Genomic DNA, 230,686 nt, shown 5'->3' on the forward strand with positions numbered 1-230,686 from the left:
GCTGCACCAAAGGTGCCGGAAACGTTCTGCACTGACACACCCGCTACCCTGCCTTCCAGCATACGGCTTACATCCGCTATCCCATCCCGCTTCACCTCTGATCCTTTTAAGGTGGTGGCGGCACCGGTAAATAACTTTCTGTCCAGGTTCTGATAGCCGGTGGCAATTACGTTTACTTCACTCAGCGCGGTGCTTTCTGGTTCCAGTGTTATATTGATCGTTGTATTAGCGGGGTTCACTGCTCGCTCCACGGTTTTATACCCTACCATGGAAAATACCAGTATGGCATCCTGTTTTACCCGGATGCTGTACTCCCCATTGGCATTGGTAGCTACGCCCGTTTTGCTGCCCTTGATCACCACGTTTACACCGGGAAGCGCCACTGTTCCTTCTTTTTCAGTGGTTGTAACGCGGCCTTTTACCACCACGTATTCATCGGCGGTAGTGGAGGTAGCTATTTTCTTCAGGATAATGTTATGGCCTACAATGGTGTAATTAATGCCTGCCTTTGCCGGCAGGTCTTTCAGCACATCGTCTATCTTGTCCGACTTACTGCCTACAGACACCATCAGGTTTTTGTTGATCTCCGAACCATCGTAAATGAAAGCCACGTGATACATAGCTTCCAGCTTTTTGAGGTAGGGTTCCAGCTTTTCCGATTTATCCGCTACATTTTGTACAATAAGGCCGGCTCTTGCATGCGCAGCAAGTAGTACGCCCACGAGAAAGATTTTGCAGAACCGAAAGGTTCGCAAGTGAAGTGGATGTTGGTTCATACATTTTGGTTGATAAAGTAATGGCAGTTAAAGTGCGTGCTTGCTTTTGATGATGAGCCTATCTCCTTTTTGAACGATCCTGATCGGGTAGGTTTGCTCCAGTAGTGTTATAACTTCTTCCAGCTTATTGTTATTAAAATTGGCATTTAATTTACCAAGGGTAGACAAATTGGTATCCAGATCTATGGTAACATGGTAATACGTTTCCAGGGTGCGGAACACTTCTGAAAGCGGGGCATCGGAGAAGCGCAGCTCCCCGGTTAACCACGCATCGCTATTTTGCTGCTGGTGCAGAAAAGTGGTGATGCTATCATTTTGCAGGTTGTAACTGGCAGCGGCACCGGCGTTCAGGATGGCTTTGGGCTGGTCGTTGGCCAGGAACATGATGCGTCCTGATTTTACGTCAACATGAATTTGTTCCGGCGCTTTGCGAATATTAAAAGAGGTACCCAACACCCGCACAGCAGTATGACCCATGTCGATGGTAAAGGGCCGTGCATCATCAGGTGCAATCTTAAAAAAAGCATTGCCGCTGGCAAAAGAAATGGTCCTGTTTCCCGCCGCAAACTGCTCCGGGTAGGTTACAGCGGTATTTGTATCCAGGTACACCATAGATCCATCGCTGAGTAATACAGAGTCTTTAAAGGCATGGGTAACTCGGGTAATGGAATGGATAGCAGCCGGCCTATACTGCCGGTACACCAGCACAGACACCACTACCGCCGCAGCCAGGCCCACGGCCCATTGCAGCAGGTGATTGCGGGGGCGCAGGCGCTCCACTGTAAATAACTCCCCTTCGTCCAGCCCTATTTTCGCAGCAAGTCTTGCGACCGATGCATGTACATCTACCTGCGCCAGTGCACCCGCATCAGCTGCGGCCATCCATAACTGATGCACTTCCTGATAATATCGCTCATGGTCAGGCTGCTGCGCACGCCAGTGCTGTATGTCGGCAGCCAATACTGCATCATCCGGGGCGTTAAAATGCCTTATTATTAAGATAAGCGGGGATTCTTTTTGCGCCATTCAGAGGTCATTTGCTTATTAGACAAATGGCCTATTGATTTTCCCCTAGCCCATCAAAAAATTTATTAAAAAAAATTTTAAACACCATTTTTCTGCATACCACCCCTATCCTGCTCTTTATATTCCTTATGTTAAAAGATGCTCCCTTATGATGCTTTGCAAGGGGCTTACACACCTTAAAAATGTTTTTCTGGCATGGTGAACCTCCTCAATATGCCTCTCATTTAAGTCATTCTTTTGTTTACTTACTACTAAACTACCCTTATTCTATTACAAAAAATAGCTTAAACTGGGCTTATTCTGTTACAAAAAAATGAAGAAACTGGGCTTATTCTGTTACAAAAAATGCATACTTTTGCCCTTATTCTGTTACATATAATAGAATTTTGTTATCATGTCATTCAAAAGAAATATTGAAAATCAATTACATAGATGGAAATCAAGCATTGAACGAAAACCACTGATTATAAGGGGTGCGCGCCAGGTAGGCAAAACCACCTTGATACGTGACTTTGCCAAAACCTATGCACACGCCATTGTACTCAATTTGGAGAAACCTGCCGACCGCCGTTATTTCGATGATTTTGATGATGTGCACACTATTTTTGAAGCTCTATTTTTAGCCTATAACATTCCTTCCTCCAACGCAGCCCACACCCTTTTATTTATCGATGAAATACAGGAGAGTCCTAAAGCCATCCAGTTATTGCGCTATTTTTATGAAGAATTACCCCAGCTTCATGTGATCAGTGCGGGGTCGCTGTTAGAGTTTGCCATGCAGCAGGTGCATAGCTTCCCAGTAGGCAGGGTGGAATACTTATATCTACACCCCTTAAATTTTCAGGAATACCTGGAGGCCACTGGAAAAAAATCTTTATTAAAGCAGTTAACACAAATCCCGGTAAAGGCGTTTGCGCATCCTACTTTAATGGATGCCTTTCACCGGTATGCCATTATTGGCGGCATGCCTGAAGTAGTTAAAACAGATATGCAGCAACATAGCCTTTCCGATTTGCCCATCATCTATGAAAGTATATGGGGTACTTATAAAAACGATGTAGAAAAATATACTTCTAACGACACGGAAAGAAAAATTATCAAACATGTAATGGATACCGCGCCATTATACCTGGATGCCCGCATCCGGTTCCAAGGTTTTGGCAATTCCAACTACCGTTCCAGAGAGGTAGGCGAAGCATTCCGAACGCTGGACGATGCAAAAATTGTGCGCTTAATTTATCCCACCACCGACCTGCAGCCCCCATTGAAAGCTGATTTAAAGAAAGCACCCAGGCTACAGTTCCTGGATACTGGACTGGTCAATTATTCCTTGGGCATACAGGCAGCAATGCTAGCCATGGATGATCTGAACAGCGCCTACAAAGGGGCGGTAATACCCCACCTGATAACGCAGGAACTGATATCCCTTCAAAGTATTTCCGCACATACCCCCTATTTTTGGGTAAGAGAAAAAGCGCAGTCTAATGCAGAAGTAGATTTGCTGTATGCCTACAAACAATGGATTATTCCCATAGAAATAAAATCAGGCAGCACCGGTACTTTAAAATCACTACACCAGTTCATTGAAGCCGCAGACCATCCCTACGCCATCCGGATGTATGCCGGCACTTTCCAGGTAGAGAAAGCCCTGACGCCCCATAAAAAGCCCTATTTGTTAATGAATTTACCCTACTATGCGGGTACTGCACTGCCACAGTATATCGAATGGTTTGTACAACAGCAGCTGTAAGCAGCGCCTTATGTTATACGCCTTATTTATTTTTACACCTCCCTACAGATTTGTCAGGATAACAACAACAAAATAACCTTATACTGCTGAAGATTTGCTTTGAACTCATTATCCTCCGTGAGCAGTTTTTTTCGCAATACTTTCAGCGCATAGGCAATATGGTTCTCTACTGTTCTTTCGCTGATTTGCAGCACTGCTGCGATCTCCCGGTATTTCATACCTTCGAAACGGTTCATTTTAAAAACCTTTTTGCACTGCCCGGGTAAGTGTTCTATTTCTTTGTACACCAGTACTTTTAATTCGCTTTCATGTATTTGTGCTAACACATCCTGCCCGGCCCTCTTCTTACTGATTTCGTCGTGGTGGCGCTGCAAGTTTTTAGCACGCTTCAGGTAATTTAAAGCGTTGTTAATGATGATCCGGCCAAAGTAAGATTTGAGCGCATGCGGGTTATCTATCTTGAAAGGCATCTCCCAAAATTTTAAAAATGCATCCTGCACAATATCTTCGGCCACCACTACATCTTTCACATATTGCAACGCCAATAAAGTGAAGGCCTGGAAATGCTGTGCGTATAGCCGGGTAAATGCCACTTTCTCTCCTACGCTGGTATCAACGCTCATCTTGTCCCATTGGAATGAAAAAAAATTATGAATGGATATTACAGATCTATCCTGTTTAAACAATGCACACTAAAGGTATTAGATAAGGCAACATTTATTTTTTAGCGCGTAGTTGGCCTTCCACAATATAATAAATTTTTAAAGATGCTTCTCCGTTTGGCAAGGGGATTAACGGGTAAAATTTTGCCGTCTTTTGGGTTACCGCTTGTTTATAACTTCGCGGCTGTATGATAGTAAGGATGCAGGCGTATAGGTACTACCTCCTGCACCCTATGTATTTCCTTATAAATTTACTTCCACCTTATCATCGCTGTTCAGGAGCTGTATTACCTGTACCTTACAACTGTCTACCGGGGTAAAGCCACCTTGTGGATCAAAGCGGGAAATAGGCGACAGGAAAGGCAGGCGGGCATTTGCCGGCGTGTAGGCTTTCCCGTTTACCGTAGGCTGCAGGTTTTCAAAGCCGTGGAGGATGAGGGCTACGTGGCCAAATTTGGAAGCGGCCTTACCTGTTTTGGCCCCCAGCGTAATGGTGTGGGTAGCGGGCGTGTAGGCGATGTCGCGCCGGTAATAGGTGCCTTGTTCATATGCGTAACTAATGCCATCGTCTTCATAATAGGTAAAATGATTGGCGGTGTGTCCTTTGTAAATATGGAGGCGCAGGGTATCGTCTGGTTTTTCGCTGGTACTTTGCACCAAGGATTGCATGGGGATAATGCTGCTTTCTCTCACATATACGGGCAGCTTATGCAGGGTAGTTTCCAAAAGCTTTTCCTGTGCACCGGTAAGGAGGGTATCGTTATACAGGTCGTACCAGTCGCCTTCGGGGAAGTAGGTCTTTACCACCGTTTGCTGGCTGGTAACGGGTATCACCATCAACGCAGGGCCAAAGAAAAATTGTTGCTGGTATTGAGGATCATACACTTTGTCATCATATGTATAATCGATGGCCAGGCTGCGCTGCACAGGCAGGCCGGTTTGCGCGGCGGTGTAAAAGGTGGAATACAGGTAAGGCATGAGCTTATACCGCAGGTTAATGTAGTTGCGGGCTATCTCCATGGTTTCTTCCCCATAGGTCCAGGGTTCGGAAGAACGGGTGTTTACGGCGGTATGACTGCGGTAGTAAGGAATGAATGCGCCTAGCTGTATCCAGCGGGTATACAGACCCACGGAGGCATTACCTGTAAAGCCACCAATGTCCATGCCCGTAAAGGCCACGCCGCTTAGCCCCAGGCTATTGAGCAGGCGTACGCCCGCCAGCATGTGATCGTCTTCGGAGCGGTTATCGCCCGTCCAGATGGCGGTATAGCGTTGCAGGCCTGCATACCCGGCGCGGGTCAGGATGAAGGGCCTTTCATGGGTAGCTTCCTTGGCACCTTCGTAGCTGCTGCGGGCCATGTTTAGCGCATAAACATTGTGCGCCTGCAAGTGGGTAGTGGGATGGCCATCGTAATTAAACAAAACATTATTAGGCATCTTTTGTCCCCAGGTGGCAATTTCATTCATATCATTCCAGATGCCAGCCACGCCAATATCGGTATAGTGGTGCAACTGCTGTTTCCACCACGCCCGGCCCCGGGGATCGGTGAAGTCGGTAAAGTTGCACCAGCCGGGCCATACCTGGCCACTGTATAACTGCCCATCACTGTATTTGATGAATACATTGGCCATCAGACCTTCTTCATGGGCGGCATACCCGTCTTCTACTTTAATACCTGGATCTACGATCAGGGTGGTACGGAAACCGTCGGCTTTCAGGTCGCTGATCATCTTTTTCGGATCGGGGAAGCGGTCTTTATTCCAGGTAAATAGTTTGTAATTATCCATGTAATGAATATCCAGCGTTATCCCATCTGCTGGTATTTTCTTTTCGCGCAGGGTTTGGGCAATGCGCCTTACTTCTGTATCGGGGTAATAGCTGTAGCGGTTCTGCTGGTAGCCCAGGCTCCACAAGGGAGGCAAGGGCATACGGCCGGTGAGGGCAGTGTATTCCGAAATAATATCGGCCAGTTGCTGGTGGTAAATGAAGTAATACTGCATTTCCCCGGCGCGGGCACCAAAGGCGGCATAACGGTCGGTGCTGGCCCCAAAACTAAAATCACTCTGGTAGGTATTGTCCAGCAGAATGCCGTAGTTCAGATGGTGGTGAATGCCGATGTAGAAGGGAATGGTGGAATAAATAGGGTCTGCATTCACCGCATAGCCAAATACGTCGCTGTTCCAGTTCGTATACGCATTGCCAAACCGATCCAGCGGACCGGTTTTTTCTCCCAGGCCTACAAAGCGTTCGCCTTCTTGCAGGTGCTTATAAGTGGTGACGTTCTCTCCTACCCAACTGGTGGTGAGGCCTTTTTCGTCGGCATTTATTTCCTGCCCCTGTATATTGAGGAAGCGGATGGCATATGGTTTTTTCTGCACCACTACTTGGAGCGAGTCGGTGAGCAGGGTAAATGTGGTGGGCGAGTCGCTGGTTTTTATCGCCGTGGTTTGTGGCTGGGCAATAACGGCATAGGAAAATGCAGCCTTGAGCGGCTGGCGGTCCATGCGTACCCGCACCATGGTGGGGGAGCATACGGTAATTTCTACCGCGGCATTACTGATCTTCAGGTGAATGGTTTGTCCGTTTACGGAAACTTTTTCCACATTGCCCACAGTGTTTACGGTTTCCTGCGCGAGCGCGGGGATGGCCATGGTAAGGAGGAAACATCCGGCGATCCATCGCTGCATACATGTTTTCATAACGCTTCACATTGTTTTTTAAATGTACAGGCCCTTTGGGCCAATGAAGGCCCTTGATACCGCCTCGCAGATGGATAAACGGTCCGGCTGCACGCGGTATAGGTCATGGTTAATATATTATGTAAAATATAAATGTATTAACTACTATTTTTTAATACATAAATTTTCCGGGAACGATCCCAGCGCCCTCAAATTTAAACAACAAAATGGGGATTAAACAAGGGCGTGGATAAAAAGGCTATGGGGTGGTTGGTAAGTTTTATTCCAAGCGCCGGACAGACGTTAGGTATACGTATCCTAGGCTCTCTATAGGCTTAAGGTAGGCTTTGGTATGCCTGAACCCAGGCGTTGGGTGGGCGTACTATAGGTGCTAAGCGCTTTAACCTAATCATTGGCATACTCCCATTTATTTCCGCATTACATAAATATTTTTCCCGTTGTGATAACCCACCTGCCTGCTCCTGGGTGACCTTTGCGATCGTAAAAAAACACAACCTATATGAAGAAAAGGACGCACTCCGTTTGGAAAATACTATTACTTTTAGGAGCATTTTGTTGTGCTGTTCAGCCCTTATGGGCCGCTACCGAACCCGAACCTGGTGAAGAGCAATTAGGCAACATTCATGGCACTGTTCGTACTGCTGATGGCGCAGCTGCTCCTGCTGTAAACATCCTGCTGAAAGGCACTAATAAAAACGCTCAAACAGACGATAACGGCCATTATACCCTTCGCCACATTGCTGCCGGTAATTATTCCCTGGTGATTTCGCTGATGGGCTATGCCCCTGTAGAAAAAGCTGTTACTGTACAAGCTGGCAAAAACGTTGTAGTAGACATTTTACTGGAAGTATCTAACCAGCAATTGAAAGAAGTAACCATTGCCGGTAATAAATCTAACCGCTACACCCGCTCATCCAGCAACGACGTGGGCAAAATGCCGCTGAACCGCCTTGAAAACCCGCAATCGTACGCGGTAATTCCCAAAGAATTGCTCAATGACCAGATAGCCATTACTCAGGACGATGCCCTGCAAAATGCCACTGGCCTTACGAAAATGTGGGACGCCGTAGGCCGCCCCGGCAGCGGTGGCAGTTTTTATACCCTGCGCGGCTTCATTACTTCCAGCAATTTCCGTAACGGGATGCCCGGTACCGCAGAAGCCAAGATCGATAATGTGAATACCGAAAGCATAGAAGTGCTTAAAGGCCCATCCGCCACCCTCTTTGGCAGCAGCCTTACCTCCTACGGTGGTCTTATTAACCGCGTTACCAAAAAACCTTACGATAGCCGTGGTGGCGAAGTGGCTTATACCACGGGCAGTTATGGCCTGAACCGCTTGTCTGCAGACCTGAATACTCCTTTGGACAGTGCCCACCAGGTGCTTTTCCGCCTCAATACGGCTTATACTACCCAGAACTCTTGGCAAGACAATGGCTTTTCTAAAAACCTGGCCATTGCCCCCAGCCTTACCTATAATGTGAACGACCGCCTCAGCTTCCAGTTCGACGCCGAAATCTATAATGGCAAGAGTACAGGCTTCCCTATGTTTTTCTTCCCGTATTGGTCTACTGTACAGGCCTTTGGCGTGAGCAGTGCCGATAAGCTGAATATCGACTACTACCGTTCCTATAACAGTAACGACCAGGTGATCACCAACAACAACTATAATTTCTTTGGTGAAATGCGGTATAAACTATCTGACAACTGGACTTCCCGTACCCTGGTAACCACCAGCCGTAACAGTTCTGAAGGCGCGATGAGCTACTTTTACCTGCTACCAGGCAACGATAGTGTGGCCCGCATGACCTGGAAACCGGAAGGTTATGATAACAGCCTGGATATCCAGGAGAATATTAATGGCGATTTTAAGATAGGCAGCCTGCGCAACCGCCTGGTAGTTGGCCTGGATTTTTATCACTATAACTCCAACATTTACTACCGCGAATTCCAGGGCAACTGGAATGGTACACCTACGACCGACTTCTTCGATGTAGTGCCGCTAAATGGCAATAGTCCTAATTATGGCAACTTTAACCACGACAAGGTGAGTGAGGCGTATAATTCACTGCCTACTGCCCCTTACGCTTACACTATCATTTATAAAACCAACACCTACAGCGCTTATGCCAGCGATGTGCTGAACATCACCGATCGCCTCACGGCGCTGCTGGCCCTGCGTTTCGACTATTTCGATAACAAAGGTTCTTACAACACCCAAACGGGCAAGATAAACCCAGGCACCCAATACGATCAGAAAACCCTGTCGCCCAAATTCGGGCTGGTGTATCAGGTAGTGAAGGATAAAGTAAGCCTGTTTGGTAATTACCAGAATGGCTTTACTAACGTACAAGGCACAGACTCTGCCGGCAATACGTTTAAACCAGAACAGGCTAACCAGTGGGAAGGCGGTGTAAAAACTGCCCTCCTGGATGGTAAGCTGAACCTGACCGTGAGCTACTACGATATTGCAGTAAAAGATATTGTTCGCTCAGATCCTGACCATCCGAACTTCTCTATCCAGAACGGTACCCAGAAGAGCAAGGGTATTGAGGGCGAGATTGCTGCCAATCCGATTTCCGGACTGAATATAATAGCCGGTTATGCTTACAACGATAGCAAATACGAACGGTCTACTGCCATTACTGAGGGCCGCCGCCCTAGTACTGCCGGCCCGGCAAACCTGGCCAACCTCTGGATCAGCTACCGCATTCCCGCCGGGGCAGTGAAAGGCCTGGGCTTTGGTTTCGGAGGCAACTATGCCAGCGACAATAAAATCATTAATTCTACTAACCAGGGCGTTTTTATCCTGCCCAGTTACACGGTGATGAATGCCAGCATCTCCTACGATCGGGCTAAATACCGCCTGGCATTAAAGATGAATAATCTGACCGATAAGAAATATTATACCGGCTACTCCACCATCAACCCGCAGATGCTGCGCCAGGTGGTAGGTAGTATTTCCCTCCGGTTCTAACTTCTTAACTAATGTTCCATAAATACCGCCAGTGTGGCCGGAAACGGCAGGCTGGCGGTTTTTTTATGTTCTTTTTTCGCCACAGCCCCGCTCCCCACTGCTTCCCTTGAAAACAGCAGGTATTTTTTACAATAAATTGCAAATCAATAACTTATGCAATACCATTTTATTTATGGCCCACCTCCCCACTTGTAATCGATTTGTTAAAACAATGATTTCCAACGTGCTGGGTTTTCAGCAAAAAGCAGAATGTCGTATATTTGCAGTACTATCTTATCACACCCTCCCGGTGTGATCCTATGTAACGAGTGATATTGTCCTGGCCAATTTAGTTTTAGTAGCGCTTAACCCTTCATTGTCCTGGCTATATCTCAAAAATGAACTGCAATGAATAAAAACTTGAAACAAGGCTTGTTTCCCGTACTACTCCTTACGAGTTCATTGGTGGCTTTATCATCCGGCAAGCCAAAGAATGCCCGGAGTCAAGCGTCTGCTATTGTAAAAACAGCGGCCGCTAAACCCGCGCGGGCAGCCAATATGGCCGCCGTGTATGATAGCTTGCAACTGAATGCTATGGGGCTTTCTGAAGGTGCGTTTTTCGCAGCAGTGGAAGGACTGCGGCAGTTGATCGCTGAAGGTAAATTGCACAATGACAGCATTATTTCCATCGTGGATTTTAGCCTGCCTTCTACCGAGAAGCGGCTGTTTGTCATAGACCTTGACCATAAAAGATTGTTGTTTAACACCCTGGTATCGCATGGGAAAAACTCCGGAGTGAATAATGCGACGTCTTTTTCCAACAAGCCCAATAGCTTTAAAAGCAGCCTTGGTTTTTACATCACTGGCGACACCTATCCCGGTAAGCATGGCCTGTCTATGCGCCTGGTGGGGGAAGAACATGGTATTAACGACAACGCCCTGCGCCGCGGTATTGTGATGCACAGCGCCGATTATGTGAATGATGATATGGCGCGCAATAGCGGACGTATAGGCCGCAGTGAAGGCTGCCCTGCAATACCAGCGGAAGTGAGCAATGATATTATTAATACCATCAGCAACGGTAGTTGCCTGTTTATGTACAGCCCCAACCCGTTCTACCTTAAGCATTCCCGCTATCTGCCGCGAGCCTGATAACATGCAAATCTGTATAGTAACTGCCCCAAAAGGGGTTGCTTCAAAAAAAAACAAGCGGGTGTCTTATTAATTAATGAGACACCCGCTTGTTTTATATATGCCCCTTTATGGTTAAAATAGCTGGTAGGCCTTATGGCTGGAGGGCCTGATAATGCTGGATGTTGTAGTTTTCCTGTTGGCGGATATTGCGCTTCATATGCCGGCGAAGCCGCTATCTGGCTCGCCCGACCTTCTCAGTCGTATTCTTATTTTACTGGAGAAAAAACTTATGCGAACTTTTGGGGTGCAATACTTTTTCAAGCGATGGAACTTTTACTTTCCCTATCAATATAACTGGGGGCCTGGTGTTGTGCGGCATCAGGAGTTGCCTGCCCTTGCAAGGCCGCTGCCATATTATCGCTAATTACCTTAGCGGCCTTGGGATGCAACTCCTTTCTTTGAGATCAGCAGCAGGCCCAGGTAAGTAAGTCCTGCATTGATGAGCAGCAGCTCCACCCCTATCTGGTAGCCATTAAACCATGCCTTGGAATACAGGGACAAGATATAAGTGAGTACCGGAGCTACCAGGCAGATCACCAGTACCGCCGGGCTTTCCCGGATGCTGCGTTTGCTGAAAATGCCAAATACGAAAAGTCCCAGCAATGGCCCATAGGTATAGCCTGCTAGCGAAAGAATGGTATCGATAATAGATTTTTTGTTCAGTGCTTTAAACAGCAGCACGCAGAGAAAAAAGATAAGGGCCATGCTGAGGTGTACGGTATGGCGGGTGCGGGTGCGGCTTTTTTCGCTCAGGTCTTCCCTTCTTTTTAATCCCAGGATGTCTATGCAGAACGAAGCCGTAAGTGCAGTGAGTGCTCCGTCTGCGCTGGGAAACAGGGCAGAGATCAGCCCGATGATAAACACGAAAGACACTACACCAGGAAGGCCGGAAAGCAGGGCCACCGTGGGAAACAAATCGTCGCCCTTGGCTACGATGGCCGGGGTGGCATCCTGAAACAGGTAGAGCAATCCTCCGAGAAACAGGAACAATACATTTACAATCACCATCACCATGCTGAAGGTGATCATATTTTTCTGGGAATCTTTAAGGCTGCGCACACTAATATTTTTCTGCATCATTTCCTGGTCTAACCCCGTCATGGCCACGGTAATAAAAGCCCCGCCCAGTATTTGTTTCAGCCAGAAGCCGCCCGCACTCACCTGGGTGTCGAACACGCGGGTGTATCCTTTAGCCTGCAGGGCCGTCCAGGTATCGCCTACGCCTATATGCAGGTGGGCCATGATGTAGTAAATACATACCAGCAGGCCAAGCAGCATAAAAGTAGTTTGCAGGGTATCCGTAAATACAATGGTTTTTACCCCACCTTCAAAGGTGTAGAGCAAGATCATAAGCAGCAGTACAAAGGTGGTGATGGCAAAGGGTATGCCCAGCCGGTCCAGGATAAATACTTGCAGCACGTTGATCACCAGGTATAGGCGGGCCGTAGCGCCTACGGTGCGGGAAATGATGAAAAAGAATGCGCCGGTTTTATATGCCCAGCTTCCAAAGCGATGCTCCAGGTAGCGGTAAATGGAGGTAAGCTGCATACGGTAGTAAATGGGTAGCAGCACATATGCCACGATGAAGTAGCCGAAGAAGTAACCGATAACTACCTGTAGGTAATTGAAGTTGGAAATGCCCACCTTGCCCGGCACACTTACAAACGTAACCCCGCTCAGCGAGGTACCGATCATGCCAAAGGCCACCAGCATCCAGTTACTATTGCGGTTGCCGATAAAAAAAGAATCGTTGTTGGCATTGCGGCTGGTGTACCAGGCTACGCCCAGCAAAATGCAGAAATAGGCGGATACCAGCAGGAGCAGTAAGGTAGCGGACATGTTATAACGTACCGTTTTTCAGGGTTGGCGCAGTAAGCGCTGCCAGCCAAGGAGCGGATCGCCAAAAATAGGGAGAAATGCGGATTTTTTGCGGCTATTTGTGGGCACCGCGGCACGTAGGCGGTTTTCCACTTCTTTAAAATGCGCTAGTTCCTGGGAAATGATGAAGGAGGCAAACATACCCTTACCAACTACCTGCAGGCATTTCCGCTGCCGCTTTATCTTGGTCTGTGCGCTGAAGGGAATGCGCATTTCGCTGCTGCCTGACTCCTGCCTGGCCACAAAGTCTTCGCCCAGTTGCAGTTGGTATCCTTTGGCGAGTAAATGATTGCTGTAAAATACTTAGACCATTAAAAAAGCGAGAATCGCCATCGGTACGCCGCAGGTTTGTGCGAAGGCATATAAGTTGCGGCCATGCTGAAAACAAAAATAACGTATAGCCAGCATTACCCGCCACCAGGTGTTGCGCATGTAGCAGCGCGGGCCTTCGGGGGGAATTTTATAAACCTGTACAATTTGCATGCGTGGGTTATCGGTTAGCGGTGGTTAAGCAATGAAAGCAAGTTGCTGATTAGCTGCATACCGGTGAGTTTCAAATATACATTGAGCAGCACTATGCCCCAGAAAAGATACAGGAAATATTTTTTGCGGGGTTTTAAAAATTTGCTTCGGTGGGTATTGATCACCCGGTTAGGCAGCCCTATGATAAATAGAATAAGACAGGCATAAGGGTCGTTGCAGACCCGGTCTTTCCAAATGTAATACTCTACCAGCCAATATACCAGCACAATCATCACCATCATTATGATGGATATTTTATGGGAGCGAAAGCTCTACGTACGCACCCCTTCGGGGGATAATTTTAATTGTTGCATGTATAGGAGATAGAAATGAAAACAATATACATTTTCCTTTTTTAAAACGGCAGCAGGTGTTCACACTCCATCACCGCTAGCAGCACCCAGGCCAGCAGCAGCGCCAGGATAAGGGGGCGGCACAGAGGCCCCCATTGGGAACGCTGCATCACCTGCGCACAGAGCAGCAATACCAGCAATAGCAACACCAGCAATGGCAGGTGTATATACCAGGCCACCACGCCCAGGCCTGCCAGGGAAGCCAGGCCCAGCGTTACTACCTTCCAGCGGGCGGGCCGGCTCATGGTAAGAGATGGGCTGCCCTTGCCGCGGGTGGCTTTATGGCCGCCTTCCGCATGCCGGGCCTGCCAGGTGGCCAGCGCTACGGCCATGTGCCCGAAAGATTCCATACTGCGGGGAATAAGTATATCCGGCCGCCCCTTATGGCGCAGCACCCGCAGGCCATGCACTGTAAGCCGCAGGGAGCGGATGTCGCTAAAGGGCACGTATACTTCCCTTATGCCCAGCAGGGTAAAGCCTTCGCTACTAAGCTGCATGCCTTTATACAACATCCCTTGGTGGCGCTTACCCGCTGCCTGCCAGGCCCACCAGGCCAGTAGCGGCAGCCCGCAGGCGGCAAGCCACAGGTGGCTACCCAGGCCTTGCAGGCGGTGGTAATGTAGCAGGTGAAACAGCATTACACAAAAACAACTGAAAATCATGACCGACAGCCCCACGCTGACCAGGTGCAGCCGGAAAGGACGCGGGTCATAGGGCCCGTTCTGATAGGATTTCATGGTATACATCTAAAGTGGGTATAGGTATGCGGGTTATAATGCAAGGTATAAAAAAAATAAGGCCTAATACCCCCTATATTTGCAAGGCAAGGACGGGTATTTTATGGATACGGAACAGCAGCAACAACAGCGGAAGATCATCCATATCGATATGGATGCGTTTTATGCTTCGGTGGAGCAGCGCGACTTTCCCGAATACCGGGGAAAGCCGCTGGTGGTGGGCGGATTGCCGGAAGGGCGGGGCGGCGTGGTGGCTACGGCCAGTTATGAGGCCCGCAAGTTTGGCGTGCGTTCGGCCATGCCTTCCAAACGTGCCCTGCTGCTATGCCCCACGGCTATTTTTGTAAGGCCCCGCTTTGCTGCTTATAAAGAAGTGTCTGCCCGCATCCGCGAAATTTTTAGCCGTTATACGGACCTGATAGAACCCCTATCGCTGGATGAAGCTTACCTGGACGTAACCGCAGATAAATTGCACATTGGCTCTGCACTGGAAATAGCGCGACTTATAAAACAAGCCATTCACGACGAACTGCAACTCACGGCATCGGCAGGGGTGTCTGTCAATAAATTTGTAGCCAAGATAGCCAGTGATCTCGAAAAACCGGATGGACTTACCTTCATCGGGCCATCGGCCATTACCGGTTTTATGGAAAACCTGCCCGTAGAAAAATTTCACGGCGTGGGTAAGGTTACCGCAGAAAAAATGAAACAAATGCAACTTCACTCCGGGGCCGATTTAAAAAAATTGACGGAGGCTACGTTGGTGCATCATTTTGGCAAGGTGGGTCATTTTTATTACCAGATAGTAAGAGGCATAGATAACCGGCCCGTGGAGCCGCACCGCGAAACAAAATCAGTAGGGGCAGAAGATACTTTTGCGGCAGACCTGGAAGCGCCGGAAGATATGTATGCTGAGCTGGCCCGCATTGCCACACTGGTACAGGAAAGGCTGCGCCGCCACCAACTGAAAGGGCGCACCCTTACGCTGAAGATTAAGTATTTTGATTTTCAGCAGATCACCCGCAACTATTCTTTTCCTCAACCCATGGACGATGTTAACACTATCCTGGATACCGCTAAAAAATTATTAGCGGCTACCCTGCCGGATGGCAAGCCTATAAGGCTGCTGGGTATTACCATTTCTAATTTCGGCGAAGCGCCTGACAAAAAAAGAAGACCCGGCAATCCGGATCAACTATCCATGTTCTGAGCACGCATAATAGCATTCATTATATGCAAAAGCCTTGCAAGCAAGGTATTCAGAAAAAGATTTTTTTTGCGGCCCGTTCTTTGTTTTACTTCCCACAATTAGTTTATTTTAGCCGCGAAACGAATGCCCACGCAGCAATGAGTGTGCGTTCGTTTTTTGCATTATTTACATACGCTTTATTTTATCATATACCGCATTTTTTCACCCGGCAGGAGGAGCGGTTATGTGCAACCTTAGATAGACAAACATTACAACGCAATGGCAAATTATTTTCCGTTCACGATCAGTGATTACAAAGGCACTTTTGGTATCGTCGCAGCTGTTGAAAGCCCGGAACTAAATTCCCGGTATTTCAACATTTTCAGTAAGTATAATTATGAAGGCAATGGTTTTGCATGGGAAGGGATTATTAAACAGATCCTGGAAAAATTAGCCCCCGACCTGCTAACCCACGTGGAATACGATACACTGGAAGGCGGTTTTTACGCCTATGCCGATTCCAAGGATACACAACTGCGCATCCTGGACGTGCTGGTGCCGGTATTTAATGACGACCAGGTGCTGGAAGATTATTTGTCGCAGGCAGATCCTTCTCAAATGACGGCAGGCGCATAATACGAACGCAATTGTTTACCGCATTAAAAAAGCCTTGGAACATTTGATTCCAGGGCTTTTTAAATTCTATACATTTGCGCCGCCTGCGGCGCACCTGCATTTAAGGATTGGTAGACCAAAGGCCTGCTTCTTTTACAAACACCCTGCGGTTTAACTTCAATTGCATCACCACCAGTTCTGCCAAATCCGACGGCTGCATCACCTTATCGGGGTTGCCATCGGTAAGTTGGAGGTTTACCGCCAGGTCGGTAGCCACGGTACTGGGGGTAAGCGAAGTAACGCGGATATTGTGCTTGCGCACTTCCTGCATGAGCGACTCCGACAGAGCAATGAGGCCTGCCTTAGAGGCGCTGTAGGCGCTGGTTACCGCCGCACCGCGCTGGCCGGCGGTGGAAGAGATGTTTATAATATCGCCGGTACTGCGGGCTATCATAGCGGGCAGCACGGCGCGTGTTACGTAGTACACGCCAAACAGGTTCACTTTCACGATATCTTCCCACTGTGCCGGTTCCAGGGCCAGGAAACTGCCAAAGGCAGCAATGCCGGCATTGTTAATCAAAATATCGATAGGCCCCTGGGTCAATACGCTGGTTACTGCGGCATTTACAGACGTTATGTCCGCCACGTTGGCCATTACGGTGAAGCTGCTACCACCGAGTGCCTTGATCTCGGCGGCTACTTGTTGCAGATCGTTTTCGGTGCGGGCCAGCAGGCTTACCCGTACGCCTTCCTGGGCCAGTGCTAGGGCTATGGCGCGGCCTATACCTTTACCCGCGCCGGTTACGAGGGCATGTTTTCCGGTTAATGATTCCATGATAAATATTTACTACAAGGTCGTTGTTTAATTTGAGGCTGCAATGCTTTCCTGCAATTCTTTGATGGTCATGTTGTACAACACGCTGTGCCGGTTTTGTACGCGCTGCACCAGGTGTACATGGGCGATGTAGTTTTGTACAATCTGTATTTTATCGCTGGGTGTTACCACCAGCAGCTGCAAGTGCAGCTGCTTGCACAGCTCCATGAGGTAGGTGGCTTTTTCTTCGTCCTGGTTACTAAAACTTTCATCTACCGCAATAAAGCGCAGGCTCTTGCTGTTTTTACCTTCTCGGGTAATGCCAAACTGGTAGGCAATAGCGCTGCATAGAATAGTGTAGGTAAGTTGTGCCTTTTCTCCACCAGACAATTGCCCCATCTGCCGGTAGGTTTTCTTGAGTTCTTTGGTATCGGTATAAATTTCATCGGCCCAAAACTCGAACCAGTTGCGTACATCCATCACCCGGTTGCGGTACACTTCACTCTTATCCAGTTCTTCAATAAGGGGTAGCACGTGTTGTGAAAAATGCCGGGCCTTTTCTTCAAAACTGCTTTGCTGCCAGTTGGACGACTGCGGCAAGGCATCCAGCAGTTTGGCGCGGAAGGCCCTGATGTCGGTGCCAGCGGGTACTGCGCGCTTGCCTAACTGGATGAAGGTATCCGGCAGGCGGTTAAAGTGAATACCCCGCAGCGAGTCATTGAGCTTGGCAATACTGTTCGTAATATCCCTTTCCCACTTCTCCATTTCTTCCTGCAGACCGCCGATTTTGTAGGTGATGGTATCGTTTATAAATTGCTCGAATGCCCGTTTGTATTTTGGTAAATTTTCCTGTTCCAGCTTATCCAGCCAGTCTACATACTCATTGGCATAGCGGGCGTCTTGCGGCAGGTGTTGTACCTCTCCCTCCCACTCTGGCGAAAACTTTTCTTTGAGTGCCAGCGAAGGATTTTTAATGCTTTGTATGCAGCGGTCCAGCAAGCGTTCTTCTTTGTGCAAGGCATCGCGTTGTTCGGACAGGGCGTTTTCCTGTTGCTGTTTAAACTGCTGGTACACCGGATCTATATCTTCCAGGGTTACGAAACCCAGGCGGGTGGCGTGTTGCTGTTGGAAAGACAACAGGGCGTCTTTGTCTGCTGCCGTAACATGCTCCATGAGGGGTTGCAGTAACACCAGTTGCTGGCGCAGGGAAGCGGCGGTATTTTGCTCCAGGGCTTCACGGCGGATGAGTTGTTCCTGCTGGCTGGCTACCTGGTCTTTTTCTGCCTGTATTTCCTGCAACTGCGCTTTCAGCAGATCTAGTTCTTTATTGGCGCTGCGCAGGCCCTGTGCCTGTTCGGTAAGTTTGTGAATGCCGCGCTGTATGCCGGTGATGTCCAGGCTGGAGAAGCCCGGCGTTTCTGCTATCCGCATCACGGCTACAAACTGCTGTTGTAATTTGGTGGCCCGCTGCCGGCATTTTTCCAGTGCTTCCTCCGCCTTAGACAGCTGCGCCGACAAGGTGTTGCGGCGGCTTATGAGGAAGTCTCTTTTCTTTTCATTGTTCCATCCCATTACAAAACGGCTGGGGTCCGACTTTTCGGCGCGGTCGTCTTTTTCGTGGCGGCGGCCATTTTTTATGAGGCCTTGCAAGGTAATGGCGCGCTCGTATCGCTCCATGCCGCGCTCACTGTCCAGGCACACATAATTGAACTGGCGGATGATTTGCTGCGCCACCCAATTGCCCAGTTTATGTTCGGGATGAAAGTCTAGCTTCTCCGACACCGTACCGGCTTCGGGATACTGCGAGAGCGGCACCTCCACAATATGCTCATACACCAGGCGGGCGCGCAGGTTGTTATTGTTCACATACTTATTTACCTTCTTATAGTGCTTATCGGCCACCAGCAGGCGCAGGGAAAACGAATGCAGTAATTTTTCCAACGCGGGCTGCCAGTCCATTTCCGCAGCATTCACCTGCATCAGTTCTCCGGCAAAGGGCAGGTCGTTGCTGTCTATCTCCAAGGCATCGCACAGTTGCTGGCGGGCGGCCATGAGGTGGGCGGGTATGTTGTTTTTACTTTGCAGCAGGTTTTGCAGTTCCTGTTCCAACTGTTTCTTTTCCGCGCCCGCTTTTTCCCGGCTGTTTTGGGCGGCATACTGGTCTTCTTCCTGCTGTCGCTGCTTGTCTTCCAGTTCCAGCTTTTTGCGGCGGGTAGCTTTTAAAATGCGCTGAAAGGCAGCATCGTCTGCGGGCCTACCTTCTTCCAGTTGCAAGGCCTGGCACCACTGTAGAAAGATAGCGACATTGCGCTCGGCATCGGCTAGTTTTACTTCCTGTTCCTGTATATCTTTTTCTAGTTGCTGCAAGCGCTGGCCGGCCTGGTGCTGGTCTATATGGTTGCGGGCCAGGCGTTCTGTTTCCTGTAGTTTTTCCAGTTGGGTTTTTGCGTCCTGTATTTGTTGCTGCACCTGTTTTACCAGGGATTGGTTTTCTTCCAGGCCCACCTGTAGCAGTGCATGCTTCGTAAAAGTGTTCCACAGGGCTACCGTTTCCAATACGGCCTGTGTGCCTTGCAGGCCCTGGTGGGCCAGGTCGTACAGCTCCAGGTGCTGGCGGATGGGTTGCAGCAGTTTTATTTGCGCTTCCACCTTTTCAATATTGCGCTGAGCGGCTAGTAAAGTGGCCAGGTGTTTTTTCAGTTCCTGAAACTCCTCTTCCATATTACGTGGCTCCAGCATGTGCAGGCGGATAAACTCATCCAGGTTGCCCAGCACTTTAATGCCCACGGTTTGGTTAAATAACTGCAACGCCTGTACGCTCTGCATGCCCAATACATGCACCAGTTGCTGGGCGTACTTGCTGGCCGCGTCAAACCAGGCTATTTGCTTACGGCCAACGCCTTTATTAAAACGCTGGTCCAGCGCTTTTTTCCATTGGCCGTTCAGGTCAAACGGTTTAAAATCTTCCTCAATATGCAGGGGCTTATGGGCAATGCCAAAGACCTTCTTCATATCGCCATTCACGAAATACCTTACCTGGAAAAGTGTGACCTGCTGTTCGGCCTCATTGGCAAAATGGGCCAGCAGAATGCTATAGGCCTCCTCCCGCGACTCGCGGAGATAGAGGGTTTTAACAGTGCCACTGCTTTCATGGTTCATGGTGCCATAGCCGCCCATCACGTAAGTTTCTTCGGTACGGTCGCCTTTCTTCTCGCTGCCAGAGCTTTGGTTATAAAAGCGAAACTTTTTTTCCGGCACGATCAGGGTAAGCAGGGCATCCACAAACGTGGTTTTGCCGCTGCCATTGGCGCCGGTAAGCAAGCTGGTTTCGCCCATGGGCTTTATGCTGTGTACCACATCGTCGAAGGTACCCCAGTTGTATATTTCCAGGTATTGCAGGCGGAAGCCGTTTTTATGCTGATCGGTACTGAATACGTTTAGTTGCATCGTGTGTTTTTACAAAGTTGGATAGGTCTGTTGCCCTTATTCTGCGGCGGGCTCGCTGTGCAAGCTATCTTCCGCCGGTAGGCGGATAAGCGGCGGGGCGGCGGTGCCCATGCGTTTAAAACCTTGCAGGGCTTCCAGGAAGGCGTCCAGTTCTTCACTGCCTACGCGGGCCTTTATAATTTTTTTGATGCGGAACGATTGTTCGTCGGGAATTTCATGGGTGGCTATCTGTTCCAGGAAACCGTTTTCGGTAGTACGGTCTATGAGGCGGTCTATTTCTTTAAGAAACTTTACCCTGCTGGCATTTTCCTTAAAAAACAATTCGGCGTATTCCTTGATCTCGCGGCGTTTGCGGATCAGTTCCCGCGTGGTGGCGGCGCCTACTTCAAACTCGGCCATCATTTCGCGCAGCAGTACCAGCATAATACTTTCCTCGTAGGTGAGCGCCCGGCGGGGTATCCAGCTCACGGCATTTTCTTCCTCGTCTGTGGTGGTATGTTTCAGGAAGGCATAGCCATCCTGCTCATCCAGCACCAGTAGCAAGCCTAGTGGCAGCAGGAAGGCTACGAGTTCGGATTTGTATTGCAGGAGTTTTTCCCAAATACTTTTATCTACATATTCCACCGGGCCTTTCAGCAATTTGATGAACACCGGTACGAAGGGCAATAGGGTATGCGAATCGTTCATAATGGCTATTTACTAAATAAGAGATAAGGCACTTCAATGAATTTAGTGGAGGTTTCGTTCAGCGGCACCAGCTCCGTGATATTGGGCAGCACCTGCACCTGGCCCCCCTTGTCGCGTAGGAAGCTGTAATAGCTGACTATCTCGGCCAGGCCGTTTTGCAGGGGTATCATCTCCAGCACCTCGCGTAGGGTGGCGGTGGTCTTCACGGCCAGCACGTCTTCTACTTTCTTCCATAACTGTTTGCGGTCTATATGCGTGGTGCTTACCATGCGGCTAAAGCGGGTTACGTCTTCTATTTTTTCGGTGGCGGCTACGGGTTGTTTTATGGGCAGTTCCTGTTTCTTTCCTTCCAGTTGCAGGCGGCGGTCCATGATCATTTTCACAGGCACACTGTCTGCCACTTCCAGGCCGCAGGGCACTGCTTCATCCATGAGGGAGAATATCATTTCTTTGATGTTGCTGATTTGCTGGCGCAATCTTTTATGGCGGGCTATTTCTTTTTCGGTGATGATGCGGCTTAGTTTTTCGGCCATCTTATCGTTAGCATCGTATACGGCCTTGCCTTGTTCTAACAACATGGATTTTACATTTTGCAGGAATGTTTCATCGGTAGGAATTTGCCGGGCCTTCACCAGTTCCAGCAGTTGATCGGTCAGCGCTTTCCAGTCTTGCTGGCCTTCGCGGGAAATAAGGAAATCCCAGAAAGCGTAAAAGCTTTTGCCCTGGCTACTATTACGCAGCGCATCATACGCCTCGAAAGCAAAACCCACAATAGCGCCCTTGTGCTGTGTAGCGCGGGTGTGCTGCTCCACGATAGCACGGTGAATGTGTTTAAAATTATCCTCCACTTCCCGGAAGTCGCTCACCAGGTCGTAACACAGGCGGGTAAAGAGTTCCAGGCGTTCCTGCACCTGGGCGTTGGTATAGTTGTCTGGTGCCAGGCCCAGTTCTATGGCTTTAATTTCTTTATCTATTTCGGCGCGTTTGTCTTTCAGTATTGCCAGGCGCTTGCTGCGGTCGTCTTCCGTTTTTTCCACCACATCCCGCAAAGAATTGAAGAGCAATTTAAAGCGGCTCTCGGTGCCTACATGGTGGCGGCCCTGGAGGGTTTGCATCCACTGGAAAGCCTTTTCGGTATGGGCAGAAAGCTGGTACTGTACCTGCCCGTCGGCATCCTGCAAGTCCTGGAGTATGCGTTGCTGTACCCAGCTTATTACATACTTGCGGCTGCGGGTTTCTTCATTTTCGCCGAAGGCAATGCGGGCTTCTTCAAAATCTTCTATCCCATCTTCCTGCACAATCAGTTGCTCCGCGAGGAGTTGAATAAGTAACTGCTCGCTAATGAGGAAGCGATTGTCTTCTTTGAACACCCGGTACAGGAATGGCAGTACCCATTGCCCGCTCCGTTGGCGGAGCATGCGTACAGCGGGATGGGTATCAAATAAAAAAGCGAGATCTGCTTGCTTCATAATAATGGTTACAGGCGCCTAAGCCGGCAGTTATACCAGGACTTACTCCCCCGCCGCTGGTGAACAGACAGAGTGCGCTTCAATAAAGTTGATCTGTTGAGCAATGCTGCAAAGAGAAAGAAAAAAGTGAAACAGAAATCGGGTGGGGATAAATACGGGTAAAATATTTATTCATTTTTAAATATGCTTTTACCTTGCCAGAAACAACCCGGCATAAGCAATTGATTATCATATATAAAAATTTAAAATACGTGTAACCTTTCTACGGCAGGCCCTTGGCAAAAGATCTGCCAGGCAGGTAAATGGGCTGCTGTAGGGGGGAAGGGCAGGCCCGGCGGAACAACGTGGAATAATTATTGTGCTATAAAAATGCCTGCGCAAACGCAGGCATTCAATGGCGCTGTAAATTTCTAAGTACAAAAATGGATCAACAAACAATGGATGGATCGTCGTTTTGTTGTGCCAGCCAGGCTCCGCTGCACAACTCGAAGTATTGAATTTGCTTGCCCCGTATGTTTCAAGACCCCTCGCTTTTCGCAGCTATCCCTGCATGGCGCAGCAAAACGACCGTTCTCCGTTTTTATGCTTTAACGATGGTCTTGCCTACACGCCGCCGCCTGCGGAATATATTCCAGGCTAAGATGCCGATGAACACAAAGGGCCAATAACTGATCAAAAATAATATTATCTCCCGCAACAATGCCGCACTATTGCGCAACGCTATCCCCATCTCTGCCACAAAACCGGCACGGGTCACCACTTCCGGATTCACCACTACCTGCACATCGGCGAGCTGGCCTTGGAATAGGGTAACCTGTAAAGTAGCGTAAGCCACCTGGTCGTTAAACACTTGGTTTTGTACCGTACGGTCTATCTTGTCTTCCTGCTTTTTACTGGTATATTGCGCGGCATCTATGCCGTGCTGGTGTTGGGCGCCTACTACCGGCTGGGCAAGCTGTTGGTTGGCCGCCTTTATCTTCAGGTTGTTCGATAAGTACTGGAAGGTAAGATCCTCCTGTTTCAGCACCCGGCTATTGGTAAATACAGACAGTTCCCCCACACGGCGCAGCACCGAATCGAGGTATAGTACCGGCACACGCAGTTCCAGGTGGGCAGTAGGTACGTATACCTGCACCTTACGGATAGAATCTGGTCCATAGGCATATTCATTTTCTTGTACCACTTCATTTTGCAGGTTGCTTTCTGCTACAATGCCGCCTACAGATCCGGCGAGATTTTCCAGTTGAGATGTCACCGACTGCAGGTTGTTAACGCGGGCACGAATGGTAGCAGTACGAACCATTTTCCGATCAGCACTTTGCAAGGGCATTACCGAATCGGCATTGGCATCATCCGCCGCCGTAGCGGCTTCCATCTGCACGGATGCATGTTTATAATCCGTACGTTTACCGCACGACACTATCGCCAGCAGCAGGAAAGCTGCGTAGTATGGTTTTACATAACGCATAAAAATGTTTTTATAACCCTTTATACGCAGCATGATGAAAAGGTAACCGTATAGATTTGTTAAAAAATGTAAGCCCCGGTGCATGTGGGCATATAATAATGTTAGCACATTACCATGGCTTTTCGTATATTAAAGTATCCAACACACCCGCTATGAACACATCTAACAGAAGAAAATTTATCGGCAATGCCGCCGCGCTGGTGGCCGGTTCTGCCATTGCAGTAGCCTCCATGCCGGCAGCCCAGCATGCACCCATTATACATCATGCCATTTTCTGGCTTAAAAACCCACACTCCACAGCAGACCGCGACAAGCTGGTGGAAGGGGTAAAAACACTGGCCCACATCCCCACGGTGCAAACCCTGCACGTAGGCATACTGGCCCCCACCGAAAAACGCGATGTGGTAGACAATACCTGGGGCGTATCGGAGATTATGTTTTTTAAAGACCTGCCCGGACAGGCTACTTACCAAACCCACCCCCTGCACCTGGCATTTATAAAAAACTATAGCCATCTTTGGGAAAAGGTGGTGGTGTATGATGCGCAAACAGTGTAATGTAGCCGCTGGTTTACACACAAAAGCCATTTGCGGCGGGATTGCTGCAAATGGCTTTTATAATAGTGCTTACTTGAAATGTACTTACTGACTAATGGCATCCAGCGTTTTCAACGCTTCGGCGTCCAGAATCACCTGGGCGGTGGCGAGGTTTTCTTCTAGGTGTTTTACACTGGAAGTACCCGGTATCAGCAGGATGTTGGGTGAATGATGCAGCAGCCAGGAAAGCGCTACCTGGTGGGCGGTAACCTTCAGTCGGTCTGCCACCTGCTGTATTTTGGCCAGGCCCTCCACGTTGCCGGCATTGAGAGGAAACCAGGGAATGAATGCCTTGCCGGTTGCTTCACAATATTTCAATACCGGCTCCCAGGTACGGTTATCAACGCTGTACTTGTTCTGTACAGAAACGATCTTCACGAAGGTTTCTGCTTTTTTAATTTCTTCTACCGATACTTCCGACAAGCCAATGTGTTTGATCAATCCCTCTTCCTGTGCTTTTTGCAGGAATCCCATGGTTTGTTCAAAGGGTACATTGGGATCAATGCGGTGCAACTGGTAGAGGGGTATCTGATCTAGCTTCAGGCGTTTAAGACTACCTTCCAGCGCAGTTTTCAAATGATCCGGATGCCCATTCACCGGCCATACGTCCGGGCCAGTGCGGGTAAGGCCTCCCTTGGTAGCTATCACCAAGCCCGCTTTGTAAGGATGCAGTGCTTCAGCTATCAGTTCTTCCGACACATTAGGGCCGTAACTATCAGCAGTATCGATAAAATCTACCCCCAGTTCCACGGCACGGCGCAGTACACGAATAGATTCGTCATGGTCCTTTGGCGGCCCCCAGATACCTTTGCCGGTAATACGCATGGCGCCATATCCCAGTCGGTTTACCTTCAGGTCGCCGCCTATGGCAAAAGTTTTTTCATAAGTTGCGTTGCTCATATTTAAAATTTAAAGGTGATTGTGTACTTTGTATGCCGGAATGGTATCATATTTGATGCCAGCACCAGCAATTACAGTAAGGAAGCTATTACCGACCGCGCGGCGGCAATTTTACAAAACCCTGCATGGGCTGGCGTTTGCCTGTCCCTCACCCGGTATGGGACCTCTTTGCTATTTAACTTTATAGTGGTTTCCATCATTTAAATCATCCCGTATATGACAACTAAAAAAGGACTGGCCGCCATTGTGGCAATGCTGGGTACCGTGCTACTCTGTTCCCTCTCCCTGCCCCAGGACGATGAAAAACCAAAGAACCTGAAGGTGATGCCTAAGAACAGCACCCACGAGCAGGTGGATAGCGTGATGCACAGCTTTAAACTGGCCCTGGGGGTAAAATGCGGCTTCTGCCACGCACCACAGAAAGACGATCCCAGGCGCCTGGATTTTGCCAGCGACGAAAATCGTCACAAGGATATTGCCCGGGATATGATGCGTATGACGGGTACTATTAATAAAAAATATTTTTCGCATGCGCAAGATTCTTTGGGACATGCCATCTTAGCGGTAAGCTGTGTTACTTGTCATAATGGACATGCAGCACCTCAGTATGTACCCGATGAACCGATGCAGGAAGAACATCATTAAAGCGAAGGTATTCGTTATATCAACAAAGCATTTACACTTCCCTGGGTGTAAATGCTTTTTTTGTGGTAGGGGGGCGCGGCTTTTCTAGCTGCAAAATTGTTGTATGCCATCCACCTCTACCCTACAATGACACCGCTGCATTAGGTCCCCCTTTGAAGGGGGCTGGGGGATGAGCTTCGCGTGTATCATCTATCATCTTTTGTGGTAATTCCGGCGTGCGCCGGGAGGGGCATTCCACTGCCGCGGGGGCCTTCTTTTTTGCTGGTGCAAAAAAGAAGCAAATGAGCGTAAGCGAATTCATAAGGCCCCGTAAAAAAATAAAAATGACCCGAATAAAAAAGCACCTGGCGGCTGCGGAAAATGGCTGAAATTTACTGCGCTCCGCTACGGCAAACGAAGCTTACTATTTAGCGTTGGATTTCTATTGGGCGAATGTGCGCTTGGGCTTTTGTACTATCCTCTGCCCGTTTGCCGCTTTACGCTCCACTGCGTAAATTTCTTGCCGCCATTTTCCTAAGGCCGCAAATGCTTTGCAAGCTAGCTGTTTTCATCTTGCTACTGAAAGTTTTCGCATACCATCCGCTTATTTCCTGCAAGGCTCTCAAATCCACCATGATGGCTCCGCTGCATTAGGTCCCCTTTTGAAGGGGGTGGGGGATGAGCTTCGCGCATATCCTCCGCTATCATCTTTTGTGGCAATCCGGCTTGCGCCGGGAGTTGCATTCCGCTGCCGCGGGGGCCTTCTTTTTTGCTGGTGCAAAAAAGAAGCAAAAAAGCACCTGGCGGCTGCGGAAAATGGCTGAAATTTACTGCGCTCCGCTACGGCAAACGAAGCTTACTATTTAGCGTTGGATTTCTATTGGGCGAATGTGCGCTTGGGCTTTTGTACTATCCTCTGCCCGTTTGCCGCTTTACGCTCCACTGCGTAAATTTCTTGCCGCCATTTTCCTAAGGCCGCAAATGCTTTGCATGCTAGCTGTTTTCATCTTGCTACTGAAAGTTTTCGCATACCATCCGCTTATTTCCTGCAAGGCTCTCAAATCCACCATGATGGCTCCGCTGCATTAGGTCCCCTTTTGAAGGGGGTGGGGGGATAATTTTCGCGTGTATTATCCGCGCATATCATCCGCTATCATCTTTTCTCATTTATTACATGCTAATGCAACATTAAAGCAGACAACCTGTAGTGTTATAAATACTTTGTCTATTTTCCGATGCTTTTTTTGCTGGTTATTTTATCTTTTACATATCCTATGAATGTTTCTGCATTTATTTATAACGCTTTGCAACAGTAAAATATGAGTTTTCGTAGCATCGGAAATACAGCTCCCGGCGCATGACGGAGAGCGAAGACTTTCCTGTTAAAAAGATGAAAGCGGAAAGTGCGCGAAGACTATTCACTTACCAAGATAAAAGCAGCTATTATGAAAAGCATTTGCGGCCTTAGGAAAATGGCGTCAAGAAATTTACGCAGTGGAGCGTAAAACGGCAAACGGGCCGAGGATAGTACAAAAGCCTACGCGCACAATCGCCCAATAGAAATCCCACCGCTTAATAGTAAGCTTCGTTTGCCGTAGCGAAGCGCAGTAAATTTCAGCCATTTTCCGCAGCCGCCAGGTGCTTTTTGTTTCTTTTTGCACCAGCAAAAAGAAAGCCCCCGCGGCAGCGGAATGCAACTCCCGGCACATGCCGGATTGCCACAAAAGATGATAGATGATACACGCGAAGCTCATCCCCCTGCACCCTTCAAAGGGGGACCAAATGCAGCGGAGCCATCATGGTGGGTTTGGGGGCCTTGTAGGAAAAAAGCGGAGGTAGGTGAAGACTTTCAGTTAGCAAGATAGAAGCAGCTATTATGCAAAACATTTGTGGCCTTAGGAAAATGGCGGCAAGAAATTTACGCAGTGGAGCGTAAAACGGCAAACGGGCCGAGGGTAGTACAAAAGCCTACGCGCACAATCGCCCAATAGAATCCAACGCTAAATAGTAAGCTTCGTTTGCCGTAGCGAAGCGCAGTAAATTTCAGCCATTTTCCGCAGCCGCCAGGTGCTTTTTATTCGGGTCATTTTTATTTTTTTACGGGGCCTTATGAATTCGCTTACGCTCATTTGTTTCTTTTTGCACCAGCAAAAAGAAAGCCCCCGCGGCAGCGGAATACAACTCCCGGCGCAAGCCGGATTGCCACAAAAGATGATAGATGATACACGCGAAGCTCATCCCCCAGCCCCTTCAAAGGGGGACCTAATGCAGCTGAGCCATCATAGCGGATTTGAGAGCCTTGCAGGAAATAAGCGGATGGTATGCGAAAACTTTCAGTAGCAAGATGAAAGCAGCTATTATGCAAAGCATTTGCGGCCTTAGGAAAATGGCGTCAAGAAATTTACGCAGTGGAGCGTAAAACGGCAAACGGGCCGAGGGTAGTACAAAAGCCTACGCGCACAATCGCCCAATAGAAATCCCACCGCTTAATAGTAAGCTTCGTTTGCCGTAGCGGAGCGCAGTAAATTTCAGCCATTTTCCGCAGCCGCCAGGTGCTTTTTATTCGGGTCATTTTTATTTTTTTACGGGGCCTTATGAATTCGCTTACGCTCATTTGCTTCTTTTTTGCACCAGCAAAAAAGAAGGCCCCCGCGGCAGCGGAATGCCCCTCCCGGCGCAAGCCGGATTGCCACAAAAGATGATAGATGATACACGCGAAGGTCAGCCCCCTGCAAAGGGGCCAAAGTATACCAACACCACTGCACATATCAAGAAAAATGCGCTACCGCATCTTTATACATGGCTAAAAATCCGGCTTTTTCTCCGGCTGTTAATTTATAATCGGCATCACCCGCTACCCAGTCGCGGAAATAAGCAGTGGCCAAGTGGTCGGGGGTATCTACCTCCATCTTGGCTACCAGGCGGGCATATCCCCCAATAAAAATACCCCGGGAAGAAATACGGCTCACCAGGAAATCGAGGCAGCTTTCCCAGTTATAAAACGCCAGGTATAAACGCAGCTTACCAGTTTTGGCATCCTTTTTCTCCACCACGCCCGCCAGTATATCGTCGAACAGGGAAGACCATCTTGTGCCATCGGCCATGGCGCCTGCATAGTTATGGTTAATGCCATGGCTACCATCGCTGCTCTCCTGCCGAAAAATGATGTATACTGCACGTTTTATTTCGCGGGGTATATCCTGCCCATCCAGGTAGGCAATGACATCATCCATGGGTACAGTGGTGGGTTCGTAATTGAGCAAGGGAAGCTCCGGGTATGCGTTCATCGGGATAATTTTAAAGGTGGCGCACCGCGCCGTTCATGTCTTTTGGTTAAGGCGGAATAGTATGCCGCAATATACAGTTTTTGCTATACGCTGCTATTCCTGTCTCCACAAAATAGCAACCCCTTTATCTTTGAAATGCACCATCCTTCCAGATCACTGTATGCCAGTGGTGCAAAATTCATTAGTTTGTGAACTCACTTACTCGTTATCGCTATGATCAGGAAAATTTGTTGTGGCGCCGCTTTGCTGTTTTCCCTTGGGAATGCCTATGCACAGGGCGTTTACATGCCACGCAATATTAAGCAAGCTTATGCTAAAGGCACCCGCTCCCCGGATGGTAAACCGGGCAAGTGGTATTGGCAGAATACCGCCACGTATGATATACACATTACGGCTGCCCCACCTTCCCAGGTGATCAAGGGTACGGAAACGATCGTGTACCATAATCAAAGCAGGGATACCCTTAAAACGCTGGTGATACGCCTCATCGATAATATCCACAAGCCGCAGGCTTCCCGCTCTAATTATGCGGGCAAGCAAACGCTTTCTGCCGGCTTTACGGTAGATACTTTTACACTTAATGGCAAGGCCCAGGCGTTTAACAACGATGTGGGTACGGTAGCGCCGGTACGGCTAGGTGCCACGCCCCTGCTACCCGGCGATTCGGTGCAACTGTATGTAACCTGGCATTACGAACTGCCCTTGCAAAGTGGCCGGGAAGGAATGATAGATACCACTACGCAGTACCTGGCCTACTTTTATCCCCGGGTGGCTGTATACGACGACTACAACGGGTGGGATATGATAGAACATACCGATCGTACCGAATTTTATAACGACTTTAATAATTACCGTTTATCCGTAACCGTACCCCGCAACTATGTGGTATGGAGTACCGGCACGCTGGAAAATGCCGCTGCCGTGCTTCAACCTGCCGTGGCAGAGCGCCTGCGCCAGTCGTTTACGACAGATAGCGTCTTACATATTGCCACCCAGCAAATGGTGAACGACAAAGCCGTTACGGCGCAAAACGACCAGAACACCTGGATATGGACGGCCCATAACGTGTCTGACCTGGCGGTGGGCATCAGCAATACCTACATCTGGGATGGGGCCAGCGCGGTGGTAGACAGCGCTACTATGCGCCGTGCCAGCATGCAGGCGGCCTATAGATCTACGGCGGAAGACTTCCACCACTCGGTGGCTTTTGGGCAGTTTGCCCTCACCTGGTTTTCGCACCACTGGCCAGGCGTGGCGTATCCCTTCCCGAAAATGACCGCCTTCCAGGGCTTTGCCGATATGGAATACCCGATGATGGTGAATGATGGGACGGTGAATGATCTGCGCTTTGCCCAATTGCTGCAAGACCATGAAATGGCGCATACCTATTTCCCCTTTTATATGGGAATTAATGAAACCCGCTACGCCTACATGGACGAAGGCTGGGCTACTACGCTGGAATACCTGATCGGCATAGCAGAATTTGGACAACAAAAGGCGGATGATTTTTATAAGACCTTCCGCGTAAAACGTTACATCTCCGACAACTCCACGGAAGAAGATATGCCTATCATCTCCATGTCTAACCAGGTGAGCGGCATGGGCTATGGCAGCAATGCCTATGGCAAACCCTCTATGGCCTACCTCTCGCTGAAAGACCTGCTGGGCGATGCCCTTTTCCGCAAAGGGTTACACGCGTATATGGATCGCTGGCATGGAAAACATCCCATTCCCTGGGATTTTTTCTATAGCCTGAACAACGCCACCGGACAAGACCTGAGTTGGTTCTGGAATAACTGGTTTTTCAGTTATAACTATATAGATCTGGCCGTAGCCAGTGTACACACTTCGGCCAAACAAACGGTGGTAGTGGTGCATAACACAGGTGGTTTTGCCATCCCGTTTGATGTGATCCTGACTAACGCTACCGGCAGTACGAAAACCTACCACCAAACGCCGGCGGTGTGGAAGGCCAACCAGCAGCAAGCCACCATTACCCTGCCCACAGGCCAGGTAAAGGAAGTAACCTTGGAAAATGGCATTTACCTGGATGCTACGCCGGCAGATAATACCTGGAAGCCATAAACGCAGCCCCCATTTACTACGCTCCATAAAAAAAGCGTGTTGCACCTTACAGTATGGCGACACGCTTTTTTTTAATGTGAAGAAACACTTAGCCGTTGCTACCCCGTTCCATCTGGGAAATGATTTTATTCACCTCCGTTTCGGTGGCCCGCAGCTTGCCCTGGCAAAAGGCAATGAGTTCCGAGGCGCGTTTTACTTTTTCCGCTAGTACATCTACCGACACGGTTTCGTCTTCAATGGCGGTGGCTATTTGTTGCAGCTCGGCATAGGCGGCTTCATAACTTAAAGGTTGTTCCATCGTAGTAGTCTTTTTGGGTGATCGTGGCTTGGAGAGCCGCGTCGGCAAGGATAATTGAAATGTGATCGCCGGCCTGCAGGGAACCGGCATTGCTTAGCACCTGCGCATCTTTTTTCACCAGTGCAAAGCCCCTGCGCAAAGTAGCTGCTGGCGAGAGCAGGTGAATGACTGCCTTATAATGTGCCAATTCTCCCTGGCGGTTTTTAAGGTAGGCGGCCTGGTAAGCCCTCACCTGGGTGCAGGTATTTTTCAGCGCGCTGGCACGGTGTTGCAAGATCAGCGCCGGCCGGGTGGATACCCGCCCCGCCATGGACAGCAGGGTGGCCCGGTAACCGAAGAGTAATTCCCGTACATACGTAACCGTTAGCTCCCGGTGTTGTTGCAGGGCAGCCCCCTGTTCGTGCAGTAACGCACGGCTGTCCTGCACTATCTTATGCCGCAGGGCCGACAGGGATTGCTGTTGCGATACAAACAACTGCTGCGAGCGCACCAATATACTTTGCTGAAAATGCAGGAGCTGTTCTTCAAAGGCCCGGTTATGGGCAATGATAAATGCCGCTGCTTCGGTGGGTGTTTTGGTTTGGGTATGCGCCATCATATCGGCAATGCTGGTGTTGTGCTGGTGGCCTATCCCGGTGATGATGGGAATGGGAAAGCGGGCAATGGCCTGGGCCACGAGATAGTTGTCGAACAGCAGGAAATCCGTCTGCGCCCCTCCGCCACGTATCATCACCACCGCATCGTAGGCCTTGCCAGATTGATAAATATCGATGAGCAGTTGGCGCAAGCTCATAGCATTGGCCTCGCCCTGCACTTCGGTAAAATATTCCTGGCAGGAAAACCGGTAGCCCCAGGCATTCCCATCCAGGGTATGTTTAAAGTCATTAAGTCCGGCAGATGCTTTGGAGGAGATCACGGCCAGCCGCTGTAGTACAGGCGGCAGGGGGCGGCTTTTATTAGGGGTGCGATATGCATCGCCCAACAGGTGAATGTCTGTATTTTCGGCCACCAGCCTGGCCAGGGTTTGCTGCCGCTGCTGGGCTATCCTGCCCAGCGTGTAGGAAGCTTCGATAGCATGCAACTGCAATTGCAAACCAAATTGCGGATGATAGGCTACCGACACTTGCACCAGTACATGGATATTGTTGGTGAAGCGTTGGCCGGTGGCCTGTTCAAAGCTTTCAATAGCGCGGCTGCCAGCGCCCCAGGCCCTGGCAGCGAATTTGGTCACTACGTGTTGCCCGCCTTCTTCCTTCTCCACCAGTTCAAAATAGTGATAGTTGGTGGCGGCCTTAAACGTATGGCTGGTTACATCGGCAATTACCCAGTACGTAGCAGTGCCAAAGGCATTCCGTACCACCGCTTCCACCGCATGGGCCAGCGCAGAAAGTTGAATGAAATTGTTATTGGCCATCACAAAAACACGACCCGGTCCTACGCCGGGTCGCCAGGGGCAAAGTTAAGGCAATCTGCCCTACTTAATGCGGCTTACGGGCATGCAGTTTTTCAAACAGCCGGTGTTGCAGATCGGCATCGGTGAGCGTGTTCAGCTCCTCCGTATCGATCTCGTACCAGTCTTTTTTATTACCCAAAGAACCGATTACAAACGTGTGTCCTGCCGTTGCCGGCTCACCGGTTTGGGGATGTTTTTTAGACAGGTTCACCACTACATCTTTTTCTTTTGACATCCCTGAATGTAACGAAATTCCAGCACAACCGGTCATAAAGCAGGACGCCCGGCAGGTTTTCCCTCATATACCTGCGGGTTCACCACGGCGGGCAGGCGCTCCCCTTTCAGGCCGGCAATGATGTTGCGGGCAGCCAGTATGGCCATGGCGTCGCGGGTTTCTACCGTGGCAGAGCCAATGTGGGGCAGCACACATACGTTGGGCATTTGCAGCAGTACGTTATCAGGATGCATGGGTTCGGGATTGGTTACATCCAGCCCGGCACCCCATATCTGGTGATTGAGCAGGGCGGAGATCAGGTCTGGCTCGTTGTGCAACCCACCCCGGGCCGTATTTACAAAGATGGCGTTGGGTTTCATTTGCGCAAATGCGGCGGCGTTAAACTTGTCCTGTGTGTCTGCGGTGAGCGGGGCGTGTACAGAAAGTACGTCGCTTTCCCGTAGCAAGGTTTCGAAAGACACATACCGGGCACCCAGTTCTTTTTCGGCGGTGGTACAAGGCTTACGGTTATGGTAAAGGATGGGCATATTATACGCCGCCTTGCTGCGCCGGGCCATGGCCTGGCCTATGCTGCCCATCCCAAAAATACCGAGGGTCTTGCCTTCCAGCGAAAGGCCCAGATTGGCCGTAGGCTCAAAGAAATTCCAGTCGCCCCGGAGTATTTTTTTATGCAGGTAAAATGCTTTGCGTGAAGTGGCCAGCATAAGCAGGAAAGCCGTATCGGCTGTAGCATCGGTGAGTACGCCGGGCGTGTTGCCAATGGGAATGCCGTGGGCGGTGGCCGCCGTTATATCTACATTGTCATAGCCTACTGCGTGCAGGGCAATCACTTTCAGGTGTGGCACTGCGGCCAGGAAGCCGGCGTCTATCTTGCTGGAACCTGCACTCAGCAGGGCATCGGCATCCCTGCAATGATCAACGAGTTCGGCGGGTGTCAGGTTTCTTTTTTTGGTCCATTGCTCAATGGTCAGGCCGGCTTCCTCCAGTAAACGGAGACCGGCCTGCGGAATTACGCGGGTAATAAAAACTTTCATTGCCTAAAGATTGGTGGTCATCTTTGCCTTATTACGTACAATTAATGCTGCGTATTAAATGCGTTTAAAGATACGCCCATTTCTCCGGCCATCTTATCCCTCCAGATTTTTTAACACTTTTGCAATATTTACGCCTTTACCCAGCACGGGCTTAAACAAATCGCCTTCTGCCTGCACGCGGGCCAGGGCGTTGTGAATGGTAAAGTCTTTCATGCGCAATCCTTTTTTAACTTCCTCCCAGTGCAGGGGCATGGATACAGTAGCGCCGGGTTTGGGCCGCAGGGAATAAGGCGCAGCCAGCGTGGCCTTGGCGCGGTTCTGTAAATAATCGATATAGATCTTGCCTCGCCGCTTGTTGGTCATGCGTTCTATACTGGTAAACCCTGGCAACTCCTGCTGTACCTGGTGAGCAATGAACTTGCCAAACAACTGGCATTCATCGTAGGTATATTTTGCCGCCAATGGAATGTATATATGCATGCCGGTAGATCCGGAGGTTTTGATATAAGCTGGCACCTTCATCTGATCCAGCAGTTGCTTGGTTACTAGTGCCGTTTGTATCACCTGTTCAAAGGTGTTTTTATCATCGGGGTCCAGGTCTATGATGCACCAGTCGGGGTTTTCGGGCGTTGTAATGGTGCTGTTCCACGGGTTCATTTCAATAGCGCCCAGGTTGGCCATATACAACAGGCCGGCCTCGTTTTCCACCACCATAAAATTTTTATCTGCACCCTCATTAGTGTGGTAGGGAAACTGTTTAATCCATTCCGGTGCCTTGCCGGTCACGTCTTTTTGGTAAAAGCTCTGGCCATTAATACCATTGGGAAAACGGTTCAGCGATTGCGGACGGTTTACCAGGTAAGGCAAAATATAGGGTGCCACCTGGTAGTAATAATTCAGCATATCGCGTTTGGTAACGCCTTCACCGGGCCAGTATTCTTTACCAAGGTGGGTAAAGGATAGCGGGTGGCCATTTACATTTTTTACCTGTGTTTCTTCGGAGGGGTTCAATAATGTTTTAGGCATCTTAGCAGTAGATGGGTGTAAAAAACCAGCAGGGTTTTTAAGCGCAGCCTTTTTAGTGGGGGTACTCGCGGGGGCCTTCGCGGCGGCTGGGTGGGCTTGGGGCGTTTTTTCTTCCACTACCTCTTCGGTATTGACCGCGCGTTCCCGGGTTACGTCTTTCGCCTTTTTATCTTCGCGCAGGCCTTCAAAAGAGGGGTGGCGCATCACGCCTTCACTGGTCATCTCAGCATAACTTACTTCGCACACCAGTTTTGGCTTCAGCCAGAAAGCTTCCGCATGCGGCGGATGGGGGCGGAAGCGGGAGGGCTTGTTTACCGAAGGCGTTTCTGCAAAAGGCGATTTGCTGGTGAGCAAGGGGGTAAATAAGGCCATCATGTCCTGCTGTTTTTTATCACTAAAGCCAGTACCGATTTTGCCAGTGTATTGCAACTTCCCGTTTTCATACACACCTACCAGCAGGGCGCTGAATGTTTTTACCGTGCCTTCGTTGCGGGTAAATCCGCCAATCACCATTTCCTGTCTTTGGTTCACTTTTAACTTTAGCCAATCCCGGCTGCGGGCGCCGGGTTGATAAGTGCTGTTGGCCCTTTTGGCCACAATGCCTTCCAGGCCCATTTGTGCGGCGGCGGCCAGCAGTTCGGTGGCGGTGGTGTCGAAATTATCACTGAAGCGAATGGGCCCTTCCGGGGGCATCAACTCTTTTAGCAACGCGCGGCGTTGCAGCAGCGGCCACCCGGTAAGATCATGCCCATCCAGCCACAGGAGGTCAAACACATAGTACACCAGATCGCCATCGGCCTCGCTACGCCAGTTTTGCAGGGAGCCAAACTGCGATACGCCGGCTTCATTGAGTACGGCAATTTCCCCATCCACCACGGCATGTATACCCCAAGCCTTTACGGCATCGTAAATGGGGTAAAACTTTTCGTTGAAGGTTTTGCCATTGCGGGAAATAAGATTTGTATTTTTTGGATGGATCAATGCCAGGGCGCGGTAGCCATCCCATTTTACTTCGTAGATCCATCCCGGATCATCGAAAGGTGCGTTAACGAGGGTGGCCAGCATGGGGGCTATGGTTTCGGGGAAAGGGGCTACGGGCGCTCCTTGCCAGTCCGGCTTTTGGGGGGTGGCATTCTTCGGTTTTTTTGCTGCTGCAGAGCGGCTGCTGCGGGTGCCTGCCTTAGCGGCTTTCACCGGTTTTTCTGCTGGCGTGGCGGGGGTGCCTGCCTTGGCGGCTTTCTTTTTTTCCAGGGCGGCTACAGCGGCTACATTATCTGCTGCACGGTGTTTTTTGCCAAGGGTATGCGTGGAGGAAGCAGCCATTTTTTCCAGGGTATTCCCAGACACCACCGATTTATTTTGTTGCGTAATGTCTTTTACGGAGGCATAGGCGTCGCGGTGTTTTATCAGCAACCAGGCATTTTCCTCCCCACCTTTGGTACGCACCAGGGCGTATTCTCCCTGTAGTTTCTGGCCATGCAGGATAATTTTCAGTGAGCCGTCTTTCCATTCCTGCAAGAGCAGCTTTTCCTGTGCAGCGCGGCCCTTGGTGGGGGTAATGGGTTCGTAGGTACCCTGGTCCCACACGATAACCGTACCGGCGCCGTAGTTACCCTGTGGGATGATGCCTTCAAAGTCTTTGTAATCGTAGGGATGATCTTCTACCATCATAGCCAGCCTTTTCACAGCAGGGTCTGTAGACGGACCTTTGGGCACTGCCCAGCTCTTTAACACCCCATCCATTTCCAAGCGAAAATCGTAATGCAGGTGGGAGGCCGCGTGCTGCTGGATTACAAAAACCAGGGCCTTACCACGGCCCTTACCTCCAGTAGGCTCCGGGGTCTGGTCAAAACTGCGCTTCTGCTTATATTTAGCCAGGCTCATACGCGTAGGTTTGGGGAAATCACTACAAAAGTCTGACCAATTAGCGATCTTTGCCGCCGGACAATATCAACGCAAGATGAACTTTTATACACGCAAATGGGTAAAACCGGAAGACCTGAATGCCCACTGTACCTTATTCGGCGGCAGCCTGCTGCGCTGGATTGATGAGGAAGCCGCTATTTATTCAATCATTCAACTAGGCACCACCCGCTGTGTGACCAAGTATATGTCGGAGATCAATTTTATTAATAGCGCGTTACAGGGCGATATTATTGAACTGGGCATCAAAGCCACTCACTTTGGCCGCACCTCGCTCACGCTGATGTGTGAAGTGCGCAATAAGATTACGCGCAAAAGCATTCTCACGGTAGATAAAATGGTGTTTGTGACGGTAGACGAAGAAGGCCGCCCCTGGCCCCACGGCAGAACGGAAATTACGTATACGGACGAAAGACTGCGGGAAGAATAAGGCGAACATAAACGCCCGGTGGCAGTACTAATACAACGCTTCCAGCTCGTCCCTGGTGAGTGCGTGGTACCAGTTTTGTAATTGATGCACGTGCACCAGGGGCAGGCCATACGGCACCAGGCCAATCGGAGAATCGGTATGGGGTTGGAAAATATGGTTACTGTATTTTACATGCACACTGCTGATGCGGTTGTATTTCAGCGAATACATATCCGGGTCTTCCTGGTAGGCCGGATCGCCGGCCAGAAATCCAAAGCTGCGTAGCAAGTCCAGGTCCAGGATGCAGGGATTGGCTTTTTGCAAGGTAATTTTACTTTGGGGCAGGCTGGTATTGTAAAGGTATCCGTTGTAAATGCCTTCCACCTGGAACGCCTGTTCTATCATGTTGTAATCGTAGTACCACACGTAATTGCCAATGCGGATATCTGCTGGGTCGATCATGCCATTTATTTTGCCATCGCGGTAAAGGTAAGCATCTGTCCGCACTTAGGCAGTCTATCTATTTCACCTTACATTTAACCTTATGAAACCTACAGAACGTTTCTCTAACCGGGTAGATAATTACGTGAAATACCGCCCCACCTACCCTGCCGCCCTGCTGCAATTCATGCAACAGGTTTTTGCACTGCGGCAGCACAGTCCCATTGCAGATGTGGGGGCAGGTACCGGCATACTCACGGCCCTGTTATTGCAGGATGGCTACGAAGTTTTTGCCGTAGAACCCAATGATAACATGCGGCAGTCTGCCAACCAGCAGCTTTCCCATTTCGAACATTTTCATAGCATCAACGGCAGCGGCGAAGCTACCACCCTGCCCAATGGCAGTGTGGACCTGGTAACGGTGGCCCAGGCCTTTCATTGGTTGCAACCCGATAAAGCGCGCCAGGAATTTTTACGCATTTTAAAACCTGGCGGCCACATAGCGCTGATCTGGAACCTGCGCACTACCCACACGCCTTTTGAACAGGCCTTTGAAGATATTAAACAAAAGTACGGTCATAATTACACTGGCATCCGCAAAAGCCACGACCCAGAGTTAAAGGGCTTCTTCGGCGATCTTGGGCTGGCAGAAAAAACCTTTACCCACTCCATGCGCATGGATCTCCCCGCCCTGAAAGGCCAATTGCTTTCTTCGTCTTTTATGCCGCTGGAAACAGACCCCACTTTTGTTAACGTAATGGAAGAACTGGAAGCAGCGTTTGCGCAATACCAGGAAAATGGACTGGTCACCATTACGTATGATACCAAGCTGCATTATAATCCCTAATTATCCCCTCCCCACACTGCTGTATACACCCCGCGCCTGCCTGGCCAGCTTATGCGCGGATAGCTGCGCTTTACCATGCAATAATCCTATCCCTCCGCAGGATAGCGCAGGATAGTTTCAACAGATTAAGGGTTTACTTTGTGTCAGGGTATGGACCTCTTTCTGGAAACATATCACTGCTTACATTCCACGTCATCAAACGGATCAAACCAATTGCTTATTCCACCGTCTACCTGGCAACCCTGCCAGTGTAACTGCTCTCACAAAAAATAATCGATGAAAAATTCCATCGCGCTTGTAATTGCCTGCACGCTTTTACTTTCCTTTACCCACCGCAGCACCCCTTCGATCATGCGCCTGCGTTGCGAATACGCAGACCAGCCACAAGGCATAGACATTACCACCCCCCGCCTCAGTTGGGAGTTGCAAAGCTCCGCCCGTGGTGTAAGGCAAACCGCTTACCAGATTATGGTGGCCAGCAGCCTGCAAGCCCTCAACAGGGAGCATCCCGACCTGTGGGACTCCAAACAAGTAAACACGGCTCAATCCCTCAATATCCCTTACGCCGGCAAGCCCCTTACCACTGGCATGCACTGCTTTTGGAAAGTAAAGGTGTGGACACAGGATGGTAAAAGCTCCGGCTGGAGCTCCCCCGCTTCCTGGACTATGGGCCTGTTGCAACCCAGCGATTGGAAAGCTATGTGGATAGGACTAGACAGCACCTTTGCCTGGGAACGACCAAAGGATACGGCCACCCGCCTCTCCGCCCGCTACCTGCGCAAAGATTTTGCAGTGAACAAAAAAGTAAAACAAGCAACCGCATATATCAGCGGACTGGGTTTGTACGAACTGTATATAAACGGGCAAAAGACCGGCCACCAGGTAATGGCCCCCGGCCCTACCGAGTATAATAAACGCGTTTTTTATAACACCTTCGACATTACTCCGCAATTACAATCCGGCCAAAACACCATCGGCGTTATCCTGGGTAATGGCCGCTTTTTTACCATGCGCAGCGACAACATTACTAACTACGGCTTTCCAAAACTGCTTTGCCAACTCAATATTACCTACGAGGATGGCAGCACCACCCAGGTAGTAAGCGATGAAAGCTGGAAAGTTACAGCTGCCGGACCTATCGTGGCGAATAACGAATACGATGGTGAAACATACGACGCTACCAAAGAACTTACCGGCTGGAACCAGCCTGGCTACGATGCCAGTGCCTGGCTGCCCGCCCAAGGGGTGCAAAAACCCTGCGATAAAGTAGTAGCACAACTCAATAATAACATAACCATCATGGACACGGTAAAAGCCGTGCGCCGCATTGCACTAAAACCAGGCGTATTTATTTTCGACATGGGCCAGAACATGGTAGGCTGGATACACCTGCGGGTAAAAGGCAACCGGGGCAACCAGGTACAACTGCGTTTTGCAGAACGCCTGCAAAAAGATAGCACGCTGTATACCGACAATCTCCGCTCTGCCAAGGTAACGGATACCTACACCCTGAAAGGCGGTGGTACCGAAATCTGGGAACCCCGCTTCTCCTATCACGGCTTCCGCTATGTGGAGGTAAGCGGCTACCCCGGAACACCCACCTTGGACGATTTGGAAGGAAGGGTGATCTATGATGAGATGAACAATACCGGCTACCTGGAAACGGGTAACGCTACCCTTAACCAGGTGTATAAAAACGCCTGGTGGGGCATTCGGGGAAATTACAGGGGCATGCCCACCGACTGCCCCCAGCGGGATGAACGTATGGGTTGGACCGGCGACCGCGTAACCGGCTCCCGCGGCGAGAGCTTTTTGTTTGATAATCACCTGCTCTATGCCAAATGGCTGCAAGACCTGGAAGACACACAAACCCCGGAAGGCAGCCTGCCGGATGTGGCCCCCAGCTACTGGAAAATATATTCCGATAACATGACATGGCCAGGTGCCTTTATTATAATCGCCAACATGCTGTATGAACAGTATGGCGACGATGCCCCCATACGCCAGCATTATCCCGCCATGAAAAAATGGATGACCTACATGCAGCAGCACTATATGAAGGATTATATACTGACCAAAGACACGTATGGCGACTGGTGCGTGCCGCCGGAATCGCCGGAAATGATCTTGTCCAAAGACCCTGCCCGCATTACTCCCGGCGAATTCCTGGGCACCAGCTTTTACTATCACCTGCTACAGCACATGCAACGCTTTGCACGCCTTAGCGGGCAGGATGCCGATGTAGCCGCATATGCCGCACTGGCAGCAAAGGTGAAAGACGCTTTCCACCATAAATTTTACCACGCGGCACAAGGTTTTTATGCCAATAATACCCCTACCGCCAATATTTTCTCCCTGGCCTACGGCCTGGCGCCCGACAGTGTACAGGCCCGCGTGTTTAATAACGTGGCCACCAAAACGATGACCGATTATAAAGGCCATATCAGCACAGGCCTGGTAGGCGCAGAATGGCTGATGCGCACCCTTACCCAATATGGCCGGGGAGACATTGCTTACCAACTGGCCACCAACACCACCTATCCCAGTTGGGGCTACATGGCTCAAAACGGTGCTACAACTATCTGGGAATTATGGAATGGCGATACTGCCAATCCAGGCATGAACTCTGGCAACCACGTGATGTTGCTCGGCGACCTGCTGATCTGGTGCTACCAGGATCTGGGCGCTATTGCTCCAGACACCAGCGCCGCCGGCTATAAAAAAATTATCCTGAAACCACTGTTGGTAAAAGATCTTACCCATGTAACTGCCCGCTATCACAGCAGCTATGGATGGGTAAAAAGCGCCTGGGAAATAAAAGACCAGCACTTGCACTGGAACATTACCGTACCGGCCAATACTACCGCCACGGTGTACGTACCAACCACCTATGGCACACAGGTAACAGAAAACAATAAGGCCATTGCCACGGGCAATGCCAATGTGCAGTTTTTACGGCAGGAAAATGGCTTTGCCGTATATGCCGTAAACTCCGGCGATTATAGCTTCGCCACGCAATAAACAGGCATAACTTACGCCGTTACCTCGGCAGGTATTCCGGCAGCAGCAGCGCCCTTTTTACGGGAACTATTCAGCAGGCGCTGTTTGTGTTGTAACCCCCACTCGCGCATGGCGGATATAATATCCTTCACCGAAGCACTGTAGGGCGTTATGCTATACACCACCGTAACCGGTTTGGTAGGAAATACCTCGCGGGTAATGAATTCATTCAGTTCCAGGTCTTTCAGTTCTTTAGATAATATTTTGGGTGTAATGTCGCCCAGAATGCGCTGCAAGGCGGCAAAGCGCTGGGGGCCTTGTTCGGTAAGGGATATAATGATGGGCAGTTTCCACTTACCATTGAGAACGTACAAGGTGTCGCGCACCGCGTCCAGGCTTACTCTACAGATTTCCGCACTATGCTCCGATGATGTGGAAAAGTTCATGTGGGTTGGATTTAAATGAATACCTACACCAGTATCCTTTAGAATACTAGTATCTTTTAGAAAGCAAAGATAAACAAAAAATAATTCCAGGTGGGCAGGCAGCAGAGTAGAACGGGGAAATGAAAGTTTTACACCGTTACCAGTTTCAGGTGTACGGGCTGGCCAGGCAGGTGGGAAGCTGCCGTAGTGCATGCCCATACTACCTGGCCAGCTACCTCCACCTCCAGTAGATAGGTACTGCCCATAAACTGACGGGTTTTTATGATGCCCTTTACGCCTTTTGAGGCAAGTTGTATGTTTTCCGGGCGCACAAATGCTGGGGAGGTAGCTTTAACGCCCAGCGCCCGGAGCAGGTCGGGCGACAGCAGGTTGTATTTACCAAAAATGCCGGCCACGTAGGCATTCACCGGTGCCCGGTAAATAGTGATGGGCGGCCCTTGCTGCATTACCTCCCCGCCTTTCATCACGATCACCTGGTCTGCCCAGGGCAAGATATCCAGGGGGTCGTGCGACACCAGCATGCAGGTGGTTTGTAACTGTTCGGTTACATCGCGTACTACTTCTTTTAAAATGCCTTTGTGAATGAGGTCCAGGTTAGAGTAGGGTTCGTCCAGAATGAGCAGCCGGGGCGTATTTACCAGCAGGCGCGCCAGGGCGATGCGCTGCTTTTCTCCTCCAGACACCTGGTGGGTTTTGCGCCGCAGCAAATGACTGATGCGACAAATATCAAACAACTCCCGGGTGGAGGCTTCGGTGAGTTGGTTATCATAATTGAGTACGTCTTCTACCCAATAATTTTCTTTTAACTCAAAGTGCTGGGAAAGATAGGCAATACCAGGCGTGACCATCATGAGCTTTTCTTCGGGGCCTTTTACACGCACCCCTTCCAGCAGTACCTCGCCCCCATCTGGCTGGGCCAGCCCCGCAATGATTTTCACCAGCGTGCTTTTGCCTGATCCAGATTCGCCAGCGATGGCCAGTTTCTGCAACTTTTCCAGGGAGAAAGAAACCGGCAGCAATGTAAAATCGCTGCCGGTTCTTTTATATACGCCCTTAACTTCTATAAAACTCATGTAACAAAGCTACGCTACCACGGCGGTATTATCCGCATGTGCCAGGCTTTTGGAAAGTGTATATTTATCTAAGGGCAGGTAAATGTTGAATACAGATCGTAAAATAGCATCCCTTCCAAGGCCTTCCGGCACAATGGTCACCTGTTTTACCTGGCCGTGGGTACGCACCAGTTTATTGCCCACCAGGCTTACGCGGCCACCATTTACCGGCAGGCTGCAAATCAGCGTTTGGCGGTATTTTGATTCTGGCGCGGTTTGCTTCCAGCGGTTCATAGGTTCAAAGTTGAACAGCGGGCGCGGAATGAGGGAAAATATAAAGTCAGGGGAGAATTTCTGCTTGGCATGGCTCCATTTGGATACCTGGTAATAAGACTGCCCGTCTACCACAATGCCATCGGTAATTACATATTCCGTGTGGCCGTCGTGCTGCACCAGGCCAGGCGTAATGGCCAGGGGTTGCAAGGCAAAATCGCCATAACCTACGTCTACCAGCCATTGCTGATCATCGAGGGTTACGCAGATAGCCAGGTGATCGAACTCCGGCCCATACCGAGGCCCCGATACCAGGCGGCCAGATATACGGCGCACGGTAAAACCCACTGCCCGCAGCAAATGATAAAACAATTCATTTACCTCGTAGCAATAACCACCACGCTGATCGATCACTATTTTCTGGAAAAACTTTTTGGGAGACAGCACAATAGGAATGCCGCAATAAATATCAATGTCTTCAAAGGGAACGTGAAGCACATGTAACCGCTGCAACTCTTGAAGCGTTGCGAGGTCCGGCTTTATTTCGCCGGTGTAATGGATGCGTGACAAATACTTTTCTAAGTTCATAATGTTACGATAACCATGAGCAGCTTTTCAACTGAACATTTGCCATTAATTCATATCTCCGTTTCTATAGGAAAAAACCATCCGTAATTACAGGTCACTGTATTGCACCTTGATTGCAGTAGTAAAAGAGCTTCCTTTAATTGCGTTTCACAAATTTCTCTTAAATCTTCTCAATAATCAAATATTTCTCTATTTATCGCGTTGCGATTTTACAACTAGATTACATATGACATAAATAATTATATGGATTAAATAGATATGAATGCGAAAATTTTATATGTGATAACAGGTAATTAGGCATAGCTGGTACCCTGGCGGTTTTGAACGGCCATTTCCACCGCAGAAAGCCCGGGAAAGGCCGGCCATTACTGCATGCAGCAGCACGCTGAAAGTGATGGACTGGTGGCTTAAAAGCGTCTTCTTTTCTTGTAAGATGATATGCCTGCTGAATAACCCTGGTCAGCAAAAGCAGGAACGCCACCACCTGGAATAATTACAGGGTGATGGCGCATGTTTGCCAGCAAATATTGCTGCCTTGTTTTACTCGATGGATACATATTGCCTTGCTACATTCTGCCCGTACACTTCCACCAGGGCACCGGGGTGGTCCCCTACGGCGGCCCCGCTGATGGTGATGGTTTTACTACTGCCGGGTGCTACGGTAATGTAGTTATCGCTGTAAAAGACGGGCAGTATCCGTTGCTTATCAGTTGCCTTTACTAAAGACAGGCGGTTAAAGAACGCCACCGGAGCGCCGGCAGGGTTACTCATGGTAACGGCTACAGTGCCAGCGCCGGCCTTGCGCGCGCGCAGCTGTATCTGGGCGGCAGGCATTTGTTGCAGCCCGCTGTATTGCCCATTGGCATTGGGCAGCCAATATATATTTTCGTCTACCACTTCTTTTTTAAGGTTCAGTAACCGGAGGGAAAGGAAGGTGCCTACTTGAGCACGCAGGCCGTCTACCACCCTTTTCAGGGGCAGGTATTTTTGTACGCCAGTGGCAGGTGTTTCTACAAACAGTTGAGTGAGCAGGGTATCATGCCCCTGCATATCGTAGGCCTTTACTTCCAGCATCAGATCGCGGGTACGCTGAAAATGGTTGTTCACGATCTCCACCATGCCTTCTACCGGATCGTACATCACATGCAGCGGGGTGCCGCCGTTGCGCAGGCCATACAGGCAGGCATTGGGGTCCAGGTAATAATCGTACATCTGCCCGCGCAGGGCGCTCCAGGGGTTTTGCGTTTTCCAGATGATCACCCCAGTATACCAGTCCCACATGTGGGCAGAGAAACCTTCCATCAGCGCGCGGTACTGATCGTAGTTAATGAGCTGCGCAGTGTTGGCCCACTGCTCCAGGTTTTTTTGCGGGCCATAGGCCGCATGAAAAGTATCGTAAGGAATGTATTTGTGATAGGCCCACACCGAGTCTGTTTTATGATGAACATCATCGGGCATCACCAGGTTTTGTGCGGGCAAAAAGCGTTGCAGGGATAACAGGTCGCCCACGCCTACAGATCCTACTTCGGAGTTGAACGGGAATGTCCTGAAATGCCAGAAATGCGCCAGGGGCTGTATGGTATAAGGCCCGTCTCCATTGCCACCCAGGGTATTGTAAGACATACTGTCGCTGTTGGAATAATCGAAGAAATACCGGGTATTGTCCAGCGTGGGCAGGATGGAATCTTTAATAGCATGAAAAATATCCTGCGGTGGGGTGATCTCGTTGCCCCCGCACCAGAAAGCCAGCGATGCATAGTTGCGCAGCAGCTTCACCTGGTCTGCTATACTGTTAACAAATAAAGCATGATCGTCGGGATACTGGCGGCGGGTAAGCTGGTCGTCTTTTTTCATCGGATCTACCCAGCGCCCATTGCAGTCGCCCGACATCCAAAAGTCCTGGAATACCAGCAGGCCATAATGATCGCAGGCCTCAAAAAATTCGGGTCTTTCGGTAAGGCTGCCGCCCCATATGCGGATGAGGTTCAGGTTCATATCGCGGTGAAAACGCACCTCGGCATCGTAACGCTCCTTGCTGAAGCGGAACATGGCGTCGGAAGTAATCCAGTCGCCCCCTTTGATGAAGATCTTTTGTCCATTCACCGCCACTTCGCGACTGCCGGTATGGGTGTTCCAGGAAGTTTGTATTTCACGCACGCCTACTTCCACGGATGCTTCATCGCTGGAACTACCGTTTGTTACAAATGCCACGGTGGTATGATACAGTGGCTGATCGCCATAACCGGCGGGCCACCACAGGCGGGGATGTGGCAGGGTGAGTACGGGTAGCTGCACCGTGGTACTGGCGTGTGGGGCGATGGTTACGGCCTTCGATACGGTAATACCATCTATTGTATAGCGTAAGGTGCCGCTACAACTTTTGGCGCTAGCATTTTCCAGGTCGGCGGCCACTTCCAGGAGGGCGGGTGCCTGCAACTTTCCTGGCCAGCGCTGGCCGGGTACCTTGGTTACCACGTGAGGATCTTTCACCCGCACGGCCCCTGTTTTCTCAATCGTTACCTTATCCCAAATGCCGGTGTTCCGGTCGCGCATGGGCTGTATCCAATCCCATCCGGCGGTGTACTGTGGGCCTACGTTGCGGGCAATGGTGCCATCCCCACCCTGCCCCCCGTTTGGATTGCCGGGTACCGGTGCCGGATATACGATAACGGCCAGTCGGTTTTTGCCCTGCCGGTTCAGGAAGGGGGTGATGTTATAGGTTTGGCGCAGGTAGGCACCAAAGTGGGTTGTTGCGTTTAAGCGATGGCCGTTCAGGAAAATATCACAGCCATCGTTCACCCCGCGAAAGTGCAGCCATACCTGGCCATCTGCTGCGGGTACTGTTTCGGTGAAGTCTTTTACAAACCAATAAGTATAATGATCCCGACCAGTGAAATAAATATCGGGAATCCGTTGATTGTTCATCCCATAAAAAGGATCGGGCACTTGTTTATTGTTCAGCAAGGTGGTAAGTACCGTACCGGGCACAGTGGCCGGCAGCCAGTCCTGCAAAGGGTATGTGGGGATGGAAATGGCTTCCCCGGCGGCTTTCACGCTGCCCAGGGCTTTACATTGCCAGCCACTGTTTAGCTCATAAGAATGTTGCTGGGCAGTTAATTGCAAACAGGTGAGTAATAGAAAGGTGGCGATCTTTAAAATCCGGATCATGTTGTTAGTAATTTATGCGGGCCGTAGTTTCCGTGATGTATTTGTAGGGCACAAATATAATACAACCGCTTAGGAAGGGTTAAAAATAAAAGCGGGTCGTACGGGGCTTTCACCTGGTGCGACCCGCAGGGGTTTAGCGATGTAGATTTTGTTGCGTTGTAACCTTCGCCGGCAGCCGGCCTTTATAAGATGGGGGATAATAAAACCTTCTGCATTTATTTTAAAAATACTAAAACTTTTCTGCAAAAAATGTATTTTTAATCTAAATAATACAAAAAAAGGCATTTTACATCCTTTTTTTTCAACCAATTGCCAATTCCTGCTCATTTATTAACCACCTAACATGGATAAAAACAAGTTGCCTGTTAAAAAAGACATGGCGATGGACGAACTGGATTTTGCCATGCTGGCTTTTTTGCAGCAGGATGGCAGAACCTCTTTCACGGTAATAGCCGAAAAGCTCAACGTATCGGTTGGTACGGTGCGAACGCGTTTTAACCGTTTGCTGGAAGAAGGGATCTTGAGCATCATTGGCCGGGTAGATCCGGCTAAGGTGGGTTTTCATTGTTATGCTCACATTGCCGTATTTGTACGCCCAGCCACCCTCAAGGAAACGGTTGCTAAAAAAATAGCCCGGCTGCCGGAAGTAAGTTTTCTGGCAGGCACTTCCGGCGACTACGACCTGGAGGTGGATGTAATGTGCCGCGATAACGATCACCTGCAAACTTTCATCAATAAAGTAGCGGCCATTGAAGGAGTACACCAGACCAAAACCGCCATTTATTTTAAAGTATATAAGTACGCCCCGCCAGACCTGGATTTGCTGAAAGCGGAGTAAGCGATTTTAACAAGCTTTAAACGAGGGCTTTCCTTATATTGCCACCATGGCTCCGGATAATAAATCTCCCCATATTTTAAACACTTCGGCAAACCTGCTTGGGTTTTGCCTGATTGTACTTACCTCCATTAAAGTGGCCAAATTTAACCAGGCTACGATTATCGACGACCTTACCGGCGTGGCGGCTATTCTGCTCATTGCCAGTTGCATACTATCCTTTCTTTCTATGCGGGCCACCCACCACAGCAACAGCCGCAAAATGGAAGTGATGGCGGAATATATTTTCCTGATTGCATTGGTATGCCTGGGCATTACCATTGCATTGGTATCCTTCAATTTATTGGCCTGATGTATTTGCCATGAAAAGCTTAGAAACTCTTGTAAATACCACTGAGCCTGGATGGCCCCTGGTGGAAAAATGGATTGCTGCCGCCACCAATCTGGTAGAAGTGCTTCCCTGCGATCTTGGCAGGGCGGCCACGGCTTTGTACCAAACGCAGGTGTCTACCCGTTCGCCCATGGGTGCTATCATTTACGCCACGGGCGGTATTTTAATAGATCATGGGTGGCTGCGCATCCTGGCATCCGGTCATGAACGCCTGCACCGCAGCCTGCCGGTGTGGAACCTGGGCAAAAGTTTTGAACACCCTGGCGAAGCACCCGGCTTTTTACTCGTGGCCGATGATGTAATGGGCGGCTTATTTGCCATCAATGGCGGCGCACTGGGCGACGATGCCGGCAAATTATATTACCTGGCGCCAGATACCATGCAGTGGGAAGCCATGGATGTTACCTACAGCGGCTTCCTCAATTTCTGTTTTAATGGCAACCTGGCCAAGTTTTACCAAAACCTGCGCTGGCCTGGTTGGGAAGTAGCCGTAGCTGCGCTGGATGGCGATACGGTGTTTAATTGTTTTCCCTTTCTCTGGACCAAAGAAGGTAAAGATATAACCCAGGTAACGCGACGGCCTATGCTGGCAGAAGATCAATACCAGTTAAATATGGAATTGCGGAAACAGATGGGTGGGCAAGTTACCTGAAAGTGGTTTCAGTGGAATGATACATTTATTTAAAAACAATCCACGAAGAAAGCTAGAAAGCTACTTCCTTTATTTAAACAAATGTAGCGCCAGTCCTATTTCAAAAGTACCATCTACATACGTCTTAATCCCCCCCGTCTGCGAAGTATATAGGGCCTGCAAGGTCACTGTTTTCAGGATATTAAACCCTACCCCTGCCGTAACACTACCAGCGGTATGGTACAGCAGCATAATATTACCTATATCATGAAAGAAGCGCACATTAACCCCCACATCGAAGATGGCGGCATAGCCTCGCACGCCCCGGTAGGCCACTTTGGGCGTGATGCTGCTGATGGTGGTGTTTACATCAAATTTATATTCGGCGGCGGTGTAATAAAGACTGCCGCCGTCTACGGTTTTGGTATCGCCGGTAAAGAGACTGCGCACGTTGGGCAAAGCGGCTTGCAGGGTGAAATGATCGTTGGTATAAGCCGCGCCAAACTCGCCTTCAAAAAAATTATCGCGGCGGTTGTACTTGCCAATGGAAGGGTCGTTGGGATCTGCATCTAGCTTGTTAACGTCCAGGTGTTGCAGGTCCAGGGCCAGCGACAGGGCCAGGCTGAGCTGCGCATGTTGCTGCCCTAGCGGCACGCGGTAGGCGTAGGTGAAAGCGCCGCGTGTGCGGTCTATCAAGCCTGCCTCATCACTCATTAAATGAAAGCCGATGCCTACCCGGTTACTCACCTGGTAATCTGCTGTAAGGTACTTGGTAACTGGTGCGCCATTGATCTCGTTCCACTGCTTGCGATAGGCAATGTTTACATGCAGGCCGGTATCTATACCTGCCATAGCAGGATTGGCCAGAAATTGATTCTGAAAATATTGGGTACCCGAAGGCTCCAGCAGGGCCTGGGTTTGATTAAACGACTGTGCAGCCGCAGTGCCGCCCAGGCCCGCCAGCAGCGTGCAGCCTAAGAACAGGCGGATGTAGCGGTTCAGTTGCTTCATGGTATTATTTTAAAATGTCCCGGACAATGGTAATAAACCCTTTTACCGGCGGTAAGCCTGCCACCACGATCACGTAGTAATAAGTGCCTTCTGCCAGTGGTTGCCCATTGGCTGTGCCGCCCCAATCGTTTTTGTAGTTTTTGGAATAGTATACCACGCGGCCGGCGCGGTCAAAAATGGTGACTTCATTATCCGGGTAATAATCCAGGTTCCGCACTATCCATTTATCGTTGCGGCCATCGCCATTGGGCGACAGGAAGTTGGTTGCTGTGATATGTGTCAGGTCTTCCACCTTCACCTTATATTCCGAGGTAATACTGCACCCAACATCGTTAGTAGCAGTTACTTCATAGGTGGTCGTTTCCGTGGGCCTGGCCTCCAGGGTGGCCCCTTCATCACCGGTACTCCAGCGGTAGGTGCTTACCCCGGGCGCATCCGCTGTGAGTACAATGCTTTGACCCAGGCTGATGGTACTGTCTGGCCGGGGACTGGTAATGACAACTACCGGAAGCAGGTTAATGTTCATTCCGAAGGTAATACGCAGGCTGTCGGTGCCACCATAGGCCGTACCACCATTGTCTTTCAGCGTTACGGTAAGGTTTACATGACCGCTTACACCGGGCTTTAGCTGATAGCTAATGAGGCCTGTATTGCTGATGGTAAGGCTGTTGAAGTAAGGCAGACCGGCGCTGATGGTACAAGTGAGCGTTTGCCCTGCTTCTACCGGCGATACCCCACTGAGTTGCAACGACTGCATGCCGGTAGATACACAAACTTGCTGTTCGGCTACCGGGTCTAGCACGGGGGCCTTGTTGATCACCGGCACCACATTAATTAGTATGGTAGCCGGCAAGCTGGTATTAAAGTCGTCTGAAACTGTTACCGTAATTGTTACGGTGGTGGCTACTTTGGCGTCCAGCAGGGCCATGTCTTTCACGACGATCTTGCCGGTACTAGGATCCATGCCGAATGCGCCGGAATTGTCTGTTACAATCGTCCACTGTTGCAAGAGGCCGCCACCGGATATACCGCTGGGTGTTCCTACAAAAGTGCCTACCGGGCTATGTTCTTCCACCTGCAACGTGAGCGGGGTATGGATGACCGGCGGCGTAAGTCCGGTTCTAATGGAGAGGGTATTGGAAGCCGTATTACCATTGTTGCCGATATTCTGTGCCATGTCTGCTGGCAGGTCAATCGTCACCGCGCCGGAAGCTAAAGGCTGTATTTGCAAAGTGTAGGTAATGTGGTCGGTGGTTTGCAGGTTGCTGGCGCTGGCACTGGTCATCACAAATTCGGAGGCCAGCAGGCCTGTTACCGCCTCGCTGAAAGTAATGGTAATGGTGAATGGCCCATTGGCCTTGGCGGGGCCAGTGAGGGTCACGGAAGGATGTATGGCATTCACGAAAACCTGGCTGGTATTGCCTATGTGCTGCAAAGTTACGAGGGCCGTTATGCCAGTAAGCCCTTCGATGGTGCCCGTGTTCAGGGCAATGCTGCTGCCCAGTGCAATACCATCCATATCGTAATCGCCTTCCTGCACCTGGTACTGGAAGGTAAGCGTGGTGGTGCCGGAACCGCCCACCAGGTCGGCGTTGCCTGTTTTGCTGCCAATGATTACCGGGAGTGTGGGGGCGCCAGTAATGACTACATTTTTATTGAAGGTCACGGTAAATTGCAGGGTGGAACCACCATTATACGTACCGTTTGCCGGCACGGCTACCGATGTAATGTAGGGGGCAGAAAGATCGGCGGTGGTGCTGGCCACATTGGAGGCGGTGTTGCCATTGTCACCTACATTTACTGCCTTATCTGCCGGCAGGGAAATGCTCACCGTGCCGCTGGCATTGGGTGTCAGTTGTACGGTATAGGTAATATTGTCGGAAGTTTGCAGGTTGCTGATGCTGCCATTCACCAGGGCAAAATCGATGAGCGTGAGGCCGGTTACAGCTTCGCTGAAAGTAATGGTGCAGGTAAATGGTCCGCTGGGCGATGCCGGCAGCGCTGCGATCACCACGGAAGGATGTTGCGTGTTTACCAGTACGCCGGCGCTGCTGGCTACGTTTTGTAAGGTAAGGCCGGCAGTATTGCCTGCTTCATCGGTGATAGCCCCGCCATTCAATCCCAGGCTGGTACCGAGGGCAATGCCGTCTGCATCGTTCTCGCCGTTTTGTATAGTGTAGGTAAATACCAATAGCTGGCTGCCGCTGCCGCTCATATAGTTGGCCTGCACGGTTTGGGCCCCTATGATAACAGGCAGTTGCGGGGTGCCGGTAATGACCACGTTTTCGCTGTAATGCACCGTAAATGTGAGTACGTTGGTAGCATGGTAGGTATGGGTGGCCGGCACTTCCACCTGGGTGATGACCGGCGCCGTAATGTCGGCGTCTACGCCAAGCTGATTGGAGGCGGCATTGATATTATTGGCCGCACTCAAGGTCATGCCGGCGGGCAGCGACAGCGTTATAGCCCCGGTGGTGGCGGGCGATACCAGTATGGTATAGGTTATATTGTCGCTGGTCTGTAGATTGCTCAGGGAAGCATTGCCCACTACAAAATCAGACAGGGCCAGGCCAGTCACCGCTTCACTAAAAGTAACCGTTACTGTAAAGGGGCCATTTACCAAACTCGCGGCGGTAGTAAGAGTTACTGTAGTATGCTGGGTGTTTACCAGCACGTGGGTAGTACTGGCCACGTTTTGCAGGGTAAGGCTGGCGGTATTGCCTGCTACATCCTTTATGGTAGCGGTGTTCAGTACCAGGCTATTACCCAGGGCAATGCCGTCCATATCCTGGTTGCCGTCTTGCACCGCGTAGGAAAAAACAAGTATGTCCGTACCACTGCCGCTTACATAGCTGGCCTGCACGGTTTGTGTACCGATGATGACGGGCAATACAGGCACCCCAATTATTACTACCGGCTCGCTGTAATGCACCTGGAAGGTGAGGGTGCCGGTGGCATTGTAAGTACCATTTGCCGGCACGGCTACCTGTGTGATCACCGGCGCGGTAACGTCGGCACTGGTGCTAAGCAGGTTGGAAGCCGTGTTGCCATTGTTGCCAATATTTACCGCTGCATTAGCCGGCAGGGATACGTTTACCGTACCATCTGCAAGGGGGGTCACGGTGAGGGTATAAATTATGTTGTTGGTGGTTTGCAGGTTGCTTAGCGAAGCATTGTCTGTAACGAAGTCAGACAGGGTAAGTCCTGTTACAGCCTGGCTGAAGGTGGCGGTTATCTGGAAAGGTGCATTTAAACTGCCCGGCGTGCCGGAAAGTATCACCGAAGGGTGTTGGGTATTTACAAACACCCCGCTGGTGCTGGCCACATTTTGCAACGTAAGTGATGCCGGGTTGCCTGCCGGGTCGGCAATGGTGGCGCCGGTAATGTCCAGGCTGGGCAGCAGGGTTATGCCATCCATGTCCTGGTCGCCATCCTGCACCGTATACTGGAAGGTAAGGAGCTTGGTGCCACTACCAGCGGTGTAGGTGGCATGCACGGTTTGACTGCCAATCATAATGCCCAGTGTAGGCGTACCCGTTACTACTACATTTTCGCTGTAATGGACGGTGAAGGTGAGCTGGCCGGTAGTGCTGTTATACACACCATTGGCCGGCACGTCTACTGCGGTGATCACGGGTATCGTTACATCGGCCAGGGTGCTGATAGTGTTGGAGGCGATATTGCCATTGTTGCCCATATTCAGGGCCACATTGGCCGGTATCACCACCGTGATAGCGCCATCTGCCAGGGGGGTGATCTTTGCGGTGTAAGTAATGTTATCCAATGTCTGCAAATTGCTCACCGTGGCATTGGTAACAGATATGCCGGCGGTGGTGAGCCCCAGCACATATTCGCTAAAAGTGATGGTAATGGTAAAGGCACCCGTAACCGCAGCGGCGGGTGTGGCAATCGTTACGGTGGGCCTTACGGCGTTTACAAATATATTGCTGGTGCCTCCTACGTCGTTCAGGGTAAGGTCTGCATCGTTGCCCATCGCATCCCGCAGGGTAGCACCGGAGGCATTCAGGGCGGAGTCCAGTTCAATGCCGTTCATATCCAGGTCGTTCAACTGCACGGTGTAGGAGAATGTAAGCACATTAGTGCCGGAGCCGGCTTGGTAGTTGGCCTGCACATGGTGTGCATCCAGGTTTATGGGCAGCAAAAGCGGGCCGGTTAAGGTCACCGGTTCGCTGAATTTTACTTTAAATGTAAGCGTTTGTCCTTTCTGGTAAATACCATCGGCGGGTACAGTTACGGTGGTAATTACCGGTGGTATATTGTCGATGTTTACGGTGAGGATATTACTGGCCTGGTTAAAGTTGCCCACCTCACTTTTCACCACTGCTTCCGGCAGTTGCAGGGTAAGGTTGCCCAGGGAGCCGGCTGGCAGACTAACGGTAGCCGTATAATGAATGTGATCGGTAGTTGTCAACGATTGTACGGAGGCCCCTGTTAAGCCGTCTACGATTAAATCTGCCGCACTCACGGCCCCCATGGCTTCACTAAATGTTATGTTCACCGGGAAGTCTGCATTGGCCTGTGCGGGACCGGAAATGACCACCGTAGGATGTTTAGTATTGACCAGCACCTGGGTAAGATCTGCGATGTTTTGCAGGGTAAGTCCGGCATCGTTAGTCGCCTCATCCGCTATTGTGCCGCCATTGAGTACCAGGCTGCCGGGTGTTACGCCATCGGCATCATTATCGCCATCCACTACTGTGTAGCGGAAAATCAGGCTATTGGCAGCGCTGGAGAGGAAGGCGGCGTGTACCACGCTGCCGCCTATATTTATTTCCAGGTAAGGGGAGCCGGTCACATACACCGCTTCGCTAAAGGTCACGGTAAAGTCCATGGTTTCCGTGGCCAGGTAAGTATCATTAGCCGGGCCTGTCACCGCCGTTACCGTAGGTGCCGTAGGATCGAACTGCACCGACACGGTGTTGGTAGCCGCCAGATTGCCGTTGTGGCCTATGTTTTCGGCCACGTCTGCGGGCAGGCTTACCGTAACCGGCAAATCGGGGGTAGCGGGCGTTATGGTAAAGGTGTAGTGAATATTATCGGTGGTTTGCAGGTTGGTTACGTTACCATTGGTCACTGTAAAATCCGCCTCTATCAACCCGTATACCGCTTCAGAGAAATCAACCGTAAGGTCGTACGGCCCTTTAATGACCGCTGGTGCATTGGTGGCCAGGCTTACCGTGGGATGCGTAGTATTAACCCGCACATTGGCACCATCGCCTACCTCATGTAATTCCAGGTTAGCCGCATTCCCCGCATCATCCAGTATGGTGCCTCCATTCAGGTCAATAACGGTTCCCAGGGTAATACCGTCCATATCTTCCTGCCCGGGTTGTATAGCGTAACTAAAGATAATGTGCGTACCACCCGATCCGCTGGCATACGTAGCCTTTACGGTCTGGGTGCCTATATGAACATCAATAGATGGCAGGGCACCGGTGAAAAATACGTTTTCACTAAAGTCTATGGTAAAGTTCAGGGTATTGGTGGCATTGTAATAATTATCCGCCGGCATTTTCACATCGTTCACCACAGGCGCAGTCTGGTCTACGATCGTACTTAATTGATTGGAGGGCGAATTGTTGTTATGCCCCACATTATTGCCTGCCCCTTCCGGGATAATAATGGTCAGCGGCCCATCTGCATTGGGCGTTACCAGCACCGTAAACACCTTGTTCTGTTCCGACATCACGAAATTGCTGGCCACCCCATTGGTAATATTAAAACCGGCGATACTGAAGTCGGACACCGATTCGGAGAAGGTGGCCGTTACCGTAAAAGGTCCACTCACCTTGGCCGGCAGGTTGGGAGTAAGCGTTACCGTAGGCACTATGCCTGATACATATACATATATTTCATCTGGATCAATGCCCTGCATCACGGGGTCTACATCTACCCCACTCGACACAGCTACCAGGGCACCTGTATTGGCATGCATTGTAGAGCCTATTTCTATACCATCGTCATCGGAATCGCCTAACTGCACCGTGTAAACAAATTCCAGTTCATCAGAATTAGAGCCGCTCACATAATTAGCATGCACCACCTGCGAGCCGATGGTAACCTCCAGGTAGGGGCGGCCATTGGCCAACACCACCTTCACTGGTTCGGAAAAGTCTACATAAAACTCCAAATCCGTACCCGAGTTAAGGTTATGCAGGCCTGGATAAGGTGCCCATACATTGGTTACTGTGGGGGCATCCACCATAACAGGCAAGGCGCCGGGAGCGATGGGCGCAGGCGTATAAGCCTTTATCCAGGAACGTAAAGGGTAGGCCGGTACTGCCCATGTGCGCAGGGCGCTCATGAGTAGTAACGATAATAAGAAAATCAAACGCCTGGAAAAGTTTCTTTTCATAGGGTAAAGGCAAAAGATTTTGGATATTAAAAGCCATCCCCACAGGAATGTATCCCCCCTGCTACCGCATGCGGCGCTGTTATCAGGGAGTGTAGCATAAGCTGAACCTTCGTCAAAAAAAAATGCTGTGCGTTTATTGCCTTGGCTTATAGCACGGTCTTGTTTGGCAGACCGGCATAGGATATAGCTGTGCCAACGTATTAAATTTTTACAATATATTGATAATGAACAAAATAGGGTAAATTATAATTTGAACTGATTATAAAGGTACTAGGAATTATTTTAAAAAGTAATAGGAAACCCCGAAAGTATAGTAAAAACACCGGGCCCTACCAGGGGAGCGAGGGCGCTATTGCAGGCGGGATGCGGGTATGCAAGGATTTTAAAATTATTTCATATGTGGAAAACTTTTTATGGGTTGTGGATAAAATGATGGCTCACATGATCCACTACCCTGCTGAGAGCAGGCAGCTAAATTTCCATTTTGCGGATCTCTGCTATCCTTAGGAGGGTGGATAACATTTCTCTTGGGAAGAATGGTTTATTCAGGATATCGAAAATGCCCATCCTGGCAAATTTTCTTCTAACATCGGGCATAATATCTGCCGTAAAAATTACGATGTGTATTTCGTGGTATTGGGTACGGATGATGTCGGACAGCGTGAAGCCGTCCATTTCCGGCATATGCAGGTCTACGAACGCTACGTCGTACTTGTTTTCCTTCAGCAGTTCCAGGGCTTCCTGGCCGCTCTGGGCGCAGTCTGGCAAGATGCCAAAATATTCCAGTTGTTTTTTGGCCACCATTACATTGATGGGGTTATCTTCTACGAACAACAGGCGCATGCCGGTAAACTTCTTGATGTAGGGCGATAGCTCTGTGATGTGTACACTCTTGGGCGGCCTGTTTAATTTGGTAGGCAGCTCAAACACCAGGTCAAAATAAAACTCGGTGCCAATGCCGGGGGTGCTGTCAATAAATATCTGGCTGTTGTGCAGCGATATCAGCTTTTGGGTAATAGATAAGCCCAGGCCTGTGCCAGGCTGTTTGCGATAGGCAGATTGTTGCACCTGTCGGAAGCTTTCAAAGATGGTACCATGCAATTCTTTTGGAATGCCGATGCCGGTATCCTTGATAGAAAAATGAACGGTGGTCTTGTCTTTCTCCTGGGATACCAGTTTTAACGACAAGGTTACCTTACCCTTGTCGGTATATTTTATGGCGTTGCTCACCAGGTTGTTCAATATCTGGCTCAGTCTTATCGGGTCTGCGATGATCTTTCCGGGAATTTGGCTATCTATCTCTGTAATCAGTTCAAGCTCTTTGGCTTCAGCCAGGGATTTAAACTGGTTTTGAATATTCTTTACCAGCGCTTGCAGCTCTACTTCGGCCACGATGAGATCTAATTTATCCCGCTCCATTTTATTGAGATCCAGGATATCGTTGATAAGCTGTAGTAAGTGATCGGCAGAAAACAGCAGGTTGCTTACATACTCTTCCTGGTCTGCGGTGTAGTTTAATTTCAGGAGGTTAGCAATGCCGATAATACCATTGAGGGGGGTTCTTATTTCATGGCTCATGATAGAGAGGAAATCCGATTTGGTACGGGCGGCATCTTCGGCCACATTTTTGGCAGCTATGAGTTCCAGCTCGTCTTCCTTTCGCTTGGTGATGTCCATCAATGCGCCGCTGATCCTTACTACTTCCCCGTCTTTAACCACTGGTACGCCGATAGACCTCACCCATTTCTTTACATTTTTGGCGGAGGTAATTTGCAGTTCTATGTCGTAGGGTATTTTTTCTTTGACAGCTGCCGCTCCGTAAAGCTCTATTTTTGCCTGGTTCTCGGCATCATAAAATTGGAGGGAATTGACCATTGTGGGAATAAATGTATCGGGGAGGTCGTAGATTAAATAAGTTTGCCGCGTCCAGAATACTTGTCCGGTACGCAGGTCTAATTCCCAGCCGCCGGTACCGCTCAATTCCTGGCTTACATCCAGCAACTGGTTGCTTAATTCCAGCCGGTTTTTGGTATCCTGCAGGGAAAATTCTGCCAGTTTCTGTGAGGTGATGTCCTGAATACTCAGCACCATTACATAATTGGCCGGGTCCAGCGCTTTTACAACAGGTTTTATGCGCACCTTATACCATTGGTTTATAGCAGGGTCCAGGTGTTTATACACCAGTTCACGCGCTTCGCCGGTACGTACTACTTCCGAAACGATGTTACTGAACATAGTCCCCTGCGGACCCATTACATCCTGTATTCTTTTACCCAGAAATGCCTGCCGGGGCATGTACAACATACGATCGTCGTATACCCATACATTTTTAAAAACCTGGTTACCATCAATTTCAAATACAATATCCTCCAGCGAGGTAATCAACGCTTGTAAATGCGTGGTGAGTTCTGTTTGCCGCCCTTCTGCCTGCTTTTCTGCGGTGGTGTCTTGCACATAGCCGATTACATAACCGGCTTTACCGGGAGATTGTATGCAGGTGGTGCTTGCCTTGCAATAACGTATGCCCTTTTGCGGATGTTTTACCCTGAAATGAAAGATTTGTGTATGCCCTGGATTGCGGAGTGTGTTATTAATAACAAGGTTTATGGCAAGTAAATCTTCTTCCATAATGAGCTGCTGCCATCCTGTTCCGTAAGATGCTTGGGCGGTAATGCCAGCTGTTTTTTCCCATTCTTTGTTAACGAAGATGCAATTGCCATCTATATTTAACAGGAATGCTCCAATAGGGGAAAAGCGCAAAGCTTCCCGGACATGCGAATCCTCTCCGTGGTCTAAATACGTATCCATGGGGAAAGGTTTAATAGTGTTTCAAATGATGTGTAGGTTTTCTGGTAAGGCTTTCTTGTAAGGTTTTTTAATAATTAGGATGTAGGATTTTTTAAACGGTTTTCAGGACATTAGTTCTTGTGCTATACCAATTTACCAATTTTTCACAAATCACTTATATTTAATAAATAATAATATAAAACTATGTACCGGAAAGCTAACTAGTGCGGATGCAAGACCATCCCGGCACCTTGGGAGAGGTGGTGCCGGGCAGCGTTTGGAAAGCAGGTGTAATGCTGTTGACAGTGGGGAAATTAATTGCAGGGCAGGCAGTCACACGCGGTATTGAACCCCTGCTGATTAAAACAGGAGTAAAGCCAATACCAACGTTATAATAATATTGAAAAATTGCGCGCCTAAAAATGCGATGACTGGCTTGCGGTTATGTATGCCTATCAGGTCTTTAAAATTGGTTTCCAGTCCTATGCTTGTGAAAGCCAGGGCAAACCACAGGCCCTGCAAGTTCTTGAGCGGGCCCTTTACGACATCGCTAATGCCGGAACTTATGAAGAAAGAAAAGATAATAGAGGCCAGGATAAAACCAATGACAAACTTAGGGAACCGCTCCCAGATCACGCCCAGGGTGGGCTTTTCCACCACCGTTTCATCCGGGGCGGTTTTGGTGTAAGTCCAGTATACCGATATGGCGAAGGCGGCAACTCCCAGCAGCACATTTTGAGAAAACTTTACGATGGTGCTGATCTTCAAGGCCGTTTCACCCACCAAAGAACCCGAAGCCACTACCGCCCCGGTGGTGTCTATGGTACCACCCAGCCATGCACCGGTTACTTCCTGCGAGAAGCCCAGCCGCTGGGCTATCCAGGGCATAATTACCATCATCGGTACCGCCGTGATCAATACCAGCGATACGACCAGCGACAGCTTTTTGGAGTCGCCCTTAATGGCACCCGAAGTAGCAATAGCGGCAGACACCCCGCAAATAGATACGGCGCTGGATAACATCAGGGATAATTCTTTATCCACCTTTAATTTCTTGCACAACCAAAACGAAAAATACCACACCGAAAGCACTACCACCAGGGCCTGTATCAGTCCTAACATGCCGGCTTTCAGCACATCGGAAAATATAACGCTGGTACCCAGTAACACCAGGCCTATCTTCACAAAAAATTCCGAGGCCAATGCCTGTTGCAACCACACTGGCAGGGTAAAAACATTGCGCACTACTAAGCCGATGGCCAGGCAGAAAATAACGGTTTCCATGTTCAGTGTTTTTACCGCACCATTGCCTCCTACTACAAAGGCCAGCAGGGTAAGCAGGTAAATGATGGGAAATGTTTTCATCATACCGGCCACCGATTTCCCGGTGAGCGCTGTACCTACGATGGCCACTGCGTATACTAGTATAAACTGCACCAGCATTTTCAAAAGATTAGCGCCATACAGTACTTCTGCCTGCAATTGTGCCACATTGTTCCAGCCAAATACAGGGGCCTGGATGGTACATCCGGCAATGGCCAGCAGGATAAGTATAAACCCCAGCATTACGATGGTCCAGTCTTCCGACAGCGACCACCGGGGTGTGTTTCCGGGTAAGGGGGCATTGGTTATTTCCGTCATTGAATTACAGTTGTCTATTATAAATTAAGTGGTATCCACAAAATATACCTTGGCCGTAGCAGGCAATTGTTACGGCCAAGGCAGGTATGTAAAACGTGATCATTCATATTTGCCCGCATGCACACTGCTTTCAGACAAAGCATATTGGCGGTTTACCCTATCCAGCAACACATAAATCGAATCTTTGTGTTCATCGATGCCGTTCAGGATCACTTTTTGTCCACCGTCTACCACGGTATAGTGCAGGATCATTTTGTTGCGGCCTTCATCTACCAAGCCTTTGGCAAAAACCCGGTTGCGCCGGGCAGACGAGGCCAGGGGATCTATTTTCTTATTCTCGTCGCCAATATGCCGTAATGCATAAGGCGGTATCCAGAACTTGCTGGAGTCGCGCACCAGGAAGTCTTTACGGATATCATCGTCTTCACCGCCTCCACCCTTTTTATATTTTTGGGCAGTGATGATGTTTTTGTCTTGCAGGTACAATACGTGTTCCACGGTATCGGCAAAGTATTGAAACACGCGCCGGCCACCGGCCACGCCGGATACTTCAAAGCTTTTGTTAATGTCTTTCATGGGGCCGCCGCCACCGTTAGACAGCTCCAGGGGTACCTTGCGCAGTTGCCTAAACGTTAAGGTACTCCACTTTTCCAACGTTACTTCCTGCCAGCGGGTAGTGTCTGTAGGATCGTAAGGGATGGAATTACCGTTTAGTTTAAAGTCGGTCACATTGTAATAACCGCGCAGCGCATATACGCCTGGTGTAGAGGGCTGTTTGTAAGGATCATACAGGAAGTTCATGAACTGGAGATATAAAAGCACGCCCAGGAATACAAACAGCAACAAGCTTTTAATGGCTATACGCGCCCATTTAAAGCGGCTATGTGCAAAGTTCGGCACAATATCTACCGGCACCGTGTATTGCTGGCGGATGAGGAGCTTATAGAACCGGGGCAGGTAGTAAGTCAATACAAAGGCAGCGAGTAATACAAAGTAAGAGGCATACACATGTACTCCACCATCATAAGCCAGATTTACCACCGTAATGCTTAGTAGCGCGCCAATGAGCAGGGAAGCGCCCAGGGCCGCCGTTTTGCTGAAGAACAGTAAAGAACCGGATAATACTTCCACGATACCAGTAAATACCTGGTACCAGGGTACTATACCGATAGACAGCCAGAATACTTTGTGACCGGTGAAATCGCCAAAGTTTGTGTTCAGCAATCCTACGGATGGATACGGCATTTGCACGGGCAGCAGTTTGGTAAAGCCAAAGCCGATGATGCCGATAGCCGCCCGGTAGCGAACGATGGCGAGCAACCAGTAATACGCTAGGTTATATTCCTGGCGTTTACGGTCAAACAGGCCCCATATTAGTCCGGCTGGTATTGAAACAGCCAATATGCCCCACCAGTTGGCCCAGGACCAGAAGCCCCAGCGGCCACTATCCCCTGAAACAGACCAAACCCGTATGGGTGAAAAACGGGCAATGTCATAGAGATCACGGTAATGCAAGTGGGTCCAATTGATCCGCAATACCGTGCCATACCAGGCGCCGGGGCCAGGTAAGCACATGAGCAGGAAAAATACAAAGGCAATACGAAACGCGATCTTCCTTGTCTGGCTCCACACATAAGGGTAGCCCGATGCGGCTACACCGCCTGAAAGGCCCTGTGCTGCGATATTTGACGAAAGAACATTGGTCATTTTATTACATTAACTGTGTTAAAGATTAAAGCGTTTGCGGTTTGCGGCGACCTTCTACCAAGAGATATTTTTTATCCAGTTTGTCTAGCACTACGTAAATGGAATCTTTGTTTTCATTGATCCCTTCCAGCACCATCCGCGAAGCAGTGGGGCGGTTGTAGTGCAGTACCCACTGATCTTCCGGGTAATGCGGATTCTTATTTTTCAACACAAGGGCCTGGTGGGCGCTATCAATGGCATAGGAATAATATTGCCTTGCATTGGTGCCCGACGATTCGTAGGTCTTTGTAAAATCGTCCTGGTGAATGTGTTCTACGTTTTCGGTGTCTATCACTACGGGTTTGTTAGACTTTATGCTAAGGGTGGCCCATTTTTCAAACACCACATCCTGCCAGCGCGTAGAATCTACCTGCGAATAGGGCAAGGTGTCTTTGCCAATGCGAAACAGCGATACGTTGTACACCCCGGCTGCACCCGGCAGGCCTGGCGTGGCCACTACGTTGTGCGGGTTGTGCTGATAGCCCTCGTAGGTAATGGTGCCATACAGCCCGATGAAAAACAGGACGAAGGCTATTTTTAACACCAGCCTCCCCTTGCGCTGCCATGCCTGGGGCCATTGCACGGAAAAAGTATCCGGCGATGCAGGTTTTCCTTGCACCAGGTTGTACAAGCGACCTGCATCATATGCAAATACAAAGAAAGCGAGCGATAGCAAGTAGGCGCAATACACATATTCGCCACCTTCATACGCCAGGTTGGATAAAAACACATTGCCCGCAAAAGAGATGATGATAAAACTTGCAATGGAAGCCGTTTTTCTCCATAACAATAACAAGCCAGCGAGTATTTCTACCACCCCCAGGAAGGTTTCATACAGCGGCGCAGCGCCTAAGCTGATGGAAAATATCTTCCAGTCGGTGAAATCGCCATACCGGGTATTTAATGTACTGAGAGAATTGGCGGGCGATTGCAAAGGAAATACTTTGATAAACCCATACGCAATAACGCCAATGGCCAGCCGGTAGCGCACCAACACCCGCAACCAATAATAGAGGGTGTCGTAGTTGTCCCGATCCCGGTCGCGCAGGGTCCAGATAATGGTGCCAATCACGGCGATAGCGGCAATGAGCAGCCAGTTGTAAAACCCACCGTCCGGGATGAACTGTGGATGATAGTGGGCCAGCAGGAAAATATCGCCGTAATACAACTGCGCCCAATGGATAGAAAATAGAAGCTGGTAAAACTTCCAGTCTACAGGAATGATCTGTATTATAAAATACAAGAAGAAAAACCTGAAGAGAATTTTACTACTCCCTGACCAGCTTTTGTTTACGTTGGACATTGTGTCAATGATTTATGATGAAAGACGATGTAGGTACTGCTTAATTATAACCGGGATTTTGCACGAGGCTTTTATCCACGGATAGTTCCTGTATGGGAATGGGCAGCACGTATTTATTAACATCCGTTACACCGGTTACTGCCGCTGCGCGACCGGTGCGCACCAGGTCATACCAGCGATGTGGTTCAAAAGCAAATTCCAGTCGCCGTTCGTTTTCGATAGCGAGTAAAATATTTTGTTGGGTAGTGGCCGTAGTGGGGGCTAGTCCGGCGCGGTTGCGCACTGCGTTGAGGTTTATGCGGGCGCTGTCCAGGTTATTGAGCTGGGCCTGTGCCTCCGCGCTGATCAGGAACAACTCGGCAATACGGATCACATAAGCAGGATCTGTGGCCGGGCTGCGGTAGTACATGTTCCCATACCACTGGCCCTGTGCCGTTTGTGCCACCATAGCGCTGCGATTGCCGCCAATGGCGGGATCATTCACCAATGCCAGGAAAGCCGCATTGGGAGCCCATCTGCGGGTGCCGCCATTGGCTGGCGGCTGCCATTGAGACCGGTGGGCATTGGTGTTATTAGCGCTATAAGATGTTTCCAATACCGATTCTGGCGTACCCACTGCGTTGTTGGCAAAGAAGGAATTATATGGTGATTGCAGGGGATAATTGGTTATATCCGTGGTGAGCTTGTCGGCATATTCATTGGCCGCCGCCCATTCGCCCCGGTACAGGTGCAGCCTGGCGCGGAGCGCCCATACGGTTTTGCGGGTAGCCCGCACCCGGTTGGTCGTTAAAGGCAGCAGGGGTTCTGCGGCTTCCAGGTCTTTTAATACCTGGGCATAGGTATCTGCCTGACTACTTCTGGTAAGATCCTTTGATGCCGCGATCGATTCGGTAGGTTCCAGCACCAGCTGCACCCCTCCCCAGGTACGACCCAGGTCAAAGTAAGCCAAGGCCCGCACAAAATAAGCCTCTCCCAACAACTGGTCGCGTTCCGACTGCGGGAACAGGGGATCCTGCACACCAGGAATTTTAGCGATGGCATAATTGGCACGGTTCACCGTTTCGTAAATGGCCGTCCAGACGGTTTGTACTTCATCGTTATCCGGGCGTACGTTGTGTTGGAGAAACTGCAAACTCACCGTCCGGGAATCTGTCCAGTCGAGGTTATCGCCCTGTAAATAACTATTGGATTGAAAGGAAGAACCGTAGTATCCATTATCAGCCAGCGAGCGGTACATGCCGCGGATAGCCGTTTCAGCAGATGCTTTGTCGGTGATGGTTTGTTCGTCCGATACATCATCCTTCGGCGATACGTCCAGAAACTTCTGGCAGGCAGTGAGTGCGAGTACCAGATAAATGGCCGTGAAAAGTTGTATGTAAGATTTCATGTGATACCTGTTTTGTGTAATTAGAACGTGGCATTGAGACCTACCTGCAATGACCGGGGCGCCGGCGGGGTACCTACATCTATACCTTGCGGATCTATACCATGACTGGATTCCGGATCGGGTCCCTGGTATTTGGTGTGCAGCCAAAGATTGCTGCCCAGCACATAAATGCGCAGCGGTTCTATGCCCAGCTTATTCAACAACCGGCCTCCAAATTTGTAGCCGATGCTCAGTGATTTAATCCGTACAAAAGAACCGTCTTCCATAAAGCGGCTGTTCTGTTCAATAGAATAGTTATTGCCTACTTTGGTAACACGTGGTACATCGGTGATATCGCCCGGCTGCTGCCATCTTTTTAAGTTATAAGCGAGTATCATGCGGCTGTCGTCTTTCACCCCTCCACCTTCACCCAGGATACGGTCAAAGCTTACTACCTTGTTGCCATACTGGTAGGTGAACAATACTGATAAATCAAACCCTTTGTAGGTAAGCGTATTGGTAATACCGCCAAAAAATTTCGGCGACGCATTGCCCAATATTTGCCGGTCGGCTGCCGTGATCTGGCCATCGTGGTTATAGTCTTCAAACACGGAATTGCCGGTCTTAGGATCTACATACAGTTGTTTATACATCCAGAAGGAATACATAGGATGGCCTTGTTCCAGGCGGATCAGATCGCGGTCGCCATACACGATCGGGGTAGCCAATTTTTGGATCAGGTTTTTATTTCCAGATATCGTAAAGTTGGTGGTCCAGGTAAAATGCCCATTATCAATATTCACACTATTGATCCCTACTTCGTATCCTTTATTGCTGATCTCTCCTGCGTTGGTCGTATAGGAATCGAAGCCGGTGCGGGAAGGTACCTGCACGGCCAGCAGCAGGTCGGTGGTGTGTTTGGAATATACATCCACGGTAATATTGAGGCGGCTATTAAATAAGCCTACATCTACGCCCACATTGGCCTGGGCTGTTTTCTCCCATTTGAGGTTGGTGTTGGAAAGCTGCTGTGGCCCGGTGCCTGGCTTATCTGCCCCGCCGGTATTGTCGGGATAACTGTCGCCTGCTGTCCACAACCCTTGTGCGGCAAAATTCCCGATACCGTTCTGGTTGCCGGTAATGCCGTAGCTGGCTCTTAGTTTCAGATCGCTGATCACTTTAGATGACTGGAGGAAAGATTCTTCTTTTAACCGCCAGGCCACGCCTGCGGCAGGAAAATAGCCCCAGTGGTTATTTTTCCCGAATTTAGAAGAACCATCAGCCCGGGCGCTCACTTCGATAAAGTATTTATTATCGTAATTGTAATTCAAGCGGGAGAAAAAGGACGCCAGGTTAAATTTTGTCCATGACTGGGTGGCCGTTCTGGTAGCGGCGGCGGAGATCTGTGTATAGGAGTTATTCGGGAAGTTGCTGCCGGTTTCACCATTTACGGTCAATACATTACTTTGCACGGTATTACCTAGCAGCGCACCAAAATTGTGTTTGCTATTGAATGTCTTCTTATAGGTCAGCGTTTGTTCATTTATCCAGGTAGCATTTTCGGTGATAGAGGAAGTGACCAGCCCGTTGGTAGGTGCAAGACCGATGAGGGTTTTATCGTTCCAAATCTGCGACTCCTTGTAGTTGTTGTAGTCCATACCCCAGCTAGTATGAAAAACCAGGTCTTTCAGTATTTCTGCGTCTAAATAAAAGTTGCCGATATAACGTAAGCTACGGGTGCCTACATTGTAATTATCGATGAGCACTTGCAGGTTATCGAAACCTGCCCAGCGGCCAGGGGTACCATCTGCATTCACTTTAGGCAGGTAGGTAGGTGTGTGCAGCGCCGCCTGCATGATCCCGCCCTGGGGGCCGGTACCTTCCCTTACCTGGTTGCGGAAAGTGCGGGAAATGAGGCTGCTAACGCCAACGGTTACACGATCACTAATCTTTTGATCCAGGTTTACTTTAAAGCTGGCCCTGTCAAAAGCAGCCGGTCGGATATCGGCTTCCTGCTTCGAGTAAGAACCGCCGATGTAGTAACGGGTAGTTTTGGTGCCACCGCTTACAGACAGGTCGTAGTTCCGCAACTGGGCGGTGCGGAAAACATCATCAAGGCGATCGTAGGTTTGTTGTTCTTCCGGTAGTCCCCGCCCTCCTTCTGCTTTAGAACGAAACGGACGGTTGGCAAAGTTCTGGTTCAGTGCAGGATTATCTATACCGGAATTAATCCACTGTTCATTTACCAGTGTGGCATGCTCCGGACCGGTGGTAAGCTTCCACCAGCGATCTTTAGGCGCCCAGGCCGATCCTGCCAGTACATTGAGGCTTACACGCGCCTTGGCATTATAACTACCGCGTTTGGTTGTAATAATTACCACGCCATTAGCGCCCCGTGAACCGTAAATAGCGGTAGCAGTGGCGTCTTTCAGCACTTCAATATTTTCTATATCGGTAGGGTTAATGTCGGCCAGCGGAGAGGTAGTTTTGCCGCCCAGATCCAGGGTAGAGAGGGAATTGTCGTTGATAAATACACCGTCTACGATATACAAGGGGTCATTGCCCGCATTGATAGAAGTAGTGCCGCGTATGCGAATGTTTACCGCATCGCCAGGCATGCCGGAGTTAGAATTGATCTGCACACCAGCGGCCTTCCCTTGCAGTTGGGCATCAAAACTGGCTACCGGCAGGTGATTGATCTCATCGGCTTTCACGGTAGCATGTGCGCCAATCAGGTTTTTGCGCTGTCCAGTACCGTAACCCACTACCACCACGTCACTCAATTGCTGCACAGACTCGGATAGAGATACTGAAATTAAAGTGTCTGCTACCTGTTGTTCTTTGGATTGATAGCCTACGCAACTCACCACAATAACAAAAGGAAGCTTTTGCCCGGTATACAGGCTAAAAGATCCACTTTCATTACTGGTAGTACTGTTGGTCACGCCTTTAATCTGGATAGTGGCGCCGGAGATGGTGTGTTGTGTTTTTTCATCCAGAACTTTACCGCTTACTACCGCATTTACCTGCGGTTTGGGTACCTGCTGCGATAGCGCATGCAACGGGATAACGAGCGTTATCCACGAGATAATCCTAACAATTTTCATTACCTTTGAATTGCGATCAATTAATGGGCCGGCAGTTGTCGTCAAACAACTGTTACATCCAGTGCCCTAGATTGGTTTTACGGCCGGAATCTGTTACAGCAGTTCCGGCTATTTTATTTGATTTATTGGAATTACCTATTCCTCACATTGCATGTAATTTCTACAGATCATGGTTTGCTGGCTTCTTTAGTGCGCTTCAAGTGAAAGATGGTGCAGTAAATATCCCCTCAAAAGTAACAATTTTTATAAGTCTACCAAAATAGTAGACTTATTTTCACAAGAAAAAAAAATAATTCCCTAAACAATGGTGCATGGATACTGTATAACAAGGAGATAGCATAGACAATGCAGCTATTTTTTTATATGCCGAATACCTTGTACTCGCACAGGTTCTAACTTTTGGGCAATATCATACTCCCTGCTTGTATTTACACAGAAAAGCTATTCTACAGATCCTATAATAAATTAAATAGTGCGTGGTTATTAAACCGTTGTCCGTGTGGAATTAATACTTTTGAGATTTATATTTATGCGGGCATGCCCGGAAGGATGCTCGCACACTTGCTTCGGTATTGCGGAAAATGTTACATGGGCTCAATAGAAATATTATAATTTCCATGTACTAAAACAGGGCTACTATTGATCCTAACAGTCGCAGGCCCTCCCCGCACGCATGGCATAGCTGGCTATAAAATTACATGGCTAATTATTTAAATTATCATTTACGATGGATACAACAAACAAGCCGGTATGGTTTATCACCGGTTGCTCTACCGGTTTTGGCCGGGAGCTGACTAAACAAATTTTAGCACGGGGCTGGAACGCAGTGGCTACCGCAAGGCATGCATACCAGATCCAGGATCTGGTAGCAGGTTATGAAAATACAGCACTGGCACTACCGCTGGACGTAACCGATCCAACACAAATTGCCACAGCCGTGGCCAAAGCCCAAGCTACTTTTGGCAGGATAGATGTTTTGGTAAACAATGCCGGCTACGGTTACTTCAGCAGCATTGAAGAAGGCGAAGAAGAAAAAATCAGGGCACAGTTTGAAACCAATTTTTTTGGTTTAGTAAACGTAATCAAAAGTGTGTTGCCAGGTATGCGGGAAAAGCGGCACGGGCATATTGTTAATTTCTCTTCACTGGGCGGCTTGCTTGGCTTTCCCTCTACGGGATATTATCATGCTACTAAATTTGCGGTAGAAGGATTATCCGAATCGCTGGCGCAGGAAGTAGCACCGCTGGGCATTAAAGTTTTACTGGTAGAACCAGGTCCTTTCCGTACGGACTGGCTTGGCCGCTCGCCGGTGCGTACACCCGTGCAGCTAGAAGATTACCAGGCCACCACAGGCGCACGCATGAAGAATAGTGAGGAACGAGAAGGCCACCAGCAGGGTGATCCGGTAAGAGGTTGCGAAGCCATCATTCAGGCAGTAACACAAGCAACGCCCTATCTCCGTTTATTATTGGGTAAATTAGCGTTTGATATGGCCATGGAGAAAACCATTTCATTAAAAGAAAACTTTGAAGCGATGAAAGACCTGACCCTTGGAGCAGACTTTCCGGCTTCCCTTTAAAAACTATTCCAATCAGTAATTATGAAAAAAAGAATATTAGGCAACAGTGGACTCGAAGTATCTGCCTTGGGATTAGGCTGTATGGGATTGAGTTTTGCATACGGCCCTGCCCTGGAAAAGCAGGCTGCCATAAAATTTATTCGCGGTGCGTATGAACGCGGCGTTACGTTTTATGATACGGCTGAAACATATGGCCCGCACACCAACGAGGAATTATTAGGAGAGGCACTGGCGCCTTTCCGTAATGAAGTGGTAATTGCTACAAAGTTTGGATTTAAAAACTCCACCCCTGCTTTGGGCCCCGACAGCAGGCCGGAACGTATCCGGGAGGTAACAGAAGCCGCCTTAAAGCGCCTGCGCACCGACCGGATAGACTTGCTATACCAGCACCGCGTAGACCCGAATGTACCCATGGAAGAGGTAGCAGGAACGGTGAAAGACCTGATTGCTGAAGGCAAGGTAAAATATTTCGGCATGTCGGAAGCTGGCGTAACGGCTATCCGCAAAGCACATGCAGTGCTACCTGTTACCGCGTTGCAAAGCGAATACTCCCTTTGGTGGCGCGAACCGGAAGAGGAAATATTTCCAGTGCTGGAAGAATTAGGGATTGGGTTTGTACCATTTAGCCCACTCGGCAGAGGCTTTCTTACCGGCGCTATAACGGAAGCCACTACCTTTACCGCCAATGATTTTAGAAATTCGTTGCCACGTTTTACAGAGGAAAACCGGAAAGCTAATCTAGCTTTGGTGGAGCTATTGGGAACAATCGCCAAAGACCATCACGCTACACCGGCGCAAATAGCCTTAAGCTGGATACTGGCGCAAAAGCCCTGGATCGTGCCTATTCCAGGTACTACTAAACTGCATCGCCTGGAGGAAAATCTGAAGGCGGTAGATGTGCAATTATCTGCGACAGACCATGCCAGTATTGGTGAAGCAATCGCCAACATTGCTATACAAGGCAAACGTTATGGTGATCAAATGCAAAATATTGTGAACCGGTAAAGTACACCGGAGAGATGGTAAGGAATAAAGTATAACTATCTATTTCACCATGTTATCAGTAAAGGGAAGAGCGTATTGAAATATAACTTCAATACGCTTTTCTTTTTTCAGGAATGCCATCTATACTTCATCCACAGTTAAGTTCCTCCCCAACATTACAAGAGAACAAGCCCCTAGGAAATTAGGGATGCGCCTGCCAATAAGAGCCTAAAAATTGTCCGGAAAGCCGGCATCTTTATTGTGTGCAAGTTAGGACATCCTGCTGTACCATAGCCTGCTACAAATAGTTAACTATTCTTGAGATAGGTTGATCACCGGCTATAACCTTAAAAATATACGTCATGAAAAAACTTCTCTTTTTATCCATCTTAATCATCCTCCTAACAGATACTATGCAAGCACAAAACTTAAGTGGAAAAGGCTGGAAAGCCCGGAAGGTAGAAAGTACTTACATCGTCAGCGTTTCCGACAAAACAAGCATAGTAGCGGCACTTACCGATTTTGTAGTAACGCAGCAAATAAAGGCCGGCCAGGTAACAGGCATTGGTGCTACCAATTCGGCTACCTTACGTTTCTTTGACCCCAAGACAAAAAATTACGTAGATAAAACTTTTAGCGAACAAATGGAGATCAGCAACATCACTGGCAATATTTCAGAAGCGGAAGGAAAACCATTACTTCACCTGCATGTTACGCTGGGAAAAAGTGATTACAGTGCAATAACCGGTCATTTGCAGGATGCCACTATCCGCGGCGCCGGTGAATTTTATATTTACCCGTTGAATAGCCGTATCGTTAAAGTAAAAAACGAGGCGATCGGGCTTAATATTTATGACTTCGAGCAAGAATAAGGGGTAGGCCTATCCAGCAACCTATGCCCTGCTACTAGTTCTCTTCGCCACCATTTTTCATTTTCATCAAAATAGTGTAGGCGTTTTTAATTACAATTTTTCCCGCCGGCAAGGCTGATTTAATCTCTACATATCCACTATTGTTAGTACCTGTTTCAACCGGCAGCAGCTGGAAGGTGCCGGCGCCATCTTGCTGAAATACGTAAAACTTATTTTCCCATTTCACAACGGCATCTTCTGGTACGGCGGTTACCTTAGCATTGTTTTGTTCAATCGTTGCATTCATGTAACTACCGGGTAAGAGTTCATTCCCATAGCTGGCCAAATGGCAGTGTACCTCGGTGGTACGATCATTGCCAATGTTTGGGGTAATCAGGTGAATGGTAGCGGCATATTTTTTATCGGGATGGCTGTTAGAAAAACACTCGATCTTTTGACCTACCGCAAGACGGGAAGCATCGTTTTCAAATACGGTCAATGTCAAATGCAGTTTGTCAGGGTTTACCAATTCAAAAAGAACATCCGTTGGACTAGCATACTTGCCAGCGTTTACGTTCACCTTAGTCACAAATCCGCTGATGGGTGCATATAAATTAATACTGCGGGAAATATTACTGTCTGTTAACCCATCAGGCGAGATGCCGATCAGGCGTAATTTTTCAGCCAGCGCACGGATCAATACTTTCTGGTTATTATACTCACTTTGTACCTGTTGAAACACCTTATCGCTGGTAGCCTTTGTTTCATTTAATCCCTTTTGCCGGTTGTAGTCTGCTTCCAGGAATTGCAGGCGATTTTTGGCAGTGAGATAATCTTGCTGTAACTGAATGTACTGCTGATCTTCCAACGTGGCAAGCACAGTCCCTTTGTTCACCCTTTGTCCGGGAATCAATTCCATTTTCCGCAGATAACCGCCTAAAGGAATACTGATGGATACTACATTTTGAGGTGGCACATCCAAAACACCACTTACTTTAATAACGGAATGCATTTCTTTCTGTTCCGGCTCCCCGGTAAGGATGCCGGCATTCTTTATTTGCGCGGGCGTTAACTGCACCACGTTATCAGGGATTACTACCGTCTTGGCTGTATCCATATTTGCGCTGGTGGCGCTGGATGTACCGGCATGATGACAGGAAGCCGTTAGGCAGGCCATCCATATGGCGGGCATTACTATATTAGCTTTCATTTTCTTTCTTTTAGCGGTTAATTAATGGCAGTTAAATGTTCGATTTCAAAAGCGGCTTCATTGAGCTGTTGCACCACGCCCAGGTATTCGCTTTGTATTTGCAGGGATTGGTTAATCAGTAACACCCAATCCAGGTAACCGATTTCGCCGGCAGTGAGCTTACTGGTGGCGGTATGGATGATGTTAGTTGCGTTAGGCAGCATCGCTATATGATACGTTTTTACCAGTGCGGTATTCCGAAGATATACACGTACACTGTTTTCCAGTGCGGTATTCAACTGCTGCCGGGTAGACTCCAATTCCTGCTGGCGCTGCCTCACCAGCACCCCGGCGGCATTTATCCGGGAACGCTGAGCGCCAGAAAAGATGGGTATACCAACGCCCACATTTACGGCGTTAAATCGTTTGCCACCACCAAAATACTGCTCTACATTTTGCCCGGTAGTTTGCCAGCCAATGATTGTAGCGCTATTATAACCCGCATTCAGCGTAGGCAGTAATTTGCTCTTCTCCAGTTGCTGTTGTTGCTGAGAAAGTAATACTTGTTGCCTTTGCAATTTTAAGGTGGGACTTTGGTTCAGGAAGCTGGTGTCTGGTAAGCGGGTAAGTTGGTAGATGGCGCTATCCGCAACGGGTTCAAAGCGGGTATTGCTGTTCAGCAACATCCGCAACTGATTCAGAAGAACCTCATAATCGGTAAACAGGATCTGCAGTTGATTGGTAATTTGCAGGCGTTGGTTTTCGGCAGTAGTTTTCTCCAACACATCAATATCACCGGCATTTAGCCGTTGCTGGGCCTTTTGCAGGAAGCCGGCATATATACTGTCTGCCTGCTGTAGCAACTGACGCTTACCCTGCAAAACCAGCAGTTGATAAAACAATTGCTTAACGGAAGTTTTTACTTCCAGCTCCTTTTGTTGCAGGTTAGTCTCGCTGAGCAGCATATTTGTGTGGTTAATGCTGCCCTGGTGCTTGTATACGGTGGGAAATTGCATGGTTTGCGAAATAGAGAACTGGTTATCATTGGCAACACTATTTATTTTGCCATATTCAACAGCCACGGCAGTTTGCGCTATATCAACATTGCTTTTTTTAAGGGCCTGGTAATAGCTAACCTGTGTTTTTGATACCTGTACCGCCACATTATTTTTTAAAGCACTGTCTACAGCGGCATCCAGGGTGATCTTCTCCTGTGCCCGCACACTGCTACCGGCAAACAATAACACGATCACGGCGGCCACTACCGCCTTCCGGTGTTTAAAATATCCAAATCCTTTTTCAAACACAATATATAACATAGGCAATACAAATAAGGTAAGCATCGTTGAAATAATAAGTCCCCCGATTACTACGGAGGCCAGCGGCTTTTGCACCTCCCCTCCGGCGCCGGTGCTGATGGCCATAGGGATAAAACCCAGGGAAGGCACTAATGCGGTCATGAGTACAGCCCGGAGTTTAGATTTAGTAGCATGAATAACGATGCGCTTTACGTCATACCAGCCCTCTTTTTTCAACCGGTTAAATTCTGATACCAGCAAAATGCCATTTAGCACCGCCACTCCAAATAGCGCGATAAAGCCTACACCTGCAGAAATACTAAAAGGCATGTCCCTGATCCAGAGTGCAAAAATACCACCCGTGGCAGACAGCGGGATAGCCGAGTAAATCAGTAATCCCTGTTTTACAGAACCAAAGGCAAAATAAAGTAACAGGAAGATCATCGCCAGGGCAATGGGTACTACAATACTAAGCCGCTCCTTGGCAGCGGTCATGTTGTCGAAAGACCCCCCATATACGATGTTGTAAGCACGTGACAGATGTAGTTGCTGCTGCACTTTCTGTTGCAGCTCCTGTACGATAGATTGCACATCACGGTCTTTCACATTAAATCCTACGATAATTCTGCGTTTGGTATTTTCCCGCTGTATCTGGTTTACGCCTTCCACTTCATTAATACCGGCCACGAGCGAAAGCGGTATCTGCGTGCCTTGTTTGGTGGGCACCAGCAGGTTTTCGATATCCGCTACCGTTTTGCGGGCATCGCCAGCTAAACGTATCACCATATCAAAACGTTTTTCCCCCTCGTATACCTGACCGGCAATCTGGCCTGCAAATGCAGTATTCACCACCCGGTTAATATCGCTTACGTTCAGGCCATATTTGGCCATACCATCCCTATCATACTTAATCACGACCTGGGGCATACCCGTTACTTTTTCTTCATAAATATTTACGGCTCCGTTTACGGTTCCAATAATATTGGTTAGCCGGTCGGCATAGCTGGTAAGCGTATCGAGGTTCTCTCCAAAAATTTTACACACTACGTCCTGGCGCGCGCCGGTCATCAGTTCATTAAAGCGCATTTGCACCGGAAACTGAAAACCCACTGTAATGCCTGGCACTTCTTCGAGCGCCTTGGTCATTTTGGTACTAAGCTCCGGAAAGGTGTGTGCGGATGTCCATTCATGCTTGTTTTTGAGAATAACCATCATATCACCCGCTTCAAAGGGCATAGGATCTGTAGGAATTTCAGCACTCCCAATTTTAGTCACCACCTTCTCAACTTCCGGAAATTTTTCCAGCAAAATTTTGGATGCCTGTTGCGTAGAATGAATCGTATTATTAAGATTACTTCCCGTAAGCAGCCGGGTTTCCACTGCAAAATCGCCTTCTTCGAGTTGCGGAATGAACTCTCCGCCCATGCCACCCAGCATAAATACTGCCACCGCAAAAAGGGCCACCGTTACCGCAATCATCGTTTTGGGAAACTCTAACACCCGGCTTAAAACAAACTGGTAACGCCTTTCCAGCCCTATCATCAGCCGGTCTGTTATCGTTATTTTATGCGATACATTTTTGCTAAGGAAAAGTGCGGCCATCATGGGAACATAAGTAACCGATAATAAGAAGGCTCCCAGGATAGCGAAGGCAATGGTGAATGCCATGGGCTTAAACATCTTGCCCTCTATACCTTGCAGGGAAAGAATAGGCAGGTATACGATAAGAATGATGATCTGGCTGAACACGGCGGAGGTAATCATCGTTCCGGTAGATGTACTGACCTCCGTATCCATTTCATCCTGATCTAACCGTGTAATATGCCTGAAATGCCGGGAATGGGAAAAGCGGTGCAGGATCGCCTCCACAACAATTACGGAACCATCTACAATTAGCCCGAAATCTATAGCACCCAAAGACATTAGATTACCGCCAACGCCAAATTTATTCATTAAGATGATGGCAAAAAGCATTGATAGAGGAATGACCGATGATACAATAAGACCGGCCCGGAGATTTCCTAAGAAAAAAACCAGTACGAAAATAACAATCAGTGCGCCTTCTACCAGGTTAGACTCCACGGTACTGATGGCATTGTTCACCATTTTTGTTCTGTCCAGGAAGGGTTCAATCACCACGCCCTCGGGCAACATCCGCTGAATTTCCGCAATCCTTGTTTTCACCCGCTTGATCACCACCGATGCGTTTTCGCCTTTAAGCATCATCACTACTGCGCCCGCCACTTCACCTTTGTCGTTATAGGTCATGGCACCGTACCGGATAGCAGATCCAAACTGTACCGTGGCCACGTCCCGCATCAGCAGTGGGGTACCGTTGTCCAGGTTTTTGACAACTATTTTTTCGATTTCCTCCAGGGAGGTGGTCAGGCCCTCACTACGTATATACAATACCGTAGGACCTTTATCAATATAAGCCCCGCCGGTATTTTCATTGTTTTTTTCGAGCGCTGTAAATACATCGCCAATGGTGAGGTTGTAAGCTTTAAGCTGTTCCTGTCGTACGGCAATTTCATATTGCTTCAGCTTACCGCCAAAACTAGACACCTCGGCCACACCAGGAGTACCCAATAGCTGGCGACGCACTATCCAGTCCTGGATGGTACGCAGGTCCATTTCATTGTATTTACCTTCATAACCTTTCAGCGGCCGCACTACATATTGGTAGATCTCTCCAAGGCCGGTAGATACAGGTGCCATTTCCGGCATGCCTATACCTTCGGGAATGTCACGGCTTACCTGCTGTAACCGTTCACTGATTTGCTGGCGGGCCCAGTATACGTCGGTTTCATCATCAAAGGCGATGGTAACCAGCGACAACCCAAAGCGGGAAAAACTGCGGATTTGTTTAAGGCCGGAAATATTACTACAGGCCTGCTCTATGGGAAAGGTAATCAGTCGCTCCACATCGGGAGCGCCCAACGAAGGAGAAACAGTAATAACCTGCACCTGGTTGTCGGTAATATCCGGTACTGCATCAATGGGCAATCTTGTAACCTCATAGGTTCCCCAGCCAATGAGTGCAAGCACAAATAGCCCTATGATCAGCTTATTCTTTACAGAAAAGCTAATAATCTTATTTAGCATAACCTCTTCCTTGTTATTTAATAGAAACAAATAATCATCGCCAACGGGCGCGCGGCATGTTGGTCGTAACCTGAAAAATAAGTAGCCATAAAAATAGAGACTATGCCCGGGGAGGACGGAATAAGGAGTTGGTAGCCGGATCTGGCAAATAATTGTCTTTTGTTACAGGGTAGTTCACTGAAATGAATGGTGCATCATGATAATGCAACACAATAGCCTTGGAAAGTGGGACAAAAGAGTGTGGAACACTATGGGCATCCATCGTTTTGAAAGGCAACTGTTGATCCCTATCATCGTCGTGATCGTCAATATCCTTGCCCCAATAGTGCATGGAAAGGTATTCCATTACCCCAATACGATTGTTCAACTGCCGATGCTCCAGGTAGTGTGTAACCAGATCGGGTAATTTTAATAGTTGATTTAAAGCCGTATTACGAAAAATGAAAAGAAGTAATAATATGTAGCAAAGCTTCTTTTTCACGTATACAAAGATAAAAATTTTAAAGAAATTTGCCTTTTAGTCCTGTAGAAGCAGAAAATAGGACATTTTGTTGAAAAATTTATATTGGATACAGATATAACTATAAGCTGCACACCATCGCGCAGCAAAAAACGCCTGCCATCCCAGCAAGCGTTTTTGTTATTTTACCAGTTGACCATTATATTTCCTAGTTAATAGCCGCCTCGTTTTCAAATATCACGGTTTCGCCTTTGTGCAGGTACAAGCTATACATACCATTGCCTTCATCTTGGACTCGGTTACCGGTTATTTGTTTAACGCGCCATTGCACAAAAGGCAATTGCAGCCTCAACTTGCCCCCTTTTTGCGCAATTACCGCTACCGACCTTACCACGCCAGCTGTTTTACGAGCACTTACCAGGAAGGCACCTTCACCACGCAGGTGCGTGAACGACACATCCCGCCAATGGGAAGGGATAGCAGGAAATACTTGCAGGTAACCTTGCCGGCTCTGCAACAGTAGTTCCTGCACTCCCTGTGCAAAAGCAAAATTCCCTTCCAGCGTAAAAGGCCGGTAGGTAAAGTTTGAGTATTCCCCACCCTGTTGATCACCATTGAGATGAAAACTATTCGGCGCGCAAAAATGCGTGGCAAAAATCTGCAATTGCTTTACGGCACTATCGGCTTTATAAGCACGGGCATACAAGCAGGCCATCCAGCTAAAGGAATAACCGCACCATTCCCGGGTGCCAAGGTTGGACAGATGTTGCAGGGTCTTGTTGATCGTAACTTTATCTTCCTCCTTGTTTACATCCAGCAACCCTAATGGATAAATAGCCATGTAGGGCGACATATGCCGGTGCGAAGTTGTTTGGTCTACACCCACCGCAACGGATAGTCCGTTGACCGTTTGTGCTAAGGCTGGCAAGGAGGCTAATACTTTTTGCCAATGCTGGCTTTCCGTTGTTTTACCCATACTTTCGCATACCGATCCGGCTATGGTAAACAGGTAACGTGCCAGCGACAAATCAAAATTGGTCCATTCGGTGAACCAGGCTTTTACGTCGTTATCCCGGTATTCAGGACTGGAACTAAGCGGAAGTTTTCTTACCCCCTGTTCCACACGGGTAATAGATTCCAAATATTGGGCAACCCCCTGTATGTAAGGGTAGGCCTTATTTTGCAGGAATGCGCTGTCCATGGAATAGCGCCATTGCCAATAAAAGTATTGGGCACACCATGCCCCCATCGTTGGCGACAAAGAATATTGTATCCAGCCACCCATTGGCACTCCACTCAACGTAACAACGCCGGGTACATTGAAGCCTTTTACGCCAAAGTATTGGCGGGTATACTTTTCATTGTTAGGTTTTATTTTCCACAACCAATCGGTGAAAGTAGCCGCTTCTGGCAAGTGATTGCCGGTATAGGCTGGCCAGTAGCTAAGCTGTGTATTAAGGTCGTTATGAAAATCGCCCTTCCAAGGGGGGAGGCTACCATTGTCTGCCGTCCAAATGGCCTGCAAAGTGATGGCCGGCGCCCCTGCTCTTGCCACACAGCCCAGCTTATACTGCTCCAGGTAATATTGCTTTTCCAACATACTATCCGGCAAGGATATGGATGACTGGGCCCAGAACTTTTTCCACCACACCACATGCGCATTCCTATCACTGGCGGTATCGGCCAATGGGATGTTGGATGCCGCCGCCATATTATTGGAGATCGTCCAATAGCCGGCTACTGTATGCGCATCCAGGTGTTTCCATTTCACCAATACCTCATAAAAATGCCCGTCGCTAATAGGTTGATGATACAAGCTACTGCTATCAGTAGTGACCACATGGCCCTGCTGGTATCCCAGGCTGGCCAGTCCCTGTCCCGCTTGCGAATTATCGGCCACCGGTACATCACTGTTACTGGCATATGGTTGCATGCGTAATGCAGGAACAACGCCGGCAGCAATACTATCAGGCAGGTGGGTTATCAAGAAACGGCCAAATGGCTGGGTAGCATGCACGTAAGTAGTAAATACTACACCATTTGTAAAGCGAACAGTATTGATGGCCGTAGTTATATCCAGGGTATTGGATACTACTTTACCCCAGGACCTGACATCTACTTCCAGTGCTGCTGCGGGCAATTTGGTGGGAAATGGCAGCGTTTCATACGGCACATCCCCCAGTTGCTGCACATCGGCGTATTGATTTGTCTTTACTTTTTCTTCCACGGTGTGAAAGTTAAATTTACCCAGGTCAAGTGCCTGCCGCTCATCCCACAGATCGGCCCTATCGAGCGACATCCTGAGGTTGCCTTGCTTCCCCCATACCAAAACACCCAACAGGCCATTGCCAAGGGGCATGGCTTCATCCCAACGACTGGCTAAATGGTTAAAAGACAGATCGTGTGGCCCAACCACTTGAGAAAAGGTGGTGGTTACCATTAATAATCCTACTAATAAAAAAAGTATCTTCTTGCTCATCATCAGCTTATTTACATAAAAAATAAGATATACAAACGGGAATATTTCCAAACATTGTAAAATAACACTGCCGCTCCACGATTGGAGCGGCTTTATTCTATGTTATCAATTGCAACATGATATAATATGAAAATGCAAAGGATTTATTTATAAGTAAGGATAGTATGAAACTTACGCCAATTTGCAGGATCACCACCACTATAATAATAATAGTATAGATCAAACTGCTTTGTGTCCGGGTTGTAAGTAGATGACGTTCCAGCATCTTGCTGTATTTCCACAGCCGCGGCTGGATTGGCAGAAATGGTGACTGTATTATCGGTATTGATAGTGATGTAGTAAGTAATGTTTGAATTATCGAGATACCAATATGCAGCCGTTGCCAGGAGCTTATTTGTTCCTGCGGTGGCGAGGTTTTGCTCATATCCCGCGGGGCAGGTTTGCAGGCCGGCAGTAGCAAGTTCCAGGGTACCACTTTCAATGTAGGTACCCTCCCATTGGTTCACCAGGGGAAGGGCGGCTACCACTACTACCCAGCGTTTGGTATCGCCATTGGCGGCAATCACATCATAACTGGCAGGCGTTGTAAAGTCGCCGGGCGATCCTAGAGCGGGTGCGTTATCAACCGGTTTAATGACGGCCGCATCGGAAATGTAGGCCACTCCCCAGATGCTAGACAGTGTTACTTTTGATTTTTCTTTTTGTGGAAAAGAGGATGGGAATGTTGGTGTAACATATAAGGTATCACCTGAAATAGATAATGTTTTATTGAGCTGCACCGTGGTTACCTGTATGCGTGTATTTTCATTAGGCGTATTGGCATTATCAACAATCGTGTCTATATACTTATACACCAGGTTGAAGTCAGACAGGGTATTGAGAGATGAACTATTGGTGGTGGGCAAGTCTTTTTTGAGACACGACATCCAGCAGCTGCAGGCCACCACTAATACGGCTAGTTTAGCTATATTTTTTATCATTGGTCACTTAATTTTTACGATAAATAATTTACCAGCCTTCGTTTTGAGTGAGTAATGGAAGCGCGGTAATTCTGTCCTGCGGTACCGGGAACAAGTAGCGCCGCGGGGAGAATTTGAGTGGCTGTCCATTATTGTCCACCGTCTCAAAGATCTGGTACGATTTTCCATCCAGGCTGATAGCAATACCATGTGGCTTGCCATTGAGGGCCGAAATGGCTGCGCCGCTGTTGGCATAACCTTGTTTTAGCCCACCAGATTGTTGCATGCCCCAACGGAGCAAAGACCAATAGCGGTCGCCGGTTTCCAGGATCATATCGATATGTCGCTCGCGTTGATAAGCGCTCCATAATTCCTCTCCAGTGGCCGTTATTTCGTTTTTAAAACCACCATGTTGCTGATAGGTTTTCGTAATGTACTGTGCCGCCAGTGCCTCATTACCGAGTTTAATACAAGCCTCCGCATAATTAAGATAAGCTTCCCCCAACCTCAGCACACTATAGCAAAAGTCAGTAGGATCAGAATACCAGATTTTCTTTGCCTGGTAGATATACTTATTAAACAAATACCCTGTTTGCGATGCTCCATCATTAATATTTCCTCCATTAAGCGGCTGAATGTTGGACGAAAAATTTCCGCTGGCACGCAGGTAAGCCCAGTTATTAAACAGCTTGGAACTATCGTAAATTATGGTAGCATAAAAGCGTTTGTCCCGGTGGTTATACATTTTATCGTACACCGTGGTCGCGGTGTTGAGGTAGCTGGTTTGCGTCCACTTACGTTCCTTGCCATCGGCATCTGTTACCAGGTAATCATCTACCAGGTCTTGGGTGGGAGCATAATTCATCCATCCTTCCGACGACTCCTTCAAGGGAAAGAGTTGCATAGCGGTAGTAGTAAGTTTGGCAGTAGACATATCGGTATTAGCGGCCAATATTTGCATAGGCGTAGCATCGAAGGTGGTATTAGTTCCCCGTCTTTCGTATACCAGGATATTTTCGGGCGATGCAATGGCGGTACTATAGGCATTGAACAAATTACTATAGTCGTCCATGGCATACAAATTAAGCGCAAACAACGCTTCACCGGCTGCTTTCACCATTTTGTAATAGTCATCATTATTCAGGTAAGCGCCAGCCTGCAATGCTACCCTCATTTTTAGGGCATAGGCTGCCCCCTGGGTAGCACGCCCCCGGTCGTTGGTGGTGGGTAATAGCGTAGCTGCAGTATCCAGGTCTGCTAAGATAAAATCGTATGTATCTTTTATGCCGGAACGTGGAATACTAAAATTACTATCTGCAGTGAGTACGTTTTTCACTATTTGCACACCGCCAAAGCGAAAGGCAAGGAATGCATAAATACCTGCTCTTAAAAAATGAGCTTCGCCAAGCAAGGTATTTTTTTGCAAAGTGGTAAAAGATGAATTCGGAACATTTTGCAGCGCAAGGTTCACAGCGCGAATGTTACTGAATTTATTCCAACCTTCATCGGTGTAACGGTCCATCTGCTCCGTCTTCTCATCTACAAAGCTACCGCCCCACGGATGTGTTTTTACGCTTTTGGTAATGGCATCCTGCTCCCAGGAATAAAGAAAACCAATATCATTGGCATAACAGTTATATATGTAACCTTGTGCAAGGCTAAAGTTGCTCCACACAGCATCTGCAGTGTAGGAGTCTAGTGGTTTTGTATCCATCACCTTATTACAGGAGGTGAACAATAAAGTAAAAACGCTGATATAAATTATGTATTTCATGTTTTTAGGAGTTTTAAACGCCCGGAAATATTAGAAGCTGGCCCTAATGCCGACAGAATAGGTACGGTTCACGGGGTAGAAAAAGTTATTGGTATTTGCCAGCTCTGGATCAAAATACTTTTTGACCGGAGAGAATGTCAACAGGTTGGTACCACCAGCGTGTATAGATAGTTCGCTGAAAAGGTCTGTTTTCCAAATCCGTTTAACATCGTACGACAGGGTAAGGCTCTTTAGTCGTACAAAACGGGCATTTTTAAGCCAGTAATCGCTGCTCACATAGTTATTGCCTGCATTCATACTGGAGGTACCTGCTCTTGGGTAGGAAGACCCTGTATTAGACGAAAGCCAAAAGTCTTTCTGAAACTCAAAGTTTACACGCGCTGCACCTTCCGCACCTTGGAGGTATTGACCCAGGTATACATCCCGGTTGCCGGAGCCTTGTAGCAATGCATCTAATCGGATCCCCTTAAATTCCAGGCCAAAAGGAACCCCAAATGTTAAACGAGCCGCAGTAGGTTTGCCCAGGCGGCGATAATCCTGTGAATCGATTTTACCATCACCATTAGTATCTTCCAGCCATACATCCCCAAGCGCCAGGGCGGTAGACGTTAAGCGGGAAGGATTATTGAGGATATCGTTGTAGTTCTGGTATAATCCCCTAGAGCTATACATCGCATCATAATAATCCTGGCTCACACCCCAATCACGCGTATAGGGATTTGTAAGGGTCGCACTGTCTTCATTGGTACGTTCCCAGAGATAATTATAATAGGTTAAATTAACGCCGATATACCCTTTGAACTGGCTGCCAATATTAAAATTATAATTAACAAAAGCATCTAAGCCTTCTTTACGTGTAGCCGCCTGGGTGAGTACCTGGGGCAAACTTTGTCCCAACGGATCTGTATAACTATAGGCCGGGCTACCCAGTATGTTTTTAGTACGGGTATAGAAGTAATCTAATCCGCCGGAAACGTGTTTTTTTAATGTTTCAAATTCCAACCCAAAGTCGCGGGAAGCGGTAGAATACCAGGTTATGTTCTGATTGGATATGGTGAGCCCACCTTCATAGTAACCGTTTTGCAAGTCGCCATTTACTGCATAGGCCTGGCTGGTAACCGCATACTGCGGAATATAAGCATACTTGGTACCGCCTATTGAACCTACTTTCCCAAAGGAGCCTTTAAACTTCAGGTTAGAAAAAACTTTATCAATGCCCAGGTTATGGTAAAACTTTTCTGAAGACGCTACCCAACCGGCGCTGATGGAAGGAAAAAATCCAAAGCGTTTAGATGAAGGAAAGTAATCCGATCCATCATACCGGCCATTAAGTTCTATCATGTATTTAGCTGCGTAATCATATTTTAGCCTGCCTACGTAACCTACCTCGCCCCATTCGCTGGCAGATCCATTATTGGTTTGTGTGGCTGCATCGCCAGCAAACAATTGATCGATAGCGGTAGACGGAAAATTTTGACGGAAAGCACTGAACCACTGGTTAGATCCTCCCCTTACAATAGATACAAACGTAGCCCCGATGGTATGATCGCCAAACGAAGTGGAATAGTCTGCCTGAAACTCTGCATTGTAAGCTTTGGTATCATTGCTGGTTTGCGAAAGTGATGGCGGCGGTGTTTCATATACAGTGCCGTCTGCATTATATTGAGTAGCCAATACCGAGAAGGTTTTGGATGGATTGAAGGTAAGGGCGTAATCACCGGTAACCCGGAAACTCAGGCCCCTTACTTGTGGTACCGTCCAGGTAAGGGCCAGGTTGCCATCGGTAAAGGATGTTTGCGTACGGGCATACCCTGGCGAATAAATTTCCGCCAGCGGATGATCGACTAACCCTGCCAGCGTCCCATCTTTATTAAACGCATGTTCAAACGGGCTTCTGGCCACCACGTGGCTGAATATTAAATAAGAACTTGATGGTGGCTGGGTAGAATAATCATAATAACCATTAAGCGAAAAAGTAGCGTTAAGGCCTATCTTGTCAAAGTTAGAACTCACTTTGGTATCGTAAGAAAAACGGTCTATTTTAAATGCGTTGTTGACATAATTACTACCCTGGTTAAGGTAGCCAAGTCCAACATAAAATTTGGTAGGCCCATTGCCTCCGCTGATGGAAAGGCTATGCGTCTGTTGCAATGCGTATTTGCGGAAAGCCAGGTTATACCAATCTGTATTCGGATAAAGCTCCGGATTCAGTCCACGGCGTATTGTGTCTAATTGTGCTTCGCTATACGCTGCATACTTACCTTTTCCCGTAGATTCGCCAATAGCATTTGATACCAAGGCTTTATCATAACCGCTAATGAGTTTGGGGAAATTAGCGGGTGTATTCCAGGCAATGTTATCAGCATAAGTAATGATCAGCTTTCCAAAGGCCCCACCTTTTGTTTTTACCAATACAATGCCGGCACTGGCCTTAGAGCCATACACGGCGGTGGCAGCAGCGTCTTTTAAAAAGCTCACGCTTTCGATATCATTCACATTCAGATTTACGAAAGTAGTCTGATCGCGGATAATCCCATCTATTACATACAAGGGCGTTGTTTGCCCGATGAGCGGCTCACCACCCCGGATATTGATACTAGGCACACTACCAGGTTCTCCCCCACTAAAATTCACTACTACCCCTGCCGCGCGGCCAGCAATAGCCGATTGCACGTCTGTATAGGGCGCATCTTTAAACTGGTCGGTTTTGATCATGGTAACGGCGCTCGTTACCTTTTGCCGCGACTGCGTACCATAGCCAACTACCACCACATCGGAAAGTTTGCTGGAAGCACTTTCCAATATAATGCTGATATTGGAATGCCCCTGCACGGGAACTGTTTGCGCCAAAAAACCGATAGAAGATATCTCCAGTATGGCATCTTCTTCCACATTTAAAGTAAAGACCCCTTTTTTATCAGTAGTGGCGCCCGTTTTAAGTCCTTTAACCCGCACGGTAGCGCCTTCTACTGGCCGGCCTTCCAGGTCAGTAATAGTACCCGTTACCTTGATAATGGCAGCATAGGTTCCTGCTTTTTTGATAACTATAAGGTGATCTTCCATCACACTGTCTTTCAATCCAGTATTGACCAGCATCCTTTTCAGCACACTGTCTACTGTTATTCCCACCGCCGAAAACGTAAGGTGAATGTCTTCATGCAGCACCTGATTACTAAACACAAATCGCCAACCAGAGCGCTTCTCCACTTCTTTCAACGCATCCGCCAGACGGATGTTGTTAAAATGAACGTCGATTTTTTGTGAGTAGGCGTTCGCCGACACCTGCATCGTGGCTGCCAGCAATAACAGACTAGTCAATTTCATACAAAGCAGAAGTTTTGGCCGCCGCCAACGGCAACGGCTCATGAAAGCAGACTTTTTTTCCATATCTTAGTTTTGAGTAAAAGCAAATAGGAGCAGGCAATTTCCTGTTCCGTTTGTACGGGAAGGGGGAATGGGCGCAATCCATTTCTCCTTCTCTATTTTGAGATCGTTACAATTTTTCCATGAATTGTATAGGTGAATGGATAAGATGCCCGCAGGGCCTGTAACATCCGTTCCAGCGGTTCCTTCTCAAAAGTGGCGGTAAAGGCATAATCCATTACTTGCGGATCGGCAAAATGAATATCCACGTCGTACCATCGTTCCAGTTTTCCTTTTAACTGACCAAAGGTTTCATTATTTATTTCAAGGCGGCCATGGGTCCAGCCCGTTTCGGCATTATTATCATCAGACCCGGTGGTGGTAATGGATTGTACACTGAATACAGAGTCTACTAACGCTACACCCGTACGTTTACATTGCCGGGTTACAATGTCAAAAACCAACTTACTCTTAGGACTTAATTCCAGCTTTTTATGATCTTGTAAAAGGATTTCCACTTTACCCCGTAACAAGTCGGTTTCGCTGCTGGAATCGTTGCGATAGGCTTTTACATTAAATACAGTACCTAATACTTTTACCGCATAAAAAGGGGTATGTACCGTAAAAGGAAGACCAGGCTTTTTAGCGATATCAAACATGGCTTCCCCATCCAGGAACACATCGCGGCCATCTACACCAAAATCTTTATCCAGTGTGATCGAACTGCCCACATTCATGGTAATACGAGTACCATCTTTTAAGACAAATGTTTTACGTTCTTTATTCGCAGTAGTGATCACAATTTTACCAGATGTCGCCTGGGCCAAGTTGCCAAGGGTATTTCTACCGTTGCGGCTGGACCGGTAATGACACAACAAACCAGTAACGAGAACAACGGACATAAAAACAGCTACATAGGTAAGCCACCTGCGCATAGGCACCCGCTCCCATACAGCCGGCATATAGGATATGGAAGGAAGGTCATCTGCCCGCAACGCAGTATTCAGGGCGCATACCAAGCGGCGAGCTTCCATAAATACCGGATGCGCATCGGGATGAAGCTCGATTATCGATTCCCAATAAGCCACTTCGGTGTCGTCGGTACCCAGACAATATTGAATAAAGGAATCGTCTATCACAAGCGCTTCAATCTGAAATTGCTCCATTGGCCTATAGTCTTTCTTATAAGACGGTGCCTTGCCCTGTTTTTACCAATGTTTTTTAAAATATTTTTTACCATGTTGGCTGGGCAAAATATTGGGTTAAAAAGAAAAAGGGGCCATTACGCCCCTATGGATCAGAATTTGGCCCCCCCACTCAAGATATACACTTGAATTAAGAAAAAATACCTGGCAATCGGTCTTGTTCTATAGGTCTGGAATATTAAACTAGTTTAACCTTTTTTCCTAATCTAGTTCATTTTTAAATGATGTTGTACACGCCAACTTTGCCTATGATAATTATGGCTGCCGGTCCATTTAAAGTAAGATCGTGCAACTTTTATTTTAAACACTCAACTAATAAGATGTCACAAGAAAAAATACCAGCGTACAAAGAAGCGTATGTAACCCTTCGCAGCGAAATGAATAATAGTTACCCAGCTGAATCCCTTAAATTGTGGGATAATGATGCCATGAGAATGGATAAAGAACTCAAAGACCTGCTGAAATTAAAGGTAGGTGATACTGCACCAATGTTCGAATTACCTAACGCTACCGGGAAACGTATCTCTTTAAAAGACTATTTAGTGAATGGCCCTGTTGTTATTACGTTTTATCGTGGCGTATGGTGTCCATATTGTAACCTTGCACTTAGCACCTACCAACGTATCCTGAAGCAAATTAAATCCTATGGGGCAAATTTGTTTGCCATATCCCCCCAATTACCGGATCATTCGTTAAGTACCAAGGAAAAGAACAAGCTGGAATTTGAGGTGCTGAGCGACCCCTACAACGGCGTTGCCAAGCAATACGTACAAACCTTCATCAATGCTGAGGCCTCTACTTCTGAGGCACTAAAACTGGGGGTTGATTTCAGCTCTTTTAATGACGGAGATATTGTGGAACTACCGGTACCGGCAGTATATATTATTGGCCAGGATGAAAAAATTGCGTTTGCAAAATCAGAAGGTGCTGACTACAGGCACAGGGTGGAACCTGCTGAAATATTAGCAGCCTTAAAAGCCTTAACTTTAAACAAATAATTAAAATTAGTTGATGCATTCTTTTTTCATGGCAGGCTAATGGATATGTAATACAGCTTAATTGGTATTGCAAATAAGGGCGTAATATAAATTTATTACGCTCTTATTTATTTATTGCTACGAGGATTACAACTTTGTGATAAACAATTAAGCTGTCATATATTGTGTAAATTTGCATAACCACTTTTCATCTGAATTTTAATGCAAGTTTATTATGCAACATTACGATAGTTTAAAAAAACATGTTCTAAAACGTGTTAGTCTTACGGAAAACGAGCTGGAGATATTTTGCAATCATTTCCAGGTCACTAAGGTTAAAAAAAGGCAATTCATTATTCAGCCGAATTTCACAGCAAAAAGTAGGTACTATGTGGTTCAAGGAGCGCTAAGAGCATACATTGTGGGTGATGAAGGGCAAGATTACACTATTCAGTTAGCCATTGAAGACTGGTGGATATCTGATTATAACAGTTACATCTATCAGCAACCAGCTACCATGTTTGTTATAGCACTTGAAGCCTCAACTCTATTAGAAATTAGTTTCGAAAACGAAAAGAAATTAAAATCACTTAACCATAAGTACGAAACTTATTTCCGGATTATCGCCGAAAGCTCTACCGCTTACATGCAACGCAGGATTACAACAGGCCTTACCAAATCCGCAGAAGATCGTTTCGAACACTTTCAAGAAAGATACCCTCAACTGATGCAGCGCATTCCCCAGTACGCGCTAGCCTCCTTTTTGGGAATGACTACAGAATATCTTTCTAAGCTTCGAAATAAGCGTGTAGACAAAAAAAGTTAATCTGGTTCACTCTATTTACTTAAAATATTTCAACGTTTTTTCTTAAACCAGTTCATTGGTAACCCTGTTGAATGTTTCCACCTTTGTATTGTCAATAACGACAATAACTTTAAGAAAATAAAAATGGAAACAACTACAAAATTCACAGTTCCTCAAAGACATGAAGTATCAGCAGACAACCAGGTAATCTTCGACAACCTTAAAAAAGGTCTTGGATTTGTTCCGAACCTTTATGCATACTTTGGTAAAAACGATACTGCATTAAAAGATTACCTAACGCTACAGAATCGTAAAAGCACACTCAGTGCAAAAGAACGTGAGGTAGTAAATCTGGTAACCAGCCAGATTAATGAATGCCGCTATTGCCAATCAGCACACACAGTTTTAGCAAAAATGAATGGATTTACAGAGGATCAAATTATTGAAATTCGTAAAGGTAACGCCACATTTAATAATAAGCTGGCAGCCCTTGCGCAGTTAACAGCCGCTGTAGTCAAAAATCACGGCAAAGTGACTGCTGAAATAAAAGAGGCATTTTTTAATGCAGGATATACGGAGGCTAACCTGATTGATGTCGTAATCGTTATCGGAGATAAGATGATCAGTAACTACCTGCACAACATCACGGGTATTGAGATTGACTTTCCATTAGCAGACGAGCTGTAAAAATTTCCTAACAAAAAACATCATATCCACCGCTATTTTAAGCGGCTGCCATTGCAATATCACTTCATAAGCCTGTTGTAGGAGGTGTTCACTTATTGCCTGGTATTCATGAGCTCAGTGAGGGGGCAACTGGTCTTTGCAGGCCAGTATCTCATCTGGGTTTATAATTGAGCCAGTATTAAAGGCAATAAAACCGACAAGTAAGCCAATTGAAATTCAGGAACCACGTGCTGCAGCTGCATGCGCAACAATTTAATACCCTCGAACAAATTATTATACACCGTTCTCTTGCAAAGGCCTGTTTGCTCCACAATCTGTTCGGTAGTTTTACCCTGATAAAATTTGAGATAGATCACCTTGCGGCACCGATCCGGCAACTGCAGGTAGGCGTTACGTACGCTGCTTACAAACATTTCATTTTGCTGCAGCACTTCCAGCTGACTAACGGTATTAGTAGTGTAGTCTTCCGGAAGTTCAGTTAACCTTTCCCGCGTGTGGCGACTGGCACGGTAATGGTCTATTAACCGCCGTTTGAAGCCAGTGGTAAGATAACTAACAGGCGAGACAATGGTAGCAGTATCGATATCTTTTTCCAGTAAGTCCAGGAAAAACTGATTCACGATATCTTTTACCGTTTCTGCATCCAGCCCAAATTTAATGCCCATGGCCAGAAACTTTTCATAATAACCGCTATACCAGGATGTCACCTGATCTCTATACCCGTTGACAGCACTCATAAACAATCGATTTATAGCAAAATGATCACACTGTTATGGTTGGGTAAACACATAAACTTCACATGCATGCGGTGCTAGCTTATAGGCAAGCATGCGGCCAGCCGTTATGTTCTTCTGCCCGAAAATAAGATGGCAACGGGCAAACGTCCCACTGCTAGCCAAATCGCGTCCAAGACTTAACTGTCCGCTTTGCAAACTATCAGACCTGTTTAAAACGCATATGGCCATTCTCCCGCCAGCCAGTTCCTTTTTTAAAACCTGTATCCCATTTTGTTTAAAAACTGTTACCGCCTGCCTACCTAGGGTATCCTGGTCTATTGCGATCAGGTCTTTATTATTCAGCAGCTGCAGGCTTTGGGCGGATAGCTGCCGGAGATCGGAATTCACCACCAATGGCGCTGCCAGCATGCACCACAGGGCAAAATGAGCTGCATATTCTGTGGGCGTGCAGCCCACCCCGTTATTCCCTGCGCTAGAAGACGATCCCTTTCCATTGAGTCCCACCATCAACATGTCAGGATCATTCCATCCGCCAGGCCCTGCATACTGGGCAATATGTTCCTCCTGGTCGAACACCTCCAAAATACCCGTAAGTTTATCGTTGTGCGACTGCCATACATCGCGCAAATCCCAGGTGGTGCGCCACAAGTTACCACCAGCTGCCCTCGCCCATAACCAAGGCTTAAGCTGACCCCATTCACAAATAGCATATACAATAGGACGACCGGTAGCCTTTAGGGCATCCCCCATTTTTTTATACCGGGCAAATGCAATGCTTACATCCTGCGGTGCATTGCAATAATCATATTTCAGATAATCAATCCCCCATGATGCAAAAGTTGCGGCGTCTTGTTCTTCAAAATTATAGCTACCCGTAACGCCTCCACAGGTAAGCATGGCAGCATCGGAATAGATACCAAGTTTCAGTCCACGGGCATGCAGGTAATCGGCCAATGCCTTCATCCCATGCGGAAAACGAACCGCGTCTGGCACCAGGTTATTTTGTGCATCCCGGCCTCCCGTCCACAAATCATCTATAATGATATATTCATAACCAGCAGCCTTCATCCCGTTTGCCACCATAGCATCGCCCATTTGCCGCAAAATGGTGTCGCTGATGCGACCTTCAAAAAAATTCCAACTATTCCATCCCATAGGCGGCGTGGTACAAAGACCCTCCTTTGCCAACATCGACTGCGAATATCCGGACATCGCAAGCACGCATCCGCATAGCAGTGAAAACAATTTGTTCATTGCAGATTTCTATTTAAATAATTTAATGGGCCTTCGTTATTAAGATGTGATTATTATACTGATCTTGTCCATATTGTTACCACGATGATGGTTGCAGGGGAATTACACAAGTGGATAAACTTTATTACGGGACTCAAAAACCCAAAATACAGGTACGTATAGATAGCAAGGCATAACCAGTGTATGTAATCTTTGCATAGGCAACCCTATCTTTATCTATTGACTGAAAGCCGTAGCCCTTATTCCATTTTAAATCTTCAGCACGCTATCTTAAAATACCCATTTTAAACTGAGTATCCTATATGTTGTTATTACGAAAACTATAACATGGAACTAAAAAATTTTGGCCGACACTTATAGGATGCAGCTTACTTCACTACATCACCCTATTATGACATTATCTATACTTTTCAAAAACACCAACCCATTTTGTGAACATCCATTCCGGATCTACATTCCAGGTACAAAGATCCATTTAAGCCTTTTAAAGAATCATTCGTAAAGCCAACACAACGATATTATTTCCAAGATATAAATTTCCAGCATAGAAAATTACTATTACTCATTAAAAATTGAGATCAAACGATTGCGTAGAAGTTGTTAGCGACCCTTCCCGCTATCCATTTTTAAGATTATGTTAAACCAGTATTATGTAATGGTAAAATTACTCTTCCTTTCAGTAGCCAGGATGCAGGTTCTAAAAAAACGGAATGCGATGAATCAAATTCGAAGTATTGGGTGGAAAGGTCTGGCTTGATGAATACAGGAACTGTTTAAACCCGGATGCCGGCCTTACATGTTTAATTGTGGCATTTATTTGCTTTTACAATTTGATAATCAATAAATTAAATAGTGTATTTATTAAAATAATTTTTAATATAGTACTAAGAATAAAGCGTATTTTGTAGCATCTAATTGCTCGATCCTATCGAAATCAAGCACCGTATTAATAAAAAACCCTTACTTATCATTAAAATGTTTGAAACTGTACAGCATAGTGTTACGACAAACAGAAAAATAATTGCGATTGCGATATCCTGTACGATTGGATGGATTTTAGCTTTTCTTGCAACAAATGTTTTCCAGGACTATGAGGTGGGGCTGTTTATATGGCTACCATTAGTAATGGGCTGTACTTCTACCATACTGGTGGCTTATAAAAATCAGACTAATAAAAAACTATTAAGAAATATCGCATATGCCACCTTAGGCATATTCTGTTTGGGGATGCTAATTTTTGCATGGGAAGGAGTAATATGCCTGATCATGGCCGCTCCGCTTGGACTGCTATCTACATATATCGGTTACCGCATTGGGTACCTTGTTATTAAAGGGAAAATGAAGGATAATACGATCACCGTAATGATCCTGTTTATATGTTCTGTTCCTGCACTTATGGCGTTTGAAAATTCCAATGGAGGGAAAGAGGAACTACGCTGTGTAACAACAACCATAGAAATAAATGCCAGCCCCGCCACTGTTTGGAAGAATGTAATTGAATTTCCACCGCTTGCGGAACCATCGGAATTTATCTTTAAATCGGGAATTGCTTACCCAATAAATGCGCAAATAAGTGGACATGGTGTAGGCGCAATAAGACATTGCAATTTCTCAACAGGTAGTTTTATAGAACCTATAACGGTGTGGGATAATGCCAAGCTTTTAAAATTTGATGTGGATTCCCAGCCGGAGCCTTTAAAAGAAATCAGTTTTTATAACAACCTTCATCCAAACCATCTTCATGGTTATTGGATATCCAAGGGAGGACAATTTAAGTTAACCCAATTACCAAACGGCCATACCTTACTTGAAGGCAGCACCTGGTACATAAATAAAATTAAACCAGATTTTTATTGGACTTTATGGAGCGATTATATCGTTCATACCATTCACACGCGGGTATTGGAACATATTAAGATGCACGCGGAACAAGCATCGTAATTTTACATGCTACTATTTATGGGAAGCCCTGCACAACGCCTGAAAGATATCTTTTCTAAAGTAAACAATATGTAAGCAGCTGGAGCGTAAAAGACCGGGTAAGTAGTTGTTGCTATAAACTCCAGCGGTCCCATGTCCCCAATAATACCAATAAACCCCATGTAAAATCATGCCACGGTATATTAACCATCCGCGTAGCAAGGCATGATATGGCAGCGCTGTGATTATTTTACCCTGCTGGGGAAGATGGAATGTAGACAACGGAGGACCGGCTAGCTCCGCTGGAAGCCCCCCACTGCAGGTCCGTGCGCAAGCAACGCAGCGATCAACCCCTCCCCAAAAAAGCCGGTATCCTTCTTGTGTAAAAAAAGGAAGAACCGGTCTGCGCTAAAAAATACCTGGTAAAAAATCGCTTCCTGCTTATAAAAAATTACACAGCGCTGCCTAAAAACTTTACAACTTTTTCACCATGAACAACCTCACAAAAGATATCATCAAAGGCGTGGCCGCCGGATTATTTGCATCGTGGATCAAATCGATAGCAGAACCTCCATTGCAGCGGGTAGGCGAAAAGTATTTCCCCCCCAAAGCAGGACAACTAAGCTTGAAAGGCGCCGATGTATTACACCAGCCTGAAAATATGCCCCCATCCATATTGGCCAAAAAAGTTTACCATGCCACTACCGGAAAGGAATTATCCAAACAGCAAGCACTCACATCGATGAAGGTAATTCATTATGCCTTGGGTACGGTGATCGGATTAACGTATGTGCGGTTGGTAAACCGGCATGAAAAATTAAAAATAGAAGCAGGCCTTACCGCCGGAGCAGCCGTATGGGCTGCCACCCATGGCAGTGTAGTACCAGCACTCGGCTTGCAGGGGAAAGTGAAAGAGATGCCCAGCGCTTGGTGGGTATGGGAGTTCGGATCCCACCTGGTATTTGGCGTGGCTATGGAACAAAGCAGACAATTGTTAAATAAGATTTTTTGACTTCTTTTTTTCATTGCCTTGTCTGCCAAAATAAAAAAGAATGAACTGTCCTGTCATCAAAATAGTCAGCATTTCTATTGCTGGGCTAACAACTATTTACATGCACAGATCATAAAAATAGGTACAATGAAACCAGCTACTAAATTAACTTTCTTATGTGTATGTTTATTCATCCATACGATAAGCTTGGCACAGCACAACTACGAAATCATTGCCCGCTTATCACCACCAGACCCGGACGTATCAGGTATAGCCGTAAGCTCAGATAACAGGGTATTCCTTGGTTTTCCAAGACATGCAGATAACCACAAATCCTTTGCATTGGCAGAATTAGTAAATGGCCAACCCATACCTTTTCCTAACAAAACATATGTTTATCCATCGGAGAAACCCTACGGCGAATGGTTAGTATCACCTCACGGCATATACATGGACCAACACGATGTGTTGTGGGTGCTGGACGATGGAAAACGTGACGGAATAAAAGGTATACCGGAAGGTGCCGCCAAAGTAGTAGCCATAGATATTCATTCAAAAAAAATATTGCACACCCTCATCATCCCCAAGCCGGTACTATCAGATGATGCGCATTATAACGACCTGCGCGTGGACCTGTCTCATGGCGAACAAGGTACGGTGTACATTGCCAATTCCGGCTTTGGTGAAAATTTTTCCCTGGTCGTCATAGACGTGGCATCGGGCAGCACACGCGAAGTATTGCGCAACCATTACAGCACTTCACCAGCACCCGGCTTCATGGGTTTCCTGGAAGGTAAGCCGCATGTGTATGATTTCAAACACCAAACTTTTCCAAACGGAGGTGCCGACGGCCTGGCGCTGAACGCTGATCGTAAAAAACTATATTGGACGGCCATCACCGGTCGCCGGTTGTATAGTCTGCCCACCGCCCTGCTCAGCAATCCTACTGTCACTGATCAGCAATTGGCCGATTCAGTAATGTTTGATGGGGAACACCCCGCCTGCGATGGACTAGCCGAAGACGAAAAAGGCAATATCTATTTCGGAGCCTTTGAACAACAAGCTATCCTGCAAAGAACACCGGATGGCCAATACCACTTGCTGGCATATGATAAAGATAATTTCGTATGGCCCGACGGACTGGCCTATCGTAATGGCTACGTGTATGTAACCCTCGGCCAGTGGAACCGGCTACCGTCTTTTAATGAAGGAGAGGACAAACGTAAACCTCCTTTCCTGGTGATAAGGATAAAAGTGCTATGAGATTGTTTGTTGAAACCCGGTATAATAATGCCCTCCTGCCAGCTCTTTCCAATTAATTTGTTTTCCTACTCACCCCAACAATCCGGACGCCAAGATATTAATCCAACCCATTTTATACCTCTCCGACTTCATTAAAAAAAACCGGTCTATTTACTACGATAACCTTATAAGAGTTTCTGAAAAAAACGACATGGAGCAATGGTTAAAATTTTTCCTGACAGGCATTATTGAAACTGCTAAAACTGCGATTGATACACTCCATCGAATAATTAGTTTACAGAACCGCCTGGAAAAGGAAACGATTATCTCCCTGGGCAAACGCATTCCCAACGCAAGCGCGTTATTGCAGTACCTCTACAAACAACCTATTGTCACTGCTTCCGATATCATCCAGCACCTGGATATAACCAAACCTACAGCCCATACACTGTTGAAAAATTTCACAACACTTGGAATTTTGAAAGAGCAAACTGGTTATCGCAGAAATAGGGTATTTGTTTTCTCTGACTACCTGCATTTATTTAATAGCTAAAAAATACTGGCGGATGCCTAAAATAAAAATGCTTTGATACCAAATGATACCAAAGCATTACATTCTGTGGAGCTGGCAGGAATCGAACTTGATCAGCATGGTGCTTTTATAAAGCTTATTAACGAAATAGATATGAAATTTCCCGGAACGAGTAACATTCTCATCTTAAATAAATGACTTTTATCTCGTTACATTCGCTTACAAACCATTGCAAAATGTTGTAAGTGAGGCAAAGCATATTCGCTGTAGGCCACAAACCATCATAAGAAATGGTGCTCCTAAAATCCAGCGGTAATAGTCTCAAAACGAAGTGCTAAGTCGAGGCAGTGATTACTTTCCCAATAGGTAGCTTAAGAATAAACTAGAGAGATGGTAATTTCTCCCTGATCCGCCTAATCACGACCGCGAAGTCCGGTTGCCCACGGTAGTACAACGCCTCGGTGGCCACATACCGGGCGGTAAAGTCGGCCATCAGTTGCGTGTCTTCTATTAAAAGCGCAGGGTGCTCGTTAACCGGAATTAATGCATCTTTTCCGGTGATCCAGGCGGCTCTGTGCGCTTGATATTCAGGCGAGCCTATAAAGGCAAGCACTTCTGCGTTGTCTAATAGACTGTAGATATCATAGTACTGGCGCATAAAGTTTTTTTGCTTATCACCGCTTTCCACTTCCTGGCGATAATGCCGGATAACGGTTTGAATCTTCTCCACCAGTGTATAGCCGGGATGGTAGCACCGAACGGCTCTGGCCCGGTTGTCAGTGATTGCGTCTTGGGTATTGCTAACAGCAAAGTCATAGGCCCAGGAACTGATAGATAGGGGCACATTGGGCGCGACCTTGCTAAAACCCGCCTCCAGCAGTATGCCTCCTTTAACACCTGGTAGTGCAGTTGTAACGGACGGGTATATTAGCCGGATGCCACCGCTGCGGTAATACCGGGTATCGTCAAAGGCGTAATCGCGCTCTGTGTGAATAAGACCTGGAAACTGTATATGCTGCGCCAACCAGTCATAGAATGCTTTGCGGGAGGCCACTGCATTATCTTTTATGCTGGTTTGGTTTACCGCGAAGCCTAGGTCCGCCGGTGGCTCAATCAGCAGGTCCAGGTCTTCGGAAAAGCGATCAATGATATGATGGCCTTTAGATAAGGAGGTGCCACCTTTCAGGGCAAAATCAAAGTGCTGTTCCAAGCAGGATAGTACATGCATGATCCAGTAATCCTTTTCAACCAGCATAGGTGCTATGCCTTCCCGGTCAGCCACGATGAGTAGCAAGTCTTTGAATTGGGGATGATCGTGTAGATACATGTAAAACAATCAGGGGCTATTGAAGAAAGGAAGCAAACAGCTTCTGCGTCTTGGCGCTACCGAAGCGTTTAACGGACGTTTTAAGCTGACGCGCGTCTAGCTGTTGCACACGTACGCGCACGTTGCCCAGCACGGCTGTTGGGTCCTCGGCCAGGCTGGAAAGATTGTTCACCAGATCCACGAGTAAAAACTCGACGGTAGGTTTTTTGGGGAAACGGGGCTTACGCTGGAAGCTAAAGACCCGGTTGCCCAGCTTCACATCGCCATGGCGCTTATGATTGTATACGATTGTCTTGTTGTAGAGTTGAGTGGTACCCACACCCAGGCCGTTGTAATCGTTGGGCGAGGTCAGGAGAAATTCATCGTCCTTTAAGTAAGCACGCACCAGCTCGCTATCGGCTGGGGGCGCGTCCCCGAACGCGGTTGCCTTGGGAAAGTAATACATGCCCGGAGCCACCTTTTTCAAGGTGCCTTCCTCCACCAGTTCAGCCAGATGCCGATCCACTGCAGTGGTCCACTGCTGTAGATTCTCCCGGCGATAAACCTGGCCTGGGCGAAGATGAAATTTTAAATTGTCAACTTTAGGCATATGTCAAATATACGAAAAAGCTGGTTAATTGCATGAATTTTTAATAAATTTTCATGCAAAATTCGAACCCGTATTTTAGAGATTTAGTAGTTTTTAACCAAGTCTTCATAACAAAGTACCTTTGTAAGCAGCAACACCTTGGGAAGATTTCCAAATCTTTCCGGAGGTAAACCCTTTAAAAACGATACAAGTTCAACCACATCATCGAGTGTTTCAACAAGTATATGATAGATGTCCTCAAACGTAAAATCTATGTAAACCTCTTCTAACATTGACTAAGGGAAGGACAAAATACATGAATAAAGGAACATGCCTTAAATCGGGTATGGTGCAATGCGCGCGAAGCTGAAATAGCAGAAGATAAATTCTTTAAGAATTAAATCACCAAGGATCTATATGGTCGCTCATATGATGAATTAACAAGAAATAAAGCAAGTCTGTAGGTGTAAGCAGCCATGAAGAGAAGAGTGGCTACTTAAAATGAATTCAGGATGACTAATGGAGTAGCGCGGTGCATAGGACAATGCTAGGACCTCGCAAAAACAAGTGCCGTTAAATCTAGGGTTCGATCACTCCCCTCACCATTAAAATGATCTTATCGAACCCCTTCAGTTATAAAGTTGTTGATGCATAACTACCGCAATATCAAATCGAAGGGAATTTTTTTAATAGATGTAAATGAAAAGGGGGACTGTGAAGTCCCCCCAAGTGGAGCTGGCGGGAATCGAACCCGCGTCCAAACATATCCGCCGATAGCTTTCTACATGCTTATTTCCGCATTAGGGTGTCGGAACCGGGCAAGGGGCAGAACTAACCAACCCGGTCCTTATCCGTTTGAGTTTCAGCACTCACTCACAGAAACCATGAGTACCTATCCTATTGAGGGTTTGATTCGGCGGCGGGAGACGCATAAGGCCACGTGCTCCGGCGGCTATAATGGGTGTCTAATCGCTGATTAGGCAGCCATGGCAAAGTTAGATTCGCCATTTGAAGTTTGAATATTCAGATTTACGTGCTAATTATCCAACGCACGACATGCTTACACTATCAAAGAACTATGCTGTCAAAACCAGGCAGCCCCATTTTCATACAGGACAACAAAATTACGGAAAATTTTCATCGCTGCGAAATGCTTTATCCCAGCAGCTTTACAGCAAAACCGGCAGCCCTGATAGGACTGCCGGTTTCCCGTATTATAAAGATCTAAAGTTTAATGTTGGAACCACTTGCTGAAAACATGCCGCCACAGGTCGTTCCCGTTGGCAAACACCAGCAGGCCTAGCAGTATTACCATCCCTACGTATTGCGCGTATTCCAGGAACTTCTCACCTGGTTTGCGGCCAGTTACCACCTCATACAGCAGGAATAACACATGTCCACCGTCCAGTGCGGGAATGGGCAGAATGTTCATAAACGCCAGGATAATACTCAGGAAAGCCGTCAGCATCCAGAAGCTCTGCCAGTCCCATATGGCGGGAAACAGGCTGCCTATGGTCACAAAACCACCTACAGACTCCGACGTTTTCACACCTTTGGCCACGAAGATGAGTTTCAGTTGCAGAACATAATTATGCAAGCTTTCCCCTACTTGTTGTACACCAGCGGGCAGCGATTCAAAGAACCCGTAAGACTTATGTACCATGGTAAAGTGGCGCATCTGTAACGAATCATCATAGTCTGCTGCGTAAATGCCCATTTTACCATTGGTAAGCGGTACAGAAAATTGCAAGGTGTCGTTACCCCGAAGCATGCCTACCTGGGCCACATTACCCTTGAAAGCCTGCAGGCTGTCTACCAGTTCCGTATGGAAATGAATGGGATGGCCGTTTAGGCTCACCACCTCATCGCCCACTTTAACGCCGGCTTGCTTTGCATGCCCTGAATCGCTGAAAGCCTTCACCACAAAGGGTACCCGGGCTTCCAGGAAAGGATCTTTATTGGCAATTACATTCCCGACGAAAGTATCCGGCACCCGTATGTTCAGGGTTTCGCCATCGCGTTTTACCTGGATAGATTTTGCTTGGTGCAGGATAATGTAGCTGCTCATTTTATTGAACTTGTCCACTACTTTATTATCGATGGTCACGATCTGGTCGCCATCGCGCAGGCCTATGCTGCGGCTCAGCGAATCCGTCTGAATGCCATACGTCACCTTATCATACGGCAAGTAGTCCTGGCCAAAATGCCAGAGCAGCATGGCGTAAATGAAAAAGGCGAGAATGATATTTACCGATACCCCGCCTATCATCACGATCAGGCGTTGCCAGGCAGGTTTAGAGCGGAACTCCCAGGGCTGAGGCGGTTGGGCCATCTGCTCTTTGTCCATGCTCTCATCTATCATGCCTGATATCTTCACATAACCACCCAGGGGCAGCCATCCAATCCCGTATTCTGTATCACCTTTTTTAAACTTGAAAAGAGAAAACCAGGGGTCAAAGAAAAGATAGAATTTTTCTACTTTGATCTTAAACAGCCGGGCCGGGATAAAGTGTCCCAACTCATGGAAAATCACCAGGATGGATAGGGATAAAACGAGCTGCCCAGCCTTGATTAGTATTTCTTGTGCGGTCATTTACGTTGCGGTTGCTACTTTTTTTTAAACGTTTAAAACGGAAAAATATCCGTTTTTCCTCATATATCAGGGATTTTCCCCACAAATATATTGTTAAATTACGATCGCACTAATTAGCTTGGTGGCGTGCCTGCGGGCGGCCTGGTCGCTTTCATAGTAATCGTTGAGCGATGGCTTTTCGATAAAGGCCACCTTGGCCATTACTTCTTCTATCACTTCCGTCATTTGTAAAAAACCAATGCGGTTCTTCAGGAATGCCAGCACTACCTCTTCATTGGCTGCATTCATAATGCAGGCAGCATTGCCCCCGGCCTTCATGGCGTCTATAGCAATGGCCAGGTTGCGGAAGGTCTTTACGTCTGGCTGCTCAAAGTTCAGCACCGGGTAATTTTTGAAATTAAACCTTGGGAAGTCATTTTCCAGCCGGTCGGGAAATCCCAGCGCGTACTGGATGGGCAATTTCATAGATGGCAGGCCCATTTGCGCCTTGATAGATCCATCGGCAAATTGCACCATGGAATGAATGATAGACTGGGGATGGATAACCACCTCAATCTGTTCGTCCTTCAGGGCAAAAAGCCACTTGGCCTCTATCATTTCCAGGCCCTTGTTCATCAGGGTGGCAGAATCGATGGTTATTTTTGCGCCCATACTCCAATTAGGATGTTGCAGGGCGTGGTCTTTTTTAACGTTGATCAGGAAGTTAGGTTTCTTTCCCAGGAAAGGGCCGCCAGATGCGGTGAGGATCACCTTTTCTACCTGCCGCAGTGGCTCGCCGAGCAGGCATTGGAAAATGGCGGAATGTTCGGAATCTACTGGCAAGATGGCCACATTCCTGCGCCGGGCCAGTTCCATCACAATATCCCCCGCTACTACCAGGGTCTCTTTATTGGCCAGGGCTACTGTAGTACCCTGCTCAATGGCGGAGAGGGTAGGCGCCAGGCCGGCAAATCCCATGATGGCGGCCAGCATAATGTCTATGCTACTCCAGGCGGCTATCTCCACCAGGGCTTTGGCCCCGGCAAATACTTTGATGCCTTTATCGAACAGGGCATTTTTTACTTCTTCATATTTCGCCTCGTTGCCAATCACCACTGCATTGGGATTAAATTTAAGGGCCTGCTCTATCAATAAAGCGGCGTTCTGCTGTGCCGTGAGCACTTCTATAGTGAAGCGGTCTGGATGCGCTGCTATCACTTCCAGCGCCTGTATGCCTACGGATCCGGTGGACCCGAAAATAGCAATGCGTTTTTTATTCATGCGGAAATATTGGTTAAAGGTAAACCCTTACCAGTTAATGGAGGAAGATCGTTCACAACGATGTACTCATTAACCGGCTGCGTTTTAGCCTCAACATTTAAAAATTTAACTATTTAGCACAAACCGTTGCAGTTCATCTGCCAGTTGACGGTCGTTACTCAAGCGGGGTACTTTGTTTTGCCCGCCTAGTTTACCCACGGATTTCATGTATTCAATGAATCCCTGGCGGCGTACAGGCCTTATTTTCAGGGGTTGCAAAATATTACCAGTCAGAAGATCGTCGTAATAAATGTTCCTGGCGCGCATCTGCTCATCTACCTTGCGGGCAAAGGCCTGCAGGTCTTGCGGTGCGTGTTCAAACTCCACAAACCACTCATGGTAAGGCAGCTCCCCATTGGTATGCACCTGGGGTGCCACGGTAAATTCGGTGATATGCACCTGCTCTTCCGCCGCCACTTTCATCAGGCTATGCTCTACTTCTTCCCCGATTACATGCTCTCCAAAGGCGGAAATAAAATGTTTGATGCGGCCCGTTACTGCAATGCGATAAGGGTTCACCGACACAAATTTTACTGTATCCCCAATGTTGTATCCCCACAGGCCGGCATTGTTATTAATTATTAACGCATAATTCACCCCAACCTGTACATCCTTGAGCGAAATACGGGTAGGATGTTCATTAAAAATTTCATTGGCCGGGATAAATTCATAATAAATACCGGAATTGGTATTAAGCAGCAGCCCCCGGTGTTCCTGGGTGTCCTGGAAGGCAAAGAAGCCTTCAGAGGCCGGATATGTTTCGATCGTGGCAATGGGCTTGCCAATAGAACCCATTAGCTTAGCCCGGTAAGGTTCAAAGTTCACCCCGCCATATACAATCACTTCCAGGTTTTTAAAAATATCCTTGATCAACTTGCCCCCGCTTTTCTCCATCAGGCGGTCAAAATACATTTGCATCCAGGGTGGAATGCCGCTGATCAGCGACATATCCTGGTGAATGGTTTCTTCCACGATGGCATTAAGTTTTGTTTCCCAGTCCTCCATGCAGTTGGTTTCATAACTGGGTAGCTGGTTAGTGCGCAGGTAGCGGGGCACGTGGTGGTTTACAATACCACTCAGCCGACCGGTAGGAATGCCTCCCACCCTTTCCAGTTCTGGCGAGCCGGAGAGAAAGATCATTTTCCGGTCCGCAAAATCGGTACGGCCGGTCTCCGACATATAGTTCAGCAAGGCATTGCGTGCCGAATCCATATGATTGGATATAGAGGCCGAAGAAATGGGTATATATTTTACCCCACTGGTAGTACCAGATGTTTTGGCCAGGTAAATAGGCTGGCCCGTCCACAGTACGTTATGTTTGCCCTCTTTTATTTTTTCTATATAAGGCTTAAACAACTCATAATCGCGGATGGGTACTGCCTGTTTATAGTCTTCATAATTGCGAATATCATCATAGTGATGGTCTTTCCCAAAGTCGGTCTTCTTGCCGGTTTTCAGTAACTCCTGCCAGATGGCTTCCTGGTCTTCTACTGCCCGGTGCATTTCCTTCCGGAGCTTAGCGCCCACAATGGAAGCAAATGGTTTGGCCAGCAGTGATTTAAACTTCATGCCCGTTAGTTTAGAATAATGTATACACCCTATGTAGCATCAGCCCACGGGTGCTTCGTATCTTTTAGTTCAATTTGTCTAGGTGGTATTAAAGTAGCTACCATCCGCCAGGGACGCACGGCAGCACCAAAAGCAAATGTAAAAAAATTGCGATGCTCCGGGGGCAAGATACAGTATTTTCTCCCGCATTAACACAGGGCTCGTTTTAATCAATTGGTAATCAATATTATGGATACCATAAGTATACTGCTTTAATTTTATACAAAAGCATGTATCTTTACACCACTACACACGGGCAGCTCCTTCCACGCCCCGGCACCATTTTTGGTACCGAAAAACTTTGTTATTTAGAAAAGTTATCAATACCTTTGCAGGAAATTATTTTTGGATTACTATGTTTGCAGTTGTAAAAATCTCAGGTCAGCAGTTCAAGGTTGAGAAAGACCAAGAAATCTTCGTACAGCAGTTATCAGGTAACATCGGCGATAAAGTTGAGTTTTCTGAAGTGTTGTTAACGGATAACAGCGGCGCGCTGGCCGTTGGTACTGATGTAAAATCAGTGGTTAAAGCAGAGATCCTTGCACACGTGCAGGGAGATAAGGTGATTGCCTTTAAAATGAAACGCCGCAAGGGTTTCCGTAAAAAAATTGGCCACCGCACGCATTTTACCAAGATTAAGATCAGCGAAATCGCTTAAATTTATTAATAGAAAGTCTAAAAAGTTTATTCCAGATGGCACATAAAAAAGGTGAAGGTAGCGTTAAGAACGGCCGGGATTCCCAAAGCAAAAGGCTGGGAGTAAAAGTATTTGGTGGTCAGATCGCCGTGGCAGGTAACGTTATTATCCGCCAGCGTGGTACTGTTTATCACCCAGGTCAGAACGTAGGCGTTGGTAAAGATTTTACCATCTTCGCGTTAACTGACGGTGTTGTTGAATTTAAGAAAGGTCGTGAAAACAGAACTTTTGTTTCCGTGAAATCATTTGACACCACTGCCCAGGCGGAAGCTTAGGAACAACAGTGTTAGCCATAAAGTTTTTTTTAATACCCAATTTTTTTACTAACCCAAATTCAAAAAACAATGGCAACAATTAAAAAAGCGGCTGCTAAAAAAGCTGCACCTAAGAAAAAAGCGGCTGCTAAGAAAGCAGTAGCTCCTAAAAAGAAAGCCGCTGCTAAGAAAGCAGTTGCTCCTAAAAAGAAAGCTGCTGCTAAGAAAGCTGCTCCTAAAAAGAAAGCTGCTGCCAAGAAAGCAGTTGCTCCTAAAAAGAAAGCTGCTGCTAAGAAAGCCGCTCCTAAAAAGAAAGCCGCTGCTAAGAAAGCAGTTGCTCCTAAAAAGAAAGCTGCTGCTAAGAAAGCCGCTCCTAAAAAGAAAGCCGCTGCTAAGAAAGCAGTTGCTCCTAAAAAGAAAGCTGCTGCTAAGAAAGCTGCTCCTAAAAAGAAAGCCGCTCCTAAAAAGAAAGCTGCTGCTAAGAAAGCAACTCCTTCAGTTGAACCTTCCAGCAACTCTTCCAGCGAGTCTTCTTCTCTGTAAGATTAATCTGCAAATTGTAATGATAGCTTCCCGTCGTAAGATGGGAAGCTTTTTTTTATAGCCCTACCTCCTCCCATCACAATACACCACTCCCTTTTTTCGCAATGCCCACCTTGTAGATGGTACATCTTTTTTATCTTGCACCCATGGACAATCGCACCATTGCAGACAACTTCTCCCTGCTGTCTAAACTCATGGACATACACGGGGAAAATAGTTTCAAAGCCAAATCCTTTGGCAGCGCCGCCTTTACCATCGAAAAGCTGCCCCTCCCACTGGACGGCATGCCACTAGACGATATGAAAAAGTTGAAAGGCATCGGCGAATCGCTGCTCAAAAATATACAGGAACTACTGCTCAGCGGCCGGCTGCCCCTGCTGGACAACTATATCGAAATTACCCCGCCCGGCATCCTGGAAATGATGAAGATTAAAGGCCTGGGCCCTAAAAAAATCGCTACCATCTGGAAAGAACTGGAAATAGAATCGCTCGGTGAACTGCTCTACGCCTGCAATGAAAACCGCCTTACCCTCCTGAAAGGTTTTGGCGAAAAAACACAGGATAGCGTACGCGAAAATATAGGGTTTTATATGGCCAACCGGGAACGCTTCCTCTATGCACAGGTGGAAACGTTTGCTCTAGACCTGGAAAAACAACTCCGCCAACTGTTTTCCCCCGCCACAGTATCGCTCACCGGTCATTTTCGTCGCCAGGAAACAATTATCGATGAAGTAGAACTGGTCATCGCGCTGCCCATAGACCTATTAGAAGAAACATTGGTGTCTATGAAAGCGTTTTCCCTGGTAACCCGCACGGAAGCCTTGCTGATACTGCATCATGAAGAAAAAGTAAAAGTAAAAATATACAGCGCTACCGAAGATAGTTTTACCACTACCCTCTTTCATACCACGGCCAGCCCGGCCTTTCTGAACGACTTCCACGCCGCCGGGGGCAACGCCGCCGGGCCTTTTCATACGGAGGAAGCTATTTTTGAAAAAGCAGGCATCGCCTACCTGCACCCTGCCCTGCGCGAAGGCCTGGGCGAAGTAGGGAAAGCCAAAGGACTGGAGGCCTGGCCGGAACTCATTCAACCCGGCGATATTAAAGGAATCATTCACGCCCATAGCACCTGGAGCGATGGCCGGTACGACCTGGAACAAATGGCAGTAGCCGCTGCCCAACAAGGATTTGAATACCTGGTGATCAGCGACCACTCCCGCACTGCCGTATATGCCAATGGCTTGTCGATAGAGCGCATACAGGCACAGCATGCCCAGATACAGGAACTTAACCAGCGACTAGCCCCCTTTCGTATTTTTAAAAGCATTGAGTCGGATATCCTGGGCGATGGTAGCCTGGACTATCCCAACGAGGTGCTGGCCAGCTTTGACCTGGTAATTGCCTCAGTGCATGCTAACCTGAAAATGACGGAAGACAAGGCCATGGCCCGCCTTATTAAAGCCATTGAAAATCCTTACACTACTATACTCGGACACCTTACCGGCCGGCTACTGCTAAGCCGCAATGGATACCCGGTAGATCACGATAAAATCATAGACGCCTGCCGGGCCAATAACGTGGTGATAGAGTTGAATGCCCATCCCCGCCGGCTGGACATGGACTGGCGCTACATTGCCAAAGCGCTGGACAAAGGCTGCCTGATCTCTATTGATCCGGATGCCCACAGTATAGAAGGTTTTGCAGATATTCGTTACGGCGTGCTGGCGGCACAGAAAGGAGGCCTAACTAAACAATATAACCTCAGCAGCTTCAGCGCAGTAGCCCTGGAGGCTTATCTGAAGGGATAAACTACCTCATTCACGCGCATCATTTATACATACTGCCATGACTTTCATTTATATTTCTGATCCAATCTGCGGCTGGTGTTACGGTTTTACACCGGTAGTGCAGGCCTTACAACAGCAACACCCGGACATTACGTTTGAGGTACTTTCCGGCGGCATGATTACCGGCGAAAACCGCTACCCCATTGAGCGTATGGAGCAGTACATCCTGAAGGCCCACCAGCAAGTGGAAGAGATGACCGGCATCCAGTTCGGTAAAGCCTTCCTGGATGGGCTGCTACTGTCTAAAACCTACCTGCTGGACTCGGAAAAACCCAGCATTGCCATCACTGTTTTTAAACAGTTACAACCCGCAAACGCCGTAGATTTTGTACACGATATACAAGTGGCCTTTAACTACGACGGCAAAAGCTTGAACGACGATGCCACTTACCGGGAACTGGCCATAAAATATGGTCTGGACCCCGATGTATTTGTAATAGCCATGCAGGGAGAAGATGCCCGTTATGCCACCAACCAGGAGTTTGCCCAGGTGCAAAGCTGGGGCATCACCGGTTTTCCGGCGGCAGTACTGGCCACAGACAAACAGTATTACCTCATAGCCCGTGGCTTCACCACCTCCGAAGACCTGGAAGCCCGCATCCAAAATATCTTAAAAGAAGAAGCTGCCGCACAATGACTTATACCATCGCCACCTTGCAGGATATCCCCACCATCAGGGCGCTGGCCCAAAAGATATGGCCGCCCACCTACGCAGCCATCCTGCAGCCGGAACAACTTAGCTATATGATGGAGATGATGTATAGTACTGATGCCCTGGCCACCCAAATAAATGATGGTACCTACACCTACCTGCTCTTCACCGAAGCAGGCCAGCCCGCAGGCTTCGCCGCCTTCAGTGCGCAGGAGGAAGCGGGTATATATAAGCTGCACAAAATATATTTGGACACCACCTTGCAAGGCAAGGGCTTAGGCAGGGACATGATGCATACGGTAAAACAACTGGTGACCAGCAAAGGTGCGCATACGCTGGAGCTAGACGTGAACCGCTATAATAAAGCACTGCATTTTTATGAAAGGCTGGGATTTATCATTTATAAAGAGAAGGATACCCATATTGGGGAAGGGTATTACATGAATGATTACGTCATGCGAATAAGGTTGGATACCTGACGAATGCGTTGTGCAACCTACACCTGCCCTGCAATGCCCTACAGGCCAGACTTTACAAAAAAATAAAAGCCTGGTAGCGAATACCAGGCTCGTTTCCCAAGTTAACCATTAAAAGACACAACATCTTTAGAATATCTCTCGAAACTTCTATTAATTATTTGGGTGGCCCAATGAAGGGCAATTACTTTTACATTCCGAAACATTTCACATGACAATCTTTTACCGTTTCGTTGCTATATCATTTACGTGATCAAATAACGTTTGGATTGTGCAGTGGCTGTTTTTTTTTATTTTTTTTTGCGGGCATGCTCACCATCAATTTACCATATGCATTCTTACGGAACCAATTGCTAATTTTTTGTTATTGTGAAAAAATAGTGAAGGAAAGCCGCACATAAAAAATGCCCGCACCAATAAGGGACGGGCATTGCATATGGCAGGCAGGTGTATTTAAATAGGGTTTGTTTTAAAAATAACGCGGGGCTACCACCTTCCATTTGCTGAAAGAAAAACGGTAATTCATCATCAATTCATGAGACCCACCCTGCATACCCAGCAGGTTATCCGACATCGGAAAATCGTAGGCATATCCTACTTGCAGGTTCTTGGTGGCTTGTACCTGCAAAATGCCGTTCACTATTTTTTCAGAACGGTAAGAAGCACCTACCCATACCACATTCTTAACCAGGAAATTTGCATTCAGATCAAATTGTATCCCGTTGCCATATACCTGGCGCAACATCACGTTGGGTTTAAACTTCAGGTTATCGTTCATATCAAAAAGATAACCACCCTGTAGGTACCAGCGGCGCTGGTAGATGGTTTTTTCGGCGGTCTTGCTGCTGGCAAATTGTTGGAACGATGGGGAGGAAAGGCCCAAATAGAAACGCTCGGTGAATAACATGAAACCAAAACCTACGTCTGTGCGCATGTAGGTAATGTTCTTCGCATACACCGGGTCTGTGGTATTGAACTGCTGGTCGTTTTCGCTAAACTGGGCCATACCCACCTTTAGCCCCAGGGCCAGGTAGGTATGCTGGTTCAGCATCACCCGTTGCGATACATGGAGGTTAAAAGCCGTTTGCGTAACGGGTATTACCTTTTCCGTTAGGCCGGTAAAACCAATGGTGGTACCCGATTCATGCACCGGTGTGTAAAAGGTGAAGGCCGCCGTTTTGGGAGCGCCTGCTATACCCACCCACTGGTCGCGGGCCACTACCGTAAGACTAGTAGATTCGTCCATGGAGCCATAGGCAGGATTGATTACAATGCCGTTGAACATGTACTGGGCATATTGCGGATCTTGCTGCTGCTGCGCGCGGGCAGGCAGGTAACAAACAGCTCCCACCAGCCATGCACCAAAAACGGCCACTGAGCATTTTTTCATAGGAATAAGCTTGACATATTCAGGAACAGTGCCTTACGGCTTTTAATTTAAAATAATTCTACTTTCTCCCCTATCGCTATCACCTTCCACTACACATTATTTCCCCCCTTACCTCCGGATCACTACAAAACCGGTGTACCGCTCACGCTTACCCTGATCGTTAATGTAGATGATGTAGTAATAAGTGCCTTCTGGCACATCCCCACTGCCATTGGTATTATAACGGCCGGCGAAGTTGTTGCCTATGTTGGTATAGTTAAGTGTATGGAATACGGTAGCGCCCCAACGGTTAAATACCGTGACTTCGTTTTCGGGGAACTTATTAATGTTTTCAATGTACATGGCATCATTACCTACCCCATCTCCATTGGGCGACAGCGCCGGGTGTACCCGGATCTTACGGGTGCTATCGTCTGTCCATGGGTTGGGGCCAATGATCTGCATGGCGGTATCTGGCACCCCGTTGTTATCCCGGATAAGGATGTTGGCCACCGTGGCAGTATCACTCAGCATCCAGTTGAACGCCGGGAGGGAGGAGCTTACCTGCTCCAGTGTTATGGTGGCAGTTACATCGTTAAATACATTTTGGTTCAGGATAGGCAACACCGGCACTACCACCCCTGTTTGCAGGGCCGGGATGGTTACCGTGCCGGGCAATGCATGGTAATCGGCATCCGGTATGGCATCGCCGGAAACGCTGTAGGTTACCTGCACATCTTTCACCACACTTAAACGTTCGTCTGCAAAATGCACGCGGAAAGCGCCAATGGAGTCGGGCTTGCGGGCATCACTCACTTTTTCGATCACTATTTTGCGGGCATCGGCCTTAGCACCGGTGGTATCGCTTTCGTCGTCGTGTATGTATACGATGGCCGGGGTACTGTCTATCCCTACCGGGTAGGTGACGCCGGCCACGGTAATGCTGGCCGATTGTAAGGTGGCGGTTACCGCACCATCGCCCTGGATTAAGTAGTCGTCTTTAATGACCACGGGAATGTTAATGCTATTGAAGCCCTGCGGGATGGTGTACTGGGTAGCAGGCAGTATGAAGTTGTCTGTGCCGCCGGTGTTATCCATGCGCAGGTTCACCGTGATATCGTTGAGGGCCATGGTGGTGCCGGGCAGCTTTAATACAAAGCCGCCGTCTGTGCCGGGTTCTGCCCCATCTTTCCCATGCAGTACCGATACGGCCATCGGGGTGCTTTCCAGGATGTTCAGTACCTCACTGGCATTTACCGTATACCCGTTGGCGTTACCTGCCAGCAGCAGGGTAACCGGGCCTTCGGTAAGATTGTCGTTGAGCGTTTGCAGGGTAAAGGAAACGCTGTTCTCACCGGCTGGCAGGGTTAGCGGCGCGGGCAGCGCAGCGTAATCGCTGGCAGCGGCGGTGGAGGCGGCAGCAGCGGTAATGGCGATGTTCAACGGTACGGAGGAGGTAATGTCCGGGTTGGCAAAACCTACATGTACGGTGGTAGCATTGCCTTTGTAAATGGAACTGCTGTCTATAGTGATCTGTAACACCAGGTTGGCAGGGTCCAGGCTAGTGGCGTCGGTGATGTTTACGGCTACACTGTGTATAAGTAGTCCGGGATAGCTGGTGGTGCTACCATCTATGCGCAGCAGTTCATCCGGCTCCAGTATATGGTCCGTTGCAGCGTCCAGGGTAATGCTGCCGCTGTTGCTACCGGCGGGGATGGTGAGGGTGGTGGGCAGGGTATAATCGTCGCTGCCGGCCACGGAGGCGGCATTGGCCGCCAGGGTAATGATTACCGGCTGCGCCGAGGTAACGCCCGGCGCCAGGCTGGCGGTAATCGGTATGCCCTGTCCCTCCTGCACGTTGCTGCTGCTGCTCAGGGTCACTACGCTGGTCAGCGGATCGCCGGCGGTAGCATCGCTAATGTGCAGGGTAGCGTCGGTAACGGTGAAGCCCGGACCAGCGGCGCTGATAGTGATGTCTTCATCATTGCCCATTACTTTATCGAAGGCCGCCTGCGGCATGGCAAAGGTGATACTGTGATCACCGCTGGCAAACCGGATGCTGTCTGTAGGCCAGTTAATAGCATGCCCACCCACCGTAAGGCTACTGAGGGTGTTAATGGAGAAGGCCAGGGCGCGGCCGGCTACCAGGCTACCCGGCAGGGAAAGGCTGGCATGGGTGGCGGCCCCGCCTTCTGTAATGGTAGCATCATCTACCACCAGTATAAGGCTGCCCAGGGTGGCGTAATTGTTATCGATGATATCCAGGTTTACATCGCTTACGGTATAACTGCTAAACGCGTTGTCCGCAGCGTTGCCCACCAGGTGCAGGCGCTGGGTTTGCGGACCATACACCTTGTTGTCGGTATAGATGTCGAAGCTTACCGTGGTATCATGACCGCTGCCCAGGGTAATGGGCAAGGGCAGGGCATACGCATCGGCCTGTAGTTCGGAACCGGCAGCAGGCAGGGTATTGATCACGATGGGCACTTCGGTGGTTACACCTGCCGGCAGCGACACGGTGAGCTGGCGGCTATCTCCCTTGGTCCAGGGACTGGGCGCACTGGGGGTAAGGGTGATGGCGGTATTGGCCGCAATGGTATGGGTAATATCATTGATCTTAAATCGTATATCCGGTACGGTGATAGACTGTCCACTAGTTACTACCCCGCTCAGTTTCAGGTATTCGGTGGCTTCGAGTACCTGGTCGGTATTGGCCGCCAGCATGTCGGCAAATACGTGGCTGTCTTCGCCAGCAGGGATGGTCACCGTGTTTTGCAACAACGTATAGTCGCCGGGTTTAGTGGTGCTGTCTACCGCGGAGAATTGAATAGTGAGGGGTTGTAACAATATTAAGTTGCCTTCCAGCTGCACCCCGATGTGGCTCTTCATGCCTTCGTCGAGGTTGTTGCTGGCAAAAAGGCTCAGCGTCAGGTGATCGCCGGTTTTGTCCACAATATGCAGTACCCCATCGGTTACGGTAAAGTTGCCGGTGGCGGAAAAGGTCACGTCTTCATCGTTGCCTATGTAATTATCTACCGGTACGCTTACAGGTTCTATGGTGGCCGACTGGGCACCACTTACAATGATCACCGGCGCAGCGGGCGAGGTAACGCCATGTGTGCCTACGGTCAGGCTATTTACATTGCTCACCGTAAAGCTCATATCATGGCCGGCCTGCAAGCCATCGGGCAGGGTGATGGTTACCGGTGCCGGTGCATCGCCTTCATTGATGGTGCCCTGGCTAATGGTGAGCGGGTGTTGCAGCGGATAGTTGTTGTCCGTTTCATCCACCGATACCGGGTTGATGGTGTACGGCTTCACGGCGTCGCTGGCGCTGGTACTCAGTTTCAGGGTATTGACCAGGGGCCAGAAAAGAATGTGATCGCTGGGAAACTGGAGGGGTACGGTGGTACTGTTGCCGGTAGATAATACCACCGGATTGCTGCCCAGGGTATACCCCGTGCTGCTTACGGTGGAAGTACCGTCGTAGCCAAATTGTATGCTGATGGGTATTTCGGTGGTGATGCCGGTGGGCAGGGCAATGGTCAGCGTAGTGCCGCTCCCTTTTGCTACCGTGGTGGCGGCAGGCGTTACGGTCAGCACCAGGTTGGCCGGGTCGTTATGGGTAAGGTCGTGAATGTCTATGTTCATATCCGGCACCGTCGCCTCTTGTCCAGTGGTAATGGTACCGGTTATTTTCAATGTTTCGGTGCCTTCCAGTACGGCGTCGCTATTAGCTTGCAGCACGTTGGGGAAGGTTTGGGTGGTAGTACCGGCGGGCAGGGTGAGCGTGGTTTGCAACAGGGTATAATCTGCGGCGGTTACCGTACCACTGTTTACCGCCGTGAGTTGCACGGTAAGCGGTTGCAGCAGGGTAATGCCCCCGCTGATGGCCAGGGTTACGGCAGTGGGTGTGTTATCTTCGTTCAGCGTGCTGGTAGCCGGCGTAAGGGTGAGGCCCAGGGCGGCGCTGGTAGCATCAATTATGTGTACGGTACCACTGCTCACCGTGGCATCGGCAGGAGCGCCGGCACCGGTGTAGGTGGCAGAGAAGGTTACGTCTTCATCGTTGCCCACATACGAATCGATAGGAGTGCTTACGTTGGCAATGTTGGCCCCTTTGCTGCCGGCAGGAATGGTAATAGTGCCGGGTTGCGGAATAATATGTTTGCCGGTGGTTATCCCGTTGGTATTGGTAATGTCAAAGGTCAGGTCACGGCCCGCCTGCAAGCCATCGGGCAGGGTAATGGTATTGGTATAGGCAGTACCCCCTTCGGTAATGCTGCCACTGCTGATCACCAGCGGATGTGCCAGCGGCCAGTGGTTGTCGGTGATAGATACCACGATGCCGTTAATGGTAAAGGGTTTCACCGCATCGCTGGCGGTGGCGTCCAGTTTTAATTGTAGGGGGTCGGGACCATACACAATGTTGTCTGTACTAGCGGTAAGGGTAAGGCTGGTGCCACTGCCGGAAGAGAAGGTAATGGGACTGGCCGCGCTGAGGGAATACCCACTACTGGCTACGGTGGAAACAGGGTCATATCCCAGGTTCACGGAGATGGGTATTTCGGTGGTTACCCCTTCCGGCAAGAGAATGTCCAGCGCAGTGCTTTCTCCTTTTATCAGGCTACTGGCGGCATGGCTGATATTCAGCACCAGGTTGGCCGCCGTGTTATGCGTAAGGTCGTTGATGGCAAAGTTCATATCCGGCACCGTGGCGGCTGGCCCGCTGGTAACGGTACCCTTTATCTTAAGCGATTCTGTATTTTCCAGTACCAGGTCGCTGTTGGCCTGCAACACACCGCTGAAGGTAGCACTGACTGTGCCGGCTGGCAGGGTAAGTGTAGTGGTGTTCAGGGTAAAGTCGGCAGCCGTGGTAGTGCCACTCAGTACCGGCGATAGCTGCACAGTGAGCGGCTGCAGTAGTACCAGGCCCCCGGCGATAGATAGCGTTACGTCTGTGGGCGTATTGTCTTCGTTGAGGGTGGTAGACGCCGGCGTTAGTACTAGATTCAGGGAGGAGCTGGTGGCGTCTGTAATATGTATAATACCATTGCTCACCACCGCGTTGGCTGGCTGGCCAGCACCGGTGTAGGTAGCAGCAAAGGTTACGGCTTCATCATTGCCCACAAATTGATCCACCGGGGTAGCTACGTTTTCAATGTTGGCAAAGCTGCTGCCGCTGGCAATGGTTACGGTACCCGGCTGCGGAATAACATGGGCGCCCAGCACAATGCCATTAGTATTGGTAACATTGAAATCCAGGTTGCGCCCGGCTATCAGCCCATCGGGCAGGGTAATGGTATTGGTGAATGCAGTACCTCCTTCGGTAATATTGCCGGTGCTGATGACCAGCGGGTGTACCAGTGGCCAGTTATTGTCTGTTACCGCTACCGCTATGCCATTTACTGTATAAGTTGAGGCGGCATCGCTAGCGCTGGCCTGGAGTTGCAGTTGGTGAATGTCGGGACCATACACCACCTTATCTGAATTGATCAAAAGCGTTGTGGTAGTGCTGCTGCCGGTAGATAATACCACGGGGCTGGCCAGCGTATAGCCGCTGCTGCCAGTGGTGGAGGTATTGTCCCAGGTAAAGGCAGTGGCAATGGGTGTTTCGGTGGTATAAGGGCTGGGCAGGGCAATGGTGAGGGTAATGCTGCCACCCTTTACTACACTGCTTGCAGAGGCGGTAACCGTGAGGGTGGTAGCGCCGGGTATGTTATGTGTTTTGTCTTTAATCGTAATGGCTACATTAGGTATGGTCACGGCCGGGCCGCTGCTCACTACCGCTTTCAGTTGCAGCACTTCGTCGGCTTCCAGCACCTGGTCAGTTTGGGCCGTGAATACACCGGTGAAGGTTTTACTGGTAGCACCGGCAGGCAGGGTAAGCGTGGTGGTGTTCAGTACAAAGTCGCTGGCGGTGAGTGTTCCGCTAAGCTGCGGCGTGAGGGTAATGGTAATGGGTTGCAGTAATTGCAATCCACCGGTCAGCGATACGGTAACATCCCCGCTCTGCCCTTCTTCCAGGCTGGCGGGTGATGGGGTAATGCTTATGCCCAGGGAGGCCGCATGGGTAGCATCTGTAATATGAACGGCACCGGAGGTTACAGGTGCATCGGCAGCACTGCCGGTACCCGTGTACACGGCGGCAAAGGTTACGTCTTCATCATTGCCTATGTAAATATCTACCGGGGTACTCACAGCGGCTATACTGGCCGAGGGATTGCCACTGGTTATTGTTATAGCGCCGGGTTGTGGTATTACATGCTGGCCCAGGGTAAGACTGTTGGTATTACTTACCGTAAAATCCAGGTCCCGCCCTGCTATCAGGCCATCGGGCAGGGTAATGGAATTGGTAAAGGCCGCACCGCCTTCGGTAATGCTGCCAGCACTAATGACCAGCGGGTGGGTCAGCGGCCAATTGTTATCGTTTACATCAAAACTGATAACAGGGGCCGTGAAAGCGCCTACCGGCAATGCACCATCGGCAGCACTGCCATCCAGGATAAGGTGGCGGGTAAGGGGGCCATACACTTCCAGGTCGGTGGGTAGCTGCACCTGGAAGGTGGTGGCTGTAGTGCCGGCATCAATAATAATGGGCGTGGCCGGCAAAATAACGCCTGCCGCCCCAACAACGGATGCCGCATCGCGTACATAATTTACGGTGATGGGTACCTGCGTAGTTGTACCCGAAGGCAGCTTTACGGTGAGTGTCCTGGTATCTCCCTTGGTCCAGGTAGCCGGCGACCCGCTTACGGTGAGGGCGGTTTGCAAGGCGTTTTTACGGGTCATATCGGTAATGGTTACACTCGCCGGGAGTATCACCACAGCCGGACCAGTAGGTGTGGCAGTGATCTGGAAGGTTTCGTCGCCTTCAATAATGGCGTCTGCATTGGCCAGTGTAATATCATTCACCGTGGCCGAGTTGGTATTTGCCGGTAAAGTATAGGTGTTGGTAAATACAACGGCATCGCCAGCAGTGGTGGTGCCGTCTATAATGCTGAATGCCAACGTAAGGGGCTGGGGCAGGGTTTTGCTGCCCTCCAGTTGTATTTTAATGGCGGTTTTCTGTCCTTCTGCCACCGTACTGACTACCGGCGTAAAGGTAATCTGCACGGCGGGGCCTACCACCGTTTTATCCACAATGTTCATCGTGGCGCTACCAATGCTGGTGGCAGCCACGGTATTAGACGTAGCTGTAAAGGTTACCAGCTCATTGTTGCCCACTATCGCATCTACAGGAGTACTTATGGTAGCAAAGGAAACAGACTTGTTGCCTTCGGTAATATGCACAGCGTCTGTAGGCATGCCATTCAGTACGTGCTGTCCGGTAGCCAGGGAGCTGGTGTTACTGATGGTAAAATCAAAGTCGCGCCCCGCCACCAGGTTGTTGGGCAGGGTCAGCGAAAGGGTGGAAGTGCCGGCGCCTTCGTCGATGGTGGAGGCGCTGCGGTTAAAAATAATGTTGCCCGAAAGCGGCCAGTTTTTATCATTAATGCCAATGTCTATCCCGTTGGTCAGGGTAAATGCATTGCCCACCGTATCTACAGCGCTGCCGGTAAGGACCAGGTGTTTTACCAGCGGTCCGTACACAATATTATCTATAAGGGTCTGGTAAGTAAGGCTGCCACTGTTATTACTACTGTCTATAAAAATATGCAGCGGCATGGTATAGCTGCTGGCATCTGCATTGGAGGTGGCATCGTTGCTCAGCGTGATATCGATGGGAATGGCCGTGGTGATGCCAGCGGGCAGGCTAGCCGTAATGTGCTGGTTGGCCTGGCCCTTATCCAGTGTGGCGGTGGCAGGGTCGAAGGTGATCTTCAGGTTATCCGGATTGGTGCGGGTCTTGTCTTTCAGGATGAATACCGCATCCATCACAGAACTGCCAGATTGGCCTAAGATCTGTCCATCGGCGCTGATGTGCAAAGTATCATCCCGCTCTAAAATATTATCGGTCAGCGTAGTGAGGGTAAAATCTACATGATCACCACCACTAGGAATAAGGGCCGTAGCGGGTATGCTGAAGCCCGAAGTATTGGCCAGGGCGTGCAAGTGCAGGTTTACGGTCACCGGATTGGCAGTAGTAATACCCGTGGGCAGGCTGGCGCGGATGGTGGCCACATCGCCTTCTTGCAGGGTGGTGGCCAGTGGCGTGAGGGTAAGGTCGCGCGGCTCGTCGTCTACGATGATCACGCGGCAGGTATCTTTGCCAGGGTCTACACTGATCAGTCCATGGTTTGATTTTATTTTAAACTTGAAGGCACGGTTGTATTCTAGCGCCATATTGCCATTAATGAAAAAGGAATCGAGGGGTATTTTGATGGTATCGCCCACGGAAGCACTGCCTATGCTGGCCGTAAATTTTTTGAGCAGAACCCCGTTCCGGTATTTATAATCCGTAGCCGGCGCACCCATGGAGCCATCTCCCTGTGCTACCGGTATGGCCACGGTATCCAGTTCCAGCATGAGGTCTGTTTTCAGAATACCCTTTGGCCGGGTAATGTAAAGCATGGGCGTGGTTACCTGCGTGAGAGCATTGCCTTCCGTGATCTTTACGGTAGCATTTAGGAATCCTACCTTTACTGGTTCACTGGCATCGGTGGAGGGAGCCTTACCACTACTCATAGTAAAATCTGTAGGAGTGGTGCCATAGCCGGTGAGGAATCGGGTACTCATGCTCAGGTGATGGTAATTGTCTGCATCTTCCTCGCCCCACTCCCACTGCACCTCCCCTTCGCCTACGGAAAATATTTTGCTGGCACTGATACCGGTATAACTGCCGGTAGCCGGCGCCGTTTGCATATTGTCGGTCAGTACCTGCTGTACAATACCCGGAACAAGGTTCATGCGGTTTTGGGCATCGCCTATAAAAAAGGAGTTAAAAGTAGCAGGGCCGCCAGACACACTCGCCTGGTTTAACTTTAACACATGGCTGCGGGGATAAGGCACACTACCCCCGCAACTGCCGGTACGGTAGCCGGCTACGATAGAAGGGATGGGTACATTTACGCTATTTTCTTCACCGGAGATATACCCCATCGCGCATTCACTGTTGGTCAGTGCCTGGAGATCGGTGGGATCTGCGCCCATCACCAGTCTTTCTGTTTGGTACAGGCTCACATCTGCATTACTCAGGTTACCGTCTGAAAAATAAAGCAGGTAATCGGTTTGGAAATAATTATTGTCCTTGATATAGTTAAGAATAATCACAAAAGAGTAGGTAATGGAACCCATGTAGTTGGTCTGGGTATTGGTACCCATGAGTTGAATTTTCCAGGGGTCGGTGGAGGTGCCGCTACCATATACGGGCGATACAAAGGCGGGTTGCAGCTGGTGCAGATTATTTTCTGCAGGAGCAGGCACTATATTATTATCATCTACTATAGCAATGTAGTGCTGTGCCCCCCGAATATTGGAAGCGGTCGTCTGCCAGCTTAACTGGTCGCTGCCTTCATAGGTTTCTCTTTTCCCATCGCGGAATACATGATACGATCCATCTGCATATACTTCTATACGCAAACCTGGATCGCCCGCACCGCCACCGGAGGGGTTGATGATGCGAATGGGCACCTGCGCCATTACCTGTGTAACACCCAGCAGGGCGCAGAGCAGGAAAAGCAGGTAAAGACCCACCGTTGGCACACCTTTTCTGGCAATAGCAAGTTTGCTTTTCATAGGATAGGAAAGGAGTAACATGATTTAATGCGCTAACCGCCGGTCACACACACTTTCCGCTGCACCATACCAATAGACCTGCACTATTCCAGCTTCTTTAATGGATATTAATTTTTATGTATTTACTATCTAACGCGCTTTGGGCGGCAAAATGACCCGCAGTTGGTAGGCGGCGCTAAAAAACAACCCCCTTTTAGCGGAGTAACTTTCTATACGACCCCTGGCGGAGCAGCCGGGGGCCGTTTCCGTGTCTTCCCTCATAGCAGTACCTTGCACAAAACGATTAAAGATAATATTATATATTTTATTGTACAAATCTATAATTTTTATATTATTAGCAGAAATTTTGTGGATAACACATAAAATAAAAATAATATTTACATGTAAATCAATATATAAACATTGTCATCTTGCTTTTGCACATTTGTGGATAACGGGTGAGAAAAAGGTGAGAAACTGGACTATCATTAAAAAGATTGACAAGCAGACATGACAAAAAAATAACGAAAGAAGGCAGGGGGAGCGCGCCTGGTATTATGTAAACAGTAAGAATTAAGGTAGATTTGCTCCAAAATTAAAACACGCATGTCTACAATTGCTTCACCAAACATTGATTTTAGCCTCCCCTACAAGGTTAAGGATATGTCCCTCGCTGCATGGGGACGAAAAGAAATTGAACTGGCGGAAGCCGAAATGCCAGGCCTGATGGCGCTGCGCGAAGAATATGGCGCAAGCCAGCCCCTAAAAGACGCCCGCATAGCCGGCTGCCTGCACATGACCATCCAAACGGCGGTACTTATAGAAACCCTGGTAGCCCTGGGTGCCGAAGTACGCTGGAGCTCCTGCAATATCTTCTCTACCCAAGACCACGCCGCTGCTGCCATTGCCGCCGCCGGCATCCCGGTGTTTGCCTGGAAAGGCCTGAACGAACAGGATTTCGATTGGTGTATTGAACAAACGCTGTTCTTCGGTAGCGAAGACCGCCCCTTGAATATGATATTGGACGATGGTGGCGACCTTACCAACATGGTGTTCGATAAATACCCTGAGCTGATCCAACACATTAAAGGACTGAGCGAAGAAACCACTACCGGCGTACACCGGCTGTACGAACGCATGAAAAACGGTACCCTGCCCATTCCTGCTATCAATATCAATGACTCTGTAACGAAGTCTAAATTCGATAACAAATACGGTTGCCGCGAGTCTTGTGTAGACGCCATCCGCCGGGCCACCGATGTGATGATAGCCGGCAAAGTAGCCGTAGTAGCTGGTTTTGGCGATGTGGGCAAAGGCTCCGCTGAATCGCTTCGCGGAAATGGTGCCCGTGTAATCGTTACGGAAATAGACCCCATCTGCGCCCTGCAAGCCGCCATGGAAGGTTATGAAGTAAAGAAAATGGCCGACGCCGTGAAGGAAGCCGATATTATCGTAACCACTACCGGTTGCCGCGATATCATTACCGGCACTCACTTCAAAGCCATGAAGGATAAATGTATTGTTTCCAACATTGGCCATTTCGATATTGAAATCGATGTAGCCTGGCTCAATCAAAACTATGGCAATACCAAAGTGGAAATTAAACCACAGGTGGATAAATATACCATAGACGGTAAAGACATTATCCTACTGGCAGAAGGCCGCCTGGTGAACCTGGGCTGCGCCACTGGCCATCCCTCTTTCGTAATGAGTAACTCTTTCTCTAACCAGGTACTGGCCCAACTGGAACTGTGGCAGCACCCGGAACGTTACGAAAACAAAGTATATGTACTGCCTAAACACCTCGATGAGAAGGTAGCACAATTGCACCTGAAAAAAATAGGCGTAGAACTGGATGTGCTCACCGATACCCAATCGTCTTACCTGGGCCTGCCCAAAGAAGGACCGTTTAAACCAGACTACTATCGTTATTAAGCTTATACCCGCATACTGTTAAAAGGAATACCGGCCTGTTGCCGGTATTCCTTTTTTTATACAGCCCATCCCTCCTTCGCGGTATACACGTTATACATTTCCTTACTTTTGCACCATGACCAAGCTAAGTGTAAACATCAATAAAATCGCTACGCTGCGGAATGCCCGGGGCGGAAACCTGCCCGATGTGTTGCAGGTGGCCCAGGACATTGAACGCTTTGGCGCAGATGGCATTACGGTACACCCCCGCCCCGATGAACGCCACATCCGCTACCGCGATGTGTACGACCTGAAACCAGTGGTGAAAACGGAGTTTAATATTGAAGGATATCCTTCCAAAGACTTCCTGAAAATGGTGCTGGAAGTAAAGCCACAGCAATGCACCCTGGTACCCGATCCGCCAGACGCTATAACGTCCAGCACCGGCTGGGATACCATTCAACACCAGTCGCAGCTACGCGAGGTGATCAGCGCCCTGCACCAAGCCGGCATCCGCGTATCTATATTTCTGAACCCGGAGGTACGCCTGGTGGAAGCCGCTAAAACAGCGGGGGCAGACCGCATAGAACTGTACACCGGCCCTTACGCCGAAGAATATACGAAAGCCCGCACTCAGCCACAGAACCTACAGTTGTTCAACGATTATAAGAATACGGCCAAAGAAGCCGCCGCCATAGGCCTGGGCATTAATGCCGGCCACGATCTGAATCTGGAAAACCTTCGCTTTTTTAAGCTGCACATTGAACACCTGGCAGAAGTGTCTATTGGCCACGCACTGATAGCAGATGCACTGTATTATGGATTGGAGAATACCATTCAGTTGTACAAACGGCAATTGCAGGACTAACGGGCAAGTATATACGTACTAATGCATCCATTCCTGTAAGGGAATATTGATACCTAAATGATTGAACGCTGCGCTGCGCTGGTAATAAGACCGGGCGTAGCGCAGTTGTATTTTACGGGTCACTACCGCCACTCCCATACTCAGGCCACTGGCCCCTTTGGCATCGGTTTGCGCCAGCTCCTGGCGGCGCAGGTAATTGTAAGCACCGGTAAGCTCCACGTAATGCGCTATCTTCCACTGCACCGCCAGCACCGCATGGCGAAATAGCTTATCGGCCACATGACTTCCTTTTTTAGCCGTATCGGCCACGGCGTCTCCCGGATCGTCATAACGCACGTCAAACTGGTATACATGGTGCAGGGTGGCCGATAGTTGCAAAGGTACATGGGCAAGTTGCTTGGAAACACCCACCTGCAAATCAAATGGCAATGGCTCCTCCTGCCCGGGTGCATAGGTATGTAGCTGCCCGCCCATGTTGCGGGCCACTATGCCAACTTGCAGGCCATGGATGGTATCCTGGTAAGTAATGCCCACATCTGCCAGCAGGCCGGAAGCAGCATAGGCCCCGTAGCGGGAACTCACGAAGTGCAGGGAAATACCGTAATGCCAGCGCTCCAGGTATTGGCGCGCAGCGCTGAGCTGCGCATGCAGGTCGCGGGCGTTGAAATTGCCCTGTATAGTACCGGTAGCATCTGTTTGGGGCAGGGTGCCATAGTTCAGGTATTGTAAACTGGCGGAAAAAGTAGTTTGTAGTTTTTTAGCATAATAGCCGCTCATGGCATGGCCATATTTCACATCGCCAAAGTAAGCGGCGTAACTGGCCGCCAGTTGGCTATGCATGTCCGGTCTTAGCAGCGCCGGGTTCAGCAGGGAAAGGGTAATATCGGAAGTTTGCTGGCTCACATTCACATTGCCCAGGGCAGTGAGCTGCGGCGAGGCTGGCAGGTCCAGGAAAGCAAAAGTATTTCTTCCCCCCAGCACCTGCCCCCCGGCAGAGGCATATAGCCCAAATACCAGCAACAGTGCAGCAATAGAACGATACATGGCAGTTCGGTAAAAGATGCTTTGCATGCTGCACAAGTTACAAAGTAACCTGCATGTAGCTACTTCTTCTTTAGCAGCGCTAAGCTGGCCACCTCGCTCATCTCGCGAACATAATGAAACTTCATCCCTTTGATATAGTCAGGGTTAATGTCGCGAATATCTTTTTCATTTTGCCAGCATAGGATCACTTCTTTAATGCCGGCCCTTTTGGCAGCCAGTATTTTTTCCTTGATGCCCCCTACCGGCAGCACCTGCCCGCGCAGGGTAATCTCCCCGGTCATGGCCAGGTAAGGCTTCACCCGCTTGCCGGTAAAGGCGCTAGCAATGGCGGTGAACATGGTGATACCTGCACTGGGACCGTCTTTCGGCACAGCACCTTCCGGCACGTGTACATGTACGGCTTTATGCATAAACAACTTGGGATCTATGTTATACTCCTCGGCATGGGCCTGTAAATAACTCAGGGCCGTAGCGGCAGATTCCTTCATCACATTCCCCAGGTTGCCGGTGAGTTTTAGCTCGCCTTTCCCTTCACTCAAACTGGTTTCTATAAACAGAATATCGCCCCCCACATAGGTCCAGGCCAGGCCCACGGCTACGCCGGCAGGATTGCCCAGGGTATATATTTCGTTGGAATAACGGGGCTTGCCCAGAATGCGTTCTATGTGCGCTTCCGTCATCACCTCCGGCACTTCTTCTTCCAGTGCCACATCTTTGGCCAGGCTGCGCATCAGTGAGGCAAATACGCGATCCAGTTCCCGCACGCCACTTTCGCGGGTATAGTACTGAATGGTTTTATCCAGCAAGGCATTGCTGAATTTCAGTTTTAAATCTTTAAGGCCATGGGCTTCCTTCTGCTTGGGCAGCAGGTGGCGTTTGGCTATTTCCACTTTCTCCTCTATGCTGTAGCCACTCAGGTCTATAATCTCCAGACGGTCGCGCAGGGCGGGGTGAATGGCATTGATATTATTGGCCGTAGCGATGAAAAGTACTTTACTCAGGTCGTATTCCAGTTCCAGGTAATTATCGTAAAAGCTGCTGTTTTGCTCAGGGTCCAGCACTTCCAGCAGGGCGGAGCTAGGATCGCCACGGCCATCATTGCCTACCTTATCTATCTCGTCCAGAATCATCACCGGGTTAGCACTTTTCACCTTGCGGATGCTTTGCAGCACACGGCCCGGCATGGCGCCGATATAAGTTTTGCGATGCCCTCGTATCTCGCTCTCGTCGTGCAGGCCGCCCAGGCTCAGCCGCACATACTTGCGGCCAATGGCGTTGGCAATAGACCGGCCCAATGAGGTTTTGCCTATACCCGGAGGACCTACGAAACACAGGATAGGCGATTTCATATCGCCCTTTAGTTTCAGCACGGCCAGGTATTCCAGGATGCGCTCCTTGATCTTGTCCATGCCATAGTGATCGTTGTCCAGTATTTTTTTGGCTTTCTTTAAATCGTAACTATCGGCGGTATAATCTTCCCAAGGAAGGTCCAGCATGAGGTCCAGGTGGTTGTACACCACAGAATAATCCGGCGTACTGGGATGCATGCGCTCCAGTTTCTCCGCCCCTTTCTTAAACAGTTCCATCGCGGCAGCCGGCCACTTTTTTAACTCTGCCTTGCGTTGCAACTCCTTTACCTCGCGGTCGTTGCTATCTCCTCCCAGTTCTTCCCGGATGCTTTTAAGCTGCTGCTGCAAGAAGTACTCCCGCTGCTGCTTGTCCAGGTCTGCCTTGGTTTTGTTGGTGATCTTATTTTTCAGCTCTGCCAGTTGCAATTCTGTTTGCAATAATTTCAAGAGCAGTTCGGCACGGGTGTGCAGGTTGTTGATCTCCAGCAATTGCTGCTTGTCGCGCAATTCGGAATTTAAATTGCTCGACACAAAATGCACGAGAAAGGCGGGGTTCTCAATATTCTTGAGAATGATGCTGGCTTCGGAAGGCAGGTTGGGAGAAAGCTGTATGATCTCACCAGCCAGCTCCTTGATCGAAGCAATGTATAAGTCAAATTCAGTGTCCGTATCTTCCGGAAGTTCGTCATGCAGGAGGTTCAACTTCGCCTTAAAATAAGGATCATCACCTGTAATGGAGGAAATGCGGAAACGCTTGCGTCCTTGTATGATGATGGTAGTACCACCATCTGGCATTTTAATGAGCTTCACTATACGGGCCACCGTACCCACATCGCTGAGGTCATTAATAGTAGGATCTTCTACCGTACTATCTTTCTGGGCAATTACCCCGATCAGTTTATCACTTTTATATGCATCGTTTACGGCCTTGATCGATTTATCACGTCCTACCGTGATGGGCAATACTACCCCTGGAAATAATACCGTATTGCGCAAGGGAAGCAGCGCCAGCTCATTGGGTATCTTATCATCTTCTATACCGTCTGCCTCCTCGTTCAATGGGATGATCGGCATAAATTCCATCTCCTCCTCCGAATTACCTAAAAAAATTTTATTCATCGCTAGTATTTAAAGAGCAGGCTACGACAAATTGTCACCATGAAGGCCCGGTAGCCCATCTACCTATGTTTCCTGCTAGTGGTTCAAGTATAATGCCAGAGGCAACTTGTCAGCCTGCCCATGCTACGTGGTTTTAATACAGGTGGGTTACCGGTGCTACAAGGTAGTGGCTGCATGCCATTCATCATAATATGTGCATAAAAAAAGCGCAGTCCTGCGCTTTTTTTAAAGACCCGTAAAAGTTAGCTATTTAGAGCGTAATACCCACGCCTAACTGGATAGCCTGGTTGCGCCATTTAGACTGGTCTGCGGCTTCACTAAAATTATTCATATCCGACAGGCCTACTACATACCGGGCGCTGATATTAATAATGGGTAATTGAAACCAAAGGCCGCCCACTACGCCGAAATCGCCAGTCTTGAATGCATCGCCAGAGGCTTTGATGACGTTTCTGCCACTCACCAGTATGCTGTATTGTGGACCCACTTGCAGCTTTATCCGCGGCGTTCCCAGGGGTATGTTTACCATAATGGGAATGCTCAGGTAATTGAGATTTATTTTTTTTCCATCTGCATCGCTCTGCAGGTTTTCGCCGTTATAAACTTCCCTGAAATTATCTACTGTGCGGGTGGTGCTTTGGGAAAAAATAAGTTCCCCCTGCACACCAAATCCTTTTATAAAATTCACCTGTGCAAAACCACCCAGGTGATAACCCAACTTAAATGCATTGTTATAACCAGTGCCATCCAGCTTACCAAGGTTAGCACCCACTTTAAAGCCCCACTTGAAAAATCCCGTCTGCCCCTTTACTATAGACACAGAACTAAACACCAGTAAAACGATGGCGAAAACGAGTTTTTTCATATTGGATTGTTTTTATGGTTTGTACAAGGGAAACAAATTATGTGCTAAAAAAAAGCGGCCTACAAGGATATCGACATATGTGCAGTAAAGTAGCCGGAAATGCCGCTGCCCGATGAAGCAGTGAGCAACTTAAATACCGTGTATGAAGGCGCCAGGGTAACCCGCCCCACCAGGTAAGATAAATGAAAGCTTACGTCCAGCGCTCGGGCCTCAAAACCCGTGTTAATATCAGCCTGTTTCTGCGGGGTATACGGCCCCGGTGGCGGGGGCAGGGCCATACGGCCTTTGTTGCTCTGCATCATGTATTGGAAGCTTTCCAGCTCACTGTAATAATTGGCCGTACCCGCCGTAAAATTAACCGAAGGGGTTAGTAAAAGAGCATCGTTATGCCGCAATACATCGATGAACATAAAGTCGTGCCGTAAGGATGCAATGAAATTAATATCCTGTCCATGCGTTACGCTGTACAACTTGCGAAATACGGGGTCTTTCTCCTTGCCCCAGCCGAAATCCGCGCTGAGTACCGGTTGCAGCCACCAGCCACGGTAGGCGTAGTAGGCAAACAATTCGTTGGTGATGGGGGTGGCCATAATATCCTCCCGCGAACGCGTGAAGAGGTATTTGGTATAAGTGATGCCTGCCAGGAAGCGGCGGCTTTTCGTATAGTCGTAACCGGCACTCAGGTCCCACTCAAACCAGGGCTGATCGTTGGCTTTAAAAAGGTAATACGTACTTACACCTGCATTCAAGCCGCTTTTGTGATAGTAAGTAAGTGAAGGGGAAAGGTAGGGCTTCAATATCAGATCCTGGGCGGTGTAGGTGTTAATTTTTTTATCGTAGGCCAGGTTGTTGCCATATCCCAGACCGATCACCACATCACTTTTTTCGGAGCGACGGATCATAGAATCCACCTCCCTTTCCAGCTCGGCCAGCGTTTGACCCCAGGCATGGAAACTACTGAATATAAATAGTACAAGGAAACCGCTATACCGCATAGTAATAGGCAAAATCTTAACGCAAGATAAGTATTCCAGCGGGCAGTTGCGCCGGCTACCAACCACTTAGGCCGTAAATAATCAAATTTTAATGCGCGCCTTCAATAACACATTGATTTTAATAGCTGCCATGGCGGCGGGTAGCAGGTTACACCAGCTCTATCAGTGTAATTTCCGGCAAGATACCCACCCTGCCAGGATAGCCCAGGAAGCCGAAGCCCCGGTTCACATAGATCTTTTGCCGGCCTTCTTCATACAGGCCCGCCCACTCTTTGTATACATATTGGGCAGGACTCCAGCGCAGGCCCGGTATTTCTACCCCAAACTGGAAGCCATGGGTATGGCCAGCCAGGGTAAGGTCTATATCGCCATACTGGGGGCGCACTTCCGCATCCCAGTGGGTAGGGTCGTGCGACATCAGGATTTTAAAGGGCAGGTGTTCGGTACCGGCGTATGCCTCTTTCATTTTGCCATATTTCGGAAAATTGCCCAGGGCACTCCAGTTCTCAATACCCAACAGGCCTATTTGCTGGCCCTGCCTTTCCAGCACTACATGCTCGTTCATAAGCAGGCGCCAGCCCAATTTACCATGCAACGCCTTTACGTCCGCCAGGTTTTGCTCCCGGAGCGGGCTGTAGCCGCTGGCATCTCGGTCTGGCCACTCGTAGTAGTCGCCATAGTCATGGTTGCCCAGGGTAGAATATACGCCCATCGGGGCTTTCAGTTGGTTAAACACGTCCATATAATCATCCATCTCCAATGCCCGGTCGTTTACAATGTCGCCGGTAAACAGGATAAGATCTGCATGCAGGTCTTTCACCATATCTACCCCACGCTGCACCGCCTTTTTATTGGTAAAGCTGCCGGAATGAATGTCGGATAGCTGCAAGATGCGCAAGCCTTTGAACGCCGGTGGCAGGTTGGGGAAAGACAATTTCAGCGTCCGGATACGGTAGTCGTAACGGTTAGACATGCCATACACCAGCGTGCCAAATAAACCGCCTCCCAGCAGCACCCCCACGCTGGCGAGAAACTTGCTGCGGGAAATACCCTGACCTGTAACAGGGGCCTGCCGGCCACTGTTGCGGATACGCCGTACTATCCAGGTAATGCCCCGGCGCAGATCGTCTACCAGTAAAAAGATGGCAGCGATTAATTGCGCAATTACCCAGCCCAAAATGAGAAAGGTAACCACCATGCGTATAGCCGTGGGCCACTCCTGCAGGTGCAAGAAATTGCGCAGGCCCCAGGTGAGCAGACCGGCCAGGGAAAAAAACCAGTACATAGTATTGACCACCCGGCGTAAGCCCGGGGAAGCATTCCGCAACAAAGTTTTGATAGCCTGAAACACATATACATCCAACAACAGCATTATGATCAGGATCCAGGGAGACATTCCACGCATAACTATCTTGTAATTTTCTATTAGCGAAAGTAATACTTTGACGCTATGCCAAGCCGTAAACGGGTCCAACCTCTAATTGAATATTTTTACCGTTAAGCCTGGCAGCCGCCCACTTTGCGTCATATACCAGGTTGCGCCGGCGTGATCGCGGAAGGCACCGGTATAGGACCGCTGGCCGGGTGAAAGCCTACCCAATGCCTATGTTGCGCCTAAATTGCCCTACCCAATGCCTGGTATAAAATGTACCAGCGCCTACGTAGTGCCTACTCCAAGCCTGGGTAAAAGTTTCCAGCGTATAAAATAAAGCGTGGCAAAACCACCGCCCGGGTCTGCTAGCTGCGCCCTCATTTCCCTCCAAATGGCCCGCTTATATGACAATTAATGCGAAAATGCAAGACAATGTGCACATCCACACCCGCGTTGTGTATAAATAATAATACCACTCAAGCAAACATTTATTGATTCTCTGTATTTTTGTCCGACCGTGGATGTTATATAAATTATTTTCAATATGAAATTTACCTATTACGGTCATTCTTCCTTTGCGGTAGAGATTAAAGGAAAGAAAATTGTTTTTGACCCATTTATATCGCATAATGAATTGGCCAAACAGGTGGATATAAACACTATCGAGGCAGATTACATTTTTGTAAGCCATGGGCATGACGACCATGTGGCAGACCTCATCACCCTGGCTAAGCGCACCGGCGCTACCGTGGTAGGGTCTTTTGAAGTGGTGGTGTGGGCGTCTAAGCAGGGGGTGGAAAAAATCCATCCCATGAATACCGGTGGTAAGTGGAACTTTGATTTTGGCGCGGTGAAATGCGTGGTAGCCCACCATTCCAGCAGCCTGCCAGACGGCAGTTATGGTGGCAATCCCCTGGGCTTTGTATTTATAACCGAAGAAGGTAATTTTTATTATGCCGGCGATACCGCCCTCACCTTCGATATGGAACTGATACCCCGCTATGCTAGCTTAAACTTTGCTATCTTGCCCATTGGCGACAACTTTACCATGGGTATTGAAGATGCCACCATAGCAGCCGAATTTATCCAATGTCAACAGATAATCGGCGTACATTACGATACTTTCGGTTTCATAAAGATCGACCAGGAAGCGGCCAAAACCGCTTTCTCCAAAGCCGGTCTGAACTTGCTGCTACCCGCCATCGGCAGCAGTATTGAGGTGTAAGCGACTATTATTCCTATATAACCTAGAAACACACATCAATTTTACAATGGCAAGAATTATTGCAATCGCTAACCAGAAGGGAGGCGTAGGAAAAACAACCAGTGCGATTAACCTGGCCAGCAGCCTGGCCGTACTGGAATATAAAACGTTGCTGGTAGATGCAGACCCACAGGCCAATAGTACCACAGGCCTGGGCTTTGACCTGCGCAATATTCAGCAAAGCCTGTACGACTGTATGGTAAACGACGGGCAGGCCCGGGATGTAATCCTGGAGTCTGATACGCCCTACCTGAAAGTACTGCCCGCACATATAGACCTGGTAGGCGCCGAGCTGGAACTGATTAACCATCCTTCCCGCGAGCGGGTCATGAAACAGGTGATCGACAGCGTACAGGCCGACTACGATTTTATAATTGTAGACTGCTCCCCTTCCCTGGGCCTGATTACCGTGAATGCCCTGGTGGCCGCTCACTCCGTGATCATCCCCGTACAGTGCGAATTCTTCGCCCTGGAAGGCCTGGGCAAATTGCTCAATACCATTAAGATCGTACAGAGCCGCCTGAACACGGAACTGGAGATAGAAGGCATTCTCATGACCATGTACGATGGCCGCCTGCGCCTGAGTAACCAGGTGGTAGACGAGGTAAAACAACACTTTGAAGAAAGTGTGTTTAATACCATCATTCACCGCAATACCAAACTGGGCGAAGCACCCAGCTTCGGTAAGTCGGTGATCATGTACGATGCCTCCAGTACAGGTGCCATCAACTACCTGAACCTGGCCAAAGAAATCTTGCAAAAGAATAACATGACCACCATTCATTCCGATTCAAAAATACTTGCAACAAACGATGAGCAATCCGAGTAAGAAAGAGGCGTTGGGAAAAGGTATCCGTTCGCTGCTGCAAAATATTGACACCGATCTGAAACAAACCGCCGGCGCCCTGAGCGATCAGGCCCTGCAAGCCGCTACCGGTATAGAACGGATAGCGATAGACCGGATCGAAGTAAATCCTAAACAGCCACGCCGCGACTTCGATGAACAGGCCCTCCAGGAACTGGCAGCCTCCATCCGCCTGCACGACGTGATACAGCCCGTCACCATTGCCCGCATAGACGGAAAACGTTTTCAACTGATTGCCGGCGAAAGACGCTGGAGAGCCAGCAAAATCGCAGGCCTGAAAGATATACCAGCCTACATACGCCAGGTAAACGATCAGGAACTGTTGGAACTGGCCCTGCTGGAAAACCTGCAGCGAGAAAACCTCAATGCCATCGAAATAGGGCTGAGTTACAAACGCCTCATGGAAGAATGCGTACTGACCCAGGAAGAAGTGGCCGACCGCATGGGCAAGGAAAGAAGCACCGTAACCAACTACATCCGCTTGCTGAAACTACCGCCAGATATCCAGGTAGCTGTGCGCAACGGGAGTATTAGCATGGGTCACGCCCGCGCCCTCAGTGGGGTGGAGAACGTGGAAAAACAACTGTTCATTTTTAACGAAATTGTAAAACACGAACTCTCTGTGCGCGCCACCGAAGAACTGGTGCGTAAGGTAAACCATATCGACAAAGGTCATGTGAAAAAACCACTTAAAAGCAACCTGGCCCCCGCCTACCAGAAAATAGAAGATCACCTGGCCTCCTATTTCGCCACCAAAGTGAAACTGGATCGTGGCAAGAACGGCAAAGGCAGCATCCAGATCGAATTCTATACCGATGAAGAACTGGATAGTATTTTGGAGAAAATAGACTTATACAGTGGGAAATAACCGGAGCCTCGCTGCCTTGTGGCGTTGCATTTTTGTGCTGGTACTCTTGGCGGCCACTTGCCCCTTGGCCCAGGCCCAGGATACAGTGACCAATGCCACTAAAGTGCGCATTGGTGCCCAGATAGCGCAGCGCGACAGCGCCGCCCGCCACCCGCAAATGATATTGTCCGACAGCGCCAAAGCCGCCCATAAAGATTCTATTAAGCTGGAGAAAAAACGCCTGCACGATCCGCGTAAAGCCGCTTTTTACAGCGTGGTGCTACCTGGCTTGGGACAGGCCTATAACCACGAATACTGGAAACTGCCCATCGTATATGCCGCCCTGGGTACTGCCGTGGGCGTTTTTGTATTTAACTACAAAGAGTTTGTGGACTTTCGCAATGCATACCGCCTGCGACTTTCCGGCAATCCCGATGTAAAAGACAAGTATTACGATATTTACCCGGATGCCTCCCAGCTTAAATATATCCGCGATTACTACCGGCAATATGTAGACTACTCGGTGCTGGGCTTTATCGTGGTATATGGGCTGAACATCGTAGACGCTACGGTATTCGCCCACCTCAAGCAATTCGACATATCGCCCGACCTGAGCATGAAAGTAATGCCTACGCTGATCAATAACCGGACGCCCGGCATCAGCGTACGCATAGCCTTGGGCGGTAGCAAACCTATTCCTAGCTACGCATCTTATCAACAATACTGATATCAACACCGCATCTACTCACCTGCGAAATTGAAAACTTAATATGAAGATAGCATTGATCGGGTATGGTAAAATGGGCAAAGCCATTGAAACCATCGCCCTGGCCAAAGGACATTCCATTAGCCACCGCATTGGCAGCCAAAACCCTGAACTACTGGAAAAAGCATCCTTGAGCACCGCAGATGTAGCGATAGAATTCTCCACGCCGGAAACGGCCTTCCCCCATATTCTACAATGCTTTGAGGCCAACGTACCCGTAGTATGTGGCAGCACCGGCTGGCTGGATCACCTGCCGCAAGTGAAAGCCCTTTGCCTCGAAAAACACCAGGCCTTCCTATACGCCAGCAATTTTAGCATCGGGGTAAACATCTTCTTTGAACTGAACCAGCGCCTGGCCGAACTAATGGCCCACCAACACCAGTACGACGTACACCTGGAAGAAATTCACCACACCCAGAAAAAAGACGCACCCAGCGGCACCGCCATTTCCCTGGCAGACCAGATCCTGGCCAAGCTGGCGCGGAAAAAAACCTGGATCAACGAAGCACGGGCCGGGGCAGACCTGCTGCAAATTGTGAGCAAACGCGAAGATCCTACGCCCGGTACCCACACCGTTACCTACACCTCCGACATAGATGATATCACCATCACCCACACCGCTCACTCCCGCCAGGGCTTTGCCGCAGGCGCCGTAGTAGCAGCAGAATGGCTACAAGGGAAAAAAGGCATCTTCACGATGAAAGATGTACTCGACCTTTAATTGTATCTTTGTGTTTTCGTTCATCTGCTTTTTGAAGGCTTGCATTGATTGTCAATAGTTTACTTGTTTATATGCCCTGTAGGCTTACTGTATCATCAACGGTAGTCCTTCATCATTACAACAAAAAGTAGATACAGCATAAAATACCATCACCGTATGTTATCTAAGAAAACGCAATACGCTTTTCATGCCCTTATTCACCTGGCCGAACGTGCAGACCAAGGCCCGGTGCTGATCTCGGAAATTGCACAGGAGAAAAATATCTCCATCAAATTCCTGGAAAACATCCTGCTGGAGTTGAAAAACGCAGGCATGCTGGGTAGTAAAAAAGGAAAAGGCGGCGGGTACTACCTGCTGAAGCCTCCCAAAGAAATCGCACTGGCCAAGATCATCCGCCTGCTGGATGGCCCCATTGCGTTGCTGCCCTGCGTGAGCCTGAACTATTATGAACGCTGTGAAAACTGCCGGGACGAAGCCGTATGCGGCCTGCACGAAGTAATGAGCAAAGTAAGGGATGCCAGTTTGAAACTGCTGGAAAATAAATCGCTTAAAGATATATTGACCAAAAACGTACCCATACCCAAGCTGGGTTGAGGTAAACGCATAGATAAAAAAGAGGCTGTATCATACACCATGATCAGCCTCTTTTTTGTGTCGCTACCTTATTTTAATCCCACTTTCCTGCCCCGCCTTATATTTAGTCTATAGTTTATATAGGTTTTATGTATTTTTGCACCATTGATCAATGCCACTGCCAGCTCATGGGCCGGTAATGGCGGCTGAAAAGGAAGTTATATGACTGCAATTACCACCACCACACTTGCAAACAAGGACATTCCGGCAGCGATCACCTGGCTCACCACCCAATTTCCGGGCGCGGTGGCTTTTTCTACCTCCTTTGGGCAGGAAGACCAGGTGATTGCCGATATTATTTGGAAACATCAACTGCCCGTGCGCGTATTCACCCTCGATACCGGCCGGCTGTTCCAGGAAACGTACGACCTTATAGACCTTACCCGCGCCCGCTACCAGCAGCCCATAGAAATATACTTTCCGGAAACGGCCGCAGTAGAAACCCTGCTGCGGGAAAAAGGGGTGAACAGCTTCTACGACTCCGTAGAAAACCGCAAGGAATGCTGTAACATCCGCAAAGTGGTACCCTTGAACCGCGCCCTGCAAGGGGTAAAGGTATGGATTACCGGGCTAAGGGCAGAACAATCGGAGAATCGCCACGACATGCCCCTCATTGAGTGGGACGAACATCGCCAGCTTTATAAATACAATCCATTGATCAACTGGACGTTTGACCAGATGACCGACTACCTGGCCCAGTACCGCGTACCTTACAATAAGCTGCACGACAAGGGCTTTATCAGCATAGGCTGCGCGCCCTGTACCCGCGCCATTGAGCCGGGCGAACATCCCCGCGCAGGTCGCTGGTGGTGGGAGCTTTCCCAAAAAGAATGTGGCCTGCACGCCTAAGCGAAATATCTTCGCAAGGGCCAGGCGCAGCACCAGCCCCTTTGTTTTTAATGATCTTTTCCATGCATAACCCCGCTTCCTCAGCGGCGGCGGTGATAAATAATAATCAATGAGTAATAAAATTCAATGGCAATTCCCCCAGGCGCTGGAAGATGAAGCGATATACATCCTGCGGGAAACGGCAGCGCAATTTGAGCGCCCGGCCATCCTGTTTTCCGGTGGTAAAGATTCCATCACCTTAGTACGCCTGGCTCAAAAGGCTTTTTACCCGGGCAAAATACCCTTTCCCCTACTGCATGTAGACACCGGGCATAACTTCCCAGAAACCATCGCCTTCCGCGACGAATTGGTAAGCTCGCTAAACCTGGACCTGGAAGTGCGCTATGTGCAGGATAGCATAGATCAGGGCAAAGTGCAGGAAGAAACCGGCAAATACGCCAGCCGCAACGCCCTGCAAACCGTGACCCTGCTGGATGCAATTGAATCGCTGAAATACGATGCCTGCATAGGCGGTGCCCGCCGAGATGAAGAAAAGGCCCGTGCCAAAGAACGCATCTTTTCCGTGCGCGATGAGTTTGGACAATGGAACGCCAAGATGCAACGCCCCGAACTGTTTGATATGCTGAACGGTAAGATCAATCTGGGTGAAAACGTACGCGTGTTCCCCATCTCTAACTGGACGGAGCTGGATGTATGGAACTATATCCGCCGGGAAAACCTGGCCATTCCTTCCATCTACTTCTCCCACGAACGCCCTATCATAGAGCGAGACGGCATGTACTGGCCTTACTCAGCATTCCTGAACACCACGGCATCAGAAAAACCTTTCCTGGGCCGCGTGCGCTTCCGCACCGTGGGCGACATGACCTGCACCGCCGCCGTAGTCTCCGATGCCGATAAACTGGAAGACATTATCTCCGAAATACTGGAAGCCAAGATATCCGAAAGAGGTGCCCGCATTGATGATAAACGTTCCGAAGCCGCCATGGAAAAACGCAAACAGGCCGGTTATTTTTAATCTTTAATTCGCAAACAATGGAAGTACTTCATATAGCCACCTCCGGCAGTGTAGACGACGGCAAAAGTACCCTGATAGGTCGCCTGCTGTACGATACAAAATCTATCACCCAGGATAAGCTGGAAGCCATACACGCCGCCAGCAAACGCAAAGGACTGGACTTTACTGATCTTTCCTTGCTTACAGATGGGCTGGTGGCCGAGCGCGAGCAAGGCATTACCATCGATGTGGCACATATTTATTTTTCAACTCCCACCCGCAAGTACATCATTGCCGACACACCCGGCCATATAGAGTACACCCGCAACATGGTAACCGGTGCCTCTACCGCGCAGGCCTCCCTCATTCTAGTAGATGCCCGCAGAGGCATTGTGGAACAAACTTTTCGGCATTTCTTTATTGCCAATATGCTACGCATCCCCTACCTGGTGGTGTGCGTGAATAAGATGGACCTTGTGGATTATAGCGAACAGCGTTTTAACGAGATCGTTGCCGAGTTTAAACAACTGATTACCGGCGCGGCCTTTAAAGAGCAGCACATCGTTTTTATTCCTATCTCCTCTTTGTATGGAGAAAACTTGGTAACCCGCACCGAAAAATTTAGCTGGTACCAGGGCGATACTTTACTGGAGCATTTAGAAAAAATAGATATAGACCCGGCAGATGCCCGCCACCCCGCTCGCTTTCCGGTGCAGTACGTGATCCGGCCGCGCACCACGGCCTACCACGATTTCCGGGGCTTTGCAGGCCGGGTGGCCAGTGGACATATACAAGTGGGCGACGAACTGGTAGCCCTCCCTTCAGGCAAGACCAGCAAGGTAAAGACAATCGAAAAATTTGAACAACAACTGCCAGCCGCCCATGCCGGCGACAGTGTAATAATAACACTGGAAGATGAAATAGATGTAAGTCGCGGCAACCTCCTGGCCATTGCCAGCCAGCCTCCCTCATCCCGGAAGGAGATTACAGCGGGCATTTGCTGGATGGACCAACAAAAACTGGTACCTGGCAAGACCTATCTTTTGCAGCACGGTGTAAACCGCATCAAAGCAAAGGTACAGGGCATTATACACGTAATAGACGTTACTAACAACCAGGTGATCCCAGATAAAAAAGAACTGGGGCTTAACGACATCGGCACAATTACCCTCAAAACCGCCCAGCCCATTTTTGCGGACACCTTCACGGAAAATCCAGGTAATGGCGCCTTCATCCTCATCGATGAATTCAGCAATGCCACGGTAGCCGTAGGGTTTGTGGAATAAATGGAAACCTCCACCTGCTAAGGGAATTACATAGATTGATACTGTCATAAAAACAAAAACGCTTCGAAATAACATCGAAGCGTTTTGCATGTAAATGGTTGGCTCTTATAATTAACTTTTACGCGACACGATTCTATAATCCGTGCACGCATCGCACTTTATTATTGCTTCAAATTCTTAATCATATCTACCGTCATCTTTTCCAGGTCGTATTCATGCTTCCAGCCCCAGTCGTTGCGGGCCAGTTCATCGTCTATACTACCCGGCCAGCTATCGGCTATTTGCTGACGGTAATCGGGTTCGTAACGCATGGTAAAGCCGGGAACATGTTTGCCTATTTCAGCACCGATTTCTTTCGGGGAGAAGCTCATAGCACCCAGGTTGTAAGAAGAGCGCACCTTGATATGATCTTTGGGCGCTTCCATGAGTTCTATGGTAGCGCGGATGGCGTCTGGCATATACATCATGGGTAGGTAGGTATCTTCTTTGAGGAAGCAGTTATAGGCCTTGCTTTCCAGTGCATCATGAAAAATTTCGATGGCGTAATCTGTAGTGCCGCCGCCGGGGGCGGACTTATAACTGATAAGGCCGGGATAGCGCAGGCTGCGTACATCTATGCCATAGCGATGGTTATAATATTCGCACCAGCGCTCTCCGGCAAATTTGCTGATGCCATAAATTGTAGTAGGCTCAATCACCGTATGCTGCGGCGTATCCACCTTCGGCGAAGTTTGGCCAAATACGGCGATGGAACTGGGCCAGTATATTTTATCGAGCCCTTCTTCCTTGGCAATGTCCAGTACATTCAGCAGGCTTTGCATATTGATATGCCAGGCCAGCAGGGGATTTTTTTCGCCGGTGGCGGAGAGAATGGCGGCCAGCAGGTATATCTGGGTAATGTTGTGACGGATTACCAGCACATGCAGCATTTCCTTGTTCATCACATCCAGCGACACATAGGGGCCGGAGCCTTTCAGCAGTTCATGTTCCTCCCGCAGATCGGAGGCTACCACGTTGGTATCGCCATACATCTTACGCAAGGCCAGGGTAAGCTCCACGCCAATCTGTCCGCAGGCACCGATCACCAATATCTTATCTTTCTTCATAGTTGCTTGTTGTGGGCCAAAATTACTTGGTTGTGTAATATTAACTGCTTGCCGGTGGATTTTATAACCCGCCAACAGGTGTTTACAGTGCGGTAACAATACCGGTGGTTAGCACCGGCAGGCGTTATATCGGAAAGTGCCATTGCCAGGGCATTTGCCGGTATTTGGTATAAAAAAGAACCTACTCACATTACAGTTTCATGACAATCTCATAAGGAGCGTTTCCTGGCGGAAAGCCTGCATCTTAGGCAATGCCCTTGAAAACAACTAATTTTGCAAAAATTAAAGCAGCTCATTGTAATGGAACAACTTCAGCAAATTTTTAAAGACCAGCCTTATCATACAGACAACTTTTTCCTGATTGCCGGTCCTTGTGTGATCGAAGACGAAGCCCTGCTGATGCAGGTGGCAGAGCGCGTATCCGCCATTTGCAAACGCCTGGAAATTCCCTATGTTTTTAAAGCCTCTTACCGTAAGGCCAACCGTACCAGCGTACATTCCTTCACTGGCATTGGCGATGTTGAGGGCTTAGAACTGCTGCAAAAAATTGGCAAAACCTTTAACCTCCCCGTAACCACCGATATTCACTCTGCTGCGGAAGCCGCCATGGCAGCCGCTTACGTAGATGTACTCCAGATCCCGGCTTTCCTGTGCCGCCAGACCGATATCCTGATGGCCGCCGCCGAAACAGGGAAACTGGTGAATGTGAAGAAGGGACAATTTCTGAGTGGTGAAGGCATGAAGTTTGCCGTAGAAAAAATCAGACAAGCAGGTAATAACAATATATGGCTCACAGAACGGGGCACCACCTTTGGTTACCAGGATCTGGTGGTAGACTATCGCAACATTCCGATTATGAAGGCCCATGGCGTTCCCGTGGTAATGGACTGTACTCATTCGTTGCAACAGCCCAATCAAAGCAGCGGTGTAACTGGAGGTAATCCACAGATGATAGGCACTATAGCCAAAGCCGCCATTGCAACGGGTGCAGACGGTTTGTTTATAGAAACCCATCCCATTCCCAGCCAGGCCAAATCCGATGGTGCCAATGTGTTGCAGCTGGACCTGCTGGAGCCCTTGCTGGAAGAACTGGTGGCATTGCGCCGGGCTGTGAAGCGATAAGCGGGTAGATAACCTTCCTGCCCCTCACCGCTCCCAACCGTCGCGGCACAAACTTTGCTAACTTTTCATCAAATCTTCCCCCATGATCAAAATACATGACCTCCGCGTAGGCGACACCGTAGTAGCTCAATACGAAGGCGTCCTCAAACAAGGCGTAGTGACCGGTCTTAACCACGATGAAAAGCAAATTAGTGTGGTAACCGACGAACAGGAATTCTGGTACAACCAGGAAGACCTCTTCCCTATTGCTCTTGGCGAAGAGCAATTGGCTGCGCTAAAATTTACCCGCAATAATAATATTACCCAAGGTGCGCAATACGAACGCGGACCGTTTATCATCCGCTTCTACGTGAGCGATGGTGAAAAGCATACCGCCCTCCAGTACCGCGATGAGATCCGTGAGCTGAAAGGCGATCTCACGGTGAATACCTTGCAGAATCATTATACCGCCATGACCAATTTTCACCTGGACTGATCCAGGGACACAAAACGACTTATGTACAAAAAAAAGCGAATCGTACAGTACAACAGGTACTGTACGATTCGCTTTTTTCATTTTGATGTAAAAAGGCGAAAGGGGAAGAAGCTTTTACAGGGAACGTAATGGATTACGGCGGTCACGAAGGATATAATCCTTCATGTTTACCCAAAAGGCCAGTATCATATACACGATAACCGGCGAACCCATAGCCAGAAAAGTAATGTAAATAAAAAACAGCCGGATGCGGGAAGTGGCAATACCCAAGCGCTCTCCGATAGCAGTGCAGACCCCGAAAGCCTGCCATTCTACAAATTCTTTTAAGCGGTTCATATATCAAATTTATCAAATTCCCTTCATAAAATGAAGTAAGTGCCTTACAGAAATTGTGCCTGGACGGGGAAGGAAATATATTATTTATATATTAAAAATAATATTACTATGAATTTATTTTATAACCATCTCACCCTGAGGCAGGTACAAGGGCTGGCGTGGCCGGCGGCCCCCATCAATTGCAGCTTTTAACCTTGCAACAACGAAATTTTAGTTAATTTCGCGGTGCAATTTATTCATCGTTAATATATTTTTTATCATGGTGTTTGACATAGACGTAATTAAGAAAGTGTATGCGGCCTTACCGGGTAAAGTGGAAGCTACCCGCAAGATGCTAGGTCGCCCGCTTACATTGGCCGAAAAGATTTTATATGCTCACCTGTACGCTCCGACTACCGCTGCTTATGAGAGAGGTAAGTCCTATGTAGAATTTGCACCAGACCGCGTAGCCATGCAGGACGCCACTGCCCAGATGGCCCTGCTGCAATTTATGACCTGTGGCCGCGACCAGGTAGCTGTACCCTCTACCGTACACTGTGATCACCTGATCCAGGCCAAAACCGGCGCCGTAGCCGATCTTAACACTGCTCTCGACACCAATAAAGAAGTGTATGATTTCCTTGCTTCTATTTCCAATAAATATGGTATCGGCTTCTGGAAACCCGGCGCCGGCATTATTCACCAGGTAGTACTGGAAAATTATGCCTTTCCCGGTGGAATGATGATTGGTACCGACTCCCACACCCCTAATGCGGGTGGCCTTGGTATGCTGGCCATTGGCGTAGGTGGTGCAGACGCCGTAGACGTTATGGCCGGCCTGCCCTGGGAACTGAAAATGCCTAAACTCATTGGCGTAAAACTAACCGGTAAACTGAGCGGCTGGGTATCTCCCAAAGATGTGATCCTGCGTGTAGCAGGTATCCTCACCGTAAAAGGCGGTACTGGCGCTATTGTGGAATACTTTGGTGAAGGCGCAGACAGCCTGAGCGCCACGGGTAAAGGCACCATCTGCAACATGGGTGCTGAAATTGGTGCTACCTGCTCCGTATTTGCTTATGACGATAAAATGTCTGCCTACCTGCGCTCTACCAGCCGCGAAGAACTGGCTTCCATGGCCGATGCCGTGAAAGAACACCTCCGCCCGGATGAAGCCATTTATAGCGATCCTTCCAAATTTTACGACCAGGTAATCGAAATTAACCTGGACGAATTGGAACCACATGTAAACGGCCCCTTTACGCCAGACCTGGCCTGGCCTATCTCCAAATTTGCACAGGCCGTAAAGGAAAATAACTGGCCGGAGAAACTGGAAGTAGCTCTTATCGGCAGTTGCACTAACTCCTCTTATGAAGACATTAGCCGTTCTGCTTCCTTGGCCAAACAAGCCATTCAGAAGAACCTGGACGTAAAATCTGAATTTACCATTACCCCGGGTTCTGAACTGGTGCGCTTCACCATTGAACGCGATGGCTTGCTCAATACCTTTGACCAGATTGGCGGCGTAGTACTGGCCAATGCCTGCGGTCCCTGCATCGGGCAATGGGCGCGTCATATAGACGATCCCAACCGCAAGAACTCAATCATTACTTCCTTTAACCGCAACTTCGCCAAACGCAACGACGGCCTGGCTTCTACCCATGCCTTTGTAGCTTCTCCGGAGATTGTAACCGCCCTGGCCATTGCCGGCGACCTGACCTTTAACCCCCTCACCGACACCCTGAAAAACAGGGCCGGCGAAAACGTGAAACTGGACGAGCCTACTGGTTATGAACTGCCTCCGCAAGGCTTCTCCGTGGATGATCCGGGTTTCCAGCCGCCTGCTGCCGATGGTAGCGGCGTAGAGGTAATTGTATCGCCTACCTCCGACCGCCTGCAACTGCTGGCCCCCTTTGCCGCCTGGGAAGGTACTGACCTGAAAGGCCTGAAACTGCTCATCAAAGCAAAAGGTAAATGTACCACCGACCACATCTCCATGGCCGGCCCCTGGTTGAAATACCGTGGTCACCTGGACAACATCTCCAACAACATGCTGATTGGCGCGGTGAATGCATTCAATGATAAAACCGACACTGTTAAGAACGAGCTGACGGGGGAATATGGTTCCGTACCCGCCACCGCCCGTGCTTACAAAGCTGCTGGCTTAGGCTCTGTAGTAATAGGCGACGAAAACTATGGGGAAGGCTCCAGCCGCGAACACGCTGCCATGGAACCCCGCCACCTGGGCGTTCGTGCCATTCTGGTGAAATCTTTCGCCCGTATTCACGAAACCAACCTGAAAAAACAAGGAATGCTGGGCCTCACCTTCGCAGATAAGGAAGATTACAACAAGATCCAGGAAGATGATACTATCGACATCCTGGGGCTTACCACCTTTGCGCCAGGCACCCCGCTTACCGTGGTACTGCACCATAAAGATGGCAGCGCAGACAGCATCACCGTAAACCATACTTACAATCAACAACAGATTGAGTGGTTTAAAGCCGGTGGCGCCCTGAACGTAATCCGTGCTGAAGCGGCTAAAAACAAATAACCGTTTTTAACATCACTGCATAAACTGGAAAGGCTGGCCGTTAGGGCCGGCCTTTTTTGCAGGCATTAGGTATAGAAATAACCCGCAATGTTGTATCTTTCTGCAACAAAGAAACCCGGCTTATTACACGTTATGTTATTATGCTCACCCTCAATTATAAGACTACCATGAAAAAATTAACGGTACTTGCCTTACTGGCAGGAGCGCTCACCCTGGCTGCATTTAAAACTGCTAAAGTGAAAAAGATTGTATTCTTTGGCGATTCTATTACCCAGATGGGCGTGCAGCCCGGTGGCTATGTGGATCTCATTAAAAGTAACCTGTTAAAACAAGGCAACAAAAACTACGAGGTAGTAGGTGCTGGAATAGGCGGCAATAAAGTGTACGACCTGTACCTGCGCATGGACGATGATGTGTTGGCCCAGCATCCCGACATTACCGTAATATGGGTAGGGGTAAACGATGTATGGCATAAATCGTCGTTTGGAACCGGCACCGACCCCGACAAATTTGTAAAGTTTTACACCGCTATTATTAAAAAATTACAGGAACACCACAGCAAGGTAATTGTAGTTACCCCGGCCACCATTGGGGAAAAGAAAAACGGCGAAAACAAACAGGACAGCGACCTGGATAAGTATAGCGAAAGCATTCGCCAGCTTGCTGCTGCCCAACAAATACCGGTAGTAGACCTGCGCAAGATCTTCACCGAATACGAAGCCACCCACAATACCAGCGATGTGGAAAAAGGCGTACTAACCGTAGACGGCGTACACCTGAACGCCACCGGCAATCAACTGGTAGCGGAAAAGATGTGGGATGCTATTAAATCTATAGAATAATATGGGGTTACTCTTTGTGAGAACGGCCGTTTAAACGCTTTACGTTGAATCTTCTGGCAAGGCTCACACGAAGATTGCCCGTACCATACCCTTCGTAGGCGTTGGTAGAGGATATACCATTGTGCGTATCAAAATTCTCCCAATGAAGGCCAGCGAAATAACGGGTAGAGTTGTACCCTACGCCTAGTCTTAGCATATTATTCCAGGCAAAGCCATAGCCATGTTCCCGGTTATTGTCTGCCATCATGCGGGTGCTGTTGGTATTAGCACCGGCACCCAGCGTGACTACACCCGTAATAAAGAAATGTTTGGCTATTACCACCGTGTAGCCGTAACCGGCACTCACCGTAAGTTGGAAGGTGTTAGCACGATCATATTGCAATCCGTTCATAAAATCATCCTTCGTATTGGCTGGTACAATAGCACTGTCGCCCCGCATATTCACATACATTCCCGAAGCGCCTACCAGGAAGGATCCCGCACTCTTCTTCTGATAATCTACCTGAATAGTATTGGCCCGGTAAGAAAAACGTTCATCGTTGAAAACGTAGGTTACGTTTAAGCCGCCACTCGTACTTTTCAGGTCAGGACGCCGGGCGTGCAAACCATCCTCCTTATAATTATTCAGGGTACCTTCCGGATCGGTCAGATAATAGCCCCGGTAAAATTGCAAGTAAGCATCCACTAACCACTTGCGTAGATACACGTGGGTTTGAAGGTCTAAATATTTGGGCTTACCATACTTTTCTTTACTGCCATTGTTGATAAAAGGAAAGTTAAAACCCAGGTTTATTCCAATGGAACGGTAGTTTGCGCCAATACCAAAGTTGTAGGGGGTGTGCGATAAATAAGTAAGTCGCTTATGACTGTCTTTGTCAAACACACTGAAATAACCATATTTATGGGATTCAAACAGGCGAACGGTAAGCTGCCGGGAGAGGTCCTCCACATACGCGGTATCATTTACAGTGCTTAACCAGGATGATTTTTCCTGTGCTACAGCCAGGGAACTACAGGCACAAAGCATCCCCATCATACATAAAAGCTTGGTGGTGTACATGCATCTTCTTTACGAATTTTATACAATATGCATTCCAATAGCAGGGTCATGCCCCAGATTGGGGCTACCAGTCTATGTTTTGGGCAATTCAATCACCTCCAGATCTTTAATAATGCCGTTGTCTAATATAAAACATAGTAGTGTTTTCACTTTATGCCATCCTTGCAAGCCACAGGCACCGGGATTTATGTGTAACAACCCCAATTTGGGGTCTGGCATCACCTTCAGAATGTGGGAATGACCACAGATAAATAATTTGGGCGGGTGCTGTTGCAGCACCGGGCGGATAGCCGGTGCATATTTCCCCGGGTACCCTCCGATGTGGGTCATTAATACCTCTACCCCTTCCAGGGTAAAGCGCAGCGTTTCCGGATAGCGGCTACGTAAATCCGCCCCATCTATATTCCCGAACACAGCGCGGAAAGGCTTGCCCATCGCCTCCAGGGCATCGGCGGTAGCCAGGTTGCCCAGATCGCCTGCATGCCAGATTTCGTCTACACCAACAAAATGTTTTTTTACCAGCGGGTGTAAATAGCTGTGCGTATCTGAAAGCAGGCCTATCTTTTTCATGTGTGCAAAGGTAAATGCCCTACAACAATGAATGCTTTTTTATATTTTGTATGCTAAACTATTGGAAGTGCACCCATGAAAACCGCTTATACATTTACCGGTCGCCTGCTGATCTGCTGTGCAGACAGGCCAGGCATTGTAGCCCGTGTATCGCAATTTTTATATGCCCTGGGCGCTAATATTCTCGACGCCAGCCAGCATAGCACCGATCCAAAAGAAGGGCTTTTTTTCATGCGCATGGTGTTTCAACTGGAGCATAGCGACACCAGCAGGGAGGCGTTTGAAGCCTCCTTTAGGGAAACCGTGGCCAACCCGCTGCAAATGGATTGGCACATAGACTATCCCGATCACCGCAAACGCCTGGGTATCTTCGTATCGGCCTACGATCATTGCTTGCAGGAATTATTGTGGCGCTGGCGTAGCGGGGAGCTGGCGGTAGACATTCCATTGGTGATCTCTAATCATGAAAGCCTGCGGGGCATCACGGAGAGTTTTGGAATACCTTTTCATTACTTACCCGTTACCAAAGAAAATAAAACGGCCCAGGAAGCCCAGGCCCTCACGCTGCTTACTGCTGCAGGCATAGACTTCATTGTATTGGCGCGTTATATGCAGATATTATCGCCCCTGATCGTAAGCAGTATGCCAGGCCGCATTATCAATATTCATCACTCTTTCCTGCCTGCCTTTGCCGGTGCAAGGCCTTACCAGCACGCCTATACGCGGGGCGTAAAACTAATTGGCGCCACCGCGCACTACGTGACCAATGAACTGGATGAAGGCCCCATTATAGAGCAGGATGTGGCCCGTGTAAGTCACCGGCATGCTGTAGAAGACCTGGTATTACTGGGTAAAGACATAGAACGGCAGGTGCTTACCCGTGCAGTGAAAGCCCACATAGATGATCGTGTGATTGTACATGGCAACAAGACCATTGTTTTCTAAAACATAAAAAAAGGCTGTTATCCTTTTTGAATAACAGCCTGCTCACGGATAGCCGTATATTTTAATTAATTGCCTTGTCGATTAAACGTCCTATGCCCCGGCCAGTGATGGCATATGCTTCCTGAATACGAACGCCGGTATCGTAATCATTGCCCATGAATGTGCGGCCTGGCGCATTTTGCACGGTAATTCTAACTATTACTTTGGAAGGATTGGCCGTTTCTACGATGGTAGCTTCTCCATCGATCGATGCATTCTTACGCCATACACCAACATTAAAACCTGGTTCCGTAGAGGAGGTGTGAAAGATGAGCGTGTACTTGGCGTCTTTTTGCGTTCCGCTTTGCAGACCGCTGGCTTTAGTGAGCAGCTCATTGAACTGTGGTTCAAAGCGGCCTACGCGATCGCCCACCCAACTTTTGGCCCAGGTGTCTCCACGGCCTGCTTCCTTTTTGTTATAATCGGCTGTTTTAGACTGTACGTAATCTTCTTCTTTGGGGAATTTACCTACGCTCATATTATCGTAGGTGAACTGTGTGTTAATGGCTTTTTGCCCTTTCAGAATAGATAGGTCGCCTTCGGTTACTTTCAGCTTTTGCCCAAAGACCGTGCTGGCACAGGTAATGCAGGCAAGCATTACAAACGCTGTGAGTGTAGTGAATCTGTTCATGTTTATGGGGATTTTAGAGCCAGCAAATTAGCAAATTCTAGTTAGTATTCCACACTTAATAACGCAGCCACTATTTCAAAGACCAGGGCTGCAGCCAGGCGGGCCGTGCGTGCATCACTATCGTACACGGGGTTTAGCTCTGCGATATCGGTACTGATTACTTTTCCGCTATGTAATATTTCACGGTAACATTGCAGGGCCAGGCCGGTGGGCAGTATGCCGTTATAAGCCGGAGCGCTCACCCCCGGAGCGTGGGCGGCACAGAACACATCCAGGCAGGTGGTGAAATAAATGCGGTCGGTAAGCTGTATAAAATTACGTAGGGTGCTAAGCGTTAGTTCGGTATCTGAAAAATGAAAGGCATCAGCCGGTACATATTGTACCCCGTATTCGGCGGCGGTATGAAACAGGGCCTTTGTATTGCCCATGGGTTGTATGCCCAGTGCCAGGTAATGAAAGGGGCGTTGTAGCACGTAGCTTTCCGTGGCCAGCTGCCAGAAGCCGGTACCAGAGCTGGGGCCTGCGTCATCGGGCTTTCGGATATCGAAGTGGGCGTCAAAATTAATAATGCCCAGCGTTTGGCGGTTGGCCAAATACTGGTGAATACCGGCAGCGTGGCCGTAGGTAATTTCATGACCACCGCCCAGCAGGAGGGGCTGAAAGCCGGCATGCAGCAACGCTGCCACGGTGAGGGCCAGGGCAGCCTGTGCGCCTTCCAGATCATTGTCTTCGCAGGTAATGTTGCCTACATCGAGCAGGCAATGCGCGTTGGAAAAATGTACGGGAAAATTAGCGCAGGCCGTGCGGATGGCCTGTGGCCCCTGGGCCGCCCCTACCCTGCCTTTGTTGCGGCGCACGCCTTCGTCGCAGGCAAATCCTAGCAGGGCAATGCCTAGCTGCCCGGCAGCGAGTTTGGGGAGAGACTGCTGCCGCAGGTCTATAGGCTGTATCACCTGGTGCCAGCGCAGGAAAGGTGCAGAGAAGCCGTCTGTGCGACCAGTCCAGGCAATGGGAGGATGATAATGTTTCATGGCATTGTATTAAAAGAAAAAAGACCGGCCCTGCGCTTATACTACCTGCACGCCTTCCTTCCAGACCTTCACGGGTTTCATTTTGCCCTGGTAATATAGGATGTCGCGATAATCTGCGCACGGGTAGGCCTGCAAGTCGGCGAAGTGGCCGTACCGCAGTACGCCATGGTTTTCCAATCCAAGGGCTTGTGCCGCGCGGATGGTAAGCCCTGCAAATACCTCAGCCGAAGATAACTTTTCTGCGGCACTCATCACAGCTGCTTGTACCAGCAGGTCGCCCATAGGGGCAGAGCCGGGGTTCCAATCGCTCCCAATGGCCAGGATAGCACCTGCCTGCAGCAGGCGGCGTGCCGGGGCATAGGGCATGCCCAGGCCCAGGGATGCACCGGGCAATACCACCGCCACGGTGTCTGATTGTCCTAGGGCCTGGATAGCCGCATCGTTACTGGCTTCCAGGTGATCGGCGCTGCGGGCATGCACGGCCACGGCCAGTTGCGCACTGCCGGCAGTAAACTGGTCGGCATGCAGGGTAAGCTCAAAACCCGCGATGGAAGCGGCTTGTAAGAAGGGCAAGGCTTCTGCTGCGGAGAAGGCCGTTTCTTCCACGAAAATATCTACGCGGTTACTTAATCCTTCCTGCTGTATTTGCGGCAGCAAACCGGTGTTTATCCATTGCAGGTAGGCGCTGGGCGTACCGGCAAAATCTTTGGGCAGTAAGTGGGCGGCCAGGCAGGTGCTGACCAGTGTGGCCGGTGTTTGTGCATTGGCCGTGCGGATGGCCCGCAGCATTTTTAGTTCGCCTTCCGCCTGAAGCCCATAACCACTCTTTACTTCTATGGTAGTTACGCCTTCCTGCAAATGTCTTTGCGCACGGGCCACTACTTCCTGCACCAGTGTAGTTTCTGTTGCGGCGCGGGTTTGGGTAACCGTGTCCCATATGCCGCCGCCTGCCCTTGCTATGTCCAGGTAAGACTGTCCTTCAATGCGCATGGCATAATCGCGGCTACGATGGCCGGCAAAACAAATATGCGTGTGGCAATCAATAAACCCTGGCAGCAACACGCAGGGGGTATCGATAAACTGTACCTCGCTATCCGGATGCAGGGCCTGCAGTTCCTGGAAAGGGCCTACATCTACCACCCTGCCCGCCGCCACCAGAATACCGCCATTTTCTATAATGCGCAGGTGTTTACTTTGCAGCGGACCCCGTATAGGCATATCCGTGAGGGGTAATATTTGTGCAAATGGGCCAATGAGTAACATACATTTTCAGTTAAAGGTTCAGGCCAAATTGTTTGCCTACTTCGGCAGCTTTTTCATAGCCCGCATCGGTATGGCGGAAAATGCCGAGGGCAGGATCGTTGTATAAAACCCGCTCCAGGCACTCCTTTGCACGGTCTGTACCATCGGCCAGCACCACCATGCCGGCATGCTGGGAGTAGCCCATTCCTACACCGCCCCCGTGGTGAAAGGATACCCAGGTGGCGCCACCACCGGTATTGGCCATCAGGTTTAGCAAAGTCCAGTCGGACACCGCGTCCGATCCGTCTTTCATCGCTTCCGTTTCCCGGTTGGGCGACGCCACCGACCCGCAGTCCAGGTGATCGCGGCCTATTACGATCGGCGCTTTCACCTTACCACTACGTACCAATTCATTAAATAGCAGTCCTGCCTTTTCCCGTTCGCCCATACCCAGCCAGCAAATGCGGGCAGGCAGCCCCTGAAAGGCTACTTTTTCCCGCGCCTTAGTGAGCCAGTTGGCCAGCGCGGTATTTTCGGGAAATAGTTCCATCAATGCACGGTCTGTGGTATAAATATCTTCCGGATCGCCGGAAAGTGCCACCCAGCGGAAAGGACCTTTGCCTTCGCAGAACAGGGAACGAATGTAGGCCGGCGTAAAGCCGGGAAAATTAAACGCCTGAGCTGCGCCGCCTTCGCGGGCAAACTCGCGCAAGTTATTGCCATAATCAAACGTCACCGCCCCTTTTTGTTGCAGGGCCAGCATATAATTCACATGCCGGGCCATGCTTTTAATAGATAACGCGCGATAGGCCGCTGCATCGCGCAGGCGTAGTGCGGCGGCTTCTTCCAGGCTAAGACCGTTAGGGATGTAACCATGCAGCGGATCATGCGCGGAGGTTTGGTCGGTAAGTATATCGGGTATAATATTATCTTCCAGCAAGCGCGCCAGCATATCACCCGCGTCGCTTACCAGGCCTACTGATAAAGCCTTACCACTGGCCTGTGCTTCCTGCACCCAGGCAATGGCTTCTGCATAACTATGCGTCATCCGGTCGAGGTAGCGGGTATGCAGGCGCTTCAGCATCCTGTCCGCATCTACATCGGCTCCGAGGAATACTGCGCCGGCCATGGTGGCCGCCAGTGGCTGTGCGCCGCCCATACCGCCTATACCAGCGGTAACCAATAACTTTCCTTGCAGGCTGCCATTAAAATGCTGGCGGCCACACTCCATAAAGGTTTCATAAGTGCCTTGCAAAATGCCCTGGGTGCCGATGTAAATCCAACTGCCCGCCGTCATTTGCCCATACATCATCAATCCTTTGGCGCGCAGCTCATTAAAATGCTCCCAGGTGGCCCACTTGGGTACCAGGTTACTGTTGGCCAGCATCACCCGGGGTGCCTGCGGGTGGGTACGTACTACGCCCACCGCCTTGCCCGACTGCACCAGCAGGGAATGCCATTCATCGAGCGTGAGCAATATTTCAATGATCTTTTGCAGGGCTTCCTGACTACGCGCAGCCTGGCCTATACCGCCATACACCACCAGTTCGTCCGGATTCTCGGCCACCTCTGCATCGAGGTTATTAAGCAGCATGCGCAGGGGGGCTTCTGTTTGCCAGGAAGCGGCGTGCAGTTGGGTGCCACGGGGCGCTTTATAATGCGGGTGTGCTGCATAGGTTTTAATAAATTCCAAACTGTTCATGGGAGGCATTGTTTAAAGTGAGTTGATGCATGCGGGCGGCGTCATCGGCTATGCGGACTAAAGATTGATCGGCAATAATTTTTTGCAAGGCGGCAATATCGTATGCAAAGATGCGGTCCTTCTCTGCAAAAGGTACTTGTTGCCGCGTATAGGCATGCACGGCTTCCAGCACGGGGCCAGACACTAGTGGCCGTCGGAAATCCACGGCCTGCGCGGCATACAGCAGTTCTATGGCAAGGATATATTCCAGGTTATCTATCACCTGATTTAGCTTACGCCCACTGATAGATCCCATGGACACATGATCTTCCTGCCCCAGGGAGGTGGGTACACTATCTGCGCTGGCGGGGAAACACAGCGTTTTGTTCTCCGTAACCAGGGCCGCAGTGGTGTACTGTGGAATCATAAAACCGGAGTTCAGCCCGGCCTCGCCAATGAGTAACTTCGGCAATCCAAAGCGGCCTTCAATCATCATATAACACCGTCTATCTGAAATATTGCCCAGCTCTGCGGCCGCAATGGTGGCGTAATCCAAGGGAATGGCCAGCGGTTGTCCGTGGAAATTGCCGCCACTGATGGTATCAGTGGCGCTGAAAATGATGGGGTTGTCGGTCACTGCATTCAGCTCTATGGTGGTTAGCTCTTTCAAATGCAGCCAGGCCGTGCGTGAGGCACCATGTACCTGCGGCATGCAGCGCAGCGAATAAGGGTCTTGCACCCGACCGCAATCTACATGAGAGTACATAATCTGCGAGCCTGCCGTGAGCACGCTAAGGCGATGCGCTACATATTGATTGCCCGGGAAAGGCCGTATGGCGTGTAATCTAGGGTCAAAGGGTTTGGAAGTACCCATCAATCCTTCGAGCGACAAAGCACCGATAATGTCTGCCGCTTCCAATGCATTGTGCAGGCGTTGCACCGCTTTTACCGCAAAGGATAAAATAAACTGGGTACCATTGATCAATGCCAGCCCTTCCTTGGGCCCCAGTACAATGGGTGCCAGTCCTTCCTGCTGTAACACACTGGCAGCAGGTGTTTTCACGCCTTTGTACCATACCTCTCCCAGTCCGATCAGGGGCAGGAACAAATGGGATAATGGTGCCAGATCGCCAGAAGCGCCTACAGAACCTTTTTCCGGTACCAGGGGTATTACATCGTTATCGATATGCCAGAGAATACGTTCCACCGTGGCTAGGTTTACACCGGAATATCCTTGGGCCAGGGCATGCACTTTTGTGATCATCATCAGCTTGGCCACCTCTCCAGGAATGGGCGCGCCCACCCCTACACTGTGGCTTTGAAGGATATTGTATTGCAGGGCGCGGGTATCTGCCCCGGATATTTTGGTATCGCACAGCGGGCCAAAGCCGGTATTAATGCCGTATACCGTGGTATGTTGGGCAACGATATCGTCTACATATTGTTTACTCTGGCGAATGCGTGCCATCGCTTCCGGTGCGAGCACACCCTGCACGCGGCCTGCGGCCATGTCCAGGGCCAGGCCCACGCTCAGGGGTTGCAGACCGTATTGGAAAGTTTGCATAACTAAGCAATTATTTTGTTGGTTGAAGTAGTGGGGGATGCAGTCGCTAATTGATCGGCAATACGTGCTGCCAGTGGCTTATCATCCAGGCTGGCTTCCAATGCAGCGATGGCCGCCAGTATGCGCTGGCTGTCTGCATGTTCGGCGGCCAGCGTTTCCATGGCCTGCGTTACCGCCTGCCATACCGGCTCCAGTTGTACCAGCAGGCCCTGGCCTTTTTTTGTAAACATTACTTCTTGTCTCCGCGCATCTGCTTTGCTGGGTTTTGTACTCACCCAGCCTTTTTTGCGCAAGCTGGTCACTAACTGGCTCACGGCAGAATGAGATACTTCTAATGCTTCCGCGATCTCGGTGAGGGAAAGGGGCTGGCATTTGCTAAGCAGGTAAAACACCGGAAACCAACTGGCGTCGAAGGGAATACCAGTTTGTTCGTATACTTTATTTACTTCTGCTATAAAGTATTCACTGAGCCGTCGCAAGCGGCTGCCAAAAACCAGGAAACCAAGGGAGGGATAGAAACGCATGGCGAGGTGTTAAAAATTATGTAAGCGCTTATATATTTGTTACGATATTACGGCGACGGGGGGATAATTCCAAAAAAAATGTTTTGATAGTAGTTTCTGGGGGGGGGGGAAATGTTGTTCTGGCGTGCGGCGGAACAACCACAAAATAGAATGGAAAGCGCATGATAAGCTTTCCTGACACCATTAAATAAAGCAAAACATTAAAACAAAGAACCCCGAAGGCGTTATCAAAAAACGCCCCGGGATTGTTGCATACTTTTAAAAAAGGAAAACTTCTTATTTCTTGCGCACATCAAACCACACGGGGTTGCTGTTCTCTGGATCACCATTGTAATTAATGTACAGCTCCTCCCCTTTCTTAATATCCCGGCGCGTAACGATGCTCATGGTTTCTTCGGTGAAGTCCATCTCGTATTCACAATTAGGGTCATAAGAGTGGTTATAGATAGAGCAATACCCCAAGGCAATACAAGACTTGGTTTCCCTGGCACCCCACAGAAAAATGTAGTTGTGCAGTTTTGATTTATCCACGATGGCCGTATCGTCGAAAGACAGTACCAGCACAGGCGACGTTTCAATCCGGGTCCCGGAGGGTATTTTCTCTTTGGTAAAAACGCCACGGCCTCTGCCCTTGGACTTCATGATGTGTAAATACGGTTTGATCATAATAAAACTGTGTAGTAATAAAGCGAACAGGTGGCAAGTTAACGAAACGCAGATGCTTATTCAAAAGTTAATACAAAAAATATACCCGGCCCGGCCTTGGTAGTTATAAATGCTTATTTTCGCCACCGGGTTAAATGCTATGGAAAACGAGGCCTTACTGGAAAAATTTGACACACTGGTGCAGGAGCGCAACTTCCAGGAACTCGCTGTGTACCTGGATGACCAGCTCATTACCGACATTGCCGAACTGGTTCGGGAAGAGCCGGAACAGGCTTCCATTGTCATCAGCCACCTCTCCATAGGCCGTGCTGCCGCGGCTTTCCGTATCCTGGATTTCCCCGACCAGGAAGATATTATACAATCGCTCCCGGCAGGTAAGGTAGCAGAACTGCTCAACGAACTCCCTGCAGACGACCGTGCCGCTTTCCTGGGCGAGCTGCCCAGCGCTGCGCTCACAGAGCTGCTAAAGCTGCTGGACCCCGAAGAACGTAAGATCACCCTGTCGTTGCTGGGATATCCTGAAAATAGTGTGGGCCGTATCATGACGCCGGAGTACATCTCCGTACGGGAAGAGTGGAGCGTACGCCAGGTACTGGATCATATCCGCGAGCATGGCAAAGACTCAGAGACCATTGATGTGATCTATGTGATAGATAGTATGGGCAAATTACTCGACGATTTCCGCATACGCGAGTTCCTGCTGGTAGCACCGGAGACTATGGTACATACGTTGATGGACGATCGCTTTGTATCACTACATGCCAATGATGAGCAGGAAGAAGCCATCCAGGTATTCCGCATGGAAAACCGTGTAGCCCTGCCCGTGGTAGATGACGGGGGCGTGATGCTGGGCATTGTAACCATAGACGATATGTTGTGGATTGCCAATGAAGAACATACTGAAGACATACAGCGCATAGGTGGTACCGAAGCCCTGGACGAGCCTTACCTGGATATTCCCTTATTTAAACTGGTGCGCAAACGGGTAGGCTGGCTCATCGTATTGTTTCTGGGTGAAATGCTCACGGCTACGGCCATGGGTGTGTTTCAGGACGAGATAGCCAAGGCGGTGGTGCTGGCACTTTTTATTCCGCTGATCATTTCCAGCGGGGGCAATAGCGGCTCCCAGGCCTCCACCCTCATCATACAAGCGATGGCCCTGGGGGAAATAAACCTGGCAGACTGGTGGAAGGTAATGCGCCGGGAAATCCTCTCCGGCCTGCTGCTGGGCGGTGCATTGGGCTGCATTGGTTTTATCCGCATCATTATTTGGGAACAGCTTTTCCATACCTATCACGGGCATGCCACACTGATTGGCGCCACCGTAGGCCTTTCACTAATAGGCGTAGTGCTTTGGGGCACCCTCTCCGGTTCTATGTTGCCCTTGTTATTAAAAAAACTGGGCGCTGACCCCGCCACTTCTTCAGCCCCGTTTGTAGCCACCCTGGTAGACGTAACGGGCCTGCTCATTTATTTTACCGTGGCTTACTTCTTCATCTTTCACGCTGGCACCATTCCAAAGGGGCTTTAAAATATTTTCACATTACAGGATACAGTATTGCCTTTTTTGTATACGGTGAATAATTCATCGTAGGCGTTTTCCGGCACAGAATCTACAGGAGGCGTGGCTTTGAGGCTGCGCAGAATGGGCAGCAGCGCGGGCCGGTGACCAATGACCAGGATGCGCTTTCCCCAGTCGTTGTGGCGGGTGAGTTCATATAGCAGCGATTCTCCGGAGCTGTCTGCATTATAAAAAACAGTATCGGTACGCAGCGCCAGGCGCAGGGAATCGGCAGTGTCGATGGCGCGTTTAAAGTGGGTAAAGTATATCTTATCGATGGCCGAATCGCGCAGCAAGCGGGCCAGGGCGCCGGCCTGGCATTGCCCATCCGGCGTAAGTGTAGTATCGTAACCCGGAAAGCTTTCTCCATGTCGCACCAGGAAAAAGGTGCCGGTCAGAAAAGTACTATCCTCCGACACCGGGATGGGCTGTCGCTCTGCTACCGGCTCCTGGCAGGAGGCTGGCAGCACAAAGAGCCCGCCTGCAATAAGGCTGCCCAGGGTAATACGGTGCAGGATATTCATGATCGCATCATTCAAATAAATATAAAGATAACCATTCAACCAATTTCAACTACCCACAGCCACGTCATTGCCGTATCTTACCAGCACCAAAATACTATACTGCAATGAGAAATTGGCTACCAGGCATCATTATTTGCTGCGCCACGCTTCCCGCCAGCGCACAACAGGCCCCCACCCTTACGGTGGAAAAGATTATGCAGGATACCCGCTGGATAGGCACCTCCCCCGACCATGTGTTTTGGGGTACCAACAATAAAACGGTATATTTCACCTGGAATCCAGATAAGGCCTTGAACGATTCGCTCTATGGCACACCCTTTAACCAGGCCAGCCCTTTCAAAACCGCCCCCACAGATCGCGCCCGGCTATTGGCATTACAGCGCGGACAGTACAATACAGCCCATACTGCCATTACCTATAGCCTGGAGGGCGACATCTACCTGCTGGATAACAAGACCGGCAAAGAAACCCGCATCACCCACACCAGCAGTGATGAATACGATCCTCATTTTAGCTTTCAGGATAAGCGCATTGTGTATAGCGACAACGATAACCTGTACGCCTGGAACATAGCTGATGGCAGCACAGCACAGCTCACCAATTTTACAAAAGGGGAAAAGCCTGCAGCTAAAATCCTGACCCAACAGGAACAATGGCTGAACACACAGCAGCAAACCCTTTTCGATGTTATTAAAGACGATAAGGAAAAGCGCGAGGCCGCCACAACATTTAGGCAAAGTGTTAAAACCGATACACTTAAAACCCTGTATACCGGCGATAAGGAAGTAACAGATACCCGCATAAGCCCCGATGGGCGTTTTGTAGTATACCAGCTACGTAAGCCCGCTACCGGTGCACAATCTACCAAGATAACCCGCTTTGTAACGGCCACCGGTTTTACCACAGACATTCCTTCCCGCACCAAAGTAGGCGAACCTTTAGCTACCTACTCCACTTTTATATACGACCGGCAGCAAGATACGGTGCTACCCTTGATCACCGACCAACTGCCCGGCCTGCGCGACCTGCCCGATTATGCAAAAGACTATGCTACCCACGATACTACTATCCGCAGCGTGGTAATACATGGTCCTTACTGGTCGCCGGGCGGCACCCATGCCCTGGTAGATATTTTCTCCCAGGATTTTAAAGACCGCTGGCTGGGTGTGGTAGATATGCAGACCGGCGTTATCAAAGCCATAGACCGGCAGCGTGACGAGGCCTGGGTGGCCGGTCCCGGCATAGACGATCCCGAGGAGTATGGCGATGCCACCCTGGGCTGGCTGGATGAAAATACCTGCTGGTATATGTCGCAAGCCAGCGGTTATGCCCACGTGTACAAAACCGATGTCACTACCGGCCGGCAAACGGCCCTTACCAAAGGCAATTTTGAAGTGCAGGAAGCCAGGCTGTCGCACGACAAAAAATATTTTTACCTGCTTACCAATGCGGTGCATCCGGGAGAAAAACAATGGTACCGCATGCCAGTGAGCGGGGGTGAGCCGCAGCGCATTACCACCATGACGGGCGCACATGAAGTAAGCCTTTCGCCCGATGAAAAATGGATTGCTTACCGCTACAGTTATACTAACAAGCCCTGGGAACTTTATGTACAGGAAAACGTACCCGGCAGCAAGCCCCGGCAACTCACCTTCCAGGCGGCCTCCGATACGTTTAAGGCCTACCCCTGGCGCGATGTGCCAGTCATTACCTTCCATGCCCGCGATGGCGCTACTGTGTATGCCCGCCTGTACCAGCCAGACCCGGCTAAAAAGAACGGGGCTGCCGTGATTTTTGTACACGGCGCAGGCTACCTGCAAAATGCCCACAAGTGGTGGAGTGCCTACTTCCGCGAGTACATGTTTAACAACCTGCTAACTGACCAGGGCTATACGGTAATGGATATTGACTATCGCGGCAGTGCGGGATATGGCAGCAAGTGGCGTACCGGCATTTACCGCTACATGGGGGGCAAAGACCTCGACGATGAGATAGACGCCGCACATTATCTCGAGAGCAACCTGGGCATAGACAAAAAGCGTATAGGCATGTACGGTGGTAGTTATGGCGGCTTTATGACCCTCATGGCCATGTTCACCCAACCCGGGGAAATAGCCGCAGGAGCGGCTTTGCGCTCGGTAACAGACTGGGCCCATTATAACCACGGCTACACAGCCTCCATTCTCAACGAACCTTTTACCGACAGCATTGCCTACCGCCGCTCTTCCCCCATTTACTTTGCCCAGGGGCTACAGGGACACCTGCTCATGTGCCATGGCATGGTAGATACCAATGTACATTTTGAAGACATCGTACGCCTTAGCCAACGCCTCATAGAACTGCACAAAGAAAACTGGGAGCTGGCAGTATACCCGGTCGAAGACCACGGCTTCACCACCCCTGCCAGCTGGACGGATGAGTATAAACGCATCTTAAAATTGTTTGACACCTATCTGAAATGATATAGCAGCTAAGCAGCAAGAAGTACAACATAGCGGGATAGCGGCAACAAAACAAAAGACCCAACACAGTACCCGGCACATCCTGCTACCGTTGTTTTTCAAAGTGCATTTTTATATACCTGCCCGCCCGGGCCATGGTATCTTCATGATCAACTTTCCTAATTAATTAGCATATTGCAGCTTCTACCACTAAAAAACCATCACCATTTATGTGTGGAATCGTCGCATACATAGGGGAGCGAGAAGCTTATCCCATCGTACTTAAAGGCCTGAAACGACTCGAATATCGTGGCTACGACAGTGCCGGCGTAGCGCTGTATGGCCAGCAAGGCCTGCAGGTATATAAGAAAAAAGGCAAGGTGTCTGAACTGGAAGACTTTGTGGCCGGTAAAGACGCCAGTGCTCACATCGCCATTGGCCATACCCGCTGGGCAACCCATGGCGAGCCGAGCGACCGCAACTCCCACCCCCACAAATCGCAGGATGGCAAACTGGCCATGGTGCATAACGGCATCATCGAAAATTATATGCAACTGAAACAGGAGTTGCTGAACCAGGGCCATACTTTTCAGAGCGATACCGATACGGAAGTACTTGTTCATTTCATTGGGGAAATTAAAAACAGCAATCATTATTCTACGGAAGAAGCGGTACGTATAGCGCTGAAACGCGTAGTGGGTGCCTACGTTATCCTGATCATCGACGAAGACGACCCTACTACCCTGATCGCTGCCCGCAAAGGCTCCCCGCTGGTTATTGGCGTAGGCAAAGGCGAACACTTCCTGGCCTCCGACGCTTCGCCCATCGTGGAGTACACCAAAGAAGTGGTGTACGTAAATGATTACGAGATTGCCATTATCCGCAAGGATGAACTGATCCTAAAAAATATTGCCAACGAAATTCAAAGCCCTTATATACAGCAACTAGACATTGAATTGGCAGCCATTGAAAAAAGCGGTTATGATCATTTCATGGTGAAGGAAATATTTGAGCAGCCCCAAACCATCTACGACAGCCTGCGTGGCCGCCTGGATGCTAAAAAGGGCACCCTTACCATGGGCGGCATCCGCGAATATGCCAGCCTGCTCAAAGAAGCGCGCCGCATTATCATTGTGGCCTGCGGCACAAGCTGGCACGCCGGGCTTATTGCAGAATATATAATTGAAGAGCTGTGCCGCATACCCGTGGAAGTGGAGTATGCTTCGGAGTTCCGCTACCGCAACCCGGTAGTAGGCAAAGGCGATGTGATCATTGCTGTATCCCAATCGGGCGAAACCGCAGACACCCTCGTGGCCATGGAAAGCGCTAAAGAAAAAGGCGCCATCATCCTGGGGGTATGCAACGTGGTGGGTTCCTCCATTGCCCGCCTCTCGCACGCGGGTGCTTATACGCACGCAGGGCCGGAGATTGGCGTGGCCAGTACCAAGGCCTTCACTGCGCAACTGGCGGTACTTTGCCTCATTGCCCTAAAAGTGGCCGAAGAAAAAGGCAGCATTTCCCAACAGCGCTTTCAGTACCTGCTGGATGAGCTAGACAGCATCTCCGAAAAAGTAGCCACCACGCTGAAGCTGGATGCACAAATCCGCCAGGTGGCAGACAAATACAAAGACGCCCGCGACTTCCTATTCCTGGGTCGTGGGTATAACTTCCCCGTGGCCCTGGAGGGTGCGTTGAAGCTGAAAGAAATATCCTACATCCACGCAGAGGGGTACCCCGCCGCCGAGATGAAGCATGGCCCTATTGCCCTGGTGGATGAAAACCTGCCCGTGGTATTTGTAGCCACCCGCGATGCGAACTACGAAAAAATAGTGTCCAATATACAGGAGATCAAAGCCCGCAAAGGCAAGGTCATTGCCGTAGTAACCGAAGGCGATACCAGCATCCGCAGCATGGCAGACGATGTGATAGAAGTACCCGCTTGCGATGAGCTGGTGGCCCCTATGCTGTCGGTGATACCACTGCAACTGCTGGCCTATTACATTGGGGTGCTTAAAGGATTGGATGTAGACAAACCCCGTAACCTGGCAAAGTCCGTTACGGTAGAATAAATAACTAAACAGCCGTTCGCCATGGTGAACGGCCCTTCGGCAGATCGTCGTTTTGTTTTTTGTTGATTGTGTTTCTATTGCCGTCAATGCCTGCCTTGCAGGTGCTGACGCCGGAAATACAACGGCACAAAAACAAAACGACGATTTTTTTTACTACCACGCTTACAACACCTCGCGCACATGAACCGGATAGAGAAGCGCCCGCTCACCCACCTGGGCTATAATTTTGTGGATGCCGCCTACCTTCCCCAAGGCAAAGACGAATACTACCTCCGCGATCAGCAATGGGGCCGGCAAGGAGGGTACCGGCAACTCAACGCGCAGGAATTGGAAATACTGGTGCGCAACGACAATACTTCCGATAATTGGAACAACATCATGGTGTCGGAAGAGTTTAATCCCCAACTGGTGCAACACTGCCACTTCTTTGGCATGGTACGCATTGGCAAACTGGAGCCTTATTACCTGGAATACCGCAACCTGCGGCTGGCCGTAGGCCTGTACAACAGCACCATTACCTCCTGCGATTTTGGCGACAACGTGGTGCTGCACAATGTAAATTTCCTCTCTCATTATATCATTGGCAATGAGGTGATCCTGTTTAATATCAACGAGATGGAGACCACCGATTACGCCAAGTTTGGCAACGGTATTATCAAGGAAGGCGAGTCGGAAGAACGCCGCCTGTGGATGGAACTGTGCAACGAAAACGGTGGGCGCAAGATACTTCCCTTCGACGGCATGCTGCCCGGAGACGCCTATCTCTGGACCCGCCACCGCAACGATAAGCAACTGATGGAGCAATTCCGCCTGCTGACGGAAAAACAATTCGACCAAAGACGCGGTTACTACGGCATGGTGGGCGACCGTACGGTGATTAAAAATTGTAAGATCATTAAAGACGTTACCATTGGCTCCGACGCTTACCTGAAAGGTGCTAACAAATTGAAAAACCTGACCATCAATAGCCGGCCAGACGAAACCTCCCAGATAGGTGAAGGGTGTGAACTGGTGAATGGCATCATAGGCTATGGTTGCCGTATTTTTTATGGGGTGAAGGCAGTACGTTTTGTAATGGCCTCACATTCCCAACTTAAGTATGGCGCGCGCCTCATCAACTCGTATTTGGGTAATAACGCTACCATTTCCTGCTGCGAAGTATTGAATTCCCTCATCTTCCCAGCCCACGAGCAGCACCATAACAACTCTTTTCTCTGCGCTGCCCTGGTGATGGGGCAAAGTAATATGGCAGCCGGCGCTACCATAGGCAGCAACCATAATTCACGGGGAGCAGATGGTGAGATCATTGCCGGACGTGGCTTCTGGCCCGGTCTCTGCGTAAGCCTGAAACACAATTCCCGCTTCGCTAGCTTCACCCTCATTGCCAAAGGCAACTACATGCACGAACTGGATATTCCTTTCCCGTTTAGCCTGGTGATGAATGACGAGCATGATAATACCCTCAAGATCATGCCCGGCTATTGGTTCCTGTACAATATGTACGCCCTGGCCCGCAACGCCTGGAAATATGTAGACCGCGACAAACGCAGTAACAAGATCCAGTACATTGAATACGACTACCTGGCACCCGATGCGATGGAAGAAATATTGCATGTCCTGCCGCTAATGGAACAAGCCGTAGGCACGGCCTGGTACACGCAGGAAAAGCAGGCGCTTCCTAACGATGCATTGCTTCTCCAAAAAGGCCAGGAACTACTGCTGCACGATGCAGCGGCAGTGGCTAAGCTAACCGTGTATGCCGGCAAGGTAGAGAACAGCCAGCGCAAAACAGTATTACTGAAAGTACACCGTGCCTACCCGCTACTGCGGGAAATGCTGAACCTGTATGGCATTCGCAATATTTTAGATTACACCGGAAAAAATCACGGCGCTACCTTCTCCCAATTGCACGCCATCGCACAAACCGCCCAACGCGGCTCCTGGCAAAACATAGGTGGGCAACTGATGCCCGAAGCCAGCGTGGAAGACCTCAAAGACCGCATCCGCACCGGAAAAATTGAAAGCTGGCTGCAACTGCACGACGTTTATAAACAGGAAGGCAGCCGCTATGAAAAAGAAAAACTAAAACACGCCATCGCCTGTATGCTGCAAGTACAGGGGGTTTCCGCCGATGGCTTTACGCCGGCCTTCCTGCAACAATGCCTGCAACAGTCTGTACATACTATGAGTACCCTCACAGAAAACATTTACCTCAGCCGCAAAAAAGACTACACAAACCCTTTCCGCAAAATGGTGTATAACAGCCCTGAAGAAATGGAAGAAGTGATTGGCAAACTGGAAGACAACAGCTTCATCCAGCAAACCAAAGCCGACCTGGAAACGTATAAAAAAACGGTAGCGGACCTGCTAAAAAATTGGAACTTGTAAAGACATACCCGCTCACTAATGGAACTACTACGCTGCGCCTGGGCCAATAAGGACCCGCTTTACCAGAATTACCACGACCAGGAATGGGGCACCCCATCCCATGACGACCGGCATCTCTTCGAAATGATAAACCTCGAAGGCGCACAGGCGGGACTAAGCTGGTATACTATTCTTGTAAAAAGGGAAAATTACCGCCAGGCTTTTGACCATTGGGATGCACATAAAATTGCACAATACGATGCGGATAAAATAGCCTCCCTGCTGCAAAATCCGGGCATTGTACGCAATAAGCTGAAGGTAAATGCCGTGGTACAGAATGCCAAAGCCTTCCTCGCCATACAACAGGAGTTTGGCAACTTTGATCAATACATTTGGCGCTTCGTGGATCATCAACCCCTTATCCATCACCGCCGTAGCATGAGCGATGTACCGGCCAAAACAGCGGTGTCCGACGCAATGAGCAAGGACCTGCTGAAGCGGGGATTTAAGTTTGTAGGCAGTACCATTTGTTATGCATTCATGCAGGCCACAGGAATGGTGAATGATCACATCTGCAGTTGCTGGAAGGCAACCCCATATGGTAAGCACTCCTAACTTTTTTCCTCTATTGCGGCGTGGCAGGGTCGGCCAGGGTTTTGTCGTTCAGGAGTTGATAGTCGGTCAGGGTATTTAAGAAAAGATACAACTGGCGCTGCTGCGCACTGTTCAGCGGAATGCCATTTTTAAGCAGGGGGTCCAGGGTGGCCGACTGCACGATGCCATGATCATAGTGATCAAATACATTGAAGATATCGAAAAAGCGACCATCGTGCATGTAAGGTTCTGTGCGGATAATGTTGCGCAGGGAAGGCACTTTAAACTTCAGGTAATCGGAAGCATTGCCGGTGATGCGCATGCGGCCCGAATCGTTCAGGGCAGGCTGCACGGGCAGGCCATTGTTGCGGAAACTGCCATCGGTAAACAACGGTTCCTGGTGACAAGTGGCGCAGTTTTGCTGAAATACTTCATAGCCGGCGGCTTCGTCTGGCGTGAAGGAGGCGTTGCCGGCCTTTACACTGTCGTACTTGCTATGAAAACTATTCAGCGTGGCCACAAACTGGATAACGGCGCGGAACATGCGCTGGCTGGTTACCTCCTCCGTGCCGAAAGCGGCCTTGAATAACTTACGGTAATTAGCATCTGCCTGCATGTGCAGCAATAGCGTAGGCAGGTCTTCCCCCATTTCATTATGATCGGTGAGAGGCGTCAGGGGCTGCATGTCCAGGTTAATGACCCCGCCATCCCACATATACGCTTTGTTCCAGATCATATTAAAAATACTGGGCACTGTGCGCACCCCAATGCGCCCATACACGCCATGACTCAGCGCATGATCGTAATGGCCAAACGCAGCATATTGCTGGTGGCAAAACGCACAAGACACCAGGCTATCTGCCGAAAGTTTGGAATCATAAAATATAACACGACCCAGTGCAATGCCTTCCTCCGTAAGCGGATTGCTGGCAAAATCGTACTGCACCGGCGGAAAATTATCTGGCAGCGACAGTGTATACGGATGTGGTGTGGTAGAGAGAACGGCATCGTTATGCCGGCAAGCCACCACCAGCGCGGCCCAGCAGGCAGCCATACATAAGGAAACGACGGTGGCTTTGCGTATCATGGCGTAGTAATGCTGGTAATCTGGAACATGTGCTGATAATTATCGGCCACCTTCATGGCATCTGCATTCGGCTCCATAGTGCCGGCGAATTTGGCAAAGCTGATAGGGTTGGGCAAGTCAAACCAGGTATACAGATCGGCGGTGGCCTGTATGGTATGCTGGCCGCCAGACCATAACTGGGGCTGGGCCAGGGTGAGTTGTACGGTGCGGATGGTGTTGCTGGGCGCTATGAAACCGCCTATGTGAAACTGCAACAAATTGGCCGTGGAGGTAGACACATCCGATTTGCCTTCAAACTTGGCGTTGATATAGCCGCTATTCCAGGCCCAGTACATGCCGTTCACCACATCCAGCGCGCCGCTCTGCGGGCCGGCCACATTGGTAAGACTATCCACTCCGATGAGGAAGGAGAGCGTTTGGTAAGAACCATCCGGAATACCGGACATTACCAACTGGCGCGAAGTGCTGTCGGCCTGGTTTACGAGGTAGTAGGATTGTTTTAAAGTAACCGTTTTCCCATCGGTGGTTGTGAGGGAAAAGTTGCTCAGGTAATATTTGAAAGCCGTTACGGTAAATGGCTCCTGGAAGGTATTATAGTAAATGCTATCGTTGAGTACCAGCGGCTTTCCGTTCACGATATGATGGATGGAAAGCTGAAGGGTGTTTGCACCCGCCGCATCTTCCTCGCCAGAAGACTTGGAACACCCGGCCAGCACCAGGATCATAAAGCAGCATAGCCAACGATTCATAGGAAAATCTTTGCGGGAAGTTACGGCGCAAAATGCAGAATGCAATGTACTAGCTTTGATGTCTTGTTCATGCCCTATAAGGGGTACGCTCCCCCCTGTTCAGGGCATGAATGCCTATAACACAACTAGCTCCTATAGCCCTTTTTTAATACGCCACGGCACGCTGGGTGGCGCTGCCCAGGCCCTCTATACCCAGGGCAATCACATCGCCGGGTTTCAGGTATACCTGGGGGTTCATGCCCAGGCCTACGCCCGCCGGGGTGCCGGTAGAAATCACGTCGCCGGGCAGCAGGGTCATAAACTCGCTCAGGTAGGCTATGAGGAAAGGAATGTTAAAGATGAGGTGTTTGGTATTGCCGTTTTGCATGCGCTGGCCGTTTACGGTGAGCCAAAGAGGCAGCTTATGTACATCGGCAATTTCGTCGGGGGTTACCAGCCAGGGGCCCAGGGGGGCGTAAGTATCGGCGCTTTTGCCCTTTACCCACTGGCCGCCGCGTTCCATCTGCCAGGCACGCTCGCTGTAGTCGTTGTGCAGGCAATAACCGGCCACATATTGCAGGGCCTCCCTTTCGGCTACGTGGCTGGCTTTTTTGCCTATCACTACGGCCAGCTCCACTTCCCAATCTGTTTTCTGGCTGTTTTTCGGGATAACCAGGTCATCATTAGGACCTACCACGGCGGAGGTGCTTTTAAAAAATACGATGGGCTCCTTCGGGATGGCAGCGCCGGTTTCTGCGGCATGGTCGCTATAATTCAGGCCTATGCATACTATTTTGGATGGTCTTTGCAAGGGTGCGCCCAGGCGGGTGCCTTCGGCAACGGGCGGGCAGGTGGCCGCATGCGTGGTAAGCCACTGCGCCAGCCGCGCCACTCCATCGCTTTCAAAAAAACGCTCGCCAAAATCTTCGCCGAATGCACTTACATCCAACATACCCGCCGTTGTTACAACACCCGGTTTTTCTTGTCCTGGTAATCCAAACCTGATCAGTTTCATAATTTACTTTGATTGTACCGGCTCGGTCCTGGAAGTGGCCGACACGCCGGAAAACTTGTTGATTTGTTTAAGCCGCAATTCACCGGCATTCAGTTTTATATTATACAGCACCACAAACCGGCCATCCTGCAATACACCGTAATCCACTTCGTCTGGCTGATCGGTAGGCAGTACACCCGCGTTAAGGAAGTGAGGCACTGCCATGGTTTCCGACTTAGACACGGCGCCATAAGTAACGTTCATTACGATAGAATCGGGCTGCAGGGACTTTGTTTCCACTACCAGGTCTTCCATGAGCTGACCGCTTTTTACGCGGCGGCGAAAGCTTTTCACCATTTTACGGCCAATAGAATCTGCGGCAAACAGGCGCTCTGCATAATCGCTGATGCGAACGGGTGCCGTGCCTACCTGGAGTATCTTCAAATAGCCATCCTGTATGCTGGCGTGGTAGTACCGGGGTTCCATGTTTTTCTTCATCACCGCGATGTAGCAACTGGTGGCCGTGTCCCACACAAATTTGTAAAGTTCGGCGGTATCGATCGTCTTGGCTACCGGCAGGTTAAATACCTTTTCGTTCTGCTGATGATTGATATCTGCTTTAATGGTCAGCAACTGCTGGTCCTGGTCCATAGCCCCCAGCGTAATCTGCACATTGCCACCGGCAGCTACCGGTAAGAAGTTGGAATCCCGCTGAAAATAAGGATTCGTTTCAGTAGCCGCTACTTTAGCGGGTTGCTGCCCGCAGGCGGCCAGGATAAACAAAAGGGGGAGGATAAGACCTAGGTTGGTTCGCATGTTTACTCTATAAGATGAAGATGAAAACAGGATATATTTCCTGTAAATACCTGGCCAAATTACAAACAAAATCGAATTTGCCACCTGATGGGTTATCATCCGCGTCCCCACTAATTATTCAGGCGTATAAAACCACCGTCTATCGGATAGTCGGCCCCGGTTATAAAACTGGCCTGGTCCGAACAGAGATACAGCGCTAGCCAGGCCACCTCTTCCGGCTTGGCCATGCGGCCAATGGGTTGGGAATGGCTGAGCTTGTCAAACATCTCGGTTTCCTGGCCGGGATAATTTTTGGCAATGAAACCATCTACAAAAGGCGTATGCACGCGCGCAGGCGACACACAGTTGCAGCGGATATGCTCAGAAAGGTAATCGCGCGCCACCGAAAGGGTCATGGTGAGTACAGCCCCTTTGCTCATGGAATAGGCGAAACGGTCGGTAATGCCTACGCTGGAGGCTATGCTGGCTATGTTGAGTATAACCCCGCCACCCTGCTTTCTTATTTGTGGAATGGCCGCCAACATACAGTTGTAAGTGCCTTTTACATTTACACTGTACACCCGGTCAAAATCAAACTCGGAAGTATTTTCTAATTTGCCTACGTGGGCAATGCCGGCACAGTTTACCAGGATATCTATACTGCCAATGGCCTGCATGGCCTTGATCACCTCGGCCTGGTCGGATACATTACAGGCATAAACATCGGCCTTGCCGCCCTTTTGCTCAATGGTTTCCAGCGTGGCCATGGCCGCTGCCGCATTCAATTCTATGATATGCACCGTAGCGCCCTGCGCGGCAAATACCTGGGCAATGGCCTGGCCTATGCCACTGCCACCACCGGTTACCACAGCGTGTTTTCCGTTTAACTGAAACAATTCCATAACGCGAATTTTTATGAGGGCAAAATACCAAATCTGCCGGCCCGGCAACAATTGTTTTTTCTCCGAGTATAATGATTTTTTAACGCCAGCGGTTAAATACCGTTTAAAGAGTTGCATAGCAACAACGGGTGGTATACTTTGATCTTGTATAATTGAATCTTATTAATGAACCAGCATTATAAGCACATTTATTCTCAGCCCGTACATTGCTCAGTCAAACCAACCAATTCATTTTTTGATCTACGACGACGTATTGTGCCTGAACTTGATCAGCAAACAAAACACTTTCGATTTGGATAATCAGCGGATGATCGTTCGTAAAGCGCAGGCCCATTGTAAGGATATTCCGAACTAACTTTAATGATCTTTTTAGGGTTAGGTATTATAGCGTTAAAAGCGATGACTATAAAAAAGGCCCTGGCTGGTAGCGAGCACCAATGTATTACTGCAATTAGTACTCACCAAATACCAATGATTTTTTTTAGAAGCTGACCACAAAGTACAATGAAAACTTTGTGAAACGCTTAGCTGATAACAGGTCTCCACCAGGTACCCGAATAAAAAGGGGCTGACCAAAAAGTAATGGTCAGCCCCTTTTTTATACTAATAAAAACGGCTTAATAAATCTTATTCAGTGCATCCACATACGCGTGTACAGAAGCATTCACGATGTCGGTGCTATAACCGAAGCCGTAGAACGACTGTCCTTTGTGCAGCACCCGCATATTCACCTTGCTCACATCGGTGCTGCCGCCGTGCATGGCCTGTATGCTAAACTCATCGATCTCGATGATGTCTTTAATGATGGCGTGAATAGCATTGATGGTAGCATTCACCGGGCCATTGCCGGCGGAACTGGCTTCCTTCTCTTCCCCATTTATCCGCAGCTTTACGGTGGCCATGGGGCGCAGCGGATCGCCGCACACTACTTGCAGCAGCAGTACCTTAATGGCTTTATCATCATAATTCTTTGTATCGCCATCGCCCATCAGCTCCTGGAGGTCGCTGTCGGCAATCTCTTTCTTTTTATCAGCTACCACCAGGAAGCGGTTGTACACTTCATCCAGGTTTACCTTATCCAGTTTATACCCCAGGCGCTCCAGGTGATGCTTCAGCGCATGGCGGCCACTGCGGGCCGTAAGGATGATGGAGTTGGAATTAATCCCTACGTCTTCCGGGTTCAGTATCTCGTAGTTTTCGCGGTGTTTCAGCACCCCATCCTGGTGAATGCCGGAGCTGTGTGCAAAGGCGTTGCGGCCCACAATAGCCTTATTGGCCTGTACCGGCATACGCATCATGCTCTCCACCTGTTTGCTGATCTCGTAAATACCTTTGGAGTGAATACCCGTAGTGTAACCCAGCGTATGGTGGGTTTTAAGGATCATGGCTACTTCTTCCAGCGAAGTATTGCCCGCCCTTTCGCCAATACCGTTGATTGTGCATTCTGCCTGGCGGGCGCCGTTCATAATACCGGCAATGGTATTGGCCGTAGCCACGCCCAGGTCGTTATGGCAGTGCACCGAAATTATCGCCTTATCAATATTTTTTACGTGATCTACCAGATACTTAATCTTAGCGCCATATTGGTCGGGCAGGCAGTAACCATTGGTATCCGGGATGTTTACCACGGTAGCACCAGCGGCTATCACCGCTTCAATCATGCGGGCCAGGTATTCATTATCGGCACGGCCAGCATCTTCGGCGTAAAATTCAATGTCTTCCACATACTTCTTCGCATACTTCACCGCGTCTACAGCCCGTTGCAGGATCTCGTCGCGGGTGCTGTTGAACTTATATTTAATATGCATGTCCGACGCACCGATGCCGGTATGAATGCGTTTGCGTTTGGCATATTGCAGGGCGTCTGCGGCGGCGTCTATATCTTTTGTATTGGCGCGGGTAAGGGCGCAGATAACAGGCTCCGATACCGCTTTGGATATCTCCACCACGCTTTGGAAATCGCCGGGGCTGGAAATGGGGAAACCCGCTTCAATAACATCTACCCCCAGGGCTTCCAGCTTTTTGGCAATGATGATCTTTTCTACCGTAGTAAGCTGGCAACCAGGCACCTGCTCCCCATCGCGCAGGGTGGTATCGAAAATATATACACGATTCTTATCGCTCATATCGTTGTTTTTTTAGAGATGACCGGAATGGCCGGAATGATTAACTTAAATTCTCTAATACCTTGGTGCCCATTTGGTCGGTGCTCAGGAAGAAATCGTTGGGCGTATGTTTATTAGCAATATCCATCGTTCTGTAACCCTGGCGCAGCGTAGCTTCCACGGCTTTGATCACGCGGCTGCTTTCTTCTTTAAGGCCAAAGGAAATGTCCAGCATCAGGGCGGCAGACAGGATAGAAGCCAGCGGGTTGGCAATGCCTTTGCCAGCAATGTCGTGGGCTGAACCATGGATAGGTTCATAAAACCCAATGGCATCGCCTACAGAGGCAGAGGCCAGCATACCCATGGAACCGGCTATCTGCGAGGCTTCGTCGGTAAGAATATCCCCGAAAAGATTGGCCGTTAGCACTACATCAAAACGTTTCGGGTCTTTGATCAGTTGCATGGCAGCGTTATCGATAAACATATGTTCCGTTTCCACATCAGGATATTCTTTGGCAATTTCCAGCACCACTTCCCGCCACAGCCGGGAGCTTTCGAGTACGTTGGCCTTATCTACGGAGCATAATTTTTTACGGCGGCCCTGTGCGGCGGCAAATGCCTTGTGGGCAATGCGGGCCACTTCATAGCGGTGATAAATCATCAGGTCGGACGCCGTGTTGCGGTCTTCGCTGCGTTTCTTTTCCCCGAAATATACGTCGCCGGTTAGCTCCCGGAAGAAAAGGATATCGGCACCTTGCAGGATCTCCGGTTTTATGCTGGAAGCTTCCAGCAGCTCATCAAACAATTTAATGGGGCGCAGGTTAGCGTAGAGGCCCAGTTCCTTTCTTATTTTCAGCAGGCCCTGTTCGGGTCGTACTTTCAGCGTTGGATCATTATCATATTTGGCATGGCCAATAGCGCCGAAAAGAATGGCGTCGCTCTGGCGGGCCTTTTCCAGCGTTTCGTCGGGCAGCGGACTGCCAGTGGCCTCTATGGCTACGTGGCCCATCAGCGCCTCGTCAAACGTGAAGGTGTGGTGGTAATTGCGGGCAATGGCCGTCAGTACTTTTTGCCCCCAGGTGGTTACTTCCTGTCCTATTCCATCTCCCGGTATTACCAGGATCTTTTTTTCAACGCTCATTCAGATTGGTTGACTGGTTAAAATGTTATGGTGATTGTTAAAAGTTAAACTCCCGGCTCTTTTCATACCGCGCTATGTCTTCCTTCAGGCTCAGGATGTAATCGATATCATCATACCCATTGATCAGGCAAGCCTTTTTGTAGGGGTTGATGTCGAAACCTTCCTGCTCACCGCTGGCCACAATTTTAATATACTGGCTTTCCAGGTCCACTTCGATCTTGGCGGCCGGATCGGCCTTTACGGCGGCAAATATCTTGGCCAGGAAATCCTCGCTCACCTGCACGGTCAGTAAAAAGTTATTAAGGGCATTGCCCTTAAAAATATCGGCAAAAAAACTGCTTACAACTACCTTAAAACCGGCATCGGCAATGGCCCAGGCGGCATGCTCGCGGCTACTGCCACAACCAAAGTTTTTGCCCGCCACCAGTATCTCACCCTGGTAGGTGGGATCGTTGAGGATAAAGTCTGGCTTGGGCTGGTTATTGGCATCGTACCGCCAGTCGCGGAACAGGTTTTCGCCAAACCCTTCACGGGTAGTAGCTTTCAGGAATCGGGCAGGAATGATCTGGTCCGTATCTACGTTTTCAATGTTTACCGGTACTACGGTGGAAACTAGATGTTTAAATACCTTTTTCATGCTATGATGGGTTACTCCCGGCGGGAGTATGGTTATAACGTGAATGAATATACGCTTACGCTTCTTTTACCGCTTCTATGCGTAGTCGTCTATAATCGGCCAGCAGCAGCCCATTGTGGGTAAGCTGTGGCACGGTCCAGTCGTTTACTTCCTGGAGGATAGCGGCCCTTTCTGCCTCCGGGATGCCTTTGAAAAACTGGGTGCCAAACATGCGCAGCCACACAGCCACCCCATTATTAGGATCGCTGAGCTGCGTGGGGCGGTCGAAATAAGACACCTTATTTACGCGAAAGCCCGCATTTTCCAGCACCTTGGTATACTGGGCCACGGAAGGGAAATACCAGTATTGGTCATACTCATACCCCCGTTTGAGCAGCGACTTTTTGAGACCGGCCAGGATGATGGCCATATTGCCCTTGCCCCCCATTTCCAATACCAGGCGTCCGCCGGGTTTTAGCGCGGCAAACATGCGGGCGGCGGCCTTTTTCTTCTTACTTACCCAGTGCAGGGTTGCGTTGGAAAAAATGGCATCTACCGGCCTGGGTAAGGAAAACTTTGTAGCATCTGCCACTTCAAAGTGCAGGCCTGGGAAGTGTTCCTTAGCGCTGGCGATCATCTCTTTCGATGCATCCAGCCCTGTTACTTCGGCCCCGCTTTCGGCTATCTTGGCCGTTAGCTCGCCCGTGCCGCAACCCAGGTCTACGATATGTTCGCCCGCCTTGGGCTGTAACCATTCCAGCAAGCTTTCGCCATACTGAAATACAAATGCGTGCTGATCTTTATATAAGGAAGCGTCCCAGGACATGCTGTTTTTTTTTGATACCGGATAACCCGGTACATATTAAGTAGTAGCGGTGAAGCAAGATGAGTGTGCCGCTTACAGCCACTCCCTTACATCTGTAACCTGGCCGGTAATGGCAGCTACAGCGGCAGTGAGCGGGCTGGCCAGGAAGGTACGGGCGTTAGGGCCCTGGCGACCTTCGAAATTGCGATTGGACGTAGAAATGCAGTACATGCCTGCTGGAATTTTATCCTCATTCATGCCCAGGCAGGCAGAGCAGCCCGGCTCCCGCAGGTGAAAACCAGCGGCTTCAAATACTTCATGCAAGCCTTCGGCCTTGGCCTGCGCTTCCACTTGTTTAGAGCCGGGTACTATCCACACGGTAATGTCATTCGCTTTTTTCTTGCCTTTCACAAACTCCGCTACCAGGCGGAGGTCTTCTATGCGGCTGTTGGTACAACTGCCAATGAACACATAATCTACTTTCTTACCCAGCAAGCCGGCCCCCGGCTGCAAGTCCATATACTCCAACGACTTCTTAAAAGACACTTTCTCTTTTTCGTCCAGCGCTTCCACGACGGGAATATGCTGGGTAATGCCAATGCCCATACCCGGGTTAGTACCGTAGGTGATCATCGGCTCAATATTAGCTGCATCATAAGTCAATACCTTGTCAAACTGGGCATCGCTGTCGGAATACAGTGTTTTCCAGTACGCCAGGGCCTTGTCCCAGTTGGCCCCCTTAGGTGCAAACTCCCGTCCTTTAATATAAGCGAACGTAGTATCGTCTGGTGCGATGAGGCCGCCACGGGCGCCCATTTCTATACTCATGTTACAGATGGTCATGCGGGCTTCCATACTCAGGCTACGGATGGCCTCGCCAGCAAACTCCACAAAATATCCCGTGCCGCCGGCGGCAGAGATCTGGGCAATGATGTACAGGATAATATCTTTAGACAACACGCCCTTTTTTAACTGGCCGTTGATCTCAATTTTCATGCGTTTGGGGCGGTATTGCAAAATGCACTGGGTGGCCAGTACTTCCTCCACTTCGGAGGTGCCGATGCCAAAAGCAATAGCGCCAAAAGCGCCATGGGTGCTGGTATGGCTATCACCGCATACGATGGTCATGCCCGGTAGGGTAATGCCCAGCTCCGGCCCTATTACATGCACAATACCCTGGTAAGGATGGCCCAGGCCATACAGCTCCACGCCAAACTCGGCCGTGTTGGTAGACAGCATTTCCACCTGGTGGCGGCTCAGCGCCTCTTTAATGGGCAGGTGCTGATCTAGCGTAGGCACATTATGATCGGCTGTGGCGTGGGTCTTGCCAGTGCGGAACACCGGCAGGCCCCGGCGGCGCAGGCCGTCAAAGGCTTGCGGGCTGGTAACTTCGTGAATAAAATGCGTATTGATGTACAACACGTCCGGAAAGCCAGCCTTACTGACCACCACGTGATTGTCCCAAATTTTGTCGACCAGTGTTTTTCCCATTTCGGTAATTGCGTTTATAAATTGTCTTTAGCTAAAATCGCTAAATTTGTTATCCAGGATGCTTTACACTCAAATCTAGTATTCAGCCGTATGGGACTGATCCCTATATTTGCTGTTTTTACGACTTTTAACCAGGGTGCATTTTTGATAACTCACTACGAATGAACTATTTGCAACACTTAATTAACGATGTCCAACAGTCAAAACGATGCGCTATTCATATTAATTAAAACGCTTACCAAAGCGGAAAAGCGCAATTTCCAGCTCGCTTTTAATAAAAACAATACCAAGGACGACGTGTTGTTCATTCAACTGTTCAATACCCTGGACAAGCTGAAAGACTATGACGAAGATGCCATTCTGCGCAAGATACCCGACATTAAAAAACAGCAACTTTCCAACGTTAAGGCCCACTTGTACAAGCACCTGCTCATGAGCTTGCGCCTGCTGTACAAACAAAAAGACCCCCTCATAGAGCTGCGGGAACAACTGGACTATGCCCGTGTGCTATATAACAAAGGCCTATACAACCAAAGCCTGAAACTGCTGGCCAAAACCAAGGTAGCGGCCCAGGAAAGGGGGGAAGTGATGCTGTGTTTTGAGATCATAGAATTTGAGAAACTCATCGAAGGCCGCCACATTACCCGCAGCCTGGAAAACCGTGCCGAGCAGCTCAGCGAAGAAAGTCGTTCGGTAGAACATCGGCTGGCCAATATCAGCAAACTGTCTACCCTGGCCCTGCGCATGTATGGCCTTTACCTTAAACTGGGCCACGCCCGTAGCAGCGAAGATGCCGCCGAAGTGATCGCCTTCTTTGAGCAACACGTGCCCCGGCTACAAACAGCTGCCCTCAATTTTTATGAGAAGATTTATCTCTATCAGGCTTATTCCTGGTATTACTATATCCTGCAAGACTTCCTGCTGTTTTACCGTTACACGCAGAAATGGGTAAACCTGTTCGACGAATATCCCTCCCTGCTGCAAACAGACGTAGGCCTTTACATCAAGGCTATGCACAACCTGCTCACGGCGCATTTCTTTAACATGAACGAGCACAAATTTGTGCAGGCCTTGCAGGAACTGGAAACTTTTATCGACGATAATAACGAAGGCTTTAACGAGAATACCCGTACCACGGCATTTGTGTATTTGTACACCGCCAAGATCAATCATCATTTCCTGGAAGGTACGTTTAGCAATGGCCTGGCACTTATTCCAGCTTTAGAGCAGGGCATCATGGAGCATCAATTAAAACTGGATCAGCACCGGGTGCTGGTGTTTTATTACAAAATAGCCTGTTTGTATTTTGGCAGTGGGGATAATAACAATGCCATTGTGTACCTCAATAAAATCATCAACCTGCGCATTGGCAACCTGCGGGCGGATATACAATGTTTTGCGCGCATTCTGCACCTGATCGCACATTACGAGTTGGAAAATTACAGCCTGGTGGAATACCTGATAAAATCCGTGTATCACTTTATTTCCAAACACAAAGACTTAGGCCAGGTGATGGAAGAAATCCTGAAGTTTTTGCGCAAGAATATTTATGCCAATCCTAAGGCGCTAAAAGAAGCCTTTATAGACCTAAAAGACCGGCTGGTACTCATTTCCCAGAATCCTTACGAGCGGCGGTCCTTCCTGTACCTGGATATTATTTCCTGGCTGGAGAGCAAGATCTCCAGGCAGCCGGTGCAGCAGGTTATTCAACGTAAGTTTTTGCACAAGGAACCCCGCATATAGGGGCCTTCCAAAACCTTTCAGCCGCCCCGCCGGGCTGATACGCCAACGGCAGGCGGCTCCGCTGAAAAGACTTTGCAGCGGAGCAACTCCCGGCGCACGCCGGATTAAAGAAATCGCCTCACCTAAAAAAAACACACCGCAAAAACCAGTATGGTAGGCACCATCATTCCTTAATCTCCTCCTCCATCAGCGGTTCATACCGCGGAAACTGCCGCACAAACACCAGGATAGTTGCTACCAGCAGCAACACCAAACAACACAGCGTCTGATGTCCTAATACCATAAACAGCACAATAAAAAAGATCCCAAACACCCAGCGCGTATACCCTTCTTCTCCCAAACGGGGATACAGCAACAAGCTATGCAACAACATGCACAGCGCAATACTGTAACTCACCACCATCCACATATCCAGGAAAGCCCCCACCCGGGCAGTATGTACCCCGAGTAAAATAAACTCCGGCAGCAGCAGCACCGCGTAAGTAAGCCAAAGCTGTCCATAGCGGCGGGCAATGGGAATAGGCAGGTTGCGCATAAAGGTGAGGTACAGGTCTTCAAAATAACGGTAGCGGAAAATAATAATTGAATGCAGCAGCACCATCACCAGCACCCCCAGCATCAGCGCACGGGGATCAAACCGGGCATCTTCCATAAAATGAAAAGTAAGCATCAGGATGGCAAACGAAGCGGCTTTGGTGGTCCATACCATGCGGGGCTGGCGGATCACCAGTTCAAAGGGGTAATACAGCCAGGAAGGTTTGCGCCAGTGGCCGTTGAGCCAGCGCAACCAGCGCGGGGTGGCCGCTTCCAGATCGGCGTGCAGCAAGCGGCGGCTGTACAACAACACCGCAACAAGGCACACCACCATATTAAACACCCCTGTAATGATCACCGGCAGGATATAGCCTTCGCGCAGGGCAATCACAGCGGCCACGCCATTATACACCAGCACGGGCGCGTAAATGGATACCTGTATCCAGGCAGCAATGCGGCGCTGGCGGGCCAGTGGCAGCACGCCCCAGGTTTCGTACACCAGCGCATAGTGGGGCAGCGCCATTGTTTTCAATACAAACGATACACATTTCAACGCATACGCCCCCCAAATGGCCAGCATCATCAGCAGAAAGTCGTAACTCGTAAGAAACCCCTTAATAATGCCGTAGTGAAACCGGGGCAGCCCACCACCCTGCACCGTGCCAAACAGCAGGTAAAACACCACCAGGAAAAACGCCGTGTTGCGCACATAATACCGGTGTATAAACATGGAGTGGAGCGCCTTCATAATCTTACCATCGTTTTATGGGCCACCTGGAGTGTTCCGGTAAGGAGCAGGCCTTCTTCAGACAGGGCCTGGTGGGTGGTGATCATGAAAGACACGCCAGTGGCATGCATGCGGCTAATGAGGCCATACATAGCCGCTACGGTGGCTACATCCAGCGTAATAAGGGGTTCATCCAGCAAGATGAGGGAGGGATTGCCCAGGAAGGCCAGCAACAGCGATAGTTTTTTAAGCATACCGCTGGAGTAAGTACCTACCGGCGTTTGCAAGTAGCTACCTGCACCCAGCGTACGTGCCAGTTCTTCTACCGCGTAGGGGCCCGGGCCTTTAGTATCCAGGTACAACTGTATTAACTCATGGCCGGTAAGAAATTCGGGATAGAGGGGTTCTGCCACCGCATAATTCACCTTTTTACGGTAGGCAATGGGGGCCTTGCGGCTATCGATATGATCATCCAGCAATACCTGGCCTTTAAAGGGCAGCAGGCCGGCCAGCATTTTCAGGCAAGTAGTCTTGCCGGCGCCGTTTTCGCCCTGTATCCAGTAAATGCCCGCTTCCAGCGTAAGCTGCGGAATGCTCAGCGCCAGCGTATCGCCGTAATATTTTTCAACCTGGTTAAAAGAGATCAAAGGATGTTTACATTTTGAGCGACCAAGGTACAAAAACAAAGTACTTCTAATGGGAGAGATTGTGATCAACGCACTGTACTACCCGCCACTGGCGAACCCTTAAAATACGCTATGCACATTGCATGTGGAAAAGTAAAACAACCGGGTAAACGAATTACATTTTGAGTAAATATGACAAGAGGCAGCTTGTGTAAAAATCGCCCATCACCCAATAGCACAAACCATTTTTTTGCTGATTCCAAATACTTTGCCGCAAAACAATTTTAAACAACATCTTTATCCACACGGGTGGATATCTTTAAAGCTATCGATGCTCCTCAAATTTTACATTTGCATTAATCCCTGCGTTTTTATTGGACGGCTCCGGTTTTCGCTTCTTTTATCAACAAGCGTTTCTTTACGTCTCCATTAACCACTCATAACTTATTGATCGTCAATAAAAAAAGGATTACTATCTATTACCATATTTTTAGCTGTAGCCATATACAGCTATTCACCGATAAGCCATCTACCTGATATGCAGCAAACGCAAGAGCTATTATTACGAGAAAACAAGGATCGTTTCGTGATCCTGCCCATTAACTATCCCAAGGTGTGGGATATGTATAAAAAACATGAAGCAAGTTTTTGGACTGCGGAGGAAATAGACCTCAGCGGCGATATGAAAGACTGGAATGCACTGAACGATGGCGAGCGTCATTTTATCAGCCACGTGCTGGCTTTTTTTGCAGCCAGCGATGGCATTGTGAATGAAAACCTGGCGGTAAATTTCATGAGCGAAGTACAGATCCCCGAAGCACGTTGTTTTTACGGCTTCCAGATCATGATGGAAAATATTCACTCCGAAACATATGCCCTGCTGATAGACACGTATGTGAAAGACCCTTCAGAAAAAGATCATCTGTTTCACGCCATAGACACCGTACCGGCCGTACGCAAGAAAGCCGACTGGGCCCTGCGTTGGATAGAGAATGGCAACTTTGCAGAGCGCCTGGTAGCCTTTGCCGCCGTGGAAGGCATTTTCTTCAGCGGCAGCTTCTGTTCTATTTTCTGGCTCAAGAAAAGAGGACTGATGCCCGGCCTTACTTTTTCCAATGAACTCATTAGCCGCGATGAAGGCCTGCACTGTGAATTTGCCTGCCTGCTGTACTCCATGCTGCAATCCAAACTCACCGAAGAACAGGTACACCACATCATTGGCGATGCCGTGACGATTGAAAAAGAATTTATCACCAACGCACTGCCTGTAGACCTGATAGGCATGAACAGCCGCCTGATGAGCCAATACATAGAATTTGTGGCAGACCGCTGGCTGGGAGAACTAGGCTACTCTAAAATCTTCAACGTATCCAATCCTTTTGATTTCATGGAAATGATTTCCCTCCAGGGCAAAACCAATTTCTTTGAAAAACGCGTAGGCGATTATCAAAAATCCGGCGTCATGGGCGGCCAAAAAGATGCCCAAACCTTCTCCCTGGACGAAGACTTCTAACCCACTCATCATACATAATTCATCCTTCATAATTATAAATTACCTATTTATGTTTGTGATAAAAAGAGACGGCCGTAAAGAGCCGGTTAAATTCGACAAGATTACCGCACGCATAGAAAAGCTTTGCTATAGCCTGCATTCAGAATATGTGGACCCGATAGACGTAGCGAAGAAAGTGATCCTGGGCCTGTACGACGGTGTTACCACCGCAGAACTGGACAACCTGGCCGCAGAAACCGCCGCTTCCCTCACCACCAAACACCCCGACTATGCCCTGCTGGCTAGCCGCCTGGCCGTGAGTAACCTGCATAAAGAAACGGAGAAGTCGTTTTCTAAAACAATGCGGAAACTATATGAATACATAGATCCGAAAATAAACAGGCCTGCTCCGTTATTATCGGACGAAGTGTTCGAGATCATTGAGCGAAATAAAGAGGTACTGGATTCCAGCATCATCTACGACCGCGATTTTGCCTTCGATTATTTTGGTTTTAAAACCCTGGAACGCTCCTACCTGCTGAAGCTGGACGGCAAGATTGCAGAACGCCCCCAGCACATGTTTATGCGCGTATCTGTAGGCATTCACAAAGAAGATATCGATTCGGTGATCAAGACCTACAACCTGATGAGCGAACGCTGGTTCACACATGCTACGCCTACCCTGTTCAACAGTGGTACGCCCAAGCCGCAGATGTCCAGTTGCTTTTTGCTCACCATGCAGGACGACAGCATTGAAGGCATTTACGATACCCTGAAACAAACCGCCAAGATATCCCAGAGCGCAGGCGGCATTGGCCTCAGCATTCACAACATCCGCGCTACCGGTTCTTACATCAGTGGCACCAATGGTACCTCTAATGGCATTATTCCCATGCTGCGCGTATTTAATGACACGGCCCGTTATGTAGACCAGGGCGGTGGTAAGCGCAAAGGCGCCTTCGCCATTTACCTGGAACCCTGGCATGCCGATATCTTTGAATTCCTGGACCTGCGTAAAAACCATGGTAAAGAAGAAATGCGCGCCCGCGACCTGTTTTTCGCCCTGTGGGTACCCGACCTGTTTATGAAACGGGTAGAACAAAACGGGGAATGGGCCCTCTTCTGCCCCCACGAAGCACCCGGCCTGCACGAATGCCACGGCGAAGCGTTTGAAAAATTGTACACGCAGTACGAACAGGAAAACCGCGCCCGCAAAGTGGTGAAAGCACAAGACCTGTGGTTTGCCATCCTCGATGCACAGATAGAAACCGGCAATCCTTACATGCTGTACAAGGACGCGGCCAACAGTAAATCTAACCAGCAAAACCTGGGTACCATCAAGAGTTCCAACCTTTGCACCGAGATCATTGAATACACTGACGCCAACGAGGTAGCCGTGTGCAACCTGGCCTCCCTGGCCCTGCCCCGCTACATTACCGATGGAAAGTTTGATCACGATAAGCTCTACGAAATTGCTTACCAGGTAACCTTAAACCTGAACAAGATCATCGATAACAACTACTACCCGGTAGAAGAAGCACGCAACAGTAACCTGCGCCACCGCCCCATAGGCCTGGGTGTACAGGGCCTGGCAGATGCCTTCATCGCCCTGCGCCTGCCCTTCGAATCGGAAGCAGCCAAGCAGCTTAATAAAGATATCTTCGAAACCATTTACTTCGCAGCACTCTCCGCCTCCAAAGACCTGGCGGCAAAAGATGGACACTACGAAAGTTATCCCGGCTCTCCCGCCTCCAAAGGCATCCTCCAGTTTGATATGTGGGGCGTAACGCCCTCTAACCGCTGGGACTGGGCCGGCCTGAAAGCAGAGATCAAAAAAGTAGGTATCCGCAACTCCTTGCTGCTGGCACCCATGCCCACCGCCTCTACCTCGCAGATCCTGGGCAACAACGAATGTTTTGAACCGTATACTTCCAATATTTACACCCGCCGCGTACTAAGTGGAGAATTTGTAGTGGTAAATAAACACCTGCTGCACGACCTGGTAGAGCTGGGACTGTGGGACAACGATATGAAGAACCGGATTATCTCCGCCAACGGCTCTATCCAGGGCATTAACGAGATACCGTCTAATATCAAGGAGTTGTACAAAACCGTATGGGAAATAAAACAGCGTACCCTCATCGACATGGCCGCCGACCGTGGCGCTTACATCTGCCAGAGCCAGTCGCTGAACTTGTTTGTAGATACGCCCACCACCGCTAAGCTTACCTCCATGCACTTCCACGCCTGGAAAAGCGGCCTGAAAACGGGTATGTACTACCTGCGCACACAGGCAGCCACACAGGCAGTACAGTTCACCGTGGAAAAACAAGGCGGACAGCAAATGCAGCCCGTGCTTTCCGGCGCAGGCACTGCCCCCGAAGTGGAATACACAGAGGGCGCAGTATGCACCATGGAAGAAGGCTGCGTTACCTGCAGCGCCTGATAAAACCGCTACTTACGCTTCGCAATACAACAGAAAGGGCCGCACGTAAAGTGTAGCCCTTTCTTTTTGTAGTAATGCATAAAAAAGGCTGCCCCCAGGAGCAGCACATGAAATTTTGAGAAAGCAATGCAGTAACACAAACCCGCAACCTTGCCAGTAAGGCACCTTGCTCACCACTTCAGGCATCGATGATAGCCGCGTGGTATTTCTATTACGAATATTTCCCTACCGGTCTTCCTCCTGGAATCCCCATTCCCCCAGCAGTCCATCAAACTGTGCCTGGGGTAAACTTTGCTGCTGGTACAACCCCGCTTCCGTACGTTGGCGCAGCCCTTCGTACAGCGTTACTGCGCAGGCCACCGAAATATTCAGGGAACGGATAATACCCATCTGTGGGATCACGAAATTGCCGTCGGCCAGGGCCCGTAATTCATCACTCACCCCATCGCGCTCCGAACCAAAAACCAGGGCCAAACGGCCTTTAAAATCGATGTCGTACATATTGATGGCATCGGAAGAAAGATGCGTGGTAAGTATCTTATCATAACGCTGGCGCAGGGCTGCCACACAGGTTTCCAGGTGGTCGTAATTATGTACTGTTAGCCACTTATTAGCACTAGACGAGCTTTTAAAGCCCCAGTTCTTATGCCGCGCTATGCGGGTATTTAACACATGAATATCCTGTATGCCCACCGCATCGCAGGTGCGCATTACTGCAGAAATATTGTGGGGGTCTTCCACATTCTCCAGCACCACCGTAAGTCCGGCCTGCCGCCGCTGCAATACCGTAAGCAACCTTTCTCTTCTTGCTGGTGTCATCCGTTACATCATTTTTTCGCCGCTAAATTACGAAATATTAGATACAAGTAACTGACGGGCATTAATTTACAATCTATTAAATAATTCAAGATATTTTACATTATACATGGTATCTTCACTTTCAGATTGATAAACCTATTCGTACATGTTTAAAAGAATATTCAAGATCGTACTCGTGTTTCTGCTAGTACTGATTGTTGCAGCCATTGCCATCCCTTTCTTGTTTAAAGACAAAATCCTGGCAAAAGTTAAAACTGAACTAAATGACCACCTCAATGCCCAGGTGGATTTTAAAGACATCGACATTAGCCTGTTCCGCCATTTTCCCCGCCTGGCCGTGGGATTGGAAGACTTGCAGGTGATAAACGTGGCCCCCTTTGCCGGCGACACCCTGCTATCTGTAAAAAAGATAGATGTAGCACTGGACCTGATGAGCGTGATACGCGGCAGCAAAATGGATATCTACAATATCAGCCTCGAAACACCCCGCATTCATACCATCATCGATAGCACCGGCAAAGCCAATTGGGACATCACCAAACCCGATACCGCCCAGTCGCAAACCGCTGCCGATACCAGCAAAAGCACCTTTGATCTCCGCCTTCAACAATACAGCATTACCAATGCCTACCTGAGTTACGACGATCACCAGGGTCATATGTCACTGATCATTGATGGCCTGAACCATAGCGGCAAAGGCGATTTTACGCAGGATAAATTTGTATTGACCACCACCACCCAAGCCAACGCGGTAACCTTCTACTATGGCCTGATCCCCTACCTGGATGCCGTGAAGACCACGCTGGATGCAGATATACAGATAGATAACCTTACCAGCACCTACACCATCCCTGCCAGCAAAATACATTTGAACAACCTGGAAGTAGCCGTAAACGGCCTCTTTAAAATGCTACCTAACAGTGCCTATGGTATGGACTTTACCTTTAAAAGTGCTTCTACCCAATTTAAAGACCTGTTGTCGCTCATTCCCGTTATTTATGCGAAAGATTTCGATAAGATAAAAACCAGTGGCACCGCCAACTTCAACGGGTTTGTGAAAGGCACTTATTCCGACAAACAACTGCCCGTCTTTGGCCTGAACCTGGGCGTGAAAAATGGATTCTTCCAATATCCCGACCTGCCCAAACCGGTGCAGAACATTCAACTGGCGCTCAGCATAGCCAGCCCCGATGGCGTGCCAGATCATACGGTTATAGACCTCTCCCAAGCCCACCTGGAAATGGATGCTACCCCCCTAGACCTTCGGCTGCACGTAGCCACACCCGTGTCTGACATGTATGTAGAAGGGGCGGCCAAAGGAAAACTAGACCTGAGCAAGATTTCCCAGTTCATAAAACTAGACAATGGTACCCAGCTCAATGGCCTGCTGGATGCAGACATGAGCGCCAAAGGCCACCTCTCCGCTATTGAAAGAAAGGCCTATGACGAATTTTATGCTGCCGGCAGCCTGGCTATTCATAATATGCTGTACAAAAGCAAGGATTTTCCAGACGGCATAAAACTAAACGCGCTGGCGCTAACCTTCAATCCTAAAAACGTAAGCGTGCCAACCCTGGATGCCGAGTACCTTGGGAGCCACTTTACCGGCAGCGGCGAGATCAATAATATGCTGGCCTACGTATTCAAAAACCAGGCATTGAATGGTCAATTAAAAATCAATGCCGACAAAATAAACCTCGATAAATTCATGGCCAGCACGGCCACGGCCAACACCACCGAAAGTAAGCCTGCCACTACCACCGATAGCGCCCATGCCATCCCCTTTGCGGTACCCGCCAATCTAGACCTGACCCTGCAAGCCGCCGCCGGCACTGTGCATTACGACAAGCTCGATATGACCAACGTGAGTGGTATACTACTGGTAAAAGACCAAACTATTACCCTAGAAAATGTGAAGAGCAACGCCCTGCAAGGCACCCTGGGCATGAGTGGCAGTTACAGCACCAAAGCCAGCAAAATAAGCCCCGATATGCACTTCACCTATGATGTAGAAAAGGTGGATATCAAACAAACCTTCGATGCCTTCAATACCGTACAAAAACTCATGCCCATCGGCCAGTTCCTGACTGGCAAGATCTCCTCTCAACTAAGCGTAGACGGCAAGCTGGGTAAAGACATGATGCCTGTCATGAACAGTCTCAATGGCAATGGCAGCCTGCTACTCATAGAAGGAGTGTTACAAAAATTTGCACCGCTGGATCAACTGTCCTCCACCCTCAATATTACCCAGTTAAAAGACATATCACTGCGCGACATCAAAACCTATTTTGCCTTCCAGGATGGCCGCGTGGTGGTAAAGCCATTTAACGTTGTAACCAGTGGCGTACGCCTGCAAATAGCCGGTTCCCATGGCCTGGATCAGTCTATAGATTATACCATACAAATGGCCTTACCCCGCACCATGCTGGGCAGCCAGGGCAATGCACTGGTAAACAACCTCGTTTCCCAGGCCAATAACAAAGGTATTCCCGTAAAACTCAGCGATAGCGTACACCTGAATATTGCGATGGGCGGCAGCATGACCAAACCTGCCCTCCAGACAAACCTGAAGGAATCAGCCAACAGCCTTACCTCCCAGGCCACCGCACTGGTACAAGGCAAAGTAGATAGCGCCAAAGCCACCATCAAGGATTCTGTGAACGCAGTTAAAAATCAGGCCGTAACTACTGCCAAAGATGCGCTGAAACAACAATTATTGGGTAGTAAAGACACTACAGCGCATAAGCCAACCAACGCACAGGATGCAGGTAAACAGGCAGGGCAAACAATAAAAAACACCTTAGGTGGACTCTTAAAAAAGAAAGGTAATTAATTGCAAGTCATTCATAACGGAAAAGGGTACACGTTTAGCAGTGTACCCTTTTTTTATGCCCTCTATGCGCCACCCCAAAAACTGCCACATCCCGTGCCACGCAGGTAGCCAATCATCGATAGGAAGTCATTAAAATATGCCGGAAATTTATTGTGCGCTCCTACAACTATGCGCTAGTACTCACAAAATAGGCCACACATTTTTTCTTCTACTGTAAATACAAATACCAATTTTACATCATGCCTATTCATTTTGATAATCAAAATATCTGGTTATGTTAACGAGCAGTTAACAACTTAGAATTATTCGGTACTTAAATTTATTCAGAGGATATTAGTCGCGCCTCTTACCGCTTACCGACAGACAAGGTCTGCTAATTGTTCGAGTGCATTGCATGCCCTTCGTTTATTGATGAAGGTTGTTATATCGCTGATAAGCGATAGGATGTTTTTTTCCCCATACACCAATACAAGCACAACGGTTCAAAGAGATTATATTTTACGCAGCCATGAACAGCGTAGATTGATTGTCATTCATTATTTGGTTGTTTTAATTTTTCCGTATGGTAAAAAGTCTATTCCTCTGTATTGTTGTTGCTTGTAATTTATCGGCCCTTGCGCAAAGCTCCCCTCCACCCCCAGACAATGCCATTCTCAATGGGGTAGAATACACGGACTACTATGAACATATGTACGATGCCAAACACCCTTTTTACATGAATAACGCCTTTACCTGGGGAGAGGTTACCTACTTTGGCCGCCACTATGACCGTGCATTACTTAAATACGATATTATCAAGGATGAGCTGATCACGGTGTATGCAGATAGCATCACCCCCATTACCCTATATCCCGAACAGGTAGACAGCTTTAAAATATATGGACAAAAATTTGTGCGGATGACGAACGGGTCTGGCCTGCCCCCAGGTTATTATGCACACATTTATGGCAACGAAAAGTTTGAGGTGTTTGCACACTATACAAAATCCATGTTGCAGCAACAATATGTAAATGGAGGCCTGTACGACCTGGTGAGCGATCACGATTATTACTACCTCAAAATTGCCGGCGACCATGTGTTTCATTCTTTCAAAGGACTCAAGGGACTAGGCGATTTGCTGAATGCTCCGCGCAAACAAACAAAGCTATTTCAACGCAACAACCCCTATACCGATAGTGAGAACAACCGCGACGCCACAGCCTCCTCGTCCCGACTGCGTGACTACTGTACTTTCCTATCAAAATAATAACCCCGCACCCTCCGTACAATGAAGCTATTACGCCTATTGTGCTTGCTGTTGCTTCCTGTTTGTGTATATGGGCAAAATAGAAATAGTGGTTTGGAAAAACAGGTTACCCTCCATCTAAGCGCAGATTCCATCCAGGCATTTGCCGCGCAGCTACAACAGCAAGCGCATATCACCTGCTATTATATTCCCGAATATTTCGATACCCTTAAAATCACCTTAAACGGTACGATGAAAATAAAAGAAGCGTTGGATAAAATCTATGCCGATTTTAAATTTTACTATGCCTGCGATGATAAAGATAATTTATACCTCACCAAGGATCAGGAACTCAGCACGCAGCTGGGACTACCGGCCCCACTCCTAAAAAAACTATCCACCATGCATCACGTGGCGCATAATGCGCCTGTGAAAACAAAAAATGGTAAGCGTATTCCCATAACGACCACGGTAACACCCACAAAATCCGTTATCCTGGACTATGATGAAAATAAATTATTTACCATAGGCAGTTACCAGAACAGCCAGGGATATGCCACAATAACCGGTTATGTGCGCCACCGCAATACCGGCGAGGGCATTGGCCATGCATCCATTGCTATTGCCGACATGCAGACCAAAACCATGACCGATGCTTATGGGTATTACACCATCACCATGCCCAAAGGCCGGCATACATTAATGATCACCTGCATTGGGCTGGCAGATGCCCGCCGCCAGATCGATATCCGGGGAGCAGGCCAACTGAACATTCAATTGCACGACTATGTGACCAGCCTCAAAGGCGTTACCATCGCCTCTTCCAAATCTCATAACATTCTCGATCCCGAAATGGGCGCCTCCAAAATAGAAATACGTACCCTTAAACAAGTACCCGCGTTGATGGGAGAGGCAGACATACTCCGCGTGTTGCAAACCCTGCCAGGCGTAACTTCTGCCGGAGAAGGCAGCACCGGACTCAATGTAAGGGGCGGCAACGTAGACCAAAACCTGGTATTACTGGATGGAGCTACCATTTATAACCCCAGCCACTTTTTTGGTTTCTTCTCCGGGTTTAACGCAGACCTGGTGAAAGATGCCGAATTATACAAAAGCAGCATTCCCGTGAAATACGGCAGCCGCCTCTCCTCGGTGCTGGAAGTACTGACCCGGGAAGGCAACCGCAACAAATTTTCCGGCTCCGGCGGCATTGGCCCACTCAGCGGACACCTTTCCCTGGAAGGGCCCATAGGTAGCAAAACCTCTTTCCTCGTAGGGGGCCGCTCCACCTATTCCGACTGGACCCTGCAATTATTGCCGGACCAATATAAAAACAGCCGCGCCGGCTTTTATGATGCCAACCTGAAAATAACCAGCGATCTCAATGACCACAACAGCCTATTCGTGGCTGGTTACATCAGCGGCGACCGGTTCCGGCTGGACGGGGATACACTGTACCGTTATGGCAACATGAATGGCATTGTGAAATGGAAGCATATTTTTAACCCCCATCTTTATGGAAGTATGGATGTAGGCATAGACCACTACAACTTCGATATGTCCAGCAGAAACAATAAGATAAATGCCTATAGATTTAAATTCGACGTATCGCAATATCACTTCAATACAAACCTCATCTACACCCCCAACAATGCCCATAAAATAGAAGCGGGCATTTCCATGGTGTATTACAAACTGCACCCCGGCAGCAAACTACCGCTGGATAGCGGCATCACCACCCCCATAACGTTATCACCGGAACAGGCGGTGGAAAGCGCCCTCTATATCAGCGACCAGTACACCGTGTCGCCCAAACTTACGGTAGAAGTGGGCCTTCGCTACTCCCTCTTTAATTACTTGGGGCCGCGGGATGTATATGGCTATGCACCTAACCTCGAAAGGGATGTAACCACCATCATCGATACGTCCCACTATGCAGCAGGCAAACTATTTAAAACCTATCACGGTCCTGAGCCAAGAATAGCTGCCCGGTATAGCCTGTCGGAAAATAGTTCTTTAAAAGCGGCTTACAATAGAACCCGCCAGTATATTCACATGCTTTCCAACACCACAGTGGTAACGCCTACTGATATCTGGAAACTCAGCGATCCTTATATTAAACCCACCGTAGCCGACCAGGTATCACTGGGCATTTACCATAATTTTAAAGACAATGTGATCGAAACGTCCATAGAGGTGTATTACAAATGGATACAGCATGCCCTGTCTTATAAAAACGATGCCACCCTGCTGTTAAATCCTCATATTGAAACAGACGTGGCCAATGCAGATAGCAAGGCTTACGGCGTAGAATTCCTGGTGAAGAAAACAGCCGGCAAACTCAATGGATGGTTCAGTTATACCTACTCCCGCGTATTCCTCCGCATGAATGATCCACTGGTGAGTGAACCCGTAAATGGGGGCGCTTATTATCCGGCGGAATATGATAAACCGCATGTAGTAAACCTCATCGCTAACTACCGCGTTTCTCACCGGTTTAGTTTGTCGCTTACATCGATTTACACTACCGGCAGGCCCATCACCTTACCAGTGGCCCGTTATTACATGTCCGGTTCTTACCGCGTGTATTACGAAGACCGTAACCAGTACCGCATTCCCGATTATTTCAGAACAGATTTTTCTATCAATATCGAAGGCAATCACAAGATCAGAAAGCTGGCGCATAGCTCCTGGACGCTGGGCGTATATAATATGTTCGCCCGAAAGAATGCGTATTCTGTGTATTTCACCTCCGAAGAAGGTAAGGTAAACGGGTATAAACTGTCCATTTTCGGAACAGCTATTCCGTTTGTCACCTACAATTTTAAATTCTAGTACATGCGTTACCCATTAGGCCTGGCCTTGATGATCATATTACTGGGGTATAGTTGTAAAGACCCTTATTTGCCCAATGTAATTGCCAGCAACCGGAATTACCTGGTGGTAGAAGGGGTGATCAATGCCACCCCTGGCGCACTTACCCGCATACGCCTGACCCGCACCACCAATGTAGGCGATACGGCCATGGTAGCAGCAGAACAGCAGGCCAACGTATCGGTGGAACAAGATGGCACGATATATCCACTCACGGAGTCAGACAGTGGCTATTATCAAATTAGTTCCCTGCACCTTACTGGCACTACTTGCCGGTTAAACATCACCACCCAAAAAAACGAACAATATCAATCAGACGATATCCCGGTAAAAATAACGCCGCTCATTGACTCCATCACTTATGCACCTAAAGACGGTGGGGTAGCACTCTTCGTAACCACCCACGATGACATGGCCAACACGCGCTACTACCGCTGGGAGTTTGATGAGACCTGGGAATACCATTCGCCTTACCAGAGCACCATTACCTACGACTGGTCTAAAAGAATGCTTCAATATAAAACCCTGGCCGCACAAGATAGCCTTTACCGTTGTTTCCAATCGCAGGCATCCACTTCCATAGAGGTGTCTTCCTCAGAAACGTTGGATAAGGATGTTATTTACAAATACCCGATCGCTTTTATTCCGGCGGCTTCTGTAAAACTGAGTGTATTATATAGTTTACATATCAGGCAGTATGCCCTGCCCAAAGCAGCCTATAATTATTTCCTGAACCTGAAAAAAACCAGCCAGAATCCAGGCGATGTATTTGGCCCCTTGCCCGGTGAGTTAAAGGGCAACATCCATAGCCTCACCCGGAAAGAGGAAGTGGTGATTGGCTACGTCACCGCTTCTTCCATTACAGAACAAAGGATTTTTCTGTACAACGATCCTACTTTTTATGATTGGAAATATTCCTTCGATTATGACAGATACGCGCAGAACGCTATCTCCATAGAAGGCATAGACGTTACCTTAAGCGATCAATCGAAGTATTACCTGGAAAACCGCTCGCCCTGTCCGCTAGATCCTGCTGCACCACCTTGTACCAGCACTTTTGGCGCCTGCTGCACACACGCTATTCCCTTGCACTTATCAGGTCCGCAGTTGCTGGGGTACGTGTATGATACTACTTGCATTGACTGTATATTTTGGGGCAAAGGGGGCCGTAAAAAGCCGGATTATTGGCCACGCTAATCTGCAAAAGCATCCATGAAAAAAAAGAATTTCTCCATACTCTGCTACCTGTTACTGCTTGCCACACTGGCCCAGGCACAGGTACCTGATGTAAAAAAATTATACCGTGAAACGGCCTTCCTGCACACAGACCGTAATTGCTATCTGGCCGGCGAAATTGTCTGGATGAAAATGTACGCCATCAACGACGATGCTACAGACGGCTATAACAGTGCTATTGGGTATATAGAATTATACAACCTGAAAAATAGCAATGCTGTGTTGCAGGTAAAAATTTTGCTGGATTCCCTCTCGCAAAACGCCGGCTACCTGCAACTACCAGACAGCCTTTCCACTGGCATCTACCGGCTGCGAGCCTATACTCGTAATATGGAGCAGTATGGCTTTGCCTTCGAAAAAAACATTCACATCATCAACTCCTTCCGGCCCATTCCCCACCTGCACAAAGCAACGCAGGGGCTGCCGGAAGATTCCAGCTATCACCTGCACACGACCTCCATCAACGATCGCTATGGCAAACGCCAACCGGTAAAAATTTCCTTCACCAGCTTACAGCAAGATCAAAGGCCAGCCCCCGCCCATCTTTCCGCATCGGTATTCCGGCTGGATGAATTGCAAACCATAGATAGCCCCGGCATTCGAACACTTGCACTACCTACAGCGTCCAGGCTACTTAGCAAAGACGAGACGCACTTGCCTGAAGCCTACAGCCAGGTGCTGACCGGCAGCATTGTAGATAAGAAAACCGGCCAGCCACTGGACGTGCCTATTATGCTAACCGTTACCGGCCATAATCCCCGGTTCTACTGCAACCCCAGTGTAAAAGGTAAGTTTTCCTTTGAGCTGCGCGGCTACAACGGCGATGCGAACGTAATCCTGCAAACGTCTGCTAAAGATTGCCAGATCACGGTGAATAGCCCATTCGACAATTATACGCCTCCACATTTCAAAAATGATTTCTACGACGAAGACAGTGCTGCGGCCCCGGCGAATACAGAGTCCCTGCTCACAGCACAATTGCTGAGCCACCACATTGCCTTACAGGTGCAGCAGGCTTTTTATGGCGACAGCCTGCAATATGCGGCGGATCGCTTTACGGATACCACCTTTTTCTTTACCAAACCCGATGAAACGGTATGGCTCGATGATTATACGCGGTTTAATACCCTGGAGGAAGTATTCCGGGAATTTGTTAAAACGGTGATGGTGCGCAAAAGCAATGACACCCTGCACCTGCACACTCTCAATAACCTGATGGCCAATCCTAAATTCTTTGAAGAAGATCCGCTTATACTGCTGGATGGCGTTCCGGTGTTCGATAACAAACGCCTGTTTGCCATAGACCCGCTTAAAATCCGGAAGGTGTCCGTAATGGCCCGTAAGGCCTTTTATCCGGGGAAGGTTTTTAATGGCATCGTAAGCCTGCAAACCTATACCGCCGACATGGCCGGCTATCAATTAGCACCCAGCACCCTGGTGGCCGATTACAACGGCACACAATTGCCCCTACTTTTCTATGCACCCGATTATGCCAAAAAGAACATACCTAGCATACCTGATCAGCGCTTTACCCTCTATTGGAATCCTGATGTCCGGACAGATGAAAAGGGCAATGGCCAGATCAGTTTTTATACCGGGGATGAAGCCGGGCGTTATGGCGTGGTACTGGAAGGCGTTTTCACCCATGGCACCCCCTGTTATATGTACAAAACATTTATAGTAGAGTAATATGGCATAGATCATTTTTGCTAAATGCCCTGATAAATTAGCTGATTAACTATATACATAGGAATCCTAACAAATGATTAGCAACTATAAAACGGCTCACCAAGCCCATGATCAAAGGGGTAAATGCCGCAGAATACCCAGGTATTGATGAAGGCTCCTAAACAAAGTGAAAATATTTTTCATCATTAACAAATAATTAATTACCGCATTTTTTATTATACAGATCTTTAGCTGGGTTAAACAAACAAGGATGAAAGTTTCCGCCCCTTTCCAGGGGCGGTTTCCTAAAAGGAGCTAAAACTTATCATTCATAAAACCCATCACTACGTTGTATTTCATAGGTATAGGATAAAAGGAGAGCCGCCCATTCTTGGGCGGCTTTTTCATTTTTAGCATTTGCCAATTGCTTGGCTTTTTGCTGTGCATAATTGTGGCATACTTTTATTGCCTTTGAACTTGCACCAAATCCCCCCCTTACACATGAGCGGTTCTTTACAAAACCAGGTAGCCATTGTTACCGGTAGCAGCAGTGGCATTGGCGAAGGCGTTGCCCTTGCCCTTTCAAAAGCTGGCGCCACGGTAGTCATTAATCATTCCCGGGCATCCAGCCGGTCTGAAGCCGACGCGGTATTGGCCAAAATTACCGCCCAGGGCGGCCAGGCCATCATTATTCAATGCGATGTAAGCCAGGAGCAGGAGGTGCAGCAAATGTTTGCCCAAACCATCCAGGCCTTCGGCACCGTGGATATTCTGGTAAGTAATGCCGGTTTGCAGCAGGATGCCGCCTTTACCGACATGACGTTGGAACAATGGAATAAAGTGATCGGTATTAATCTTACCGGCCAATTTCTTTGCACCCGCGAAGCCATCAAAGAATTTATGCGCCGGGGTGTGGTGCCTAGTCGTTCTACCGCAGCAGGCAAGATTATTTGCATGAGTAGCGTACATGAAGTAATTCCCTGGGCCGGCCATGCCAATTACGCCGCCAGCAAGGGGGGCATTAAGCTGCTCATGCAAACCATTGCACAGGAATTTGCTCCCCACAAAATCCGCGTCAATAGTATTGCCCCCGGCGCTATCCGTACCCGCATAAATCAGGAAGCCTGGAATACACCAGCAGCGGCCAGTAAACTATTGGAGCTTATTCCCTATGGCCGCATTGGCGAAGCGGAAGACATTGGCAAAGCCGCCGTGTTCCTGGCCAGCGACGATAGCGATTATATTACTGGCACCACCCTCTTTGTAGATGGCGGTATGACACTCTATCCAGGCTTTGCAGGTAATGGATAATGACGCCTGAAAATGGGAAAGGCTAAATAACCAGTTTGCTTTCGCGCACTGGCCAATTAGCCCAGATTAACAACAATCAATATCTTTTAGTAATCGCTTCTTACTGCTTCACGTTTGTACAACTTATTCATCAGTAATAAAGTAAAATAAGCTACACTGCTGATGATCAAAATATAACCTGTTAATCCCAGTAACCGGAAAAACGATTCCAGGTTCCAATGGCTTAATATGGCAACCTTCGATAAGATGGCCAGTAACACACCTCCCACGCCGGCAAACCCTGCTATCTTATACATATATATTGTTATAATGATAAAATGGATATTAGGGCCATGCATCAAATTGAGTGCCTGGGCCAATACCCCCTCCATACGACTAGCGTACAGCTATTAATGGGGATTTTGCGCTACAGGTACCGGCATGATTGGGTGTTAATTTCTCATATCGCAGAATTATTGTATAAATAAAAAAGGGCATTCCCTTTACCAGAAATGCCCTTTTAAGCTATCTTATTAAAACTATTATTTTCTGCCAGAAAAAATATGCTTTTCGGCGTGGTAGGAAGAGCGAACCAGCGGACCGCTTTCTACGTAATCCAGGCCCATGGCATAACCTATTTCCCGGTATTCGGCAAACTCGTCGGGATGCACAAAGCGTACCACAGGGAGGTGACGTGGAGTAGGCTGTAGATATTGCCCCAGGGTTACTACATCGCAACCGTTGTCGTACAGGTCTTGCATGGCTTGTATCACTTCTTCCTTCGTTTCGCCCAGGCCCAGCATAATACCGCTTTTGGTACGCATGCCGCCTTCTTTTAAACGGCGGATTACCTCCAGGCTACGGTGGTATTTGGCCTGGATACGCACTTGCTTGGTAAGGCGTTCTACGGTTTCCAGGTTATGCGACACCACTTCCGGAGCCACATCGATAATGCGTTGCAGGTTTTCCCATTGGCCCCGGAAGTCGGGGATCAGGGTTTCCAGGGTAGTATCTGGGTTTAGCGCGCGAATAGCTTTGATGGTATTGGACCAGATGATAGAGCCGCCGTCTTTGAGTTCGTCGCGGTCTACCGAAGTAACAACAGCATGTTTTACTTTCATGAGGTAAATGGCTTCTGCCACACGTTGTGGCTCATCCCAATCTACTGGCTCCGGGCGGCCGGTGGCCACAGCGCAAAAGCCACAGCTACGGGTACAGATATTGCCCAGAATCATAAAAGTAGCGGTGCCGGCCCCCCAGCATTCGCCCATATTAGGGCAGTTACCGCTTTCACAGATGGTATGTAATTTATGGGTATCCACCAGGTTGCGCACCTGGCGGTAACTTTCACCAATTGGCAATTTCACTCTAAGCCAGTCGGGCTTTTTCACCCTGCTCTCCCTTGTTGTGGCGGGGACGCAGGCAGAAACTGATAACTCTTCCATCGCTAATCCTTCTTTAAACTGCTAAGTTAAATACTATTTCTTATTCCACCATTTCCCGAACTGAATGCCCAAAAAGGCATTGAAAAAGAACTTCTTACCATCTCTATCCGCCATAATCTGCACATCTTTTGTGTAGTATTCAGCATTTACCCCGATCTCCAGCGCGCTGACGAGGCGGGTAGAATGAGCCCAGTCGAACCGCATGCCGGCCTTGGCGTGTGCGCCGGGTACAAAAGTCATTTCGCTCCAGCCTTTGGTAATGCCACCGGCACCAAATATCATATTCTGATCTGTCCAGAGGCTGTCTATGGTGGGGGAGTATTTTACTTCCTGGAGGTCCTGGCCGTTTTTGTCCAACATTTTCACGTAATAAGGCCGTAACATGCCCAGCGATAAGCCGCCATAATAAAAGTAAGTGACTTCTACCCCATTTTTATTGGCGCGGCTGCCAATAAGCTGGCGCTGGCCGATACCTACTTTTAGCTGATAAAAATTATTGATCTTCCCCAAAATATAAGAACGCTCTGAATAGCCAAAGCCATTAAGATCCAGGGCGCCGGGCTTGCGGTCTTCCTTGGGGTCTTTCTTCTCGGAAAATTCTATTTGGTAGAAATTAACCGTTTGCCGGTTTTTACGTTTACCCAGCTCAAAAACGCCCGACCACCCGTCCGTATTAATGCGGGCGCCAATCCCAAACTCTTTCTCATAATCGTTCACCCCTTCCTCTCCTTCGCGGATGGCGCGTACTTTTTTAGACCCTTTCTTAACCGGGTGTGTGCTTTGCGCCATGGATGCAGTCACGATACCTGATAACAGCAAGAGCAAGTAGATTTTTTTCACGTGTGGGCTATTTATTGATAAACGCTTGGTATTGGTGATATGTTATGTGTGATAATACAAACGTACAGGATTTTTTGATTCCCTGTATCAGCCCTGTATGGGGGCTTGACCTTCCGCTAAAAATACCCTTACTTTACAGCAAAATTACATGATGCCATTATCCGAAATTATATACGAAGGCGGCTTGCGCACCACCGCCACTCACCTGGCCTCCGGTACAGTAATCGAAACCGATGCTCCAGTAGACAATAACGGCAAAGGCGAGCGTTTTTCTCCTACAGACCTGGTGGCCAGTGCACTGGGATCGTGCATGCTTACCATTATGGGCATTAAAGCCCGCGACAACCAGTGGCCTATTGAAAACACCAAAGTGACGATCACTAAAATAATGGGTACCGATCCGCGCCGCATTACGGAGATTCACGTAACGTTTGATTTTCCTGCTGGTCATGGCCTGGATCAAAAAGCCAGGACCATTCTGGAAAGAGCCGCACATACCTGCCCTGTGGCCAACAGTATACACCCGGATATTAAACAAGTGGTGGTATTTAACTGGTAAATACGTGTTATACATAAACGTGCCTGCTTCGCATAAGTTACATGCCAGGCAGGCATCGTTGTGTATGGACGCCTGAAATAACCGGTGGTTTAAAACGCGGTGATAAAAACCGTGGCTTACTCCCCACAGCTTCCTTTTAATATCCGGGCGCCGATGGCGCATTCCAGGCAGCGCTTCTCATCACAGTAATATTGCTTCAATTGCAACAGCGCCTGCGTATCCGCCGCATTGTCTGCATGTATGCCCGCCGCGTGCCAGCCGCTGATAATACGGTTGCTTTCCGGTGGCAGGCTGCCTATCCATGTCATGGCGCGCTCCTGTAGTCCGGGCTGGGCTTTCTGCTGCCCATAACAATAAAGCAGCGGTAGCAAGGTATTGATCACAATATTACGGACCATTTGTTTGCCGGGCAGGAAGGGGCGGCTCACGGGCTTGTCGAACCGGTAGTGCGTTTGCCAGTAGGGCGATGGCTGCACGGTGAGTAACTGCTCCAGTTGTTGCAGGTCTTTTGCTGCCAGGACATGGGAAAACAAATGGGTGCGCCGGTGCAGCAGCGCCGCCAGCAAGGCAATGCGCAAGGTAGGGAAAGCGGCGGGCCGCATGCGCAGCCACTTCCAGGCATGCCCTGGCAGGGGTTGCAATTGATACTTGTGGCGCAGGTAGCGATATTGGCGTTGTAAGTCTTGTGGATACGGATCGGTGAAAGTGCCTTCCAGCAGGCCAGCCTGGCCAAACAGCAGGGCCTCTATTACTTCCAGCGAAGCCTTGTTGCGCAACAAAATGCGCAGTGGTAGCGACTGTGCCAGTTGTAGAAAAGCGCCGGCATTTACCGGCTGCCCAAAGCCCTGGGCCAGCCCTTGGTAGCAGGTTTCTTCCCAATCTTGCCGGGTTTGGCGGAGCCAGGCCTGCAAGTCGGTAGTTTTGCGTTCCCAGCGTTCCAGGAGCAGGCGGTCGCTCCAGCTTTTCCAGGTGAGGGAGTTGGTTTTGCCCGCCTGCTGGCCACAGGGCACAAAGTCTATGCTGCCGTGCAGCTGCTGGTAGCGGCGCAGCAGCAATTTGGATATGCGCGGCTGCAACACTATACAGGGCAGGGAGGGAATGTCGGTAGGCAAGTCTTGATCAAATACCACGTGCAGGATCACATGATCATAATGAGGATTTTGAGGATGCCGGTGTTTATACCAATCGGAGGCCTTGAGGTGAATTTCCACATTTCCCGCCCACAGCGTATGGCCGATGCGGATGCGTGCGTCGGAAAAATCGGGTCCGGCGTGGCGGTTCCAGTGCCCGGTGGAAATAAGCTGCACAGGCTCTCCGGCAGTAGTGCACAGGCCATCTGCATTAAAAAGGCGGAACTGCCAGATAAATTGCAACAGGTGTTCAGAAAGCGGCGGAGCCGGGCTAACAGCTACAGGCATAACAAACTAATTTTAGGTTTACAATCAACGTACCCTTAAAGTTTCTTCTTTTATTCCGGTCATTTGTAAAATTTCTGTTAATGACCTTTTTCTAAAAATTTTGAAATATAGCCGCCGCCACCTACCTTTGCCCCGCAGTTCTTATACATTACTTATCCAGAAAGGCGGAGGGACTTGGCCCTGCGATGCCTTAGCAACCATCCTGTGTAAGCGGGAAAAGGTGCTAATTCCGGCCCCGGTGTAAACCGTGGGAGAGATAAGTTGGCAGAGATTTTTACTCCCCTACGATATTCAGTAGCTCTTCCAACCTCCGGAAGGGCTTTTTTTATGCCCCTGCCTTCCGTATGAAAGAATGTTAATGACCGCTATCAAAAAACATAACCTGCATGAAACCAGCCACTCATCTCATTCACAGCATACCGGTAGATGAACTAACCGGGGCGATTTCGGTGCCGATCTACCAAACCTCCACTTTTGTGCAGGAATCGCCCGGCATTCATAAGGGGTTTGAGTTTTCCCGCGCCAACAATCCTACCCGTAAGGTGCTAGAGCAACTTATCTGCGAGCTGGAGGAAGGTCACGCCGGTTTTGGATTTGCCAGCGGCATGGCCGCCATAGACGCCGTACTGAAACTACTCAAAACCGGCGACGAGATACTAGCCGTTCAGGACACCTACGGCGGCATATTCCAGATGTTTCACCACATGCTGGAACGTTTTGGTATTCTCGTAAAATTTGTAGACACCACAGACACCAACAACATCCAGCAGCAGATAACCGATAAAACGCGCATCATCTGGCTTGAAACGCCCACCAATCCTACCTTGCAGATCTCCGACATTAAATCGGTAAGCAAAATAGCCCGCAAGCAAGACATCCTGCTCGTGGTGGATAATACGCTGTGTACCCCCTTGCTGCAAAAGCCCATACTGGCTGGCGCAGATATAGTGATTCACAGCGCCTCCAAGTACCTGGGTGGCCATTCCGACGTGCTGGCCGGCCTAGTGGTAGTGAATTCCAAACCGCTGGCAGACCAGCTCCGGTTTACCCAGAACATTTCCGGCAGCATTCTCAGCCCCTTCGAAGCCTGGCTTACCATCCGGGGTATGGAAACTTTACAGTTGCGCATGGAAAAACAATGTGCCAACGCCATGGCCATTGCCCAATGGCTTACCACACAACCTGCGGTAGATAAAGTGTTCTATCCCGGCCTGGCCACCCACCGCAATCATCACATCGCTAAAAAACAACAAAAACAATATGGCGCGCTGGTAAGCTTTTCCTTAAAAGAAAACAATATCAAAAGCGCCATCCGCATTGTAAACGCCACCCGTCTTTTTAAACTGGCGGAAAGCTTTGGCGGCGTAAAAAGCATGCTGGCCCACCCGGCTACCATGACGCATCGCAACATACCGGAAGAACACCGTAAAAAAGCAGGACTGATGGACTCTTGCATCCGCCTGTCTATCGGCATTGAAGACGCCGAAGACCTGATCAACGACCTGAAACAAGCATTGGATAAACTGAGCCACCCCGCTGGCAAGCAAACGACCGTTTTACAATAATTATGGAAAAGAAAATCATCAATTTAGGCATATTTGGATTTGGCGTAGTAGGCCAGGGCTTATACGAAGTACTGAACAGAACTAAAGGCATCAACGCCCGCATTAAAAAAATTTGCATTAAAGACCCAAACAAAACAAGGCCTATAGACAGCAGTTTTTTCACGACCGATAAGGATGAAATACTCAACGATCCCTCCATTGATGTGGTAGTGGAACTGATTAACGAAACCGATGCTGCATTTGACATTGTAAGTACCGCCCTGCGCAATGGCAAAGCCGTGGTGAGCGCCAGCAAACGCATGATTGCCGAGAACATGGAAGCCCTTTATAAACTACAGGTGGAAAATAAAGTACCCTTCCTGTATGAAGCCTCCAGTTGCGCCAGTATTCCCATTATCCGCAACCTGGAAGAATACTACGACAACGATCTGCTCAATGCGGTGGAAGGTATCTGCAACGGCTCTACGAATTATATCCTTACCAAGATATTTGAAGAACACCGTAGTTTTGAAACAGCCCTGCAGGAAGCGCAGGACCTGGGTTTTGCAGAAACAAACCCTACCCTGGACATTGAAGGCTACGATTCCAAATTTAAGATTGTTATCCTGCTGCTGCATGCCTTTGGCACCTTTGTAAAACCGGAAGAGGTGTTTAATTTCGGCATCCATCACCTCAATGACTTTGACATCCAATTTGCTCGCCAGCGGGGATGCACCGTGAAGCTGATAGGCGCAGTACGCCGCGAAAACGGCCACGTATTCGCCTACGTACTACCCCACCTCATCAAAGAGCATAACCTGCTTTTCGACGTTTACAATGAATATAACGGCATACTGCTGGAAAGTGCCTTCACCGACAAACAGTTCTTCGTGGGTAAAGGGGCTGGCGGCACCGCCACGGGAAGTGCGGTACTGAGCGATATTTCGGCCCTGCTGTATAACTACCGGTACGAATACAAAAAAATTAAGCAAAATAACCAACCGCATTTCACTAACAACGTAGTACTCAATGTGTACCTGCGTTACAGCAGCCCAGCACAGGTAAACCTGGAACAGTTTGAAAGCATTTCAGAAAAATATGAATCTCCCACCTTCCGGTATGTGGTTGGTAAAATTAACCTGAAAGACCTGCAAACAGCTAAGTGGTTAACAGACAAGGGAGTAAATGTTCTGGTGATTGAATAAACACCCTATTTCTTTCAAAGCGCCTTATCGTTTAATTCTTAAGGAGTACAAAAAATTATAAAAAAAGAAAGGTATCGTATATACGGTGCCTTTCTTTTTTTATATATTTGTTTTTATTAATATCTTTAACTGCTGTATATTTACGGAAATAGTCCAAAATGATCTTTATGGCTGATGCGCTCTAAATGAATTATACTGGATTCTTAGACTTATACCTATACAAACCATTTAAAGATTTATGCCTGTTATTTAAACAGATATGCCTTCTTTGCGCTACCATATCAAAAAACAAATTTTAACGTGCCGTCGCCATATTCACCTATGGATGACCTGGTACCGCCATGCAAAAGCCTTTTATTACGACTTTGCCCGTTAACACCGGCAAGTCATGCTGCGCGCGCTTTGCGGGATTAAAGACACAGAAATACTGATTGCTATGATCAGTTGCGGATTTGCTCCGGAACAATTCCAGATAGCAGCATCCAAAAAGCACAACGAAGACCAACTAATGAAAATAATTGACTAATATTTATCCTTTATGAACCGTCCTATCAAAGTATTGTTGGCCGGTGTAGGCTCTTTAAACAACTATGGCTGCGAAGCAATTGTTCGCGGCACTGCTGCCATGTTTCAGGATGAATGGCCGGAATGCACTTTGATTGTGGCCACCAAAACCCCTGCCGATGATGCTGTAAGGTTTCGCGATTGTGGGAACGTGCAGTTTGTTCAAGAGGGGTTGCGCTTTACACCGAAAAGATTATGGAAGGGCTTCCTGCGCCGTATAGGCATAGGAGCTGGCGTTCCGGTACGTATGAACAGCCTGTTATACCGTGACAAGCAGATTTTTCTTTCCTGTGGAGGCGATAACTTTTGTGAAGCCCCGGATGGCTCGCTGTATAACATCCTGCAAGACCTGATGATGCTGGGCAGCAATGCTGCAGAAGCAGGATTGTTGTATAGCTTATGGGGCGCTTCCGTAGGTCCTTTCAGTAAAAAAGATACAGAAAGGAAAATTGCAGAACACTTACAAGCAGCACAGTTGCTTTGCCTGCGGGAACGCATTGCCTTTGACTATGTAAGCTCCCTGCCGCTGGATAATAACCATATTTTACAAGTGGCAGACCCGGCATATTATATGGAGGTGCAACCCACCGCAGCAATACCCAGGCAGCCGGGAGAACAGCTGATCGGGGTAAATATTTCTCCCCTCGCCTGCTCTCCTGCCGACTTTACCGCATTTAACACATTACTGGCTCAGCACAAAAACATACGCCTGCTCTGCATTCCACACGTAATCTCTACGCAGGGCGATGCACAGGACGATGTGTCGTTCATGGAATCTTTTAGAGCGCAATCTCCCTATGCCAGCAGAATAGACATCCTTCCAGCAGGATTGGGCGCCACAGCCACTAAAGGATACATTGCACAGTGCGATCTGCTCATTGCCGCCCGCATGCATGCCTGCGTAGCCGGGTGTTCTGCAGGTACCCCCACTCTCTTTCTTACCTATTCCAGCAAAGGAGTGGGCATGGCAGAATATGTGTACGGCCACCGTAAATGGGTACTTAGTACTCGGAACCTTACCGGGCAAGACCTGGTAGCAAAAACCGAAAGTATGTTATCGGAGATAGCAGCCCTGCACGCTTATTTAAAAGCTAACAACACCCGGTTTAAAAGCGATGCGATCAGGGCATTACATCATCTTAAACAAACTTACACCGGCAAAAAGCAGCCGGTTGCTATGCCTGCTTTATCCCACGTCCATTGATGCTACTATTGGATAAGCGATACCTGGTTAATACAAAACTTTCAACCAGGCCACCTGCCCGATAATTACAACAACCTTAGCCCCTTACAACAACGTATAATCGTTGCAGTAAGATCAAGCATACCTTAAGCATGCCAATAATTTTTAACCATTTAAATATTCATGTGTAAATAGAGAGCGCACATTAACCATTTAATCACCTATTATCCCGCTGAAGCAAACTTTTAGACACAACATTTTTTTCAAGATCCTTTTTTCTCAGACCTATTATTTATACCCTATGACAACCTTCCTACTTAAAAACTACCGGATTAACAAGCAGTATTCCCTGCAGCGTTTACCGGAAAAACCGATGGTGATCAACACCATTAATCCGCATTCTATGGTGGTGGCCGAGCATGACCAACAGTTCAGAAACGCGCTGACAAACAGCGACATTCTCATCCCGGATGGCATTGGCATTGTGCTGGCTGCCCGCATTTTATGGGGTGAAAGGTTTCAAAAGTTTTCCGGCTACGACTTGCATGAAAAACTATTAAGCGAGTTAGCTAAAACCGGAGGTAGTTGCTTTTACATGGGCGCCTCCCCCACCGTGCTGGAAAAAATTAAAGAAAGATTGGCCCGCGAATATCCTGGCATTCGCATGTCGGGATATGCGCCACCCTACAAGCCAGAATTGTCTGATGAAGACAATGAAACCATTATTGAGCAGATAAACATAGTGAAGCCAGATGTATTGTTTATCGGCATGACCGCCCCTAAGCAGGAAAAATGGCTGGAAAAGTGCCGGCACCGGCTACAGGCCAGAGTAATGTGCTCCATTGGCGGAGCCTTCGACTTTTATGCAGGCACCATACCGCACGCACCGGCCTGGGTAATTAGTGCCGGGCTGGAATGGCTGTACCGTTTGCTAAGAGAGCCTCGGCGCATGTGGCGTCGCAACTTTATTTCTACACCCACCTTCATGCGTATGATGGTGACGCACCGCCTGCGTAAGAAAGTAAAAATTCAAATCCCCGTTCTTCTCGATCAAAGTTGAAACTATGCATAAAACGTTTATTTGTTTTTTCCTGCTGGTGTTTGCCATTGCCTGCCGAACACCGCAAAACATTATTTACCTGCAACATGATCCGGTGGTAACGACTAAAATCGATACCACCTTTCATGTTAATATCCAACCGGCAGATCTTATCATAATTCATGTAGATAGTAAGGATTCTGCATTGACCGTGCCTTTTAATCCTGCATCGGCAGCTGGTGGCTATGTGGTGGATCAGGCAGGTTATATAGACTTCCCCTTATTCCGGAAAGTGGCCGCTGCGCATTATTCTTGCGAACAACTGGCTGCTTTATTGGAAAAGCGCATAATCGATTCCGCCTATATCCGGGATGCCAGGGTAACCTGCCGGCTGGCCAACTTCAAAATATCGGTGATCGGCGAAGTAACCAAACCAGGTGTATTCCCGGTAAGCTCCGAACGTGTTACCGTGTTGGAAGCCCTCACGATGGCCGGCGATCTGTCTATCTTCGGACAGCGCAACAACGTAATGGTGGTACGGGAAATAAATGGAGTGCGCAGCGCCAATATCCTCGACCTGCAATCGGCGAATATGTTTAACTCTCCTTATTTCTACCTGCAACAAAACGACATCGTGTACGTGGCCCCCAATAAGGCGAAAGCGATGCAAAGCGATTATCGCACCCGTACCTGGCCCATGGCCTTGTCTGGCGCCTCGGTCGTTATTTCTCTTCTGTCCTTATTACTCGTAATCTAAATCCATGCAGGCAAACTATAAAATAGCCCCCGTACGTACACCTAACCAGTTCCTGGTAAGGGAAATTTTAGAGCAGGCGCTGGAGCGCTGGTACTGGTTTGTAATTTCCATTATGACCATGGCCACCCTTGGATATCTTTATATCAGGGTAACGCCGGCAGAATATCGCGTACATGCTTTAATTATGATCGACAATGCTCCCCGCCCCTCTTCCCAATTTTCGGCAGCCGATGCCCTTACAGGCATGGATGAACTAGCCACCTCCAATGCTGCAGTAAAAGGCATGTATGTTCTCAAATCGGGTCGGTTGATGCAGGAAGTTGTGCAACGGCTTGGCTTGCAAACACAGTATGCTCATACAGGCAGGTTCAGAAATCAAGACCTTTATACGACCAGCCCTGTACGTATACGCCCTATTACCCAAACGCCCACCCCTGCCGAATTTGACGCACAGACACTTCCCGCCGGAAGAGTGCGTTTGTCAGGGTTTATTGTTAAAGGAAAACCAGTGAACGGTGTATACGAAGGTGCCGGAGGCACCGTAGTAGCCACACCGGCAGGCAGGTTATTTCTATTGTCCGCAGCAGGAGGCACCGGCCAATTGGTGCATGTTACCATACAAGATCCCGGCAGTATTTCCGACCACTATAAAAATGCCATCGATGCCACCCTGGACGACGAGCGCGCCGGCGCCATTCGCCTGACGCTTACGGACAATAATTACATCAAAGCGGCAGATATCGTGAACACGCTGATTACTGTGTACAATGAATACGCCATTGAGGATAAAAATCAGATCGCCCAAAATACGGCGCGTTTCATTAAAGAACGGTTAGATAAACTTTCTGGCGAACTGGGGGAGGTAGACGAACAGATTGCTACCTATAAAAAAAACAACCAACTCACCGATATCGGCGCAGAAGCTACGGCCTTGCTGGGCAACATGAATGATGTGCAAACCACTAGCTTAAACCTGCATACCCAATCTGCTCTCCTGGATATGCTAATTACCTCGGTTAAAGACCCCCGCAACGAAAACGGTTTGCTACCGGCCAATACCGGCCTGGCAGACGAAAACATAGACGCAATGCTTAACAGTTATGACGAAGCATTGCTGCAACGTAACCGGCTGCTGGAAAACGCCAGCAATAGCAGTCCCGTGATCCAGGAATTAAATAAAAAACTGGCCGGCAGCCGTACCACTATCCTTGGATCGTTGCAAAACCTGCAACGTGCTGCCAGCCTGCAATTGAGTGGGCTGGACGATCGACAGTCTGCCATAGACCAGAAATTGGCACTGCTTCCCGGAGAGGAAAAAGATTTGCAAACCATCTTCCGCCAGCAGAAGGTAAAAGAAGAGCTCTACCTGTTATTGTTACAAAAAAGAGAGGAAAATGCGTTGAACCTGGCCACTGCAGCTTCCAATGCCAGCGTAGTAGATTATGCATCCGGCAGCCGTAGGCCAGTATTTCCCAACAAGCCGGCAGTGCTTTCACTGGCCTTCCTGGTGGGACTGGTATTGCCGGCGGCAATCCTGTACGTGCAGCGCCACCTCGATATGAAAGTGAGAAGTAAGAAAGATATTGAAATGCAAACCACCATTCCTTTTATCGGCGTTATTCCGCAGAGCGCTACCACACCTGCCACAGCACTGGTAGTGCAGGATGCCGGGAAAGACCCTGTATCAGAAGCATTCCGCATTGTACGTTCCAATATAGGGTTTCTTGCGCAAGACACCGGCCCACGGGTGGTAATGATCACCTCCACCAAAAGTGGTGAAGGCAAAACGTTTGTATCTACCAACCTGGCCATGTCTTTTGCCATGGCCGGCCACCGGGTATTGCTGATGAATGCAGATATCCGCAAACAGGGTCCGGAAACGCGGGGTCCCGGCCTCTCTAATTATTTGTCTGGCCAGGTAGCTGAATGGCGCAGCATTGTACAGCCTTCCGGCATGCATCTCTCCCTGGATATAATTGCCGCAGGCCCTTTGCCACCCAACCCTGCCGAACTGTTAATGAGCCGCCACCTTGAAACGCTGGTAAACAATTTAAAAACAGCGTACGACTACATTGTACTGGACTCCGTACCCATGGGCATTATTGCCGATGCCGGTATTACCAACCGGGTATGCGACCTTACCCTGTACGTGATCCGGCAAGGCGTTCCCGACCGCCGGATGCTGCCAGAAATTGAACAACTGTTCCAAAATAATAAATTAAAAAACATGGCCATCCTGCTCAATGGTGCCAGCCGTAGTAACCTGCCTTATGGTTATGGTTACGGCTACGACTATAAATAATCATTTGCACATGATCATGAAAACATCTTGTATCCCTCACGATGCCGTCCTAATGCTTCCACAAGCTTTAAACATTTTTGAATGACGCATTCCCGCGTACAAAAGAGCTTACAAAATGCCAGGGTAAGCTTTTGCTTCAACGCTGCGGCTATGGCATTGGCGTTTTTTTCGCGTAAATATTTCCTGGCGGCACTGGGAAGTCCCTTTCTTGGGCTTTCCGGCACCCTCAGTAATTTGCTGGCGCTGCTTAATCTGGCAGAACTGGGCGTAGGTACAGTAACTGCTTCGTTGCTTTACCGTCCCTTACTTGAAAAAAATCATTCCCAGATTAATGGGATTATCGCCATGGTAGGCCGGCAGTATCGCCGCATTGGCCTGGCGATTGCATTGACGGGCATTGTACTGGCAGGCGCGTTGCCACTTATTTTTCCGGCTACCGGATTATCTATGCCGGTGATCTTTTTCGCCTATTTTTCATTGCTGGCCGGGTCTCTGATCGGTTATTTCTTCAATTACCAACAGGTGCTGCTCGATGCAGATCAGCGCAATTATGTGATTACCGCATGGTTTCAATCCTCCCTGATCGTTAAAGTATTGCTGCAAATAGCCATCCTCCGGCTCACCCACAGCCTATATGCCTGGATTTTTATTGAGCTGCTGGCAGCCATTGTACAAAGTATATTGTTGCATTGGCGAATTCGCCGCACCTATCCCTGGCTTAACACCAACAACGCGCCCCTGCTGGACAGCGACCAGCGCAAAGACGCCACCCGCAAACTAAAACAGGTAGCCATTCACCGGCTGGCAGACTTCAGTTTATATTCTACCAAGGACCTTTTCATTTACGCATTTTCATCCCTCACCATCGTTGCCTATTACGGCAATTACATGGCAATCATCTGGCGTTTGAACCAGCTTGTGCTTAAACTTTTTACGAGCATGCAGGCCAGCATTGGCAGCCTCGTGGCGGAACACAACATACCCAAAGCGGTGCGCATTTTCTGGGAGGTAATTGCCCTGCGCTATTTTGCCATCTCCGTGTTTGTTTATGTGCAGTACCATATTATGTCGCCTTTCATTACCCTATGGCTTGGTACGCAGTATGTGCTGCCCATGGGCATGCTGGGCCTCATTCTTTGTAATATTTTCTTAATGGAGGCGCGCAGCACGGTGATCAACTTTTTGCAGGCTTACGGGCTGTTTGCAGATGTGTGGGCACCCATTACGGAGGCAGGGTTACATCTTTTGCTGTCGGGGGTATTGGGTTACTGCTTTGGGGTGAATGGGGTATTGGCCGCATCGGCCCTAAGCTTGTTTGCCATCAGTTATTGCTGGAAACCTTTTTACTTATTTCGCCGGGGCTTTATGCTACCGGTAAATTCATTCTGGATAAATATCTCCAAATATCACCTGTCCATTGCGGCGGCCTGGTTTTTGGCAGACCGGCTCCTGGCAGCCCTACCCCTGCCGCCGCCGGCCAATGGCTTCCCAGCCTTACTGCTGTATGGTGCTTGTACCACCGGAATATATGCCGTTGTGCTGGCAACACTCCTGGCCCCACTGAAAGGCGCACAAGCCCTTGGCCGCAGGCTTATTTGCATGATCCACAAACCTAAAAATGCTACGCCATGAAAGTATTGATCATCGCAAATGGCGACTTTTTCAGCAACTATGGTGGCGGCCAGGCCTATGTGCGCAATGAGGTGGATGAAATGATTTTACAGGGCCGACACATAGCCGTGTTATCTTTTCGCGAGGGCGTGCAGGAAATTGAATCGCTGGTATATAAAGGCATTCCATTATACCAGGCGCCCGCACATAACACCACTTTATTACAGGAACTTATTACAAAAATAGCCCCCTCCCTGCTGCACGTACATGCCCAAAAGGCAGCAATGGTGAGCATTGCAAGGGAACTACGTATACCCGTAGTCGTTACCGCCCACCATGGTGGCATCCTGTGTCCGGCAGGTGCATTGCTCAATGACCAGGACCAGCTATGTGCATGCCAGGCTAGCCACCACCATTGCCTGCGTTGCGTGCTGCATGCCGTGCCGGGCGGCGACATTGCAGCGGGACTTTTACAACACGTGCCCATTCCACTTTACCTGAAAACGGGCCGCCTGTTACAGCGCTGGCCGGCTATTCCTTTTATTACGCCGATGTTGACTACCGCGCAGGTAATAGCTTCACGCCAGGCAGCATGGCAGGTCATTGCCCGGTGGGCCCACCGGGTTATTGCCCCCTCCCACGCCATGGGAGAGGCCATGTTACGCAATGGCTTGCCGGCAAGCAAAATGGTGGTATTGCCTCACGGTATTCCTCTTACGCAAGCAGCTTCGCCACCCTCCCAAAGAACAACGCCCCACTTTTGTTATGTAGGACGCATCTGCCATGAAAAAGGGCTGCATGTGCTGCTGCGCGCATTTTCCGGGTTACCGGAACAATGCCGCCTGTTTATTGCAGGCGATAGCGCCAATCGTACAGAAGCACGTTACCATCAAAAATTAAAACGCAGGTATGCCAACGATGCTCGCATTCAGTGGCTGGGAAAATGCTCACCGAAACAGGTGCAGGCACTGCTGGCCCGTACAGACGTGCTGGTACATCCTACCATTTGCCTGGAAGTATTTGGATTAAATATCGCCGAGGCATTGAGCGCTGGCCGGCCCGTGATCGCTACCCGCTGCGGTGGTGCGGAAATGCAGATCACCCACGGACAAAACGGATGGCTGGTGCCGCCCAATGATGCAGCCGCTTTACAAGCTGCCATGGAGGCGCTTTGCCGGCATCCGGCACAGGTAGCGCAGGCCAGCCTGCTTGCACCCCGGCAGGTGACCAGTATAGGGCAGCACGTAGCGGATCTTTATAACCATGTTTTTAATCAATTACCAGACATTTTATGAAACGCGAAACAGGCATCGACATCGCCCGTGGGGCCGGCATTTTATTCATTGTGTGCTTACATGCACACGTGGCAGATGCATGGTTCAACAGTTTTGCCGTGGCTTATTTCTTTGTGCTGTCTGGATATTTCTTTTCCGAAAAATCTACCATAAGGGAGTTCATTAAAAAAAAGGCAGTGCGTTTATTACTGCCCTACTTGTTTTTCCTGATGGCGGGTAAGCTGTTTTACCTCTTGCTGCTGCTCGTATCGGGCCGTGCGGCACAGGTATCGCTCCCTTCCCTGCTCAACGTGGCCAATGCAGACGATAACCCGCCGGTATGGTTCCTGCTCGCCTTGTTTGAAGTAGGGGTATTGTACAAATGCCTGACCACGGTAATACGCCAGCAGGTGTGGCTGCTGCTGGCGGTGGTGGCGATATCGGCAGGCGGCTTATGGTTTGCCAAAGCTGCCTGGAAGCTGCCCCTGTTTATGGATACCGCCTGTTCCATGCTGCTGTTTTATTACACCGGCCACCAGGTAAAACGCCGGGCATGGTTGCAGCGTGCCGGCAGGTATGGGTGGATAATTACCACCATCCTGCTGGTCTTGTTTTGCGCTGGCCAATACTTCCGGCAGGGAACAGACATCCGTACCAACACCATCCTGGGCAGCCCGCTGCCCTACCTGGCCAACAACTTCACCGGTTCTTTTTGCTGCATGTTGTTTTTTTATTACTGCCCTTTGCCATCCATGCTGGCCAAGGGCCTGCGCTATTTGGGCGTTAATTCCCTGCTGATCTGTTGTGTGCATTATCCGCTCCTGGAAATGGCCCGCCCGCTGGCCAGCCTGGTGGCGGCACGCGGCAGCATAGCATATGCCTTTGTGGTGCTCATTACATGCCTGGGTCTTTCCATTTTACTCATAGAAATGTGCAGGAAACCAGTATCCGCCTTTTACGCACGGTTTAAATTATATCAATGAAAAAAGTGCTCATCGATTTCAGCGCCTGTATCTTACGGCGCGGCCAATCATTCCTGCCAGGCATAGGCCGTTCTACCCTGGAACTGGTAAAAGCGCTGGCACAAGATGCCGCACAGCCACCGGCACTGCAATTGTACACGCAATTTATACGCAGCCGCTTACCGCAACCAGCGGCGTATGCGGCATTGCCTATGTTGCACATTCCTTTGCCGGGTACACCTGCGGTTAAAAACCTGGTGACGCAGCTATCCGTAAAAGAGCGGCTCACCGGTTACGACCTGCTGCATATTCCACATAATTACGATACCGTAAAAGCGCCCGATAAAACGGTACTCACCATCCACGATACTTTTTGTTTTACCCATCCTCAATATACTGACGATGCAGAAGCAGCACAGCGCCGGCTGCGCGCTGCCGCCGGTGCTTGCCGAGGCATTGCTACCTGCTCTTATGCATCGCAGGCAGATATTATCCTCCACCTCAAAGTACCAGCAGACAAGGTGAGCGTTATTCCCTGGGGCATTTCGCGGGAAATTTTTTACCAGCAGGCGGAGGCACAAACTACCGCCGCACTGCAACCATTCCATATACAACGGCCCTACTTCCTGAGTACCTCCTGTGGCACCGGCAGGAAAAACACCATTGCCGTGATAGAAGCCTACCGCCTGCTACGCAAGCAGGGCGTATATGCCAGCCTGGTACTACTGTGGGACCAGGTGCCACCCACCTTGTTACACACCTATGCACAGGACATCCTGCGCGGCGATCTGCATATACTGCCCGCCGTAAATGATGATGTACTGCGGGCCTTGTACTGCGGTGCCATCGCTACCGTTTTCCTGTCGCACACCGAAGGCTTTGGCTTTGTACCACTGGAGTCTATGGCTTGCGGTACGCCCGTGATATTAACCCGGCAGGGTGCCCTGCCGGAAACCGGCGGCCCCGCCGCGCTATATGCAGCATCAGATATGCCGGAAGAAGTGGCTGCGCTTATGCAGGGTATCCTGCAACATCCGGAACGTTTTAATACCAGTCTGGCTACAGCACACCTGCAGCAGTTCAACTGGCATAACACGGCCGCCGCCTACCGTTCATTTTACACACGTTGGTTACAACTACAATCATGAAAATATTATACTGCATTCATACACTGGCCGCTCCTGGCGGCATGCAGCGGGTGCTCACCGTAAAAGCGAACTATCTCGCTGCAAAGGGTTATGCGGTACACATTGCTGTGCACGATGAGGCGTGCGCCACGCCTTACTTTTTATTGCACAACGCCATTTCCGTTCATTACCTGTCAGCGCCCTTACACCAGGCATTACACCAGCTTTTGCATACGCTGCGGCCCACCATCGCCATTAGCATGGGCGATGACGATCAGTACCAGTTGTGGCGCATAAAAGATGGCAGTAAAAAAATACTGGAATTTCATTTTACCCGCCACCATGTATTACACCTGGTCAATGGCCTGCCCAACGGGAAGCTGCTCCGCCTGCGACGCATATATGCCTGGCTGCTCATGGTAAGGCAAACCCTTTGCGCCCGCCATTACGACAAGCTGGTGCTACTTACGCAGGGCGACCTGGCGCTGTGGCATACGCCAGCCAATGCAGTGGTAATTCCCAATCCCCTTTCCTTTGCCCCCACACAAACAGCCCCTCTAAACACCAACATTATTTTGGCCGCCGGACGCTTTATTGCCACCAAGGGTTTCGACCTGCTGATCGATGCATTTGCCATCGTAGCCAGTCAATACCCCGGATGGCGCCTGCACCTCTGCGGAGGCGGACAAGACGAAGCATGGTTGCGGGAAAAGGTGGCCCATTACGGACTTTCTGCGCAGGTAAGCTTCCTGCCTTTTGTAAACGATATGCAACAGGCCATGATGGGTGCAGCGATCTACGCCTTTCCCTCCCGGTATGAAGGCTTTGGGCTGGCACTTACGGAGGCCATGGCCTGCGGGGTACCCTGCGTAGCCTTTGATTGCCCCTGCGGCCCCCGCGAAATTATACACCACGAGGCAGATGGTTTGCTGGTGCCCAATGGCGATGTGCCTGCCTTTGCAGCCGCCTTACTACGCCTTATGGCCGCAATTACCCTCCGCCAGCAAATGGGTGCCGAAGCCCGGGTAAAGGTACAACGCTTTGCCCCTGCACAGGTGATGCAACAGTGGGAACAACTTTTTAAAACGTTGGTAAATGCAGCATAAGGCCACGCTCAATTTTTACCGCTGGTTATTTGTAACCGCCATCCTGCCTTATGCGGGTGGTTTCCTGCCTTTTTTACCCCAGGAAATCGGCGGACTTAACTTATCGGGCTTTGCGTGGCTGATCATGCTGCTGGTAGCGCTGGTGCGTATCCTGGCCCATCCTTCTGCCATTAGCATGCCGGGCTGGATGTGGATGCCCTGGATGCTGCTGCTCATCGGGCAATGGCTATCAGCGCCCAGTTTCTATGGCCTGCAAGGCACCCTGCAATACCTTGTATTTTATGCAGTAGGCATGGCCGCCTCTACCCTGCCTTATGCCGATGCTACGTTGCAAGTGCTTAAAAAATGGTTCGTGGTGTATATGTCCATTATCTGCATAGGCTTTGGTCTCCAATTGGCGGGCGTACATGTGATGGCAGGTGGCGCTAATACCATCATGACGCTAGTGGTATTCACCACCCTGCTACTCAGTGATTACTTTTGGTTTAATAACCGCACCGCCCTGCTGCTGGCGGGTGTTATGGCGCTATATCCCATCGTGGGCGTAACCCGCATGGGTATATTGATGATGCTGAGCGTAACCGCCTTACATGCGGCCAACCGTAACCTGGCGGTAAAAGTACTGGCGGGTGTACTCACCATAGGCATTGGCATCGCCGTTTTTTATTCCGATAGCTTTCAACAAAAAACATTCTACTCCGGTCATGGCGACCTGGGTTCTATTTCGCTTGACGATAAAGATTTTAACACCAGCGGCCGGCTGGGCATGTGGAAGCTTACCTCCCAGGGCCTTGCCGATCATCCCTGGATGGGATCCGGCGCCCGCGCAGACCTGGCCATGCTGCAAGCACACAATTTTAAGATCAAAGAATTGCACAACGACTTCATCGCCGTACGCTATAACTATGGGTGGGTGGGGCTGGGCTGCCTCCTGTTTGGCTTTATCATGCAGTTTGTATTGCTGAAACGAAAACGTGCCAGCCTTACCGATGCTTACACCGCCATGCTGTACGACGCAGGCCTTACTTTATTCATCGCCTGGGCGGGCTTCATGTATTCCGACAATGCACTCAAGTATTCCAACTACTTCGGCAATCTGCATTTTTGCGTGATCGCCATTGTATATTCCCGGCTTAAGCACGGGACAACCTTTCCAGACACACCGAACGCTGTATGATAACCGTTTTAATACCGCTTTACAACAAGGCCTCCCTGATCTCCCGCACACTGGATTCGGTGCGACAGCAAACCTTCACCCAATATGAAGTAGTGATCGTTGACGATGGATCTACTGATGGTAGCCATGCCGTAGTACAGGCCTACCTGGCCACGCATGGTTCGTTTGCCACCCGGGTCAGGGTAATTCAGCAGCCTAACCAGGGCGTGAGCGCTGCCCGCAATCGCGGTATGGCAGCCAGCAATAACGATTGGGTGGCATTCCTGGATGCAGACGATCAATGGCATGCTTCCTATCTGCAACGGCTATACGACATGACCATACAATATCCCGACTGCCAGGTATTCGGCACCGCCTACACGCTGGTAACTGCACCTGGCAAAAGCAGGCCCGCAGTATTACATCACCTGCCCCGTACCAATGCCTCCTGCCGGATAGATCAATACTTCGTAGTAGCCACCGCCTCAGCCCCTCCCTTATCCAGCAGCTCCACCATGGTAAGCCGGCGCGCCTTGCAGGCTATCGGTGGCTTTCCGCCGGGCATTGGGGCTGGCGAAGACCTGCTCACCTGGGCCAGGCTGGCGCTGCACTGCAACCTGGCGTATGATAACCATCCGCTGGCCACCATAGACCGCGACCCCCGCGATTTTAACGAAGACCAGCGTAACAGGATGCCAGATATGGCAGATACTGTAGGCCAGGCTTTGCATGCCCTGCTCCAAGCTTACCCGCAGGTACCGGGGCTTAAAAGTTATGTGGGTAAATGGTATAAAATGCGCACCCACATTTACCTTGCAGCGGGCCAACGCAAAGCCGCCTTCCAGGAATGGCGCAGGTGGGGCCGGTATGAACAGGGTGGTTACAAACGCTGGGCATTTCTGCTACTCATTTTTTTACCTTTTAAATACTTGCGTTGACCATCGTTATTACCCATACCGACTTCCGGCTATACTGGCCGGCCCGGCTAGCAGCGTTGCACCACGCTTTGCAGGCCCAGGGCCATACACTGATCGTCCTAGAAATAGCCGGGCGGGGCGGCCCTTACGATTTTGCCGCCGGCCATACCCCGCCCCCCGACCTTACCTGGCAATGCCTGTTCCCGGCGCTAGGCATGCAGGATATTACACCGGCAACAGCGGCCGCCCGTCTACAAGCCCAACTCGATATTTATCAACCAGATGCCTTGTTATGCGGCGCTATTGCCTACCCGGCAGGAGCCGCCGCCGTAAAATGGGCAGCCGCCCACCGCCGACCCGTGGTGGTGTTCGACGACCTGCGGTTTGAACAGGCGCCCCGGAACTGGTTGGTCAATTATGTGAAGCAGGTTTTTTACCGGCAGGTAATCGCCATACTCTGCCCCGCCCCGGCATGGATACCAACTTACCAGCACTGGCAATTTAGCAAGGAGGCCATTTTTTTTGGGATAGACGTGGTAGACAACGGGTATTGGCAGCAGCCGGCCCCCGCCGCTGGCCATTATTTCCTGGCCGTAGGCAGGCTCATTAAACAAAAGAATTTTCACCTGCTGCTGCATGCTTATGCCGCCTACCAACGCATATCCCCCGCTGCCGCAATACCATTGTTCATCGTAGGCCAGGGCCCAGAGGAACAAGCACTCCGGCACTTGATAGCTGAACTCAATATCAGCTGCGTAACGCTGCTGCCTTTTGCCGATGCGGCCACCCTGAAAACTATGTACGGACAGGCAAGGGCGCTCATATTGCCCAGCCAATGGGACACCTGGGGACTGGTGGTGAATGAAGCCATGGCCGCAGGCCTGCCCGTGCTGGTAAGTGATGCCTGCGGCTGCGCCAGTACGTTGGTATCCGAAGGAGAAAATGGCTTCACCTTCCCACCCCACGATGCAAACCGGCTATGCAGCTTGCTGCAACACCTGGCCACATGCGATACGGCCACCTTGCAGGCCATGGGCCAGGCATCTACCCACATTATTTCCAAGTGGGGGTTGCAACGGTTTGCCTCCGGCGCGATTAGCGCCCTGGCCTATGCCGCCACGCAGGTGCCACGAAAACCCTCTTTTTTTCACCAACTCCTGCTGCGAAAGTGGAACGGCCGTTACAGGCCGGTATAATTGCTACTACCTATGAAAATTTTAATGGTACACAACGATTACGCAGCCTATAGCGGTGAAGAATCATACATCGATAAAATAACCGCACTGTTTACCGCGCAAGGCCACGAGGTATATAACTACCGCAAAAGCACGGCCCGCGCCCGCCATTCGCTGCTGGGTACCGTGCAGGTGTTTTTGTCTGGCATTTATGCTATCGGGGCCGCCAGGCGTATGCGACAGGCCTTGACTACCTACCGTCCCGATGTGGTGAACATACATAACCTCTACCCCTTTATTTCGCCCGCCGCCCTCTTTGTATGCAAAAAGGCCGGCATACCCGTGGTGATGACGGTACACAATTACCGCCTCATGTGCCCCACCGGACTTTTTCTGCGCAATGGCAGACCCTGTGAAACCTGCCTGCAACGCGGTAATGAATGGGGCTGCGTACAGCATAATTGCGAACATAATATGGCCAAGTCGCTGGGATATGCCTTGCGCAATTACATAGCCCGGCAGGCCGGCGCCTACGCCAAAAACGTAGATGCCTTCGTGTGCCTCTCCTGGTTTCAGCGCAACCGGCTGATAGATGCCGGCTTTGCACCGGACAAGCTGTTTGTTATTCCCAATTTCCTGCCCGTTATGGAATCGCCCCGGGAGCAGCCAGGCCAGTACGTTGGGTTTGCAGGCCGGCCCAGCCACGAAAAAGGTTGGGATATGCTGGTGGAAATAGCCCGCCGCCATCCCGCTATTCCCTTCCAGGTAGCAGGTGAGTATAATACCGAACAGGGTGGCGCCCTACCTCCCAATATTCAAATCCGGGGCTTTCTCCGCGGGGAGAACCTCCGCGCGTTTTACCGGCAAGCCCGCTTCCTGGTGGTACCCAGCAGGTGTTATGAAGGATTTCCAAATGTAGCCCTGGAAGCCATGTCTGTAGGCACACCAGTGATAGCTCCCCACCATGGCGCCTTCCCGGAAATACTGCTGCGCGGCAAACCCGCCGGGATGCTTTTTATGGCGGGCAATACGGATGACCTGGAAAGAAAACTATTGGAATTATGGGACGATGCCGCCGGGGTGGCAGCATTAGGGGCAAACGCCTGGCAAACCTTCAATGATCAGTTTACCGGCCCCATCGCCTACCGTAAATGGCAGGGTTTATTACAAAACCTAACGCACAACCACAAGTAAAAATACAGTTGGCCCGCTGGTGTTACCACTGTTCCAGCACGCGTACTACCTCGCTCACTGGCAGGCCCATTACATTATAAAAACAACCGGCTATCCGGTCTATCCCCACCGCCCCTATCCACTCCTGGATGGCATAGGCGCCGGCCTTGTCATACGGTTTATAATGATCCACATAAAACGCAAGGTGATCGGCATCGAGCGGCTTAAAATGCACGGTAGTGGTGTTGGAAAACGTATGCTGCCGGCTACCCTGGCGTATTACCACCCCGGTAATCACCTCGTGGGCGCGCCCACTGAGGCGGGATAAAATTTGCATAGCGTCTGCCCGGTCTTTGGGTTTGCCAATTACAAGATCGTCTATAATCACCACCGAATCTGCCGCCAGGATAATATCTTCCGGCGTACAAATATCCCGCACCGCATCTGCCTTCTGTAAAGCAATATGCACCGGCACCGCTGGCAATGGCATGCCGTCCGGAAAAGTTTCTGCCGTGGCCACAACGCGCACTTCAAAAGGTATGTGGGCCTGCTCCAGCAATTGCTTGCGCCGGGGCGATTGGGAAGCCAGGATAATACGCGCACCGTTGTACATGACGTTCAATAATTATAACAGGAGCTTAAAGAAAAACATAGAGAAAATACCCGTAAGCATAATCAGCTTCACCAGGCTGCTAATGCGGTGATAATGTGCGGGCAGGGTAGCCTTGCGCAGCAGGTAGTACGCATAGGCGCAGGGCAGTTGCACCAACAGCAGCAGGTACACAATGGCCCAGGTCCAGCCTAGCGTGGCAATGCGCAACTGGGCCAGCACAATAAGCGCCACAATACTCAGCAGCAGGCCATAAACCAGGCGTTTGGCGGGTTTCACGCCCCATACAATAGGAATAGTGCGGCAGCCGTCTTTGGCATCGCCTATCATGTCTTCCAGGTCTTTCACAATTTCCCGCACCAGGGAAATCATGAAGGCGAAGATGGCATAACTACCTATCACCTGTATAAGCCTGCGGCCCAGCGGGGAAATCATAGCTGCAAAACTTTCATAAATCTGCTTTTCATACAGGCCTATCACCAGCACGGCCAGGCCGGTAAGCAGGGAGATAACCACATTACCAATCAATACCTGCCGCTTAAAGGAGGTAGAATAAAACCACAGCAGCAGCGAGCAAAGTACCTGTGTAAACCCCAGGTATATTTGCCCTATACCCGTAGCCACCACAAATCCGATAGACACACCGGCCATGTTTAAAATAGTATGCCAGGCCATCGCCCAACGCCGGCTGATGATCCTGTCCAGCACCATCTTATGGGGCTTGTTGATGATGTCGATATTAATGTCGAAATAATCGTTGATGATATAACCCGCTGCTGCTATCAGCACAGTACTGAGGCATAGCAGCCAGAAACCTCCCCACGACAGCGAAGGCGTAACACCCTGGCTGTGCAGTACTGGCACTACGATACAGTATTGCAGCAGGAATTGGGAAAGGGCTATATAAATCAGGTTAGGATAACGGATCAACCTGAAGAAAGCATTCAGCAGTTTCATGCGGTGTATAATTTTGCGCCTCCCGTGTAAACGCTATTTGGAGGCAATGTTGTCTTCCTGCATCCAGTGCCCGTTTAGCTTCAACACCTTTTCAATGACATCGCGTACGCAGCCATGACCTCCATTGATAGGCGATACATATTTGGCTATGCTTTTCACTTCTGCTACGGCGTCTGCCGGGCAGGTGGGAAGGCCGGTAAGCTGCATGGGCCAGTAATCGGGAATGTCGTCGCCCATGTAGAGCATTTCAGACCATTGCAGGTTGTTTTCGATGGCATAGTCCTGGAGTTGCTGTTTCTTTTGGGTGCAGCCCAGGTAAATGTCGGTAATGCCCAGGCTTCGGAGCCGCAGCAGCACGCCTTCAGACCGGCCCCCGGAAATAATGACAATCCGGTAACCCAGTTTCACGGCAAGCCCCAAGGCATAACCGTCTTTAGTGTTCATGCCCCGCGTTTGTTCGCCAGTGGCCAATAAGTGAACGGTGCCATCCGTGAGCACCCCATCTACATCCAATACAAAGGTGGTAATTGGCTTAAAAAGCGAAAGTAAATTCATGCATATTTTTATTTGCGGCCGGAAGCCTGGCGGTATCTTTCTTAGTCCGCCGCAAAAGTATCGTTTAATGTATTACGTAGTATGTAGTAAGTAGCAACGAAACAGCGAATAGCGATAAATCACTACAGCTTCCGCCCGGCCCCTGCCATCATACTCACTGATAAAACGCCGCAATACTGGCCGATAGTACCTGGTACACTGCCTTCAAGGTGGGCTGGTCTGCCAGCAGGCTTTCATGCAGGGCCATGGTGTGCTGGTCGCCCCGCAGGGCCGGGCCGGTTTGCACATTTTCGGGGCCAAATTTCTCCAGCCGCTCAAAGGTTTCACGGAGAATGGGCTGTAGCAGGCCAAAATCCAGCCCATGATCCTGGCAAAAAGTTTTAGACAGCGTCACCAGGTGGTTAGTAAAATTATTGGCCAGTACCGCAGCCAGGTGCAATTGTAAGCGCTGTGCCGAGCTGGCCACCGAAACCTTCGGCGATATGCTTTGGGCCAGCGACTGCAAGCGGCGCAGCGTTTCATCGTTAGACGCCTCGATAATGATGGGTATTTCCGGGTAATTTTTATTTTCCTTGCGGATACTCTGCAGCGGGTACACCACCCCGGTATGGGTGGATATTTTAGCAATAGCTTCCAGCGACACCGCCCCTGCTGTATGAGCCACCATACGCCGGCCCAGGCGCAACGCGTCGTTCAGCTCCCCCAGCGCATCGTCCGACACGGCCAGCAGGTACACATCTGCCTCCATATTAATATTGAGCAGGTCGGTTGTATAGGCCGCGTTCAGCATTTCCCCCAGCGCCTGCGCATGGGCGGCCTGGCGGCTGATGACCTGTTGCACCACATGTCCATTGAGCCGCAGTTGCTGACCATAACACCAGGCTATATTGCCCGAACCAATAATAACGATATCCATGGAATGTATAAGTTAAGGCGTGCCTGCTGGCGGCTGGTTTCCACATGCATAGCCAGGTAATTTTAAAATAGCACGCCGAATTTAAGGCATAATACGCATCTTTATATTGAAAATTATTTTATTATATTTATTTGAAATGTTTGTCAGCATCATTGCATGGTATTATTTATTCATATGTAATAGTAGTGAGTAGCGGCCTAAACACCCTTCATTTTTTAGTTACATACATCTTTTATATACTTGCAGAAATCGCGCCGAGTGGAATTATCTCAAAAAAATGCGTATTTAGTGTCAAATAACACCCGTAGTACATGGCAAAAAATTTAGTTATAGTCGAATCTCCCGCCAAGGCCAAGACCATAGAAAAGATCCTCGGCAGTGATTACGACGTGCGATCCTGCTTCGGGCATATCCGGGACTTGGAGAAAGATGCGATGGGCATCGATATCAATAATAATTTCAAACCCAAATATATAGTTCCGGAGGATAAAGAAAAGGTAGTGAAAGAGCTGAAGAAGCTGGCTAAGGATACCCAAGAGGTATGGCTGGCAACGGATGAGGACCGTGAAGGGGAAGCCATTTCCTGGCACCTTTGCGAAGTACTCGGCCTGGACCCCTATTCTACCAAACGGATTGTATTTCATGAAATTACCAAACCAGCCATTGAACGGGCGGTGCTAAAGCCACGCCTGGTAAATATGGACCTGGTACACGCCCAGCAGGCCCGCCGCATACTGGACCGTATTGTGGGTTTTGAACTAAGCCCCGTGCTATGGCGCAAAATGAGCATGCGCAACTCCCTCTCTGCCGGCCGCGTACAATCCGTGGCAGTACGCCTCATTGTAGAACGCGAACGCGAGATCAATCATTTTAAAAGTGTTAGCACTTTTAAAGTAGAGGCCTATTTTACCGCCAAGGACATTAACGGCAAGAGTGTAACCTTTAAGGCAGAAGGCCCTTCCCGCTTTAAATCCGTGGAAGATGCCGAAAAGTTCTTACAGCAATGCGTAGGCGCCTCCTACAGTGTGCGCGACATCCAGGTAAAACCTGCCCGGAAAACACCGGCCGCCCCCTTTACTACCTCTACCCTCCAGCAAGAAGCCAGCCGCAAGCTGGGCTATAGCGTGTCTAAAACCATGCTCCTGGCCCAAAAACTGTATGAAAGCGGCCAGATCACCTATATGAGAACAGACTCGGTGAATCTTTCTGAAACGGCGATGACCGATCTGAAAGCCGCCATCGTGAACAATTATGGGGACAAATACTACCAGGAGCGTAAGTTCAAAAACAAAAACGAATCGGCCCAGGAGGCCCATGAAGCCATCCGTCCCACCTACGCTACTAACCAGAGTGTAGACGACGCCGATACCCGGAAATTATATGAACTGATCTGGAAACGCACCCTGGCTAGCCAGATGTCGGACGCGGAACTGGAAAAAACCACGGCCAAAATAGCCATCTCCACCAGCCCCGAAGAGCTTACCGCCAACGGGGAAGTGATGAAGTTCGACGGCTTCCTGAAATTGTACCTGGAAGGCCGCGATGAAGAAGATGTAGCTGACGAAGATGATGAACAGGAAGGCAGCCTGCCGCTGCTGGCCATTAAACAGCAACTGGACCTGCGCGAAATGCGCGCCACCGAACGTTTTAGCCGCCCTGCCCCCCGCTACACGGAGGCCTCGCTGGTAAAGAAACTGGAAGAATTGGGCATTGGCCGCCCCTCTACCTACGCCCCCACCATCACTACTGTGCAGAAACGCGGTTATGTGGAGAAACGCGATAAGGAAGGCATTAAAAGAACTTTCCGCATCCTCACCCTGAAAAACGATCAGATAAAACAGGTGGAAGACCAGGAAAATACCGGCGCCGAAAAGTCTAAACTGTTTCCCACAGACCTGGGCATGATCGTAACCGACTTCCTGAACCAGTATTTTAATTCAGTGATGGATTATAATTTCACCGCCCGCATTGAAGGCGAGTTCGATGAGATTGCCAACGGCAAAAAGGTGTGGAACAATATGCTTCAGGATTTTTACAGTCCCTTCCATAAAGATGTGGAAAATACCCTGGAAAATGCAGAACGCGTAAAAGGCGAACGCCAGCTAGGGGTAGACGAAGCCACCGGCAAACCCATCGTGGCACGCATGGGACGTTATGGCCCCATGATCCAGATCGGTAAGGTGGAAGATGAGGAAAAGCCCCGCTTTGCCAAGCTGAAACAAACCCAGAGCATAGAAACCATTACGCTGGACGAAGCCATGGAATTGTTCCGGCTGCCACGCAACCTGGGACAATTTGAAGACCAGGATGTAACGGTGAATATTGGCCGCTTTGGCCCCTATGCTCAACACGATAAACAGTTCTATTCGCTCAAAAAAGAAATGGACCCGTATACCGTGGAGCTGGACGAAATAGCCCCGCTCATCGCAGAAAAACGTACTGCCAAGAACGAGCGTACTATCAAAGTATTTGAAAAAGAAAAGATCCAGGTGCTGAAAGGCCCCTATGGCCCTTATCTTAAAGTGGGATTGAAGAACTATAAACTGCCCAAGGAGAAACTGGAACATCCGGAAGCGCTGACCGTAGAAGAATGTAAAGCTATCATCGAAGAAGCAAAAGCCAACCCACCCAAGAAAAAAGCGCCACCGAGAAAGAAGAAAGCAGAATAGCTGCATGGCAGCATGTAGTAGCAAACTACCTGAAGGGGTAAGGTGTTATTAGCATGGCGCTTGCAGCCCCCTTATTGTAAGCTTTGCCAATCTACTGCCATGAACGAGACGAAAGAACTACATGCACTTTTTCATCTCCTGGATGATCCGGATCAGGAGGTGTATGATACCGTAGCCAGCAAAATTTTATTGTATGGCAAACAGATTATTCCCAATCTGGAAAACCTCTGGGAAACAATTATCGACGAGTCTGTGCAGGAGCGCATTGAAATGCTCATCCACCGGGTGCATTATGAAGACTTGCAAGGTAGCTTCCGCGAGTGGATATTGCAGGACATTCCCGATCTGCTGGAGGGCGCTATCCTGGCGGCCAACTATCAGTTTCCCGACCTGGAATCCCGCAAGGTAATGACGGAAATAGACCGCATTAAGCGCAATATCTGGCTGGAGCTAAATAACTACCTCACGCCGCTGGAACAGGTAAATGTGCTGAATAGTATGGTGTACAACTATTTTGGCCTCAAGGGCGAGGAAGTATCTTACCAGCGCAAGAATCAGTTCTTCATTAACCAGGTAATAGACGCGAAGCGGGGCAATCCACTTTCTAACGGCATCATCTACCAAAGCCTCTGCGCCATGCTAGACCTGCCGGTGTACGCGGTGAGCATTCCCCGCCAGTATATCCTGGCCTACTTCGATACCTTCGTAGACTTCGCCTACCCGGTAAATCCGGAAGACTATAAGATCTTGTTTTTCATTGATCCCATCCAGGGCCAAATCTACACCCAGCAGGATGTAGATACCTACCTGAAACGCATCAACGCAGATAAAGATCCGGCTTTCTTTAAACCGCTGACCAACCGGCAGATCATTAGCTTTTTACTGAAAGAAATGGCCAAGTGTTTTCACGATACCAAGGAGATTTACAAGCCGGATGAATTGCATAACCTATCAGAAATTATTAATGACCAGGAATAAAAAGCGGCTGCATTAAGCAGCCGCTTTTTTAATACCTATCCCCACAAAAAAAGCAACCTTACCGGTTGCCTCCTTTGTAGTTATAAACCATTTGAACACTTAATCTTGTTTTACAGAAGCAGTTTTGTTTTGCTGCAGCTTAGGGAGGGAAATGCCTATCAGGTCGTCCATCACGTTTACAGCTTCATCCAGGTACATATCTTTGGTACGTACTTTCAGCCACTCCTTGTTTCGGGCTAGCTTCATGGTATCATTGCCGTATTTGTCGAGGTCTGCTTTCAGGTTCACGATGTTCAGGGCCTTCACGCTTTCACCAGCGCTGTCGTACTTCTTCAGCATGCTGGCATTTTTCTTCTGCTCTGCTTTGAAAACATTTTCATCCAGGGAAAAAGCTTCCTGTTTGTCCATGTTTTTCACCGTGTTAATATTTTCTTGCAATAGTTTGAAGTGCTGGTTATTGGCCATGCGGGCTTCGCTCTTTTTACGTAGCGCAGCACCATCTACCGGGTATATCCAGGGGGTAAAGGCCGCTTTGGGTATCTCATCATAAGCCAGGGCATCGCTATCTCTGCGTTCTGCAACATCGGCATATGGATCGGGCAGTACTACATCAGACTCTACGCCTTTGCGTTGGGTGGAACCACCATTGATACGGTAAAATTTCTGGATGGTAAGTTTAATGGCACCCAGGCTACCGCCAATGTCTGCCTTGTTTGGATAGAAGTCATCCAGTGGGAACATGCGCTGCACAGTGCCTTTACCGAAAGTAGACTTGCTACCAATGATAACAGCGCGTTTGTAATCCTGCATGGCTGCGGCCATAATTTCGGAAGCAGAAGCGCTGTATTCATTCACCATAATGGCCAGGGGACCATCATATTGTACCGTCTTGTCGCGATCACGCAACGTGGTGGCTTCGCCGCCGCGGCTGCGTACCTGTACAATGGGACCTTCCGGAATGAAAAGACCACCCATCGTCACCACATCGGAGAGAGAACCGCCCCCGTTGTAGCGCAGGTCCAGGATGATACCGTCTACCTTTTCGGCTTTCAGTTTCTGAATTTCCTTGGCTACATCTTCTGCGCAGCGGTGGCCGTTGCGGTCCTGGAAGTCGTTATAGAATTCCGGCAGGTAGATGTATCCAATCTTATGGGAACCATTAATGATAGCGGATTTGGCAAAAGTTTCGTCTGTCGTAATTTCATCGCGTACCAGGGGTATTTCTTTTACCGTACCGTCTACGCTTTTCACTGTAAGTTTCACCACGCTGCCTTTTTCGCCACGGATCACCTTCACGGCGTCTTCCACGGCATAGCCGGTGATGTCCAGGGGTTCTTTATCGCCCTGGGCTACTTTCAATATCACATCATTGGCTTTAAGCTGGCCCTGCTTAGAGGCGGGGCTGCCTGGCACTATACTTACAATGTGGATGCGACCATCTGCCTCTTGCAACTGGGCACCAATGCCATAAAACTTACCTGCCATCTGCTCTTCAAAATAGCGTTTCTCGTCTGGCGGGAAGTAATCAGTATGCGGGTCCATCGTGTTGGTGATGGCATTTACATAATAACTGAAACGGGCGTTATCGTCTTCCTTGTTTTTCAGGCGGTCGAAATAACGGTCGTATAATTTTTTTACTTTACCTCGGGCTTCAGCTTCCAACTGGGCGTCGGTTTTTACCACCGCACCTGCCTTGTTTTTTTCCTTATCACGCAGGTCCTTAGCATCTTCCAGGTTTTGTAGGGTGCGATACTTTAATATCTTACGCCATGCTTCTTTGCGGGCAGCTTCGTCTGCCGGGTAGGTCAGTTTATCTTCGTCCAATACCACCGATTCCTGTACAGTGAAGTCGAAAGGCTTGGCAAGTATTTCCGGGTAAATGGTAGCTACTTCCGCCACGCGTTGTTTAATGATCTCATTGCTCTTGTTGAAGAACAAAACAGGTTCTCCCCGCAGTTCATCATCGATGTGGGTAGACAGCGGCGCCAAGGCGTCAATATCTTTCTGGAGGAAAAATTTCTTTTCTACGTCCAGGGTTTTCAGGTATTTATCTACTACTTCTTTAGAAAAAGCATCGTCAATAGGGCGGGGCTGGTAATGGCCTTCTTTTAATACCTGGCCAATCAGATTCATAATTACTTCATACCGGCCCGGGGGGTCGTTACGCCCGTATTTGCTGAAAGCAAGGATGCCTGCAGATATGCAAAGCAGCGCAGCGGGAATCATTAGTTTTAATCTCATATAACAATCCTTAAAAACGTTCCATCAAATATAATCTAAAAGACACCCCTACGTTGAAAAGAGGCCGCCTATTTAACAAAAAATTACAAGGACGGCTGCTGTAGCCGCTTTGCTGGTAAGGAAGGCTATATAAGGCAGTATTGCAAGGATAAACCCATCACTATTGTTGCGCCAGCTTTTCCCCTATTTTCCTCCCATGGAGGCAGGGATGGCCCCGGAATACCCCCTTAATTTATAGCCTATTTCCGACTTATCCGTCTAAAGCAACGAGGTGTTTCAGGCTGTTTTCTTTAGTTTTGTAAAAAATCTCCAACGCTTTGGCAGACGCTCCTTCAGACATACCGTCGAAAAACGATCCTTACGCATCATTACGCTACCGTGAATTTTTGTTTTACCTGGTGATCCGTTTTGCCCTTGTTTTTGCCCTCAACATGCAGTTTGCAGTAGTGGAATGGCGGGTGTACCAGCTTACGCACGACGCCTTTTCCCTGGGTCTTTTGGGCTTGGCCGAAGTGATTCCTTCTGTGGGGCTGGCCCTCTTTGCCGGCCATATTGTAGACAAGATGGAGAAGCGGGGTATGCTGCTCAAATGTGTAATCGCCTACCTGGCCATAGGTATGGCCCTCTTTGGCCTTACCTGGCAGCCGGTTACCCAGCACCTTACGCAGCACGCCACCCTCATAGGCATTTATTCTTTAGTATTCATTGGCGGCATTGTGCGAGCCTTTCTCAGTCCGTCTACCTTTACTCTCATGGCCCTGCTGGTGCCGCGTGAGCTGTATGCCAATGCCTCTACCTGGAGCAGCTCTGCCTGGCAAATAGGTGCCGTGCTGGGACCGGGCCTGGGCGGCTTTTTCATTAAATGGTTTGGCGTACATGGGGCCATGCTGGCCGTGGTGCTGGTATTCCTGCTGCCCCTGTTCAGCCTTTTGCAAATAAAGCCCAAACCCATTTATTACCACCCTAAAGATGGCGATGTGTTCAAAAGCCTGGCGGAAGGCATGCATTTCGTGTGGAATACCAAAGTAGTACTGGGCGCCATGGCCCTGGATATGTTTGCCGTACTATTTGGCGGGGCAGTAAGTATGCTGCCGGCATTTGCTACAGACATCCTGCACGTAGGTTCCCAGGGGTATGGCATGCTGCGGGCCGCTCCGGCCATTGGTTCTACCATCACCATGTTTATACTGGCCTACTACCCCCTGAAGCAGAAGCCCGGCATTAAGCTGCTGGCGGCGGTGTTTGGTTTTGGACTTTGCATGATTATATTTGGCATTTCCACTAGCTTTTTCCTGTCGGTGTTCGTACTATTCCTCAGCGGCGTGGTAGATGGCGTGAGCGTGATCACCCGGCAAACCATCCTGCAATTAAAAACCCCGGATGAAATGCGGGGCCGGGTGGCCTCTGTTAGCTCCATGTTCGTAGGATCGTCTAATGAGCTGGGAGCGTTTGAAAGTGGCTTTGCTGCCAAGTTGATGGGCCTGGTGCCTTCCGTGGTGTTTGGCGGCTGCGTAACCCTGGGAGTGGTGGTCACTACTTATATTATTTCGCCAGCCATGCGCAAACTGGACCTGAAAGCGTAATATCTTTTACTATACAACGAAAAATGCCCATCCGCCGTGAAGTGGATGGGCATTTTTTAGAATGGTGCAAAGCGGGTGAAGGCCTTATTGCAGGCATGCCATAGCGGAGTTAAAGCTCACATTTATCCCAGGATAAGCCTAGGACAAAGCGTAGCAAAACCCACAGTCCTCCCAGGATAAGCCTAGGATAAAAGCATACCAGCATTTTATTGCACAATCTTTTTAAGCCGGTCCAGCACATAATACACCGCCGGGCAGATCACCGAATTTTCGTAGGTGATATTGGGCCGTTTTATAAAATCGTAACTATCGGTATACGGATAATTGCCGCAATCGCCGGGACGCACGTCATAAATGCCACATTTATTGTCGGCTTCCAGGAAGGGACAAGGCGTAAATTGCACCACGTAATCCGCATCACTGTCCAGCCGCAGGTAGGTATCCATAAAGGTGCCTTCCTTCATACCCAAGAACTTGGAAATACGCTTAATATCCGGTGGTTTAAAACGGGGGCTGATGGTTTTACAGCATCCTGCACATTCCAGGCAATCTATTTTGGAAAAGGCTTCTTCATGTAAGGCTGGCAGGTGCTTCTCTACCCCCTTGCCCTTGCGATTTTGCAGCTTGGCCAGGAACTGCTTGTGCTGCTTCTGCTGCTCCACAGCCTTCTCCTGCCAGTTTTCTAAAGATTTGTCCATTACATGGCAAAGGTAAGGGGGAAAAATGGTCCGGCTCACAGCTTTTATGATGAGGGCACCGTTAAGGCCTTGCAAGGATGCCGCAAGCTGGCTGCTACCCCAGGCAGCCGCTCTTACTCCAATCTACAATTTCATGACAAAGTAGGCATAACAGCAGGGGCATTTATCAATCCATTATCCGCATTGGGGAGCGCTTCTTGGCGGTTGTTTAAAACTATGCTAATTTTGCCCATTCTTTCATATTTACCTGCTTTACATAATGGATCTCTTCGCATTACAACAGAATGAATTCGTGCACCGTCATATCGGGCCGAATGCCGGGGAAACTGAACAAATGCTGCAAACTGCCGGTGTGCCATCGTTAGAGGCCCTGGTAGACAAAACCGTACCACCAGCCATCCGCATGCAACACGCCCTGGATATTCCAGGTGCCATCAGCGAAAACGACTACCTGCGCGAGCTGAAGGACATTTCTCTAAAAAACCAGGTATTACGTAATTATATCGGACAAGGATATTATGACACTATTACGCCCAGCGTAATCCTGCGTAATATTTTTGAAAATCCGGGATGGTATACCCAGTATACCCCTTACCAGGCCGAAATATCCCAAGGCCGCCTGGAAAGCCTGCTTAATTTCCAGACCCTGGTGAGCGACCTTACCGCACTGCCTATCAGCAACGCCTCCCTGCTGGATGAAGCCACCGCCGCCGCAGAAGCCATGATCATGTTCTTTAACCAACTGAACAAAGACCACGATCATGTAACCCGCCCCCGCTTTTTCGTAGACCAACATATTTTCCCGCAAACGCTGGATGTACTCATTACCCGCGCCAACCCGCTGCATGTAGAAATCGTAACCGGCGATTACGCTACCGCCCAACTGGACGATAGTTATTTCGGTGCATTGCTGCAATACCCGAACAATGTAGGTGCCGTGGAAGATTACCGCGCTTTCATAGACCAGGTACACAGCACCGGCGCTTTCGTAGCCATGGCTACCGACCTGCTGGCCCTGGCCCTGCTCACCCCTCCGGGCGAACTGGGTGCCGATGTAGCCTTGGGCGTGGCCCAGCGTTTGGGCGTACCCCTGGGTTTTGGCGGTCCGCACGCGGCTTTCTTTGCCGTGAAAGACGAATTTAAACGCGCCATCCCCGGTCGTATTATTGGCATCAGTGTAGATGCACAAAATAACCGCGCCCTGCGCATGGCCCTGCAAACCCGCGAGCAGCACATTAAACGGGAAAAGGCTACTTCCAATATCTGTACCGCCCAGGCCCTGCTGGCCAATATGGCCGCCATGTATGCCGTATACCACGGCCCTGTGGGACTGAAAAATATTGCCAGCCGCATACACCTGCTGGCCAATACTCTGGCGGAGAAGCTGCAAGCAAAGGGCCTGCAACTGGTTACTACCTCCCTGTTCGACACCCTGGTGATCCAGGGTCAGGACGCCGCCGCCATCAAGGCCAAGGCTATCGCAGCGGGCATTAACTTCCGCTACCTGCCCACCGGTCAGATCGGCATTTCGCTGGATGAAACCACCACGCAACAAGACGTTAACGATATCCTGGCTGTATTTGGTGCACCGGTCCTTACCGGCAAGCCCTCGGCAAAAACCCAGGTGCCCACCGCCCTGCAACGCACCTCTACCTACCTGCTGCACCCGGTGTTTAATTCCCATCACAGCGAGTCGCAGATGATGCGTTACATCAAGGCCCTGGAAAATAAAGACCTTTCGCTCAATACCTCCATGATCTCCCTGGGTTCCTGCACCATGAAGCTCAATGCCGCCACAGAAATGATGCCGCTGAGCTGGAGCCACTGGAGTAAAATTCACCCCTTTGCCCCCAAAGAACAGGCAGCAGGTT

171 protein-coding genes, 1 other RNA gene and 1 riboswitch (2 of these 173 only partly in view) are annotated in these 230,686 nt (G+C 49.2%); of the genes, 80 read left to right on the forward strand and 92 right to left on the reverse strand.

Features of this window, described 5'->3' with window-relative positions:
• Together GA0116948_RS00715 and GA0116948_RS00720 are read right to left on the reverse strand one after the other, a co-directional pair.
• Positions 1-722, reverse strand: partial view of a SusC/RagA family TonB-linked outer membrane protein gene (locus GA0116948_RS00715; protein WP_240619103.1) — the 5' portion only. It extends 2,869 nt beyond the left edge of the window; only the first 722 of its 3,591 coding nucleotides appear in the window; its start codon is at positions 720-722; its stop codon lies beyond the left edge, outside the window.
• Between the two features lie 81 nt (positions 723-803).
• Entirely contained in the window at positions 804-1,802 is a 999-nt protein-coding gene (locus GA0116948_RS00720) for a FecR family protein (RefSeq protein WP_089707984.1), read from the reverse strand.
• Positions 1,803-2,196: 394 nt separating this feature from the next.
• Between GA0116948_RS00720 and GA0116948_RS00725 the strand changes: the two genes are divergently transcribed.
• Positions 2,197-3,552, forward strand: coding sequence for an ATP-binding protein (locus GA0116948_RS00725; RefSeq protein WP_089707986.1), 1,356 nt, complete (start codon positions 2,197-2,199; stop codon positions 3,550-3,552).
• Positions 3,553-3,605: 53 nt separating this feature from the next.
• Here GA0116948_RS00725 and GA0116948_RS00730 read toward each other — a convergent pair whose 3' ends face one another.
• Together GA0116948_RS00730 and GA0116948_RS00735 are read right to left on the reverse strand one after the other, a co-directional pair.
• The gene (locus GA0116948_RS00730; RefSeq protein ID WP_089707988.1) at positions 3,606-4,175 is read right to left on the reverse strand and encodes an RNA polymerase sigma-70 factor; all 570 of its coding nucleotides are present in this window, start codon (positions 4,173-4,175) and stop codon (positions 3,606-3,608) included.
• 282 nt (positions 4,176-4,457) lie between these two features.
• Positions 4,458-6,914 (reverse strand): glycoside hydrolase family 31 protein, encoded by a 2,457-nt coding sequence (locus GA0116948_RS00735; RefSeq protein ID WP_240619104.1) that lies wholly within the window; start codon positions 6,912-6,914, stop codon positions 4,458-4,460.
• A gap of 499 nt (positions 6,915-7,413) precedes the next feature.
• Here GA0116948_RS00735 and GA0116948_RS00740 point away from each other — a divergent pair, with 499 nt between their 5' ends.
• Both GA0116948_RS00740 and GA0116948_RS00750 read left to right on the forward strand, forming a co-directional pair.
• The gene (locus tag GA0116948_RS00740) at positions 7,414-9,888 is read left to right on the forward strand and encodes a TonB-dependent receptor (RefSeq protein WP_089707993.1); all 2,475 of its coding nucleotides are present in this window, start codon (positions 7,414-7,416) and stop codon (positions 9,886-9,888) included.
• Positions 9,889-10,275: 387 nt separating this feature from the next.
• The gene (locus tag GA0116948_RS00750) at positions 10,276-11,019 is read left to right on the forward strand and encodes a murein L,D-transpeptidase catalytic domain family protein (RefSeq protein WP_089707997.1); all 744 of its coding nucleotides are present in this window, start codon (positions 10,276-10,278) and stop codon (positions 11,017-11,019) included.
• Positions 11,020-11,430: 411 nt separating this feature from the next.
• Here the strand turns inward: GA0116948_RS00750 and GA0116948_RS00760 are convergent, their stop codons facing one another.
• The 5 genes from GA0116948_RS00760 to GA0116948_RS00780 all read right to left on the reverse strand — a co-directional run bounded on the left by GA0116948_RS00760 (position 11,431) and on the right by GA0116948_RS00780 (position 14,551).
• Positions 11,431-12,900: a sodium:solute symporter gene (locus GA0116948_RS00760; protein WP_089708001.1), complete on the reverse strand. Its 1,470-nt coding sequence runs from the start codon at positions 12,898-12,900 to the stop codon at positions 11,431-11,433.
• Between the two features lie 18 nt (positions 12,901-12,918).
• Positions 12,919-13,182: a hypothetical protein gene (locus GA0116948_RS00765; RefSeq protein WP_123891667.1), complete on the reverse strand. Its 264-nt coding sequence runs from the start codon at positions 13,180-13,182 to the stop codon at positions 12,919-12,921.
• A 60-nt stretch (positions 13,183-13,242) separates the two neighbouring features.
• The gene (locus GA0116948_RS00770; protein WP_089708005.1) at positions 13,243-13,422 is read right to left on the reverse strand and encodes a hypothetical protein; all 180 of its coding nucleotides are present in this window, start codon (positions 13,420-13,422) and stop codon (positions 13,243-13,245) included.
• 14 nt (positions 13,423-13,436) lie between these two features.
• Entirely contained in the window at positions 13,437-13,703 is a 267-nt protein-coding gene (locus GA0116948_RS00775; protein WP_089708008.1) for a hypothetical protein, read from the reverse strand.
• A 113-nt stretch (positions 13,704-13,816) separates the two neighbouring features.
• Positions 13,817-14,551: a hypothetical protein gene (locus GA0116948_RS00780; protein WP_123891668.1), complete on the reverse strand. Its 735-nt coding sequence runs from the start codon at positions 14,549-14,551 to the stop codon at positions 13,817-13,819.
• A gap of 79 nt (positions 14,552-14,630) precedes the next feature.
• Here GA0116948_RS00780 and dinB point away from each other — a divergent pair, with 79 nt between their 5' ends.
• Positions 14,631-15,761, forward strand: coding sequence for a DNA polymerase IV (gene dinB / locus GA0116948_RS00785; protein ID WP_240619105.1), 1,131 nt, complete (start codon positions 14,631-14,633; stop codon positions 15,759-15,761).
• A gap of 258 nt (positions 15,762-16,019) precedes the next feature.
• The gene (locus GA0116948_RS00790) at positions 16,020-16,376 is read left to right on the forward strand and encodes an Imm51 family immunity protein (protein ID WP_089708016.1); all 357 of its coding nucleotides are present in this window, start codon (positions 16,020-16,022) and stop codon (positions 16,374-16,376) included.
• A 100-nt stretch (positions 16,377-16,476) separates the two neighbouring features.
• Here the strand turns inward: GA0116948_RS00790 and GA0116948_RS00795 are convergent, their stop codons facing one another.
• The 5 genes from GA0116948_RS00795 to GA0116948_RS00815 all read right to left on the reverse strand — a co-directional run bounded on the left by GA0116948_RS00795 (position 16,477) and on the right by GA0116948_RS00815 (position 24,240).
• Complete coding sequence (locus GA0116948_RS00795) at positions 16,477-17,190, reverse strand: 3-ketoacyl-ACP reductase (protein ID WP_089708018.1); 714 nt, start codon at positions 17,188-17,190, stop codon at positions 16,477-16,479.
• A 27-nt stretch (positions 17,191-17,217) separates the two neighbouring features.
• On the reverse strand, positions 17,218-20,616 hold the full coding sequence (locus tag GA0116948_RS00800; protein ID WP_089708019.1) for an ATP-binding protein: 3,399 nt from the start codon (positions 20,614-20,616) through the stop codon (positions 17,218-17,220).
• Positions 20,617-20,652: 36 nt separating this feature from the next.
• Positions 20,653-21,303, reverse strand: coding sequence for a DUF4194 domain-containing protein (locus tag GA0116948_RS00805; RefSeq protein ID WP_089708022.1), 651 nt, complete (start codon positions 21,301-21,303; stop codon positions 20,653-20,655).
• A 5-nt stretch (positions 21,304-21,308) separates the two neighbouring features.
• Positions 21,309-22,772, reverse strand: coding sequence for a DUF3375 domain-containing protein (locus tag GA0116948_RS00810; RefSeq protein ID WP_089708024.1), 1,464 nt, complete (start codon positions 22,770-22,772; stop codon positions 21,309-21,311).
• A 580-nt stretch (positions 22,773-23,352) separates the two neighbouring features.
• Positions 23,353-24,240, reverse strand: a complete 888-nt coding sequence (locus tag GA0116948_RS00815) for a DUF4349 domain-containing protein (RefSeq protein ID WP_165798309.1) — start codon at positions 24,238-24,240, stop codon at positions 23,353-23,355.
• A 152-nt stretch (positions 24,241-24,392) separates the two neighbouring features.
• On the opposite strand from GA0116948_RS00815, the gene GA0116948_RS00820 reads away from it, so the two are divergent.
• Entirely contained in the window at positions 24,393-24,797 is a 405-nt protein-coding gene (locus tag GA0116948_RS00820; RefSeq protein WP_089708028.1) for a Dabb family protein, read from the forward strand.
• Positions 24,798-24,881: 84 nt separating this feature from the next.
• Here the strand turns inward: GA0116948_RS00820 and GA0116948_RS00825 are convergent, their stop codons facing one another.
• A complete protein-coding gene (locus GA0116948_RS00825) occupies positions 24,882-25,736 on the reverse strand; it encodes an aldo/keto reductase (RefSeq protein WP_089708030.1) in 855 nt (284 codons plus the stop codon).
• Between the two features lie 216 nt (positions 25,737-25,952).
• Between GA0116948_RS00825 and GA0116948_RS00835 the strand changes: the two genes are divergently transcribed.
• Positions 25,953-26,381 carry a c-type cytochrome gene (locus GA0116948_RS00835; RefSeq protein WP_089708035.1) on the forward strand — a complete coding sequence of 143 codons (429 nt, stop codon included), beginning with the start codon at positions 25,953-25,955 and terminating at the stop codon, positions 26,379-26,381.
• Between the two features lie 2,747 nt (positions 26,382-29,128).
• On the opposite strand, the gene GA0116948_RS00855 is transcribed toward GA0116948_RS00835, so the two are convergent.
• Positions 29,129-29,647 (reverse strand): hypothetical protein, encoded by a 519-nt coding sequence (locus tag GA0116948_RS00855; protein ID WP_089708043.1) that lies wholly within the window; start codon positions 29,645-29,647, stop codon positions 29,129-29,131.
• Positions 29,648-29,860: 213 nt separating this feature from the next.
• Between GA0116948_RS00855 and GA0116948_RS00860 the strand changes: the two genes are divergently transcribed.
• Positions 29,861-31,732 (forward strand): M1 family metallopeptidase, encoded by a 1,872-nt coding sequence (locus GA0116948_RS00860; protein WP_170876061.1) that lies wholly within the window; start codon positions 29,861-29,863, stop codon positions 31,730-31,732.
• An 88-nt stretch (positions 31,733-31,820) separates the two neighbouring features.
• Here the strand turns inward: GA0116948_RS00860 and xseB are convergent, their stop codons facing one another.
• From xseB to ligD, 5 genes are all read right to left on the reverse strand, one after another.
• On the reverse strand, positions 31,821-32,030 hold the full coding sequence (xseB, locus tag GA0116948_RS00865; RefSeq protein WP_089708045.1) for an exodeoxyribonuclease VII small subunit: 210 nt from the start codon (positions 32,028-32,030) through the stop codon (positions 31,821-31,823).
• Positions 32,008-33,444, reverse strand: coding sequence for an exodeoxyribonuclease VII large subunit (gene xseA / locus GA0116948_RS00870; RefSeq protein WP_089708047.1), 1,437 nt, complete (start codon positions 33,442-33,444; stop codon positions 32,008-32,010). Before xseA ends, xseB begins: the two co-directional genes overlap by 23 nt.
• 64 nt (positions 33,445-33,508) lie before the next feature.
• Positions 33,509-33,718, reverse strand: a complete 210-nt coding sequence (locus GA0116948_RS00875) for a hypothetical protein (protein ID WP_089708049.1) — start codon at positions 33,716-33,718, stop codon at positions 33,509-33,511.
• A 32-nt stretch (positions 33,719-33,750) separates the two neighbouring features.
• Complete coding sequence (locus GA0116948_RS00880) at positions 33,751-34,752, reverse strand: 2-hydroxyacid dehydrogenase (RefSeq protein WP_089708051.1); 1,002 nt, start codon at positions 34,750-34,752, stop codon at positions 33,751-33,753.
• Between the two features lie 93 nt (positions 34,753-34,845).
• The gene (ligD, locus tag GA0116948_RS00885) at positions 34,846-37,662 is read right to left on the reverse strand and encodes a DNA ligase D (RefSeq protein WP_089708054.1); all 2,817 of its coding nucleotides are present in this window, start codon (positions 37,660-37,662) and stop codon (positions 34,846-34,848) included.
• 76 nt (positions 37,663-37,738) lie between these two features.
• Between ligD and GA0116948_RS00890 the strand changes: the two genes are divergently transcribed.
• The gene (locus GA0116948_RS00890) at positions 37,739-38,131 is read left to right on the forward strand and encodes an acyl-CoA thioesterase (protein ID WP_089708056.1); all 393 of its coding nucleotides are present in this window, start codon (positions 37,739-37,741) and stop codon (positions 38,129-38,131) included.
• Positions 38,132-38,158: 27 nt separating this feature from the next.
• On the opposite strand, the gene GA0116948_RS00895 is transcribed toward GA0116948_RS00890, so the two are convergent.
• Positions 38,159-38,572, reverse strand: coding sequence for a hypothetical protein (locus GA0116948_RS00895; RefSeq protein ID WP_123891670.1), 414 nt, complete (start codon positions 38,570-38,572; stop codon positions 38,159-38,161).
• Positions 38,573-38,654: 82 nt separating this feature from the next.
• Here GA0116948_RS00895 and GA0116948_RS00900 point away from each other — a divergent pair, with 82 nt between their 5' ends.
• Positions 38,655-39,398, forward strand: coding sequence for a class I SAM-dependent methyltransferase (locus GA0116948_RS00900; RefSeq protein WP_089708060.1), 744 nt, complete (start codon positions 38,655-38,657; stop codon positions 39,396-39,398).
• Between the two features lie 276 nt (positions 39,399-39,674).
• A complete protein-coding gene (locus GA0116948_RS00905; RefSeq protein WP_089708062.1) occupies positions 39,675-42,419 on the forward strand; it encodes a glycoside hydrolase family 78 protein in 2,745 nt (914 codons plus the stop codon).
• Between the two features lie 11 nt (positions 42,420-42,430).
• On the opposite strand, the gene GA0116948_RS00910 is transcribed toward GA0116948_RS00905, so the two are convergent.
• From GA0116948_RS00910 to GA0116948_RS00925, 4 genes are all read right to left on the reverse strand, one after another.
• Positions 42,431-42,844, reverse strand: a complete 414-nt coding sequence (locus tag GA0116948_RS00910) for a winged helix-turn-helix transcriptional regulator (protein WP_089708064.1) — start codon at positions 42,842-42,844, stop codon at positions 42,431-42,433.
• A gap of 128 nt (positions 42,845-42,972) precedes the next feature.
• Positions 42,973-43,917 carry an ABC transporter ATP-binding protein gene (locus tag GA0116948_RS00915; RefSeq protein ID WP_089708066.1) on the reverse strand — a complete coding sequence of 315 codons (945 nt, stop codon included), beginning with the start codon at positions 43,915-43,917 and terminating at the stop codon, positions 42,973-42,975.
• 9 nt (positions 43,918-43,926) lie between these two features.
• On the reverse strand, positions 43,927-44,757 hold the full coding sequence (locus tag GA0116948_RS00920) for an arylamine N-acetyltransferase family protein (protein ID WP_089708068.1): 831 nt from the start codon (positions 44,755-44,757) through the stop codon (positions 43,927-43,929).
• 540 nt (positions 44,758-45,297) lie between these two features.
• Complete coding sequence (locus tag GA0116948_RS00925; protein ID WP_089708070.1) at positions 45,298-47,925, reverse strand: glycoside hydrolase family 2 protein; 2,628 nt, start codon at positions 47,923-47,925, stop codon at positions 45,298-45,300.
• Positions 47,926-48,268: 343 nt separating this feature from the next.
• Here GA0116948_RS00925 and GA0116948_RS00935 point away from each other — a divergent pair, with 343 nt between their 5' ends.
• Genes GA0116948_RS00935 through GA0116948_RS00945 form a run of 3 tightly spaced genes read left to right on the forward strand, consistent with a single transcriptional unit; the run spans position 48,269 to position 49,803 of the window.
• The gene (locus tag GA0116948_RS00935) at positions 48,269-48,763 is read left to right on the forward strand and encodes an Lrp/AsnC family transcriptional regulator (RefSeq protein WP_165798310.1); all 495 of its coding nucleotides are present in this window, start codon (positions 48,269-48,271) and stop codon (positions 48,761-48,763) included.
• Positions 48,764-48,809: 46 nt separating this feature from the next.
• Entirely contained in the window at positions 48,810-49,112 is a 303-nt protein-coding gene (locus GA0116948_RS00940) for a hypothetical protein (RefSeq protein WP_089708074.1), read from the forward strand.
• 10 nt (positions 49,113-49,122) lie between these two features.
• Positions 49,123-49,803, forward strand: coding sequence for a DUF2625 domain-containing protein (locus tag GA0116948_RS00945; protein ID WP_089708077.1), 681 nt, complete (start codon positions 49,123-49,125; stop codon positions 49,801-49,803).
• Positions 49,804-49,872: 69 nt separating this feature from the next.
• Here GA0116948_RS00945 and GA0116948_RS00950 read toward each other — a convergent pair whose 3' ends face one another.
• From GA0116948_RS00950 to GA0116948_RS00985, 8 genes are all read right to left on the reverse strand, one after another.
• On the reverse strand, positions 49,873-50,793 hold the full coding sequence (locus GA0116948_RS00950; protein ID WP_089708080.1) for a PorP/SprF family type IX secretion system membrane protein: 921 nt from the start codon (positions 50,791-50,793) through the stop codon (positions 49,873-49,875).
• Positions 50,794-50,797: 4 nt separating this feature from the next.
• Positions 50,798-57,169 (reverse strand): Ig-like domain-containing protein, encoded by a 6,372-nt coding sequence (locus GA0116948_RS00955; RefSeq protein WP_089708082.1) that lies wholly within the window; start codon positions 57,167-57,169, stop codon positions 50,798-50,800.
• 471 nt (positions 57,170-57,640) lie between these two features.
• Positions 57,641-59,977 carry an ATP-binding protein gene (locus GA0116948_RS00960; protein WP_089708084.1) on the reverse strand — a complete coding sequence of 779 codons (2,337 nt, stop codon included), beginning with the start codon at positions 59,975-59,977 and terminating at the stop codon, positions 57,641-57,643.
• Between the two features lie 339 nt (positions 59,978-60,316).
• Positions 60,317-61,597, reverse strand: a complete 1,281-nt coding sequence (locus GA0116948_RS00965; protein WP_089708087.1) for a YeiH family protein — start codon at positions 61,595-61,597, stop codon at positions 60,317-60,319.
• Between the two features lie 99 nt (positions 61,598-61,696).
• Positions 61,697-63,304, reverse strand: a complete 1,608-nt coding sequence (locus tag GA0116948_RS00970) for a hypothetical protein (protein WP_089708089.1) — start codon at positions 63,302-63,304, stop codon at positions 61,697-61,699.
• Between the two features lie 25 nt (positions 63,305-63,329).
• Positions 63,330-64,646 (reverse strand): hypothetical protein, encoded by a 1,317-nt coding sequence (locus GA0116948_RS00975; RefSeq protein WP_089708091.1) that lies wholly within the window; start codon positions 64,644-64,646, stop codon positions 63,330-63,332.
• A 40-nt stretch (positions 64,647-64,686) separates the two neighbouring features.
• On the reverse strand, positions 64,687-66,033 hold the full coding sequence (locus tag GA0116948_RS00980; protein ID WP_089708093.1) for a RagB/SusD family nutrient uptake outer membrane protein: 1,347 nt from the start codon (positions 66,031-66,033) through the stop codon (positions 64,687-64,689).
• Between the two features lie 20 nt (positions 66,034-66,053).
• Entirely contained in the window at positions 66,054-69,119 is a 3,066-nt protein-coding gene (locus GA0116948_RS00985) for a SusC/RagA family TonB-linked outer membrane protein (RefSeq protein ID WP_089708095.1), read from the reverse strand.
• A gap of 727 nt (positions 69,120-69,846) precedes the next feature.
• Here GA0116948_RS00985 and GA0116948_RS00990 point away from each other — a divergent pair.
• From GA0116948_RS00990 to GA0116948_RS01000, 3 genes are all read left to right on the forward strand, one after another.
• Positions 69,847-70,698 carry an oxidoreductase gene (locus GA0116948_RS00990; protein ID WP_089708097.1) on the forward strand — a complete coding sequence of 284 codons (852 nt, stop codon included), beginning with the start codon at positions 69,847-69,849 and terminating at the stop codon, positions 70,696-70,698.
• Positions 70,699-70,719: 21 nt separating this feature from the next.
• Positions 70,720-71,703 (forward strand): aldo/keto reductase, encoded by a 984-nt coding sequence (locus tag GA0116948_RS00995; protein WP_089708099.1) that lies wholly within the window; start codon positions 70,720-70,722, stop codon positions 71,701-71,703.
• A 341-nt stretch (positions 71,704-72,044) separates the two neighbouring features.
• Positions 72,045-72,554: a PPC domain-containing DNA-binding protein gene (locus tag GA0116948_RS01000; RefSeq protein WP_205686014.1), complete on the forward strand. Its 510-nt coding sequence runs from the start codon at positions 72,045-72,047 to the stop codon at positions 72,552-72,554.
• Positions 72,555-72,588: 34 nt separating this feature from the next.
• On the opposite strand, the gene GA0116948_RS01005 is transcribed toward GA0116948_RS01000, so the two are convergent.
• The 8 genes from GA0116948_RS01005 to GA0116948_RS01040 all read right to left on the reverse strand — a co-directional run bounded on the left by GA0116948_RS01005 (position 72,589) and on the right by GA0116948_RS01040 (position 88,326).
• Positions 72,589-73,743 carry an efflux RND transporter periplasmic adaptor subunit gene (locus GA0116948_RS01005; RefSeq protein WP_089708103.1) on the reverse strand — a complete coding sequence of 385 codons (1,155 nt, stop codon included), beginning with the start codon at positions 73,741-73,743 and terminating at the stop codon, positions 72,589-72,591.
• Positions 73,744-73,760: 17 nt separating this feature from the next.
• Positions 73,761-78,125 carry a CusA/CzcA family heavy metal efflux RND transporter gene (locus GA0116948_RS01010; protein ID WP_089708105.1) on the reverse strand — a complete coding sequence of 1,455 codons (4,365 nt, stop codon included), beginning with the start codon at positions 78,123-78,125 and terminating at the stop codon, positions 73,761-73,763.
• Between the two features lie 100 nt (positions 78,126-78,225).
• Positions 78,226-78,471 carry a hypothetical protein gene (locus GA0116948_RS20950; protein ID WP_123891671.1) on the reverse strand — a complete coding sequence of 82 codons (246 nt, stop codon included), beginning with the start codon at positions 78,469-78,471 and terminating at the stop codon, positions 78,226-78,228.
• Between the two features lie 322 nt (positions 78,472-78,793).
• Positions 78,794-81,064 carry a glycosyl hydrolase family 95 catalytic domain-containing protein gene (locus GA0116948_RS01020; RefSeq protein WP_089708899.1) on the reverse strand — a complete coding sequence of 757 codons (2,271 nt, stop codon included), beginning with the start codon at positions 81,062-81,064 and terminating at the stop codon, positions 78,794-78,796.
• A 143-nt stretch (positions 81,065-81,207) separates the two neighbouring features.
• Positions 81,208-82,044 (reverse strand): DUF5018-related domain-containing protein, encoded by an 837-nt coding sequence (locus GA0116948_RS01025; protein ID WP_089708109.1) that lies wholly within the window; start codon positions 82,042-82,044, stop codon positions 81,208-81,210.
• 28 nt (positions 82,045-82,072) lie between these two features.
• Positions 82,073-83,797: a RagB/SusD family nutrient uptake outer membrane protein gene (locus tag GA0116948_RS01030; protein ID WP_089708112.1), complete on the reverse strand. Its 1,725-nt coding sequence runs from the start codon at positions 83,795-83,797 to the stop codon at positions 82,073-82,075.
• 30 nt (positions 83,798-83,827) lie between these two features.
• Positions 83,828-87,121 (reverse strand): SusC/RagA family TonB-linked outer membrane protein, encoded by a 3,294-nt coding sequence (locus tag GA0116948_RS01035; RefSeq protein WP_165798311.1) that lies wholly within the window; start codon positions 87,119-87,121, stop codon positions 83,828-83,830.
• 155 nt (positions 87,122-87,276) lie between these two features.
• Positions 87,277-88,326, reverse strand: a complete 1,050-nt coding sequence (locus GA0116948_RS01040; RefSeq protein ID WP_089708117.1) for a FecR family protein — start codon at positions 88,324-88,326, stop codon at positions 87,277-87,279.
• A gap of 359 nt (positions 88,327-88,685) precedes the next feature.
• Here GA0116948_RS01040 and GA0116948_RS01045 point away from each other — a divergent pair, with 359 nt between their 5' ends.
• The 3 genes from GA0116948_RS01045 (at position 88,686) to GA0116948_RS01055 (ending at position 90,834) form a co-directional block, all read left to right on the forward strand.
• Positions 88,686-89,363 carry a peroxiredoxin-like family protein gene (locus GA0116948_RS01045; protein ID WP_165798312.1) on the forward strand — a complete coding sequence of 226 codons (678 nt, stop codon included), beginning with the start codon at positions 88,686-88,688 and terminating at the stop codon, positions 89,361-89,363.
• A 214-nt stretch (positions 89,364-89,577) separates the two neighbouring features.
• The gene (locus tag GA0116948_RS01050) at positions 89,578-90,168 is read left to right on the forward strand and encodes a Crp/Fnr family transcriptional regulator (RefSeq protein ID WP_089708121.1); all 591 of its coding nucleotides are present in this window, start codon (positions 89,578-89,580) and stop codon (positions 90,166-90,168) included.
• Positions 90,169-90,291: 123 nt separating this feature from the next.
• Complete coding sequence (locus tag GA0116948_RS01055; RefSeq protein WP_089708124.1) at positions 90,292-90,834, forward strand: carboxymuconolactone decarboxylase family protein; 543 nt, start codon at positions 90,292-90,294, stop codon at positions 90,832-90,834.
• 161 nt (positions 90,835-90,995) lie between these two features.
• On the opposite strand, the gene GA0116948_RS01060 is transcribed toward GA0116948_RS01055, so the two are convergent.
• Complete coding sequence (locus GA0116948_RS01060) at positions 90,996-91,571, reverse strand: RNA polymerase sigma factor (protein ID WP_089708126.1); 576 nt, start codon at positions 91,569-91,571, stop codon at positions 90,996-90,998.
• A 33-nt stretch (positions 91,572-91,604) separates the two neighbouring features.
• A complete protein-coding gene (locus GA0116948_RS01065; RefSeq protein ID WP_165798313.1) occupies positions 91,605-92,762 on the reverse strand; it encodes an alpha-galactosidase in 1,158 nt (385 codons plus the stop codon).
• A 978-nt stretch (positions 92,763-93,740) separates the two neighbouring features.
• Between GA0116948_RS01065 and GA0116948_RS01070 the strand changes: the two genes are divergently transcribed.
• The 4 genes from GA0116948_RS01070 (at position 93,741) to GA0116948_RS01085 (ending at position 97,531) form a co-directional block, all read left to right on the forward strand.
• The gene (locus GA0116948_RS01070) at positions 93,741-94,766 is read left to right on the forward strand and encodes an SRPBCC family protein (protein ID WP_089708129.1); all 1,026 of its coding nucleotides are present in this window, start codon (positions 93,741-93,743) and stop codon (positions 94,764-94,766) included.
• Between the two features lie 469 nt (positions 94,767-95,235).
• On the forward strand, positions 95,236-95,757 hold the full coding sequence (locus GA0116948_RS01075; protein WP_089708131.1) for a DUF1440 domain-containing protein: 522 nt from the start codon (positions 95,236-95,238) through the stop codon (positions 95,755-95,757).
• A gap of 126 nt (positions 95,758-95,883) precedes the next feature.
• A complete protein-coding gene (locus GA0116948_RS01080; protein WP_089708133.1) occupies positions 95,884-96,999 on the forward strand; it encodes an L-dopachrome tautomerase-related protein in 1,116 nt (371 codons plus the stop codon).
• Positions 97,000-97,189: 190 nt separating this feature from the next.
• Positions 97,190-97,531 (forward strand): helix-turn-helix domain-containing protein, encoded by a 342-nt coding sequence (locus GA0116948_RS01085; protein ID WP_089708134.1) that lies wholly within the window; start codon positions 97,190-97,192, stop codon positions 97,529-97,531.
• 361 nt (positions 97,532-97,892) lie between these two features.
• Here GA0116948_RS01085 and GA0116948_RS01090 read toward each other — a convergent pair whose 3' ends face one another.
• The 6 genes from GA0116948_RS01090 to GA0116948_RS01120 form a co-directional block, all read right to left on the reverse strand.
• Positions 97,893-98,837, reverse strand: coding sequence for a nucleotidyl transferase AbiEii/AbiGii toxin family protein (locus GA0116948_RS01090; protein ID WP_205686015.1), 945 nt, complete (start codon positions 98,835-98,837; stop codon positions 97,893-97,895).
• Positions 98,838-98,853: 16 nt separating this feature from the next.
• Positions 98,854-99,426: a hypothetical protein gene (locus GA0116948_RS01095; protein ID WP_089708139.1), complete on the reverse strand. Its 573-nt coding sequence runs from the start codon at positions 99,424-99,426 to the stop codon at positions 98,854-98,856.
• Between the two features lie 706 nt (positions 99,427-100,132).
• Positions 100,133-100,507, reverse strand: a transfer-messenger RNA (tmRNA) gene (gene ssrA, locus GA0116948_RS01105).
• 129 nt (positions 100,508-100,636) lie between these two features.
• Positions 100,637-101,998 (reverse strand): RIP metalloprotease RseP, encoded by a 1,362-nt coding sequence (gene rseP / locus GA0116948_RS01110; protein ID WP_089708143.1) that lies wholly within the window; start codon positions 101,996-101,998, stop codon positions 100,637-100,639.
• A gap of 93 nt (positions 101,999-102,091) precedes the next feature.
• Entirely contained in the window at positions 102,092-103,258 is a 1,167-nt protein-coding gene (locus GA0116948_RS01115) for a 1-deoxy-D-xylulose-5-phosphate reductoisomerase (RefSeq protein ID WP_089708145.1), read from the reverse strand.
• Between the two features lie 105 nt (positions 103,259-103,363).
• Positions 103,364-104,866 carry a GH3 auxin-responsive promoter family protein gene (locus GA0116948_RS01120; protein ID WP_089708147.1) on the reverse strand — a complete coding sequence of 501 codons (1,503 nt, stop codon included), beginning with the start codon at positions 104,864-104,866 and terminating at the stop codon, positions 103,364-103,366.
• A gap of 394 nt (positions 104,867-105,260) precedes the next feature.
• On the opposite strand from GA0116948_RS01120, the gene rplU reads away from it, so the two are divergent.
• The 6 genes from rplU to GA0116948_RS01150 all read left to right on the forward strand — a co-directional run bounded on the left by rplU (position 105,261) and on the right by GA0116948_RS01150 (position 109,377).
• Positions 105,261-105,563 carry a 50S ribosomal protein L21 gene (gene rplU / locus GA0116948_RS01125; protein WP_089708901.1) on the forward strand — a complete coding sequence of 101 codons (303 nt, stop codon included), beginning with the start codon at positions 105,261-105,263 and terminating at the stop codon, positions 105,561-105,563.
• A gap of 35 nt (positions 105,564-105,598) precedes the next feature.
• Complete coding sequence (rpmA, locus tag GA0116948_RS01130; protein WP_089708149.1) at positions 105,599-105,877, forward strand: 50S ribosomal protein L27; 279 nt, start codon at positions 105,599-105,601, stop codon at positions 105,875-105,877.
• A gap of 69 nt (positions 105,878-105,946) precedes the next feature.
• Positions 105,947-106,399: a histone gene (locus tag GA0116948_RS01135; protein ID WP_089708151.1), complete on the forward strand. Its 453-nt coding sequence runs from the start codon at positions 105,947-105,949 to the stop codon at positions 106,397-106,399.
• Positions 106,400-106,545: 146 nt separating this feature from the next.
• Positions 106,546-108,207: a DNA polymerase/3'-5' exonuclease PolX gene (locus GA0116948_RS01140; protein ID WP_089708904.1), complete on the forward strand. Its 1,662-nt coding sequence runs from the start codon at positions 106,546-106,548 to the stop codon at positions 108,205-108,207.
• A 37-nt stretch (positions 108,208-108,244) separates the two neighbouring features.
• Positions 108,245-108,883: a DsbA family protein gene (locus GA0116948_RS01145; protein ID WP_089708153.1), complete on the forward strand. Its 639-nt coding sequence runs from the start codon at positions 108,245-108,247 to the stop codon at positions 108,881-108,883.
• Positions 108,880-109,377 carry a GNAT family N-acetyltransferase gene (locus GA0116948_RS01150; RefSeq protein WP_089708155.1) on the forward strand — a complete coding sequence of 166 codons (498 nt, stop codon included), beginning with the start codon at positions 108,880-108,882 and terminating at the stop codon, positions 109,375-109,377. The genes GA0116948_RS01145 and GA0116948_RS01150 overlap by 4 nt, the downstream gene beginning before the upstream one ends.
• A gap of 466 nt (positions 109,378-109,843) precedes the next feature.
• Here GA0116948_RS01150 and GA0116948_RS01155 read toward each other — a convergent pair whose 3' ends face one another.
• Together GA0116948_RS01155 and GA0116948_RS01160 are read right to left on the reverse strand one after the other, a co-directional pair.
• Positions 109,844-110,764, reverse strand: a complete 921-nt coding sequence (locus GA0116948_RS01155) for a PorP/SprF family type IX secretion system membrane protein (protein ID WP_089708158.1) — start codon at positions 110,762-110,764, stop codon at positions 109,844-109,846.
• Positions 110,765-110,872: 108 nt separating this feature from the next.
• Positions 110,873-120,421, reverse strand: coding sequence for a gliding motility-associated C-terminal domain-containing protein (locus tag GA0116948_RS01160; protein ID WP_089708161.1), 9,549 nt, complete (start codon positions 120,419-120,421; stop codon positions 110,873-110,875).
• Positions 120,422-121,006: 585 nt separating this feature from the next.
• On the opposite strand from GA0116948_RS01160, the gene ahcY reads away from it, so the two are divergent.
• Positions 121,007-122,335 carry an adenosylhomocysteinase gene (ahcY, locus tag GA0116948_RS01170; protein WP_089708165.1) on the forward strand — a complete coding sequence of 443 codons (1,329 nt, stop codon included), beginning with the start codon at positions 121,007-121,009 and terminating at the stop codon, positions 122,333-122,335.
• Between the two features lie 115 nt (positions 122,336-122,450).
• Positions 122,451-123,182, forward strand: a complete 732-nt coding sequence (locus GA0116948_RS01175; RefSeq protein WP_089708167.1) for a pyridoxine 5'-phosphate synthase — start codon at positions 122,451-122,453, stop codon at positions 123,180-123,182.
• Between the two features lie 18 nt (positions 123,183-123,200).
• On the opposite strand, the gene porQ is transcribed toward GA0116948_RS01175, so the two are convergent.
• The 5 genes from porQ to GA0116948_RS01200 all read right to left on the reverse strand — a co-directional run bounded on the left by porQ (position 123,201) and on the right by GA0116948_RS01200 (position 129,959).
• Positions 123,201-124,253 carry a type IX secretion system protein PorQ gene (gene porQ / locus GA0116948_RS01180; protein WP_089708169.1) on the reverse strand — a complete coding sequence of 351 codons (1,053 nt, stop codon included), beginning with the start codon at positions 124,251-124,253 and terminating at the stop codon, positions 123,201-123,203.
• A gap of 32 nt (positions 124,254-124,285) precedes the next feature.
• Positions 124,286-126,694 carry an endopeptidase La gene (gene lon, locus GA0116948_RS01185; protein WP_089708171.1) on the reverse strand — a complete coding sequence of 803 codons (2,409 nt, stop codon included), beginning with the start codon at positions 126,692-126,694 and terminating at the stop codon, positions 124,286-124,288.
• A gap of 250 nt (positions 126,695-126,944) precedes the next feature.
• Positions 126,945-127,559 (reverse strand): porin family protein, encoded by a 615-nt coding sequence (locus GA0116948_RS01190; protein WP_089708173.1) that lies wholly within the window; start codon positions 127,557-127,559, stop codon positions 126,945-126,947.
• Positions 127,560-127,618: 59 nt separating this feature from the next.
• Entirely contained in the window at positions 127,619-128,554 is a 936-nt protein-coding gene (locus GA0116948_RS01195; RefSeq protein ID WP_089708175.1) for a hypothetical protein, read from the reverse strand.
• Positions 128,555-128,702: 148 nt separating this feature from the next.
• The gene (locus GA0116948_RS01200) at positions 128,703-129,959 is read right to left on the reverse strand and encodes a metallophosphoesterase (RefSeq protein WP_089708176.1); all 1,257 of its coding nucleotides are present in this window, start codon (positions 129,957-129,959) and stop codon (positions 128,703-128,705) included.
• A 511-nt stretch (positions 129,960-130,470) separates the two neighbouring features.
• Between GA0116948_RS01200 and GA0116948_RS01205 the strand changes: the two genes are divergently transcribed.
• From GA0116948_RS01205 to GA0116948_RS01245, 9 genes are all read left to right on the forward strand, one after another.
• Entirely contained in the window at positions 130,471-131,151 is a 681-nt protein-coding gene (locus tag GA0116948_RS01205) for a metal-dependent hydrolase (protein ID WP_089708178.1), read from the forward strand.
• A 46-nt stretch (positions 131,152-131,197) separates the two neighbouring features.
• The gene (locus GA0116948_RS01210) at positions 131,198-132,019 is read left to right on the forward strand and encodes a ParA family protein (protein WP_089708180.1); all 822 of its coding nucleotides are present in this window, start codon (positions 131,198-131,200) and stop codon (positions 132,017-132,019) included.
• Positions 132,003-132,923: a ParB/RepB/Spo0J family partition protein gene (locus GA0116948_RS01215; protein ID WP_089708183.1), complete on the forward strand. Its 921-nt coding sequence runs from the start codon at positions 132,003-132,005 to the stop codon at positions 132,921-132,923. The genes GA0116948_RS01210 and GA0116948_RS01215 overlap by 17 nt, the downstream gene beginning before the upstream one ends.
• Positions 132,913-133,629, forward strand: a complete 717-nt coding sequence (locus GA0116948_RS01220) for a DUF5683 domain-containing protein (protein WP_089708185.1) — start codon at positions 132,913-132,915, stop codon at positions 133,627-133,629. Before GA0116948_RS01215 ends, GA0116948_RS01220 begins: the two co-directional genes overlap by 11 nt.
• A gap of 43 nt (positions 133,630-133,672) precedes the next feature.
• The gene (gene dapB, locus GA0116948_RS01225; RefSeq protein WP_089708187.1) at positions 133,673-134,389 is read left to right on the forward strand and encodes a 4-hydroxy-tetrahydrodipicolinate reductase; all 717 of its coding nucleotides are present in this window, start codon (positions 133,673-133,675) and stop codon (positions 134,387-134,389) included.
• 156 nt (positions 134,390-134,545) lie between these two features.
• On the forward strand, positions 134,546-134,983 hold the full coding sequence (locus GA0116948_RS01230) for an RrF2 family transcriptional regulator (protein ID WP_089708189.1): 438 nt from the start codon (positions 134,546-134,548) through the stop codon (positions 134,981-134,983).
• Positions 134,984-135,184: 201 nt separating this feature from the next.
• Positions 135,185-135,871 (forward strand): phosphoadenylyl-sulfate reductase, encoded by a 687-nt coding sequence (locus tag GA0116948_RS01235; protein WP_089708191.1) that lies wholly within the window; start codon positions 135,185-135,187, stop codon positions 135,869-135,871.
• Positions 135,872-135,980: 109 nt separating this feature from the next.
• Positions 135,981-136,889, forward strand: a complete 909-nt coding sequence (gene cysD / locus GA0116948_RS01240) for a sulfate adenylyltransferase subunit CysD (RefSeq protein WP_089708192.1) — start codon at positions 135,981-135,983, stop codon at positions 136,887-136,889.
• A gap of 17 nt (positions 136,890-136,906) precedes the next feature.
• Complete coding sequence (locus tag GA0116948_RS01245; protein ID WP_089708194.1) at positions 136,907-138,154, forward strand: sulfate adenylyltransferase subunit 1; 1,248 nt, start codon at positions 136,907-136,909, stop codon at positions 138,152-138,154.
• Between the two features lie 161 nt (positions 138,155-138,315).
• Here GA0116948_RS01245 and GA0116948_RS01250 read toward each other — a convergent pair whose 3' ends face one another.
• Positions 138,316-139,260, reverse strand: a complete 945-nt coding sequence (locus GA0116948_RS01250) for an NAD-dependent epimerase/dehydratase family protein (RefSeq protein ID WP_089708196.1) — start codon at positions 139,258-139,260, stop codon at positions 138,316-138,318.
• Positions 139,261-139,533: 273 nt separating this feature from the next.
• Between GA0116948_RS01250 and kdsA the strand changes: the two genes are divergently transcribed.
• Both kdsA and GA0116948_RS01260 read left to right on the forward strand, forming a co-directional pair.
• Positions 139,534-140,382, forward strand: a complete 849-nt coding sequence (gene kdsA, locus GA0116948_RS01255) for a 3-deoxy-8-phosphooctulonate synthase (protein ID WP_240619106.1) — start codon at positions 139,534-139,536, stop codon at positions 140,380-140,382.
• 82 nt (positions 140,383-140,464) lie between these two features.
• Positions 140,465-140,857, forward strand: a complete 393-nt coding sequence (locus GA0116948_RS01260) for a hypothetical protein (protein WP_089708201.1) — start codon at positions 140,465-140,467, stop codon at positions 140,855-140,857.
• A gap of 114 nt (positions 140,858-140,971) precedes the next feature.
• Here the strand turns inward: GA0116948_RS01260 and GA0116948_RS01265 are convergent, their stop codons facing one another.
• Positions 140,972-141,193, reverse strand: coding sequence for a PspC domain-containing protein (locus tag GA0116948_RS01265; protein ID WP_089708203.1), 222 nt, complete (start codon positions 141,191-141,193; stop codon positions 140,972-140,974).
• Between the two features lie 259 nt (positions 141,194-141,452).
• Between GA0116948_RS01265 and GA0116948_RS01270 the strand changes: the two genes are divergently transcribed.
• Together GA0116948_RS01270 and GA0116948_RS01275 are read left to right on the forward strand one after the other, a co-directional pair.
• Complete coding sequence (locus GA0116948_RS01270; protein WP_089708205.1) at positions 141,453-143,723, forward strand: aconitate hydratase; 2,271 nt, start codon at positions 141,453-141,455, stop codon at positions 143,721-143,723.
• A gap of 167 nt (positions 143,724-143,890) precedes the next feature.
• Complete coding sequence (locus GA0116948_RS01275; protein WP_089708906.1) at positions 143,891-144,565, forward strand: SGNH/GDSL hydrolase family protein; 675 nt, start codon at positions 143,891-143,893, stop codon at positions 144,563-144,565.
• Positions 144,566-144,572: 7 nt separating this feature from the next.
• Here the strand turns inward: GA0116948_RS01275 and GA0116948_RS01280 are convergent, their stop codons facing one another.
• Positions 144,573-145,625 (reverse strand): DUF4421 domain-containing protein, encoded by a 1,053-nt coding sequence (locus GA0116948_RS01280; protein ID WP_089708207.1) that lies wholly within the window; start codon positions 145,623-145,625, stop codon positions 144,573-144,575.
• Between the two features lie 72 nt (positions 145,626-145,697).
• Positions 145,698-146,195, reverse strand: coding sequence for a metallophosphoesterase family protein (locus GA0116948_RS01285; RefSeq protein WP_089708209.1), 498 nt, complete (start codon positions 146,193-146,195; stop codon positions 145,698-145,700).
• Positions 146,196-146,270: 75 nt separating this feature from the next.
• Here GA0116948_RS01285 and purU point away from each other — a divergent pair, with 75 nt between their 5' ends.
• Positions 146,271-147,140, forward strand: a complete 870-nt coding sequence (gene purU, locus GA0116948_RS01290) for a formyltetrahydrofolate deformylase (protein WP_089708211.1) — start codon at positions 146,271-146,273, stop codon at positions 147,138-147,140.
• 61 nt (positions 147,141-147,201) lie between these two features.
• On the opposite strand, the gene GA0116948_RS01295 is transcribed toward purU, so the two are convergent.
• The 7 genes from GA0116948_RS01295 to GA0116948_RS01325 all read right to left on the reverse strand — a co-directional run bounded on the left by GA0116948_RS01295 (position 147,202) and on the right by GA0116948_RS01325 (position 154,494).
• The gene (locus tag GA0116948_RS01295; RefSeq protein WP_089708213.1) at positions 147,202-147,810 is read right to left on the reverse strand and encodes a hypothetical protein; all 609 of its coding nucleotides are present in this window, start codon (positions 147,808-147,810) and stop codon (positions 147,202-147,204) included.
• 41 nt (positions 147,811-147,851) lie between these two features.
• On the reverse strand, positions 147,852-148,841 hold the full coding sequence (gene hutG / locus GA0116948_RS01300; protein ID WP_089708216.1) for a formimidoylglutamase: 990 nt from the start codon (positions 148,839-148,841) through the stop codon (positions 147,852-147,854).
• Between the two features lie 36 nt (positions 148,842-148,877).
• On the reverse strand, positions 148,878-150,104 hold the full coding sequence (hutI, locus tag GA0116948_RS01305; RefSeq protein WP_089708219.1) for an imidazolonepropionase: 1,227 nt from the start codon (positions 150,102-150,104) through the stop codon (positions 148,878-148,880).
• Positions 150,105-150,114: 10 nt separating this feature from the next.
• Positions 150,115-151,785 carry a urocanate hydratase gene (gene hutU / locus GA0116948_RS01310; RefSeq protein WP_089708222.1) on the reverse strand — a complete coding sequence of 557 codons (1,671 nt, stop codon included), beginning with the start codon at positions 151,783-151,785 and terminating at the stop codon, positions 150,115-150,117.
• On the reverse strand, positions 151,763-153,328 hold the full coding sequence (hutH, locus tag GA0116948_RS01315) for a histidine ammonia-lyase (RefSeq protein WP_089708225.1): 1,566 nt from the start codon (positions 153,326-153,328) through the stop codon (positions 151,763-151,765). The genes hutU and hutH overlap by 23 nt, the downstream gene beginning before the upstream one ends.
• A 2-nt stretch (positions 153,329-153,330) precedes the next feature.
• Positions 153,331-153,852, reverse strand: a complete 522-nt coding sequence (locus GA0116948_RS01320; protein ID WP_089708227.1) for a MarR family winged helix-turn-helix transcriptional regulator — start codon at positions 153,850-153,852, stop codon at positions 153,331-153,333.
• Positions 153,853-154,128: 276 nt separating this feature from the next.
• Positions 154,129-154,494, reverse strand: a complete 366-nt coding sequence (locus GA0116948_RS01325) for an SET domain-containing protein (RefSeq protein ID WP_240619107.1) — start codon at positions 154,492-154,494, stop codon at positions 154,129-154,131.
• 163 nt (positions 154,495-154,657) lie between these two features.
• On the opposite strand from GA0116948_RS01325, the gene mgtE reads away from it, so the two are divergent.
• Positions 154,658-156,049 carry a magnesium transporter gene (mgtE, locus tag GA0116948_RS01330; protein ID WP_089708231.1) on the forward strand — a complete coding sequence of 464 codons (1,392 nt, stop codon included), beginning with the start codon at positions 154,658-154,660 and terminating at the stop codon, positions 156,047-156,049.
• Here mgtE and GA0116948_RS01335 read toward each other — a convergent pair.
• Entirely contained in the window at positions 156,046-156,603 is a 558-nt protein-coding gene (locus GA0116948_RS01335; protein WP_089708233.1) for a histidine phosphatase family protein, read from the reverse strand. The genes mgtE and GA0116948_RS01335 overlap by 4 nt on opposite strands.
• Positions 156,604-156,707: 104 nt before the next feature.
• Here GA0116948_RS01335 and GA0116948_RS01340 point away from each other — a divergent pair, with 104 nt between their 5' ends.
• The 4 genes from GA0116948_RS01340 to GA0116948_RS01355 all read left to right on the forward strand — a co-directional run bounded on the left by GA0116948_RS01340 (position 156,708) and on the right by GA0116948_RS01355 (position 164,095).
• The gene (locus tag GA0116948_RS01340; RefSeq protein WP_089708235.1) at positions 156,708-159,065 is read left to right on the forward strand and encodes a S9 family peptidase; all 2,358 of its coding nucleotides are present in this window, start codon (positions 156,708-156,710) and stop codon (positions 159,063-159,065) included.
• A gap of 209 nt (positions 159,066-159,274) precedes the next feature.
• Entirely contained in the window at positions 159,275-161,113 is a 1,839-nt protein-coding gene (glmS, locus tag GA0116948_RS01345) for a glutamine--fructose-6-phosphate transaminase (isomerizing) (RefSeq protein WP_089708237.1), read from the forward strand.
• A 180-nt stretch (positions 161,114-161,293) separates the two neighbouring features.
• Complete coding sequence (locus GA0116948_RS01350) at positions 161,294-163,501, forward strand: DUF4954 family protein (RefSeq protein WP_089708240.1); 2,208 nt, start codon at positions 161,294-161,296, stop codon at positions 163,499-163,501.
• 18 nt (positions 163,502-163,519) lie between these two features.
• On the forward strand, positions 163,520-164,095 hold the full coding sequence (locus GA0116948_RS01355; RefSeq protein ID WP_089708241.1) for a DNA-3-methyladenine glycosylase I: 576 nt from the start codon (positions 163,520-163,522) through the stop codon (positions 164,093-164,095).
• A 10-nt stretch (positions 164,096-164,105) separates the two neighbouring features.
• Here the strand turns inward: GA0116948_RS01355 and GA0116948_RS01360 are convergent, their stop codons facing one another.
• From GA0116948_RS01360 to leuC, 10 genes are all read right to left on the reverse strand, one after another.
• Positions 164,106-165,161, reverse strand: coding sequence for a cytochrome-c peroxidase (locus GA0116948_RS01360; RefSeq protein WP_240619108.1), 1,056 nt, complete (start codon positions 165,159-165,161; stop codon positions 164,106-164,108).
• Complete coding sequence (locus GA0116948_RS01365; protein ID WP_123891674.1) at positions 165,158-165,910, reverse strand: MbnP family protein; 753 nt, start codon at positions 165,908-165,910, stop codon at positions 165,158-165,160. The genes GA0116948_RS01360 and GA0116948_RS01365 overlap by 4 nt, the downstream gene beginning before the upstream one ends.
• 145 nt (positions 165,911-166,055) lie before the next feature.
• Entirely contained in the window at positions 166,056-166,904 is an 849-nt protein-coding gene (locus tag GA0116948_RS01370; protein WP_089708247.1) for a fumarylacetoacetate hydrolase family protein, read from the reverse strand.
• Positions 166,905-166,907: 3 nt separating this feature from the next.
• On the reverse strand, positions 166,908-167,699 hold the full coding sequence (locus GA0116948_RS01375; protein WP_123891675.1) for a hypothetical protein: 792 nt from the start codon (positions 167,697-167,699) through the stop codon (positions 166,908-166,910).
• Between the two features lie 110 nt (positions 167,700-167,809).
• A complete protein-coding gene (locus GA0116948_RS01380; RefSeq protein WP_240619109.1) occupies positions 167,810-168,580 on the reverse strand; it encodes an SDR family NAD(P)-dependent oxidoreductase in 771 nt (256 codons plus the stop codon).
• A 617-nt stretch (positions 168,581-169,197) separates the two neighbouring features.
• On the reverse strand, positions 169,198-170,706 hold the full coding sequence (locus GA0116948_RS01385; RefSeq protein WP_089708251.1) for a 2-isopropylmalate synthase: 1,509 nt from the start codon (positions 170,704-170,706) through the stop codon (positions 169,198-169,200).
• 40 nt (positions 170,707-170,746) lie between these two features.
• Entirely contained in the window at positions 170,747-171,826 is a 1,080-nt protein-coding gene (gene leuB, locus GA0116948_RS01390) for a 3-isopropylmalate dehydrogenase (protein ID WP_089708252.1), read from the reverse strand.
• 37 nt (positions 171,827-171,863) lie between these two features.
• Positions 171,864-172,463: a 3-isopropylmalate dehydratase small subunit gene (gene leuD / locus GA0116948_RS01395; RefSeq protein ID WP_089708254.1), complete on the reverse strand. Its 600-nt coding sequence runs from the start codon at positions 172,461-172,463 to the stop codon at positions 171,864-171,866.
• A 55-nt stretch (positions 172,464-172,518) separates the two neighbouring features.
• A complete protein-coding gene (locus GA0116948_RS01400; protein ID WP_089708257.1) occupies positions 172,519-173,268 on the reverse strand; it encodes a class I SAM-dependent methyltransferase in 750 nt (249 codons plus the stop codon).
• 72 nt (positions 173,269-173,340) lie between these two features.
• Positions 173,341-174,738: a 3-isopropylmalate dehydratase large subunit gene (leuC, locus tag GA0116948_RS01405; RefSeq protein WP_089708259.1), complete on the reverse strand. Its 1,398-nt coding sequence runs from the start codon at positions 174,736-174,738 to the stop codon at positions 173,341-173,343.
• A 189-nt stretch (positions 174,739-174,927) separates the two neighbouring features.
• On the opposite strand from leuC, the gene GA0116948_RS01410 reads away from it, so the two are divergent.
• Positions 174,928-176,481, forward strand: a complete 1,554-nt coding sequence (locus GA0116948_RS01410; RefSeq protein WP_089708260.1) for a hypothetical protein — start codon at positions 174,928-174,930, stop codon at positions 176,479-176,481.
• Between the two features lie 163 nt (positions 176,482-176,644).
• Here the strand turns inward: GA0116948_RS01410 and GA0116948_RS01415 are convergent, their stop codons facing one another.
• Together GA0116948_RS01415 and GA0116948_RS01420 are read right to left on the reverse strand one after the other, a co-directional pair.
• Positions 176,645-177,763: a hypothetical protein gene (locus GA0116948_RS01415; RefSeq protein ID WP_123891676.1), complete on the reverse strand. Its 1,119-nt coding sequence runs from the start codon at positions 177,761-177,763 to the stop codon at positions 176,645-176,647.
• Positions 177,760-178,389: an ABC transporter ATP-binding protein gene (locus GA0116948_RS01420; protein ID WP_089708265.1), complete on the reverse strand. Its 630-nt coding sequence runs from the start codon at positions 178,387-178,389 to the stop codon at positions 177,760-177,762. Before GA0116948_RS01420 ends, GA0116948_RS01415 begins: the two co-directional genes overlap by 4 nt.
• A gap of 517 nt (positions 178,390-178,906) precedes the next feature.
• Here GA0116948_RS01420 and GA0116948_RS01425 point away from each other — a divergent pair.
• On the forward strand, positions 178,907-179,881 hold the full coding sequence (locus tag GA0116948_RS01425; RefSeq protein WP_089708267.1) for a ribonucleoside-diphosphate reductase small subunit: 975 nt from the start codon (positions 178,907-178,909) through the stop codon (positions 179,879-179,881).
• 49 nt (positions 179,882-179,930) lie between these two features.
• Positions 179,931-182,306 (forward strand): ribonucleoside-diphosphate reductase subunit alpha, encoded by a 2,376-nt coding sequence (locus tag GA0116948_RS01430; protein WP_089708269.1) that lies wholly within the window; start codon positions 179,931-179,933, stop codon positions 182,304-182,306.
• 225 nt (positions 182,307-182,531) lie between these two features.
• On the opposite strand, the gene GA0116948_RS01435 is transcribed toward GA0116948_RS01430, so the two are convergent.
• On the reverse strand, positions 182,532-183,125 hold the full coding sequence (locus GA0116948_RS01435) for a TrmH family RNA methyltransferase (protein ID WP_089708271.1): 594 nt from the start codon (positions 183,123-183,125) through the stop codon (positions 182,532-182,534).
• Positions 183,126-183,270: 145 nt separating this feature from the next.
• Between GA0116948_RS01435 and GA0116948_RS01440 the strand changes: the two genes are divergently transcribed.
• The 6 genes from GA0116948_RS01440 to GA0116948_RS01465 all read left to right on the forward strand — a co-directional run bounded on the left by GA0116948_RS01440 (position 183,271) and on the right by GA0116948_RS01465 (position 194,272).
• A complete protein-coding gene (locus GA0116948_RS01440) occupies positions 183,271-185,958 on the forward strand; it encodes an AsmA-like C-terminal region-containing protein (RefSeq protein ID WP_089708274.1) in 2,688 nt (895 codons plus the stop codon).
• Positions 185,959-186,520: 562 nt separating this feature from the next.
• Positions 186,521-187,204, forward strand: a complete 684-nt coding sequence (locus GA0116948_RS01445) for a hypothetical protein (RefSeq protein ID WP_089708276.1) — start codon at positions 186,521-186,523, stop codon at positions 187,202-187,204.
• Positions 187,205-187,297: 93 nt separating this feature from the next.
• Positions 187,298-190,018, forward strand: coding sequence for a TonB-dependent receptor (locus GA0116948_RS01450; protein WP_205686016.1), 2,721 nt, complete (start codon positions 187,298-187,300; stop codon positions 190,016-190,018).
• Between the two features lie 3 nt (positions 190,019-190,021).
• On the forward strand, positions 190,022-191,254 hold the full coding sequence (locus GA0116948_RS01455) for a DUF4249 domain-containing protein (protein WP_089708281.1): 1,233 nt from the start codon (positions 190,022-190,024) through the stop codon (positions 191,252-191,254).
• Between the two features lie 15 nt (positions 191,255-191,269).
• Positions 191,270-192,982, forward strand: coding sequence for a hypothetical protein (locus GA0116948_RS01460; RefSeq protein ID WP_089708283.1), 1,713 nt, complete (start codon positions 191,270-191,272; stop codon positions 192,980-192,982).
• Positions 192,983-193,462: 480 nt separating this feature from the next.
• Entirely contained in the window at positions 193,463-194,272 is an 810-nt protein-coding gene (locus tag GA0116948_RS01465; RefSeq protein WP_089708284.1) for an SDR family oxidoreductase, read from the forward strand.
• Between the two features lie 86 nt (positions 194,273-194,358).
• Here GA0116948_RS01465 and GA0116948_RS01470 read toward each other — a convergent pair whose 3' ends face one another.
• From GA0116948_RS01470 to GA0116948_RS01480, 3 genes are all read right to left on the reverse strand, one after another.
• Entirely contained in the window at positions 194,359-194,568 is a 210-nt protein-coding gene (locus GA0116948_RS01470; protein ID WP_123891677.1) for a hypothetical protein, read from the reverse strand.
• A gap of 225 nt (positions 194,569-194,793) precedes the next feature.
• Positions 194,794-195,696, reverse strand: a complete 903-nt coding sequence (gene lipA / locus GA0116948_RS01475) for a lipoyl synthase (protein WP_089708288.1) — start codon at positions 195,694-195,696, stop codon at positions 194,794-194,796.
• A gap of 33 nt (positions 195,697-195,729) precedes the next feature.
• Positions 195,730-196,536: a hypothetical protein gene (locus GA0116948_RS01480; protein WP_123891678.1), complete on the reverse strand. Its 807-nt coding sequence runs from the start codon at positions 196,534-196,536 to the stop codon at positions 195,730-195,732.
• Positions 196,537-196,684: 148 nt separating this feature from the next.
• On the opposite strand from GA0116948_RS01480, the gene GA0116948_RS01485 reads away from it, so the two are divergent.
• Complete coding sequence (locus tag GA0116948_RS01485; protein ID WP_240619110.1) at positions 196,685-197,095, forward strand: OsmC family protein; 411 nt, start codon at positions 196,685-196,687, stop codon at positions 197,093-197,095.
• A 116-nt stretch (positions 197,096-197,211) separates the two neighbouring features.
• On the opposite strand, the gene GA0116948_RS01490 is transcribed toward GA0116948_RS01485, so the two are convergent.
• Positions 197,212-198,513 carry a DUF2851 family protein gene (locus GA0116948_RS01490; RefSeq protein ID WP_089708293.1) on the reverse strand — a complete coding sequence of 434 codons (1,302 nt, stop codon included), beginning with the start codon at positions 198,511-198,513 and terminating at the stop codon, positions 197,212-197,214.
• 149 nt (positions 198,514-198,662) lie between these two features.
• Positions 198,663-198,776, forward strand: a riboswitch (SAM riboswitch).
• A 123-nt stretch (positions 198,777-198,899) separates the two neighbouring features.
• Between GA0116948_RS01490 and GA0116948_RS01495 the strand changes: the two genes are divergently transcribed.
• From GA0116948_RS01495 to GA0116948_RS01565, 15 genes are all read left to right on the forward strand, one after another.
• Complete coding sequence (locus tag GA0116948_RS01495; protein ID WP_089708295.1) at positions 198,900-200,078, forward strand: trans-sulfuration enzyme family protein; 1,179 nt, start codon at positions 198,900-198,902, stop codon at positions 200,076-200,078.
• Between the two features lie 2 nt (positions 200,079-200,080).
• Complete coding sequence (locus GA0116948_RS01500; RefSeq protein WP_089708297.1) at positions 200,081-201,262, forward strand: homoserine dehydrogenase; 1,182 nt, start codon at positions 200,081-200,083, stop codon at positions 201,260-201,262.
• Between the two features lie 538 nt (positions 201,263-201,800).
• Positions 201,801-203,030, forward strand: a complete 1,230-nt coding sequence (locus GA0116948_RS01505; RefSeq protein ID WP_089708299.1) for a polysaccharide pyruvyl transferase family protein — start codon at positions 201,801-201,803, stop codon at positions 203,028-203,030.
• 280 nt (positions 203,031-203,310) lie between these two features.
• Positions 203,311-204,069 (forward strand): WecB/TagA/CpsF family glycosyltransferase, encoded by a 759-nt coding sequence (locus tag GA0116948_RS01510; protein WP_089708301.1) that lies wholly within the window; start codon positions 203,311-203,313, stop codon positions 204,067-204,069.
• Between the two features lie 4 nt (positions 204,070-204,073).
• On the forward strand, positions 204,074-204,805 hold the full coding sequence (locus GA0116948_RS01515; protein WP_089708303.1) for a polysaccharide biosynthesis/export family protein: 732 nt from the start codon (positions 204,074-204,076) through the stop codon (positions 204,803-204,805).
• 4 nt (positions 204,806-204,809) lie between these two features.
• On the forward strand, positions 204,810-207,107 hold the full coding sequence (locus tag GA0116948_RS01520; RefSeq protein WP_089708305.1) for a GumC family protein: 2,298 nt from the start codon (positions 204,810-204,812) through the stop codon (positions 207,105-207,107).
• 81 nt (positions 207,108-207,188) lie between these two features.
• Entirely contained in the window at positions 207,189-208,739 is a 1,551-nt protein-coding gene (locus GA0116948_RS01525; RefSeq protein ID WP_089708307.1) for a polysaccharide biosynthesis protein, read from the forward strand.
• Positions 208,736-210,013, forward strand: coding sequence for a glycosyltransferase family 4 protein (locus GA0116948_RS01530; RefSeq protein WP_089708309.1), 1,278 nt, complete (start codon positions 208,736-208,738; stop codon positions 210,011-210,013). The genes GA0116948_RS01525 and GA0116948_RS01530 overlap by 4 nt, the downstream gene beginning before the upstream one ends.
• Positions 210,010-210,975 carry an acyltransferase family protein gene (locus tag GA0116948_RS01535; RefSeq protein WP_089708311.1) on the forward strand — a complete coding sequence of 322 codons (966 nt, stop codon included), beginning with the start codon at positions 210,010-210,012 and terminating at the stop codon, positions 210,973-210,975. Before GA0116948_RS01530 ends, GA0116948_RS01535 begins: the two co-directional genes overlap by 4 nt.
• Positions 210,972-212,102 (forward strand): glycosyltransferase family 4 protein, encoded by a 1,131-nt coding sequence (locus GA0116948_RS01540; protein WP_089708313.1) that lies wholly within the window; start codon positions 210,972-210,974, stop codon positions 212,100-212,102. Before GA0116948_RS01535 ends, GA0116948_RS01540 begins: the two co-directional genes overlap by 4 nt.
• The gene (locus tag GA0116948_RS01545) at positions 212,099-213,187 is read left to right on the forward strand and encodes a glycosyltransferase family 4 protein (protein WP_089708315.1); all 1,089 of its coding nucleotides are present in this window, start codon (positions 212,099-212,101) and stop codon (positions 213,185-213,187) included. The genes GA0116948_RS01540 and GA0116948_RS01545 overlap by 4 nt, the downstream gene beginning before the upstream one ends.
• Positions 213,177-214,364 (forward strand): O-antigen ligase family protein, encoded by a 1,188-nt coding sequence (locus GA0116948_RS01550; RefSeq protein WP_089708316.1) that lies wholly within the window; start codon positions 213,177-213,179, stop codon positions 214,362-214,364. Before GA0116948_RS01545 ends, GA0116948_RS01550 begins: the two co-directional genes overlap by 11 nt.
• On the forward strand, positions 214,361-215,281 hold the full coding sequence (locus GA0116948_RS01555; RefSeq protein ID WP_089708318.1) for a glycosyltransferase family 2 protein: 921 nt from the start codon (positions 214,361-214,363) through the stop codon (positions 215,279-215,281). Before GA0116948_RS01550 ends, GA0116948_RS01555 begins: the two co-directional genes overlap by 4 nt.
• Positions 215,278-216,456, forward strand: coding sequence for a glycosyltransferase family 4 protein (locus tag GA0116948_RS01560; RefSeq protein WP_089708320.1), 1,179 nt, complete (start codon positions 215,278-215,280; stop codon positions 216,454-216,456). The genes GA0116948_RS01555 and GA0116948_RS01560 overlap by 4 nt, the downstream gene beginning before the upstream one ends.
• A 12-nt stretch (positions 216,457-216,468) precedes the next feature.
• Positions 216,469-217,629 carry a glycosyltransferase family 4 protein gene (locus tag GA0116948_RS01565; RefSeq protein ID WP_089708322.1) on the forward strand — a complete coding sequence of 387 codons (1,161 nt, stop codon included), beginning with the start codon at positions 216,469-216,471 and terminating at the stop codon, positions 217,627-217,629.
• A 22-nt stretch (positions 217,630-217,651) separates the two neighbouring features.
• Here the strand turns inward: GA0116948_RS01565 and GA0116948_RS01570 are convergent, their stop codons facing one another.
• From GA0116948_RS01570 to GA0116948_RS01585, 4 genes are all read right to left on the reverse strand, one after another.
• Positions 217,652-218,221 (reverse strand): Maf family protein, encoded by a 570-nt coding sequence (locus GA0116948_RS01570; protein WP_089708324.1) that lies wholly within the window; start codon positions 218,219-218,221, stop codon positions 217,652-217,654.
• A 12-nt stretch (positions 218,222-218,233) separates the two neighbouring features.
• Positions 218,234-219,187: a geranylgeranylglycerol-phosphate geranylgeranyltransferase gene (locus tag GA0116948_RS01575; protein WP_317041895.1), complete on the reverse strand. Its 954-nt coding sequence runs from the start codon at positions 219,185-219,187 to the stop codon at positions 218,234-218,236.
• 21 nt (positions 219,188-219,208) lie between these two features.
• Positions 219,209-219,730 carry a KdsC family phosphatase gene (locus tag GA0116948_RS01580; protein ID WP_089708328.1) on the reverse strand — a complete coding sequence of 174 codons (522 nt, stop codon included), beginning with the start codon at positions 219,728-219,730 and terminating at the stop codon, positions 219,209-219,211.
• Positions 219,731-219,884: 154 nt separating this feature from the next.
• Positions 219,885-220,646, reverse strand: coding sequence for a Rossmann-like and DUF2520 domain-containing protein (locus GA0116948_RS01585; RefSeq protein ID WP_089708330.1), 762 nt, complete (start codon positions 220,644-220,646; stop codon positions 219,885-219,887).
• A 311-nt stretch (positions 220,647-220,957) separates the two neighbouring features.
• Between GA0116948_RS01585 and topA the strand changes: the two genes are divergently transcribed.
• Together topA and GA0116948_RS01595 are read left to right on the forward strand one after the other, a co-directional pair.
• A complete protein-coding gene (topA, locus tag GA0116948_RS01590; RefSeq protein ID WP_089708332.1) occupies positions 220,958-223,315 on the forward strand; it encodes a type I DNA topoisomerase in 2,358 nt (785 codons plus the stop codon).
• A gap of 99 nt (positions 223,316-223,414) precedes the next feature.
• Complete coding sequence (locus GA0116948_RS01595) at positions 223,415-224,293, forward strand: transglutaminase-like domain-containing protein (RefSeq protein ID WP_089708334.1); 879 nt, start codon at positions 223,415-223,417, stop codon at positions 224,291-224,293.
• 99 nt (positions 224,294-224,392) lie between these two features.
• Here GA0116948_RS01595 and GA0116948_RS01600 read toward each other — a convergent pair whose 3' ends face one another.
• Entirely contained in the window at positions 224,393-226,534 is a 2,142-nt protein-coding gene (locus GA0116948_RS01600; RefSeq protein WP_089708336.1) for a carboxy terminal-processing peptidase, read from the reverse strand.
• A gap of 317 nt (positions 226,535-226,851) precedes the next feature.
• On the opposite strand from GA0116948_RS01600, the gene GA0116948_RS01605 reads away from it, so the two are divergent.
• The gene (locus GA0116948_RS01605) at positions 226,852-228,117 is read left to right on the forward strand and encodes an MFS transporter (RefSeq protein WP_089708338.1); all 1,266 of its coding nucleotides are present in this window, start codon (positions 226,852-226,854) and stop codon (positions 228,115-228,117) included.
• Positions 228,118-228,323: 206 nt separating this feature from the next.
• Here the strand turns inward: GA0116948_RS01605 and GA0116948_RS01610 are convergent, their stop codons facing one another.
• Entirely contained in the window at positions 228,324-228,815 is a 492-nt protein-coding gene (locus tag GA0116948_RS01610; RefSeq protein ID WP_089708339.1) for a YkgJ family cysteine cluster protein, read from the reverse strand.
• A 259-nt stretch (positions 228,816-229,074) separates the two neighbouring features.
• Between GA0116948_RS01610 and gcvP the strand changes: the two genes are divergently transcribed.
• Positions 229,075-230,686: the 5' portion of an aminomethyl-transferring glycine dehydrogenase gene (gene gcvP, locus GA0116948_RS01615; RefSeq protein ID WP_089708341.1), read on the forward strand. It continues 1,250 nt past the right edge of the window; only the first 1,612 of its 2,862 coding nucleotides appear in the window; it begins with the start codon at positions 229,075-229,077; the stop codon falls past the right edge of the window.

It is taken from the genome of Chitinophaga costaii, from assembly GCF_900094705.1.
GTDB classification, from domain to species: Bacteria; Bacteroidota; Bacteroidia; order Chitinophagales; family Chitinophagaceae; genus Chitinophaga; species Chitinophaga costaii.

What these genes read in the sequence shown, in the direction of transcription:
- topA (WP_089708332.1), top strand. Translation starts at nt 220,958, where the DNA reads ATGGCAAAAAATTTAGTTATAGTCGAATCTCCCGCCAAGGCCAAGACC.
- GA0116948_RS01090 (WP_205686015.1), bottom strand. Translation starts at nt 98,837, where the DNA reads ATGTATCTACACGATCATCCCCAATTCAAAGACTTGCTACTCATCGTG.
- GA0116948_RS01495 (WP_089708295.1), top strand. Translation starts at nt 198,900, where the DNA reads ATGAAACCAGCCACTCATCTCATTCACAGCATACCGGTAGATGAACTA.
- GA0116948_RS01595 (WP_089708334.1), top strand. Translation starts at nt 223,415, where the DNA reads ATGAACGAGACGAAAGAACTACATGCACTTTTTCATCTCCTGGATGAT.
- GA0116948_RS00905 (WP_089708062.1), top strand. Translation starts at nt 39,675, where the DNA reads ATGAAAAATTCCATCGCGCTTGTAATTGCCTGCACGCTTTTACTTTCC.
- GA0116948_RS01140 (WP_089708904.1), top strand. Translation starts at nt 106,546, where the DNA reads ATGGACAATCGCACCATTGCAGACAACTTCTCCCTGCTGTCTAAACTC.
- hutH (WP_089708225.1), bottom strand. Translation starts at nt 153,328, where the DNA reads ATGCAAACTTTCCAATACGGTCTGCAACCCCTGAGCGTGGGCCTGGCC.
- GA0116948_RS01175 (WP_089708167.1), top strand. Translation starts at nt 122,451, where the DNA reads ATGACCAAGCTAAGTGTAAACATCAATAAAATCGCTACGCTGCGGAAT.
- GA0116948_RS01530 (WP_089708309.1), top strand. Translation starts at nt 208,736, where the DNA reads ATGAAAGTATTGATCATCGCAAATGGCGACTTTTTCAGCAACTATGGT.
- GA0116948_RS01425 (WP_089708267.1), top strand. Translation starts at nt 178,907, where the DNA reads ATGCAGCAAACGCAAGAGCTATTATTACGAGAAAACAAGGATCGTTTC.
- GA0116948_RS01355 (WP_089708241.1), top strand. Translation starts at nt 163,520, where the DNA reads ATGGAACTACTACGCTGCGCCTGGGCCAATAAGGACCCGCTTTACCAG.
- GA0116948_RS00805 (WP_089708022.1), bottom strand. Translation starts at nt 21,303, where the DNA reads ATGAACGATTCGCATACCCTATTGCCCTTCGTACCGGTGTTCATCAAA.
- GA0116948_RS00725 (WP_089707986.1), top strand. Translation starts at nt 2,197, where the DNA reads ATGTCATTCAAAAGAAATATTGAAAATCAATTACATAGATGGAAATCA.
- leuD (WP_089708254.1), bottom strand. Translation starts at nt 172,463, where the DNA reads ATGAAAAAGGTATTTAAACATCTAGTTTCCACCGTAGTACCGGTAAAC.
- GA0116948_RS01500 (WP_089708297.1), top strand. Translation starts at nt 200,081, where the DNA reads ATGGAAAAGAAAATCATCAATTTAGGCATATTTGGATTTGGCGTAGTA.
- GA0116948_RS00800 (WP_089708019.1), bottom strand. Translation starts at nt 20,616, where the DNA reads ATGCAACTAAACGTATTCAGTACCGATCAGCATAAAAACGGCTTCCGC.
- rpmA (WP_089708149.1), top strand. Translation starts at nt 105,599, where the DNA reads ATGGCACATAAAAAAGGTGAAGGTAGCGTTAAGAACGGCCGGGATTCC.
- GA0116948_RS01160 (WP_089708161.1), bottom strand. Translation starts at nt 120,421, where the DNA reads ATGAAAAGCAAACTTGCTATTGCCAGAAAAGGTGTGCCAACGGTGGGT.
- GA0116948_RS01250 (WP_089708196.1), bottom strand. Translation starts at nt 139,260, where the DNA reads ATGAAGAAAGATAAGATATTGGTGATCGGTGCCTGCGGACAGATTGGC.
- GA0116948_RS01360 (WP_240619108.1), bottom strand. Translation starts at nt 165,161, where the DNA reads ATGATACGCAAAGCCACCGTCGTTTCCTTATGTATGGCTGCCTGCTGG.
- GA0116948_RS01455 (WP_089708281.1), top strand. Translation starts at nt 190,022, where the DNA reads ATGCGTTACCCATTAGGCCTGGCCTTGATGATCATATTACTGGGGTAT.
- GA0116948_RS01400 (WP_089708257.1), bottom strand. Translation starts at nt 173,268, where the DNA reads ATGTCCTGGGACGCTTCCTTATATAAAGATCAGCACGCATTTGTATTT.
- GA0116948_RS01215 (WP_089708183.1), top strand. Translation starts at nt 132,003, where the DNA reads ATGAGCAATCCGAGTAAGAAAGAGGCGTTGGGAAAAGGTATCCGTTCG.
- GA0116948_RS01035 (WP_165798311.1), bottom strand. Translation starts at nt 87,121, where the DNA reads ATGAAATTGACTAGTCTGTTATTGCTGGCAGCCACGATGCAGGTGTCG.
- GA0116948_RS01265 (WP_089708203.1), bottom strand. Translation starts at nt 141,193, where the DNA reads ATGAACCGCTTAAAAGAATTTGTAGAATGGCAGGCTTTCGGGGTCTGC.
- GA0116948_RS00985 (WP_089708095.1), bottom strand. Translation starts at nt 69,119, where the DNA reads ATGAAAATTGTTAGGATTATCTCGTGGATAACGCTCGTTATCCCGTTG.
- hutG (WP_089708216.1), bottom strand. Translation starts at nt 148,841, where the DNA reads ATGAAACATTATCATCCTCCCATTGCCTGGACTGGTCGCACAGACGGC.
- GA0116948_RS01440 (WP_089708274.1), top strand. Translation starts at nt 183,271, where the DNA reads ATGTTTAAAAGAATATTCAAGATCGTACTCGTGTTTCTGCTAGTACTG.
- GA0116948_RS01135 (WP_089708151.1), top strand. Translation starts at nt 105,947, where the DNA reads ATGGCAACAATTAAAAAAGCGGCTGCTAAAAAAGCTGCACCTAAGAAA.
- GA0116948_RS01550 (WP_089708316.1), top strand. Translation starts at nt 213,177, where the DNA reads ATGCAGCATAAGGCCACGCTCAATTTTTACCGCTGGTTATTTGTAACC.
- GA0116948_RS01490 (WP_089708293.1), bottom strand. Translation starts at nt 198,513, where the DNA reads ATGCCTGTAGCTGTTAGCCCGGCTCCGCCGCTTTCTGAACACCTGTTG.
- GA0116948_RS01120 (WP_089708147.1), bottom strand. Translation starts at nt 104,866, where the DNA reads ATGAAGTTTAAATCACTGCTGGCCAAACCATTTGCTTCCATTGTGGGC.
- GA0116948_RS00970 (WP_089708089.1), bottom strand. Translation starts at nt 63,304, where the DNA reads ATGACCAATGTTCTTTCGTCAAATATCGCAGCACAGGGCCTTTCAGGC.
- GA0116948_RS20950 (WP_123891671.1), bottom strand. Translation starts at nt 78,471, where the DNA reads ATGGAATACCTTTCCATGCACTATTGGGGCAAGGATATTGACGATCAC.
- GA0116948_RS01085 (WP_089708134.1), top strand. Translation starts at nt 97,190, where the DNA reads ATGGAGCAATGGTTAAAATTTTTCCTGACAGGCATTATTGAAACTGCT.
- leuB (WP_089708252.1), bottom strand. Translation starts at nt 171,826, where the DNA reads ATGAGCGTTGAAAAAAAGATCCTGGTAATACCGGGAGATGGAATAGGA.
- porQ (WP_089708169.1), bottom strand. Translation starts at nt 124,253, where the DNA reads ATGCAAAGCATCTTTTACCGAACTGCCATGTATCGTTCTATTGCTGCA.
- xseA (WP_089708047.1), bottom strand. Translation starts at nt 33,444, where the DNA reads ATGGCCAATAACAATTTCATTCAACTTTCTGCGCTGGCCCATGCGGTG.
- GA0116948_RS01515 (WP_089708303.1), top strand. Translation starts at nt 204,074, where the DNA reads ATGCATAAAACGTTTATTTGTTTTTTCCTGCTGGTGTTTGCCATTGCC.
- GA0116948_RS01385 (WP_089708251.1), bottom strand. Translation starts at nt 170,706, where the DNA reads ATGAGCGATAAGAATCGTGTATATATTTTCGATACCACCCTGCGCGAT.
- GA0116948_RS00795 (WP_089708018.1), bottom strand. Translation starts at nt 17,190, where the DNA reads ATGGAATCATTAACCGGAAAACATGCCCTCGTAACCGGCGCGGGTAAA.
- GA0116948_RS01095 (WP_089708139.1), bottom strand. Translation starts at nt 99,426, where the DNA reads ATGCCTAAAGTTGACAATTTAAAATTTCATCTTCGCCCAGGCCAGGTT.
- GA0116948_RS01040 (WP_089708117.1), bottom strand. Translation starts at nt 88,326, where the DNA reads ATGGAGCAATTTCAGATTGAAGCGCTTGTGATAGACGATTCCTTTATT.
- GA0116948_RS00855 (WP_089708043.1), bottom strand. Translation starts at nt 29,647, where the DNA reads ATGAACGCATACCCGGAGCTTCCCTTGCTCAATTACGAACCCACCACT.
- GA0116948_RS01045 (WP_165798312.1), top strand. Translation starts at nt 88,686, where the DNA reads ATGTCACAAGAAAAAATACCAGCGTACAAAGAAGCGTATGTAACCCTT.
- GA0116948_RS01030 (WP_089708112.1), bottom strand. Translation starts at nt 83,797, where the DNA reads ATGAAATACATAATTTATATCAGCGTTTTTACTTTATTGTTCACCTCC.
- GA0116948_RS01155 (WP_089708158.1), bottom strand. Translation starts at nt 110,764, where the DNA reads ATGAAAAAATGCTCAGTGGCCGTTTTTGGTGCATGGCTGGTGGGAGCT.
- GA0116948_RS00910 (WP_089708064.1), bottom strand. Translation starts at nt 42,844, where the DNA reads ATGAACTTTTCCACATCATCGGAGCATAGTGCGGAAATCTGTAGAGTA.
- GA0116948_RS00825 (WP_089708030.1), bottom strand. Translation starts at nt 25,736, where the DNA reads ATGAGCAACGCAACTTATGAAAAAACTTTTGCCATAGGCGGCGACCTG.
- GA0116948_RS01350 (WP_089708240.1), top strand. Translation starts at nt 161,294, where the DNA reads ATGAACCGGATAGAGAAGCGCCCGCTCACCCACCTGGGCTATAATTTT.
- GA0116948_RS01340 (WP_089708235.1), top strand. Translation starts at nt 156,708, where the DNA reads ATGAGAAATTGGCTACCAGGCATCATTATTTGCTGCGCCACGCTTCCC.
- ligD (WP_089708054.1), bottom strand. Translation starts at nt 37,662, where the DNA reads ATGAGCCTGGCTAAATATAAGCAGAAGCGCAGTTTTGACCAGACCCCG.
- GA0116948_RS00860 (WP_170876061.1), top strand. Translation starts at nt 29,861, where the DNA reads ATGATCAGGAAAATTTGTTGTGGCGCCGCTTTGCTGTTTTCCCTTGGG.
- GA0116948_RS00900 (WP_089708060.1), top strand. Translation starts at nt 38,655, where the DNA reads ATGAAACCTACAGAACGTTTCTCTAACCGGGTAGATAATTACGTGAAA.
- mgtE (WP_089708231.1), top strand. Translation starts at nt 154,658, where the DNA reads ATGGAAAACGAGGCCTTACTGGAAAAATTTGACACACTGGTGCAGGAG.
- GA0116948_RS01065 (WP_165798313.1), bottom strand. Translation starts at nt 92,762, where the DNA reads ATGTTGGCAAAGGAGGGTCTTTGTACCACGCCGCCTATGGGATGGAAT.
- GA0116948_RS00770 (WP_089708005.1), bottom strand. Translation starts at nt 13,422, where the DNA reads ATGCAAATTGTACAGGTTTATAAAATTCCCCCCGAAGGCCCGCGCTGC.
- GA0116948_RS00750 (WP_089707997.1), top strand. Translation starts at nt 10,276, where the DNA reads ATGAATAAAAACTTGAAACAAGGCTTGTTTCCCGTACTACTCCTTACG.
- GA0116948_RS01230 (WP_089708189.1), top strand. Translation starts at nt 134,546, where the DNA reads ATGTTATCTAAGAAAACGCAATACGCTTTTCATGCCCTTATTCACCTG.
- GA0116948_RS00775 (WP_089708008.1), bottom strand. Translation starts at nt 13,703, where the DNA reads ATGATGGTGATGATTGTGCTGGTATATTGGCTGGTAGAGTATTACATT.
- GA0116948_RS01410 (WP_089708260.1), top strand. Translation starts at nt 174,928, where the DNA reads ATGTCCAACAGTCAAAACGATGCGCTATTCATATTAATTAAAACGCTT.
- GA0116948_RS01075 (WP_089708131.1), top strand. Translation starts at nt 95,236, where the DNA reads ATGAACAACCTCACAAAAGATATCATCAAAGGCGTGGCCGCCGGATTA.
- GA0116948_RS00820 (WP_089708028.1), top strand. Translation starts at nt 24,393, where the DNA reads ATGAACACATCTAACAGAAGAAAATTTATCGGCAATGCCGCCGCGCTG.
- GA0116948_RS01260 (WP_089708201.1), top strand. Translation starts at nt 140,465, where the DNA reads ATGATCAAAATACATGACCTCCGCGTAGGCGACACCGTAGTAGCTCAA.
- GA0116948_RS01210 (WP_089708180.1), top strand. Translation starts at nt 131,198, where the DNA reads ATGGCAAGAATTATTGCAATCGCTAACCAGAAGGGAGGCGTAGGAAAA.
- GA0116948_RS00835 (WP_089708035.1), top strand. Translation starts at nt 25,953, where the DNA reads ATGACAACTAAAAAAGGACTGGCCGCCATTGTGGCAATGCTGGGTACC.
- rplU (WP_089708901.1), top strand. Translation starts at nt 105,261, where the DNA reads ATGTTTGCAGTTGTAAAAATCTCAGGTCAGCAGTTCAAGGTTGAGAAA.
- GA0116948_RS01580 (WP_089708328.1), bottom strand. Translation starts at nt 219,730, where the DNA reads ATGAATTTACTTTCGCTTTTTAAGCCAATTACCACCTTTGTATTGGAT.
- GA0116948_RS01565 (WP_089708322.1), top strand. Translation starts at nt 216,469, where the DNA reads ATGAAAATTTTAATGGTACACAACGATTACGCAGCCTATAGCGGTGAA.
- ahcY (WP_089708165.1), top strand. Translation starts at nt 121,007, where the DNA reads ATGTCTACAATTGCTTCACCAAACATTGATTTTAGCCTCCCCTACAAG.
- GA0116948_RS01020 (WP_089708899.1), bottom strand. Translation starts at nt 81,064, where the DNA reads ATGAGCAAGAAGATACTTTTTTTATTAGTAGGATTATTAATGGTAACC.
- GA0116948_RS01190 (WP_089708173.1), bottom strand. Translation starts at nt 127,559, where the DNA reads ATGAAAAAACTCGTTTTCGCCATCGTTTTACTGGTGTTTAGTTCTGTG.
- GA0116948_RS01320 (WP_089708227.1), bottom strand. Translation starts at nt 153,852, where the DNA reads ATGCGTTTCTATCCCTCCCTTGGTTTCCTGGTTTTTGGCAGCCGCTTG.
- GA0116948_RS00965 (WP_089708087.1), bottom strand. Translation starts at nt 61,597, where the DNA reads ATGACGGAAATAACCAATGCCCCCTTACCCGGAAACACACCCCGGTGG.
- GA0116948_RS01540 (WP_089708313.1), top strand. Translation starts at nt 210,972, where the DNA reads ATGAAAAAAGTGCTCATCGATTTCAGCGCCTGTATCTTACGGCGCGGC.
- GA0116948_RS00740 (WP_089707993.1), top strand. Translation starts at nt 7,414, where the DNA reads ATGAAGAAAAGGACGCACTCCGTTTGGAAAATACTATTACTTTTAGGA.
- rseP (WP_089708143.1), bottom strand. Translation starts at nt 101,998, where the DNA reads ATGACCGCACAAGAAATACTAATCAAGGCTGGGCAGCTCGTTTTATCC.
- cysD (WP_089708192.1), top strand. Translation starts at nt 135,981, where the DNA reads ATGAGTAATAAAATTCAATGGCAATTCCCCCAGGCGCTGGAAGATGAA.
- GA0116948_RS01025 (WP_089708109.1), bottom strand. Translation starts at nt 82,044, where the DNA reads ATGATAAAAAATATAGCTAAACTAGCCGTATTAGTGGTGGCCTGCAGC.
- GA0116948_RS01295 (WP_089708213.1), bottom strand. Translation starts at nt 147,810, where the DNA reads ATGAACAGATTCACTACACTCACAGCGTTTGTAATGCTTGCCTGCATT.
- GA0116948_RS00950 (WP_089708080.1), bottom strand. Translation starts at nt 50,793, where the DNA reads ATGAAGCAACTGAACCGCTACATCCGCCTGTTCTTAGGCTGCACGCTG.
- GA0116948_RS01460 (WP_089708283.1), top strand. Translation starts at nt 191,270, where the DNA reads ATGAAAAAAAAGAATTTCTCCATACTCTGCTACCTGTTACTGCTTGCC.
- purU (WP_089708211.1), top strand. Translation starts at nt 146,271, where the DNA reads ATGAAAACCGCTTATACATTTACCGGTCGCCTGCTGATCTGCTGTGCA.
- GA0116948_RS01325 (WP_240619107.1), bottom strand. Translation starts at nt 154,494, where the DNA reads ATGAAGTCCAAGGGCAGAGGCCGTGGCGTTTTTACCAAAGAGAAAATA.
- GA0116948_RS01535 (WP_089708311.1), top strand. Translation starts at nt 210,010, where the DNA reads ATGAAACGCGAAACAGGCATCGACATCGCCCGTGGGGCCGGCATTTTA.
- GA0116948_RS00815 (WP_165798309.1), bottom strand. Translation starts at nt 24,240, where the DNA reads ATGCGTTATGTAAAACCATACTACGCAGCTTTCCTGCTGCTGGCGATA.
- GA0116948_RS00790 (WP_089708016.1), top strand. Translation starts at nt 16,020, where the DNA reads ATGGCAAATTATTTTCCGTTCACGATCAGTGATTACAAAGGCACTTTT.
- GA0116948_RS01505 (WP_089708299.1), top strand. Translation starts at nt 201,801, where the DNA reads ATGAACCGTCCTATCAAAGTATTGTTGGCCGGTGTAGGCTCTTTAAAC.
- GA0116948_RS01545 (WP_089708315.1), top strand. Translation starts at nt 212,099, where the DNA reads ATGAAAATATTATACTGCATTCATACACTGGCCGCTCCTGGCGGCATG.
- GA0116948_RS01205 (WP_089708178.1), top strand. Translation starts at nt 130,471, where the DNA reads ATGAAATTTACCTATTACGGTCATTCTTCCTTTGCGGTAGAGATTAAA.
- GA0116948_RS00925 (WP_089708070.1), bottom strand. Translation starts at nt 47,925, where the DNA reads ATGATCCGGATTTTAAAGATCGCCACCTTTCTATTACTCACCTGTTTG.
- GA0116948_RS01275 (WP_089708906.1), top strand. Translation starts at nt 143,891, where the DNA reads ATGAAAAAATTAACGGTACTTGCCTTACTGGCAGGAGCGCTCACCCTG.
- GA0116948_RS00780 (WP_123891668.1), bottom strand. Translation starts at nt 14,551, where the DNA reads ATGAAATCCTATCAGAACGGGCCCTATGACCCGCGTCCTTTCCGGCTG.
- GA0116948_RS00935 (WP_165798310.1), top strand. Translation starts at nt 48,269, where the DNA reads ATGGATAAAAACAAGTTGCCTGTTAAAAAAGACATGGCGATGGACGAA.
- GA0116948_RS01600 (WP_089708336.1), bottom strand. Translation starts at nt 226,534, where the DNA reads ATGAGATTAAAACTAATGATTCCCGCTGCGCTGCTTTGCATATCTGCA.
- GA0116948_RS01465 (WP_089708284.1), top strand. Translation starts at nt 193,463, where the DNA reads ATGAGCGGTTCTTTACAAAACCAGGTAGCCATTGTTACCGGTAGCAGC.
- GA0116948_RS01520 (WP_089708305.1), top strand. Translation starts at nt 204,810, where the DNA reads ATGCAGGCAAACTATAAAATAGCCCCCGTACGTACACCTAACCAGTTC.
- GA0116948_RS00995 (WP_089708099.1), top strand. Translation starts at nt 70,720, where the DNA reads ATGAAAAAAAGAATATTAGGCAACAGTGGACTCGAAGTATCTGCCTTG.
- GA0116948_RS00990 (WP_089708097.1), top strand. Translation starts at nt 69,847, where the DNA reads ATGGATACAACAAACAAGCCGGTATGGTTTATCACCGGTTGCTCTACC.
- GA0116948_RS01055 (WP_089708124.1), top strand. Translation starts at nt 90,292, where the DNA reads ATGGAAACAACTACAAAATTCACAGTTCCTCAAAGACATGAAGTATCA.
- xseB (WP_089708045.1), bottom strand. Translation starts at nt 32,030, where the DNA reads ATGGAACAACCTTTAAGTTATGAAGCCGCCTATGCCGAGCTGCAACAA.
- GA0116948_RS01270 (WP_089708205.1), top strand. Translation starts at nt 141,453, where the DNA reads ATGGTGTTTGACATAGACGTAATTAAGAAAGTGTATGCGGCCTTACCG.
- hutU (WP_089708222.1), bottom strand. Translation starts at nt 151,785, where the DNA reads ATGAACAGTTTGGAATTTATTAAAACCTATGCAGCACACCCGCATTAT.
- GA0116948_RS01010 (WP_089708105.1), bottom strand. Translation starts at nt 78,125, where the DNA reads ATGCTAAATAAGATTATTAGCTTTTCTGTAAAGAATAAGCTGATCATA.
- GA0116948_RS00945 (WP_089708077.1), top strand. Translation starts at nt 49,123, where the DNA reads ATGAAAAGCTTAGAAACTCTTGTAAATACCACTGAGCCTGGATGGCCC.
- GA0116948_RS01415 (WP_123891676.1), bottom strand. Translation starts at nt 177,763, where the DNA reads ATGAAGGCGCTCCACTCCATGTTTATACACCGGTATTATGTGCGCAAC.
- GA0116948_RS01570 (WP_089708324.1), bottom strand. Translation starts at nt 218,221, where the DNA reads ATGTACAACGGTGCGCGTATTATCCTGGCTTCCCAATCGCCCCGGCGC.
- GA0116948_RS01585 (WP_089708330.1), bottom strand. Translation starts at nt 220,646, where the DNA reads ATGGATATCGTTATTATTGGTTCGGGCAATATAGCCTGGTGTTATGGT.
- GA0116948_RS01445 (WP_089708276.1), top strand. Translation starts at nt 186,521, where the DNA reads ATGGTAAAAAGTCTATTCCTCTGTATTGTTGTTGCTTGTAATTTATCG.
- leuC (WP_089708259.1), bottom strand. Translation starts at nt 174,738, where the DNA reads ATGGGAAAAACACTGGTCGACAAAATTTGGGACAATCACGTGGTGGTC.
- GA0116948_RS00960 (WP_089708084.1), bottom strand. Translation starts at nt 59,977, where the DNA reads ATGGATACGTATTTAGACCACGGAGAGGATTCGCATGTCCGGGAAGCT.
- GA0116948_RS00730 (WP_089707988.1), bottom strand. Translation starts at nt 4,175, where the DNA reads ATGAGCGTTGATACCAGCGTAGGAGAGAAAGTGGCATTTACCCGGCTA.
- GA0116948_RS00880 (WP_089708051.1), bottom strand. Translation starts at nt 34,752, where the DNA reads ATGAAAGTTTTTATTACCCGCGTAATTCCGCAGGCCGGTCTCCGTTTA.
- GA0116948_RS01380 (WP_240619109.1), bottom strand. Translation starts at nt 168,580, where the DNA reads ATGGAATTGTTTCAGTTAAACGGAAAACACGCTGTGGTAACCGGTGGT.
- GA0116948_RS01435 (WP_089708271.1), bottom strand. Translation starts at nt 183,125, where the DNA reads ATGACACCAGCAAGAAGAGAAAGGTTGCTTACGGTATTGCAGCGGCGG.
- GA0116948_RS01470 (WP_123891677.1), bottom strand. Translation starts at nt 194,568, where the DNA reads ATGTATAAGATAGCAGGGTTTGCCGGCGTGGGAGGTGTGTTACTGGCC.
- GA0116948_RS00980 (WP_089708093.1), bottom strand. Translation starts at nt 66,033, where the DNA reads ATGAAATCTTACATACAACTTTTCACGGCCATTTATCTGGTACTCGCA.
- GA0116948_RS01115 (WP_089708145.1), bottom strand. Translation starts at nt 103,258, where the DNA reads ATGAATAAAAAACGCATTGCTATTTTCGGGTCCACCGGATCCGTAGGC.
- GA0116948_RS01235 (WP_089708191.1), top strand. Translation starts at nt 135,185, where the DNA reads ATGACTGCAATTACCACCACCACACTTGCAAACAAGGACATTCCGGCA.
- GA0116948_RS00760 (WP_089708001.1), bottom strand. Translation starts at nt 12,900, where the DNA reads ATGTCCGCTACCTTACTGCTCCTGCTGGTATCCGCCTATTTCTGCATT.
- GA0116948_RS01145 (WP_089708153.1), top strand. Translation starts at nt 108,245, where the DNA reads ATGACTTTCATTTATATTTCTGATCCAATCTGCGGCTGGTGTTACGGT.
- GA0116948_RS01050 (WP_089708121.1), top strand. Translation starts at nt 89,578, where the DNA reads ATGCAACATTACGATAGTTTAAAAAAACATGTTCTAAAACGTGTTAGT.
- GA0116948_RS01365 (WP_123891674.1), bottom strand. Translation starts at nt 165,910, where the DNA reads ATGAATCGTTGGCTATGCTGCTTTATGATCCTGGTGCTGGCCGGGTGT.
- GA0116948_RS01280 (WP_089708207.1), bottom strand. Translation starts at nt 145,625, where the DNA reads ATGTACACCACCAAGCTTTTATGTATGATGGGGATGCTTTGTGCCTGT.
- dapB (WP_089708187.1), top strand. Translation starts at nt 133,673, where the DNA reads ATGAAGATAGCATTGATCGGGTATGGTAAAATGGGCAAAGCCATTGAA.
- GA0116948_RS01200 (WP_089708176.1), bottom strand. Translation starts at nt 129,959, where the DNA reads ATGCGTGGAATGTCTCCCTGGATCCTGATCATAATGCTGTTGTTGGAT.
- GA0116948_RS00895 (WP_123891670.1), bottom strand. Translation starts at nt 38,572, where the DNA reads ATGATCGACCCAGCAGATATCCGCATTGGCAATTACGTGTGGTACTAC.
- lipA (WP_089708288.1), bottom strand. Translation starts at nt 195,696, where the DNA reads ATGGAAGAGTTATCAGTTTCTGCCTGCGTCCCCGCCACAACAAGGGAG.
- glmS (WP_089708237.1), top strand. Translation starts at nt 159,275, where the DNA reads ATGTGTGGAATCGTCGCATACATAGGGGAGCGAGAAGCTTATCCCATC.
- GA0116948_RS01375 (WP_123891675.1), bottom strand. Translation starts at nt 167,699, where the DNA reads ATGCGAACCAACCTAGGTCTTATCCTCCCCCTTTTGTTTATCCTGGCC.
- GA0116948_RS00915 (WP_089708066.1), bottom strand. Translation starts at nt 43,917, where the DNA reads ATGAGTTTTATAGAAGTTAAGGGCGTATATAAAAGAACCGGCAGCGAT.
- GA0116948_RS00875 (WP_089708049.1), bottom strand. Translation starts at nt 33,718, where the DNA reads ATGTCAAAAGAAAAAGATGTAGTGGTGAACCTGTCTAAAAAACATCCC.
- GA0116948_RS01430 (WP_089708269.1), top strand. Translation starts at nt 179,931, where the DNA reads ATGTTTGTGATAAAAAGAGACGGCCGTAAAGAGCCGGTTAAATTCGAC.
- GA0116948_RS01335 (WP_089708233.1), bottom strand. Translation starts at nt 156,603, where the DNA reads ATGAATATCCTGCACCGTATTACCCTGGGCAGCCTTATTGCAGGCGGG.
- GA0116948_RS01150 (WP_089708155.1), top strand. Translation starts at nt 108,880, where the DNA reads ATGACTTATACCATCGCCACCTTGCAGGATATCCCCACCATCAGGGCG.
- GA0116948_RS01285 (WP_089708209.1), bottom strand. Translation starts at nt 146,195, where the DNA reads ATGAAAAAGATAGGCCTGCTTTCAGATACGCACAGCTATTTACACCCG.
- GA0116948_RS01060 (WP_089708126.1), bottom strand. Translation starts at nt 91,571, where the DNA reads ATGAGTGCTGTCAACGGGTATAGAGATCAGGTGACATCCTGGTATAGC.
- GA0116948_RS01370 (WP_089708247.1), bottom strand. Translation starts at nt 166,904, where the DNA reads ATGAAACTGATCAGGTTTGGATTACCAGGACAAGAAAAACCGGGTGTT.
- GA0116948_RS00955 (WP_089708082.1), bottom strand. Translation starts at nt 57,169, where the DNA reads ATGAAAAGAAACTTTTCCAGGCGTTTGATTTTCTTATTATCGTTACTA.
- GA0116948_RS00720 (WP_089707984.1), bottom strand. Translation starts at nt 1,802, where the DNA reads ATGGCGCAAAAAGAATCCCCGCTTATCTTAATAATAAGGCATTTTAAC.
- GA0116948_RS01510 (WP_089708301.1), top strand. Translation starts at nt 203,311, where the DNA reads ATGACAACCTTCCTACTTAAAAACTACCGGATTAACAAGCAGTATTCC.
- GA0116948_RS00810 (WP_089708024.1), bottom strand. Translation starts at nt 22,772, where the DNA reads ATGAAGCAAGCAGATCTCGCTTTTTTATTTGATACCCATCCCGCTGTA.
- GA0116948_RS01080 (WP_089708133.1), top strand. Translation starts at nt 95,884, where the DNA reads ATGAAACCAGCTACTAAATTAACTTTCTTATGTGTATGTTTATTCATC.
- GA0116948_RS00940 (WP_089708074.1), top strand. Translation starts at nt 48,810, where the DNA reads ATGGCTCCGGATAATAAATCTCCCCATATTTTAAACACTTCGGCAAAC.
- GA0116948_RS00735 (WP_240619104.1), bottom strand. Translation starts at nt 6,914, where the DNA reads ATGAAAACATGTATGCAGCGATGGATCGCCGGATGTTTCCTCCTTACC.
- GA0116948_RS00890 (WP_089708056.1), top strand. Translation starts at nt 37,739, where the DNA reads ATGAACTTTTATACACGCAAATGGGTAAAACCGGAAGACCTGAATGCC.
- GA0116948_RS01195 (WP_089708175.1), bottom strand. Translation starts at nt 128,554, where the DNA reads ATGCGGTATAGCGGTTTCCTTGTACTATTTATATTCAGTAGTTTCCAT.
- GA0116948_RS01555 (WP_089708318.1), top strand. Translation starts at nt 214,361, where the DNA reads ATGATAACCGTTTTAATACCGCTTTACAACAAGGCCTCCCTGATCTCC.
- GA0116948_RS01525 (WP_089708307.1), top strand. Translation starts at nt 207,189, where the DNA reads ATGACGCATTCCCGCGTACAAAAGAGCTTACAAAATGCCAGGGTAAGC.
- lon (WP_089708171.1), bottom strand. Translation starts at nt 126,694, where the DNA reads ATGAATAAAATTTTTTTAGGTAATTCGGAGGAGGAGATGGAATTTATG.
- GA0116948_RS01610 (WP_089708339.1), bottom strand. Translation starts at nt 228,815, where the DNA reads ATGGACAAATCTTTAGAAAACTGGCAGGAGAAGGCTGTGGAGCAGCAG.
- GA0116948_RS00975 (WP_089708091.1), bottom strand. Translation starts at nt 64,646, where the DNA reads ATGTCCAACGTAAACAAAAGCTGGTCAGGGAGTAGTAAAATTCTCTTC.
- GA0116948_RS01485 (WP_240619110.1), top strand. Translation starts at nt 196,685, where the DNA reads ATGATGCCATTATCCGAAATTATATACGAAGGCGGCTTGCGCACCACC.
- GA0116948_RS01000 (WP_205686014.1), top strand. Translation starts at nt 72,045, where the DNA reads ATGAAAAAACTTCTCTTTTTATCCATCTTAATCATCCTCCTAACAGAT.
- GA0116948_RS00920 (WP_089708068.1), bottom strand. Translation starts at nt 44,757, where the DNA reads ATGAACTTAGAAAAGTATTTGTCACGCATCCATTACACCGGCGAAATA.
- GA0116948_RS01005 (WP_089708103.1), bottom strand. Translation starts at nt 73,743, where the DNA reads ATGAAAGCTAATATAGTAATGCCCGCCATATGGATGGCCTGCCTAACG.
- GA0116948_RS01245 (WP_089708194.1), top strand. Translation starts at nt 136,907, where the DNA reads ATGGAAGTACTTCATATAGCCACCTCCGGCAGTGTAGACGACGGCAAA.
- hutI (WP_089708219.1), bottom strand. Translation starts at nt 150,104, where the DNA reads ATGTTACTCATTGGCCCATTTGCACAAATATTACCCCTCACGGATATG.